This is a genomic window from Pseudonocardia sp. EC080619-01 (assembly GCF_001420995.1).
In the GTDB taxonomy this organism is placed as follows: domain Bacteria; phylum Actinomycetota; class Actinomycetes; order Mycobacteriales; family Pseudonocardiaceae; genus Pseudonocardia.
Genome location: NZ_CP012184.1, coordinates 4,916,040 through 5,146,725, shown reverse-complemented (window position 1 = coordinate 5,146,725; position 230,686 = coordinate 4,916,040). Strand labels below are relative to the sequence as shown.

Genomic DNA, 230,686 nt, shown 5'->3' with positions numbered 1-230,686 from the left:
CCTGCACATGGACCAGATGGGCGAGGTCGAGTACGCGCCCGGGGAGCCGAAGGGCACGTCGTGGCACCCGCACCGGGGCTTCGAGACCGTCACCTACATCATCGACGGCACCTTCGAGCACGGTGACTCGCACGGGGGCGGCGGCACCATCACCGACGGCGACACCCAGTGGATGACCGCCGGATCCGGCCTGCTGCACATCGAGCGCCCGCCGGAGGCCCTGGTCCGCAGCGGGGGCCTCTTCCACGGCCTGCAGCTGTGGGTGAACCTGCCGAAGGCCGACAAGTGGCTCCCGCCGAAGTACCAGGACCTGCGCGGCGGCGAGTCCGCGCTGGCCACGACGCCGGACGGCGGCACGCTGCTGCGCGTGATCGCCGGTGACGTCGCGGGCGTCTCCGGGCCGGGGGCGACGCACACCCCGATGGCGATGGTGCACGCGACGGTCTCCCCCGGCGCGGAGCTGCGGCTGCCGTGGCCGCGGTCGTACAACGCGCTCGTCTACGTCCTGAACGGGGCCGGCACGGTCGGTGCCGACGGACGCCCGATCCGCACCGGCCAGCTCGCGCTGTTCGGTCCGGGCGACGCGATCACGGTGGGCGGCAACGTCTCCCAGGAGTCGCGCCACCCGGCACTGGACGTCGTCGTGCTCGGCGGCCTCCCCATCCGCGAGCCGATCGCCTGGGCCGGCCCGTTCGTCATGAACACGAGGGACGAGGTGCACACCGCGTTCGAGGACTACCAGCGGGGACGCCTCGGCGTCGTCCCGGCGGACTGGACCCCGCACGGCTCGCTGCCCGGATCGTTCCGCTAGTTCAACTTCGGGGTTGATTACGAGCCGTCCCTCCGCTACCTTTTTGTTCAACCGAGAGGTTGAACGAGGAGGGGAACGTGGAGGACCGGCTCTCGAAGGTGTTCGCCGCGCTGGCGGACCCGATCCGGCGCGACATGGTGGCCCGGCTGGCCGCCGACGACGCGACCGTCAACGAGCTCGCCGAGCCCTACGACGTGTCCCTCCAGGCCGTGTCCAAGCACATCAAGGTGCTGGCCGACGCGGGGCTGGTCCGGCGCAGCCGGGAGGCCCAGCGGCGTCCGGTGCACCTCGAGGCGGAGGTGTTCGACCTGATGACGGCCTGGATCGAGCGGTACCGGCGACAGGTCGAGGAGCGCTACCGGCGCCTCGACGACCTGCTCGCCGAGGAGAGCACCGGCAGCACCGATGTCACCGGCACGAACGAGGGAGCAGCGTCATGAGCACCACCACCCGCGAGACCACCATCGAGGCCGTCCCGGACCTGCCGATCGTCCGGATCACCCGGGAGTTCGACGCGCCGCCGGAGCGCGTGTTCGACGCGCACGTCGACCCGGAGAAGGTCCGGCGCTGGCTCGGGCCGCGCCGGCTGCGGATGACCATCGACCGGTGGGACGCCGAGACCGGTGGCGGCTACCGCTACACCCACGCCGACGACGACGGCGAGTACCGCTTCTACGGCTCGTTCCACGAGGTCCGGCCGGCCGAGCGGATCGTGCAGACCTTCACCTGGGAGGGCTTCCCGGAGGGCGTCTCCCTGGAGACGATGACCTTCACCGCGCTGCCCGGTGGCCGGACCCGCATCGTCGGCGTCTCGGTCGTCGACTCGATCGAGGCGCGGGACGCGATGCTGGCCTCCGGGATGGAGGTCGGCGTCAACGAGGGCTTCGAACAGCTCGACGAGCTCCTCGCCGAGGGCTGAGCGCCCCCGCATCCTGTCGGGGGTGCCCTCTAGCGTGGGGGCGTGCTGGTCGTCCACGCTCTCCACTCCCCCGGCCGGGGCGTCCTGCTCTGGGCCGAGGACGGGGAGCGCCCGGCCCGGTCCGACCGCCGCTCGCTGCGGACGGCGCGTCCGCACCCGTTCGCGGTGCCCGCGGACGAGCTGGCGGCCGTCCACCCGGGCAAGCCCGCGTCGGTGACGCTGCTGCTGCCGTCGCACGGCTCGGGCCCGCAGGACTCGCCAGGGCTGGTGCGCGAGCGGCCGCGGGCGGCGGCCCGCAGCGCACCGGCACTCGCCCCGTGGACGGTGCCCGCGGTGCTGGTCGACCCCTCGGAGCTGACCGACCCGTATCCCGACGTGCGGTACGGCGAGGGCTTCACGCACCTCGCCGAGCTGGTCCGGTTCGCCGACGAGCTGGCCTCCCGCGGCCGCGTGCTGCCCGTCGTGGTCAGCGAGGCCGGGCGGCCCGCCGCCCGGTGGCGGCCGGTCGTGCAGGGGCTCGACGCCGTCGCCCGCACCGGGCTGGTCCGCAGGCTGCCGCCGGTGGCCCGTGCCGAGCAGCGGCGCCCCGGCGACGTCGCAGGCCGGGACCCGGACGAGGTGGTCGACGCCGCGCTCGCCCGGTTCACCGACGCCGCGGTCCGCGAGCGGCTGGGCCGCGCGGCGGGGATGCCGGTGCCGCTCCCGGCCCGGCCCGACGCGGCCGCGGGGCTCCTGCACGCCCTGACGGGGCCGTCGCCGGAGATCCCGGTGACCGGCGACGGTCTGTCGGCCCTGCGCGAGGCCCTCACCGCGTGGGACGACGTCGGCCGCGAGCAACCCGGCGCGGGCACGGCGCTGTTCCGGCTGACCGAGGTCTCGTCGATGCACGACCCGGCCGATCCCGGACCGGACCCGCTGGACCAGACCGGCGACGGGACCCGGTGGGAGCTGCGGTTCGCCCTGCAGTCCACGGAGGATCCGAGCCTGCAGCTGGAGGCCGGTGAGGTCTGGTCCGGCGGGGCGGACCAGCTGGTCGACGGCGCACAGGACGTGCTGCTCGCCGAGCTGGGCCGTGCCGCACAGGTGCTGCCCGACCTCGTCCGGGCGCTCCGCGACGCCCGCCCCACCGCCCTGCCGCTCGACGTCGCCGGGGCGCACCGCTTCCTGACCCGCGACGCGGCGGCCCTGCTCGCGGCCGGGTTCGGGGTGGCGCTGCCGCGTGGGTGGGACGGGCAGCGCGCGCTCGGGCTGAAGCTGTCGGCGTCCTCGGCGCCGGCCCCGGGTGCGGTGACCCGCGGCGGGCTCGGCCGCGACGAGCTCGCGCACTTCCGCTGGTCGCTCGCCGTCGGCGACGACGAGCTGGGCGAGGACGAGATCGCCGCGCTCGTCGCGGCGAAGGCGCCGCTGGTGCGGCTGCGGGGGCGCTGGGTCGCCGTCGACGCCGACGCGCTGGCCCGCGGGCTGGACTTCCTGCGCCGCTCGCGGGACCGCACCCCGACCGTGCCGGACGTGCTGGCCGCGGCCCGGGGCGACGTCGACGCGCCGCTGCCCGTCACCGACGTCACCGCCCGGGGGCGGCTGGGCGCCCTGCTCGACGGCACCGCGGACCGCGAGCTGGAGCCGCTGGGCGCACCACCCGGGTTCACCGCGACCCTGCGGCCCTACCAGGAGCGGGGCGTGGCGTGGCTGGCGTTCCTGTCCACGCTGGGCCTGGGCGCCTGCCTCGCCGACGACATGGGACTCGGGAAGACGGTGCAGCTCCTCGCGCTGGAGGCGCACGACCGCGCGGCGGGGGCGACGGCGCCGACGTTGATCGTCTGTCCGATGTCGATGGTCGGGACGTGGCAGCGGGAGGCCGGGCGGTTCGCGCCGGACCTGCGGGTGCACGCCCACCACGGTCCGTCCCGCCCGCGCGGCGACGCCCTCCACGAGGTACTCGACGGGGTGGACCTGGTCGTCACCACCTACGCGACCGCGACCCGCGACGCCGAGGACCTGCGGTCCTGGCGGTTCCACCGGCTCGTGCTCGACGAGGCCCAGATGATCAAGAACTCGCACGCTGCGGCCTCGCGGACCGCGCGGTCGCTCGACGCCGCGCACCGGATCGCGCTCACCGGCACGCCGATGGAGAACCGGCTGGCCGAGCTCTGGTCGGTGATGGACTTCCTCAATCCCGGGATCCTCGGCTCCCCCGAGGTGTTCCGGCAGCGGTTCGCCGTCCCGGTCGAGCGCCACGGCGACGCCGGGGCCGCCCGCACGCTGCGCCGGATCACCCGGCCGTACCTGCTCCGCCGGGTCAAGACCGACCCACTGGTGATCGACGACCTGCCGGAGAAGATCGAGATCGTGCAGGACCACCGGCTCACCCGTGAGCAGGCGTCGCTGTACCGGACCGTCGTCGACGACATGATGGAGAAGATCGAGGGCAGCGACGGCATCGAGCGCCGCGGCAACGTCCTGGCCGCGATGAGCAAGCTCAAGCAGGTCTGCAACCACCCCGCCCAGCTGCTGCACGACGGCTCCCCGATCCACCGGGCCGGGGGCGCGCACCGCTCCGGCAAGGTCGCCCGGCTGGAGGAGATCCTCGAGTCGGTGCTGGCCGCCGGGGACAAGGTGCTGCTGTTCACCCAGTACACCGAGTTCGCCGCCATGCTGCGGCCGCACCTGTCGGCGCGGTTCGACACCGAGGTGCTCTACCTGCACGGCGGCACCCCGAAGAAGCGTCGCGACGAGATGGTGGCCCGGTTCCAGGGCGACGGCGGCCCGTCGGTGTTCCTGCTGTCGCTCAAGGCGGGCGGCACCGGGCTCACGCTGACCGCGGCCAACCACGTGATCCACCTCGACCGCTGGTGGAACCCCGCCGTGGAGGACCAGGCGACCGACCGCGCGTTCCGGATCGGGCAGAAGCGCTCGGTGCAGGTCCGGAAGTTCGTCTGCCCGGGCACCGTGGAGGAGCGGATCGACACCCTGGTGGCATCGAAGCGGTCGCTGTCGGACCTCGTCGTGACCGACGGGGAGGACTGGCTGACGTCGCTGTCGGTCACCGAGCTGCGTGAGGTGTTCGCGCTCGGCTCGGACGCCGTCGCCGACGACGCGGGGGAGAACGATGAGTGACCGGCCGTTCTGGGCGTCCGACGAGTACACCGGCGGCCGCCCCATCCGGGTCGAGGGCGGCATCCGGATCCACGGTGCAAAGGGCCCGGTGGCCCGCACCTGGTGGTCGGCCCGGTTCATCGCGGTGCTGGAGCAGCTCGGCGTCGGCGGGCGGTTGAGCCGCGGGAAGACCTACGCCCGGTCCGGGCAGATCGTGTCGGTCGACGTCGACGCCGGCGCGGTCGTCGCGCTGGTACAGGGCACCCGGCCGCAGCCGTACCGGGTCCGGATCGGGCTGCGGGTCTGGGACAAGCCGGAGTGGCGCCGGGTGGAGGAGGCCCTCGCCGGCGACGCCTGGTACGCGGCGGCACTGCTCGCCGGGACGGTGCCGCCCGAGATCGAGGAGCTGCTCGACGGGCTCGGCCTGTCGCTGTTCCCGGCGGCGGGCACCGACCTGTCCCAGGACTGCTCCTGCCCCGACGCGACGGTGCCCTGCAAGCACCTGGCCGCCGTGTTCTACGTACTGGCCGAGCGGTGCGACACCGATCCCTTCACCCTGCTCACGCTGCGCGGCCGCGACCGCACCGCGCTGCTGGAACGGCTGCGCGAGGAGCGTGACCGGGCCGCGGGGGCGGCCGCGCCGTCCGGGCCCGCGGCACTCGCGGACCTGCTCGACGGCTTCTGGACGGCCCCGGCCGGGGGCGCCGCTCCCCCGAGTCCGCCGGAGACCGACCCGGACGCCGTGCTCGACCAGGTGCCCGAGCCGTCGTTGCGGGCCGGCCGGGAGCGGCTGACCGACGTGCTGCGACCGGTCTACCGGGCCATGACCCGCCCGGAGGCGTGAGCGCGGGCCACGACGGGAAGGGCCCGGCCGTTCCGATCGGACCGGCCGGGCCCTCGTTCCCGAACTGACGCGCCGCTCCCACCACGAAGCGACGCGATTAAGGTAAGCCTTACCTTGGTCGACCGTCAAGCGACGTGCCGCGCATCACTCGATCGCAGCACGAGGTCGGGTAGACCTGACATGTGTCGGGTAGAGTTGACCCATGGGTCGCGTGACCGCCGATGTGCACTCGGACGTCGCCGCCGCACGGCGACGGGCGGGCCTGACCCAGAAGCGACTGGGCGAGCTGGTCGGGGTGAGCCGGCAGACCGTCGTCGAGATCGAGGCGGGCGGGTACAACCCGTCCACCGCGGTCGCGCTGCGGATGGCGGTCGTGCTGGAGACGCCCGTCGGGGAGCTGTTCGCGCTCGCCGACGGAGAGGTCGCCGATCTCCGTGCCCGCCGGGACGACGAGTGAGGAGGCACCGGATGCGAGCACCGTGGACGGTCCTGCGGGACGCCAACGCCGAGCTGCGCCGGGAACGCGACGAGCGGGCCGAGCTGATCGCGCTGCGCAAGGAGCGGATCGTGCTACGCACGATGCTCTGGACCGGCTACGGCGGCCTGATACTGATCATCGGATGGGGCGCCGCGGGCGAGGGCGCCTCGTTCGCGGCGCCGCGACCGGTGGGAGCGGTGCTGGCCGTGGCCGTCGGCGCACTGGTGAGCGGCGGAGTCGCGATGATGGTCGCGCGGGGCAGGCACGGCGAGGCCGACTCGCCGGAGGCCAAGCGGGCGGACGCGACCCGGACGCTGCTGCTCCTGCCGGTCACGGTCCCGCTCGGAATGCTCGTCTACTGGTTCGTCGGCAACGATCTGGTCGGCACGCTGACCTGGGGTGCGATGTTCGCAGTGATGATGGGAGCAGCCCTGCTGCTGCGCCGCCGACTGCACTCCGGCGACGGCGACAGCGAGCGCGAGCGGGCGGATCCCGTCGAGTGACCCCGGGAACGCGGGAAGGCCCGGCCGCTGTGATCAGGGCGGCCGGGCCTTCGTTCCCGAACTGACGCGCCGCTCCCACCACGAAGCGACACCGCAAAAATTAGCTAAGCCTTACCTGTCTTGTCAAGACGGAGCGGAACCGGATCGCTGCACCGATGCCCGGCCCCGGAAAGAGGGACGGCCCGGCCGCTGTGGTCGAGGCGGCCGGGCCGTGATTCCCGAACTGACGCGCCGCTCCCACCACGAAGCGACGAGGTAGAAATTAGCCTAGGCTTACCTCAGTCGTCAAGCGGCGGGCGTCGCTGCAGCTCGGAGTGCGTGTCAACCGGCGATCGCGCGTCCGGTGACCGCACCGAGACGTCCGGTCCGCGCGGCGTGCCGCTCGAACCAGATCGTCGTCAGGGGCGGGATGCTGGCGAGCAGCCCGACGATCGTCGTCCGCAGGTCCCACCGGAACAGCCGCGCCGTCCAGAGCGTGACGACCACGTAGGCGACGAACAGCGCGCCGTGGATCGGCCCGAAGGCCTGCACCCCGATCTCGCTCGTGCCCAGCACCCACTTCACGAACATCCCGATCAGCAGCCCGGTCCAGGACAGGGCCTCGGCGATCGCGACCACCCGGAACGCGCGGGCGACGATGGCGGGGTCGTTCATGACGGGCGGCTCCTCGGAGCGGGTGCGGGGGACGGTGCCACCGTCCACTCTGCCGCATCCGCCCACCGAACTTCTACCGGGTGTCGAAAGACACGGCCGGGGCCGCACAGATGAGTTCCGGCGGCGGGCGCGGTCGGACCTCTCAGCCCGCCCGTCCCACCGACCCGGGAGGACCCCGTGCCGACCGATCTCACCCCCACCGCCCGCGCCGTGGCCGCCGTCGTCGCCGGGATCGGGGACGACCAGCTGCAACGACCCACCCCGTGCGACGACATGGTCGTCGCCGCGCTCCTCGACCACCTGCACGGCCTGGCGTGGGCGTTCCGCGTCGCCGCCGAGAAGTCGCCCGAGGCAGCCGGCACCGCCCCGAGCGCGGACGCGGCGCACCTCGCCACCGACTGGCGGACGGCGATCCCGGCCCGGCTCGACGCACTCGCCGCCGCCTGGCGCGACCCGGACGCCTGGACCGGCACGACCGCCGCCGGCGGTCTGGAGCTGCCCGGCGAGATCGCCGGGACCGTCGCGCTCGACGAGCTGGTGCTGCACGGCTGGGACCTCGCCGTCGCCACCGGGCAGGACTTCACGCCGGACGGTGACGCCGTGGCCGTCGTCCTCGGTTTCACCGAGTCGATGTCCGCACCGGGCGGGGAGGAGTCGCGCGCGGGGCTGTTCGGGCCGGTCGTCGCGGTCCCGGCGGACGCGCCGGCGTTCGAGCGGGCACTCGGGTTCAGCGGACGTGATCCGCGCTGGAGCTCGTGACCGGGCAGTGACCGCCGCGTAACGTGCTGTGAGTGGTCACCTCCCCGCACGGCAAGGTCCGGATCGGCGTCGGCCTGGTGGGGGCCCGCAGCCTCCCCGAGCTGGGCCCGGAGTTCGACGAGCTCGTCGACGCCCTCGACAAGTCCGCCGTGGACTCGTTGTGGCTGGCCGACCTGGCCTCGAAGTCGGTGATCGACCCGCTGGTGGGGAGCACCTGGGCCGCGGCGCGGACGCGACGGCTCAAGGTCGGCACCGGCGTCACGGTGCTGCCGGGGCGCAACCCGATGCTCCTCGCCGCCGAGCTGGCGTCGCTCGCGACGCTCGCACCGAAGCGGATCCTGCCGGTGTTCGGGATCCGCGCGGCGTCCCCGGAGGACCGCCAGCTGCATCCCGTCCCGGGCCGGCTGCCCGCGGTCTTCGAGGAGTCGCTCGTCGTGCTCCGCCGGTTGCTCACCGAGGAGTCGGTGACCCATCACGGCGACTTCTTCACCCTGGACGACGCGACGGTCCTCCCCCGCCCGCCGCAGCCGCTCGACCTGTGGCTCGGCGGCCGTGCCGACGCCGGCCTGCGCCGCGCCGGCCGGTTCGCCGACGGCTGGCTCGCCAGCTTCCTCACCCCGGCCGAGACGGCCCGCGGCCGGTCCGTCGTGGAGAACGCCGCCCGCGACGCCGGCCGCAGGATCGACGACGACCACTACGGCACCAACATCTGGCTCGCCGAGCCCGGCACCGACGTCGACGCCGCCCTCGAGCGGGCGGCGTTCCAGCGCCCCGACACCGATCCCCGGGAGCTCGTCGGCGTCGGCTGGGAGGGCACCGCCGAGCTGATCCGCAGGCACGTCGACAGCGGGATGACCAAGTTCGTCGTGCGTCCCTCCGCCCCGATCGACGACTGGTTCGCCTACCTCGACCGCTTCAGCGCCGAGCTCGGGCCGCTCGAGTCGGGCTGAGCGCGTGTCCGTGTGGCGCGCGCCGGCCGATCACCTGGCATCGTCGGGCCCATGACGCGTTCCCGTGACCGCGACGACCAGGGCCGGGCCCGCAACGCCCGCCCCCGCGACGCCGCCGGTCGCCCGCTCCCGCACGGGACGGCCGGCGTCGAACGGGTCCCGGAGGACCTGGTGCTCCCGCCGGACGAGGCCGTCGCCGAGGCCCAGAGGCTGCTCGACGAGGGACTGCCCTTCCAGGCCCACGAGATCCTGGAGGGCACCTGGAAGGACGCCGGCGACGCGACCCGCGACCTCTGGCGGGCGCTGGCCCAGCTCGCCGTCGGGCTGACCCACGCCCAGCGCGGCAACGCCCGCGGTGCGGTCTCGCTGCTACGGCGCGGCGCCGAGGGCATCCGGCTGTGGCGGGTGATGGGGATGCCCGCGCCGGCCGCGCTGGACCTGGACGGCGTCACCGCGCACGCCGACGCGCTGGCCGACGACATCGAGCGGGACGGTGCGGCCGCCGTCGACGAGGCCCGGCTGCGGCCGCACCTGCGCGACCGGGCGGTGGGCTGAGGCACACCGGATCCGGGCGGTTCGGCCGTGACGCGCGGTGCCGCGTGCGTGCACGATGGCGGCCATGCCCGAGCGCCGCTCGCTCCCGGTCCGGGTCCGCGCGCTGCTGCGCGAGGCCCGGTCGCTCCCCACGATCCTGCTGCTGGCACTGATCGCGGTCGTCGGCGTCCCCCTGGTGATCATGGTGACGCCGGAGAAGCACGTCGAGGTGTTCGGGCAGGACGTCGGCGTCGGGGCCCGCGTCCCCCCGCTGTCGCTGTCCGGCCCCGCGCAGATCGTCCAGCTCGGCAACGCCGAGTTCGACCTGACCCGCGTCGAGGTCTACGGCCCGATCCGCCCGCGGCTGTCGATCGGCCCGCTGAAGCGCCCGGCCGACAACGGACCGGTGCTCGGGCCGCAGACGGTCGACGGCGCCGGGGACGCCGTCCGCACTCTCACCGAGGGCTTCACCACCTGGTACCTGTGGGGCGCGGCCGGGATGGTGCTGGTCGCGCTGCTGGGCAGCGCGCTGACGGCCTGGGCACGGCTGGTGCTCGCGTTGCGGAAGGCCCGGGGCGCCGACCGGCAGCCGGTGCACTGGGACGACCACGCCGGCCCGATCGGCCGGATGACGACGATCGCGGTCGCCGCGTCGGTGCTGCTCTGGGGCGGTGCCGGGGTCGCCGCCCTGCACGGCACGACGACCGGGCTCGGCTCGATCACCTCGGTCACCGACCTCGTCGGGGCGACACAGGTCAGCCCGTCCCCCGCCGGGCCGCCGGTCACCGGGGTGACCGGCGCCGTCATCGGGGACTCGCGGGCCGCCCGGGTCGGCGGCGACGTCCGGCAGCGGCCCGACGGGACCGTCGACCCCGACGACGACGCGTGCGCCCGCAGCATCGACTCCACCGCCGCCCAGCTGTCGCTGCTGCGCGGCGAGGACGTCCTCAACCTGGCCTGTGCCGGGGCCAGCGTGGCGGCCGGGCTGCGCGGACCGCAGGCGCGCGCGGGCGTCACCGTGCCGCCGCAGGTCGGACGGCTCAAGCAGGTCCAGGGGCTGCAGTGGGTGGTCGTCGAGATCGGCCCGAACGACCTGGCCTGGTCGGACTTCCTGCTGTACTGCTACGGCCTCCCCACCTGCGACGACCGTCTCTCCGACGGCGAGTTCGAGTCCCGGCTGGCGACGTTCGCGCGTGACGTCGGGGCCCTGTTCACCGACCTCGACTCGCTGCCCGGACGGCCGCGGGTCGTCGTCACACTGTCCTACGACCCGTTCCCGGGCCGGTTCGACGCCTCGTGCCCGGACATGCGCGGCCCGGCCGGGGCACCCGGCCTCGACCAGGCCAAGATCGACCTGCTGGCCGAGCGGAACCGGCGGCTCAACGACGTCCTCGCCGACGGTGCGGCCCGTTTCGGGTTCACCACGGCGGCTCCGAACCTGACCCCGCTGTGCGCGCCGTCGAGCGACGGGATGGGTCCCGACGTGCAGGGCCTAGACCGGCCCGATCCCTTCCACCCGACGGCGGTCGGGTCGCTGCGGCTGGCGGCCTCGGCCGCCGGGGCGCTCGCGGTGTCCCGCGAGACGCAGCCGGGTGACGGCGACTGACCCGCGCAACCTGCATTCACTGTCTGTCAGATGTAGCGGGTATCTGACAGATCGTGGATCCGTCGTGTACCAGACTTGCGATATGTCAGGTCACGGCGGGGACACCGATTCGTCGGAAGTGGTCGTCAATCGTGACGGCCGGGTGGTGATGGAGTCCCGAGCCCAGCTGGTCGCGCGGATGCGGAGGGAGATCGACGAGTCCTGGCAGGGCGGATCGCAGACCTCGGCCGCCGACGAGCTGATCGCCGAGCGCCGCGCCGAGGCCGCGGCCGAGGACGCCTCCTCGTGACCGGGCACGACCCCACCGGATCCGGCCACGGATCCCCGCCCCGCCGCGCGGTCCTCGATGCGCCAGCCGTGCTGGCCTGGCTGCGCGCCGAGCCCGGCAGCGACGTCGTCGAGACCTACCTCGCGGCGGCGAAGCTGTGGCCTGCCGCCCGCCCGGCCGGCTTGTCGCTCGGCGACCGATGCTGCCTGGCGCTGGCCGCACGCCTCGGCGGACCCGCGGTCACCGCCGACTCCGCGTGGTCCGGGCCGGACCTCGGGGTGAGCGTCGTGTCCATCCGCTAGGAGGACACTCCCGCGTCGTCGGCGGCCCGCAGCACCCGCAACGCGTTGCGCCCCGCCAGCTTGTCCAGGTCCTCCCGGGACCAGCCGCGGTCGGCGAGCGCGTCGAACAGGCGCGGGTAGGCGGCGACGTCAGCCAGGCCGTCGGGCAGGTCGGCGGTGCCGTCGAAGTCGCCACCGATGCCGACGTGGTCGATCCCCGCGGCCTCGCGCAGGTGCTCGACGTGCGCGACGACGTCGTCCAGGGTCGCCCGCGGCGCCGGCGGCCCGTCCCAGGCCGCGGCGAACCGCGCCCGCGCGTCGAGGTCGCGGTGGTCGAGTCCGGCGGCGGTCATCGCGTCGAGGAGGCGCTCGTCCCACGCGGTGACGGCGGCCGACACGAACCGCGGGACGAACGTCGCCATGCAGACGCCGCCGTTGCCGCGCAGCGACTCCAGGACGTCGGCGGGCACGTTGCGCGGGTGGTCGGTGACCGCGCGGGCGCCGGAGTGGGTGAACAGCACCGGCCGGTCGGTGACGGCCAGCGCGTCGCGCATCGTCGTGTCGGCGACGTGCGACAGGTCGACGATCATGCCGATCCGGTTCATCTCGGCGACGACCTCGCGGCCGAACGCCGTCAGCCCGCCGTGCACCGGGGTGTCGGTCGCGGAGTCGGCCCAGTCGTTGTTCAGGTTGTGGGTGAGCGTCAGGTAGCGGACCCCGAGCGTGCGGAGCATCCGCAGCACCGCGAGCGAGTTCGCGATGCAGTGCCCGCCCTCGGCACCCATGAGCGACGCGAGCCTGCCGCCGGCGACGACCTGCTCCACCTCGTCGGCGGACCCCGCGAACGCGAGTGCGTCGCCGTGCTGCGCGACCAGCCGGTACACCTGGTCGACCTGCTGCAGGACGGCGGTGACGGCGTCGTCGGCGGCGAACTCGCCGGGCACGTAGACCGACCAGAACTGGGCACCCACCCGGCCGGCACGCAGCCGGGGCAGGTCGGTGTGCAGCCGCGGGTCACCGGCGGCGAGATCGGGTCCGGGCCCGTCCAGCGTCCGCAGCGCCCACGGCAGGTCGTTGTGCCCGTCGAGCAGCAGGAGATCGTCCACGGCCGCAGTATGCGCCGGGCCCCGGGGCGCTGCGTCGCGCCCCGGGCCCCGGGTTCCGTGTCGTCGCGGGGATCAGAAGCGGATGACGCCCCGGATGTTCGCGCCGGCGTGCATGTCCTCGTAGGCGTTCGCGACCTGGTCGAGCGAGTAGGTCTTGGTGACCAGCTCGTCGAGCTTCAGCGCGCCGGAGCGGTAGAGGTCCAGCTGCCGCAGGATGTCCCAGTTCGGGTTGGACATGCCGAACATCGCGCCCTGGATCCGCTTCTGGAACAGGGTGACGTCGGCCAGCGAGACCGGCAGCTGCTCGGTGGAGTTGATGTCCCCGAGCGCGGTGACGACGACGGTGCCCGCCTTGCGGATCGACGCCATCGCCTGTCCGACGTGCTCCGGCTTCACCACGCCGACGGTGATGATCGTCTGGTCGGCGCCCTGCCCGTTGGTGAACTGCTGGGCGAGCTCGGTGGCCTCCTCCATGGACTCGACCGCGTGCGTCGCGCCGAGCTGCTGGGCCTTCTCCCGCTTCAGCGCCACCGGGTCGACGGCGATGATGTTGGAGGCGCCGGCGTGCGAGGCGCCCTGCACGGCGTTGATGCCGATGCCACCGATGCCCATGACGATCGTGGTGTTGCCCGGCTGGACACCGCCGGCATTGACCGCCGAGCCCCAGCCGGTGCCGACGCCGCAGCCGACCAGGCAGGCGACCTCGAGCGGGATGTCGTCGGGGATCTTCACGCAGGAGTCCTCCGAGACCACCGTGGTCTCGCAGAACGTCGAGATGCCGCACATCTGGCCGACGGGGGTGCCGTCGTCGGCCAGCTTGATCCGGGTGGAGTCCTCGCCCCAGCGCGTGCCGGCCAGCAGGCCCGCACCGAGGTCGCACAGGTTCTGCATGCCGCTGGCACACCAGCGACAGTGCCCACAGGACGGGAGGAAGGAGAAGACGACGTGGTCGCCCTCCTTGAGGCCCTTCTTGTTCGCGCCGGCACGGGTGACGATGCCGGAGCCCTCGTGGCCGCCGGCGAACGGGTAGACCCCGACCGGGATGTCACCGGTCGCGATGTGGTCGTCGGAGTGGCACAGGCCCGACGCCACCATCTTCACCTCGATCTCGCCCGCGCGGGGGTCGTCGAGCTCCAGATCCACGACCTCGAACTTGCCCGGCACGCTCCGGACCACGGCTCCGCGGGTGTGTCCCACTGCTCCTCCTGGACGTCGTCGTCGATTCTGGGGATGCGCACGCGACGATATGACCCGGCTCACCCGAGCGGAAGTGCCACACGCCGATTGCCGCCGACCGGAGATCTGTAGACGATCAGCGGGGCATCCGCCGCCACACCGCGCGCGGCAGCAGGCGCAGCCCGAGGAAGAGCAGCCGGAGTGTGCCGGGGACCCAGACGTCGGCGTTGCCGCGGCCACGTCGGACGGCCCGCACGGTCGCGTCGGCGACCTGCTCCGGTGTGGACGACAGCGGGGCCGGGCTCATGCCCTCGGTCATCCGGCCGACCACGAAGCCCGGCCGGATCAGTACGAGACGGACCCCCGAGCCGTGGAGCGCGTCGGCGAGGCCGGACGCGAACCCGTCGAGTCCGGCCTTGGCGCTGCCGTAGACGTAGTTGGCGCGGCGCACCCGCACCCCCGCGACCGACGAGTAGACGACGAGCGTCCCGCTCCCCTGCGCACGCAGCACCCGGGCGAGCTCGGTGAGCAGGTGCACCTGGGCGAGGTAGTCGGTGTGCACGATCGCGGCGGCGTGCGCGGCGTCGGTCTCCGCGCGGTCCTGGTCGCCGAGGATCCCGAACGCGACGACGGCGACGTCGATCCGGCCGTGCCGGGCGAGGACGTCGTCGAGCAGCGGGCGGTGCCCGGCGAGGTCGTCGGCGTCGAACGCGACGGTGTCGACCTCCGCGCCCGCCGCACTCACCCGGGCACGTTCCGCGTCGAGCTCCGCGGGACGGCGCGCGGCCAGCACGACCGTCCCCGCGTCGTCCCCGGCCAGCCGCTCGGCGACCGCCACCCCGATCTCGCTCCGCCCGCCCAGCACCAGCACCGTTCCGCTCACCCGCGCAGCCTCCCACCCGCCGGGCGGGGCAGGATCTGCCCCCATGGGAACGGGACCGGTCCACGACTCGGTGCTCGACGGGATCGGCGCGACCCCGCTGGTGCGGCTCAACCGGGTCGTACCGGAGGGCGGCGCGCCGGTGTGGGTGAAGACCGAGTGGGCGAACCCCGGCGGCTCGGTGAAGGACCGCGCGGCGCTGGCGATGGTGCTCGACGCCGAGGCGACCGGCGCGCTGCCGCCGGGCGGCACGATCGTCGAGGGCACCTCCGGCAACACCGGCATCGGCCTGGCGATGGTGGCGGCCGCCCGCGGGCACCGGGCAGTGCTCGTCGTCCCGGACCGCACGACGACGGAGAAGATCGCGCTGCTGCGGGCCTACGGCGCCGAGGTCGTGACGACCCCCGGGCTGGTGCCGCGCGAGGACCCGCGGCACGTCCAGCAGCTGGCGGCCCGGATCGCGCGGGAGACGCCCGGCGGCTGGCTCGCCGACCAGTACGGCAACCCGGCCAACCCGGACGTCCACGAGCGCACCACCGGGCCGGAGATCTGGGCGCAGACGGGCGGCCGGATCACCCACCTCGTCGCCGGGGCCGGGACGGGCGGGACCGTCACCGGCGCCGGCCGGTACCTGGCCGGGCACGGCGTGGAGATCGTCGCGGCCGATCCGTGGACCTCCCGCTACGGCGGCGGCGACGGCAGCCCCTACTACGTCGAGGCCGTCGGGCACTACCTGCACCCGCTGACCGGGACCGACAGCTGGCCCGCCGTCTACGACACCGCCGTCCCGCACCGGACCGAGCGGATCGGCGACGGCGAGTCGCTGCGCACCGTGCGCCGCCTGGCCCGCGAGGAGGGACTGCTGGTCGGCGGCTCCGCCGGGCTGGCCGTCGCGGCGGCGCTGCGGGTCTCCGCGACGGCCGGCCCGGACGGCCTGGTCGTCGCCGTGCTGCCGGACTCGGGCCGGATCTACCTGTCGAAGTACTTCGACGACACCTGGCTGACCACCCTCGGCTTCCTCGACGCCGAGACCGGGCCACGGGTCCGCGACGTGATCGGCCCGTACGAGCCCGGCCTGCGCGTGGCCCCGGCGACCGCAACCGTCGCCGAGCTGCGCGAGGTGCTGGACGCCGGCCCCGTTCCCGACGCCGTCCCCGTCGTGCACCCGCGCGAGACCGACGGGACGACGTGGTCGGCCCCGGACGTCATCGGCTGTGTGCGGACCGGTGACCTGGCCGGGCTCGCCGCCGACGACCACGTCGGCACGCACGCCGGGCCGCCGCCCGCGACCGTCGGGCACGGGGAGACCGTCGACGCGGCCGCCGCCCGGCTCGACGCCGCCGGCGTCCGGTCGCGTGACCCGCTGCTCGTCCTGGTGGACGGGCGGGCCGTCACCCAGGTCCGCCGCTCCGCGCTCGGCTGACCGGAGGCACCCGGTGCCCCCGTGTGCGTCCGCTCACAGACGGGGCCCCGGGATGGGCGGGTGCGGTGCCGCCGTTGTCCCCTGGCACGGGGGACGTGCACTCCGGCGTCCCGGGAGGAAGGACGCCCGCGTGGACCTGCTGCTGCACCACGGACCGACCCTGTTCGGCCAGTTCGTGTCCTGGGCCGAGATGATCGGCCAGATCGGCGCGCTCGCCGTGGTGTTCCTCGCCCGGCGCCGCAGCCTCGCGACCTGGCCGGTGCAGATGGCGGCGTGCGCGCTGCTGTTCGCGGTCTACGCGTCCGCGCACCTGGGCGGATTGGCGTTCCGCCAGGTGATCGTGTTCGCGATCTCGGTGTTCGGGCTGGTCGCGTGGATGCGGCAGCGCGACCCCGTCTACGGGCTCGCGGTGCGGCACGGGACGTGGCCGCAGCGGCTCGGGCTGGCCGGGCTGCTGGTCGGCGGCACCGTCGCGATGGCGCTGGTCCTCGACGCGCTGGGTGCCTCCTGGGCCCCCTGGCCGGACGCCGCGATCTTCGTCGGGACGGCCGTCGCGTTCCTCGCCCAGGGGCTGCGGCTGATCGAGTTCTGGGCGATCTGGCTGCTCGTGGACGCGATCGGCGTGCCGCTGCAGATGGCGTCCGGGCTCTGGTTCTCGGCCGCCGTCTACGTCGTGTTCGCCGGGCTGGTCGTGCACGGCTGGTGGAGCTGGGCGCGGTCCCGGCGCACCGTGGACACCGCCGGGCGGGAGCCGTCCCGGGCGGGCTGAGCGGTCCCCCGCATACTGCGGGGGTGAGCACCCCCGTCCGCCGCGCCGCCGTCCTCGGCTCCCCGATCGCGCACTCGCTGTCCCCCGCACTGCACAACGCGGCCTACGCCGCGCTCGGCCTGGACGGCTGGCACTACGACCGGTTCGAGATCGACGAGGCGGGGCTGGCCGGGTTCGTCGGGGGGCTCGGCCCGGAGTGGGCGGGCCTGTCGCTGACGATGCCGCTCAAGCGAGTGCTGCTCGACGTCGCCGACCGGGTCGCGCCGGGCGCGGCGGCGATCGGCGCGGGGAACACCCTCGTGTTCGGGCCGCAGGGCGCCGTCGCGCACAACACCGACGTCACCGGCATCGCGGAGTCGCTGCGCGCGGCCGGGGCGGGCACCGGGCGGGCGGTCGTCCTCGGGGCGGGCGGGACGGCGCAGGCCGCCGTCGCCGCGCTGCACGACCTGGAGGTCGACCACGTCGACGTCCTGGTCCGCGACGCCGGGCGGGCCGGCGCGCTGCGCGAGACCGCCGACCGGCTCGACGTCGAGCCGGAGGTGCACGCCGTCCTCACCGACGCGGCCGCCGCCGCCCGGCTGCTCGACGGCGCCGACGTCGTCGTCTCGACGCTGCCCGCCGGTGTGGCGGACGCGCTGGCGGGGGCCCGCTGGCGGCCGGGCACCGTCCTGCTGGACTCGGTCTACGCGCCCTGGCCGACGGTCGTCGCGGGTGGTGCCGCCGCGGCCGGGGCGACGATCGTCTCCGGCCTGGAGATGCTGCTGCGGCAGGCGATCGCGCAGGTCGAGCTCATGACCGGGCGTCCGGGGCCGGAAGCGGCGATGCGCGGCGCCCTCGACGCCGCGGTGCTCGCCCGGGGCTGATCCCGGACCATGGGGGGCGTGGAGGAGAAGACCTGCGCCGTCTGCGGGCGCCGGATCGAGTGGCGCCGGAAGTGGGCGCGCGACTGGGACCAGGTGCGGTACTGCTCGGCGGGCTGCCGGCGCCGCGGGGTGACGCCGGTCGACCGCGACCTGGAGGACGCGATCACCCGCCTGCTCGACGGCCGGCGGGCCGGGGCGACGATCTGCCCGTCCGAGGCGGCCCGCGACGTCGCCCCCGACGGCTGGCGGGACCTCATGGAACCGGCCCGGATGGCCGCCCGCCGGCTGGTCGACGCCGGCACCGTCGAGATCGTCCAGAAGGGTGCGGTCGTCGACCCGTCGACGGCGCGCGGCGCGATCCGGATCCGCCGGGCGCGGTGACCTCGGGCAGGCTGGAGCCCATGCCCCGCGACACCTACACCCACGGCCACCCCGAGGTCGTCGTCCGCTCGCACGCGGCGCGCACCGCGGAGAACTCGTGCGGCTACCTGCTGCCGCACCTCGCACCCGGCACCGACCTGCTCGACGTCGGCTGCGGGCCGGGCAGCATCACCGCCGACCTCGCCGCGCGGGTCGCGCCCGGCCGGGTCCGCGGGATCGAGGTCGTCGCGGACACGCTCGACCGGGCCAGGGCCGGTGCCGCCGAACGTGGTGTGACCGTCGAGTTCGCCGTCGACGACGGCTACGCCCTCTCCGATCCCGACGACACCTGGGACGTCGTGCACGCCCACCAGGTGCTGCAGCACGTCTCGGACCCGGTCGCGGTGCTGCGCGAGATGCGCCGGGTCGCCCGCCCCGGCGGCATCGTCGCCGCCCGCGACGCCGACTACGCCGGGTTCCAGTGGTGGCCGCACGACCCGCGGCTGGACCGCTGGCTGGAGCTGTACCGGGCGGTGGCCCACGGCAACGACGCCGAGCCCGACGCCGGACGCCGGCTGCTCGGCTGGGCGCACGCCGCCGGGTTCGCCGAGGTGACGCCGTCGGCCTCGGTCTGGTGCTACGCGACACCGGACGAGCGCGCCGCCTGGGGCGGCATGTGGGCGGACCGGATCCACACGGGCGTGGGGCGGATGGCCGTCGAGCGGGGGCTCGCCGAGGAGCCCGAGCTGGACGGCATCTCGCAGGCCTGGCGCGAGTGGGCGGCACATCCCGACGGCTGGTTCCTGATCCCGCACGGCGAGGTGCTCTGCCGGATCTGACCGGTTCGCCCGTCCCGCGGCCCTCGATCTGGTATCACCGTCGGCGAGGGGTGGGGGTGGGCATGGACGGCGCGTTCACGGCCGGGACGGTGTTCGGCGACTTCGAGATCCGCGGACGGCTCGGTGCGGGTGGGATGGGCGAGGTCTTCCGGGCCTTCGACCACCGGCACGGCGGCGAGGTCGCGCTGAAGGTGCTGTCCGCGCACCTCGCGGGCGACCGCGTCACCGTCGAGCGGTTCCGGCGGGAGGCCCGTGCGGCGTTCGAGCTGCGCGACCCGCACGTCGTCCCGGTACACGGCTACGGGGAGATCGACGGGCGGCTGTACCTGTCGATGCGGCTGATCGACGGCGAGGACCTGGCGCGGCTGCTGGCGCGGCGGGCGCCGCTGCCCGCCGCCCGTGCCGCCGGGATCGTCCGCCAGGCCGCGCACGCGCTCGACGCCGCGCACGCCGCCGGGCTGGTGCACCGCGACGTCAAGCCGGCGAACCTGCTGGTCGTCGAGGCCCGCGACGACTTCACCTACCTCGTCGACTTCGGGATCGCCCGGGTCGTCGGGCCCGAGCCGACGGCGCCGACCGCGCTCACCGCCACCGGCGCGACCGTCGGCACGCTCGGCTACCTCGCACCGGAGCGGCTCCGCTCGTCCGACGCGGCGGTCGACGGCCGGGCCGACGTCTACTCGCTGACCTGCGTGCTGTTCGAGATGCTCACCGGGCGGCAGCCGTTCCCCGGCACCGACCCGGCCGCCGTCCTGTCCGCGCACCTGGTCACGCCGCCGCCGCGGGTCACCGCGCTGCGCCCCGACCTCGCCCCCGGCTGGGACGAGGTGGTGGCCCGCGGGATGGCGAAGGACCCCGGCGACCGCCCCGCCACCGCCGGGGCACTCGCCGCGCAGGTGCAGGCACTGGTGGAGGCCGCACCCGTGGCTCCCCCGCCGACCCGGCCGGAGGTCCCACCACCGACCCTGCGCGACGACGACCGGGACCCCTGGATCGTCCCCGGCGAGCCGGACGGTCCCCCCGGCCGGGACGCCCCGCCACGCCACGGCCGCCGGGTGCTCGCGACCGTCATCGGTGCGGCCACGCTGGTGGCCGCCGTGCTGGTCGCCGCGGTGTGGGTGGTCGTGCCCCGCGGCGGCGCCGAGCCGCCGGTCGTCGTCCCGTCGTTCGAGACGCCGGAGCCCGTCGCCGACCCGGGTCCGCTGCAGCCCGCGGGTACGACGTCGGCACCCGTGGTCCCGGCCGGTGACGGCGACCTCGGCCTGGACCGCCCGGTGAGCCGGCTCGGCTGCTCCGGGCAGGACGTGGTCGTCGTCGGGGCGGCGGTCGATCCGGCACGCTACGTCGAGGACGTCACGATGCACCTGGACCGGCACCCGGGGTCGGACTACCTGCTGTCGCTGCGGAGCTGCTCGTCGTTCCGGCCGCGGACCCCGGACGGGAACCTCATCTACGCCGTCTACCTCGGGCCGTTCCCGAGCCGCGACCGTGCCTGCACGGCGCTGCGTGCGGCGGGCGGTGACTCCTACATCCAGCCGCTCGGGGCGGCACCGCGCACCCCCGGCGACGACGTGTGCTGACCCGCCCGGCCGCTACCGGCGGGCGTGCAGGGTGACGGCGTAGTCGCCGCCGTCCCACGGGGCGCGGTCCCAGGTCGACCACCGCTCGACCGGCTCCAGCCCGGCGGCGGCGCACCAGCCGTCGACGTCGCCGACCGTCGGCCAGTCCGGCCGCAGCGTGTACCCGGCCAGCAGCAACCCGCCCGGGCGCAGGTGGCGGGCGCACCCGGCCAGCAACCCGGGCCGGTCGGTCGCGTACGGGATCACGTTGCCCGCCAGCACGACCAGCCCGAACTCCTCGGCCAGGTCGAGTGACTCCAGACCGGACACCAGCCACCGGAGACCCGGGGCCTTGGCCCGGGCCGCGGCGATCATGTCCGGGTCCGGATCGACCCCGACGACGTCGATCCCCCGACGGTCCAGCTCGATCCCGACCCGCCCGGTACCGCAGCCGCCGTCGAGCACCGGGCCGCGGTCCAGCAGCGCCTGCACGAGGTCGGCCTCGCCGTGCGGGTTCTCCCCCGCCTCGGCCATCGCCGCCCACCGGGCGTCGTAGGAGCCGAGATCCACCCGGTCCTTCCAGGCCGTCCAGTCGTCAGGGAGGTCGCGCTGCATGCCCCCAGCCTAGGCCGCGGACACGGCGGCGAGCTTGTCCCGCAGCCAGCCGCCCAGCCGCTGCCCGCGGTAGTCCGGGTGCACCAGCACGACGGGCTCCGCGGCCGGGTCGAGCTCGTCGGCGTCCATCCGGGAGGCGAGCGCGACGAGCGCGCCGTCCGCGGACCGCACCACCAGGCACCGCCCCGTCGACGGCAGCAGCACGGCACGGAGGTCGGCCGCCGTCCAGTCGTCGTCGGCGCCGTCCGCACCGGACAGGCAGGCACGCAGCAACGCGTCGAGCTCGGTCACCTCGTCGCCGGTCGCCGCGCTCGCGACGACCTGCCCGCCGCCGGGCAGCAGCACCTCGTGCACGGCACCGGCCGGGCGGGCGGCCGTCACCCGCAGGAACGCCTCGGCGCGGGCGCGTTCGGTCACGGTGAAGGGCGCCCACTCCCGGCGGGCGACGACGTGCCCGCCGAACGGCGAGGGCAGGCCGAGCGCGTGGGTCTCCGCGGGGTCCGGCCCGGTGGGCTCGACGGCGATCTCGTCCGCGTGCAGCAGCTCCAGGAGCCCGTGCAGCACGTCGTCGGGGGTCCGCACCCGGCCGGCCAGGTCGAGCGCACGGGTCGGGGCGTCGACGAGCTCGTGCGGGTCCGCGGCGACGACCTGGACGGCGTCCGGGGCCGCGGAGCGCAGCCGCCTGCGGATCACCCGGGTCAGCCGGGCGGCGCTCACGACGCCACCGACCATCATCTCGTCGACGACCGAGCGGGAGTCGCCGCCGTGGACCGAGAGCGACAGGATGTTGCCCCCGACCTCCGCGACGGCGGCGGTGAGCCGGGCCAGTGCCCCGGACTCGTCGGGCAGCCGGACGCGGACCTTGTGCAGCGACGGCAACCCGGTCCCGTCCCCGTCCCGGGGACTCCCGGCCGCCGCCTCGGCGGGGATCTCCGGCACCACGCGCAGGACCGGACGGTCACCGGGCGTGCGGCACTCGATCAGCGCCTGCCCGGGGCCGACGGCGTCCAGCCCGATCGCGCCGAGGGCAGCCCACATCGTGACCTGGTTGGCCGTCAGCACGGGCTTGCCGAGCTCGCGTTCCAGGACGGCGATCACGTCGTAGGTCGGCAGGTTGGTGCAGGAGACGAAGACGGCCTCGGCGTCCGGGTGGTCGGCGGCGCGGACCGCCCGGACCACCTCGTCGGGCGTCACGGCCCAGATCCGGCCGAGGAGTCCGAGGCCGTGCCGTTCGACACTGGTGACGCCGTGCGCGGCGAGGAAGCCCTCGAGCTTCGCGGTGAGGTCGTCGACGTAGGGGGTCGCGAGCGCGAGCCGGTCCACCCCGAGCGCGGCGCAGGCGTCGACCAGCGACCCGGCGGTCGTGACGGCCTGCGGGGCACCGGCATCGAGGAGGACCCGGCGCAGCGCCCGCTCGCCGTCGGCGCCGTCGACGAAGCTGCCCGACGTGCAGGAGTACGCGACGACACCCGGCTCGGGCAGCAGCACGTTCTGCACGGCCTGCCGCACGATCTCCGGCGCGGAGATGATCCGGGCCTGGCCGGCGTCGGCCGGGACGGTCAGGTATGGGGTCCGGGTGACGTGCAGCGACGTCGGCTCCGGGACCCAGCGCCACATCTCGCGGTCCTGCGCGAAGTCGTAGGGCACCACGACGCCGACGCCCGATCCGACGACGGTCTCCGGGAACAACTGATCACCCATGCCGGCCTCCACACCCACACGATCACCGCCCGCCGTTTCCAGAGGAGGTCACGGCGGTTTCAGAAGGGTTAGGACGCCCGCCGGAGGCCGTGGGGTGCGTGCCCATTCTCGATCGTCCCGGGGCGAAGGATGCCATCCCGGGCCGAGGCGTCGCACCGGGGGTCGCGCTGGCCGGTCGGTGCGTTGCGCCGAACGCGGCACCCGGGGGCAGGGGACTCAGCCGCAGACCGCGCCGTCGGCGGCCGACGACACCAGCTTGGCGTACTTGCCCAGCACACCGCGCCGGTTGGTGGGTTCCGGCCGGACCCACGCCGCCCGCCGGCGCTCCAGCTCGGCGTCGTCGATCCCGATGTCGATCGTGCGGCCCTTCATGTCCAGGGTGATCGTGTCGCCGTCGTGGACCAGGGCGATCGGCCCGCCGTCGGCGGCCTCCGGGGCCACGTGCCCGACGCACAGGCCGGTCGTCGCGCCGGAGAACCGGCCGTCGGTCACCAGGAGCACGTCCTTGCCGAGACCGGCGCCCTTGATCCGGCCGGTGACGGCGAGCATCTCCCGCATCCCCGGGCCGCCCCGCGGCCCCTCGTAGCGGATCAGCATGATCGTGCCGGGCTCGATCTCGCCGGCGTCGACGGCGTCGAGGGCGCCCTGCTCGCCGTCGAACACCCGGGCGGTGCCGGTGAAGGTCGCCGCGTCGAAGCCGGCGGACTTGACCACGGCGCCCTCCGGCGCGAGCGAGCCGCGCAGGATGGTGAGCCCGCCGGTGGGATGGATCGGGTTCGCCAGGTCGTGGATGACGGAGCCGTCGAGCCCGGGGGGCGCGAGGTCGTCGAGGTTCTCCGCGACGGTCCGCCCGGTGACGGTGAGCGCGTCGCCGTGGATCAGTCCGGCGTCGAGCAGCGCCTTCATCACGACGGGGACGCCGCCGACCTAGTCGACGGCGTACATGAGGTGCTTGCCGAACGGCTTCACGTCCGCGAGGTGCGGCACCCGGTCACCGACCCGGTTGAAGTCGTCGAGGGTCAGGTCGACGCCGGCCTCGCGGGCGATCGCGAGCAGGTGCAGCACCGCGTTGGTGGACCCGCCGAACGCCATGACGACGGCGATCGCGTTCTCGAACGCGTGCTGGGTCAGGATCGACCGGGCCGTGAGTCCGCGGTCGATCATGCCCACCGACGCCTCGCCGGACGCGCGGGCGACGCCGTCCCGGCGCCGGTCGACGGCAGGCGGGCTCGCCGAGCCGGGCAGTGCCATCCCGAGCGCCTCGGCCGCGGCCGCCATGGTGTTGGCCGTGTAGAAGCCGCCGCAGGCACCCTCCCCCGGGCACATCGACCGCTCCAGGGCGTCGACCTCGTCGGGGGTGATCAGGCCGCGGGCGCACGCGCCGATGGCCTCGAACGCGTCGCCGATGTTGACCTCCCGGTCGCCCACCCGGCCCGGCATGATCGATCCGGCGTAGACGAACACCCCGGCGAGGTCGAGCCGGGCCGCGGCCATCAGCATCCCGGGCAGCGACTTGTCGCAGCCGGCCAGCAGGACGGTGCCGTCGAGCCGTTCCGCCTCCACGACCGTCTCCACGGAGTCGGCGATGATCTCCCGGCTGACCAGGGAGTAGTGCATGCCGCGGTGGCCCATGGAGATGGCGTCGGACACCGAGATCGTGCCGAACTCCAGCGGGTAGCCGCCCGCGGCGTGGACGCCCTCCTTGGCCGCCATCGCCAGCCGTTGCAGCGACAGGTTGCACGGGGTGATCTCGTTCCAGGACGACGCGATCCCGATCTGGGGTTTGGCGAAGTCGTCGTCGCGCATGCCGACAGCCCGCAGCATCGAGCGGGCGGCGGTGGCCCCCAGCCCGTCGGTGACCTGGTGGCTGCGCGGCTTGCGTGTGGCGGTGGGTCCCGTGGTGGTCATCACGCGCTCCTCGTCTGCGTCGTCCGGCGTCGCCCGATCCTCTCGCAGAACGACGGCACGGGCCGGGCACTCACCGAGATCGGTACCCCGATCGGCCGTAACTGTTGCGCCCCGTCACCGTTGATCTTCATGGCAGGCCTGCCGTTCACCCGTGAGAGGACACCGTCGCACCCATGGCGCACACGAACGTTCCCCGCAGTACGCGTCGCACCCGCCGCCGGCGGGCCATCGCCGTCACGGCCGCCGGGCTGGTGATCGGACTGGGTGCCGCGGGTACCGCGCTCGCCGTCCCGGAGCCGGGGGGCGTCGCCGGCACGCCCTGCTCCGCGGCCGCGCGGGCGTGCGTGGACCTCGCGAGCGACCAGGCCTGGATCCTCGACGACGGCGCCGTCAGCTACGGCCCGGTCCGCGTCAACCACGGCGGGCAGGGCACCGAGACCCCCACCGGCGACTTCGAGGTCTACGACAAGGACCAGGACCACCACTCCGCGGAGTTCGACGGCGCCCCGATGCCGTGGTCGGTGTTCTTCGCCCCCGGCGGCGTCGCCTTCCACGAGGGCGACCGGAACTCGACGTCGGCCGGCTGCGTGAAGCTCAAGGGCAAGGACGCGACGGTGTTCTTCGGCAAGCTCGACCAGGGCGACCGGGTCGAGGTGCGCTGACCCGCACCCCACCCCGCACACGCCGAGGGCCCCGCGCGATCGTCCGCGCGGGGCCCTCGTGTCGTACGGGTCGTCGTCAGCCGGCGGCCGCACCGTCCCGGTCACGACGGACGTTGGCCTTGCGGCCCTTCAGCGTGGTCGCGCCACGCAGCGAGCGCAGCACGTCGTCGGCGGCGTGCTCCGGGACCTCGACCAGCGCGTGCCGCTCGTGGATCTGGATGGCACCGATGTCGCGGCCGGACAGCCGGGACTCGTTCGCCAGCGCGCCCACGATGTCCTGCGGACGGATGCCCGACGCCCGGCCGGCGGAGACGAACAGCCGGGTGGTGCCCGCCTTCGGCGGACGGGCGCCCTGGCCGCGCCCGGCGCCCGGACGGCCGTCACGGTCGCGGCGCGGGCCACGGTCGGCCGGACCGCGGTCGCGGCCGCCGCGCGAGCGGACCTCGGGGATCTCGATCTCGTCGTCCGGGACCGAGGTGCCGGCCCGGGCGATGCGGATCGCGGCGGCGGCGATCGAGGCGAGGTCGTTGTCGCGGGCCAGGTCGAGCACCAGCTCGTCGACCCCGTCGGACGGCTGTGCGTCGCCGTCGGTGCCGATCTGCTCGCGCAGGGCCAGCGCGGTGCGGGCCAGCCGCACGGTGCGCAGGTCCGCGGGGGACGGCACCGGCGCGCTGGGCACCGAGCCGCCGATCAGCCGCTCGATGTTGCGCAGGTGCCGCACCGACCCCGGGGTCACCAGGGTGATCGCGACGCCCTCGCGCCCGGCGCGGCCGACCCGGCCGATCCGGTGCACGTAGGACTCCGGCGACGACGGGACGTCGTGGTTGACCACGTGGGTCAGCGAGTCGATGTCGAGACCGCGGGCCGCGACGTCGGTCGCGACCAGCAGCTCGGTCCGCCCGGCACGCAGTCGCTCGACGACGCGGGTCCGGTGCTCCTGGTCCATGCCGCCGTGCAGCGCCTCCGCGCGCAGGCCGCGCGCGGTGAGGGTCTCGGTGACGGCGTCGACGTCGGCGCGGGTGCGGCAGAACACGATCGCCGCGGTCGGCTGCTCCATCTCGAGCACCCGGCCCAGCGCGACGGTCACGTGGCTGCGCGGCACGTGGTACGCGGTCTGGCGGACCTTCGGGGCCTCACCCTCCGGCGTCGCCTCCCGCTTGATGCGGATGTCGGCCGGGTCGCTCAGGTGCGTGCGCGCCAGGCTCTGGATGCGGCCCGGCATGGTCGCCGAGAACAGCACCGTCTGCCGGCCCTCGGGGGTCGAGCCGAGGATGGTCTCGATGTCCTCGACGAAGCCCATGTCGAGCATCTCGTCGGCCTCGTCCAGGACGGCGACCTCGATCGCGTCCAGCGACAGCGCACCGCGGTTGATCAGGTCGATGGCGCGGCCGGGGGTGGCGACGACGACGTCGACGCCGCGGCGCAGCTGGCCCAGCTGCGGGCCGATCGGCGCACCACCGAACACGCAGGCGACGCGCGCGCCGAGCTCGGCGCCGTACTTGGTGACGGCCTCGCCGACCTGCATGGCCAGCTCACGGGTCGGGGCGAGCACGATGCCGAAGGGCTTCGGGCCGCGGTCGCGGGAGACGCGGCCGTCGGCGAGCCGCTGCAGCATCGGCAGCGCGAACGCGGCGGTCTTGCCGGTGCCGGTGGCGGCCTGCCCGAGCAGGTCGCGGCCGGCGATGAGCGGGCCGATCGCGGCGGCCTGGATCGGGCTCGGGGTCTCGTAGCCCAGCCCGTCCAGTGCGGCCAGCAGCGTCGGGGCGAGGCCCAGGTCCGCGAAGGTCGGGCCGGCGGGGGTCTCGGGGGTGTCGGGCGTCTCGGGGGTCGGGTCCGCCTCGATGTCGGCGGAGTCCAGGTCGGGGTGCTGATCCAGCAGGGTGTTCACTCGGTCCTCAAGGCTCGCGCAGGGGGGATTGCGCTGGTGTCGTCGGGCGACTCTCGCCCGCTCCCAGCCCGCCAGGCCCGCGTGCGGCAACTCGTTCGTGGTGCCGGTGAACCCAGACCTCCGGGGCTCGCGGCCGCGCGTCGTCGCCGGCCGCCGGACGACCATTCTTCCACGCCCCGGCCGGATGCGTCCGCCGGGTCCCGCGTGATCGAGGCCACCGATGCCCCTGGTCACGCGCGTTGGCCGTGCGGGGAGGTGATCGCGGACCCTGATCGGGTGACCGCTTTCCTGACCGACGCCGCGACCGGGCGTCCGGCGAACCTGCGTGACCTCGGAGGGACCCGCACCGACGACGGGTACCGGGTCCGCCACGGAGTCCTCTACCGGTCGGACGCCCCGCAGCCCGGTGACCCCCGCACGGCCCGGCACGTCGACCTCCCCGAGGGATCGTCGTGGCCGCCGGCGACGGTGATCGACCTCCGCTCGGCCGCCGAGACGGCGGCCCCGCACCCGCTGGGCGACGTCGCGGACGTCCGTCCGGTCCCGCTCGGGGCGTCGCTCGCCCCGGAGCGGGCCGCCGACGCGTCCGCCGGTCAGGACGGGCTCGCCTGGGCCTACCGGCTGCTCGCCGCCGAGGCGGGCGGCGAGCTGGCCCGGATCGTGCGGATCGTCGCCGACGCCCCCGCCCCCGTCCTGGTGCACTGTGCCGCCGGGAAGGACCGGACGGGCCTGGTCGTCGGCGTGCTGCTCGCCGTGCTCGGCGTGCCGCGCGCGACGATCGTCGAGGACTACCTGCGCACGAACGAGAACCTGCGCACCCTGTGGGCGCGGCTGCGGCAGTGGGGCCAGCCCGAGCCGGGGCACGACGCGCTGCTCGGCGTCGACGCGGCCGCACTGGAGGCGGTGCTGGACGACATGGACGCCCACACCGACGGCGTCCTGGGCCGGCTGCGGGAGGCCGGGGTGACCGACGGCGACCTGCGCCGCCTGGCCGAACGCCTGCTGGAGCCGGACCTGCCGGTCTGACCACGTCGGCGGCGGCCGTCCCGGAGGTCCGGGGCGGCCGCCGCCGTGCGTCGCTCAGCCCTTGCCGAACCCGGCGCGGCGCATCGCCTCGGCCATCGCGTCGTTGGCGGGACCGGACCGGCCGCCACCCCCGCCGCCCTGACCACCGCTCTGACCACCGCGGCCGCCACCCTGACCGCCGCGGCCGCCACCGCCCTTGCCGCCCTTGCCGCCCTTGCCACCGCGGTCGTTCTGCGGACGCCCGCCGCCGCGCGCGCCACCGCCACGACCACCACGGTCGCCGCGCTCGCCGCCGCTCTCGTCGCCGCCCCGCCGGCCGCGGTCGCCGCCGCCGCGCGATCCACCGGCGCCCGGCTCGTCGTCGAGACGCAGGGTCAGCGAGATCCGCTTGCGGGCCTCGTCGACGTCGAGGACCTTCACCTTCACGACGTCCCCGGACTTGGCGACCTCGCGCGGGTCGGACACGAAGTCCTTGCTCATCGCGGAGACGTGGACCAGGCCGTCCTGGTGCACCCCGACGTCGACGAACGCGCCGAACGCGGCCACGTTCGTCACCACGCCCTCGAGCAGCATCCCCGGCCGCAGGTCGGAGATCTTGTGGACGCCCTCGGCGAACGTCGCCGTCCGGAACGCGGGACGCGGGTCGCGGCCCGGCTTCTCCAGCTCGGTGAGGATGTCGGTGACCGTCGGGAGCCCGACGCCGGCGTCGACGTACTCCTTGGGCTTGATCTGGTGCAGTCGTGCCGCGTTGCCCATGAGCGCGGCGACGTCGATCTTGGTGCGCTCCACCATCCGCCGGACGACCGGGTAGGACTCCGGGTGCACGCCGGTCACGTCGAGCGGCTCGTCGCCACCGCGGATCCGCAGGAAGCCGGCGCACTGCTCGAACGCCTTCGGGCCGAGCCGCGGCACGTCGGTGAGCGAGGTGCGGGACCGGAAGGGGCCGTGGGCGTCGCGGTGCGCGACGATCGCGCCCGCGAGCGACTCCGAGATGCCCGACACCCGGCGCAGCAGCGGCGCGGACGCCGAGTTCAGGTCCACCCCGACCGCGTTCACACAGTCCTCGACGACGGAGTCCAGCGACCGCGACAGCGACGACTCGGGCAGGTCGTGCTGGTACTGCCCGACCCCGATCGACTTCGGGTCGATCTTGACGAGCTCGGCGAGCGGGTCCTGCAGGCGGCGGGCGATGGACACCGCGCCGCGCAGCGTCACGTCGAGGTCGGGCAGCTCCGTGGTCGCGTAGGCCGACGCCGAGTACACCGACGCACCCGCCTCCGACACCATCACCTTGGTCAGCTTCAGGCCGGGGTTCTGCGCGATCAGCTCGCCGGCGAGCGCGTCGGTCTCCCGGGACGCGGTGCCGTTGCCGATCGCGACCAGCTCGACCGCGTGCTTCGCGCAGAGCGCGGAGAGGGTCTTCAGCGCGCCGGCCTTGTCGTTGCGCGGCTCGTGCGGGTGGATCACGGCGGTGTCGACGACCTTGCCGGTGGCGTCGACGACGGCCACCTTCACCCCGGTGCGCAGGCCCGGGTCGAGGCCGATGGTGCTCCGGGTACCGGCCGGCGCGGCGAGCAGCAGGTCGCGCAGGTTGGCAGCGAACACGCCGATCGCGCCGTCCTCGGCGGCGCTGCGCAGCCGGACCCGGATGTCGATGCCGAGCGCCGTCTGCAGCCGGGTGCGCCAGGCCCAGCGGACGACGCCGAGCAGCCAGCCGTCCGCGGGGCGGCCGCGGTCGGCGACGCCGTACTCGGCGGCGATCGCGCGCTCGTAGGGGGTCGGCTCCTCGTCGGACGCACCCGGGTCGAGGGTGACGTCGAGCGCCTCCTCGGTCTCGCCGCGGAACACGGCGAGGATCCGGTGCGAGGGCAGCGTCGTGAACTTCTCGGAGAACTCGAAGTAGTCCGAGAACTTGGCCGCGGCCTGGTCGTTCTCCTTGCCCTCGCGGACCTTCGTGACCAGCCGGCCGTTCTCCCACATGCGCTCGCGCAGCCCGCCGACGAGGTCGGCGTTCTCCCCGATCCGCTCGACGAGGATCGAGCGGGCGCCCTCGAGCGCGGCACCGGCGTCGGCGACCTCGTCGGTGACGAAGGCCGCCGCCTCGGTGTGCGGGTCCAGGGAGGGGTCGGTGATCAGCGCGTCGGCGAGCGGCTCCAGGCCCTGCTCGCGGGCGATCATCGCCTTGGTGCGGCGCTTCGGCTTGTAGGGAAGGTAGATGTCCTCGAGCCGGGCCTTCGACTCCGCCGCCCAGATCGTGGCCTCCAGGGCCTCGTCGAGCTTGCCCTGCGAGCGGATGGAGTCGAGCACCGTCGCCCGGCGTTCCTCCAGCTCGCGGAGGTAGCGGAGCCGCTCCTCCAGCGTGCGCAGCTGGGCGTCGTCGAGGCCGCCGGTGGCCTCCTTGCGGTACCGGGCGACGAACGGGACCGTCGAGCCCTCGTCCAGCAGGGCCACCGCGGACCCGACCTGGTCCGGCCGGGCGCCGAGCTCGTCGGCGATGCGCTGGTTGATGGAGCGGTGCTGCCGGGTGTCCGGGGGTGCCGTGCCTGTCACCTCCCCATCGTCGCGAACGGTGTCCCGGCCGCGACCGCCGGGTGGGTACCGGCGGCCCCGGCGCACCCGGTTGCTCCGGACGGGTGGAGTCATAGGCGGCCGGATCCGGCCGCCGGCCGGCATCGCCGCTCCGCATCCCGGACGAGAGGACACCGTGGCGAACGAGACCGTCGCACCGATCCTGCCCTGCACCGACGTCGACGAGACCCGCGAGTTCCACGAGAGCATCGGCTTCCGCACGACCTACTGCCAGAGGCGGCCGTACACCTACCTGGTCGTGGAGCAGGGCGCGATCGCGCTGCACTTCGGGAAGGCGCCCGCGGGCCTCGACCCGGCCGAGGAGTCGAGCGGCGGGGCGGTGGTCTCCGTCGACGAGGTCGCGCCCTACCACTCCGGCTACGTCGCGGCGATGCGCGCGACCCACGGCCGGGTGCTGGGGCGCGGGCGCCCGCGGATCACCCGGCTCCGGCCCGGGGCCACGCGGTTCTCGCTCGTCGACCCGTCCGGCAACACGATCATCGTCGTGGCGCGGGAGGAGCCGGACACCCTCGACCACGGCGGCTCCCCGGAGCCGGCCGGGCCCGCGGGGGCCCTCGACAACGCCCGGGTCCTGCGCGACTTCAAGAACGACGACCGGGCCGCCTACCGGAGGCTGCGCTCGGCCCTGCGCCGGCACCGCGGGTCGGCGTCGGCCGTGGAGCGGGCGCTCCTGCTCGCGCACCTCGTCGGACTGGGGGTGGCGCTCGGCGAGAGCGCGGCGGTCGCGGAGTACCGGGAGGAGCTGGCCGGCGTCGTGCTCGACGGGGAGGAGCAGGAGCGGGTCGACGCCGTCCTCGGGGAGCTCGGGGAGATCCGGGAGTTTGCGGGCGACTGGCGTCGTGGGTGGCATGTGGCCCCGGGGTCCACGCGGGGCCAGCAGCGGGGTCCCAGCGTCATCCGCGGGCCTCGGCCGGCGGGCCCAGCCCACTGTGGTCACTCCGACCGGCCACTCCGACCGGCCACCCCGTCCGGCCACGCCTTCGGGTCCGTGGCGCCGGCAGGGGGCTCGGGGCGGTTCGTCGGCGGCACAGCCGCGGCCGGCACCGCGACCTGATGTGTCCGCCTGTCCTGCCGACCTCCTCGCTGCCCTGCCGGCTCCTCGCTGCTCAGCGGCCGTGCGGGTGTGAACGGTTACTAGCGATTCGAACATATGGTCGAGTACACTCGGCCCTATGGCCGCGGTCCAGGAACCCCCACGCACCGGGCTCCCCGCCGGGGATCCGGGGTTCCCGCAGGTCGACCTGGCGCTGGTGCAGCTGGCGGTGGAACAGGCCGCGCTCGACGACCTGTCCGGTGCCTCCGAGGTGGAGTTGATCGACCAGATCCAGCAGCTGGAGTCGGTGCAGCACTCCCTCGCGGCGCTCCAGGCCACTCGGGTGCGGGCGTTCGCCCGGCTCCATGTGGAGAACGGCATCACCGCTGGACAGACCGATCCGGATCGGCTGCAACGTGGGGTGGTGGCCCAGGTCGGGTTGGCCTGCCGGGTCTCGCCGACCGAGGCCCGCCGTCGGGTGAGTACGGCCCGGGATCTGCACGATGGTCTCGATCACGTCCGTGGGCTGTTCGCCGCCGGGGAGCTCTCGGCGCTGAAGGCGGCGGCGGTGGTGACTGCCTGCTCGGATCTGGACCGCGCCGAACGCGCCGCAGTGGACCTGCGCCTGGCCGCGCACGATCTGACCCGGCTGGGGATCCGGCGGTTGCAGGATCTCGCACGCAAGTTCGCCGCCGAGGTGGCGCCGGAGAAGTTCCGGGCCCGCGCCGAGTCCGCCCGAGCAGAGCGGCGGGTGACGTTGCGCCCGGCACCGGACGCGATGACGTATCTGACCGCGTATCTGCCGGTCGAGCAGGGTGTGGCATGTCTGGCCGCCCTGAACAAGGCGTTCACCGAGGTGTCGGTGAACCCCGCACCACTGACCCGGACCCGCGGTCAAGTCATGGCCGACACGCTCGTCGAGCGCCTCACCGGCCAGGCCGTGGCGACCGATGTGGATGTCGAGGTCCAGGTCGTCGTCCCGATCGAGGCACTGCTGGACCCGGACTCGCCGGTACCGGCGGAGATCCCCAGCCACGGACCGGTCCCGGTCGACCTCCTCGCCAAGAGCGAGGGGAGGAAGACCCTGCGCCGCCTGATCACCTCCGACGGTGTCGTGATCGGCGGGGACTCCCGCCAGCGCACCTTCACCGGCCTGCTCGCCCGTCTGGTCCGGGCACGGGCGGGGAACCGGTGCACCGAGCCCTACTGCGACGCCCCGGTCCGCCACATCGACCACATCCACCGTGATGCCGAGGGCGGGGCGACCGACCTCGACAACGGACGCGGGGTGTGCGAGTTCCACAACCACGTCCGCGAACAAGCCGGCTGGCGCGTCGCCCGCGGCCCCGACGGACAGGTCCGCACCACCACCCCGACCGGACACACCTACCTCGCACCCGGATGACCGGATCCCTCCCGGCCGGTGCGTCGGTCCGTCGGCTCGTCGGTCCGTCGGCTCGTCGGTCCGTCGGTCCGTCGGTCCGTCGGCTCGTCGGCTCGTCGGCTCGTCGGCTCGTCGTCGCCCCAGGCGGATCGGCGAGGACAGCACGCCGAGCCCGCAACGCGCTCCGAGACGACGCCCTGGTCGACGCTCTCCGACACTTGTCGGATAACCTCCGCTCGGGTCCGGTCGACCGGACACCCTCCGCTCCCCCGACGACGCACCGGAGGCCCCGTGCGACGACACCGTGCCGCGGTTCTCGCGATCCTGTCCCTGCTCCTGCTCGGGACAGTGGCGGGTGTCGCGCAGGCCGGACCCGGCTGCAACGACGCGTGCCGGACGGACGGCGCCCGCGCCTACGTCGCGGCCCTGGCGAGCCACGACCCGTCCGGGGTGCCGTTCCATCCCGACGCCACCCGGGTCGAGGCCGGGCTCCCGACCGGGTTCTCCGGCGACCAGCTGCGGGCCGACCTGCAGTACGGCCCGCAGTACCGGGTGATCCGCGGGATCTCCGACGAGACCTACCGGGTCCGCGACGACGGCGTGGTCGAGGCCGGGTTCACCCTGGACGTGGGCGCCGGGCCGGTGGGACTGACGACGGCGCGGGTGCACGAGACGTTCCGCTTCCAGGACGGACTCGTCCGCGAGATCGTCGCCGACATCCGGATCGGTGGCTGACGTGCGGCCGACGAGCCGGCGCGGGTTCCTCACCGGCGCCCTGCTCGGCGCCGCCGCGCTCGGCGCCACGGGCACGGCGACGGCGGCCGCCCCGCAGCTGCTCCGCCGCGACGTCACCGAGATCGAGGCCCGGGCCGTCGTGATCGGCAGCGGGCTCGGCGGGTCGATCGCGGCCGCCCGGCTCGCCGAGGCCGGCGTCCCGACGCTGGTGCTCGAGCGCGGCCGCCGCTGGCCGACCCCGGCCACCGACACCTTCCCGACCTTCCTCCGCCCGGACCGGCGGTCGTCGTGGCTCACACCCGCACCGGTCTTCCCCGGCCAGCCGCCGACGCTCTACCGGCCCTACACCGGCCTGTTCGAGAAGGTCGGCGGGCGTGGGATGAGTGTCCTGTGCGGAGCGGGCGTGGGCGGCTCGACGCTGGTCTACGCCGGTGTCTGGATCAAGCCGGAGGCCGCGGTGTTCTCCGCCGCGATCCCCGGCATCGACCACGACGAGCTCGCCGCCGACCACTACCCGCGCGCCGCCCGGCGGGTCGGGGTCTCCCCGATCCCCGACGACGTCCTCGCGCATCCCGCGCACGTCGGGACCCGGCTGTTCCTCGAACAGGCCCGGCGCGCGGGTCACCGGGCCGAGCTGCTGCCGAACGCGACCGACTGGGACGTGGTCCGTGACGAGCTCGCCGGCCGCGCCACGCCGTCCATGTCGGTCGGCGAGTACTTCTCCGGCGTCAACTCCGGGGCGCGGCTGTCGTCGGACAAGAACTACCTGCGCGACGCCGAGGCGTCCGGCCTGGTCGAGGTCGCACCCCTGAACCGGGTCGTCGACATCCACGCACTGGCCGGCGGCCGGTACCGGATCGACGTCGAGCGGATCGACACCGACGGCGTCGTCCGGGAACGCATCGCCGTCACCAGCGGGGCGGTGTTCCTGGGTGCCGGTTCGACCGGGACGTCCCGGCTGCTGGTGCGGGCCCGCGAGACGGGCACCCTGCCCGACCTCACGCCCGACGCCGGGCGGTACTGGGGCAACAACGGCGACCGGATCCAGCTGCGCGCCGGTGTCCCCGACCCGGCGGGCGGGCCGCAGGCCGGGCCGATGGCCGCCGGGATCCGGCCCGCCACGGACGACCGCGCCGAGGCCGTGACGCTGACGTTCGGGCCGGCACCGCTGCCGTTCGACGCCCGCGTCATGTCGCTGCCGGGGTTCGGTGCCTGCGATCCGGTCGGCGAGTTCCGGTTCGACGCCGCGACCGGCGACGCGACCCTGCACTGGGCACCCGACGGCGACGCCGACGCCCAGCGCACCGTCCGCGACCTCACCCGGCAGCTGATCGCGCCGGACAACCCGGCGGGCGCCGGACTGGGACAGCTGGTGTCCGACGTGGCCGGACGGCTGCCGGACGGCCTGTCCGGACTCGCCGCGCGCGCTGCGGACGCACCCGGCGGGGTCGTCGACCTGGGGACCCTCGACCCGATCACCTGGCACCCGCTCGGCGGTGCGGTGCTCGGGAAGGTGACCGACGACCGCGGGCGGGTCGAGGGTCACCCCGGCCTGCACGTCGTGGACGGTGCACTGATCCCCGGCTCGACCGGCAGCACGAATCCGTCGTGGACGATCGCGGCCGTCGTGGAGCGGTGCATGGACGGGATCCTGGCGGGCGACGCGATCTGAGCGATCAGCGCACCCCGAGCGCGGGCAGGACGACGGCGTCGACGTAGTCCCGCAGGTCGGCGGCACCGGGCACCCGGCCCGGCCCACCCGTCAGCGACGGCGTGAGCACCGCCCCGGCGAACAGGTGCTGCAGCCACCGCGCGGCCGGCGGCTCCGCGACCAGCTCCCCACGCCCGACCGCACGGACGACGACCGCGCGCAGTGCCGCGACCTCGGGCAGCAGCCGGGCCGAGAGCGCACCGAGCAGGGCCGGGTCGTCCTGCCCGGCCCGGGCGATGCCGAGCACGAGCGGCACGTTCACCGACGCCCGCTCGGCCAGCATGTCCGCGACCGCGTGCAGGTCACCGGGGAGCGTCCCGGTGTCGATCGTGCCGATCGCGATCCCGCTGCCCGCCGAGACCGCGTCCACCACCAGCGACGCCTTGTCGCCCCACTGCCGGTACAGCGTCGCCTTGCTGGTGCGGGTCGCGGCGGCGATCGCCTCGACGGTCGTCTCCTCGAACCCCCGCTCGGCGACGAGCCGCCGGGCCGCGGCGAGCACCTCCCGCCGCCGGTCCGCGGGGAACCGGCTGGTCACTCCCGGCGCAGGTAGAACACGAACGGCCGGTCCAGGCCGCGCATGTCCATGAGACCGAGGACGGTGTCGTCGTCGACGCGGCGGAAGACGTCGTGGATCGGCAGGTCGTCGTAACACATGGTGGCGCTGAGGACCCCGCGGTACTCGGTCATCCGCAGCCGCGCCTTCGGCGCCCGGGTGGCCAGCGCGGGACCCGCCTGCGCGGCGATCCGGGCGACGGCCGCGTTGCGCAGCGCGGCGGGGTACCGCAGGAGTGTCGGCAGCGGCACCAGGGCGGGGTTCAGGCTGAACCGGCCGCCGCGGGGGTGGTCCATGACCAGCGGGTGGACGTCGTCGGGGCCGTCGAACCGCTTCCCGTGCCAGCCGAAGCGCTCCAGCAGGCCGTCCATCGGGTTGCCGGTGGGGACCTCGCCACCCGCCCACTCCCCCAGCAGGTCGCCGACGGTGACCGCGGGCAGCCCGTCGAAGAAGGCCAGCGCCTCGTCGATCGTGGCGCCGTGCTCGAGGTAGCGGAGGGTGTCGGCGGGGGCGGTCGTGGTCATGGCCTCTCCATCGAAACGGGGACGTTTCGATGGACGTTACCGCTGCCGCCGCACGACGTCAGCCCGGCACCGGGGACGACACGTGGTGCGGCGGCCCCACCGCCACGGCGGCGGTGAGCCGGTGCCCGGACAGCTCGATCTCCACCCGCGTCCCCGGGACGGCGCGCTCCGCCGGGACCCAGGCGCGGGCGATCGAGGTCCCCGTGGAGTGACCGGTGGCGGCGACGGTCACCCGACCGATCACCGGGCCGCGGCGCAGGTCGGGCGGCGGGTCCATCGGCACCGGGTCACGGGAGTACCGGCGGGACTCGGGGAGGTCGTACACCGGCTCCTGCCCGCACAGCACGACCCCGGGCCGGTCCACGACGAGCGTCACGAGTGTCTCGGCCGGACCGCCGGCGGCGCGCAGCGCGTGCACGGCGGCGCGTCCGACGAACGGCCCCTTGCCCGGGTCGACGAGCGCCCCGAGACCGACGGCGTCCGGGCCGTGCTCGGCGGAGAGCTCGGAGCCCCGCGTCGGGTCGCCCGCCTCGATGCGCAGCGCGTCGAACGCGAGCCGCCCGACGGGGACCAGTCCGTACCGCGCCCCCGCGGCGTGCACGGTGTCCCACAGCCGCTCGGCGTCGGCGGCGGCGCAGACGAGCTCCCAGCCGTCCTCGCCGATCCGGGAGATCCGCAGCCCCGTCACCGGGACGCCCCCGACGACGAACCGGACGACCCGGAGCGGCTCCGAGCGCACGACGTCGTCCGGGGACAGCCCGCGCAGGACCTCGCCGACCGCCGGGCCCCACAGCCCCAGGCAGGCGGTCGTCGTGCTGACGTCGGTGATCTCGACGCCGGTCCGGGCGTAACGGCGCAGTGCCGCGACGTCGCGGCGCTCGGCGAGGACGACGAGGAACCGCTGCGGCCCGAGCCGCGCGACGGTCGGGGCGGTGAGCACCCCGCCGTCGGCGTCCAGCATCAGGGTCTCGACGACGTGCCCGGCCGGCCCGTCGACGTCGCTGCAGACCAGCCGCTGCAGGAACTCCGCCGCGTGCGGGCCGGTCACCTCGACCCGGCGCTCGGCGGAGAGGTCGACCATGCCCGCGGCACGGCGGACGACGAGCGCCTCCGCCCCCGCGACCGGCGACCAGTCCCGCGCCGCCCGGCCCTCCCGCCGCGGGACCTCGCAGACCTCGGGCAGCGCACCGTTGGCGCCGAACCACAGTGGACGCCGGTCGGTGCCGTCCGCGCCGGACACCGCACGCAGCTCGACGTGCCGGGACCGGAACGGCCCGGTCCCGGTCGCGTCGGGGTCGAACCGGCCGACGTGCAGGCCGGAGAGGTCGATCGGCTGACCGCCGAGCGACGGACGGCCGGTGGTGATCCACTCGGCGAGCGCCTCCGCGAGCCCGGCCGAGTGTGCGGTGCGCACGGCGGCGGCCGTCCAGAACCCGGCCAGGTCGGGGTGCTCACCGACCAGCGGCCGGCCGTCCGGGGTACCGGCGACGACGACGTCGGTCCCCTCCGCGACCTTGGAGTCGCCGAGGAGCGGCAGCAGGTCCGCGGCCGCGTCCCAGGCGTCGTCGAAGTCGTCCGGGGTGAACCGCAGCCCCGCCGGGGAGGTCGGACCGGGCTCGACGCCCCGTTGCCGCGCGGGCGCGGCACCGATCCCGATGCGGTGCCTGTGGGCACGGACGCGCACGCCGGCGCTCCCCAGCACGGGCAGGGCGGGATCGGCCCGGCCCGACGCCGCCTCCAGCGCGTGGATCGTCTCCAGCGGACCGAGGGCGTCGGTCGTGGCGTACTGCCGCACGACCGGGGTCAGCGGGATCCCGACGCCCGCGAGCGCGCCGACCGCCGGGCTCCACGCGCCGGCGCAGCACACCACGACGTCGGCCGGATGACGCTCGTCGCCGCAGTGGACGGCGGTGACCCGGCCTCCCGCGCGTTCGACCCGGGTGACGGTCCGGTGCTCCAGGAGGACGGCGCCCCGCGCGGCGGCAGCGCCGGCCTGCACCCGGGCGACGGCGACGGGATCGACCGTGCCGTCGCCGCGGACGTGCAGCCCGCCGACGACGCGGTCGGCGTCCAGCAGGGGGGTGCACGGTCGCGGACTCCCCCGGTTCGAGGATGCGGCTGTCGATCCCGGCGGCCGCGGCCCAGCCGTGCCGCCGGCGGAGCTCGTCGAGACGGTCGGGGGTGGTCGCGACCTCCAGGCTCCCGGACCGGGTCAGGAGCGGCAGGCCGTCCTCGCGCAGCCCCGCGTACGCCCGCAGTGTCGCGGACGCGAGCCGGCTCGTCGCCCGGCTCGACGAGACCTGCAGGACGAGCCCCGGATCGTGCGCGGTGGCACCGGCCGCGCCGTAGAGCGACCCCCGGTCGAGGACGGTCACGGCGCGATGCCCGCGCCGGGTCAGCTGATCGGCGAGGGCGCAGCCGACGACGCCGGCTCCGATGATGACGATGCGTGGGGAGGTGGACACCATGCGGGACTCCAGCGGCGAACCCGTCCGCCCGGGGGCGGAGCGACGAATCCGTCGTTGCGCAGGGGTCGACGCCCCACGGGAGTGGGGTGCCTACACACGGGATGAGCCGGCGGCCACCATCGATCCGACCGCGTGTGTTGCATGATGCGCAACGTCGAGGTGCTTACCGCAACACCGTGCAGGGCGCGGGAGTCCGCTGTCAATAGCGCGTCGACCAGCGGATCCATGAGATCGACGCGACGATGCGGGCAGGCGCTCCGCTGTCGTGGAATCGCTGCCTGAGGAAGCGATTCCACGGAACCCCTCCCCCGCCGCCCGGGCGAGTGACCGCCCGGCCGCAGGGAGGCCCGCTCAGCGCAGCACCGACCCCTTGGTCTCCGGCAGCGTCAGGACCGCGACGAACGCGATGACCGCACCGACGGCGACGTAGACGAAGAACAGGATCGCCAGGCCGGCCGCCTGCAACGACTGCACGACGAGCGGCGCGGTCCCGCCGAACACGGCGACGGTCAGGTTGTACCAGGCACCGATGCCCAGACCGCGGACCGACGTCGGGAACAGCTCGCTCATGATCGCCGGGGCGATCGAGGTCATCATCGTGTAGAGCCCGAGGCCCACGACGAAGACCACGAGCATGTTCCAGAAGCCGGGTCCGATGAGGAACGACAGCGGCACGACGAGGATCGCCGTCGCCGCGGACCAGATCAGCAGCTGCGGTCTGCGCCCGTACCGGTCGGCGGCGGCACCCATGGGGTACTGCAGCAGTACGAAGATCGCCGTCGCGATCGACAGGGCGAGGAAGACCTCCGTCGCGTCCGCGCCGCGGGACTTCGTCGCGAACGGCGTGAGCGCGGAGAAGAACGTGTAGTAGCAGAGCGTGTTCAGCACGGTGAAGCCGACGAGCTGTGCGACCGCCCTCGGGTGCTCGCGCAGCGTCAGCATGAGCGGGTTCCGGATCCGGGCCGCGGTCTCCTTGTTCTGCTCGAACTGCTCGGTCTCGGCCATCTGACGCCGCATCCACATGCCGATCAGGCCGAGCACGCCGCCGATGATGAACGGGATCCGCCAGCCCCACGACGCCAGCTGGTCCTCGGTGAGCGCGGCCGACAGCCCGAAGCCCATCAGCGAGGCGATGAGCACCGCGGTGCCGGTGGAGATGTAGAAGAACGACGAGTAGCGCCCCCGTCGGTCCGCCGGCGCGATCTCCGCCAGGTACGCCGACGCGTTCGACACCTCCCCGCCGAGCGACATCCCCTGCGCGATCCTGGCCAGCAGCAACAGGACCGGGGCGAGCCAGCCGACCATCTCGTACGTCGGCAGCAGGCCGATCACGACGGAACCGCCCGCCATCAGCAGGATGGTCACCAGCATCGCCGTGCGGCGGCCCCGGAGATCGGCGAAGCGGCCGAGGAGCAGCCCGCCGAGCGGCCGGAAGAAGAACACCAGCGCATAGGTGGCCAGCGTCGAGATGAGGGCGAGCGCCGCATTGTCCGGCGGGAAGATCTGGGTCGCGAAGTAGATCGAGAACGTCGCGTAGATCGTCCAGTCGTACCACTCGACGGCGTTGCCGATCGACGCCGCGACCAGCGTGCGCACCGGTAGCCGGTGACGTTCCGTGGACCCTGCGGTCGGAGAGCTGGTCACGGTACCCCCAAGCGAATGACCGGCAAGTCGACGAAGCGTAACCACGTCCGTTCCGTTCCGAAAGCCCGACCGGGTCGCCGTGACGCACCGGTCGTGATGGGGTCGGGAGCCGCAGCGACGTACGCCCGGAGGAGATCCGCATGCCACTGTCCACCCCCGTCGACGGCTTCCGGCTCGCCTACGACCGCCACGGCACACCCGGCGCGCCGCCCGTCCTGCTGCTGCACGGCTGGCCCGGCGACCGCACGGACCACGCGGCGGTGGCGGCGGAGCTCGCCGGGACCCACGACGTCGTCGTCCCCGACCTGCGCGGCTTCGGGGAGTCGGACAAGCACGACCGCGACCCCGTCGCCGCCTACGGTGCCGCGGGCCAGGCGGCGAGCGTCGCCGCCCTGCTCGACGAGCTCGGGCTCTCCGGCGTCGTCGCAGGCGGGTACGACGTCGGCAGCCGGGTCGGCCAGCAGCTCGCGACGGACCGGCCCGACCTGCTGCGCGCGCTCGTCGTCACACCGCCGGCGCCGGGCGTCGGCCGGCGGATCCTGGACCCGGACGCGGTGCGCGAGTTCTGGTACCAGGCGTTCCACCAGCTGGATCTCGCGCAGGAGCTGGTCGACGGCGACGCCCGCGCCACCCGCGCGTACCTGCGGCACTTCTGGTCGCACTGGTCCGGGCCGGACCACACACCGGACGACGGCAGGCTCGACCACCTGACCGGCGTGTACTCCCCGCCGGGCGCGTTCGTCGCGTCGATCGGCTGGTACCGCTCCGGTGGCGGCGCGGTCGCCCGGTCGCTGGCCGAGACCGCCCCCGCCCCGGAGGAGCGGATCACCGTCCCCACCACCTTCCTGTGGCCCGACCACGATCCGCTGTTCCCCCGGGAGTGGTCGGACCGGGTCGGCGAGTTCTTCACCGACGTCACCGTCGTCCCGGTCGACGGCACCGGGCACTTCGTCCCGGTGGAGGCACCGGCGACGTTCGCCGCCGCCGTGGTCGCCGCCCGGTGACCCGGTGCGACGATCGCCCCATGGGACTGCCTCGGGTGCACGACGACGGACCGGTCCGCACGATCACGCTGGACCGTCCGAACCACGCGAACGCCCTGCACCTGGAGGACGTCGGCGCGATCGGCGCCGCGGTGCGGGACATCGGGCCGGACATCCGCGTGGTGGTGCTGACCGGTGCCGGGGAGCGGGCGTTCGGCGCGGGGATGCACCTCGACGTCTTCACCGGCGCAGAGCCGGGTGACGGCCGGGCGATCATCTCCCGGCTCGCGGACTGCCTGCGGACCGTCCGCACCGCCCCGGTCCCGACGATCGCGCGGCTCAACGGCGTCTGCATCGGCGCGGCCTTCGAGCTGGCGCTGGCCTGCGACCTGCGGGTCGCGCACGCCGGCGTCCGGGTGGGGCTGCCCGAGGTGAAGCTCGGCATCCCGTCCGTCGTGGACGCCGCGCTCCTGCCGCACTATCTCGGCGCGTCGCTCGCGCAGGAGCTGATCCTCACCGGCGACCTCTACGGGCTCGACGAGCTCGGCGCGGACCGTCTCGTCAACCGGCTCGTCGGCACCCCCGCGGAGCTCGACGACGCCGTCGCCGCGCTGGCCGCGACCGTCGCCGCCCCCACCCGGGAGGTCGTCGCCGCGCAGAAGGGCCTGTTCGAGACCTGGCGGGAGACCGGGATCGGCGACTCGGTGACGGCCAGCGTCGACGTGTTCGCGGACGTGTTCGCCGCGCCCGCGACCCGCGACGCGCTGCGGGCCTACCGGAATCCTTAGGCTCGGGGTATGGCCGTCACCACGAAGATCGCGGACCTGACCGGTCCCGGGCTCACCGACGCCTACGGGATCGGCGGCACCGACCTGGGAATCGTCGAGACCGCACCGGACGGGCGCCTCGTCGCCGTCTTCGGCGACACGTTCGACCGGGCCGGGGTCGGCGGCCCCGGCTGGCGCTCGCCGGTCGTGCTGTTCGCCGAGCCGTCCGGCTTCCGGTCCGGGCTGACCTGGACGGGTTCCGGCGGCGACACCGCCGACTACGCCTGCCGGCTCGTCGCCAAGCCCGCGACGAACTGGTTCCGCCTGCAGCGCCGGATCACCACGATCCTGCCCGCCGACGTGATCACCGTCGGCGACACGATGTACCTGCACGTCATGGCCAACAAGGGCCTCGGCAACGTGCTCTACACCGAGATCCTCGCCTCCACCGACAACGGCGTGACGTGGGAGCGCACCGGCTGCTCGTGGCCCGGGAACCACCACGACGGCCTGTTCCAGCAACTGACCTGGTACCTCGACGACGACGGCCACGTCTACGCCTACACCACCGGCTTCCAGCGCCGGGACGGCCTGCTGCTGCACCGGGTGCCCGCCGACCGGATCACCGACGCCGACGCCTGGGAGCCCTGGGGGTTCGCCGGCGAGCGCTGGGACTGGGGGAACCCGCCGACCCTGACGATCCCGGGTGCCCTCGGCGAGCTGAACCTGCGCCGGGTCCCCGGCCCGGACGGCCGCGAGCACCTCCTGCTGACCTTCTTCGACGCCGGCAACTACCGGATCGACGCGATGCTGCTCGACCGGCCGAACGCCGACCTGCACCGGGCGCCGCGCACCACGCTGCTGCAGGGCTGCGGCTGGGACGACGAGGACCACGGCACCGGCCGCGTCGCCCAGCTGTACGGCGGCTACGTCGTCCCCGGCTCGACGCTCGACGACCTGCACCTCGTCGTCAGCCAGTGGAACACCGCGACGAACTGGCCGTACCGGTCGATGCAGTTCCGCGCCGACGCGAGCGACCTGCTGGGCCTGCGTGCCTAGTCCGCCGGGCTCCCGGGCGGCAGCAGGCTGAGGTACCAGCGCCCGCCCTCCTCGGTGACCGACAGCGTGGTGTGCACCGCCCCGGACCGGATCTCGACGCCGTCCGGGCCGCTGCTCGTCAGCTCGGCCGTCCCGGCCGCCCGGACCCGGGCGGCGTAGTCCTCGGAGAACGACGACTCCGGGGCGTCGAGCAGCAGCTCGTGCAGGCCGTCCCCGTCGCCGGTCCGCAGCACGGCGGTGGCCCGCTCCACCAGCGACGCCGGGTCGTCGGCGCCCCGGTCACCGGTCGACGCGATCAGCACGGCGACGCCGCCGATCCAGACCGCCACGAAGACGGCGGCGAACCAGCTGAGCAGCGTGCGCCGGCGGCCGCGGCGCTGAGTCGGGATCATCGCGCGCCGAGTCTGGCAGAGCCACCGCACACCGCAGCCCGTGACCCGCTCACCGCCACCGCGGGGGGAACGCCCGAACCGGCGCCGCGACGCGCGTCGTAGGTCCGGGTGAGATCCCCCGTGAGTCGTGTGTGGAGGTGGACGACGGTGGCCCGATGGTGGCGCCCGGCGCTGCTGGTCCTGCTGGTCGCGGCCGGCTCGGCCGTGCTGCTCGTGACCGGCCTGCCGACCCTGGACGGCATCCGTGCGGTGACGCTCGGCGCCGGCTGGGCGGCCCCGGTGCTGTTCACCCTGCTGTTCGCGGCGTTCACGCTGGTCCCGGCCCCGGCGACGCTGATGGGGATCGCGGCCGGTGTCCTGTTCGGGCTGCCGGTCGGGCTGGCCACGACGATGGTCGCCGTCGCCACCGGGTCACTGGCCGGGTTCGTCGTGTCCCGGGTGCTGGGGCGCGAGGTGATCGCCGGGCTCGGCAACGCCCGGATCCGCCGGCTCGACGAGCGGCTGCGCCGCGGCGGGCTCTGGACGGTGGCGGGCGGGCGGCTGCTCCCCGTCATCCCGTTCCCGGTCCTCAGCTACGCCTGCGGCCTGACCGCGATCCGGATGCGCGACTACCTGGTGGGCTCGGTCGTCGGGGTGCTGCCGTCGGCCGTGGCGTTCGTGACGATCGGGGCCTACGGCGGCGACCCCGGCTCCGTGCCGTTCCTGCTGGCCGTCGCCGGGCTGGTGGTGCTGACGATCGGTGCGGTCGTCGCCCGGCGACGGCGGCCCGCGGCGGAGGGCCCGGTGGCGGTGCCCGCGGACGAGCCCGCCCCGGCGGCACCCACCGGCTAGGGCCCGGTCCGCCCCGGTCCGCTCCGTCAGGCGGAGACGACGGTCCCGACGTGCTCCCCGGCCAGCGCCCGGGTCAGGGTGCCCGGCACGGTCCCGTCGACCACCTGGAACGACCGGACGTGCTTCGCCCGCTGCAGCGTCACCAGCGCCTGCCGGTCGACCGGCAGGCCACGGGCGGGGTCGGCGAGCAGTTCGGCGGCCGTCACCGATCCGACGACGTCGTCGCCGTCGAGCACGCCCGGGACGTCGCGGACGTAGGTCAGCGACGCCGCGCCCCACGCGTCGGCGAGCAGCAGCGCACCGGTGTCGGTGCGGTGCGGCGGGATCTTCCCGGTCGCGGCCGGGAACTCGTGCACGCCGAAGGGCGGGAAGCCGTTGGTGACGGCCGCGTTCGACGCGGCCAGGTGCACCGGCAGCTGGTGCGCGACGGTGTCGTGGCCCAGGTAGGCGACGCCGCGGTCGGCCAGCAGCGCCGCCACGAGGTGACCGTTCTGCTCGGCCTCGCGGCCGGCGAGCTCCGCGAGCGCGCCGGTGGGGAGGCCGAGGTCGAGGCCGACGCCGAGTGCGTGCCGGGCGCGGATGCCGGCGCCCGTGGCGAGCAGCAGCGGGTCCCCGTCGAGGGCCGCGCGGATCTCGTCGACCAGCGGCAGCAGCACGTCCCGGCCGCGGTCGATGACGGACCGCCCGCCGAGCACGACGACGCGCAGCGTCGGCAGCATCCGGATGACCGGCTGCTGCTGGTCGACCGGGCGGACCTGCTCGCGGTCCATCAGGGTCTGGCGGGCCAGTGCGGACTCGACGTCCTTGGTGTACGTGGTGCTCATCGGGCGTCTCCGGCGGTGATGATCGTGCCGACGTGCTCGCCGGCGAGGGCGCGGGTGAGGTTGCCGGGCTTGAGCCCGTTGACGATCTGGACGCTGCGGACGCGCTTCGCCCGCGTCATCAGTTCCAGCACCGGGCGTTCGATCACGAGGTCGGGCAGGTCCCGCTCGATCAGCTCCTCGACCGTGATCTCGGGGATCAGCGTGGCACGCGGGTCGGTCTTCGGGTTGGCGGTGTAGAGGCCGTCCTCGTCCTTGACGAAGATCATGTTCTTGCAGCCGTAGGTCTCGGCGACGAGGTAGCACCCGGCGTCGGTGCGGTAGGGCGGGATGACGCCCTCGTCGGGCAGCGGCTGCCACATCGCGTACGGCGGCATCCCGGCGAAGATCGCCGCGCGCGACTCCGACAGGTACAGCGGCAGCGCCTCGAACCCGCCGCCGGAGACGACCGGGATCCCGTGCTTGGCCATGAGGTAGCCGAGCATCGTGGCGTTCTGCCCGGCGACGGCGCTGCCGAACGAGCTCAGCACGCCGGTGGGCAGGCCAAGCTCGGCGGCGAGCGCGTACGCGTGCCGGGCCCGGGTGCCGCCGCCGGTGCCGATCAGCATCCGGTGCGAGGACCGCGCCTCCAGGAGCTCCTCGACCAGCGGGAACACTGCCTCGCGGCCCCGGTCGACGAAGCTCTGGCCGCCGACCTTGACCACCGACACGTCGGGCAGGACGGGGGTGTCGGGCGTGCGCTCGGTGGCCGCCGCGAGTTCCGGGTCGTCGAGCGACCGGGACAGCAGCAGCGACTCGAGCTCGGCCGCGCTCGCGGCATCGGACATCGGGTCTCCTCGGAGGTGGTTCGGGGGACCGGGCGGGCACGGGGCCGGCGGCGGTCGCGTCGGAGCCGAACCTAGTGACTCCCGCGGGCCGGTGCCGCCCTCCGCACCCGCCCGGTGCGACGGTGCTGCGGAGATGATCGGAGCGCAGGTCCGAGGCCGCGCCCGGAACCGCGCGAGTACGCCGCATCCGCTCCGCCGAACCGCCGATCAGGTGATGTCGGTCACCGATGCCCCCGACGCCGCGGCGCCGGACGGACGCCCCGTGCGGTGCCCGCACCTGCGGAGACGGTCATGCCGTCCCGGTGCGCAGCCGGAAGGTGCCCGTCGCCGGTTCGAAGGCCAGTTCGTCGGTGTCGAACGCCGCGCCGATCGCACCCGCGCCGGCCAGCTCGGCGGGCGTCCCGGTCCGGACGCCCCCGGCACCGTCGAGCAGCCAGGCCCGGTCGGCGAGCCGCAGCGCGAGCTCCAGGTCGTGGGTCGACAGCAGCACGCAGAGCCCCTGTTCCCGGGCCAGCCGCCGCAGCAGGCCGAGCAGCGCGACCCGGGCGGCGACGTCGAGGAACGCGCTCGGCTCGTCGAGCAGCAGCAGCGACGGTTCCTGGGCCAGCGCCCGGGCGATCATCAGCCGCTGGCGCTCGCCGTCGGACAGCCGGGCCAGCGGGCGTCCGGCCAGCGCCCCGGCCCGGACGGCGTCGATCGCGGCGTCGACGGCGGCGTCGTCGGCCGGGCCGAGGACGCCCGCCGAGCCGGTGTGCGGCAGCCGCCCCAGCTCGACGACGTCGCGCCCGGTCAGCAGGCCGGGATCCGGCCGTTCGGTGAGCACGACCCCGATCCGGCGCGCCCGGGCGGGCGCCCGCAGTCCCGCCAGGTCCTCGCCGTCGAGCGCCGCCGTGCCGCCGAGCGCGGGCTGCAGCCCCGCGAGGGTCCGTAGCAGCGTGGACTTTCCCGCACCGTTCGGGCCGAGCAGGACCGTGAGCTCCCCCCGCCCCGCGACGGCCGACACCCCGGACAGGACCGGCACGGCCCGGCGGCCGCGCAGGGCCCCGTCCGCCCGGTGCCCGGCGGTCAGCCCGGACAGCCGCAGCCCGGCCCCGTCCTCCCCCGCGACGGGCGCCGTCACCACGCGCGACCGCCGAGCCGCCGCGACCGCAGCAGCACCGCGATCACCACCGGTGCCCCGACCAGCGAGGTCACCACGTTCAGCGGGATCACCGTCCCGGCGCCCGGCGGGTGCGCGACGACGGCGCAGGCCAGCCCGACCAGCGCACCGGTGAGCGCGGTGGCGGGGACCAGGACCCGGTGCCGGGAGGTCCCGACGGCGGCCCGGGCCAGGTGCGGCACGGCGATCCCGACGAACCCGATCGGCCCGCAGAACGCCGTGACCGCCCCCGCCAGCACCGCCGCGACCAGCAGGACGACGACCCGCACCCGGGCGACGTCGACGCCGGCGGTGCGGGCGTAGTCGTCGCCGAGCAGCAGGCCGTCCACCGGTTTGGCGAGCAGGGCGACCACGACGAGACCGGCGGCGACGACCACCGCGAGCACCGGCAGCTCACCCCGGGCGACGCCGTCGACGCTCCCCAGGCCCCACATCAGGAACTGCTGCGCGGTCCGCGGGTCGGTCCAGACCAGCAGCAGGCCGACCACCGAGGTGACCACCGACCCGAGCATCACGCCGATCACCAGCAGCGCCGTGACCGAGCGGGCGAACCGGGACAGCAGCAGCACCAGGCCGAGCACCACACCGGCCCCGGCGGCGGCAGCCGCCACGGTCGCCAGGCGCCCGCCCGCGACGGGTACCGCGCCCAGCCCGCCGGTCGCGAAGACCGTGGCGGTCCCCGCGGCACCGGCCGTCGTCACCAGGGCGACGCCGAGGCCCGCCCCGGCGCTGACGCCCAGCACGTAGGGCTCGGCGAGCGGGTTGCGGAACAGGGTCTGGGTGAGCAGTCCGGCCGCGCCGAGCCCGGCCCCGGCCAGCAGCGCGGTCACCGCCCGCGGCACCCGCAGGTCGGTGACCAGCAGGTCCAGCCGGGCGTCCGGGGCACCCACACCGAGCAGCGCGGTGACCGTCCGGCCGAGTGGGATCACCACCGAACCGGTCGAGACGGCGAGGGCGAACAGCACCAGCACACCCGCCCCGAGCGCGGCGAGGACGAGCGGTGCCCGCCCGCCGGAACGCTCCGCCGACCGGCCGGGCCGGTCCCGCAGGGCCACGCCCGGCTCCGTGCCCGTCATCCGGAGGGCACCTGCCGGTAGTAGACGAACTCGTGGCCGGGCAGCAGGCCGGGGTGCAGGATCGCGACGAGGTCGCCGAGGATCTCGTCGGGGTGCAGCACCCCGCGCTCGTAGATCTGGTTGCCGCCGTCCGGGCCGAGGAACGCGTCGCGGGTCCAGACCTGCCCACCGGGCCCGGCGGCCGCGACCGCGGTGAGCCGCGGGTCGGTGCCCGCGATGTCCGCGGTGGTGGCCCACGGCCCGTCGGCCAGCCAGATCCCGGCGCCACCGTCCGCGGCGAGCACGCTCTCCAGGGTCTGCGGGCTGGTCCCGGTGGAGCGGATGCCGAGACCCGACCAGCTCGCGCCCGCGTCACGGAACAGCATGCCCGCGGTCGAGTCGGCGCCCGGGACGCTCCAGCTGCCCTGGTACGGCTGGCCAGCGACGATCGGCACCGGCGGGGCGCCGCGCACCCGCCCGGCGAGCTCGGTGTAGCGCTGCGCGATCCCGTCGAAGGCGGCTGCGGCCTGCGCGTCGGTCCCGGTCAGCGCGCCCATCACCTTGATCCACTCGGCCTGGCCGAGCGGGCCGGACTCCAGGTAGTCGCCCCACCCGACGACCGGGACGCCGGCCGCGCGCAGCGCCGGGAACGCGGGATCGTCGGTGCCGCCGGACAGCACCACCGGCGGGGCGTCGGCGACCACCCGTTCCCCGTCGACGGTCGAGCCCGGCGCGAACTCCACCGCCGCGCCCGACTCGACGTGCGCCCGCACCTGCGGGTCGCTGACGGCGGCCAGACTCCCGACGCCGGTCAGCCGGTCGAGCAGGCCCAGCTCGGTGATCATCGGCAGCTGGGTCGTCGAGGCGGCGAAGATCCCCTGCACCGGCGTCCGCACGACCGGGGTCCCGGCCAGGTCCGCCGGCAGCACCGGGTCCGGCTCGCCGCACCCGACCAGCACGACCGACTGCAGCGGCCCGCCCGGGTAGGGCTGCCGGACCGTCAGCAGGCGGTAGCCGTCCTCCCCCGTGATCTCCACGTTGGACGCGTGCGCGAACGGCACGTCGCCGGTCGGGGCCGGTGCCCCCGGGACGCACCCGGCCGGCGGCGGGTCGGCGACGGGCGCCGAGCACCCGGCGAGCAGCGCGAGCGGGACGAGCACGGCGGCGAGCCACCGAAGGCGAATCACCTGAACAGTCTCACATACGACGGATCACGCCCCGACGAAGCCGGACAGCGCCTCCAGGAGGCGGTCGACGTCGCCGTCGTCGGTGTAGCAGGCCAGGCCGATCCGCAGGGATCCGGTGTCCCCCAGGCCGAGCCGCCGCGAGCACTCCAGCGCGTAGAACGACGACGACGGCGCCGCGATCCGCCGCTCCGCGAGCCAGCGGTAGGCGTCGGCCGGGTCGCGGTCGTCGAAGGTCACGAGCAGCGTCGGCGTGCGCGACGCCGCCCGGGACCGGACCGTCACCCCGGGCAGCGTGGCGAGGTGGGCCTCGATCCGCTCCCGCAGCGGCTCCTCGTGGGCGTGCACCGCGGCGAGCGAGGCCCGCAGCCGCGTCCGCCGATCGCCCGTCCCGCCGTCGAGCGCCGCGAGGAAGTCGACCGCGGCGGTGGTGCCGGCCAGCAGCTCGTAGGGCAGGGTGCCGAGCTCGAACCGCTCGGGCACCGCGTCGGTCGACGGCAGCAGCTTGGCCGGGCGCAGCGTCTCCAGCAGCGCCGGGTCGGCGGCGAGCACCCCGCAGTGCGGGCCCAGGAACTTGTACGGCGAGCAGGCGTAGAAGTCGGCGCCCAGCTCCCGGACGTCGACGGCGGCGTGCGCGGTCAGGTGCACCCCGTCGACCATGAGCAGCGCACCGGCGGCGTGCACCGCCGCGGCGATCGCGGGGACGTCGGGCCGGGTCCCGATCAGGTTCGACGCACCCGTCACCGCGACCAGGCGGGTGCGGCCGGACAGGAGCGGTGCGACGTCGTCGAGCTCGCCGGTCCCCGGGTCGAAGTCGAGCCACCGCACGGTCACGCCGGCGGCCTCCGCCGCGATCACCCAGGGCCGGATGTTGGCGTCGTGGTCGAGCCGGGTCACGACGATCTCGTCACCCGGCGACCACGTCGCGGCCAGCGTGCGGGCCAGGTCGAAGGTCAGCGCGGTCATGCTGCGCCCGAACACGATCCCCCGCGGGTCGGCACCGAGGAGGTCGGCCACGGCGGCCCGCGCGCCGTGCACGATCCCGTCCGACGCCCGCTCCCCGCTGGTGATCGTCCCGCGGTTGGCCAGCGGCGAGGTGAGCGCTCCGGCGACCGCTCCGGCGACGGCGTCGGGCACCTGCGAGCCGCCGGGGCCGTCGAAGTGCGCGATCCCGGCCCGCAACGCGGGGAAGCGGCTGCGGACGGCGGCGACGTCGTAGCTCATGGGGTCAGCGTGTCATCCGTCCGCACACCCGTGACCCGATGGTGACGTGTCGTTCCCCCCGTGTGGGTGACACAAGCGTCAAGATCTCACCATGTCCAGGTCCTGGGAGCGGTCGCGCGGGCGGCACACGCCGCGCGGTCGTCGTCGCTCGCTGCACCGCCGCAGCCTCGCGCTGTTCACCGTCGGGCTGGTGGCACTCGTCGCGCTCGTCGCGGGCGGGACGGCCGCCGTCGCCGAGGGCCGGATCGGCGGCACCGTGGCACGCGACCTGGCCGGGGTGTTCGACCGGTTCGGCCTGGCCCCGGAGCCGGAGGCACCACCGGTCCCGGTCGTCCTCTCCACCTCCCCGCGCCCGGGCCCGCCGGTCGCACCCCGCGACCCGGCGACGGCCGAGGTCAGCACCGGCCGGCTGGAGAACGTCGCCCTGACCGGCGACGACGGCCCCGTCGCCGGCCGGCTCTCGCCCGACGGTCGCCGCTGGACCAGCACCGATCCGCTGGAGTTCGGCACGACCTACCGCTGGTCCGGTTCGTGGGTCGTGACCGGCGACGACCGGCGGCCGCTGGCCGCGGACCCCTTCACCACCGTCGATCCCGCCGACACCCTCGACGCGACGATGAACGTCCGGGACGGCGGCGAGGTCGGCGTCGGCGCCCCGATCGTGCTGCGCTTCCCCGGCGAGCTGTCCGACGCGGCGAAGGCGGCCGTCGAACGGACGCTGCGGGTGGAGACGTCGAAGCCGGTCGAGGGCGCGTGGGCGTGGCTGCCCGACACCGCCGAGGGCTCGCGGGTGCACTACCGGCCGAGGACCTACTGGCCCGCGCACACGACGGTGCGGGTGCACGGCGCGCTGCGCGGGACCGACCTCGGTGACGGCACCTGGGCCACCGAGGACGTCGACCGCACCTTCACCGTCGGCCGGAGCCAGATCGTGAAGGCCGACACCCGGAGCCACCAGATCGTCGTCGTCCGGGACGGGAAGGAGATCGCCCGCTACGACGCGTCCTACGGCATGGAGTCCGACCCGAACCGGGTCACCCGCTCCGGCACGCACGTGGTGATGGGCAAGTCGGAGAAGGTCCTCATGACCAACGAGGCGTACGGCTACGTCGACGAGCCGCAGTACTGGGCGGTCCGGATCTCCAACAACGGCGAGTTCATCCACGCCAACCCGTCGTCGTCGTACGCGCAGGGCAACCGCAACGTCAGCCACGGCTGCGTCAACCTGTCCACGAAGGACGGCAAGGCGTTCTTCGCGATGGCGACCTTCGGCGACCCGGTCGAGGTCACGGGCAGCTCGGAGCCGCTGACGCAGCAGGACGGCGACTTCTACGACTGGACCGTCCCGTGGGACGAGTGGACGTCGATGAGCGCCCTCACCTGATCCGGCGGTCCTGGCCGGCCCACGCCTCGTCGCGCAGCACGAACTTCTGGATCTTGCCGGTGGAGGTCTTCGGGAGCTCGGTGAACACCACGCGCTTCGGCGCCTTGAACCGGGCCAGCCGGGTCCGCACGTGCTCGACGATCTCCTCCTCGGTGACCGTCGCGCCGTCGCGCAGGGTCACGTAGGCGGCGGGGACCTCGCCCCAGCGCTCGTCGGGGACGGCGATCACCGCGACCTCCAGGACGTCCGGGTGGTCGGCGATCGCCTGCTCCACCTCGACGCTCGCGATGTTCTCCCCGCCGGAGACGATCACGTCCTTCGAGCGGTCGCGGAGCTCGACGTAGCCGTCCGGGTGCATGACGCCGATGTCCCCGGTCCGGAACCAGCCGTCCGGTGCGGCCTCCCGGGTGGCCTGCTCGTCGTCGAGGTACCCGAGCATGACGTTGTTGCCGCGCAGTGCGATCTGCCCGGTCGTGGTGCCGTCGGCCGGGGCGTCGCCGCCGTCGTCGGTGATCACCCGGACCGCGCAGGCGATCATGTTCCCGACGCCCTGGCGGGCCTTCATCCGGGCCTGCGCCTCGCCGTCGAGCGCGTTCCACTCGGGTCGCCAGTCGCAGATCATCGCGGGCCCGAACGTCTCGGTGAGGCCGTAGAGGTGGGTGACCTCGAAGCCGAGCTCCGCCATCCGGCGCAGGATCGCGGGGCTGGGCGGAGCGCCACCGGTCGCGACCCGCACCGTCGTCGCCACCGGCCCGGCCTCCGGCGCGTGGGCGATCATCGACAGCACGGTGGGCGCGCCGTTGAGGTGGGTGACGCCCTGGTCGCGGACCAGCTCCCAGATCCGGGCGGGCTCGACCTTGGGCAGGCACACGTGCGTCGCCCCGGCGGCGGTGACCGCCCACGGGAAGCACCAGCCGTTGCAGTGGAACATCGGCAGCGTCCAGAGGTGCACCGAGGACGGCGTCAGCCCGGTGTGGCCCACCATGGCGAGCGCCTGCAGGTAGGCCCCGCGGTGGTGGTACATCACGCCCTTGGGACGCCCGGTCGTCCCGGACGTGTAGTTGATCGAGAGCAGCGCGCGCTCGTCGTCGGGGGTGACGGCGGTCGGCTCGCCCCAGGTGATCAGCCGCTCGTAGTCGTCCCCGACCCGGACGGCCCGGGGCGGGTCGTCGAGACGGCCCAGCACGTCGGCGACGAGCTCGTCGAACACCGGGTCGTGGACCAGCACCGACGCCCGGCAGTGCTCCAGGATGTAGGCCACCTCGCCCGCGGAGAGCCGGGTGTTGACCGCGACCAGCGGCACGCCCGACCACGGCACCCCGTAGGCCGCCTCCAGGCCGACGTGCGTGTTCGGGACGAGCACCGCCACCGGCCGTCCGGAGTGGATCGCGGCGAGCCCGCCGGCGAGCTTGCGGCACCGCTCGTGCAGCTCGGCGTAGGTGAACCGCAGGTCACCGTCGACGACGGCCACCCGGTCGCCGTGCGCCGCCGCGGCCCGGTCGAGGTACGACGTCGGCGTCAGCGGTTCGTACGACAGGCCCGTCAGGTCCACGTGGCTCATCCCCGCAGCCTCCCGCCCGGCCGCGATCACCGCAACGGGCCGGTCCGCCCGCACGCGTTCCCGTCGGCGGACCGAGCGGTTAGGTTCGCAGTGGCAACGAACGCGCGACGGAGGGCGGCTCGACATGGCCTGGGACTTCAGCACCGACCCGGAGTTCGAGGAGAAGCTGAAGTGGATGCGGGAGTTCGTCCGCGACGAGATCATCCCGCTGGAGACCCTCGACCTGGACCGGCCGACGTTCGACCGGATCACCGCGCCGCTCAAGGAGCAGGTCCGTGAACAGGGGCTCTGGGCCGCGCACCTGCCGCCCGAGCTCGGCGGCGGCGGGTTCGGCCAGGTCTCGCTCGGGCTGATGCACGAGATCCTCGGCCGCTGCCGGTACGCGCCGGGGATCTTCGGCAACCAGGCCCCGGACTCGGGCAACGCGGAGCTCCTCGCCCTCGGCGGCACCGCCGAGCAGAAGGAGCGCTGGATGCACCCGCTGCTGCGCGGGGAGCTGCGGTCCTGCTTCTCCATGACCGAGCCGGGCGCCGGCGCCGACCCGACGATGCTGACGACCCGCGCCGTCCGCGACGGCGACGAGTACGTGATCGACGGCCACAAGTGGTTCTCGTCGAACGCCACGGCCTCGGACTTCCTGATCGTGATGGTCGTGACCGATCCGGACGCGCCGCCCTACCAGCGGGCGTCGATGATCGTCGTGCCGACGGACACCCCGGGCGTCGACGTCGCGCGGGACATCCCGGTGATGGACCACCCCGAGGTCGGCGGCGAGCTCTACGGCGGGCACGCGGAGGTGTTCTACCGCGGCGTCCGGGTGCCGGCGGAGAACCTCGTCGGGAACGAGGGCGACGGCTTCCGGCTCGCCCAGCAGCGGCTGGGGCCGGGCCGGATCCACCACGCGATGCGCTGGCTCGGCCAGTCCCAACGGGCGTTCGACATGTTGTGCGAGCGGGCGGTGAGCCGCACCGCGAGCGGCTCCCGGCTGGCCGACAAGCAGATGGTGCAGGACATGATCGCCACGTCGGCGGCCGAGATGCAGGCCGCCCGGCTGCTCACCCTGCAGGCGGCCTGGACGATGGACCGGGTCGGCGCCTCCAACGCCAGGGTCGAGATCGGGATGATCAAGTACTGGGGTGCCCGGGTGCTGCACGACGTGATCGACCGCGCGATCCAGGTGCACGGCTCGCTCGGCTTCTCCGGGGACCTGCCGCTGGAGCAGATGTACCGCGCGGCGCGGGCGGCCAGGATCTACGACGGGCCGGACGAGGTGCACAAGGAGTCCGTCGCCCGGCGGATCCTGCGCGGCTACACGCCGGTCGAGGTGCCGACCGAGCACGTCCCGACCCGGACCGGGGCGGCCCGGGCCAAGTTCGCCGAGTACCTGGAGACCGCCACCGCCGACGCCTGAACCGGCCCGGGCGGCCGGGACCTCACGACGCGGGGTTCTCGGCCGCCAGGTCGGCGCGGTAGTCCGCGACGAGCGCGTTCATCCGGGTGAGGAAGCGGGCGGCGGCGGTGAGCTCGGCCTCGTCGAAGTCGGCGAGGGCGGCGTCCATCCGGTGGCCGAGCGGGCCGAAGAACGCCCCACCGACCCGGGCCGCGTTCTCCGCCTGGTGCAGCGTCACCCGCCGCCGGTCGGCCGACTCCCGGGTGCGGCGCACGTGCCCGGCCCGCTCCAGCCGGTCGACGAGCGCGGTCGTCGCCCCGGTCGACAGACCCAGCCGGGAACCGAGCAGGCCCGGGGTCAGCGGCTCCCCCGCGGCGTCGGCCCGCATGACGGCCAGCAGCGCGTGCAGGTCCGTCGGGTGCAGGCCGTGCCGGCCGGCGAAGGCCTGCCCGAGCAGCTCGGCCTCACCCGCGTAGTCCTGCAGCAGCGCGACCAGGTCCTCGCGCGCCGTCCCGCCTCCCATGGCGTGAGCCTATCCGGTCGGGCTCAGCGCCCGGTCCAGCGCGGTTCCCGCTTCTCCAGGAACGCCGCGACGCCCTCCTCCGCGTCCGCGGAGCGCTTCACCTCGGCCGACGCGATCTCGGTCGCCGCCCAGCCCCGCTCGTCGGGCTCGGCGACGACCCGCTCGAGCGCGCGCAGCGACAGCGAGACGGCGAGCGGCGAGTTCGCGCAGACCTGCCCGGCCAGCTCCAGCGCGGCGGCCTCCGCCTCCCCCGGCTCGACGAGCTCGTTCACCAGACCCAGGGCGTGCGCGCGTTCCGCATCGAGCGGGCGGCCCGTCACCAGCATCTGCTTGGCCACGTTCAGCGGGAGCGGCCGCGGCGCCCGGAACAGCGCACCGCAGTTCGCGACGAGCCCGCGGGCGACCTCCGGCAACCCGAACCGGGCCGTGCGGGAGGCGACGACCAGGTCGCAGGCCAGCACGATCTCGAAGCCTCCGCCGAGGGCCGCGCCCTCCACCGCCGCGATCAGCGGGCGCCGCCGGTCCCGCCGGACGACGCCGTAGTTCCCGCCCCGCGGCGTCGGCCCGCCGGACCCGCCCGCCAGGTCGGTCCCGGCGCTGAACGCGGACACGTCGCCGGCGAGCACCCCGCACCAGAGGTCGGGATCGTCGTCGAGCCGGTTCAGCGCCTCGTCGAGGGCCGCGGTCATCGCGGCGTCCACCGCGTTGCGCTTGTCCGGGCGCGTCATCCGCACCAGCAGCACGTGCCCGTGCTTCTCGGTCTCGACCCGTGCCCGCATAACGTCCGTCACGATCGAGAGCGTAGGTGGGAGCGCCGGGCCCGGCGTTCGTACTGTGGAGATCGTGCCCCGCCTGACCCGCTGCTCCTCCCGCGCCGCGCTCGCCTCCCCCCTGCTCGCGCTGGCCGGTCTCGGCCTGCACGTCCGCCGCAACATGGGCGCGCGCGACGCCGAGCTGCGCCGGGTGGCCGCGGCGTCGGAGAACGCGGTCGGCGGCACGTTCGCCAACACCGAGCCCGGCCTGCCACGGGTCCGGGCCTCGCTGCGGATGCTGCTCAACATGCTGCGCAGCCGGGCGGGCCGCGGCGTGCCGCCCGGTCCGGTGCCGCTGGCCCGGCCGGACGTCCCGCGGGTGCCCGCCGGGCTCGCCGTCACGTGGCTGGGGCACGCGGGTGCGCTGCTCGAGGTCGACGGCCGCCGGGTGCTGGTCGACCCGGTGTGGTCCGAGTACGCCTCGCCCGTCCCCTTCACCGGTCCGCGACGGCTGCACCCGCCGGTCGCGCCGCTCGCGACGTTCTCCGACTCCGACGTCGTGCTGCTCAGCCACGACCACTACGACCACCTGGACCGGCCGACCGTGCTGCGGCTGGCCCGCGACACCTCCGCGGTGTTCGTCTGCCCGGTCGGGGTGGGCGCGCACCTGCGGTCGTGGGGCGTGCCGGGGCACCGGGTCGTGGAGCGGGACTGGGACGGCGTCGTGCACGTCGCCGGTCTCACCCTGACCTGTCTGGAGACCCGGCACTTCTCCGGGCGCGGGCTCCGCCGCAACACCACCCAGTGGGCGGCCTGGAAGGTCGCGGGCCCGGACCACTCGGTCTACGTCGGCGGGGACTCCGGACCGAGCCGGGTGCACGCCCGGACCGGGGCCGAGCACGGCCCGTTCGACCTCACGCTGCTGCCCGTCGGGGCCTACGCCGAGCTGTGGCCGGACATCCACCTCGATCCCGAGCAGGCCGTCACGGCGCACCGCGAGCTCGGCGGCCGGGTGATGCTGCCGATCCACTGGGCGACCTTCAACCTCGGCTTCCACCCGTGGGACGAGCCGGTGGAGCGGGCCCGCAAGGCGGCGGCCGCCCAGGACGTCGTCCTCGCCCTGCCGCGGCCCGGCCGGCGGATCGACCTGACCGGGATCTCGACGACCGACGGGGCCCGCGCGGCCGTCCCGGCCGAACCGTGGTGGCCCGCGCCCCGCTGAATCCGGCCCCGAACTGCGCCTTTCCGCCGATTCCCCGTCACCCGTACGCCGCATCCGCAGTTCTGGCCCGGCCCCGCGGCCGGGGCCGACATCGTGCCGCATCACGACTCCGACGCTTTTTCCGGAGGGGTTCGACACGGAACATCGGCATACCTTATCGTCCTCTCCGGAATAGGTTCACCGTTCGCTTCCAGGTCGTTCCCGAGGGGATATCGGCTTCCCGCAGCGGTGCCGATTCCTCCGCTCGGACGCCCGAGATTCCCCCGGAAGGAATGACGACGTGGCACAGCAGACGACGATCACGCTGGTCGACGACCTGGACGGTTCGGAGGCCGACGAGCAGGTGGAGTTCGCCGTCGACGGCCGGTCGTACGAGATCGACCTGTCCTCCGCGAATGCCGAGCGGCTGCGGGAATCCCTGGCGCCGTACGTCTCGGCGGCCCGCCGGTCGGGCGGGGGCCGCCGCGGCAGCGGGCCCGCGTCGACCTCGTCGAACGGATCGAGCGCCTCGGAACGGGCCGCGAACCGGGCCGTCCGGGAATGGGCGATCGCGCAGGGCATGAAGATCTCGGAGCGCGGGCGTATCCCCTCGTCCGTTCTCGAGGCCTATCAGAACGCGCACTCCCAGTCCGGCGCGTACCGGCGCGCGGCGCGCGGATGGCAGGATCTGCGGCGGAGATTCCGTGCGGCACCCGGCCCCGAGGTCGCGTCCGCGCCGCGCCGCCGTCGACGAGAGGCCGAGATGTACCCAGGCACGCACGCCGCCACCACGCCCGACAAGCCGGCCGTGATCATGGGCGGTTCGGGCGACACCCTCACGTTCCGTGAGCTCGAGGAGGGCTCGGCGCGGCTGGCGAACCACTTCCACGCCGCCGGTCTGCGCCGCGGCGACGTCGTCGCGCTGGTCTCGGACAACGCCGCCCGCGTCTACGAGGTCTACTGGGCCGCGCAGCGGTCCGGCCTCTACGTCACCGCGGTGAACCACCACCTGTCGGCGCCGGAGGCCGCGTACATCGTCCGGGACTGCGGCGCGAAGGCGCTCGTCGTCTCGGCCGGGGTCGCCGGGCTGGCCGCCGCCGTCGAGGACCACGTCGACGTGCCGGTCCGGCTGGCGTTCGGCGGGGAGATCCCGGGTGCGTCGTCGTACGAGGACTACGACGCCGCGCTGGCCACGGTGTCCGCCGAGCCGCCGGCCGACCAGCCGCGCGGCGCCGACATGCTCTACAGCTCGGGCACCACCGGGCGGCCCAAGGGGATCAAGCCGACCCTGCCCGACCGTCAGGTCGACGAGCCCGGCGACACCTACCAGGCGCTGTTCGGGCCGATGTACGGGTTCGGCCCCGGCACCGTCTACCTCTCCCCCGCGCCGCTCTACCACGCCGCGCCGCTGCGGTTCACCGCCACGGTGCAGGCGCTCGGCGGCACCGTCGTCGTCATGGAGCGGTTCGACCCGGAGAAGGCGCTCGCGCTGATCGAGCAGCACCGCGTCACCCACTCGCAGTGGGTGCCGACGATGTTCGTGCGGATGCTGAAGCTGCCCGAGGCGGTACGGACGCGCTACGACGTGTCGTCGCTGGAGGTCGCGATCCACGCCGCCGCCCCGTGCCCGGTCGAGGTCAAGCAGGCGATGATCGACTGGTGGGGCCCGGTGCTCCACGAGTACTACGCCGCGACCGAGGCCAATGGCATCACCTTCATCGACTCGGCCCAGTGGGCCGAGCGCCCCGGCTCGGTCGGCCGGGCGGGCCTGGGCACGATCCGGGTCTGTGACGACGAGGGCACGGAGCTCGGCCCGGGCGAGATCGGCACCGTCTACTTCGAGCGTGACGAGCGGCCCTTCGAGTACCACAACGACCCGGGCAAGACGCTGTCCGCGCAGCACCCGGTGCACGAGAGCTGGACGACCACCGGCGACCTCGGCTACGTCGACTCCGACGGCTTCCTGTTCCTCACCGACCGCAAGGCGTTCATGATCATCTCCGGTGGGGTGAACATCTACCCGCAGGAGGTCGAGGACGCACTCGCCCTGCACCCGAAGGTGCTCGACGTCGCGGTGATCGGCGTGCCGGACGAGGAGATGGGCGAGGCGGTCAAGGCCGTCGTCCAGACCTCGGAGGGCGTGGAGACCGGGCCGGAGCTGGAGCGGGAGCTGATCGACTTCGTGCGGGAGCGGATCGCGCACTACAAGGCGCCGTCGTCGGTGGACTTCACCGACTTCCTGCCGCGCACCCCCACCGGCAAGCTCGTGAAGCGGGAGCTGCGCGACCGGTACGTGTGACCCCGGCCGGCGTCTCGCTCAGCCGGCGGAGTACCGCCGGCGGGCGAGCGCCGCGCCCGCACCGAGCGGGACCGACACCAGCAGCGCGGCGAGGAACAGCGTGCCGAACGCGCCCGCGTCGGCGAGCGGGGCACCCAGCGCGGTGCCGGCCGAGCTGCCCAGGAACAGCAGCGTCGCGAACAGTGCGACGGCCGTCGCCCTGGCCTGCGGGACGACCTCGGTCGCCCACGTCTGCAGGGTCGAGTGCAGGAACGCCCAGGCCCCGCCCAGGCACAGCCCGGCCGCCGCGATCGTCACCGGATGCACCGTGACCAGCGGGAACAGCCACGCCACGACGAGGAACACGCCCCCGGCCGTGGCGAGCCCGGCCGGGCTCCACCGGCCCACCAGCCGTCGTACGACGCGGGAGAACACCACCGCGCCGACGCCGTAGCCGCCGGCGGCGAGCCCGGCCAGGGCCGCCGAGCTGCCCCCGGCCTGCAGCGCGGGCGCGAGGTAGGTGAGCACGCCCAGCACCACCGCGCCCTCGACGAACGCCAGCAGCAGGACGACCAGCGCCCAGCCGTTCCCGCACACCGCCGCGAGCGGGCGGACGACCGAGCCCCGCACCCCGGCCCGGTCGGCGGCGGGCGCGGCACCGGCGACGTCCGGCTCGGGCAGCGCCCGCAGCGCCACGAACAGCACCGCGCACGCCGCCGCGGACACCCCGAAGACGAGCCGCCAGCCCGCGAGGTCGGCCAGCAGGCCGGCGCCGGCCGTCGCGACCGCCGTGCCGAGCGCGGTGGCGGCGAGGAGGTCCGACAGCGGCCGCTGCCGCACCGCGGTGGGCCAGGTGTCGCCGACGTAGACCAGCGCGGCCGGGATCAGTGCCGCGGTGCACGCACCCGTGACGACCCGGGCGCCGATCAGCAGCGGTAGGCTCGGCGCGAGCACCGACGCGATGCCGCCGAGCACCGACCCGACCAGCGCCAGCCGCATCACCCGGACCCGGCCGACCCGGTCCGACAGGACACCCCACACGACCTGCATGAGCCCGTAGGCCAGGAAGTAGCCGCCGGCCGCACCCGCCGCGGCGGAGAGCGGGGCACCGAAGGAGACCGCGATCGGCACCAGCAACGGCGCGATCGCGAACCGGTCGCAGGTGCTGATCAGCGAGGCCAGTTGCAGCAGCCGGAGCCTGCGCGGACCGTCGGGGACGCCGTCGTCGCCGGGGGTGGTGGACACCTGTGCACCCTGCCCCGTGGGCGGCGATCTTGCCTCACTCGGGTGTCCTGGACCACAGTGGCCCGGCGGGGCCCGACGGTGGGAGGCAGCGGTGACGGTGACCGGGCGCGGGATGACGATGGCGGACCTGCTGGCGCGGCACGCCCGCACCCGGCCGGACGAGCCGGCACTGGCCGATCCACGGACCGCACGCAGCTACGCCGAGGTCGACGACCGGGTGTCCCGGCTCGCGGGCGGGCTCGCCGACCGCGGGGTCGCCCGCGGTGACCGGGTCGCCGTCCTCGGGCTGAACTCGGTCGAGCTGGTCGAGGCGTACCTCGCGGTGCTGCGTCGCGGCGCGATCTGCGTCCCGCTGAACTTCCGGCTCACCGCAGGCGAGATCGGCTACCAGCTCGCCGACTGCGGCGCGACGGCCGTGGTGTGCGACGAGGCGTTCGCCGCGACGGTGGCGGACGCGCGCGCCGACGCCCCCGCGGTGCGGGCGGTGCTCGTGATCGGCGCGGACACCGAGGGCCTCCCGCCGGTGGACGACGGGTGGGACGACGACGCCTCCGACGACGAGGCCGCCTACATCATGTACACCTCGGGGACCACCGGACGGCCGAAGGGCGCGGTGCTCACCCACCGCAACCTGCTGCTGCACGCGTTCTCCCAGATCACACACCTCGGGATCACCGGCGAGGACCGGGTCTGGCTGTCCGGGGCGCCGCTGTTCCACATCGCCGGGCTCGCCGGGATGGTGCCGTCGCTGATCTCCGGCGGGCGGACGATCGTGCCGCCGTCCGGCGGGTTCGACCCGGTGGAGACGGTGGCGCTGTTGGAGCGCGAACGGGTGTCGTCGTGCTTCTTCGTGCCCGCGCAGTGGCAGGCGATCTGCGCGGTGCCGGACCTCGCGTCGCGCGACCTGTCGGCGCTGCGCCGGATCTCCTGGGGCGCGGCACCGGCGTCGACGACGCTGATCCGCACGATGATCGACACGTTCCCGCAGGCGAGCGTGGTGACCGCCTTCGGCCAGACCGAGTGCAGCCCGGTGACCTGCACGTTGCGCGGTGAGGACGCGATCCGCAAGATCGGCTCGATCGGGACCCCGATGGTCAACGTCGAGGTCCGGGTGGTCGACGAGGACATGGCCGACGTCCGGCCCGGCGACGTCGGCGAGATCGTCTACCGCGGCCCCACCGTGATGCGCGGGTACTGGAACCGGCCCGAGGAGACGGCCGAGGCGTTCCGCGGCGGCTGGTTCCACTCCGGCGACCTGGTGCGCGAGGACCCGGACGGCTTCCTCTACGTCGTCGACCGCAAGAAGGACATGGTGATCAGCGGCGGCGAGAACGTCTACTGCGCGGAGGTCGAGAACGTGCTGGCCGGGCACCCGAAGGTCGCCGACGTGGCGCTGATCGGGGTGCCCGACGAACGGTGGGGCGAGACGCCGCTGGCGGTCGTCGTCCCGGCCGACCCCGGCGATCCCCCGACGCTCGACGAGATCACGGAGTACTGCGCCGACCGGCTGGCCCGCTACAAGCGCCCGACCCGCGTCGAGGTCGTGGCGGAGCTGCCCCGCAACCCGTCCGGCAAGGTGCTGAAGACGACCCTGCGCTCGGCGTACGGCGCCGCACAGCCCGCCTGACCCGCGAAGGGCCTACCGTCGGCCCCGTGGGAATCGTGGAGTCGGTGAACGTCGGCATCGTGCGCGCGGTGCTCGCCAAGACCGGTGCGTCCGGCATCGACAAGCGCCCGGCCACCGGGCCGGTCCCCGTGCAGGTACCCGGGCCCGGGGAGAGCGGTCTCGACGGCGACCCGATCTGCGACACCGACCACCACGGCGGCCCGGACCAGGCCGTCTACGCCTACGCCCGCGAGGACCTCGACGGCTGGGAGCCCGAGCTGGGCCCGCTGCGGGCCGGGACGTTCGGCGAGAACCTCACCACCCGCGGGGTCGAGGTGACGGGCGCCGAGCTCGGCGAGCGGTGGCGGGTCGGTGCGGTGCTGTTGCAGGTCACGGTGCCGCGGATCCCGTGCCGGACGTTCGCGGCGTGGCTGGAGCGCGGAGGCTGGGTGCGGACCTTCACCCGGGCCGCCCGCCCCGGCGCCTACCTGAGCGTCGTCGAGCCCGGCGACGTCCACGCCGGGGACCCGGTGACCGTCGAGCACCGGCCGGGGCACGGCGTCACGATCGGCACCGCGTTCCGGGCGCTGCTCACCGAACCCGAGCTGCTCCCCGGCCTGCTCGCGGCCGGTGACGACCTGCTCCCCGGCGTCCGCGCGCAGGTCGAGCGCCGCACCGGCAGCTGACCCCAGACCTTTATCGACAACTGTTACTGTTATCGGTATGGCCGATCCGCGCGTGCCCGTCACGATCCTGTCCGGCTTCCTGGGGGCCGGGAAGACGACCCTGCTCGACCACCTGCTGGCGAACCGGGAGGGCCGCCGGATCGCCGTCGTCGTGAACGACATGAGCGAGGTCAACATCGACGCCGCGCTGGTCGCCGGGCAGGGCACGCTGCACCGCACCGAGGAACGGCTCGTCGAGCTGACCAACGGCTGCATCTGCTGCACGCTGCGCGAGGACCTGCTGACCACCGTCGGCGAGCTCGCCGCCGAGGGCCGCTACGACCACGTCGTCGTCGAGTCGACCGGGATCTCCGAGCCGATGCCGGTGGCGGCGACCTTCGAGTGGACCTTCGACGACGGCACCGCCCTCTCCGACCGGGCCCGGCTCGACACCATGATCACGGTGGTCGACGCGTCCGCGTTCGAGACGCTCCTGACCACCGGGGACGCGCTGGCCGACCGCGGGCTGCAGGCCGCCGACGGCGACGAGCGCACCCTGGCGGACCTGGTCGCCGACCAGGTCGAGTTCGCCGACCTGCTGGTACTCAACAAGACCGACCTCGTCCCGCCGCACCGGCTCGGCCGGATCGAGGCGCTGCTGCGCCGGATGAACCCCGGCGCCCGGATCCGGCGGGCGGTCCGCGGGGACGTGCCGGTCGCGGAGCTGCTCGACACCCACCGGTACGACCCGGTGGGCGCGGCCCGCACCCCCGGCTGGGCGCAGGAGCTGGAGGGCACGCACACCCCGGAGACCGAGGAGTACAGGATCGCGTCGGTGACGTGGCGGGCGTCCCGCCCGTTCCACCCCGCCCGGCTCCTCGACGCGCTCGCCGAGTGGCCCGGGCTGCTCCGCAGCAAGGGCTTCTGCTGGATCGCCTCCCGCCCCGACCTCGCCGGGCTCTGGTCGCAGGCCGGGCCCAACGTGGCGCTGGACCCGGCCGCGCACTGGACGGAGACCGGCGGTCCGCGCGGCCAGGAGATCGTGTTCATCGGGCTCGGGGTGACGGCGGCCGGTGTCGCGGCCCGGCTGGACCCGGCGCTGCTCACCGACGGCGAGCTGCTCGCCGGCCCGGACTCGTGGCGGACGCTGCCCGATCCGCTGCCCGGGTGGGACCTCACCGATCCGCACCCGGTGCACGGGGCAACGGCCCCCGAGTAGCGTCACGCTCCGTGCCCGACCTGACTCCGGACGAGTTCCGCGCCCTCGGCCACCTGTTCGTCGACGCGGTCGCCGACTCCCGGGCCGGGCTGCACCGGCGGCCGGTCCGCGACGTCGTCGAGCCGGGCACCGTGCGCGCCCGGTTCGACGACCACGCGGCCGAGGCCCCGTCCCCGCTGGCCGCGTTCCCCTCGCTGGTCGAGACCGTCACCGGCGACGCCGAGACCCGCTGGCAGCATCCCGGCTTCCACGCGTTCTTCCCGGCCAACGCGTCGCTGACCTCGCTGCTCGGCGAGCTCCTGTCCGGCTCCGCGGGGGCGCAGGGGATGCTCTGGTCGACCTCGCCGGCGTGCACCGAGGTCGAGCAGGCGATCACCGACCAGCTGGCCCGCGCACTCGGCCTCGCCGAGGAGTTCACCCACGACGGCGGCGGTGGCGGCGTCATCCAGGACTCGGCGTCGTCGGCGTCGCTGGTGGCGCTGCTGGCGGCGCTGCACCGCGCCGCACCCGGCCCGGACGACGGCTGGCGGGCACGCGGCGTCACCGGCCGCGAGCGCGTGTACGTGACCGCCGAGACGCACTCCTCGCTGGCCAAGGCGGTCCGCACGGCCGGACTGGGTGCGCGTGGCCTGCGCACGGTGCCCTGCACGACCGGCACGGCGTCGATGGATCCCGAGGCGCTGCGCGTGGCGATGGCCGAGGACGCGGCGGCGGGGCTGCTCCCGGTCATGGTGTGCGCGACCGTCGGCACCACCTCGACCGGCGCGTCGGACCCGGTCGGCCCGGTCGCCGCCGTCGCGGCCGAGCACCGGGCCTGGGTGCACGTCGACGCGGCCTGGGCGGGCGTCGCGGCGCTGTGCGAGGAGCACCGCTGGGTGGTCGACGGCGCCGACCGGGCGGACTCGTTCTGCACCGACGCACACAAGTGGCTGCTCACCGCGTTCGACGCGTCGCTGCTCTGGGTCCGGGACGCGTCCGCGCTGCCCGCGGCCCTCTCGATCGCGGCGCCGTACCTGCGGGACGCGGCGTCGGACTCCGGCGCGGTCGTCGACTACCGGGACTGGCAGGTGCCGCTCGGGCGCCGGTTCCGGGCGTTGAAGCTGTGGGCGGTGCTGCACGGCCAGGGGCTGTCCGGGCTGCGCGCACCTGCGGGGGCACGTCGCGCTGGCCGCCGAGCTGGCCGAACGCGTCCGCGGTCACGACGGCCTCGACCTGGCCGCCGAGCCCGTGCTCGCCCTGGTCTGCCTGCGCGTGACCGGCACCGGCTCGGACGGGGGCGACGACGAGGCCACCCGGACGCTGCTGGACGCGGCGAACGCGACCGGCCGGGTCCTGCTGTCCGGCACCGACGTCGGCGGGCGACCGGTGATCCGGGTGGCGTTCGGCAACCCGGCGACCGGAACCGGGCAGCTCGACGATCTCTGGACGATTCTCGCAGGCCGGTAGTGATCTTCCCGGGCAGGTAAGGTTACCCTCGCTGCATGACAGGGTCCGCTGAGCCGGCACCGCTCGGGGAGGTGTCCGGGCGGGACGTCCTGCGTGGCTCGCTCGGCGCGTTCCGCGGCCGGATCGCCGCCGCGGCGGCGTTGTTCTGCAGCCACCAGGCCGGCGAGGCTCTGGTGCCCGTGCTGGTCGGTGTGATCATCGACCGTGCCGTCGCGACCGGGGACCCGGTCGCGCTGGCCGGGTGGCTCGCGGTCCTCGCACTGGACTTCCTGGTGCTGTCGTACTCCTACCGGTTCGGTGCCCGGCGGGCCTGGTCGGCGGAGGCATGGGCGGACGCCCGGCTGCGCCGCCTGGTCGCCGCCCGGCTGCTGCACCCGCGGGGCGGCGGGGAGGCCGGCCGGCTGCCCGGCGAGCTCTCCGGGATCGCGGTGTCCGACGCCAAGCGGGTCGCCGAGCTCAACGTCGCCGTCCCGTTCGGGTTCGCCGCGGTCGCGGCCGTCGCGGTCGCCGCGGTCTCGTTGCTGACCATCTCGCCGACGCTGGGCCTGCTGATCCTGCTCGGCACCCCGCCGCTGCTCTGGCTGGTGCAGCTCGTGGTCAAGCCGCTGCAGAAGCGGTCGGGGCCGGAGCAGGAGCACGCCGCCCAGGCCGCCGGGACCGCGGCCGACCTGGTCGCCGGGCTGCGGGTGCTCAACGGCATCGGCGCCCGCCCGGCCGCCGTCCGCCGGTACCGGGTCCGCAGCCGGGACGCGCTCGGCGCGACACTGCGCGCCACCCGCGCCGAGGCCGGGTTCCTCGGCTCGGTCCAGCTGGCCAACGGCCTGTTCCTCGCGGTGATCGCGCTGGTCGGCGGCATGCTGGCCGCGAACGGCTCGATCACCGTCGGCGGGCTGGTGTCCGCGGTCGGCCTGGCCCAGTTCCTGGTCGGTCCCCTGCAGATGTTCGGCTTCGTCAGCGCCCGGCTCGCCCAGGGACGGGCGTCGGCGGCCCGGATCGCGACCGTGCTCTCGGCCGGACCGGCCGTCGGCTCCGGCCCGGACGAGCTCGCCGGCACCCCGGGCGCCGGGCCGGCCGAGCTGGCGGTGCGCGGGCTGCGCCACGGCCGCCTCGGCGGCGACGAGGGCCTCGACCTGACCGTGACGCCGGGCCCGCCCGCCGCCGTCGTGACCGCCGACCCGGAGGACGCGGCCGCGCTGCTGTCCTGCCTGGCCCGGGAGACCGAACCGGACGGCGGCCGGATCGCGCTCGACGGCGTCGCGCTCGACGCGTGGCCGGCCGACGTCGCCCGCGGCGCCGTGCTGGTCGCCGCGCACGACGCCCACCTGTTCACCGGCACCCTGCGCGAGAACGTGCTGGCCGGCGCCCCGGACGACACGGACCCGGAACCGGCGATGGCCGCCGCGGCCGCCGACCAGGTCGCGACGACCCTGCCGGCGGGCGCCGACACCGACGTCTCCGCACGGGGCCGGTCGCTGTCCGGCGGGCAGCGGCAACGGATCGCGCTGGCCCGTGCGCTGGCCGCGGACGCCCCGGTGCTCGTCCTGCACGACCCGACGACGGCGGTCGACGCCGTCACCGAGGTCCGGGTCGCCGAGGGCCTGGCCCGTTTCCGGGCCGGTCGCAGCACCCTGCTGGTGACCACGAGCCCGGTGCTGCTGGACCGGGCGGGCGAGGTGCTGTTCGTCGTCGGGGGCCGGGTCCGGTCCCGCGGCCGGCACGCCGAGCTGATGGACGACCCCGACTACCGCGCGGTGGTGACCGCATGACCGCCCCGACCGTGCTGCTGCCGATCGCGTCCACGGCGCGGATCCGCGCCCTGCTCGGCGAGCTGGGCCGCCCGGCCCGCGGGACCGCCGTCGTCGCACTGCTGGTGCTCGTCGGCGGGGCCGCGGTGAGCCTGCTGGCCGCACCGCTGCTCGGCGACATCGTCGACCGGGTCGCCCAGGGCCGGGGCGCGGACGCCGTCTGGCCGCCGGTGCTCGGTCTGGCCGGGATCGCCGTGGTGCAGGGCCTGCTGGGCGCGCTCGGCGTCGCCCTCGCGGCCCGGTTCTGCGAGACCCTGCTGGCCGGTTTGCGCGAGCGGTTCGTGGACCGCGCGCTGCACCTGCCGCAGGCCCGGGTGGAGGCGGCCGGTGCGGGCGACCTCACCTCCCGGGTCACCGACGACGTCGCGGTCGTCGGTGAGGCCGTGCGCGAGGCCGTGCCGGAGCTGGCCCGGGCCGCCCTGCTGGTCGCGCTGACCGGCGTCGGGCTGGCGGTGCTGGACTGGCGCTTCCTGCTCGCGGCGCTCCTGGCCGTCCCGGTGCAGGTCTGGACGGCACGGTCGTTCCTCGGCCGGTCCACGCCGCTCTACACGGCGCAGCGGATCGCCGGCGGCGCCCAGCAGCAGCAGCTCCTCGACACGGCGTCCGGGCTGTCCACGGTGCGCGCGTTCCGGCTGCACGAGAGCCACGCGACGACGATCGCCGGGCGCGCGGCCGAGGTCGCCCGGCTCGTCGTCGCCGTCGTCCGGATGCACACCCGGCTGTTCGGCCGGCTCAACCTGGCCGAGTTCATCGGGCTCGGCGCGGTGCTGATCACCGGGTTCTGGCTGGTCGGGTCCGGCGCGACGAGCATCGGCACGGCGAGCGCGGCCGCGCTGTACTTCGTCAACCTCTTCACCCCGATCAACATCGTGCTGTTCCAGCTGGACGCGGCGCAGACCGCGCTGGCCGGGCTGCGCCGGATCGTCGGGGTCGCCGACCTCGAGCACGGCGACGACGCCGCCGGCGCCGGCGCCGCGGCCGCCGGGGCGGGGCTGCGGGTGCGCGGCCTCGGCCACAGCTACGTCGACGGCCACCCGGTGCTCGCCGGCGTCGATCTCGACGTGGCCGCCGGTGAGCGGGTCGCGCTGGTCGGCGCCAGCGGTGCCGGGAAGTCGACGCTGGCCGGGATCGTGGCGGGGGTGCACTCCCCCGGCGCCGGGACCGTGGAGATCGGCGGCGCGGCGCTGGCGGACCTGGGCGCGGACGCCCGGCGGGAGGCGGTGGCCCTGGTGACCCAGGAGTCGCACGTGTTCGCCGGCACCCTGGCCGAGGACCTGCGGCTGGCCTGCCCGGACGCCGGCGACGACGCGCTGCTCGCCGCGCTCGACCGGGTCGGGGCCGGGGACTGGGCCCGTGCCCTCCCCGGCGGCCTGGACACCGTCGTCGGCGACGGCGGGCACCGGCTCCCGGTCGTCGCCGCCCAGCAGCTGGCGCTGGCCCGGGTCGTGCTCACCGACCCGGCGGTGCTGGTGCTCGACGAGGCGACCGCGGAGGCCGGCAGCGCCGGTGCCCGCGCGCTGGAGGAGTCCGCCGAGGCCGCGCTGGCCGGGCGCACCGGCCTCGTCGTCGCGCACCGGCTCACCCAGGCCGCGGCGGCCGACCGCGTCGTGGTGCTGGAGGCCGGCCGGGTGGTCGAGCAGGGCCCGCACGACGACCTCGTCGCCGCGGGCGGGCGCTACGCCCGGCTGTGGGCCGCCTGGTCCGGCGCCCGCGGCGGCGGAGCCCCGGAACCCACCGAGACCGGGCCCTCGCGGGCCGGGACACACACGTGATCCGCGACCTGCGGGTCCACCGGAAAGGATCAGAAATGCCCCGTCCTCTCCTGCGCACGATCGCCGCCTGCGCGGTCCTGCTCCTCGCGCTGGCAGGTTGCTCGTCCGGCGGTGGTGGCGAGCAGGCCGCGCCGTCCGGTGCGGAGGCCCCGGCCGGGGCGTTCCCCGTCACGCTCCAGCACGCCTTCGGCTCGACGACGATCCCGCAGCAGCCGCAGCGCGTCGTCGCGATCGGCTACAACGAGGCCGACTTCGTGATGGCGCTCGGCGTGCAGCCGGTCGCCGAGCGCCAGGTCATCGGCGACTTCCCGTTCCAGCAGCGGCCGTGGCTGCCGCAGCCGCCGCTCGGGCCGACCCCCGAGGTCCTCGACGCCAGCAACCTGCCGATCGAGCAGATCGCCGCGCTGCAGCCGGACCTCATCCTCGGCGTGTACTCGTTCATCGACCGCGGCACCTACGACGCGCTCTCCAAGATCGCCCCGACGGTCGCCCAGCCGACCGAGGACGGCACCAACGCCTCGACCTGGGACGTGCAGACCCGGGTGACCGGCCAGGCGCTCGGCCGCACCGAGCAGGCCGACGAGGTCATCGCCGCGACGCAGCAGAAGTTCGACGAGGCGAAGCAGCAGCACCCCGACTTCGCCGGCAAGAAGCTGAGCATGGCGTTCTACGTCGAGGGGGAGCCGTACAACCTCGGCACCGACGACCTGCGCGCCCAGCTGTTCGCGGGCCTCGGGTTCCAGGTGCGGGCCGACTCGCCCACGCTGTCGCTGGAGCAGCAGGGCCAGCTGGACAACGACGTCATCGTCGTCATCGGGCGGACCAAGGCGGAGGCCATGGCCGACCCGGTGTTCGCCGCGATCCCGGCGGTCCGTGAGGGCCGGGTGGCCTTCCTCCCGGCCTTCGGCTCGGAGTTCGGCGGGGCGCTGGGCTACTCCAGCCCGCTGTCGCTGCCGTACGCGATCGACACCGTCAACCCGCTGCTCGACGGCGCGCTGAAGGGCGAGGCGCCGGGCACCTGATCCGGTCCGGCTCCCCGCAGCACCGGCGGCCCCGTGACGCAGCAGCGTCGCGGGGCCGCCGGTCGTTCAGGACCCGCCGAGCGCCCGGCGCAGCAGCGGCTCCGGGTCCGGTGCGGCGGTGGGTGCGGAGACCGCGAGCACCAGCCACCCCTCGACGACGGCGAGCACCGCCCGGACGCCGTCGGCGTCGCGCGGGGTGCCCAGCCGGTCCAGCCAGTCCGCGCCCCACCGTTCGATCCGGGTCCGTGCCGCCGCGATCCGCTCCTGCAGCGCCGGGTCCAGGGCCGCCTCGACGAAGATCGCGTGCCGGGCCAGGGTCAGCTCCCGGCCGGGACCCGCGAGCTCGCGGACCGTCCCGGCCAGCGCCCGCACGGTCCGCTCCTCGGCCGTCCCACCGGCGGCGGCCGGCCGGCCGCCGGCGAGCAGCTCCCAGGCGGCGACCTCCCGCTCCAGCAGCCGGTCCAGCACGCCGGCGACCAGCTCCGACCGGGTGCGCGCCACGTTCGACGCCGACCCCGGCGGCAGGCCCGCCGCCGCGTCCACCGCGCGGTGCGTCAACGCCCGCGATCCGCCCGCCCCCAGGACGGTGATCGCCGCGTCCAGCACCCGTTCCCGCCGTTCCGACACGAGCCCACACTACAACCGTAGTGACTCAGCACTACATCCGTAGTACTTTCACCGTCATGCGGGCGACGGTGGTGGGGGCGGGGATCGGCGGGCTGACCGTCGCGGCGGGGCTGCACGCGGCGGGCTGGGAGGTCGTCGTGCGGGAGCGGGCGGCCGGGCCCGTCACCGACGGTACCGCCCTCGGGATCTGGCCGGCCGCGGTCCGCGCGCTGGACGGGCTCGGCGCGGGCGACGACCTGCGGGCGGTGTCCCGGCCGCAGTCGTCCGGGACGCTGCGCCGCCCGGACGGCACCCGGCTCGCCACGATCGACGCGTCGCGGACCGGGGAGGTGCTGCTGGTCGCCCGCCCCGACCTCATGGCGCTGCTGGCCGCGCGGCTCCCGGGCGGGACGGTCCGGTACGACGACCCGGTGACCGGCCCGGCGGGGCTCCACGCCGGTGCCGACCTCGTCGTCGGCGCGGACGGCGTGGGATCGGTGGTCCGCGCGCTCCTGCCCGGTGGTGCGGGCGTCCGGCCGCGGCGCACCGGGACCGTCGCCTACCGGGGCGTCGCCACCCTGCGGGTCGACGCCGGCAGCGAGACCTGGGGACGCGCGGCCCGGTTCGGGGTGCTCCCGCACGGCCCGGCCGGGGACCGGGTCAACTGGTACGCCGTGCTGCCCGCCCCGGACGTCCCGGCCGCGCGCGACCCGGAGGCCGATCTCGCCCTGCTCCGCGAGCGGTTCGGGGACTGGCACGACCCGGTGCCCCGGGTGCTCGACCGGATCGCCGCCGACGGCCACCTGCGCCACCATCTCGCCGACCTGCACCCCCGGCTGCGCAGCTACACCGACGGTCACCGGGTGGCCGTGCTCGGGGACGCCGCCCACGCGATGACCCCGGATCTCGGGCAGGGCGCCTGCCAGGCCCTGCTCGACGGCGTCGCCCTGGCCTCCGCGGTCACGTCCGGGGACCCGCTGCCCGCCGCCCTGCGGCGCTACGACCGGGAGCGGCGGCGCCGGACCCAGCGGCTGGCCGGCACCGCACGCGTCGTGCACCGGGTGGCGCAGGCCCGGCGGGGCGTCCGGCTGCGCGACGCCGTGCTGCGGGCCCTGCCCGCCTGACACCCCGGGTCCGGCGGTGGAGTGAACGTCACGTCACGGCCGGGCCGGATCCCCTTGCCCGCGAGGCGACCCGGGACGAGGGTGATCGCGGCCCGGACGGACGTGGGGGGATCAGGTGACGGGAACACGCGAGCGGTGGCGCGGCTGGACCGTGGTGCACGGCGGGCGGACCCCGCCGCCCGGCGAGGTCGTCGCACCGGACGAGCGGCTGTCCTGGCCCCGCACGATCGGGCTGGGCGGACAGCACGTCGTCGCGATGTTCGGGGCGACGTTCGTCTTCCCGGTCCTCATGGGCCTGAACCCGAACATCGCGATCCTGATGAGCGGTGTCGCCACGGCGCTGTTCCTGCTGATCACGAAGGGTCGGATCCCCAGCTACCTGGGCTCGTCGGCGTCGTTCGTCGGCGGGGTCGCGGCGATCCGCGCACAGGGCGGCGACTCGGCCGCGGTGACCGGCGCGATCGTCGTCGCCGGGGTGGCGCTGCTCGTGATCGGGCTGGTCGTGCACCGGCTCGGCGCGGGCTGGGTGACCCGGGTGCTCCCGCCCGCGGTGACCGGCGCCGTCGTCATGCTGATCGGGTTCAACCTGGCCGGGGTGGCCGGCACCGTCTACTGGCCGCAGGACCAGTGGGCCGCCCTGGTCACGATGGTCGTGGTGATGGCCGCGGCGGTGCTGCTGCCCGGCTTCTGGGGCCGGATCGGCGTGCTGATCGGCCTGGTCGCCGGGTTCGCGTTCTCCTGGCTGCTCGACCTCACCACCGGGCCCGTCACCTCACCGGACGCGAACGGCGACGTCGTGACCCGGATGCGGGTGGACCTGTCCGGTGTCGGGGAGGCCGGCTGGGTCGGGCTGCCGCCCGCGACGATGCCCGGCCCGGACGGCATGGAGATCGCCGGCTGGCACCTGCCGACGTTCTCGCTGACGTTCGCCCTGCTCGTCCTGCCCTCGGTCATCGCGCTGGTCGCGGAGAACACCGGCCACGTCAAGGCGGTGCAGGGCATGACCGGCGCCGACCTCGACCCCTACCTCGGCCGGGCGCTCGCCGCCGACGGCCTGGGCACCACGCTCGCCGGCACCGTCGGCGGCTCCCCCACCACGACCTACGCCGAGAACATCGGCGTGATGGCCGCGACCCGCGTCTACTCGACCGCCGCCTACTGGGTCGCCGCGGCCGTCGCGGTGCTGCTCGGGTTCTGCCCGAAGTTCGGCGCGTTGATCGTGGCCGTCCCGGGCGGGGTGCTCGGCGGCCTGACCGTGGTGCTCTACGGCATGGTCGGCCTGCTCGGCGCCACGATCTGGGTCCGGGCCGGGGTGGATCTCGGGCACCCGGCGAACCTGGTCCCGCTGGCCGCGGGGCTCATCATCGGGATCGGCGACGCGAGCCTGTCGGTCGGCGGGTTCGAGCTCTCCGGGATCTCGCTCGGCACGATCGTCGTGCTCGTCGGTTACCACGCGCTGCACGCACTGCTACCGGCCGACCGCCGACCGTCACACCCGTCGTGAACAGGTGATCACGACCTCCGCGGCGGTGCTGGCGCGGGCGTTGCGGTCTGCATAGGGTCGTCCCGTTTGGCCGGGTGGTCCCGGTCGCGTACGACCCCGACCGCGATCCCGAGGAGGTCCGAGCGGATGAGCGACGGCCCGTCCCGCACGACACAGTCCGGACCGGTGGACGACGGCGTCCCCGACGAGCCGGCGGTCCGGCTCAACAAGCCGGTCTTCTACGGCTCCGCGATCGGCGTGCTGCTCGTCGCGGCCTGGGCGATCCTCCTGCCGGAGAACGCCGACACCGTCATCGGACTCCTCGTCGAGTTCATCGCCGGCGGCTTCGGCTGGTTCTACGTCGTGGTCGCGACCGTCGTCCTGGCGTTCGTGCTGTTCCTGGCGCTGTCCCGGTACGGCTCGATCAAGCTCGGGCCCGACCACTCGCAGCCGGACTACTCGAACCTGTCCTGGGCGGCGATGCTGTTCGCCGCCGGGATCGGCACCGACCTGATGTTCTTCTCGGTCGCCGAGCCGGTCACCCAGTTCACCGCACCCCCGGTCGGTGAGGGCGGCACGGTCGAGGCGGCCCGCGAGGCGACCGTGTGGACGCTGTTCCACTACGGCCTCACCGGCTGGGGCATGTACGCGCTGATGGGCATCGCGCTGGCCTACTTCGCGTACCGCCGCGAGCTGCCGCTGTCGATCCGCTCCGCGCTCTACCCGCTGATCGGCAAGCGGGTGTTCGGCCGGGTCGGGCACGCGATCGACCTCGCCGCCGTCCTCGGCACGATCTTCGGGATCGCGACGTCGCTCGGCATCGCCGTGGTGCTGCTCAACGTCGGGCTGAACGTGATGTTCGGCGTCCCGCAGGGGCTCGGCGCGCAGACCGCGCTCGTCGTCGTCGCGGTGGTCATCGCGACCGTGTCGGCGGTGTCCGGGGTGGACAAGGGCATCAAGCGGCTCTCCGAGCTGAACGTGATCGCGGCGCTGGCGCTGGCCCTGTTCATCCTGGTCACCGGGAACACGTCGTTCCTGCTCAACGCCCTGGTCACCAACCTGGGCGACTACCTGTCGAGCTTCCCCGCGCTGACCATGGAGACCTTCGCGTTCGACCAGGCGGACCCCGCCGTCGGCGAGTGGCTCAACCTGTGGACGCTGTTCTTCTGGGCCTGGTGGATCGCCTGGGCGTCGTTCGTCGGGCTGTTCCTGGCCCGGATCTCGCGTGGCCGCACGATCCGGCAGTTCGTCGTCGGCACCCTGGTGATCCCGTTCCTCTACATCCTGTTCTGGATCTCGATCTTCGGGAACGCCGCGCTGGACGCCGTCCGCTCCGGTGACTCCGAGCTCGCCGACCTGGCGGTCAACCAGCCGGAGCAGGGTTTCTACGCGTTGCTCGCCGACTACCCGTGGGCCGGCTTCCTGGCCGGTCTCGCCACCCTGACCGGCCTGCTCTTCTACGTGACGTCCGCGGACTCCGGCGCGCTGGTCATGGCCAACCTGACCTCCTACCGGAAGACCCCCCGCGACGACGCCACGGCCGCCAACCGGATCTTCTGGGCCGCCGCGACCGGCCTGCTCACCCTCGGCATGCTGTTCGTCGGCGGGATCACCACGCTGCAGAACGCGACCGTGATCATGGGGCTGCCGTTCGCGTTCGTGATGGTCCTGGTGATGCTCGGGCTCTACAAGGCGCTCCGGCTGGAGCATTACCGGTCGGAGAGCAGGCGGTCCAGCCTGCCCGCCCTCCTGTCCGGGCGGAGCCGGCCGGGCGGCCCCGACCCGGACGCGGGCAAGGACTGGCGGCAGCGGCTGCGCCGCACGATGGACCACGCCGACTCGCACGGGGCCGACGAGTTCCTGGCCGGGACCGCGACCACCGTGCTCGACGACGTCGCGGCCGAGCTGCGCGCGCAGGGCGTCCCGACCCGGGTGCAGCGCTGCGACGACACCGACGCCCCGGAGGTCGAGCCCGGCGAGGACCGTCCGGAGGGGATGCAGCCCCTGGAGCTGGTGGCCGACGTGCACGAGACGCTGCCGTTCGTCTACCGGCTGGTGCCCCGGGTGACCGGCCTGCCCCGCTTCACCGGCGCCACCGGGAGCGCGCTCCCCGCCCCGGCCGGGATCGAGACGGCCGAGACGGCGTCCTGGACGGACCACCACCGCGTCGAGGTGCACCTGCAGGGCGGCGGCCAGGGCTACACCGTCATGGGGTACAGCTACGGCCAGCTCGTCGACGACCTACTCGACCAGTACGAGCAGCACCTCGAGCTGCTCCGGCTGGAGCGGGAGGCGTCGAGCTAGGCGCCCGCCCGGCGCTCCCGCACGACGATCGCCGCGTCCTTGTGCGGGAGCGCGACCGTCTCGGCGTGGGTGAACCCGCCCCGGCGGAACGCGCCGAGCGCGGCGTCGTTGCGGGCGTCCGGTTCGGCGAGCACCCGCGGGCAGCCCGGCTCCGCCGCCAGCAGGGCGTCGGCGACCGCGCCCAGCAGCGCACCACCGGTCCCCCGCCGGTGCGCCGCACCGACGCAGACGTGCACCCCGAGATCGTCCGGGCCGGCCGGGAACCCGCGGGCCAGCGCGTGCCGGATCGGGCGGTAGAGCTCCAGGTAGGCGACCGGACCCGCACCGGGATCGATGGTGTCGTCGACCAGGACGGCGGCCGTGCCGCTGCCCGGGCCGTGCCCGGCGAGCTCACGGGCCCAGCGCCGGTCCGGCCACGGCTGGCCGAAGAACCGGATCACCTCGGGCCGGCGCATCCAGCCGGCCAGGGTGTCCAGGTCGGCGCCGCCGGGGGTGGCGCGGCGCAGCCGGAACCGGCCGGCCCGTTCCGGCACCGGCGGGTCGGCCACCGCCACCGGCCCCACCGGGACCAGCGGGTTCCGGACCCGCTGCCACGCCGATGGGTGCAGCACCGGGCGGCGCGGCAGGTACGGGTCGGACAGCCAGGAGCCGAGCGCGTCCCGGACCGGGCCGGGGGCCTCGTCGTCCCGGGCGCCCACGAGCCGTCCGGTCAGCGCATCCAGCCGGGCCCGTTCGGTCTCCGCACCGGGGGCTCCGGCGGCGACCCGCGGGAGCAGGCCGTCGAGCAGGAGCGCGGCGCAGGCGTCCCGGGCCCTGGCAGCGGCGCCGTTCGTGGCGTGCGCCAGGTGCTGCCGGAGCGCTGCCAGCGCGGGACCGACCGCGGCGACCGGGTCCCGCGGGGCGTCCCCGGGGAGTCCGGCACCGGGCGGCGCCGCACGGGTGGCGCCGGTCGGTCCGGAGCGGGCCGCCAGCTCCGTGGTCAGCGCCGCGGCCAGCTCGTCCGGGTCGGGGTCGGGCTCCAGGCCGCCGTCGGACGTGCCGAGGGCGATCCGGGCGAACCGGTGCGTCCCGACCGGGGACACCTCCGCGACGTCGGCGACCACGCTCATCCCGACCGACGGCAGCGGGACCAGCATCGGCCCCGGCACCGGCTCGGCGTGCGTGTCGCGCAGGAGGTCCCGCAGCAGCGCCTGCTGCGCCTCCCCGGCCGACGGTGGTGTGAGCACGGGCGGCCCGGTCCTGCCGGCCCGCACCACCCGGGTCACCGGCGTACCGCCGCACGCAGCTCGTCGACGAGCTCACCGGCCAGCTCCCGGACGGCGCCGGTCTCCCAGGCGGTGAGCCGGTGGGTCAGTTCCAGCACGATCGGGCCCTCCCCCTGCGGTTCCGCGATGCTCACGGTCAGGTCGGCGGTCGCGCCGCCGACGTCGAGCGCGTCCAGTGTGCCGAGGACCCGCTGCTCGACGGACAGCCCGGTGTCCTCGTGCGGCACGAGCAGCACCGACGGCCGCGCCAGCGCGGGATCGGCGCCCCACACCTCCCGGACGACGGCGGCGAACCCGACCGCGGTGTGGTCGTAGCCCGCGAGGTCGTCGGCACGGGTGGCGCGCAGCAGGCCGGCGTCCAGGCCACGGTACCCGGGGTGCACCGGCAGCACGGCCACGTCCGCGACGCCGCCGACGAGATCGGTCAGCGCGGCCTCGGTACGCCCGGCCACGAACGACGCTGTCGGTACGGGTGCCGGCACGCCGCGCCGGGCCAGGACCACGGCCAGCGCCGACTGCACGACGGTGAACAGCCCGGCCCGCTCCCGGCGGGCCAGCCCCTCGACGTCGGCCCGCAGCTCCGGGTCGAGCTCGGTGACGACGGTCCCGGCCGCGGCCGGGCCGGCCGGTTCGGCCGGGTCGGCCGGGTCGCCGGCGGGCACGGACGCGTCGGCGGTGCGCCGCGCGCAGCCGTCGGGGGTGTCCGCGTCGACCGGCGCAGGCACCCCGGCCAGCGCGGCCCGCCAGTGCGCGATCGACCGGGCGTACCGGTCGCCCTCCGCGAGGGCGCGGGCCCAGCGGGCGTGGTCGGTCGCGGTGACCGGCAGTGGGGTGAACTCCGGTGCCCGGCCGGACCGGCGGGCGTCGTAGGCGGTGGCGAGGTCACGCAGCAGCGGCACCACCGACCACTCGTCGACGCCGAGGTAGTGCAGCACGAGGACCAGCTCGTGCCCGCCGTCCGGCCCGGTGGTGAGCACCGCGCGGAACGGCGGCTCGCCGGTCAGGTCGAACGGCTCGCGGGCCAGCTCCGACGCCGGCCGGCCGCTCTCCACCAGTCCGGTCCCCGCGTCGTGCACCAGGCGTCGCGCGCCGTCGTCGTGCGGCACGACCACCGAGCGCAACGGCTCGTGCCGGGCGACGACGTCGTCCACCGCCGCCGCGAGCGCCGCGACGTCGTAGGGGGTGTCCGGGCGCAGCACCAGCGCGTGGTCCGGCCGCGGGTCGATCCGGTGCCGGGCCCAGCGCCACTCCTGCGCGGGCGCCAGCGGCTCCCCGTCCGGCGACGCGGGCGGGCCCGCGACGAGCTCCGGCCGGTCCGACGGCCGCCGCGCCAGCAGCCCGGCCAGCGCGGCGACGGTCGGGGCGTCGAACACGTCGCGCACGGACAGGTCCGCGCCGGTACGGGCCCGCACCCGGCCGATCAGCCGCATCGCGGCCATCGAGTGCCCGCCGAGTGCGAAGAAGTCGTCCTCCGGCCCGACCGTGTCGGGGTCGAGGCCGAGCACCTCGCCGACCAGGTCCGCGAGGCGGCGCTGCTCCGGCGTGCCACCGCCCCCGGATCCCGCGGCCCCCGGCAGCGGGAGCCGGTCCAGGGCGCGCCGGTCGAGCTTGCCGTTCGGCGTGAGCGGCAGCGGCCCGTCCAGCACGACGACGGCGCCCGGCACCAGCGCGTCCGGCAGCCGGTCCGCGGCGTGCGCGCGCAGCTCCGCCTGCCCCGCGGTGGCGCCCGGTTCGGGCACCACGTAGGCGGCCAGGCCGTCGCCGCGCGGCAGCACGACGGCCTGCCGCACGTCGTCGTGGTCGGTGAGCACGGCGGCGATCTCGCCGGGCTCCACCCGGTGCCCACGGACCTTGACCTGCTCGTCGGTGCGGCCGAGGAAGTGCAGGTCGCCGTGGTGCCACCGGGCCCGGTCGCCGGTCCGGTAGAGCCGCGCCCCCGGCGGGCCCCACGGGTCGGCGACGAACCGGTCCGCGGTGAGCCCGGCCCGGCCGCGGTAGCCGAGCGCGAGGCCGCGACCGCCGACGTACAGCTCGCCCGCGACGCCGTCCGGGACGGGCCGGAGGCGCTCGTCGAGCAGCCGGACGACGGTGCCCGGGTCCGGGACGCCGATCGGGACGGGGCCGTCGGTGCCGGCGTGCGCCGTCCAGAGGGTGGAGTTCACGGTCGCCTCGGTGAGGCCGTAGCAGACCACCAGCGAGACCCGGCCGGCCCAGCGGGCGACCAGGTCCGGCGGGACCGCCTCGGTGCCGACCAGCACGTGCATGCCCGCGGGCAGCTCCGTAGCGGGGCCGAACGCGCCGAGCAGCGCGGGCGGGATCGCGGCGTGCGTGACGCCGTGCCGGGTCAGGAACTCCGGCAGCTCCGGCCCGGCGGTGCGGACGTCGTCGGGGGCGACGACCAGCCGGCCGCCGGCGCCGAGCGCCATCGCCAGCTCGAACACGACGACGTCGAACCCGGCGGAGGCGAACTGCAGCACCCGCGAGCCGGTGTCGGCGCCGAACCGCTCCGCGGCCAGCTCCGCCAGCACCCCGACGCCGTCGTGCGGCACGAGCACCGCCTTCGGACGGCCGGTGGAGCCGGAGGTGTAGATCAGGTACGCGGGGTCGTCCGGGCCGAGGTCGAGCGGCGGGGGCGCGTCGGGCGCGGTGCCCGGCCGCAGCCGGTCGATCCCCTCGACGTGCGGGATCCGGTCGTCCAGCTCGCCGGTCACGACCAGCGCGCCCGCGCCGGAGTCGGTGAGCTGGAAGGTGAGCCGCTCGTCCGGGTGCGCCGGGTCCAGCGGCAGCCACACGGCACCGAGCCGCCACAGTCCCAGCACGGTCGCGACCAGCCCGGCGTCCCGCCCGACCGCGACGGCGACGACGTCGCCCCGCCCGATCCCGGCCGCGGCCAGGTGCGCGGCGGCCCCGGCGGCACGGTCCTCCAGCCCGGCGTAGGACAGGTCGCCGGACGCGTCGGTCACCGCGACGGCGTCCGGGGTCGCGTCGGCCCAGCCCGCGACCACCGTGGACAGCGCACCCGGGAAGATCCCGCCGCCGGTCCGGTCACCGGAGCGGTCGGTCAGCGCGCGGTGCTCGTCGGCGGTGAGCAGGTCGATCCCGCCGACCGGGGCGTCCGGCGCGGTGGTGAAGGCGGCGGCCACCGCCGCGAACCGGGCGGTCAGTGCCTCCGCGGTCGCGCGGTCGAACCGCTCGGCCGAGTACTCCAGGTGCAGGTCGAGGGAGCCGGCCGTCTCGACGAAGGAGAAGACGAGGTCGAACTTCGCGGTCGTCGCCTCGACGGGCTCCTCGGACGCGGTGATCCCGGGGAGGTCGATGATCTCGCCGCCGGGCCGGGCGTGGTGCGCCACCATCACCTGGAACAGCGGGTTGCGGCCCGGCTCCCGGGGCGGGTTGACCCGCTCGACGACGGCGTCGAACGGCACCTCCGCGTGGGCGAACGCGGCCAGGTCGGCGTCCCGCACCCGGGCGACGAGCTCGGCCGGGGTCGGGTCGCCCGCGGTGTCGGTGCGGAGCACGACGGTGTCGACGAAGAACCCGACGAGGTCCTCCAGCCGCTCGTCGGTGCGGCCCGTGACGGGCGCACCGAGCGGCAGGTCGGTGCCGGCCCCGAGCCGGGTCAGCAGCGCCGCGACGGCGGCGTGCAGCACCAGGAACGGGCTGGCGCCGTGGGTGCGGGCCAGAGCGTGCACGCCGTCCCGGACCGCGGCCGGGAGCGGCTGCTCGACGAGCCCGCCGGCGAACGTCGGCCGGGCCGGGCGGGGCCGGTCGGCGGGCAGCTCGATCTCCTCGGGCGCACCGGCCAGGGTGTCGTCCCACCAGGCGAGCCGGTCGTGCGCGAGCGACGCCGGGTCGTCCGGGTCGCCGAGCAGCTCGGCCTGCCAGAGCGTGTGGTCGCCGTACTGCACCGGCAGCGGCTCCCACGACGGTGCCGCGCCCCCGGCGCGGGCGGTGTAGGCGGTGGCGATGTCGTCGAGCAGGGGGCGGTCCGACCACTCGTCGGTGGCGATGTGGTGGAGCATCAGTGCCAGCACCTGCTCGCGCGGCCCGGTCCGCAGGACCGTGGCCCGGATCGGGATGTCCCGGGCGAGGTCGAAGGGCCGGTCGATCTCCGCCGCGACCAGGCCGGCGATCTCGTCCTCGTCCACGTCGGTCACGGTGACGGGCACGTGCGGCGCGGGGAGGATCCGCTGCCGCGGTCCCGCCTCCTCGACGACGGTGCGCAGCGCCTCGTGCCGGGCGACGACGTCGTCCAGCGCGGCGGACAGCGCCCCGGTGTCGAGCTCGCCCCGCAGGCGCAGGGTCAGCGGGAAGTTGTAGGCCGCCCCGCCGCCGTGCTGGGCGACCAGCCACAGCCGGGACTGCGCCGCGGACAGCGGCAGCGTGTCGCCGTGGTCCCGGGCGACCAGCTCCGGCCGGGCCTGCTGCGTGCCCGCGGCACCCGACCGGTCCGCGAGCAGCTCCGGGGTGGGTGCGGCGAACAGGTCGCGCAGCACGAGGTCGGCGCCGAGCGCGGTCCGTGCCCGGGACAGCAGCCGGGTGGCGAGCAGCGAGTGCCCGCCGAGGTCGAAGAAGTCGTCGGTCGGCCCGACCCGGTCCAGTTCGAGGACCTGCGCGAACAGAGCGCACAGCGTCTCCTCGGCCGGCGTCGCGGGCGGGCGGCCCTGCCCGGCCGGGGCCAGGTCGGGGGCCGGGAGCGCGCCGGTGTCGAGCTTGCCGTTGACCGTCAGCGGAAGGTCCTCCACGACGACGACCGCGGCCGGCACGAGGTGGTCCGGCAGCCGGTCCCGCAGGTCGTCGCGCAGCCGGCGCGGCAGCTCGGCGGCGGTGTCGGTTCCTCCGCCGTCTCCGCCGTCTCTGCCGTCTCCGCCGGCCACGACGTAGCCGACGAGCCGGGCGATCCCACCCGGGCCCGAACGGTCGGCGACGACCGCGGCCCGCGCGACGGCCGGGTCGGCGTCGAGCAGCGCGGCGACCTCACCGGGCTCGACCCGGTGCCCGCGGATCTTGACCTGGTCGTCGGTGCGGCCGAGGAAGTCGAGGATCCCGTCCCCGTCCGGCCCGGGCCGGCGCCGCACCAGGTCACCGGTGCGGTACATCCGGCCGCCCGGCGACCACGGGTCCGCGACGAACCGGTCCGCGGTCAGGCCGTAGCGGCCCAGGTAGCCGCGGGCCAGACCGTCACCGGCGATGTAGAGCTCGCCGGGCACCCCGTCCGGGACCGGCCGCAGCCAGGCGTCCAGGACGTGCGCGGTGGTGTTGGTGATCGGCCGTCCGACCGCGGGGGTGTCCGAGTCGGCGGTCCCCGCCCCGAGGGTGTTGATCGTGTACTCGGTGGGGCCGTAGAGGTTGTAGCCGAGCACCCCGTCGGCGTCGCGCAGTGCGGTCCAGACGGCGTCGGACACCGCCTCGCCGCCGAGCAGCACCAGCGGCATCGGCCGCTGCGCGAGCAGCCCGGTGTCGAGCAGCGCCGCGGCGTAGGTCGGGGTCACGTTGACGACGTCGACCTCGTTCGCGTCGCAGTAGGCGACCAGGCGTTCGGCGTCGCGGCGCAGCTCCTCGTCCGCGACGTGCACCTCGTGCCCCTCGACCAGCCAGAGCAGCTCCTCCCAGCTCATGTCGAAGGCGAACGACACGGTGTGCGCCACCCGCAGCCGGGCGTCCGGGCCGCGCCGGGACCGGACGTCGGCGACGACCGGGTCGAAGATCTCCGCGCGGTGGTTGAGCTGCATGTTCGTCAGGCCCCGGTACGGGGTGACGACGCCCTTCGGCTTCCCGGTGGAGCCGGAGGTGTAGATGACGTAGGCGGGCACGTCGAGCCGGCCCGGGGTGCCGGGGGCGAACGCGCCCAGCTCGCCGCCGGACAGCGGGCCGCCGTCCAGCGCCGCCCGCTCGGCGGCGGTGGCGGGGTCGTCGAGCAGGACAGCGGGCACCCCGGCGCCGGACAGGGTCGGCGCGACGGCGGTGGTGCTGAGCAGCGCGACCGGGCGGGCGTCGCGCATCGTCTCGACCAGCCGGGCGGCCGGGTGGTCCAGCTCCAGCGGCAGGTACGCCGCCCCGGTCCGCAGGATCGCGAACAGCGCGATCACGGTCTCGTGCGAGCGCGGCAGCCCCAGCGCGACGACGGTCTCCGGTCCGGCGCCGCGCGCCAGCAGCAGCCGCGCGGTGCGGTTCACCGCGGCGTCCAGCTCGGCGTAGGTGAGCCGGTCGGTTCCCGAGACCAGCGCGAGGTCGTCCGCGGCGACCGCGGCCCGCCCGGCGAGCAGGTCGGCGATCGTGTCGTCGCCGAGGTCGACGGTGCCACCGTCCCGGGTCCGGGTGACGGCCGCGCGCTCGTCGCCGGACAGCGGGTCGAGCGTCGCGACCGGCTCGTCCGGGGCGTCCAGCAGCCCGGACAGCAGCCGCTCGACGCGGCCCGTCCACGCCGCGGCCGCCTCGTCGCCGACGGTGTGCGACAGCGTGATCCGGAACCGCTCGCCGGGGGTGACGATGAGCGTGAGCGGGTAGTGGGTGGCGTCGGCGTTGTGCAGGCCGGTGATCCCGTGCCGGTCGCCGAGCTCGGCGATGCGCTGCTCGCCGCCCTCCGGCCGGTAGACGTAGAGCGTGTCGAACAGGGTCCGGTGCCCGGCCAGGCGCTGGATCTCCCCCAGCCCGACGGTCTCGTGCGGCAGCAGCGCGAGCCGCTCGTCCTGCACCCGGGACAGCAGCGCGCCCGCGGTCTCCCCGGGCTGCAGCACCACCCGGGCGGGAACGGTGTTGAGGAACAGCCCGATCACGTTCTCCACGTCCGGCACCGCCGCGGGACGGCCCGCCACCGAGGTGCCGAACACGACGTCGGTCCGCCCGGTCCCGGCGGCCAGCGCGAGCGCCCAGACGGTGGACAGCACGGTGTTCGGGGTGACGCCGCGCTCCCGGGCCAGCGCGCGCAGCCGGTCCGACGTGGCGGCGTCGAGGTCGAGGTGGGTCTCGGTGACCGGCCCGGGCGCGGTGCCCGGCGGCGGCCCGGCCAGGGTGGGCTCGTCCAGCCCGGCGAGCGCGGTCCGCCAGGCCTCCCGGCCCGGCTCCGGGTCGCGGGTGGCGAGCCAGGCCAGCAGGTCGCGGTAGCTGCCGCCCGGTTCCGGGCGGATCTCGCCGTCGTAGGCGGCGAACAGGTTCTCCAGGAACAGCCAGGCCGACCAGCCGTCCCAGATCAGCAGGTGGCGGTGGACCAGCACCCGGTCCCGGCCGTCGTGGCGCAGGACGGTGATCCGGAACAGCGGCGGCACGGCGAGGTCGATCGGGGCGGCCCGGTCGGCCGCGGTGCGCCGGTCGAGCTCCGCGGCCGAGCCGACCTCCACCAGCTCGACCGGCGGTGCCAGGGACTCCGCGACGAACTGGACGGGCTCGTCGAGGCCGTCGTCGGTGAACCCGGCGCGCAGCGCGGCGTGCCGCTCCAGCATCGTCGCGACGGCCGCCCGGAACCGGTCGAGGTCCAGCTCGTGGTCGAGCTCGACGGTCTCCTGGACGGTGTAGACGTCGTGCTCGGCGCCGTCGAGCGTGGCGTGGAAGTACAGGCCTTCCTGCAGCGGGGACAGCGGCCACACCTCGGCGACCTCGCCACCCGCGACCGCGCGGACCCGCTCGGCGACGCCGGGCTCCGGCGCCGGCAGCGGCGGGAGCGCGTCCGCGGTCTCCCCCGCCCCGGCCGCGACGGCGGCAGGGGTGCGGCCGGTGAGGACGTCGGCCGGGCCGACGTCCAGCCCGGCCCGGCGGGCCCGGGACGACACGGCGATGGAGGTGATCGAGTCCCCGCCGAGTGCGAGGAAATCGTCGTCCGGGCCGACCGTCTCCCGGCCGAGGACCTCGGCGAACGCGGCGCACAGGGTGCGCTCGGCGTCCGTGGCGGGCTCGCGGGCGGGACCGGCCGCCGACGCGCCGGGGGCGGGCAGCGCCGCGCGGTCGAGCTTGCCGTTCGGGGTGAGCGGCAGGTCGTCGAGGACGACGACGGCGACCGGCACCATCGCCTCCGGCAGCCGGCGGGCCAGCTCGTCCCGCAGCGCGGTCCCGTCGGCCGGGCCGACGGCGTACCCGACGAGTGCCGGCGCCGGGCCGTCCCGGCGGACGACGACGGTGGCGCGCTCGACGCCGTGCAGGGCGTCCAGCTCGGCCTCGATCTCGCCCAGCTCGATCCGCTGCCCGCGGATCTTGACCTGGCCGTCCTCGCGGCCCAGGTACTCCAGCTCGCCGCCGGTGCGGCGCACGACGTCGCCGGTGCGGTAGAGCCGCTCGCCCGGGGCGCCGAACGGGTCGGCGACGAACCGGTCGGCGGTCAGCCCGGGGCGGGCGTGGTAGCCGCGGGCCAGCTGCACTCCCGCCAGGTAGAGCTCGCCGGGGACGCCGTCCGGGACCGGGCGCAACGCGGGGTCGAGCACGTGGGTGCGGGTGTTGGCCACCGGCCGTCCGATCGGGACGGTCGCGCCCGGGTCGGCGGGGACGGCGTACGCGGTGACGTCGACGGCGGCCTCGGTCGGGCCGTACAGGTTGTGCAGCGCGACGCCGGTCAGCTCGTGCCAGCGCCGGGCCGCGGCGGCGGGCAGCGCCTCGCCGGAGCAGAACACGCGGCGCAGCGGTGCCGCCCACCCCGGGTCGGCGGTGACCCGCTCGGCGGCCAGGAAGCCCTCCAGCATCGAGGGCACGAAGTGCATCGTGGTGACCCGCTCGTCGCGGACGAGATCGGCGAGGTACTCCGGGTCGCGGTGCCCGCCGGGCCGGGCGAGCACGGTCGTCGCGCCCTGTGCGGGGCCCCAGAAGAACTCCCACACCGACACGTCGAACCCGGCGGGGGTCTTCTGCAGCACCCGGTCGTCGGGGCCCAGCGGGTAGGCGTCCTGCATCCAGTCGAGCCGGTTGCCGATCGCGCGGTGGCTGACGACCACGCCCTTCGGCCGTCCGGTCGAGCCGGAGGTGTAGATCAGGTAGGCGGCGTCGTCCGGGTGCGGGAACGGCAGATCGGCAGGCACCGGGCCGTCGGCGAGGTCCGCGACCGCGAGCCGGGTGACGCCGGGCAGCTCCGGCAGCGGGTCGTCCCCGGCCCCGACGAGGACGGTGCCGACGCCGGCGTCCCCGGCGACGTGCGCGAGCCGCTCCGCCGGGTGCTCCGGGTCCAGCGGCAGGTACGCCGCCCCCGCCCGGACGATGCCCAGCAGCGCGACGAGCAGCTCGGCCGACCGCGGCACCGCGACGCCGACGACGGCGCCCGGGCCACCGGCGCCGCGCTCGCGCAGCGCCCCGGCCAGCGCCGCCGAGCGGCGGTCCAGCTCGGCGGCGGTCAGCCGCCCGTCCGGGGCGACGACGGCGGTCGCCCCCGAGTCCCGGGCCAGGCCGTCGGCGACCCGCTCGGCCAGCGTGCGGGTGTCGGGCGGGCGGGTCTCCCCCGCCGCCGGTTCGTCGCCGGTGCGCAGCGGGAGCGAGCCGAGCGCCCGCCCCGGCGTGCCGACCAGCGCGTCGATGCGGTCACGCAGCAGCCCGACCAGCAGGTCCGCGGTGGCGGGGTCGACCCGCCGCGGATCGTGCTTGAGCACGATCGTGGTCTCCCGCCCCACCCCGACGACGAGCGCGACCGGGTAATGCACGGCGTCCCGCACCTCGACGTCGCCGACCTCCAGGTCGCCGGGACCGGCGTCCGGGGCGGGGAAGTTCTCCACGACGACGATCGAGTCGAACAGCTCCCCGCGACCGCGTTGCAGGTCGGCCAGCCGCACCTGCGGGTGGTCGAGCACCGCCGTCCGGCCGGTCTGCATCCGGCGCAGCGCCGCCGACAGCGGCTCGCCGGGGCTGCGCCGCAGCCGCACCGGGACGGTGTTCACGAACAGGCCGACGGCCTCGCCGATCCCGTCGACGGCGGCGTCGCGGCCGGAGACGGTGCTCCCGATGAGCACGTCCGGCGAGCCGGTGAGGTCGCCGACGACCAGCGCCCACGCGGTGTGCAGCAGCGTCGACGGCGTGACGTCGAGTGCCCGCGCGGCCCGGTCCAGTGCGGCGGTCGCGGTGCGGTCCAGCGTGGCGGTCCGCGTGTGGTGCGGGCCGCCGGACGGTGCCGCGGGGCCGGCCGGGGCGGGCACGGCGTCGAGCAGGCGGACCGGCTCGGCGCCCGCCAGCTCGGCGTCCCACACCTCGCGGGCGGCGGTCCTCGCCCCGGGTGTGTCGAGGCCCGCGAGGTGGTCGAACCACGCGCGCAGCCGGGCGTCCGGGGCCGGGTCCGGCTCCGGGGCGACGCCCGCGCGGCGGACCGCGTAGGCCTCCCGCAGCTCACCGACCAGCAGCGCGACCGACCAGCCGTCGAGCACGGCGTGCTGGAAGGTCAGTGCGAGCCGGGCCCGGCCGGGGCCGGTGTGCAGCAGGGCGGCGCGCAGCAGCGGGGGGCGCGCGAGGTCGAACGGGCGGGCCCGCTCGGCGTCCAGCACCGCGGTGGCGGCGGCACCGTCGCCGCGCTCGTCGACGAGGTCGTGCTCGGTCCAGGGCAGCGTGGCCCGGCCGGCGACGGCCTGCACGACGCGCCCGTCGGCGCGCTGGGCGAACCCGGCGCGCAGCTGCGGGTGCCGGTCGAGGAGGTCCTGCACGGCGTCCCGGAGGGCGGCCGGGTCGAGCCCGGGCCCGCCGAGGTCGAGGACCTCCTGCACGACGTAGGACGTGTCGGCCGGGTCCAGCGCCGCGTGGAAGAAGAAGCCCTCCTGCAGCGGGGACACCGGCCCGACGGCGGTGATCCCGTCCAGGGCGCCGAGCGTCGCGCGCGCGGCGTCGTCCAGCTCGACGGCCGGGGCGGCCTCCGCCGCACCGAGGTACGCGGAGCAGACCGGTGCCAGCTCGCCCGGCGTGCGGTGCGTGAACACCTGCCGCGGGGTGATCGCCAGCCCGGCCTCGCGGGCCCGGACGACCAGCCGGATCGACAGCACCGAGTCGCCGCCGAGGGCGAAGAAGTCGTCGTCGACGCCGATCCCGGGCACCCCGAGCACCTCGGACGCCAGCGTGCAGAGCAGCTCCTCGCGCGGGGTCCCCGGCCGCGTGCCACGCACCTGCGCGGACAGGTCCGGGGCGGGCAGCGCGGCCCGGTCGGTCTTGCCGTTGGCCAGCACCGGGATCGCCGGCACCGGCACGACGGCGGCCGGGACCATCCACTCCGGCAGCCGCTCGCGCAGGTGCTCGCGCAGCACGCCGACCAGCACGTCGACGTCGCGGAACGGGGCCGGGCGGTGCACCGGCACGTCGGTCCCCACCGGCCGGTACAGCGGCCCGGCGGCCACCCCGGGCCGGGTGAAGACCAGCTCCACCGTCGGCTCCGGGCCCCAGGTGCCCTCGGCGGTGTAGCCGAGGGACTCGCCGAGCCGCAGCAGCTCCTCCGGGTCGGCGCCGTCCGCCACGCCGGGCTCGCCGTCGATCCGGGCCCGGTTCGCCCGGTCCGCCGCCGAGCGCAGGTCCGGGACGCCGGTGACGCGCAGTGCGTCCGGCCCCGCACCGAGTGCGGACCGGACGGCGTCGGCCAGCGCGGACGGGCTCCCACCGGCCTCCGCCCAGCCGAGCTCCACGGGACGGGGCCCCTCGCCCGCCGGCGCGGGGCCACCGGGCACGCGCAGGACGACGTCGTAGCGGTAGCGGGACAGCTCGTCGTGCGCGTCGGCGCGCTTGATCCGGACCTCGGTCCCGGCGAACCCGTCGAGTCCGGTGAAGAAGTCCGGGTGGCAGAGCAGCTCGCCCTCCCACGCCACCGCCGCGTCGAGGTCGCGGCGCAGGCCGGCCGGGTCGGCGTCCGGGTTCCGGGCGCCCAGCACCCCGGCCCGGAACGTCCGCAGCAGCCCGGCGTGCCGGACGTCGCCGACGAACAGCGCCCCGCCGGGGGCGAGCAGCGCGGCGGCGCGGTGCAGCACGTCGGTCAGGTACTCCGGCCCCGGGAAGTACTGGGCCACCGAGTTGATCACGATGGTGTCGAACGGCCCGGTGAGGTCGTCCAGCTCGTGCGCCGCCGCGGCGTGCAGCTCGACGACGTCGCGCAGCTCCGGCCGACCCTGCACCCAGCGGTCGAGCGCGGCGACCGCCTCGGCGGACAGGTCGGTGCCGACGTAGCGGGGGCAGCCCGCGCCGCCGGCGAGCTCGGCGAGCAGCAGCCCGTTGCCGACGCCCAGCTCCAGCACCCGGCCGGGGCCGAGCGCGCGGATCCGGTCGACGGTGGCGTCCCGCCAGGCCCGCATGTCGTCGCGCGGGATGGCGGTGCCGTCGTAGGTGGAGTTCCAGCCGGCGAACCCGCCCTCGTAGCCGGTCGGGTCGCCGTCCGGGGCCGAGGTGGCCGCGTAGAGCAGCTCGTGGACGTCCTTCCAGGCGGTGACCTGGTCGGTGCCGTCGCCGGCGTCCAGCGCGGGCACCGCCCACGCGGCGAGCCGCCGGTCACCGGGGGCGGGCTCGTGCACCCCGACGACGGCGTCGGCGACGTGCGGGTGCGCCCGCAGCACCGACTCGATCTCGCCCGGCTCGATCCGGTAGCCGCGGACCTTCAGCTGGTCGTCGGCGCGGCCGAGGAACTCCAGCTCGCCGAGCGCGTCCCGGCGGACCAGGTCACCGGTGCGGTAGAGCCGTTCCCCCGGCCCACCGAACGGGTCGGCGACGAACCGGTCGGCGGTCTGCCCCGGCCGGTTCAGGTAGCCGCGGGCCAGGCCGGGGCCGCCGAGGTAGAGCTCGCCGGGCTCGCCGTCGCCGACCGGGCGCAGGTCAGGGCCGAGCACGTGCACGGTGGTCATCGGGTCCGGCACGCCGATCGGCACGGTGGTCCCGGTCCGGGCCGGGTCGCACTCGCCGAGGGTGGAGTTCACGGTCGCCTCGGTCGGGCCGTAGGCGTTGACCATCCGGCGTCCCCGGCCCCAGCGCGCCACCAGCTCGGGCGAGACCCGCTCGGTGCCGGCGAGCAGGGTGGCGCGCGGCAGGTCGACGTCCGGCGGCAGCGCGGCCAGCAGTGCCGGCGGCAGCGCCATCACCGTGACGCCGTGGTCACGGGCGTAGTCCGCCAGCTCCGCCCCGGGGAGCCGCAGCTCCGAGGGCACCAGCACCAGCCGCCCGCCGGAGAGCAGCGCCATGCACAGCTCCCAGAACGCGACGTCGAACCCGGTCGAGGCGAACCCGAGGACCCGGTCGGACGCGCCGACGCCGAGCCGCTCGGTCTGGGTGGCGACGAGCTGCGCGACGCCGGCGTGGGTCAGCACCACGCCCTTGGGCCGGCCGGTCGAGCCGGACGTGTGGATCACGTAGGCGGCGGACCGGACGTCGGTCACCGGCGGCGCCACGGGAGGGGCGGCGGCGATCTCGGCCCGGTGGGCGTCGTCGTCGAGCAGCACCGCGGGCAGGTCGCCGGGCAGGTCGGCGGCGACCTCGCGGGTGCTGAGCAGCAGGGCGGGCCGGGCGTCGTCGAGCACCAGCCCGGTGCGCGCGGACGGCTGGTCCGGGTCCACCGGCAGGTAGGCGGCACCGGACCGGAGGATCGCCACCTGCGCGACGACCAGCTCGATCCCGCGCGGCACCGCCAGCGCGACCAGGGTCTCCGGGCCGGCCCCCCGCGCGACCAGCACCGACGCCAGGCGCGCGGTCCGCTCGTCCAGCTCGGCGTAGGTGAGGGAGGAGTCGCGGCAGACGACGGCGACGGCGTCCGGGTCCGCGGCCACCCGTTCCGCGAACAGCTCCGGCCAGGTGGCGAGATCGTCCGACGGGCTCTCGGACGGGGACGGCAGCGTGCGGGTCACGGTCGGGCTCCTGCTCGGCGCGGTGTCTCGGGCGGCGGTGTCGGGGGCGGGCACGGCGAACGGGCGCGGCCGGTGCGCAGGGTCTCCCCCGGTCCGGCCACGCCCGTCCGGTGCCGTCAGCCGGTGCGCTCGCGCAGGCTGCGCGGGCGCAGGTCGGTCCAGTGCTGCTCGACGTGCTCCAGGCAGTCCGGCTTGGCGGCCGGCCCGTGGCTGACCGTCCAGCCGGCCGGGACCTCGGCGAACGCCGGCCAGAGCGAGTACTGGCCCTCGTCGTTCACCAGGGCGTAGAAGGTGCCGTCGGGGTCGTCGAAGGGGTTGGTGGACACGGTTCTCCCAGGTCGGCGGTGGTCGTGGAGGTGCGGCTCAGACCGCGGCGGGGGCGCCTGCGCCGGCCGGGACCTCGGTCCCGCCGGGGGCGCCGAGCCCGGCCAGCGAGGCGACGACCTCGCCGGAGCGGACGGCGATGTTGGACAGCAGCGTCGAGGTGATGCCGTGCGTGTGCTCGGTCGGCCCCTGCAGGTAGATCCCGGCACGGACGGCGGTGCCGTCGGCCAGCTCGGTGGTGCCGACCTTGTAGTCGCGGCGGACGTCGAGCCGGCCGGAGCCATCCCGGCCGCAGGCCCCGGGGAGCCCGCCGCCGAGCAGCCACAGCGGGTCGGTGGCCTGGTATCCGGTCGCGTAGACGACGGCGTCGGCCGCGATGACCTCGCGGGAGCCGTCGATGAGGGACTCGACCGCCAGCTCCACCCGGTCCGCGACCTCGACCACGTCGGCCACCCGGGACACGTTGCGGAACCGCAGACGCTCGGTCCCGGCGACCCGCTCGTGGTAGTGGGTGCGGTAGAGCTCCTCGATCAGCTCCGGGTCGACCACGGAGTAGTTCGTGTTCGCGTGGTAGCCGAGGATCCGCTCCTTGACCTCGTCGGGGGCGGAGTAGAAGTCGTCCACCGCGGCCGGGTCGAAGATCCGGTTGGCGAACGACGTGTCGTCGGCAGGGCTGTAGCCGTAGCGCGCGAACACCGCGTGCACCTCGGCGCGGGGGAAGGTCCGGTGCAGGTGCGCGACGGTCTCCGCGGCGCTCTGGCCCGCGCCGACGACCGCGAACCGGGTGGGCTCGGTGCCGTCGAGCTCGCCGGTGCGGAACAGCAGGTCACGGTTGTGCCAGATGCGGCCGCCGGTGCGGACGCCGTCCGGCATGGCCGGGGTGAGACCACAGGCGAGGATGACGTTGCGCGCGCGGAGGCGCTCGACCGTCCCGCCCGCCGTCCGGACGACGACGTCGACGGCGTCCACGGTGGAGCCCTCGCCGCGCACCGGGACGACCTCGACGACCTCGCGGCCGTAACCGACCCCGACGTTCCCGCCGGCACCGGCGCCGATCTCCCCCACCCGCGCGGCGGCCCACTCCAGGTAGTCGTGGAACTCGCGCCGGGTCGGGAAGCTGGACCCGTAGTTGATGAAGTCGGCCAGCCGGTCCCGGTCGTGCAGGTACGAGAGGAAGGAGAAGCTGCTGGTCGGGTTGCGGAGCGTCACGAGGTCCTTGAGGTAGGACACCTGCATCGTGGCGTCCTCCAGCAGCATCCCGCGGTGCCAGCCGAAGCGCTCCTGGCGCTCGACGAACCGCGCGGTCATCCTGCGTGAGGCGGGTACCGAAGCATTGTGCTCGAGGAGCGCGATGGCCACGCCGAGGTTCGACGGTCCGAACCCGACCCCCACGACATCGAGAATCTCCTGATCGGAGTGGGGATCCGCGTTCGAAGGAGTGGCCATCACTGTCCTTTCGTTGCATCGGCACGCCTCAGATAAGGCGAGGCTAACTGCAACACGGAGTCGTACGTCCCGCCTAGGGGGTGATCCTCCGGGGGCCGCGTAACACGATCGTCATCGCAGGTCAGAATCATGACGTGACCCGCATGTCACCCGAATGGCCGTAATGACGGACCGTCCACTCAGGGCCGTACGGGCGTGTCCTGAATCGCATTCGCGGATCGTCGTCATTGACGAGAGGGTCATGCCTTCCGACACCGCCGGAGAGGGGCGGGCGCGCGGACATGACATGACCCACGCACCCTGGACGATGGAGCCGCGAACACGGAAGGGCCCGCCCCGCCGACGGCGGGAACGGACCCTGGACGCATGCCGTGGCGCCGCGCGCGACGCGCGGTGCTCACCACTCCCAGTTGCGCACGACGAAACCCCCTCATTCGAGTCGCCGCCGCTCACCGGCGGCGGTCTCCGAGCCACCGTCACACCCTCATGGGTGATCTCTGTCGAGTGACACGATCCACCAGTGTAACGATTCGACGACGCAGCGTCACCGATTTGAGGTTCCCCTGAGGCGTTCACCGTGCGTGGTGTGCCGTTCACCGCGGACCCGGTGACGGTGCCGTCCATGCCGGGAACCGGGCCGTACCCGTGGGTAATGTGAGGCTTACTTGTCCCGGCAACTGACGGACGGATCCCCGACGTGACCTCGCACCAGGCGGTACCGCGCGCGCGGCGCCGCTGGTGGCCGTCCGGGCGGTGGACGCTGCGCGAGCTGCCGGCCGGGGCCGTGGTGTTCGTGCTCGCCGCCGAGGCGGTGGCGGTCGGTGCTGTCGTCGCAGGGGTGCTCGCCGCGCCTGTGCCGGACGGAGCCGACCTGCTGCTCGCCGCGCTGCTCACCGTCGTCGCCGGCGCGCACACCGAGCTGTCGCGCAACGCCGAGCGCCTGCGCCGGCGGATCGCCGAGACGCGGTTCGTCAACATGACCTCGGTCTGGACGTTCTCGGCCGCCCTGCTGCTGCCGGCGCCGGTCGCGACGGCCGTGGTCCTCGCCGTCTACACCCATCTCTTCCTGCGTGTCTCACACCCCGCGGGGACACCGGTGCACCGGCACCTGTTCAGCACCACCACCGTGGTCCTCGCCGTCCACGCCGTGGCGGTGGTGAGCCTGCTCGTCCCCGCCGGACCCGCCACCGGCGTGCGGGAGGCGGTCGTCGTCCTCGTCGCCCTGCCGGTCTACGCGTGCGTGAACACCCTGCTGGTCGTGTCGGTGCTGCGGGTGACCCGGCCGGGCTCGCGCTTCCTGCCGCTGCTGCTCGGCGGGGAGATCCTGCTGGAGCTGGCCACGCTCTCGCTGGGCGGTCTGGTGGCGGTCATCATCGCCCACACCTCGCCGTGGCTGGTCCTGCTCGCCGTCCTCCCGCTGGCCGTGCTGGAGCAGACGACGCTCGTCCGCCAGCTCGAGACGCAGGTGGACACCGACGCGAAGACCGGCCTGCTCAACCCGGCCGCCTGGCGCTGGCGCGGCCGGCGGCTGCTGGAGCGATGTCGTCGCACGGACCGCGCCGCAGCCGTGCTGATCCTCGATCTCGACCACTTCAAGGGCGTCAACGACCGGTACGGGCACCTCGCGGGCGACGACGTGCTGCAGGCCGTCGCCGGGGTCCTCACCGCCGAGATCCGCGACCACGACCTGGCCGGCCGGTTCGGCGGCGAGGAGTTCGTCGTCGCGCTGGGCGGCCTGCGCCCGGACGACGTGGTGTTCGGCCGGGCCCGCGAGGTCGCCGAGCGGATCCGGCGCAGCGTCGCCGCGCTCGACGTGCCGACCTCGACGGCCGGCCGCATCAGCGGTCTGTCGGTGTCGGTCGGTGTCGCGGCGTCCCCCGACCACGGCGACGATCTCGACACCCTGCTCGCGGCCGCCGACGCGGCACTGTACGAGGCGAAGCGCGCCGGCCGGAACCAGGTCCGGGTCCGGCACTCCGAACCCGCGCCGCAGGGCGAGCCCGCGGCCCCGCCGTTCGGACTGAGTTTCGGGACCTGAGCTCACCCGGCCAGCAGGGCCCGGACCAGGTCCTTCCACTGCGCGAGCATCGAGTCGTCCCGCGGGTCGCGCGGATCGAAGGTGTAGGTCATGGCCGCACCCCGCATGGAGGTCAGCAGCAGGTCCCGCACCTGCTTGAAGCGCGGGCGCGACGCCAGCTCGTCACCGAACATGCGGGCCATCGACGCCCGGATGGCCGCGCCGAGGCGCCGCTCCTCCGGCCGCAGCGCGTCGGCGATCTCGCCGTTCGCCCGGGCCGCCGTCCAGAGCTCGATCGAGGCCCAGAAGTGCGGCTCGGAGAAGCTCTCCCAGAGCAGCTCGATGACCCGGTCGGCCCGGTCGAAGGCGTCGGCGGGCGGGTTCTCCTCGACGACCCGCCGCACGCGTTCCTCGGTGTCGGCGACCCGTTTGACGGCGAGGTGCTGGGCCGCGGCGACGAGCAGCCGGTCCCGCGAGGGGAAGTGGTGCAGCAGCCGGCCGCGGGACACGTCGGCCGCGGACTGGATGGTCAGCGTCGTCGCGCCGGAGTAGCCGCCGTCGATCAGGCAGGCGACGGCGGCGTCGAGGATCCGGGCGCGGCTGTCCTCCGACCGCTGCGCCCGGGTCCTCGTGCCGTGTGTCCGCTCGGTGGTCATGATCGGACTAGAGTCCCAGACCCCGGCCGATGACCTCCTTCATGATCTCGGTCGTGCCGCCGTAGATCCGGGTGATCCGGGCGTCGGCGTACGCCGTGGAGATCGGGTACTCGCTCATGTAGCCGTAGCCGCCGTGCAGCTGCAGGCACTTGTCGACGACCCGGCCCTGCAGCTCGGTGCACCAGTACTTCGCCTTCGACGCGTCGACCGCGGTCAGCTCGCCCGCGTTGAGGGCGCGCACGCAGTCGTCGACGTAGTGCTCGGCGATGTCGATCTCGGTGTCCAGCTCGGCCAGCACGAACTTCGAGTTCTGGAACGAGCCGATCGGCGAGCCGAACGCCTTGCGCTCCTTCACGTACTCCAGGGACTGCGTCAGGGCGGTGCGGGCCGCGGCGACGCCCGCGACCGCGATCGACAGCCGTTCCTGGGGCAGGTTGGTGACGAGCTGGGTGAAGCCCTGGCCCTCGTCGGGCCCGAGCAGGTTCCCCACCGGGACCCGGACGTCGGTGAACGACAGCTCGGCGGTGTCCTGCGCGTGCTGGCCCAGCTTGTCCAGGTTCCGGCCGCGCTCGAACCCCTCCATCCCGCGCTCGAGCACCAGCAGGCTCATGCCCTTGTGCTTCTGCGACGGGTCGGTCTTCACCGCCACGACCACCAGGTCGGCGTTGATGCCGTTCGTGATGAACGTCTTGGACCCGTTGACGACGTAGTGGTCACCCTCGCGGACCGCCGTCGTCGACATCGAGGCGAGGTCCGAGCCGATGCCCGGCTCGGTCATCGCGATGCCGAGGATCAGGGTCCCGTCCACAACGCCGGGGAGCCAGCGCTGCTTCTGCTCCTCGGTGCAGTAGGCGAGCAGGTAGGGCAGCACGATGTCGTTGTGCAGGGTCAGGCCCAGCCCGGACGCCGCGGCCCCGGACCGCATGAGCTCCTCGGCGATGACGGCGTTGAACCGGAAGTCCGGCACGCCTCCCCCGCCGTAGGACTCGGGCACGTCGATGCCCAGGAAACCGTTCGCGCCGGCCGTGGTGAACAGCTCGCGCGCGACGATGCCGTCGCGCTCCCACTGCTCCTCGTGCGGCACGATCTCCTTCTCCACGAAGGCCCGGAAGGCGGACCGGAAGTCCTCGTGGTCGGACTCGTACAGTGTGCGCCGCATCGGACGTCTCCTCCTCGCGCCGGGCCCGCTACCGCGGCTGCATCCGGATCGCGCCGTCGAGGCGGATCGTCTCGCCGTTGAGCATCGGGTTCTCGACGATGTGCGCGGCCAGCTTCGCGTACTCCGCGGGCTGCCCCAGCCGCGACGGGTGCGGCACCTGCTTGCCCAGCGACGCCTTCACGTCCTCGGGCAGCGCCCCGAGCAGCGGGGTCTCGAACAGCCCCGGCGCGATCGTGCACACCCGGATCCCCAGGTCGGCCAGGTCACGCGCGATCGGCAGCGTCATCCCGACGATGCCACCCTTCGACGCCGAGTACGCCGCCTGCCCGATCTGACCCTCGAACGCCGCCACCGACGCCGTGTTGATCACCACGCCGCGGTCCCCGTCGACCGGCTCGGCCGTCGCGATCCGCTCCGCAGCCAGCCGGATCACGTTGAACGTGCCGATCAGGTTCACGTTGATCACCTTCGTGAACCCGTCCAGCGGGAAGGCGCCCTTCTTGCCGTAGGTCTTGGCGGCGTTGCCGATGCCCGCGCAGTTCACGGCGATGCGCACCGTGCCGAGCTCCTCGGCGGCGTCGAGCGCGGCACCGACCTGGGCCTCGTCGGTGACGTCGGCCGGCACGAAGCGCACCGCGTCACCGAGCTTGTCGGCGACGGCCTCGCCCTGCGACGACGGCAGGTCGATGATCACGACCTTGCCGCCCTGCTCGACGAGCTTCTCGGTGGTGGCCAGGCCGAGGCCGGAGGCCCCACCGGTGACGACGGCGACGGAACCGTTGATGTCCATGTCTGTAGCGGTCCTTTCCGTGGGGAACGTGTGAAGGTAGGGATCAGAGGAGTTCGAGGATGGTGGCGTTCGCCTGCCCGCCGCCCTCGCACATGGTCTGCAGGCCGTAACGGATGCCGTTGTCCCGCATGTGGTGCACCAGCGTCGTCATGATCCGCGCACCCGAACCACCCAGCGGATGCCCCAGCGCGATCGCCCCACCGTTCGGGTTCAACCGCTGCGCCACACCCGCGTCGTCCCCACCGATGTCGGCCAGCCACGCCAGCGGCACCGGCGCGAACGCCTCGTTCACCTCGAACGCCCCGATGTCCGACAGACCCAGCCCCGACTTCGCCAGCGCCTTCTCCGTCGCCGGGATCGGCGCCGTCAACATGATCACCGGATCCGCACCCGCCAGCACCGCGGTGTGCACCCGCGCCACCGGACGCAACCCCAGCTCCGCAGCCTTCTCCGAGGTCGTCATCAGCAACGCCGCCGACCCGTCGGAGATCTGCGACGAGTTCCCCGCATGGATCACCCCACCCTGGCCGGCCTCCTTGAACACCGTCTTCAGCTGCGCGAGACCCTCGAGCGTCCCGCCCCGCCGCACACCCTCGTCCGCGGCGACCCCGGCCAGCGGCGCGATCTGGCCGTCGAACCGGCCCGCGTCCTGCGCCTCGGCGGCACGCGCGTGCGACTGCAGCGCGAACTCGTCGAGCTGCTGCCGCGAGAAGCCCCACTTCTCGGCGATCATCTCCGCGCCCACACCCTGGTTCGGGGCGGTGCCGTACCGCGCCGCGAAGTCCGCACCGAGCGGGTCCTCGCCCTGGCTCGACGAGAACATCGGCACCCGGGTCATCGACTCCACACCACCGGCGACGACCACGTCGTACTGCCCGGCGATCAGGCCCGCCGCCGCGAAGTGCACCGACTGCTGGCTCGACCCGCACTGCCGGTCGACCGTCACACCCGTCACCGACTCCGGGAACCCGGCCGCCAGCGCCGCGTTGCGGGCGATGTCCAGGGTCTGCTCACCGGACTGCGACACGCAGCCCCAGATCACGTCCTCGATCTCAGCCGGGTCGACACCCGACCGCTCCGCCACGCTCCGCAGCACGTGGGCCGACAGATCGGTCGGGTGCACCCCGGCCAGACCGCCCTTGCGCTTGCCGACCGGGCTGCGCACCGCTTCGACGATGACTGCGTCTCGCACGTCCCACGCTCCTTCGCGACGGGTTCCGGCGCCACCGGGCGCCGTTCTCGTCGGCGACGGTAGCAGGAAACAGTCAGGACTGACTGCCTGGCGGTCGTGCGAGCCGCGTCACGCCCGGATCCGGTCCGCCAGCCGGCCCAGTCCGAGCACGGCCCAGCCGAGCAGGAGGAACCCGGCGGCGAGCCGGACGATGTTCCAGGCCAGCCCACCCGCACCGACGGCGTCGGGATCCAGGAAGTAGTACGGCGCCCGCCGGCCCGTCCCGTTCAGCACGAGGAGGGCGAGCGCGAGGTAGGCGGCGGGGAACAGGAGCCAGACCAGCGGGCGCCACCACGGGACCGGCGGCCCGGCCCGCCGGACCAGCGTCCAGTCCATCAGCGCGAGGAGCGGGACGACGACGTGCAGCAGCACGTTGGCCGGCGTCCAGCCCATGCTGCGGCCGGTGAGGAACAGCAGCCAGACGACTCCCGCGACCAGCAGGTACACCACGACCGCGGCCCGCAGTCCGGTGGCACGCCGTGCCCGGGGCGCGACCAGCATCCAGGCGTAGAACGCCGCCGCGAGGACGTTGACCTGGTAGGTGAAGGTCGTCAGCCGCCACGTCACGCCGCTGCGCGAGGTCAGCTCGACCAGTACGAGCGCGGCGAGCACGCAGAGCACGATCGCGGCGCGCACCGGCACGACGAGTGCGTCACGACGGCCGGGGGCGGGTTCCGGGGTCACCCCCGCTCAACTCCACGGGACGGGCCGCCGTTCCCGGCTCCCGGTTCGGGCGAGCGCCCCGCGGGCCGGGCGGCACGATCCGCGGGGTGATCCACGCCATCCGGTGCCGCCCGCCGCTCGCACCTGATCGTTCCGTCGTGCAACGTGGATGGTGAGCATCCCTCACGAGGAGGAGGTCCGTTGTCCACCACCGAGCACGGCAACGTCCCCGCCGGGGGCAACACGGTCGCCGGCGGCTGGGGCGTGACCCGCAGCGTCGGGCTCACCGCGCTCGCCGTCGCCGCGGCCCGCGCCGAGGAGGCCGAGCGTCCCGGCGCACTGGCCACCGACCGGTTCGCCGCGGGATTCGTGCGGGCCGCCGAGCCCGCGGCGCCCCTGACGTCCGCGGGCGGGCCCGCCTGGGACGCGCTCGTCGACATGATGGCGATCCGCACCCGGGTGCTCGACGACCTGATGCTCGCCGCCGCAGGCGCCGGGATCCGCCAGGTCGTCGTCCCGGCGGCCGGGCTGGACGCCCGGGCGTACCGGCTGCCCTGGCCGTCGGGCGTCACCGTGCACGAGATCGACCAGGCGGAGGTGCTGTCGTTCAAGCAGCACGTCCTCGACGCGGCCGGGGCCGTGCCTCACGGCCGGTACCGCCCGGTCGCGTGCGACCTGCGGGACGACTGGCCCACCGCGCTGCGCGACTCCGGGTTCGACCCGGCGGCACCGACGGCGTGGCTGGTGGAGGGCCTGCTGCCCTACCTGCCGCCGGACGCCGAGGCGGACCTGTTCGCCCGCGTCACCGAACTGTCGGCCCCGGGTAGCCGGATCGCCGTCGAGACCCTCGACCAGGCCGCCGCCGACGGGTGGATGCACTCGTCGGCGGTGCGCGAGCTCGGGGCCGCGACCGGGTGCGACCTGGCCGAGCTCTGGGACACCCGCCGGCGACCGGCCGCCGTGGACGTCCTGCGCGGGCACGGCTGGCGGGCCCGCGGCCGCGGGATCGGCGACCTCGGCGCCGAGCTGGGCCGGGTGCCGTCCGGCCCGGCCGCGGGCATGGTCACCCACGCCGCGATCGTCGACGCGGAGCACTGAGGCGCGACCATCGACACGGAGCGCTGAGGCGCGACCGTCGACACCGAGCGCTGAGGCGGCTCGGGGCCGGGGTTCAGGCCCCGGCGCTCCCGGCGCGAGCGGGGGCGCCGGTCCGGTCGTCGTCCCCGGTCGCCTGCTGCCCGTCGCCGGTCGCCGGGGTCCCGTCCCGGGACTCCGACGCCTCGTCACCGGCGTCCGGGACCCCGCCACCGGCGTCGGCCGCCGCGTCGTCCCGGCCGAGGATGCCCTCCTGGGCCGCGACGACCGTCGGGACGGTGATCTGCCCGGCCACGTTGGTCGCCGTCCGCATCATGTCGAGGATCGGGTCGATGCCGATGACGACCGCGATCCCGGCGGCGATGACCTCGGGCGGGAGGCCGACGGCGGCGAGCGTCAGGGTCAGCATCGTGAACCAGCCGGTCGTCCCGGCGGTGGCCAGCGCACCGAACACCGCGACGGCCACGATCACCAGGTACTGCCACACGGCCAGCTCGATCCCGGAGATGTGCGCGATGAAGATCGTCGCGAGGGCCGGGTAGACGGCGGCGCACCCGTCCATCTTGGTCGTCGTGGCGAGCGGCACGGCGAAGCCGGCGTAGTTCCGGTCGACGCCCAGGTCGATCGCGGCCTGCCGGGACTGGGGCAGCGACGCGCCCGAGGAGCGCGACACGAACGCGAACTGCAGCACCGGCCAGGTCACCGAGAAGAAGCGGCGCGGGCCGATGCCGGCGACGACGCGCAGCAGCAGCGGGTACACCCCGAACAGGACGATCGCGCAGCCCAGGTAGACCGTGACGATCAGGCCGAGCAGCGAGCCGACGAAGCCGCTGCCGTAGGTGGCGAACGCGTTGCCGATCAGGCCGAGCACGCCGACCGGTGCGAGCACGATGATCCATCCGATGATCGTCAGGACGATCTCGAACGCGGACCGGGAGAACGCGACGAACGGCTCGGCCTTCTCACCCAGCGCGTAGGCCGCTGCGCCGACCAGCAGCGCGGCGAGGACCACCTGCAGGACGTTGTCCTCGGCGAACGCGGCGACCGGGTTCGCCGGGATGATCCCCGTGAGCAGGGCCTGCCACGACCCGACCGTCTTCTCCCCGACCTCCTGGACGGCCTCGGGGTCCGCGGCGACCGAGATCCCCGCGCCCGGGCGGCCGACGATGCCGATGGCCAGACCGATCAGGACGGCGATCAACGAGGTGCCGGCGAACCAGGCGACGGTGCGGCCGCCGAGCCGGGCGGCCGTCCGGCCACCGCCGAGGTCGCGCAGGCTGACGATGCCGACGACGACCGCGAGGAAGACCAGCGGCACGACGGTGAACTGCAGCAGCCCGGTGAACAGGCTACCGACGGTGTCCAGTGTGGAGGCCAGCCAGTCGGCCCCGGTGAGCCGGGCGGTCAGCCCGAGCAGGGCGCCGAGTACGAGACCGGCGAGGGTGAGGACGGCGAACACGCGGGGCCTGCGCCAGGCGCGGGCCGCACGGACGACGAGTGACACGATGGGGATCCTTCGGGTGCGGTGGTGACGGTTGCCGGGGCCGGGTCACGCCGGACAGCCCGACACCATGCGCCGGCACAGGTCGATCACCCGTCTGCGCACCATCACCAGTCCACGTCCCCGCACGTGGTCCCACAACGCCCGGTGTGCCCGCTTCCTTCCCGGGCACGGTGTACCCCCCGTCACGCGCGTGACGGTCAGACGGGGACCGATCGGGTCCTGGCGTCGCGCGGCAGCGGTACCCGCGCCGGGTCCCGCGGCAACCGGCCGGGCCACACCAGGCAGAGCACCGGTGGGGCACCGACCGCACGCAGGGCGGCGACCGCGAGCTCCACGTCGGACGCCCGCGTCCCGGCGGTCTGCACCGCGAGCACCGTCGGCCCGCCGTCGCGCAGCGCACGCAGGTCCTCCTGGCGGAGCCGCGGGGACCGCAGCGCCCGGACGACCGGCACCCCCGCCCCGGGATCACCGGCCGGCGCCCCCGGCGTGAGATCGGTGTACACCCGCCGGTCCCCCACCAGCGTCGCGGCCTTCACCAGCTCGCCGGCGATGTCGCAGGCCGGCTCCGCGGTGAGCTGCACGACGGTGACCTGTGGGAACCCGCTCAGCCACCGGCGGTAGGCGTCGGCCAGCACCGGCACCGCCCCGGGTGCCCGGCCCGGCGCGAGCACCGGCGGGTCGATCCGGTCGCGCAGTGCCGCGGCCGGGTCTGCCTCCGGCAGCAGACGCCTGCCCCGCCGGACCGCGGGGACGCCCACGCCGACCAGGACCGGCACGGCCAGCCCGCCGAGCAGCACGGCCCCGGTGACCCACCAGCCGAGCGGGACCGCGGGCCCGGCGACCGCGGCCGCCCCGGGGACGACGACGGTCGCCTGCCCCGTGCGGTCCGCCAGCACCCGGCCGAGCTGGTCCGCGACGGGATCGGGCGCGGTGCCGCCGCTGTCGGACGCCGCCGCCGCGGCGCGCCGGTCGAGCTCGGCGCGGACCGGGCCGGTGCCCGCCGCGTCGACGGCCGCGTCGACGGCGGCGACCTGCTCCGTCAGTGCGGTGACGGCCCCGTCGACGGCGGCGGTGGCGGCCGCCGCGTCGGGACCGGTGGCGCGGACCTCGATCGTCCCGGGCGCCGGCGAGGTGACCTCCGGCACGGCCCCCGCGGGCTCGGCGACGCGGTCGGTGAACGCGGTCGTCGCCGCGGCGCCGAGCGCGCGGGCGGTGGCCGCGGCAGGATCGGCCGACCCCACCGTCGCGACCTGGAGCGTCGCCGTCGCCACGGTGGGGGGCGGGACGAGCACGGCCAGCACGGCGGCGGTGCCCGCGGCGAGCACTCCGAGCAGGACGACCCGGCCACGCCGGCGGGCCAGGACGGCTCCGGCCTCACGCAGCGGGCCGTTCCCGCGCCCCACCGGGACGCGGACCCCCGGACCGGCCGCGACCCGGCCGGGCGCGACGGCGAGGAGTGGGGCGGAACCGTTCACCGCGCCGTTCGCGGCCCCGTCGACGGCGCGGTCCCCGTGGCCGCTCCCCGGGTCCTTCACCAGCGCGTTCCGCGGAACGTCCACCGCGTCGTCCGCCGCCGGCGCGTTCCGCGGAACGTTCACCGCATCGTCCGCCACCGTCGCGTTCCGCGGAACGTCCACCGCACCGCCCGCCGCCGGCGCGTTCCGCGGAACGTTCGCGGTGCCGTTCGCGGTGCCGTTCGCGGTGCCCTTCGCGGTGCCGTTCGCGGTGCCGTTCGCCGTGGCGTTCCGCGGAACGCTCCCCGGGGTCGCGGCGACGTCCGCGGGGGCCTGCACGCCGTGCAGACCTGGGCCGTCCGGTACCGAGCCGTCCGGACCGGCACTGTCCGGTGGTCTCGGGACCTGCATCGGGGACCGCAGCCCACGACGCGGAACCGGCGGACGGGGGAGGTCACCGGGCTCCGGGCCTGGGGGCCCGGCCTGCGCCGGCACCGCGGGCGCTCGACCCGTCCCCCCGTCCGCCGGACCGGTGGCCCCCCGCGGGACCGGGGACGGCCGGCGGGCCGGGGACGGTCGCGGGACGGGGCCGGACCGCGGAACGGCTCCGGACCCGGCCACCGCACCGGGCCGCGGCAGGCTCCCCGCGCCCGCGACCGGCGCGTCGGACCGGTCGGGCCCGGCTCCGGCAGCACCGGCCGACGGGTCCGGCGACCGCTCCGGCGACGGACGCTGCGCGGGGTCCCGGGGAGGATCCGGCGTCGCCCCGGGCGTCGGTCCCACCGGCACCCCGGGCGCACGCACGGTGCGTGCCATCAGAACGTCCCCATCGGCATCGCCCCGTCGAGCGCGCCCGGCCCGGCACCGGTGCCCGCCCAGGCCGGCTGCGGCTGCGCGCTCCCGGCACCGGCGGAGATCCGCTCACCGAAGTGTTCCCGCAGCCAGGACGTCCGGTAGACGGTGTCGAGGTAGCGCTCCCCCAGGTCAGGGGCCAGCGCGACGGCGGTCACGCTCTCGTCACCGTGCCGCGACAGCCAGGCCAGCGCCCCGGCCACGACGGTCCCGGTCGACCCGCCGAACAGGAACCCGCGCCGCGCCAGCCGGTGGCAGATCTCCAGGGTGTCCGGTTCCGCCACGTGGACCACGTCGTCCACGTAGGCCTCGTCGAGCAGCGGGGGCCGGACGCTCGTGCCCAGGCCGGGGATCATCCGCGGCGCGGGCCGGTCCCCGAAGGTGATCGACCCGACGGCGTCGACCGCGACCACCCGCACGCGGCCGGGCCGGGAACGGAAGTACCGGGCGCAGCCCATGAGCGTCCCCGTCGTGCCGGCGCCGACGAACAGCACGTCGATCCCGGGGAACGCCGACTCGATCTGGGGGCCGGTGCTGGTGAGGTGCGAGCCCCAGTTCTCCGGGTTCGCGTACTGGTCCAGCCAGACGTACCGGTCGTCGGACTCCACCATGGACCGGACGAGCGAGAGCCTCGTGGCGAGGTAGCCACCGGCGGCATCCGGGAGGTCGACCACACGGACCTCGGCACCCAGCGCCTCCATGATCCGGTGGGTCGCCGGGTTGCACCGCGGGTCGGTGACGCACACGAAGCGGTAGCCGCGGCTGGCCGCGATCATGGCGAGGGCGACGCCGAGGTTCCCCGACGACGACTCGACCAGCACCGACCACGGGGTCAGCCGCCCGGAGCGCTCGGCCGCGGTCACCATGCCGAGCGCGGCCTTGAGCTTGACCGAGCCCGCGAAGTTGAATCCCTCGCACTTCAGGTAAAGGGAGCGACCCAGCGATCCGGCCAGGTCGACGTACAGGTCGTCGGTGTTGAACTGTTCGGGGGCGGAGATGACGGTCATCGTCGACCTCTCTCAGGGGGTGTGCCGCTCGGCGGTGCCGGCTCGGGTCGTGGGCGACGTCGCGGCCACGACACGCGTCACCGGTCGTCCCGGGCGGGGACGGTGACGCCGTCGGCCATCGCGACCACGACGTCCCGCACGCCGGTGTAGGGATCGCGGCCGTGCGCGACCCGGAGGTTGTCGACGACGAGCAGGTCGCCGTCCTGCCAGGGCTCGCGCACCGTGTGCCGCTCGTGGGCGTCGTTGATCACGTCGACGACGTCGGGCGGGACGGGTGAGCCGTCGCCGAACCGGGTCGTGAACGGCAGCCCGTCCGGACCGTGCAGCTCGACGAGGAACTCGCGCACCTCCGGGTCCATGGCGTACTCCGACAGGAACGCGATCTGGTTGAAGAAGACGCGCTCCCCGGTGGCCGGGTGGACCAGCACGCCGTGCCGGCGCTGCCGGGTGCGCAGACCGCCGCCCGTCGTCCACTCGGTCGCGATCGCGTTCGCCCGGCAGTAGCGCTCGACCTCGTCCCGGTCGGTGGTGCCGAACGCCTGCGTCCAGGACGCCCCGATCTGGTCGCCGTAGTTGCGGACGAGCAGCCAGCCGTCGCGCTGGATCCGGTCGACCAGCGCGCCCGGCAGCTCGTCGACGACCCGTGCGGTGTCGACCAGCGGGGTCGCGCCACCCGACGCCGGTGCCCGCAGGCAGGCGAACATCAGCGTGGCCGGCGTCTCGAGCACGTAGGACAGCTCGTGGTGCGGGCACATGGGCTGCCGCGCGGGCCACGGCGTGGACGAGTGGACACCGTCGGCGAGCAGGGTGCGGGCGGCGACGGCCTCGCGCTCGGTGTAGGCGGCGCCGCCGAGCCGGGCGGCGACGCCGGCGACGTCGGCGACCGTCCGCAGGCCGAGGCCCCGGACCACGACGGCGCCGTGTTCGTCGACGAGGTCGCCCAGTGCGTCGCCGTTCCGTTCGCACCAGTCGCTCGCGTCGCCCGCGGAGCCGGAGGCCAGGACGGGCGGGGGTCCGGGGTGCAGTCGCACCCCCAGCAGTGATCCGGTCATCGTTCTCCCCCCATGTGGTGGTGGTTCGGTCCTGCGGGGAGCGGTGCGGGTCCGGGAGCGGGTGCGTGGCGGGTGGGACGGGCGGCGCGGGCCGGGTTGCCCTCCCAGACGTCCCCGGCCGGCACCTCCTCGCCCTTCATCAGGAAGGCGTCGCAGCCGATCCGGGCCCCGTCGCCGACGACGGAGCCGTAGTGCAGGAAGGCTCCGACGTCGAGGCAGGCGCCGTTGCCGACGGTGATGCGCTCCGACTTGAAGGTGCCGTCCTCCTGGGAGTGGCACTGGATGACGGATCCGGCGTTGAGCACCGCCTCGTCGCCGATCGTGACCAGGGTCCGCTCCGTCAGGGCGCACCCGTCGTCGAACACCCGCCGGCCGATGCGGACGCCGAGGGCGCGGGACACGACGTTCTTGAACGGGGTACCGGCGAGCATCCGGTCCCAGCCCTGGACCACGAGCTTCCAGTAGCGCTCGTGCCACCAGAAGTACGGGTCGTAGACCGAGCAGAAACGGGGATGCAGCGGGTGGAACACGGTCGCCAGCCGCTCGACCGCGACGGTGTAGACCATCGTGAACAGCAGCGAGACGACCATCAGGATGCCGACCGCGACCGGCCCGGGCGGCACGAGGACGTCGGCGAGCAGCAACGTCAGCAAGGTGATCCCGAACAGGCCGCCCCAGCGGAACAGCAGGGCGACGCCGATGGTGCGCCGGTTGTAGCGGTTCTTGCGGCGCAGCCGCTCGTGCAGGTCGAGCCCGCTCTCCAGGTGACCGAACGCGGAGTCCCGGCGCACCGTGCGCGGGATCTCGAAGGGCGGTGAGCCGAGCAGGCCGACGCCGCTGCGGACCGGCCCGTCCGTCGGGACGAGGGTCTTGGTCGCGATGAGGCAGTCGTCGCCCACCCGGGCGCCGGCGGGATAGACGATCCTGTTGCCGAGGAAGCTGTTCGCGCCCAGCCGGGTGCGCGAGACCACGAATGCGGTCGACGAATAGTCCGCATTGACGATGGACAGGCCGTCGGCGACCATCGTCCCGGTCCCGATCGAACTCGCGAACGGGGTCTCGTGCTTGACCGCCGTTCCGAAATTGGTTCCCGTCTGGGGTCGCAGCCGGAGGTCGTGACCGATCAGCCGCAGATACCCGACGATGTAGGAACTGTCGCCCAGCAGGTACGTGAAGAACCTGATGTTGGTCGTCCGGATCACCATCCGGTGCAGGGTGTAGCGGAACCCGTAGAGCCGGTGGATCCGCCCCTCGACGGTGCCGGCCGTGAGCAGCCGGGCGAGCACCGTCGCGCTGACGAGGCCGGCGACGATGCCGACGAGCATCAGGACCCCCGACAGCGCGAGCACCTCCAGGTAGAACAGCAGCGTGTCGTGCGGGACCGTCGCCACCCCGAGGACCGTGTCGAACGTCGGGATGCGCAGCAGCGCCGCGTCGACGACCCCGGTGCTCAGCGGCAGCCAGACCAGTAACAGCGTCAGCAGCTGACCGGCCGCGTAGGCGCCGCGGCGCAGCGACCCGCTCGGCGTCGTCGCCGGACCGCCCGGGTCGCCACCACCCTGCCGTCCCGGAGTGCCCCACCAGGTCTCGCCCGCCGGGATCCGCTGGCCGGTGTGGAGCGACGACGAGTGGGCGAGCCTGCCGCCGTCGCCGATCTCGCTGCCGATGTCGACGACGGCGGCCTCGCCGACGACCACGTCGGCACCGAGCACGACGCGGCCCGTCCGGATGATCCCCGGTTCGGCGCGGTAGCAGGTGAGCACCGAGTCCTTGCGGAGCACGGTGCCCGCACCGATGGTCAGCAGGTCGGGACAGGCCGGCACGAACCGGGACAGCATCACGACCCCCGGGCCGATCCGGGCACCCAGCAGCCGCAGGTAGAGCGGCAGCAAGGGCGAACCCGCGGCGACCAGGAGCAGCGGGTTGGTGCGGACCAGCGACCTGGCCAGCCAGAACCGGAAGTAGCCTGCGCTCCACAACCGGATCTCCCGCTCGGTCCACCGGCCGACGAGCAGCCACTTGGCGACGATCGGCAGCACCGCGAACACCGCGAAGGCGAGCGAGACGGCGACCAGCGAGCGGAGGTAGAAGTCCACGAGCCCGGCCCCCTGCGCGATCCACAGGTAGGCCGTGCCGAGCACCGTCCCGTAGGCCACGGTGAAGAGCACGAAGGTCAGGAGCTGGGCGGCGCCGCACAGCACGTAGGCCACGGACGAGACGGGCGGTGCCGGATCGGGCCGCACCGCCGTCGTGGGCGGTTCGGGGCCGGCGCCCTCCCGGGCGAGCGCAGCGGCCAGACCGGCCGGGGTCGGGTGCGCGTAGACGTCGGTCATCGACACGTCGGGCAGGTCGTCGCGGTGCCGCACCCGGGCGCAGAACCGGGTCATCGTCATCGAGTCCGCGCCGAGGTCGGTGAACACGTCCGCGTCCACCCGCACCTCCGCCTTCAGCAGGTCGGCGAGGATCGCCCGGTAGCCCTCCTGCACGACGCCCGCCGCGTCCGGCCCGCCTGCCCGCCCCGCCCCGGCCAGGGCCGTCGCGAGCCCTCGGGCCGTCGGGTGCGTGTAGACGTCGGTCATCGACACGTGCGGCATCCCCGGCCGTCCGCGGACCCGCGCACAGAAGCGGGCGAGCAGCATGGAGTCCGCTCCGGCGTCGGCGAAGAAATGATCGGTCGGCGCCACCGGGAAACCGGTCATCTCACCGATGAGGGCGCAGATCTCGTTCTCGACGTCCTGTTCCGGATCCGTCCCCGGACGGGAAACGATGATCCGTTCCGCGGCCTGCCGAATCGGCATCCCCGGTACCTCCCCCCGAGCGGAACCCGTCTCTGCCGGTCGAATTCGTCGCAGGTTTCCTCTGTGTTACCCCTCATCGCATTTACCCGACATCGACGACCATCGGAGACGGACGCCGGCCGGGCGCGAGGGTGGTGCCGGATGCCGCGACACCCTGTCGCGACACCCCGTCGCGCGATCCGTGCCCTACCGTTCGCCGCCGGCCACGCAGACGGTTCGGCTTCGCCCGTAATGTGATCTGGTTCACACTTGTTCATCCGACCGAGGTCGCCCCGTGCGGCGCGTGCGCGCGGGCCCCCGGCACCCGGGCACGGATCATGGGTCGACGCGACGGAAGGAGACCCCGTGCCCCGGCTACCACGCCGAACGGTGCTGCTCGGCGCGCTCGGCGGTGCGCTGTCCGGCGCACTCCCCGGTGTCGTGCCGCGCGCACCCGCGCTCCCCGACCCGTTCACCCTCGGCGTCGCGTCCGGCGACCCGGCGCCGGACGGGGTGGTCCTCTGGACCCGGCTCGCGCCCCGGCCCGACGCCGAGGACGGCCGCGGCGGGATGCCGGACCGGGCGGTCGACGTCGAGTGGGAGCTGGCCGAGGACGAGGGCTTCACCCGGGTCGTCCGGCGCGGCACCGAGACCGCGACGGCGCAGGAGGCGCACACCGTCCACGCCGAGCCGGGCGGCCTCGCCCCGGGGCGGGAGTACTTCTACCGGTTCCGCACCGGGACGCACCTGTCTCCCGCCGCGCGCACCCGGACCGCGCCGGCGCCGGACGCGGCCGTACCGGCCCTCACGGTCGCGACGGCGTCCTGCGCGAAGTTCGGGGCCGGGTACTTCACCGCCTACCGGGCGCTCGCCGCCGACGAGCCCGACCTCGTCCTGCACCTCGGCGACTACTTCTACGAGGCCGACGACGGCGACGTCCGGGAGACCGGCGGCCCGGAACCGACCGATCTCGCCGGCTACCGGCGGACCCACGCCCACCAGAAGTCCGATCCCGACCTGCTGGCCGCGCACGCCGTCGCGCCCTGGGTCGTCGTGTGGGACGACCACGAGGTCGTCAACAACTGGGCGGGTGGCGACGGGAGCGTCTCCCCCGACCGCAGGGCCGCGGCGTTCCGCGCGTACTGGGAGCACATGCCGCTGCGCCGGGCGTCGGTGCCGCGCGGGCCGGACCTGCAGCTGTACCGCCGCATCGGGTGGGGCTCGCTCGCGACCTTCCACATGCTCGACACCCGGCAGTACCGGATGAAGGGCGGTTCCATCACCGGCGCGGAACAGGAGCGCTGGCTGCTCGACGGCTTCCGCGCCTCCACCGCGGGCTGGGACGTGCTGGGCCAGCAGGTCTTCTTCGCGCCCCGCTCCGGCGGCGGCAAGCGCCAGACGTGGGACGAGCACCCGGAGTCCCGGGGGCGCATCCAGCAGGGGTGGGTGGACGCCGGGGTGCGCAACGCCGTCGTCCTCACCGGGGACGAGCACGTGCACCACGCCAACGAGCTGCCCGCCGACCCCGACGAGCCGGACGGCCCCGTCGTCGGGACCGAGCTGGTCACCACCTCGGTGACCTCCGGCGGCGACGGCAGTGACGGCGGGGACGACGGGGACGGTGGCGGCGAGGACGACGGCGACGGCGGGGACGACCCGCACCTGCGTTTCCGCGTCGACCGGCGCGGCTACGTCCTCGCCCGGTTCGAGCCGCAGCAGCTGCGCGCCGACTTCCGGACCGTGGAGAGGGTGTCGGAGCGGGACGCCCCGGTCGGCACGGCGGCGTCGTTCGTGGTGCCGGACCGGGAACCCGGGCTGCACGCGCTGTGAGCCCGGGCCCCGGCGGCCCTCAGCCGGTGGCGACCTTCGGAGCGGGCACCGCGCCGGCGTCCAGGGCGTCGAGCACCGCGGCGGCGATCCGCTCCCGGTGCGCCTCGGCGGACCCGAGCAGGGCCGCGTCGGCGACGGCGCGCTTGTAGTACAGGTGCGCCGGGTGCTCCCAGGTGAACCCGATCCCGCCGTGCAGCTGCACGGTGTCCGCGGCGACCCGGTAGCAGACCTCCGAGCAGGTGGCCTGGGCGATCGACACCGCGAGATCGGGGTCGTCCACACCGGACGCGACGGACCAGGCCGCGTGCAGTGCGGTGGTGCGGGCGTGCTCGACGCCGACGAGCATGTCCGCGCACCGGTGCTTCACCGCCTGGAAGGACCCGATCGGACGGCCGAACTGGAGCCGTTCCTTCGCGTAGCCGACGGTGAGGTCGAGCAGCCGCTGCGCGATGCCGGTCTGTTCGGCGGCGAGCAGTGCCCCGGCGGTGCGGAACGCGTGCCGCAGGGCGCGGTCGGCGTCGTCGCCGGTGGCGAGCACCGTGGCCGGCGCCCCGTCGAGGTCGACCCGGGCGATCCGGCGGGTGAGGTCGAGCGAGCCGCGGGGCGTGACCGTCACCCCGGCGGTGCCCTGGTCGACGGCGGCCAGCACCGGGCCGTCGGGCCCGGCCGCGGCGACGAGCAGGACGTCGGCGGCAGCCGCGTCCGGCACGTGGTCGACGGTGCCGGTGAGCCGCCCGTCGTCGGCGGAGACGGCGGCCGCGGTCGCGGCGTCGTAGGGCACCGTCAGGGGCGCGACCAGGGCGGCGGTCCGGGTGCCCTCGGCCAGCTCGGGCAGCAGCGCGTCCCGTGCCGCCGACGCCGGCGCGGCGACCAGGGCCGGGACGGCCAGCCCGACGGTGCCCAGCAGCGGTCCGGTGACCAGCGCCGCGCCGAGCTCCTCGGCCGCGACCGCCTGGTCGACGCAGGTGCCGCCGGCCCCGCCGAGCTCCTCGGGGACGGCGAGGGCGAGTGCCCCCAGCTCCCCGCCGAGCCGGGCCCACAGGGCACGGTCGTAGCCCTCGCCGGTGTCGATCAGCGCGCGCAGCACCGTCTCGTCGTGTGCCCGCTCGGCGAACCGGCGCAGGCCGGCCCGCAGCTCCTGCTGCTCGTCGGTGACGTCGAACTCCTGCGGCTCAGCCACGGGGGACCTCCTTCCACGGGCGGTCGGAGTCCGACCGCGGCTCGCCGGGCAGGCCGAGGACCCGCTCGCCGAGGATGTTGCGCATGACCTCCGAGGTCCCGCCCTCGATGGTGTTCGCGCGCGAGCGCAGGAACCGCTGCTGCAGGGTGGAGCCGGGATCGGCGTGCACCCGGCCGCCGCCGTCCGCGCGGTGCATCGTCCAGTCGTCGTAGAGCAGGGCGTCCGGGCCGAGCAGGTCCATGCAGAACTCGTAGACCTCCTGGTTCAGCTCGGCCCCGACCAGCTTGGACACCGACCCCTCGGGGCCGGGCTGCCCCGCGGTGGCGGTGCGCCGGGCCCGGGCCAGCGTCAGCCGGTGCGCCTCGGCGCGGGTCCAGAGCCGGGCCAGCCGGTCGCGCAGCACCGGGGTGTGCCGGTCGGGGTGCTCGGCCCAGAGCCCGAGCGCCTCGGCGATCACGCCGCTGCCCCGCCTGCCGGTGACCCCGCCGATCGCGGTGCGCTCGTTCATCAGGGTCGTGATCGCGACCCGCCAGCCGGCGCCGACCTCGCCGAGCCGGTGCGCGTCCGGGACCCGGGCGTCGTGCAGGTAGACCTCGTTGAACTCGGCCTGCCCGGTCATCTGCCGCAGCGGGCGCACCTCCACGCCCGGCTGCTCCATGTCGATCACGAAGTAGGTCAGGCCGCGGTGCTTCGGGCGGTCCGGGTCGGTACGGGCGACGACCATCCCCCACCGCGCCACGTGCGCGAGCGTGGTCCACACCTTCTGCCCGTTGAGCACCCACTCGTCGCCGTCACGGACGGCGGAGGTCGCGAGCCCGGCGACGTCGGACCCGGCGCCCGGCTCGCTGAACAGCTGGCACCAGATCTCCTCGCAGGTGGCCATCGGCCGGAGCCACGCGGCGGCCTGCTCGCGGTCCGGTGCGTACTCGACGACGGTGGGCGCGCCCATCCCGTAGCCGATCGGGTTGACGGCGAACATCCGCGGGCCGCCCGCGTCGGTGACGATCCCGTCGACCACCGCCTGCAGTCCGCGGGACAGGCCGAGACCACCGAGCCCCTCCGGGTGGTGCACCCAGGCCAGGCCGGCGTCGTAGAGGGCCCCGAACAGCTCCGCTCGGGGTGCGGTGCGCGGATCGTGTGCGGCGACGACGGCACGGGTGGCGTCGGCGACCCGTTCGGTGTCGGTGTCGGTGTCGGTCGTGGGCGGGGAACTCATCGCACCTCCGAGGACTGGCTGGACGGCGTCGTTGCGGTCGCTCACGAATCTAGGTCATCGGCCCCGGTCCCCAATTTCGACTAACGGGGCTAACGGCCGTTACTCCGCCTGCGACACCCCGGGCGCCCGACCGGTGCACCCGCCTGGTCCGGCCGCGGTGACGACCGCCCGACCGCCCGACCGCCCGACCCACCCTCGCCGCAGAGAGAGCCGGACATGACCCGACCGATGCCGCCGCAGCACCGTCCCCACCCGGGACCCGCCCTGTTCCACCACCCGTACCCCGCCGCCGGGCCGCGCCGCCGCGGCGTCCCGACCTGGGCCGTCCTGGTCGTCGCCGCCGCGCTGGCGCTGACCGTCGCCGGCGCCCTGTTCGTCTCCCTGGCCGGTCCGGCCTACGCCCAGGTCGTGCGGGAGCCGGTGGGCACCGCGGGCGCCAACCCGTTCATGCCCGCCGTCGGTGCCGACGCCACCGGGGTGGTCGCCCCGGCCGGTTCCGGCGGGAGCGTCGCCGGTGACACCGCGGGCCTCTACGGCGGGACCCGCAGCGACGGCACCTGCGACGCCGCGTCGCTCACCGGGTACCTGCGGGACAACCCGGGCAAGGCCACCGCCTGGGCGGGGGCGCTCGGCCTGGGCACCTCCCAGATCGACGGCTACGTCGCAGGCCTCACCCCGGTCGTGCTGCGGGCCGACACCCTGGTCACCAACCACGGCTACGTGAACGGCGTCGCGACCCCGTTCCCGTCGGTGCTGCAGGCCGGCACCGCCGTGTTCGTCGACCGGTGGGGCGTGCCGGTGGTGCGCTGCTCGTGCGGCAACCCGCTGTCGGCCGCACCGACGTTCTACGGCGCCGTCTACACCGGACCGACCTGGGTGTCGTTCTCGGAGACGAACGTGTCGGTCGTGCTGACCAGCAGCGTCGAGATCCGGAACTACACGCTGGTCGACCCGTGGCGGCACCGTCCGTTCTCGCGGCCCGCGACCTCGCACGGCGACCGTGACGGCGACGCCGCCGTCCACGCCCCGGGTGGCTCCGGCTCCACCCCGCCCGCCGGGAACGGCACCTCTCCCGCCCCGGGCACCCCGGGCACCTCCGGCACCGACACCGCGACCGACGCCGGCACCGACACCGGGACCGAGGCCGGTACCGGGACCGAGGCCGGTACCGGGAGCCCCGCCCCGTTCGACCCGGCCGACGGCACCTACACCGTCCCGTGCGGGACCGTGACGCTCTCCGGCGGACGCGGCAGCGCGTCCGACGGCAGCCCGGCCGAGCTGGCCGCCGTCACCACCGGCGACGTCGACGGCGACGGCCGGGCCGAGACCGCCGTCCTCCTCGAGTGCGGTTCCGGCGACGCCACGCAGCAGTCGGTCCAGCTGCTCGACGACACCGGCTCCGTCCTCGCCGAGCTGCCCGTCCCGGCCCCGCCGACCGGCAGCACCGGCACCCCGGAGTTCGACGCGTCGTCGTTCGCCCTGGGCACCGGGTCGCTGACGACCGGTGTCCGGGTCTTCGAGGCGACCGACACCGCGACCGGCGGCCCGACCGGCAGCCAGACCTGGACCTGGACGTGGTCGGGCGGCGGCTTCGTGCTCGACGGGTCCACGGTCCAGCCGGTCGAGACGCCCATCGCCGACGTCACGGACGTTCCCGTCACCGCCGGCCCGGAGGCCACCGGCTACCCGTCTGCGGAGTACCCGGTCACGGAGTCGTCGGACACGGTCACCCCGGCCCCGTCGTCGGCCACCGGCACCGGCACCGCCGGGAACTGACCGGAACGGAATCAGCGCGTCGCCTCGGCCGGTTCCTCCGCACCGGCCGAGGCGAGGTCGATGCCGCGCGTCTCCGGCAGCAGGTACACGGCCACCCCGGAGACCACCAGCAACCCGGCCGAGTAGGCGAGGAAGAGGCCCGGCCTGCCGATCTCCGCGAACAGCGTCTGCAGGTACGGCGCCGTCCCGCCGAACAGCGCGACCGACACCGAGTACGGCACACCGAGCCCGGCCGCCCGGATCCCGGTCGGGAAGAGCTCGGCGTAGAGCGCGGGGGCGATCGCGCAGGGCGCGCCGATCAGGACGAGCGCGACCGTCATCGCGACGAACAGCGTCGGGCCGTCGGAGATCATCGCGTCCAGCGGGAACAGCAGGACGACCAGCAACGCCCCGGGGACGAGCAGGGTGCGGCGGCGGCCGAACCGGTCCGACGCAGCACCCCACGCGGGCAGCAGCAGCATGAAGATCGTCAGCGCGGCGGCACCCGCCCACAACGACGCGGCCGGGGCCACCCCACGGGCGGTGATCGCGTACGCCGGGGCGGCCACCGACCAGACGTAGTAGACGACGGTGATCCCGCTGGTCAGGAACACCACCCGGGCCAGCGCCTTCGGCCGGGAGAACACCCGGCGCAGCAACGACGGTCCCCCGGTGGTGCCTGCCTCCCGGGAGCTCTCCTCCACGTAGGTGTCGGACTCGCGCATCCGCAGGCGCATGACCAGGGCGTACAGCCCGAACACGCCACCGAGGAGGAACGGCACCCGCCAGCCCCAGGACGCCATCTGCCCGGCCGTGAGCGTGCCGGCCAGCACGGCCCCGAGCACGGTGCCGGCGAGGATCCCGACCGTGCCGGAGACGTAGATCAGGCTCGACCACAGGCCGCGCCGCTGCCGGGGTGCCATCTCGGCCAGATAGGTCTGCGCGGCGGGCAGCTCGCCGCCGTGGGCGAGGCCCTGGGCCAGCCGGGCGACCAGCAGCACGAGCGGCGCGGCGAGCCCGATCGTCGCGTAGGTCGGGGTCAGGCCGATCACCAGGCTGCCGACGGCGGCGGTCGCGACGCACAGCGCCATCGACAGCTTCCGGCCGCGGCGGTCGGCGATCGCGCCGAACACCCACCCGCCGAACGGCCGCGCGACGAAGCCGACGGCGAACACGGCGAGCGTCTTGAGCAGCGCCGCGCCGGGATCGTCACCGGCGAAGAACTGCGGGGCGAAGAACGCCGAGAACGTCGCGTAGACGTTCCAGTCGAACCACTCCATGGCGTTGCCGGTACCGATCCCGAGGATGGTGCGACGCCGGTCGGTGCGCTCGGAGTCCCGGGTGCTCATGCGGGCACCCCCAGCCGGGCCGCGGCGAGCGAGGCGTGCAGGGCGGCGGCGTCGCCGAGCACGGCGTCGTCGAACCGGGCCAGCGGCGAGTGGTTCATCGGCGCGCCCGCCGGGTCCGTCCCGGTCGGGCAGGCGCCCATCCCGAGGAACGCACCGGGGATCGCGTCGAGGACCCGGGAGAAGTCCTCCGACCCGCTCACCGGGTCGGTGGCGATGGCGAAGCGCTCCTCGCCGAGCAGCCCGGCGCAGACCTCCGCGGCGAAACCGACCTCGCCGGCGTCGTTGACGGTGCGCGGGTACTCGTCGGTCCACCCGACCTCGGCGCGGACGCCGTGTGCGGCGGCGACGCCGTCGCACACCTCGCGGACCAGCTGCGGGAGCAGCCGGGCGTGCGCGTCGGAGAAGCTGCGCACGGTCGCCTCGAACCGCGCGGTCTCCGGGATGACGTTGCGCCGGGTTCCGGCCCGCACGACGCCGACGGTCAGCACCACCGGGTCGAACATGTCGAAGCGCCGGGTCACCATCGTCTGCAGCGAGGTGATCATCTCCGCGGCGGCGGCGATCGGGTCGCGCGCGGTGTGCGGGTTGGACCCGTGCCCGCCGGCGCCGTGCACGGTGACGTCGAGACCGTGCGAGGCGGACAGGAACACCCCCGGCCGGGTCGTGACGACGCCCGCGGGCAGCCGGTTCGCGAAGACGTGCAGCCCGTACGCGTGGTCGGCCCGGCGGCCTGCGGCGGTGAGCACGCCCTCGTCGATCATCCGGCCGGCGCCGTCCCAGCCCTCCTCGCCGGGCTGGAACATGAACACGACGTCGCCCGCCAGCCGGTCGCGGTGCGCGCAGAGCAGCTGCGCGGCCCCCACGAGGGCGCTGGTGTGCAGGTCGTGGCCGCAGGCGTGCATGGTGCCGGTGCCGGCCGCGAAGTCCTCGCCGCTGTTCTCGGCGACCGGCAGACCGTCCATGTCGCCGCGCAGGAGCACGACCGGGCCGGCGCCGTCACGGGTCGCGGTGCCGCGCAGGACGGCGGTCACCGACGTCGTCGCCGTCCCCTCGGTGATCTCCAGCGGGAGTCCCTGCAGTGCGGTGAGCACCCGGTCACGGGTGCGCGGCAGCTCCAGGCCGATCTCGGGCTCGCGGTGCAGCGCGCGGCGCAGCGCCACCAGGTCCGGGTGCAGCGATCGGGCGTCGTCGGACAGATCCATGCGATCCCCTCGTGTCCTCGCGGCCTGGCCCCGTCGCCCGGCCGCCGGTCCGCGAAGTCTGCGGGCGCGCTCGTCCGGCCTCGTACCATCGACGGATCCGATCTCGAAGCCGGCGACTGCGAGGGATCCGTGCACCACCAGCTGTCCGAGGACGACTTCGCGCTCGTGCACGCCCTCCAGCTCCATCCGCGCGCGAGCTGGAGCGGGCTCGCCCCGGTCCTCGACGCCGCACCGGTCACGCTGGCCCGGCGCTGGGAGCGCCTGCGGGAGGCGGGTCTGGCCTGGGTGACCGGCTACCCGGTCGTGCGCGAGGACGTCATGCAGGTCGCGCTCGTCGAGATCGACTGCGCGCCGGGACGGCTCGACGAGGTGGTGGCGGCCCTCCAGGAGGAGCCGCCGGTGATGACGATCGAGCACGCGGCCCGCGGCCGGGACCTGCTGCTGACCGTGAACGCGCCGTCGTTCGCGGAGCTGTCCGGGCTGGTGCTGGACCGGCTCGCCCGGGTCCCGGGGGTCGCGTCGACACGGACGCACCTGGCCGCCGGCGTCCATCTCGAGGGCAGCCGCTGGCGGCTCGACGCTCTGGACGCGGCCCAGATCGACGCCGTGCGGGAGCTGCGGCAGGCCGACGGGCGGGATGCCGGCGAACCGGTCGACCTGCTCGGCCCGGTGCACCGGCCGATCGTGCGGGAGCTGGGGGCCGACGGCCGCGCCGGTGCCGCCGAGATCGCCGCCCGTATCGGGCGCCCGGCGTCCACGGTGCGCCGTCAGCTCGCCGCGCTGGTCCGGTCCGGGTCACTGGTGTTCCGCTGCGAGGTCGCGCAGCTGCTGACCCGCTGGCCGATCTGCGTGACCTGGTGGATCCGGCTGCCCACCGACGACGTCGCCGACGCGGTCCGCCGGATCCGCGGCGACCCGCGCGTCCGGCTGTGCCTGTCGCTGACCGGCCCGGCCAACTTCCTGGTCACCGCGTGGACGCACACGCTGCCGGAGCTGGTCGGGATGCAGTCGGCGATCGAGCACGCGGTCCCGGCGGCGGAGATCGTCGACACCTCGGTGATCCTGCGGACCCGCAAGCGGATGGGCCGGCTGCTGCACCCGGACGGGCGCTCGACCGGCCGCACCGTGCCGCTCTTCGCGGGCTGATCACGCGGCCCGGGGATACTGGCCGGTGATGGCCTCCCCGCTGCCCGACCTGCCCGTCACCGCCGTCCTCGACGAGCTGGTCCGCACCCTCGACGACCGCGGGGCGGGTGTGCTGGTCGCGCCGCCCGGCACCGGCAAGACGACGCTGGTCCCGCTCGCGCTGGCCGGGCTGACCGGATCCGGCCCGGCACCGCCGGGCCGGGTCGTGGTCGCCGAACCGCGCCGGGTGGCGGCCCGCGCCGCGGCCGCCCGCATGTCGTCGCTGCTCGGGACCGAGGTCGGCGGGCCGGTCGGCTACCGCGTCCGCGGCGACGCCCGGTCCGGGCCCGACACGAGGGTCGAGGTCGTGACCTCGGGGCTGCTGCTGCGCCGCCTCGCCGCCGACCCGGAGCTGGCGGGGGTGTCGGCGGTGGTGCTGGACGAGGTGCACGAGCGGCACCTCGACGCCGACCTCCTGCTCACCCTGCTGCTCGACGCCCGCGACGGGCTGCGCCCGGACCTGCGGCTGCTCGCCACCTCGGCCACCCTCGCCGCCGCCCGCCCCGCCGCACTGCTCGGCGACGGCGACCGGCCGGCCCCGGTGCTGGAGGTCGCGGCGCGCACGTTCGACGTCGACGTCACCCATGTCCCACCGGTCCGCGACGAGCGGACCGAGGCCACCGTCGTCCGTGCGGTGCGGCGGGCGCGCGTGCACGGGTCGGTGCTCGCGTTCCTGCCCGGGGTCGCCGAGATCGACCGGGTCGCCTCGGCACTGCGCGGGCTGGACGACCTCGACGCCGACGTCCTCCCGCTGCACGGGCGGCTGCCCGCGGCCGAGCAGGACGCGGCGCTGCGGGAGGGCCCGCGGGCCCGGGTCGTCCTGGCCACCGCCGTCGCCGAGTCGAGCCTGACCGTGCCGGGGGTGCGCGCCGTCGTCGACTCGGGGCTGGCGCGGGTGCCGCACACCGACCACCGGCGCGGGCTGTCCGGGCTGGTCACCCGGCGGGTGTCACGGGCGGTCGCGGTCCAGCGGGCAGGGCGCGCCGGGCGGGAGGCTCCCGGGCACGCCTACCGCTGCTGGCCCGAGGGCGAGGTGCTCGCCGACGCCCCCGATCCGGAGATCCGGATCGCGGACCTCACCGCGCTCGCGCTGGACCTCGCCGTCTGGGGCACCCCGGACGGGGCCGGCCTGCGGTGGTGGGACGCGCCGCCGCCGGGCCCGCTCGCCGCCGGCCGGGACGTGCTGACCGCGCTCGGGGCTCTCGACGCCGCCGGGTCGGTCACCGCCCGGGGCCGCCGGATCGCGGCACAGGGCCTGCACCCGCGGCTGGCCCGCGCGCTGCTCGACGGTGCGGCAGCCGGGATCGACCCGCGCGAGGTGGCGGGCATCGTCGCGGTGCTCGACGACGACACCCTCGCCGGGCGGGAAGCCGACCTGGCCACGGCCCTCTCCCGGTTGCGGTCCGGGGACGCTCCGGGTGCCCGGCGCTGGCGCGGCGAGCGGGACCGGCTGGCCCGGTCCCTGCACCGCACGGGGCGCGACGGCTCCGGTGACGGTGACGCGGGCACCGGCGGGAACCGCCGGCGGCCCGCTGCGGACCACGGGGACCCGGTCGCGCTGGTGACCGGGTTCGCCCATCCCGAGCGTCTCGCCCGCCGCCGGGAGGCCGGGTCCGGGGTGTACCTGATGGCCGGTGGCACCGCGGCCGAGGTGCCGTCCGGTCCGCTGCGCGACGCGGAGTGGCTCGCCGTCGCCGTCGCGGACCGGCGCCCGGGGCAGGTGCACGGTCGCGTCCGGCTGGCCGCGGCGACCGACCGCGAGACCGCCGAACGGGCCGGGACCGCGCTGCTCGTCGACGGGGCGGAGGTGGTGTGGGAGTCGGGCGACGTCCGGGCCAGGACGGTCCGTCGGCTCGGCGCGATCGTGCTGGAGGAGCGCCCGGACCCGCGGCCGGACGCCGGCGCGGTGCGCGCGGCGCTGGTCGCGGGCCTGCGCGCCGAGGGCACCGGACTGCTGCGCTGGGGGGCGGCCGCGCGGTCGCTGGCCGAACGGCTCGGCTTCCTGCACCGCACCCTGGGCGAGCCCTGGCCGGACGTCGCCGAGGACGCGCTGCTCGACTCCGCCGCCGATCCCGCCGGCTGGCTCGCGGGCCCGCTCGCGACCGCGCGGCGGCGCGCCGACCTGGCCAGGGTCGACGCCGGGCAGGCGTTGCGGGCGTACGCGGCCGGCCGGGTGGGTGGGCTCGCCGGACGCATCGACGAGCTCGCCCCGGAACGCCTCCTCGTGCCGTCCGGGTCCCGGATCGCGCTCGACTACTCGGGCGAGGCGCCCGCGCTGCCGGTGAAGGTGCAGGAGGTCTTCGGCTGGACCGGCTCCCCCGCCGTCGCGGGCGGACGGGTGCCGGTGGTGCTGCACCTGCTCTCCCCCGCCGGGCGCCCGGCGGCGGTGACGGCGGACCTGTCGTCGTTCTGGGCGACCGGGTACCCGCAGGTCAGGGCCGAGCTGCGCGGCCGCTACCCGAAGCACGCCTGGCCGGAGGACCCGCTCACGGCGCCGCCCGGCCGGGGCACCGGGCGGCGTCGCTGAGGCCGGGTCAGGACACCAGGTCGGCGAACACGACGACGTTGTCGGTGTAGCTGTCGGCCGACCGGTCGAACGCGCCGCCGCAGGTGATCAACCGGAGCGCGGCATGGTCCAGGTCGCCGTAGACCTCCCCGGTCGGGAACGCGTCCTTGGGGTACTGCCCGGTGTGCCGGACGGCGAACGTCACCGTGCTCCCGTCGGCGCGGTCGACCCGGATCCGGTCCCCGGGCACCAGCGTGTGCAGCTCCGCGAACGCGCCCGGGAGTCCCTTCCAGTCGACGTGCGCGGCGAGCACGGCCGGTCCGCGCTCGCCGGGTGTGGGCCCGCCGGTGTACCAGCCGACCGTCCCGGCATCGGCCGGGACCTCCAGCGATCCGTCGCCGAGCAGGCCGAGCGGCACCGGCCCGGTGTCCAGGCCGAGCCGGTCGACCCGCAGGCGCACCGGCGCCGACTCCGCCCGCGGCTCCGCGCCCGCCGGCAGCAGCCCGGCCGGTGGCCGGTCCCCCGCCGACGGCGGTGCGGCCGGACCGCCGACCTGCTCCGACGCCGCCGGTTCCGGCGCGCCGGCCGGGTCCGCGACGAGCATCGCGAGCCCGAGCAGCGTGGTCACGCCCGCGACGCGGACGGCCGACCGCCGGCGCCGCCCCCGGGCCGGGCGCATCGGCACCCGGGCCCGGCCCGCGGCGGCGCCGGGCACGGCCGGTCGCCGTGCGGCGGGCGGGTGGCGGGTGCTCACGCCGCCGCGCCGCGCGACGGTGTCCGCGGTCCTGCGGGGCGCGGTTCAGCCACGCCGGCTCGCGACCCGCCGCACCGCGACGGCCCCGATCCCACCCGCGGCGACCGCACCGAACGCGAGCGGCAGCAGGTCCGCCGGGCCGCCACCGGCCTCCACCCCGCCGACCGGGGTGGCGGTGACCTGCGACGGTGTGTCGCCGGAGCCGGTCGAGGCGGCCGTGGCGGTGGCCGCCGAGCCGTAGTCGTGGGACTCGCAGGCGACTCCGTTGTCGTTCTGGTCCAGCCGCTCCGGGTCGCCGGGCTGCAGCGCGGCCTGGGCGTCGGCCTGGCTCGCGAAGTCGGCGCAGTCGCGGTCCTGGGCGAAGGCGGCACCGGCCATCGGCACGGTGGCGGCGACGGCGAGCAGTGCTGCGGCGGGGAGGGTGCGCAGGCGCATCGGGGGTCCTCTCGGGGAAGGGGGGAGCCTGTCCCCTACAGCGATCCGGACAAGTGACTCGTTACACCCGTTCGGGGACGGACCGTAACGGGCTTGATCGGACAGGATCGGGGGCCGGAAGCTGTCCGGGTGACCCCGGACCCGACCGACCTGCCCACCCCGGACGACGTGCACGCCGCCGCGGAGGTCCTCCGCGGGACCGCGCACCGCACCCCCGTGCTGACGTCGCGGCTGACCGACGCCGAGCTCGGCACGACGGTGCTGGTGAAGGCGGAGAACCTGCAGCGCACGGGGAGCTTCAAGTTCCGCGGCGCGTTCCACACGCTGTCCCGGTTCGGGCCGGACGAGCGGCGCGCGGGCGTCGTCGCGTACTCCTCGGGCAACCACGCCCAGGCGGTCGCACTGGCGGCGCAGCTGCTCGACGTCCCGGCGACGATCGTCATGCCCACCGACGCACCGGCGTCGAAGATGGCCGCGACGCGCGGCTACGGCGCCGAGATCGTCGCCTACGACCGCTACACCGAGGACCGCGCCGCGATCGCCGCCGACCTCGCCGGGCGGCAGGGGCTGACCCTGGTGCCGCCCTACGACCACCCGCACGTCATCGCCGGGCAGGGCACCGCGGTGCTGGAGCTGCTCGCGGACCACGGCCCGCTCGACGCGCTGTTCGTCTGCCTCGGCGGCGGCGGGCTGCTGTCCGGGTCGCTGCTCGCGGCGCAGGCGCTCTCGCCGGGCTGTGCGGTGTTCGGTGTCGAGCCCGAGGCCGGCGACGACGGCAGGCAGTCCCTGCGGGCGGGGCGGATCGTGACGATCGAGCAGCCCCGCACGATCGCCGACGGCGCCGCGACCCGGTTCCTCGGCGACCGCACCTTCCCGATCATCGCCAAGCACGTCGAGGACGTCGTGACCGTGCCGGACGCGGCGCTGGTCGAGACGATGGCGCTGTTCGCGTCGCGGTACAAGGTGCTGGTCGAGCCGACCGGGGCGCTGGCGCTCGCCGGGCTGCGGGCGGCCGTCGCCGCGGACCCGCAGCGGTTCGCGGGGGCCCGGGTGGGCGTCACGATCTCCGGGGGCAACGTGGACCTCGACCGGTTCGCCGCGCTGGTGGGCGGCGCGTGAACCGGGCGCCGGCCACCGCGTCGTGGCCGGCGGCCCGGGATCAACATTGCGGCCGGCGGCCCGGAATCAGCAGCGTGGCCGGCGGCCCGGAATCAGCGGCGTGGCCGGCGGCCCGGGTCAGCGGCGGTCGTGCTCCAGCGCGTCCTCGGCGATGATCGACTCGTCGGGCAGGCCGGGCACCTCGCGGACGGCCTCCTCGGCGTCGGCCCGCTCGGAGGACGCACCCTCCTGGACGGCCTCGGCGTCGGCCGCCTCCAGCTCGCGGTGGATGGTGGACAGCAGGGCCGCCCCGGCCAGCACGACGACGGCGGCGATCAGGAAGGGCACCGACGCGCCGACCGCACCGGCCATCAGACCGGCCGCGAGCGGGGCGAGCCCGCCCCCGATGAACCGGACGAAGCCGTAGGTCGCCGACGCGGTCGGCCGCGGCACCGGCGAGATCGACATGACGGCCGTCGTGACCAGCGTGTTGTTCAGGCCGACGACGATCCCGGAGAGGATCACCGCGACGATCACGACCGCGGGGACCGTGTCGAACAGTCCGATCGCGGCGAGCAGCACCGCGATCCCGACCAGGGCGCCGTAGAGGGTGCGGGCGGTGCCGAACCGCTCCTTCAGCCACGGGGCGCCGAAGACCGCGAAGAGCGCGACGAGCAGACCCCAGCCGAAGAAGACCCAGCCCAGCGTGATCGGGTCGAGGTCGCCCATCAGGAACGGGGCGTAGCCGAGCATCGTGAAGAAGCCCCAGTTGTAGAGCAGGCCGACGCCCGAGGTCGTCGCCAGCGCGCGGTGGCGCAGCGCGGTCAGCGGCTCGGACAGGCGCGCCTTCCGCTGCGGGACCGGTGTCGGCTCCAGGAGGACGACCGTCGCCACGAGTGCGACCAGCATCAGCGCCGAGACGCCGAAGAACGGCCCGCGCCACGACCAGTTCCCGAGCAGCCCACCGACCAGCGGGCCGGTCGCGATGCCCAGGCCGAGCGCGGTCTCGTAGAGCACGATCGCCCCGGCGAACCCGCCGGACGCCGAGCCGACGATCACGGCCAGCGAGGTCGCGATGAACAGCGCGTTCCCCAGCCCCCAGCCGGCACGGAACCCGACGATCCCCCAGATCCCGGACGACGCACCGGCCAGCGCGGCGAACGCCACGATCAGCACCAGCCCGGCGATCAGCGTCTTCTTCGCGCCGATCCGCGACGACACCCAGCCGGTCGCCAGCATCGCGATCGCGGTGACCACGAGGTAGCTGGTGAACAGCAGCTCGACCTCGGCGTGGCTCGCGCCGAGCTGGCCGGACAGCGACGGCAGGATCGGGTCGACCAGGCCGATCCCCATGAACGAGATGACGCACGCGAACGCCACCGCCCACACGGCCTTCGGCTGGCGGAACGGGCTCGGTGCGTGTGCGGCACCGGATGATCGGGACATGTCGTCCACCTCACTGCCTTTCCCCGGGAACGGACCCCGGCGAGATCGCGGACGTTTCGGACCGCAGTCGATTGCACCACGCAACACACCTCGTGAGCAATGCGAACGACCGTGACGGTGACCATGCGGCGCTACGGTCGGGCGGACCGCGACGGCCGCCGTCCTGCTCGGCACCGTCGGCGTCGTGGTGGGCCTGGCGAACGCGCTGTTCGTGGCCTACCTGTTCGGCTGACCGATCCGCAGGACCGGCTTCCCCGGGGCCCGCTCCGGTGACTCGAGGTACTCGTGCGCCGCGGCGACGTCGTCGATCCCGAAGACGCGGTCCACGAGCGGGGCGAGCGTCCCCGCCGCGAGACCGGCGCGGACGAACGCCGTCGCCCGGGCCAGCACGGCGGCGTCGCCGGTGACCTCGCGGACGTGGAAACGGCGCAGCCAAACGGGCGCGTACCCGGCGGCGGGCAACGGCGTCGGTTCACCCGACAGTCCACCGTGGACGATCACCGCGCCGCCCGGCGCGCACGCGCGGACCAGGCGTCCCACCCCGGGGCCGCCCTCGGCGTCGAGCACCAGGTCGGCGCCGTCGCCGCCGATCGCCGGACGCAGGTCGTCGTCGCCGGTCACGACCTCGGCCGCACCGGCGGCGCGCAGTGCCGCGGCGTGCCGGTCGTCGGGCACGGTCGCGACGGCGTGCACACCGAGGTGCCGCGCGACCTGCAGGGCCGCGGCGCCGATGCTGTTCGCGGCCGCCGTGACCACCAGCCGGTCACCCTCCCGCAGCCGGACCGCGTGCCGGGTCATGCCCCACACCGTCAGCAGCGGCATCCAGAGCGCTGCGGCACCCTCGTCGTCGAGGCCGGGAGGCCGGGACAGCAGCGCACGGGCCGGGACGACGGCCTCCTCGGCGTAGACCGGATGGTCGTTCTGCGACGACGCCGGCAGCACGCACACCTCGTCGCCGGGCGACCAGCCGTCGACGCCCGGTCCGGTCGTGAGGACGGTGCCCGAGCACTCACTGCCCAGACCCGCGGGCAGCACCGGACGGTCGAGGTAGGTCCCGCGCCGGAAGGCGACCTCCGAGCGGTTCAGCCCGACGGCGTGCACCCGGATCCGGACCTCGCCGGGTCCGGGCTCGCGCACGACGACGTCCTCGACGCGCAGCACCTCCGGACCGCCCGTCGCGTGGAACCGCACCGCCCGCACCGTGCCCGTCACACCGGCCAGGCTAGGTGCGAGGTCACCGGTGCGGGCCGTCCGGGCCGCGAGGAGCACGGAGGGGGTCCGGTGACGACGATCCGGCCGGACGGGACGAGGCTGGAGCGGATCACGGCGTTCAGCGACGGCGTGTTCGCCATCGCCATCACGCTGCTGGTCCTCCCGCTGACCGACACCGTGCTGAGCGACGACCGGATCGGTCCCCAGCTGCTCGACCTCCTCCCCCGGATGCTCACCTTCGCGCTCAGCTTCGTGGTGATCGGCCGCTACTGGATGTTCCACCACCAGCTCTTCGACCGGTTCGTCCGCGCGGACCGGCGGCTGATGTCGCTCAACCTCGCCTACCTGTTCGGGATCGCGTTCCTGCCGTTCCCGACCTCCGCCCTCGGCGAGCACGGCGCCAGGACGGCCGCCGTCGTCCTCTACGCGGCGAACCTGATCGTGATCGGGCTGGCGTCGGCGGCGATCTGGTGGCACGCGTCGTCGGGCGGCCGGCTGACCGGCCCGGAGGTGACGCCGGCGGCGGCGCGCGCGACCCTGATCCACGGCCTGGCCCCCGTGGTCGCGCTCGTCCCGTCGATCCCGATCGCGTTCGTCGCACCGGCGGCGGCGATGTTCTCGTGGCTGCTGATCCTGCCGGTCTCGGTCCTCGCGGACCGGCTGTTCCCGGACCCGGCCAGCTGACCGGCGTCAGACCTCGTTGCTGATCTCGATCAGGTTGCCGTCCGGGTCGCGCAGGTAGACGCTGCGCAGCGGGCCGCGGGCGCCGGTGCGCTCCACCGGCCCCTCCTCCACCGCGACGCCGTGCGCGGCCAGCTCCTCCTGCACCCGGTCGAGCGGGTCGAGGGTGATCAGGCAGAGGTCGGCGCTGCCGGGTGTCGGCGCCGCGGCCTTCGGCTCGAACTCGCGGCCCGCCTCGTGCAGGTTGATCTTGCTGGGACCGAACTCCAGCGCCCGCCTGCCGCCGCCGAACTCGACGGCCGTCATGCCGAGTACGTCGCGGTAGAAGGCGACGGTCCGGCCGGGATCGGCGACGGTCAGCACCAGGTGGTCGAGATGGTCGATGCGCATGACGACGATCGTGACAGGAGGGCGGGCGGCGACGTCCTCCTGTGGGTGACGCCGACACCGCGGACGGTGATCGGCAGGTGGCACAGCGTCCCCGGCCCGGACCCACACGGTGGAACACGCCGGGCCGGGTTGCCCGAACACATGTTCTGACTCCACCCTTGTACCTGCCGCAGTCGGGCGAGGAGAGGACGAGGGAGCACGTGGACGAGGACCTGGTGACCGGGAACAGCGACGCCGTCGACGGGGCGGCGGCACCGGCCGGTGGCACCCCCGGGACGTCGCCCGCGGACGGGGCCGCCGAGCCCGCCGACGGCGAGGCGCCGAAGCGCAGGCGGGGCCGGCCGAAGGGCTCGACCGCGAAGACCACCCGCGTCATCACGATGACCCTGACCGTCAGCGGCTCCGCCGACGGCGAGTGGCAGGCCGAGCTGAAGCAGGGCAGCTCCTGGGTGGCCCGCGGGCTGCCGGTGAGCGCGACCGCGGTCTCGCAGGCCGCGGCGGCCCTGCACCCGGACCTGGCCGGCCCGGTCGACGAGGTCATCGAGACCGCCCGGTCGGCCAAGGCGGCGCGCGTCGCCGAGCTGGAGGCCGAGCTGGAGCAGGCGAAGAAGGCGCTGGCCGAGCTGGAGGAGTAGCGGCCGGGGCTGCCCGTCGGCCGTCTCCGCGGCTACGGTCCGGCGTGGGCACACCACACCCGCGGACCGCACGACGAGCAGAACGGCGGCGACGATGCTGGATCCCCTCGCGACCTTCCTCCTGCGCCTCCGGGAGACCGGTGGCAGCGCGGATCCCGTCACGACCCTGTTCGGCCGCGGCGGCGACGCCACCGACCAGCAGCGGGGCATGGCCGCACAGCTCGAGCAGCGCGCGCTCGATCTCGGGCTGGTCGAGGAGAGCGGCGACGGGGACACCGCCCGGACCCGGATCGGGCTCACCGCGGCCGGGGAGCAGTACCTCGCCGAACGGGACCTCTGACCCCGGCGGCTCAGCCGAGGAGTGGGCCGAGGCTCGCCGCGTGCTCCCGCAGCAACGTGACCAGCCCGGGGTCCGGGTCGGCGACCCGGTCGGCGGGACCGGACAGGGCCAGCCCGGCGACGAGCCGGCCGTCCGCGGGTGACCGGACGGCCACGGCCAGGCACCCACGGTCCGGACGCAGCTCCCCGGTCTGGGAGGCGAGTCCGTCGCGGCGGACGCCCGGCAGGAGCGCCGCCAGCTCGTCGGGGTCGGTGACGGTCGCACCGGTCACCGGCCGCAGGTCCCGGACCAGGGCCCGCCAGTCCGGCTGCTCGGCCAGCAGCAGCCGCCCGAGCGCCGACGCCTGCGGCAGCCGGGCGAGCAGGTCCGGGTCGCTGGGCGGGTGGTCGGGGTCCGGGTCGGCGAGGTGCAGCCGACCCGCGTCGAACAGGGCCAGGTGCACGCCCCACCGGACCATCCCGCGCAGGTGCTCGACGACCGCCCGGGCCGCCGTCGGCGGGCGCGGCACCGGGACCGGCGACAGCCGCGCGGCGCGCCTGCCGAGCGCGAAGCCGCGCAGGTCCGGCAGCCGGACCAGGTACTCCTCCCCCACCAGCAGGTTCAGCACGCGGTACGTCGTCGCCGGGGGAAGGCGCAGCGCGGCCGAGATCTCCTTGGCCGTCACCCCCGGCCCCGCGGCGACGACCTCCTCCAGCACGGCCAGCGCCGTCCGGACCGCGCGCGGCTGGCGGCCGCTGATCGGAGCGGGGCCCGTACCCGTCGCACTCACCCGGACCGGCCCCACACGTCGGAGGCGACGGTCTCGTCGTAGACGCCGAGATCGCGCAGGCCGCCGCGGCGGCGCAGCACCACGAACCAGACCGCGGCGCCGAGCAGCGCGACCGCGAGCACGACGCCACCGGCCGGCGCGGTGACGACGAAGCCGGCGAGCGCGGCGAGCAGTGCCGGTACGGCCACCACCGCCGTCAGCACCGCGGCCGGGGTGAGCTCGCCGATCCGGCGCAGGAACAGCGGGGCGGCCAGGCAGACCAGCGCGTAGGTGAGGAGGAACCCGATCGTCGCCGACGACAGCAGGGCGACCAGCACCGTGCCGAGCGGCACGCCGAGCGTTACCGGGACGGCCACGGCCGCCGTCGCGGCGGGGACGCCGAGGAGGACGGCGACGTGCGGCGTCCGGAACCGCGGGTGGGTGCGGCCGAGCACGCGCGGGACGGCGCCGTCGCGGGCGAGCGAGAACAGCACCCGGGACAGCGCCGTCGCCGTCGCCACCCCGCAGGCCAGGAACGACAGCACCAGCGCCGCGTCGAGCACCGGCGGGATCCAGGACCAGCCGCGGGCCGTGGCGAGCACCTGCACCGGCTGCGCCTGCCCGGCGAGGCCGCCCGGGACCTCGGCGAACCCGGCCACCTGCACGGCCGCGGCGAACACGTAGAGCACGCCGGTCACCGCGGCCGTCACGAGCACGGCCCGCGGGACGGAGCGGAACGGCCGGTGGGCCTCGGCGCCCAGCGACGTCGCCACCTCGAACCCGATGAAGGCGGCGAGCGCCGGGAGCACCCCGGCGACGAGGCCGCCGGCTCCCGGTCCGGCGGGCTCGACCGGATCAGGGCCGGGCCCGGGCAGTGGGCCGCCGGCGAGCAGCACCGCGAACACTCCGACCAGCACGGCGACGGCGACGGCCTCCACCAGCAGCACCACCCGCGCCGCCGGCCGCACCCCGCGCACGACGAGTGCGGCGATCAGGGCCCCGGCCACCACCGCGGCCGCGACGGGGACCCACCGGTCGCCGGGCAGCAGCGGTCCGAGCAGCGACTGCAGGTAGAGCACGGCCCCGGCGACGGCGGCGCCGCAGAGCAGCAGGTACCCGGCCACCCCGGCGATCCCGCCGGCGAACGCGGCGCCGGACCCGAGCCCCTGCGCCGTCAGTGTGTAGAGCCCGCCCGGCGCGGCCATCCGGGTGGTGAACCGGCCGATGCTCGTCGCGACCAGCAACGCGAGCACGGTCGCGACGACGAACGACCACACCGTCGCCGGACCGGCCATCCCCGCGACGATCACCGGGGTCGCCGCCATCGCCGCGGACGGGGCCGAACCGGCGATGGACTGGGCGAGCACGTCGGCCGGGCCGAGCCGGCGTCGTTCCAGCCCGTGCACCGGCGAACGGTCGCGCAGCACGCCCACACCCACCTCCGTCCGCGGTCACCGGTGATCGTCGGACCGGGACACTATCGCCCGATCACGACGTCGTGACCAGCGTCGACGGGTCGAACGAGAATTTCCGGCGCGCGCTTCCCACCCGGCGGGAACGGGTCGTACCGTGATTCGCACCACTCGGGAGCGGTCGTTGTGACCGGCGGGGGCCGGGCGAGACGGTGCCCGGCATCCGTCCGCCACATCTCGTCCCGGAGGCGCCGATGAGCGCACCAGCATCCGACCCGCAGGTCCCTGCCGCGACCGGTTCGGCGCGGCCGCCCGGCCACCGGCTCCGGGGCTCGCTCGGTGCCGGGTCGATCGTGTTCATGGTGGTCGCCGCCGCGGCACCGCTCACGGTCGTCGCCGGGACCGTCCCGCTCGGCCTGTCGGCAGGGAACGGGGCCGCGTTCCCTGCCACCTTCGTGCTCTGCGCCGTCGTCCTGCTGCTGTTCGCGGTGGGGTTCTGCGCGATGAGCCGGCACGTCCCGGAGGCCGGGGCGTTCTACTCCTACGTCGCCCGCGGGCTGGGCGCGGCGCCCGGGCTCGGCTCGGCGTTCCTCGCACTCGTGACCTACACGGCGGTGCAGGCTGCGGTGTACGGCTACCTCGGCGCGACCCTCGACGCCGTCGTCCAGCACTACGGCGGGCCCGCCCTGCCCTGGTACCTCTACGCGGCCGGGGCACTGGTCGTCGCCGGTGTGCTCGGATTCCGGCGCATCGAGCTGTCCGGCCGGGTGCTGGGCGTCCTGCTGGTCGCGGAGGTCGCGATCGTGCTCGTGTTCGACGCCGTCGTCGCCGTGACCGGCGGGCTCGGCACCGGCCGGTCGACGGCGCTCCTGGTGCCGTCGGAGATCCTCTCCGGCTCGCTCGGCATCGCGATCATGTTCGCGATCGCGTCCTTCATCGGGTTCGAGGCGACCGCGGTGTTCCGCGACGAGGCCCGCGACCCCGAGCGCACCGTCCCGCGTGCCACCTACCTCGCGCTGGTGCTGATCGGCGCGTTCTACACGCTCTCGGCGTGGGCCGTGGTGTCCGCCTGGGGTGACGCCGACGCCGTCGCGCGGGCCGGCGAGGACCCCGGGAACATGATCGTCTCGACGATCACCGCGGTGCTCGGCCCCGTCGGCGGGGACGTGGCCCAGGTCCTGCTGGTGACCAGCCTGTTCGCCGCGCTCCTGTCGTTCCACAACGTCCTGGCCCGCTACCTGTTCGCGCTCGGGAACGCCGGGACGATGCCCGCGGTGTTCGGCCGCAGCCACGCCCGGCACGCGTCGCCGCACGCGGCGTCGCTGGCCCAGTCCGGGACGGCGCTCCTGCTGATCGTCGTCTTCGCCGTGACCGGGATGGACCCGGTGACGCAGGTGTTCGCCTGGATGGCCGGCACCGCGACCCTCGGCGTGCTGACGCTGATGGCGCTGACCTGCCTCGCCGTCCTCGTGTTCTTCGCCCGGACCCGGGCCGACCGCCGGCTCTGGAACACCCGGCTCGCGCCGGCACTCGGCCTCGCCGGACTGCTGACCTGCCTCGCGCTGACCGTCGCGAACTTCCCGACGCTGATCGGGGGCTCGCCCGCGCTGGCGACCGCGATCGGCGCCGTCCTGGTGGTGGCGTTCGCCGGGGGTGCCGCGTGGTCCCGGCGCGTGCCGCCACCCGTCCCGGCTCACATCTCGCCCCAGCACACCGTCGACACCACGGAGGACCGATGACCGCCGTCGAGGAGCCCCGGACGCGCTCCGGGCACCCGCTGACCATGACCACCGAGGCCGAGGTCGCCGCCGTCCGGGAGGTGCTCGCAGCGGCCGGGATGCTCGGCGAGCACGTCCGGTACGCGTTCTTCGCGCCCGAGGAGCCGCCGAAGGCCGACGTCCTCGCGTTCGACGACGGCGTCCCCGACCGCCGCTTCCGGGTGGTGCTGCTGGACCTGGCGTCCGGCCGGTCCTGGGACACCGTCGTCTCGGCGACCGCGGGCGAGCTCGTGTCGAGCCGGGAGCTGGAGCCCGCGTCCGACGGCCAGCCACCGATCATCGACTCCGAGTTCGAGTTCATCGAGGACGTCCTGAACGCCTCACCGGACTGGCTGGCCGCGCTCGCGGAGCGGGGCATCGAGCCGGCGTCGGTCCGGGCCGTGCCGCTGTCGGCGGGCGTCTACGACTACGCCGAGGAGACCGGGCGCCGGATGGCCCGCGCCTTCGGGTTCCGCCAGGACTCCGAGTCCGACCACCCGTGGGCGCACCCGATCGACGGGCTCGTCGCCTACATCGACCTGACGAACCGCTCGGTCGACCGGGTGATCGACACCGGTGTCGTGCCGGTGCCGGAGACCAGCGGGAACTTCGACGACCCGGCCGTGCAGGGCCCGCCGCTGGAGGGCCTGAAGCCGATCGAGATCACCCAGCCCGAGGGCCGGTCGTTCACCGTCGACGACGGCCGCGTCCGCTGGGGGAAGTGGGACCTGCGGATCGGGTTCAACGAGCGCGAGGGCCTGACCCTGCACCAGATCTCGTTCGACGACCGCCCAGTCTGCTACCGGGCGTCGGTCGCGGAGATGGTGGTGCCGTACGCCGACCCGGCGCCGGTCCGGTTCTGGCAGAACTACTTCGACTGCGGCGAGTACATGTTCGCCCGTTACGCCGACTCGCTGCAGCTGGGCTGCGACTGCCTCGGCGACATCCACTACGTCGATGCCACCATCGCCGACGACCTCGGCAACCCGAAGACGATCGGCAACGCGATCTGCATGCACGAGGAGGACCACGGCGTCCTCTGGAAGCACACCGACATCTTCACCGGGTCCCGCGAGGTGCGCCGCCAGCGCCGGCTGGTGATCTCGTTCTTCACCCCGATCGGGAACTACGACTACGGCTTCTACTGGTACCTCTACCTCGACGGCACCATCGAGCTGGAGGCCAAGGCCACCGGCATCGTGTTCACCTCGGGAACCCCCGGGGAGCACGCCACCGAGATCGCACCCGGCCTCGGCGCACCGTTCCACCAGCACCTGTTCTCCGCACGCCTGGACATGACGGTCGACGGCCTCGCCAACGCCGTCGAGGAGGTCGAGGCGGTCCGGGTGCCGATGGGCGACGGGAACCGCTACGGCAACGCGTTCGCCCGCTCCGCGACCCGGCTCGGCTCCGAGTCCGGCGCGCAGCGGGACGCCTCGCCCGGCACCGCACGGGTGTGGCACGTCGTCAACACCGAGAAGACGAACGCGCTCGGGCAGCCGGTCGGGTACGTCCTGCACCCGCACGGCCAGCCGACGCTGCTGGCCGACCCGGCGTCGTCGATCGCGGCCCGGGCGGCGTTCGCGACGAAGGCGCTGTGGGTGACGCGCTACGACCCGGCCGAGCGGTACCCGGCCGGTGACTTCGTCAACCAGAACCCGGGCGGGGCCGGGCTGCCCGCCTGGACCGCTGCGGACCGGGACGTCGACGGGCAGGACGTCGTGCTGTGGCACACCTTCGGCCTGACCCACTTCCCGCGCACCGAGGACTGGCCGGTCATGCCCGTGGACTACACCGGCTTCACCCTGAAGCCCGCCGGCTTCTTCGACCGCAACCCGGCCCTGGACGTCCCGCCGTCGGAAGGAAAGCACTGCCACTGACCAGCCGCCGCACCACCGCACCACGCGCCGCACCGCCGCACCGCGCGCGGCACCCCGCGGCACGCTCCCGCACAGGGAGTGCTGCTCCCGCACGGGACCAGTCCTGTGCGGGAGCAGACCGGCCTGTGCGGGGGCACGCCGGCCAGTGCGGGGGCACGCCGGCCAGTGCGGGGCACGCCGGCTGTGCGGGGGCGCGCCCGTCCGATGCGGGAGACCGGCATCCGGAGCGCCAGTGATCGGGATCAGCGGCTTCCGGAACCTTCCCGGCTCCCGGCCCGAGGGCGATGCGCTGCAGTCACCGGACCGCGCTCGTCCTCCCCCACCCAGCCGCACAGGTTCCGAGACAGCCGCACACATCCCGGCGGAACCGCGTAGGTCTCGTTCGAGCCGCACAAGCCCGATCTCGTGCGGGAACCCCACAACCTGTGCGGCGCTGAGCCGAGCGGATCGCGCCGAGCAGATCGCCTCCGTTCCGCACGGGTCCGTCGCTCCGTGCCGGAGCAGGAACCGCTGCAGTCCCGCAGGTTGTGGAGCGCCCGCACAGGTTGTAATGCTCTCGCAGAGGACTGGGATCGTGCGACAGCCGTACAGCATGTGCGGCACCGAATCGGGTAACCGAGCCGCGGCACGGCCGGATCCGCACGGGTGTATCCGTCACTGGGCGCGGCCCCCGTGGGCGCGGCGCTCGCACAGGTGGTGGGGCCGCCGCGCAGGACCGAGATCGAGCGGCAGCCGGAGATCCCGTGCGGCGACGGGCGAAGCAGGTCCCGCCGGTGAGCGGACGCGATGCGATCGCGAACGGGATCGGCGGGCTCGGCCCGGTCGACGGGCCGGCAGTGTTGCCTGCGCGGCATGGACGGTTCCCTGCCCGCACGCGGTGTACGGCTCCGAAGCGATCTGCGCGCCGCCGGTTTCGACGAGGACGAGATCGGCCGGGCCCTCGCGCGCGGCGAGCTCGTCGCGATCCGGCGCGGCGCGTACCTCGAGGCCGCCGATCCTGCGCTGAATCAGCTCCGTGCCCGGCACCGCGCGGCGGTCCGTGCCGCGCTCCGCCAGCTGGCACCGGGAGCCGTCGCCAGCCACGTATCGGCGGCGGTCGTGCGCGGCCTGGACACCTGGGGGCTTCCGCTCGACCGCGTGCACGTCACCCGTGACCGCTCGCACGGTGGCCGCCGGACCCGGGACCTCCACGTCCACCCGTCCCCGCTGGCGTCCGACGACCGGACGACGGTCGGCGGTATCGCCGTGACCACCCCGGCGCGGACGGTCGTCGACATCGCACGGACGGCCGGGTTCGAGCGCGGACTCGTCGTCGCCGACCGTGCACTCGCCCGCCGGTCGCAGGGCCGGCCCCCGGTGATGACGCCCGACGAGCTGGCCACCACGGTCACCGCGGCGGCCGGACGGTCCGGCATCGGCACGGTCCGCCGGGTGGCGGCGGCCGCGGACGGGCGTTCGGGGAGCGTCGGCGAGACCCGCAGCCGGATCGCCCTGGCCCGGGCCGGGTTCCCCGCGCCGGTGCTGCAGTGGGAGGTGCACTGCGGCGGACACCGACACGTCACCGACTTCGGGTGGCCGGAGCAGCGGGTCGTCGCCGAGTTCGACGGCCGGGTCAAGTACGGCCGCGAGCTGCGTCCCGACCAGGACCCGGCCGAGGTGCTCTGGGAGGAGAAGCTGCGCGAGGACAGGTTGCGGGCGGAGGGACTCGCGGTCGTCCGCTGGACCTGGGCCGACCTGGCCGACTTCGCCGAGGCGGCAGCCCGCCTCCGCCGAGCCCTGGCCAGGTGACCCCGGGTCGGGCGCCGCGCCGGACCACACCCGGTCCGGCAACCGCACAGATGCTCCGCAGACCGCACAGGCTGTGCTGCCCCCGCACGAGGCAGAACCTGTGCGGTTCCGCCACGACCTGTGCGGTTCCGCCACGACCTTTGCGGTTCCGCGGTGGGCCGTGCGGGCCCGGCGCGGGGGCGCGGCGCGAGCTGTGCGGGGCCGGCGCGAGCTGTGCGGGCCGACGCGAGCTGTGCGGCGCGAGCTGTGCGGGTCCGGCGCGAGCTGTGCGGCGCGAGCTGTGCGGCGCGAGCTGTGCGGCGCGAGCTGTGCGGCGCGAGCTGTGCGGGTCCTACACGAGCCGTGCGGGGCCGGCACGAGCTGTGCGGGTCCGCCGCGGGTGGCGCTTCTGTCGGTCGGGCGCGAGAGCGGCAACGGGCGGGCGGGGCGGCATGTGGGTCCGGCGCCGGCGCGCGCCGGGGCTAGGGTTGCGCACGACCGTCCGTGCACTCCCCGTGGAGGACCCCCGTGGCACTCGCTGCCGGTGACCAGATCCCCGACGTCACCCTCATGACCCCGACCGCCGACGGCCCGACGAAGGTCCAGAGCGCGACCGCGCTGGGCTCGGGCACGGTCGTCCTGTTCGGCGTGCCCGGGGCGTTCACCCCGGCGTGCTCCGACACCCACCTGCCCGGCTACGTGCTGCGTGCCGACGAGCTGAAGGCCAAGGGCGTCGACACCGTCGCCTGCACCTCCGCCAACGACGCGTTCGTGCTCGCCGCCTGGGCCGAGGCCCGCAACGTGGGCGACGCCGTCCTCATGCTGGCCGACGGCAACGCCGACTTCGCGAAGGCCGCCGGTCTCGACATGGACGGCTCCGCCTTCGGTCTCGGCACCCGCTCGAAGCGGTACGCCGCGATCGTCAAGGACGGCGTCGTCCAGTGGATCGGCGTCGAGGACGTCCCCTCCAGCGTCGAGGTGTCCGGCGTCGAGTCGGTGCTCGCGCAGCTCTGACCCGCCGCTGAGGCACCCCTCGCGACCCGGCGCGCGGGCCTACACTGGCCCGCGTGCCGAAGGTCCTGGGCTCGCTCGCGACGCATCGCGAGCAGGTGCGCGAGCGGGTGTTCGCCGCGCTGCGCGAGCAGCTCTACGAGCGCGGCTTCGAGCAGGTGACGCTGTCCGGCGTCGCCGCTGCCGCCGGCGTCGGCCGGTCGGCGATGTACAACCACTTCCCGGACCGCCAGGCGCTGCTGGTCGCGTTCGTCGAGCACGAGGCCGCCCGCTACGTCGAGGACCTCGACGCGGCACTGGCCGGGGTGTCGTCCCCCGCGGAGCGCCTGGCCGTGTTCGCCCGGATGCAGCTGCGCCGGCTCGCCGAGTTCCACCTCCCGCCTGGTCAGGCGCTCGCCGGAGCGCTGGACCCGCAGGCCTACCGGCGGATCGCCGCGCACGCCGACCCGATCGGCGACCGGCTGACCGCGATCCTCCGGGACGGTGCGGCCGACGGCTCGATGGTCGACGACGACCCGGCGGTGCTCGCCGCGCTCGTCGCCGCGGCACTGTCCAGCCGGAAGATCGTCGACGTCGCACCCCCGCAACTGGAGGCCACCGTGGACACCGCGGTCGCCGCCGTCCTGCGGATGGTCTCGACGACGACCCACGACTGAGGCTAGCCTTACCGCGTCGCACGGCCTACCATCGGATCTGACACGGTGTCAGATCCACGGGAGGGCCGATGGGCGCCACGACCCCGATCTCGGGGACGTTGTCCGCCGAACTCCGGCAGGCCACGTACGAGGTCCACGAGCAGGCACACCACTCCACTTACATGGCCGCACTGCTGGACGGCGGTCTGCCGCTGGACGCCTACACCCTGCTCGCCGAGCAGTACGGCGCGATCTACACCGCCCTCGAGGCGGCCTCCGACGTGATGGCCGACCACCCGGTCGCCGGGCCGTTCGTCATCGACGAGCTGCGCAGGTTGCCCGCCCTGCACGACGATCTCGACGCGCTCGGCAGCGGCGTCCCGCGGATCCTGCCCTCCACCGCGCGTTACGTGGAGCGACTGCGCACCGCGGCGACGGATCCCGAGCGGTTCGTGGCCCACCACTACATCCGCTACCTGGGCGACCTGTCCGGCGGCCAGGTGATCGGCAGGCTGCTGCAGCGCACCTACGGGCTGTCCGGCGACGGCGTCCGCTTCTACGACTTCTCCTCGCTCGGCGCGCCGCCCCGGTTCCGGACCCGGTACCGCGCGCTGCTCGACGCCGCCCCGTGGGACGCCGCGGCCCGGTCCCGGGTGGCCGCCGAGGCCGTCCTCGCGTTCCGGCTGAACATCGAGGTGCTGTCCGAGATGGCCGAGGAGGTCGGGCTGGAGCAGCCGCTCGCCTCGTGACCGTCGGTGATTCCTAGACTGGTGCGGTGACCAGCGGCATCGACCCGGACGAGCTCGCGACCGCGCTGAGGGTTCTCGCGCAGGTCGACGAGCTGGAGCCCGAGCACCCCGACGCGGTCGCCGTCCGGCGGGCCACGGCCGGGATCTGGAAGTCGGTGCGCCTGCGCCGGCGGGCGGCGAAGCGGCGTTCGGAGCGCGACGCCGACGACGCCGTCACCGCGCGGACCGCGACCGGCGCGGCGGGCCGGATCGACGACGAGACGGCCGGCATCCCGCTCGTCTCCTCCGCACCCGGCGCGACCGCCGGCGTGCTGAACCGCGCCCGCGGGTGCTACGTCTGCAAGGCGCGCTACACCCTCGTCGACGCCTTCTACCACCAGCTCTGCCCGGACTGCGCGGCCGCACACCACGCGCACCGCGACGCCCGCACCGACCTCACCGGCCGTCGTGCGCTGCTCACCGGTGGCCGGGCCAAGATCGGCATGTACATCGCGCTGCGGCTGCTGCGCGACGGCGCGCACCTCACGATCACCACCCGCTTCCCGCGCGACGCCGCCCGCCGGTTCGCCGCCCTCGACGACAGCGCCGACTGGCTGCACCGCCTCCGCGTGATCGGGGTGGACCTGCGCGACCCGACCCAGGTCGTCGCGCTCGCCGACGAGGTCGCCGCCGCCGGGCCGCTCGACATCCTGGTCAACAACGCGGCGCAGACCGTCCGGCGGTCGCGGGGGTCGTACTCGGCGCTCGAGGCGGCCGAGGCCGAGCCGCTGCCGCCCGGGGAGCTGCCCGAGATCGTGTCGTTCGCGCACGCGACCACCCGGGAGCACCCGGCGCTGCTCGCCGGTGCCGTGCCGGGCGCCGATCTCGCCGCGCTCGCGACCACGGCCCGCTCGGCGTCGCCGGAGCGGATCGCCGACGGCACCGCGGTCGACGCAGGCGGCCTGCTGCCCGACACCGCGGCCGTCAACAGCTGGGTCGACAACGTCGAGCACGTCGATCCGCTGGAGCTGCTCGAGGTGCAGCTGTGCAACCAGACGGCGCCGTTCGTGCTGGTCTCCCGCCTGCGGCCGGCGATGGCGGCGTCGCCGTTCCGCAACCGGTACGTGGTGAACGTGTCCGCGATGGAGGGTGTGTTCGGGCGCGGCTACAAGGCGCCGGGGCACCCGCACACCAACATGGCGAAGGCCGCGCTGAACATGCTCACCCGGACCAGCGCCGGGGAGATGTTCACGACCGACCGGATCCTCATGACCTCGGTGGACACCGGCTGGATCACCGACGAGCGCCCGCACCCGACGAAGCTGCGGCTGGCCGACGACGGATTCCACGCCCCGCTGGACCTCTCCGACGGCGCCGCCCGGGTCTACCACCCGATCGTCGCCGGTGAGGCCGGCGAGGACCTGCACGGGGTGTTCCTGAAGGACTACGCCGTGTCGTCCTGGTAGCGGAGCCTCCCCCGGTCCTGTCGGGGGTCGCCGATACCGTGCCGTCCGTGCTGGAACTCCACCGGGCCGAGCGTGCGGACACCCTCGTCGACGCGCTCGCCGCCGTGCTCGCGGAGGGTTCCGGCGACCCGTTCGCCGCCGAGTTCGTCGCCGTCCCGGAGCGCGGTGTGGAGCGCTGGCTGGCCCAGAAGCTCTCGCACCGGCTCGGGGCCGGGTCCGGCTCCGGCGGTGTCTGCGCCAACGTGCGGTTCCCGTCGCCCGCGCAGCTGCTCGGCGAGATCGTCACGCACGTCGCCGGGGTCGACGCGGAGACCGACCCGTGGGCGCCCGGCCGGGCGGTCTGGCCGCTGCTGGAGATCGTCGACGAGGCCGCCCGGTCCGGTGACGACCGTTTCACCGGCCTCGCCGCCCACCTCGACCGCGGCGGTCACGGCCGCCGCTACGCGCTCGCCCGCTCGCTCGCCGGGCTGTTCGGCTCCTACGCGACCCACCGGCCCGGGCTGCTGCGCGGCTGGCGCTCGGGCGACGACGGGGTGCCCGCCGACCTCGGCTGGCAGCCGGAGCTGTGGCGGCGCCTGCGGGCCCGGCTCGACGTACCCGGCCCCGCCGAGCGGCTCGACGCCGCCGTCGCCGCGCTGCGGTCCGGCGCCTCCCCCGGCGACGATGTGCCGCAGCGGCTCTCGCTGTTCGGGCCGACCCGGCTCGCCGCCGAGCACCTCGCCGTCCTGGGGGCGCTCGCGGAGCACCGCGACGTGCACCTCTGGCTGCCGCACCCCTCCCCCGTCATGTGGGACGCGGTGCGCGCGGCCCGCCCGGAGGCCCCGCCGGCCCGCACCGACGACGGCAGCGCCCGGCTGGTCGCGAACCCGCTGCTGCGCTCCCTCGGCCGCGACGTCCGTGAGCTGGCGCTGCGGCTGCCCGCCGCGGGCGCCGGGGTCACCGACACGCACCACCCGGCACCCGCGCCCACGGGGCCGCCGACACTCCTGCGCCGGTTGCAGGACGGGCTCCGCGACGACGCCACGCCCCCGGCGCCCGACGCGCGGCCGCTGCTCGACCCGGCCGACCGCAGCGTCGTGCTGCACTCGTGCCACGGCCCGGACCGGCAGGTCGAGGTCCTGCGCGAGGCGCTGCTCGGGCTCCTCGCGGGCGACGACACCCTCGAGCCGCGCGACATCGTGGTGATGTGCCCGGACATCGAAGTGTTCGCACCGCTGATCACCGCGTCGTTCGGGCTGGCGCCCGACGGCTCCGGCACCGACGGCCCGGGCCCCTCCCGCGACGAGCTGCACCCCGGTCACCTGCTCCGGGTCCGGCTGGCGGACCGGGCGCTGCGGCAGGCGAACCCGCTGCTCGGCACGGTGTCGACGCTGCTGGAGCTCGCCGGGTCCCGGCTCACCGCCTCCCAGGTGCTCGACCTCGTCTCCACCGGCCCGGTGCGGCGCCGCTTCCGGCTCGACGACGACGCGCTGGAGCGCCTGTCCGAGCTGGTCACCGCCGCCGGGATCCGGTGGGGCCTCGACGCCGCGCACCGCACCCCCTACCGGCTCGACGGCGTCGAGCAGAACACCTGGCGGTCCGGGCTGGACCGGCTGCTCGTGGGCGTCGCGATGGCCGAGACACCGGGGGCGCCGGCGTGGCTGGGCACCGCGCTGCCGCTCGACGAGATCGACTCGTCCGACGTGGACCTCGTGGGCAGGCTCGCCGAGATCGTCGACCGTCTGGGCACCGTCGTCGACGGTCTGCGCGGGCCGCAGCCGCTGTCGGCGTGGGTCGCCGCGCTGGAGGAGGGCCTCGCCGCCCTGACCGACACCCCGCCGTCGGAGGCGTGGCAGGCCACGCAGGCCCGCGCCGAGCTCGCCGACGTGCTGCACACGGCCGGGCCCCAGTCGGGCACCGTCGATCTCGACCTGCCCGACGTCCGCGGCCTGCTCGCCGAACGGCTGCGCGGGCGGCCGAGCCGGGCGAACTTCCGCACCGGCACGCTGACGGTGGCCACGCTGGTGCCGATGCGGGCGGTCCCGCACCGGGTCGTCTGCCTGCTGGGCTGCGACGACGGTGTGTTCCCCCGGGCCGGCACCCCGGACGGAGACGACGTGCTCGCCCGCGATCCCGTCGTCGGCGAGCGGGACCCGCGCGGCGAGGACCGGCAGCTGCTGCTCGACGCGATCGGCTCGGCGACCGACCACCTGGTCGTCGTCAGCTCCGGTGCGGACGAGCGGACCGGTGTGGAGCGGCCGCCGTCGGTGCCGATCGGGGAGCTGTGCGACGCGATCGACGCCACCGTCACCACCGGCACCGGGCAGCACGCGTCGGAGGCGCTGCGTGCCCGGCACCCGCTGCAGCCCCACGACCGGCGCAACTTCACCGCCGGGTCGCTCCTCGCGTCCGGGCCGTTCAGCTTCGACCGTGCCGCGCTCCGCGGCGCGGAGGCCGCGGACGGACCGCGGGCAGCGGTGCCGCTGTTCCCGCCCGATCCGCTGCCCGAGCCCGACGCCGAGGAGTCCGTCGACCTCGACGACCTCGTCGCCTTCGTCGAGCACCCGGTCCGGGCGTACCTGCGCCAGCGGGTCCGCGTGCTGCCGCCCGGGGAGAACGCCGAGCCCGACGACGCGCTGCCGGTCGAGCTCGACGGGCTCGCCACCTGGAAGATCGGCGACCGGCTGCTCGCCGACCGGCTCGCCGGAGCCCCGCCGCAGGCCGTCGCCCGGGCGGAGACGCTGCGCGGCGACCTGCCCCCGGGCGGCATCGGGCACCGCGTGCTGACCGACGTCGGCGGCCGGGTGGAGCCGCTGGTCTCCCTCGCCGCCGCCGTCCGGACCGGCGAGGCGGCCTCGCAGGACCTGGTGGCACCGCTGGGCGGAACCCCGCTGGACGGGATCACCGTCACCGGCACCGTGCCCGGTCTGCACGGCGACGTCGTGGTGCGGGTCGAGTACTCGCGGCTGAAGGCCAAGCACCGGCTGCGGGCGTGGGTGCAGCTGCTCGCCCTGACCGCCGCGCACCCGGACCGACCGTGGACGGCGGTGACGATCGGCCGCGGCACCGGCGGCGCCGCCCGCTCCACCCTCGGACCGGTGCCCCCGGATCGAGCCCGGTCCGTGCTCGCCGACCTGGTCGCGCTGCGGCGTGAGGGGCTGCGCGAGCCGCTGCCGCTGCCGACCGACGCCGCGGCCGTCTACGCCCGCAACCGTTCCCGCGGCGTGGTCCCGCCGAACGCGCTCGCCGCGGCCGACTCCGAGTGGTCCCGGTTCGAGCGCGACGACGCCGCGCACGTGTTCGTCCGCGGCTCCGGTGCACCGCTGCTCACCCGCGAGGAGCCCGGGAGCGGCGCCGAGCCGACCCGCTTCGGTTCGCTCGCCGCCCGGTTGTGGGCGCCGCTGCTCGACCACGAGAGGCAGGACGCACCGTGAGCACGACCGCGGTCCTCTCCGCACCGACCTTCGCCGTGGACGGTCCGCTGCCGTCCGGCACCGTCATGCTGGAGGCGAGTGCCGGGACCGGCAAGACCTACACGATCGCCGCGCTGGCCACCCGCTACGTCGCCGAGGGTGTCGCCGGGCTGGACCGGCTGATGCTGGTGACCTTCGGCCGGGACGCGACCCAGGAGCTGCGCGAACGGGTCCGGGAGCGGCTCGTCGGCACCGAGCGGGCGCTCGCCGCGGTGCTCGCCGGCGCCGAGCCGCCGTCCCGGGAGTCCGACCCGGTGGTCGCGCACCTCGCCGACGCCGGGCCGGAGGAGATCGGGCTCCGGCGGGCCCGGCTGGCGGAGGCGTCGGCGTCGTTCGACGCCGCGACGATCGCCACCACCCACCAGTTCTGCCGGCAGATGCTGGCCGGACTCGGGGTCGCCGGTGACAACGACCCGGACGCGGAGTTCGTCGAGCACGTCGACGACGTCGTGACCGAGGTCGTCGACGACTTCTACGTGCGCAAGTACGCGAACCCGCAGGCCGGGAAGCCGGCCTTCACCCGGGCCGAGGCACTGGCGCTGGCCCGCCGCGCGGTCGCCGACCCGCAGGCCGAGCTCGAGCCGCGCGACGCCGACCCCCGCTCGGTGGCCGCGACCCGGCACGGGTTCGCCACGGCCGTCCGCCGGGAGGTCGACGCCCGCAAGCGCCGGCTGCGCATCTACAGCTACGACGACATGCTCTCCCGGCTGGCCGAGGCGTTGCGCGACCCGCTGCGCGGGCCGGCCGCGCGCGAGCGGCTGCGGTCCCGCTTCTCGGTGGTGCTGGTCGACGAGTTCCAGGACACCGACCCGCTGCAGTGGGAGATCCTCTCGCTCGCCTTCCACGGCGCCCCGGCCACGACGCTCGTGCTGATCGGCGACCCGAAACAGGCGATCTACGCCTTCCGCGGCGCCGACGTGCACAGCTACCTGCGCGCCGCCGACGCCGCGACCGACCGGCGGACGCTGGCGACGAACCGGCGCAGCGACGCCGCCCTGCTCACCGCGCTGGAGAGGGTCTTCGACGGGGCGGCGCTCGGCGACTCCGAGATCGTGGTGCACCCCGTCGACGCCCACCACACCGCGCGGCGGCTCACCGCCCGGCGCGACGCCCCGCTCCGACTGCGCGCCGTCGACCGGGACCGGCTCGACCTCACCGGCCGCAAGCTCGGCCGCGCACCCGCGGCCCGGCGGGTCGTGGCCCGCGACGTCGCCGTCGACCTGTCCGAGCTGCTCGACGGCTCCGCCACCTGGGACGGTGAGGCCCTGCGCCCGGGCCAGGTCGCGGTGCTCGTGCGCACCAACGCTCAGGGCCTGCTGGTGCGCGACGCCTGCGCCGAGGCCGGGGTGCCCGCGGTACTGACCGGCAGCACCAGCGTGTTCACCACGCCGGTCGCCCAGGACTGGCTGACCCTGCTGGAGGCGGTCGAGCAGCCGCAGCGGTCGATGCGGCTGCGCGCAGCGGCGCTGACCCGCTTCGTCGGGCACACGGTCGCCGATCTCTGCGGGCCCGAGGCCGACCGGCTCGTCGACCGCCTCGGCGCCGACCTGCGCGCGTGGCACCAGGTGCTCGCCGAGCGGGGGGTCGCCGCGCTGCAGGAGGCGGTGTTCGCCCGCTACGCCCCGGCGCAGCGGCTGCTGTCGCGCCCCGACGGCGAACGCGACCTCACCGACCTCCGGCACGTCGGTCAGGTGCTGCACTCGGTCGCGCTGGAGCGTCACCTCGGCCCGACCGCGCTCACCGAGTGGTTGCGGCACCGCATCGGTGAGGCCGCACGCGACACCTCCGCCGAGCGCAGCCGTCGGCTCGAGTCCGACGCCGACGCCGTCCAGATCGTCACGGTGCACCGGTCGAAGGGGCTCGAGTTCCCCGTCGTGTACCTGCCGTTCGCCTGGGACCGCTGGGTCAACGACACCCCGGACCCGCTGCTCTACCACGACGTCCCGGGCGGCGCCGGTGGCGACGCGCGCCGGCTGCTCGACGTCGGCGGGACCTCCGGGCCCGACCGCGCGCACCGCACCGCGCTGCACCTGGCCGAGGAGGCCGGGGAGGACCTGCGGCTGCTCTACGTCGCGCTGACCCGGGCCTGCAGCCAGGTCGTCGCGTGGTGGGTGCCGTCGACGACGACCGCGTCGTCGTCGCTGCACCGGATGCTGGCCGGGAACCGCGGCCCGGGCACCGGGCCCGAGACGGCCGCCGCCGTCCCCGGTGACGCGAACGCGGTGCAGTACCTGCGGGAACGGCTCGCCGGCAGCGACGCGGTCGTCGAGACCCTGCACGACCGGGACCCGGTGCGGCTCCCGGCCGAAGCGGACGGGGTGCGGCTCGCCGCGGCCGGGTTCGGCCGCACCCTGGACACCGCCTGGCGGCGGACCTCGTACACCGCGCTCACCGCGGCCGCCCACGCCGCGCACCACCCGCTCGACGACACCGCCGAGGCCGACGCGGGGCCGGCCGCCACGCCGGGGGTGCTCACCGAGCCCGAGGACGAGGGCCTGAGCGACGAGCCCGCCGCGGACGGCGGCACCGGTCCCGCCGGGGCCGCGACCGGCGGTGCCACCTCGACGGTGGATCCCGCGAGCGTCCCCTCCCCCATGGCGGACCTGCCGATGGGCGCCGGGTTCGGCACCCTGGTGCACGCCGTCCTCGAGCACCTCGACACGACCGTCGCCGCCGGCGGCGACGACGCGTTGCGGGCCGAGCTCGTCGCGCACGTCACCGCCGAGCTGCGGCGCCAGCCCGCCGACGTCGATCCCGAGGAGCTCGCCGACGCCCTGGTCCCCGTGCTGCGGACCCCGCTCGGGCCGCTGGCGGGCGGCCGGGCGCTGGCCGACGTCGCACCGGCCGATCGGCTGTCCGAGCTGGACTTCGAGCTGCCGCTGTGCGGTGGCGACGTGCCGTCGGGCCGGCTCACCCTGGCCGGGCTGGCCGCCGTCGTCGGGCGGCACCTCGGCCCCGGCGACCTGCTGCACGGCTACGCCGACCGGCTCGGCTCCCCCGAGCTGGCCGGGCAGAACCTGCGCGGCTACCTCACCGGCAGCATCGACTCCGTGCTGCGGGTCGACGGGCGCTTCCTCGTCGTCGACTACAAGACCAACTGGCTCGGCCCGCCGTCGGTCTCCGGGCCCCGGGAGCCGCTCACCGCCGCGCACTACACCGAGCCCCGGCTCGCCGCCGCGATGGCCGACGCCCACTACCCGCTGCAGGCGCTGCTCTACGCCGTCGCACTGCACCGCTACCTGCGCTGGCGGCTCCCGGGGTACGACCCGGAGGAGCACCTGGGCGGGGTCGGTTACCTGTTCCTGCGCGGGATGTGCGGCCCGGCCACACCGGTCACCGGTACCGGCCCGCTCGCGGCGCCGTGCGGGGTGTTCGCGTGGCGCCCACCCTCCGCGCTGGTGACCGAGCTGTCCGAGCTGCTCGACGGAGGCGTCCGATGACCGTCCCCACGAGCCCCGCCACCACGACGACCGCCGCCGCACCGGAGCGCGACCCGTTCGGCCCGCGGGCCGCGCGCACCGCGTCGGGGGTCCTCGCCGAGTTCAACGTCGCGGACGTCCTCGCGCCCGGCGACCTGCACGTGGCCCGCCGGCTGACGCGGCTCGGCGGCCGCGGCGACCCGACCGGTGTGGCCGACGGCGCCGCCGCCGAACCCGTGCCGGTGCTGCTGGCCGCTGCGCTCGCGGTGCGGGCCATCCGCAACGGCTCGGTCTGCGTGGACCTCTCGGCGGCCGCGACGTCGACCGCGAGCGAGGGGGAGATCGCCGTCGACGTGTCCGGCCTGCCGTGGCCGGAACCGGCGGCGTGGCGCGCCGAGCTGGCGGCGAGCCCCCTGGTCGCCGACGGCGCGGACGCGCCCGCGGACCGTCCGCTGCGGCTGCTCGGCGACCTGCTGTACCTGGAGCGGTACTGGCAGGAGGAGGAGCTGGTGCGGCGCGAGTTCGCCGCGCGCTCCGGGCCGGTCACCGAGGTCGTGCCGGAGCGGCTGTGCGCCGCCCTGGACCGGTTGCTCGGCCGTCCCGGTGCCGAGCGCCAGCGGCTCGCCGCCGCCGTCGCCGCGCTGCGCCCGGTCACGGTGATCGCCGGCGGGCCCGGCACGGGCAAGACGACGACGGTCGCCCGGCTGCTCGCCGTCCTGCACGACCTGCACGGCGGGAGCACGCAGGGCCGTCCCGGCCTGCGGGTCGCGCTGGCCGCGCCCACCGGCAAGGCGGCCGCCCGGCTGACCCAGTCGGTGACCGAGGCCGCGGGTGAGCTGTCGGAGGACGATCGCAAGGCGATCACGGGCACGACGGCGTCGACCCTGCACCGGCTCCTGGGCTCGCGCGGGAGCTCCGGGCGGTTCCGCCACCACCGCGGGAACCGGCTGCCGCACGACGTCGTCGTGGTCGACGAGACCTCGATGGTGTCGCTGACGATGATGGCCCGGCTCCTGGAGGCCGTGCGGCCGGACGCCCGCCTGGTGCTGGTCGGCGACCCCGAGCAGCTCGCCTCGGTGGAGGCGGGTGCCGTGCTCGGCGACCTCGCCGCCGCAGGCGGCCGGCCCGAGCCCGCCCTGCAGGAGGCGTTGGAGCGGTGCGGTGCGTTCCGCGCCGACCGCCCGATCCCGGCGGCCACCGCGGAGCCGGACGCCGGCCCCGGGGAACCGGGCGAGCCGGTCGTCGTGCGCAACGGTGTGGTGGAGTTGCAGCGCAACTGGCGGTTCGGCGGACTGATCGCGGACTTCGCCGCCGCCGTGCAGGCCGGCGACGGCGACGCCGCGGCGGCGCTGCTGAGCCGGGACTCCGGAGAGCTGACCTTCGTCGACGCCGACCCGGCCGAGGTCCCGGCGGCCGCGCTGGACCCGCTGCGTTCCGAGGTGGTCGGCTCGGCGACCGGGCTGATCGACGCCGCCGACGGCGGGGACGTCGACCGGGCGCTGGAGGTCCTCGACGAGCACCGCGTGCTGTGCGGGCACCGGCGCGGGCCCTACGGCGTCGCCCGGTGGACCACGGAGATCGAGCGCTGGATCTCCACCGCGCGCCCCGGCTACGACGCCGAGGCCCCCTGGTACCCGGGCCGGCCCCTGCTCGTCACCACCAACGACTACGACCTGGGGTTGTTCAACGGCGACACCGGCGTCGTCGTCCGGACCCCGGAGGGCCGCCGTGCCGTGTTCCCCACCGACGGGCGGCCGCAGGAGTTCGAACCGGCCCGGCTGGGCGGCGTCGGGACCGTCTACGCGATGACGGTGCACCGCAGCCAGGGCAGCCAGTTCGACCGGATCACCGTCGTGCTGCCGCCCGGGGACTCGCCACTCATGACCCGCGAGCTGCTCTACACCGCCGTGACCCGGGCCCGGCGGCACGTGCGGATCATCGGCACGGAGGCCGCGGTGCGGGCCGCGATCGCGCGCCCGGCGGGACGCGCCAGCGGTCTGAGGAACCGGCTGGGCGCCACGGACGGCGCGTGACGCCCCGCCGGGATCACTCCGCGGTGCCGGTCGTGGTCGTCGACGCGGACGCCGTCGCGGCCTCGCGCTCGGCCCGGGCCTTCCGGTCCCGGCGGACCGAGCCGACCGTCACGACGGCGACCAGGCCGAGGGTGACGTAGAGGGCGTACTCGTCGATCATGAGTACGACGTCGACCGCGTGCTGCCCGAGCCCGAACCCGAGTCCGGCGACCAGACCGGTCATCAGGGCCGCGCCGAGGGCGTCGAACAGCAGGAACGTCGCCAGCCGCATCCGGCCGAGCCCGGCGAGCGCGAAGACCGCCGGTGCGGGGACGCCGGGGATCGTCGACAGCACGACGACCAGCCCCAGCGCCCACCGGGGCCAGGACCGGACCTTGCTCACGAACCGCTGTGCCGCCTCGCCCGGGGCGAACAGCTCGACCACCTTGGGACCCCACCGGCGGCCCGCCAGCCAGAACAGCCAGTCGAACTTGATCATGCCGACGATCCCGGCGACGACCACCAGCCACAGCGACGCCTCGCCGATCCGCGCGAACGCCGCACCGGCGCCGATCGCGGACAGGCTGCCGGTGACGAAGCTCAGACCGATCGGGTGCGACGCCAGCAGGAACGGCCGCAGCGGCATCGTCAGCGCCATGAACGCGATGATCCCGAGCGTGGAGAAGACGAGGAACTTGTCGCCACGGGTCATCGGGTGGTCCCACGGCATGGCGTCCCGCCAGGCCTTCTTGGCCTCGGCGAGCTCCTCGGGGGTGTAGTCGCTGTTGCGCCACCGGAACCGCTTCTTCTGCGTCCCGGCCGGAGCCCCGGTGCCCGCCGCCGCCGTGCCCGGCCCGGAAGCCTCCGGCCCGGCGGCGTCCGGCCCGGGACCGCCCGGCGCGGGCCCCTCCGGCCGTCCGTCCGGTGTGTCCGTCCCCCGCGCGTCCGCCTCGGACATCTCTCCCCCTCCCGTGGCGGGCCTGCGCACCACCACGCTCCAGAGGCTAGGACGTCGGCGCTCGCCCGGTCGTCGTCGGCGGGGACGAGATCACCGGACCGTGCGTCTCGTCCCGGCGGAGGAGCCGGGAGGTCCCGGTGTAGGGAAGTCCCGGCGGAGGAGCCGGAACCCGTGCCGAGGAAACCCGCTCCCGGCCCGCTGCCGCCCTCGCTACCGTCCGGGTGGTGTCCGCCGCCGAGCACGACCTCCCGGACGGCCCTCCCGGGTTCCGTCCGCTCACCCCCGCCGATCTCCCGATGCTGCGCGGCTGGCTGGCCGAGCCGCACGTGCACCGCTGGTGGTTCCACGACACGTCGCCGGAGGCCGTCGAACGGGACTTCGGCCCGGCGATGCGCGGTGAGGAGCCGTCCGAGGACCTCGTCGTCGTGGTCGGCGGTGCACCGGTGGGCCTGCTGCAACGCTGCCTGTGGCACGACTACCCGGAGTACGTCGAGGAGATCGCGCCGATCCTGGAGATCCCGCCCGGCGCCGCGACGATCGACTACCTGATCGGCGAGCCCGGGCTCGTCGGCCGCGGGCTCGGGCCGCGCATCCTCGTCGCGGCCGTCGCGGGGGTGTGGGAGCGCTACCCGGAGGCGCGCGCGATCATCGTCCCCGTGGTGGCGACGAACCGGGCGTCCTGGCGGGCGCTGGAGAAGGCGGGTTTCCGGCGGGTCGCCGAGGGCGACCTCGCTCCCGACAACCCGATCGACCCGCCGCGGAGTCTGGTCCTGCGCGTCGACCGTCCCGAGGAGTCGCCGTGCCACCCGTGACCAGCGCCGGGATCCTGTTGCACCGCAGGGGCCCGGACGGCGTCGAGGTACTGCTCGGGCACATGGGCGGCCCGTTCTGGGCCCGGAAGGACGCGCACGCCTGGTCGGTCCCGAAGGGCGAGCACGGCCCGGAGGAGTCCCCGCTCGACGCCGCCCGCCGCGAGTTCACCGAGGAGATCGGCGCCCCTCCCCCGGACGGCGAGCCCGTCGACCTGGGCACGGTGCGCCAGTCCCGCAAGACCGTCGCCGCCTTCGCGCTCGACGGCAGCGGGTTCACCGGCGCCGAGGCCGTCGCCGGCCGCCCCGACGACGGCACCTGGGTCGAGATCGAGTGGCCGCCCCGGTCCGGGCGCACGGTCCGGTTCCCCGAGCTCGACCGGGCCGGGTGGTTCGACCTCGCCACGGCACGCGAGAAGATCGTCAAGGGCCAGCTGCCGTTCCTCGACCGCGTCACCGCCCTGCTGGGCTGAACGTCGGACCCGATCGTCCGCGACCCTCGCCTCCCGGCGCTCACCGTCCGTACACTCGCAGTCGCTCCGGCCATCCCCCGGACGGAGCAGGTGCCGGATCCCCGCGCGCCCACCCCCCGGGTGCGGGGATCCGGACACCGTCACGGGCCGGGCGCGTCGGCCCGCCGATGCCACAATGCGACCGTGCCCCAGCCAGGACAGACCGCGGTCCTCCTCCTGGTGGCCGAGCTCGACCCGGTGCTCGCCGTGATCGCCGGCCGCAGACCGGACGCCGTCCGGCCCGGGATCCCCGCCCACCTCACGCTGCTCTACCCGTTCCTGCCCACCACCGAGGTGACCGAGGGCGTCGTCGACCGGTGCCGCGCGCTCTCTGCGGGTACGGGCCGGCTCACCTGCCGCTTCACCCGCACCCACGTCGGACCCACGATGATCTCGACCGCTCCGGAGCCCGCCGGTCCGGTCGCGGCGCTGGCCACGGCGCTGCGTGCACAGTGGCCGGACCACCCGCCCTACGGCGGCCGTTTCGGCCCCGACCCGGAACCGCACGTCACCCTCGCGCTGGGACCGGTCGAGGACCCCGGCGGGATCTCCGGCCCTGCCGACACCCTGCTTCCGATCGAGGCCCACCTGGACACCGCGGTGCTGGTCGAGCTGACCGGCGACGGCTGGCGTCAGCGCGCGACGTTCCCGCTCTGATCCGCGGGCGGCGCGAGATCGCCCCGGGCGAACGCCGCGGACACCCGCGCCAGCCGCCGGGCCTCGGCGCGGGGATCGTCCGCGGCCGGCTCCCCGGGCTCGCCGGGCCCGGGTCCGCCCGCCGGACCTGCTCCGGGCACCGACCCTGCCTCGCGGTACCGCGCCAGTGCCACCGCGAGGTCCGCGGCCTCGACCGCGTCGTCCGCCCGCTCGCCCCGGAGACCGGCGGCGGCGGCCCGGCGCCGGTGCTCGGCGGTGTCGGCCGCGGTGCGGTAGGGCTGGAGCAGCAGCGCCCCGTCGCGCAGCTCGACCGTGCGCCGGTAGAGCCGCAGCGACGCGTCGTGGTGGGGGACGCTGCCGGCGACCGCACCCGGCGAGGTCAGCGCGATCTGCGGGAGCGCCTCGTACATGGCACGCCACAGTGGGCGCAGAGCGCGGGCGAGCCGGAGATCGGTGACCCACCGGCGCAGCTCGGCGGGCGCGTCCAGCAGGAACGGCACCCCCAGGCCGAGGACGATGAGCGCCACCGACAGCGCGGGGAAGCCGACGGCCAACGAGCAGTGCAGGTTCTCGAACTGGCCGGCACACCACCGCTCGGCCCCGTCCGGCCCCGCTCCGGCGTAGGCACCGACCGCGGTCGTCACCCGCGACACGGCGTAGGCGAGACCGACCACGCACCCGGCAGCGAGGACGACCATGCTCAGCCGCAGCCGCCGTCGCGTCCGGCCGACCGCCCGTACCGCCAGGAGGAGCATCCGGACGAGGTTGAACCCGAGATAGAGCGCGTAGACGACGACGTAGACGGTGAGTGCGAGGTCGTCCCGGTAGGAGAACAGGGCGACCGGTCCCTGGGGCGGTCGGCCCAGCGCGAACGTCACGACCAGCACGGTCAGGACGACGACCAGCAGACCGGCGCGGCGCCGCCTGCCCCCGGGCGTCCCGCCGGTGCCGTGCAGGTAGCCGAGCATCTCGGAGAACGCGAACGCCGCGATCAGCGTGCACGCGTTCGACGACAGCCGCCCCGCACCCGGGACGACCGCGCTCAGCAGCTCCTGGGTCACGGGCGCGATCAGCACGAGGGCGCACCCCAGTGCTGCGAGCGCCGGCAGCACCGGCGTGGCCCCCGCCCCGCGCCGCGCCCGCCAGGAGCGCTGTCGCAGCACGGCGGTGCCGAAGCAGAGCAGGGCGACGCCGAGGAAGACGAGACTGACCATCGCCGTCAGCCGAAGAGGTCGGCGATGCGCCGGTAGAGACCGGACTCGTCACCGCCGACCCGGCCGTCGACCAGCTCGGCGGACGGCGTCTCCGCGGCGAGCCGGATCAGGGTGCCCACCATCTCCGCCTCCTGCTCGTCGTCCGTGCCGTAGGTCGAGCGGGCGAGCATGTGCTCGGCCAGCAGGGCCCGCTCGGGGGAGACGAGACCGCCGACCGACCCGAGGTCGAGAGCGCAGGCGCCCCGGTGCTCGCACACCATGTGCCCGATCTCGTGCAGGACGATGTGCGTCTGGTGGACGGTGCTGGTGTTCTCCGGGTAGACGATGACGTCGGCGTCGTCGCGGCGCAGCCACAGCCCGCACGGTCCACCCGAGATCCGGGTGGCGTGCAGGTCGATCGGCCGCTCCCGGTGGCGCTCGATCCGGTCCAGCAGCTCGTCCAGGTCGAACGGACGCGGGATGCCGCCGATGTCGCGGTCGAGCCGGTGTACGAGGGCGGCGCAGCGACGGTGCAGCGTCGAGTAGCGCACGGTCCTCCCCCCTGCCTGCCGTGCGGCGAGTCGCGTGCAGTGCGGGCCGTGGCCCGGAACCTCCCCGGTCGGGAGGAATGGTCTCATCCGGACGGTCCGTCGGCACCGCGACGACGGCGGCGGCCGGTGGAACCGCTGCGCTGCTGCAGGTCGCCCATCTCCTGGATGATCCGCGCCAGCGACCGGCGGTACTCCGGGTCGAGATCGAGTGCGCGCATGGCGATGTCCTTGACCCCCTGGTCGCGGATCGCCTGCAGCAGCGCGATCTCCTCGTCGATCTCGGCGGCCACCCCGTCGTTGAACAGGTAGGCGAGCGTCACGCCGTAGAACCCGACGATCGCCTCGAGCTTCTGCAGCGACGGGTTGGGGCGCCTGCCGGTCTCGAGCTGGTGCAGGTAGGCCGGGGAGATCGGCTCGCCCCGCAGCCGGATGCCCTCCGAGACCTCCTCGAGCGTGTAGGGCCCGCGGTCAGCCGGGTGCACGGTCGTCCGCAGCCGCGCCAGGCGCTCCCCGAGCGTCGGTGCGGCCGGGTGGTCGGCGCCGTCCGGCTCCCCGGGTCCGGTCACGCGGTCCTCCCTCGATCGGCGGTTCCGGGATGTGCCCGGAACGGAGTTGACATTCACCCTACAACGCCAGCATATTCATGTGCACAGAAATTCGCTGGCAATCGACCGCTGCGGACCGGACCCGGTGACGGGTGAGCAGGGGGGGCCCCGGCCGCGAGCCGGGCCCGCACACCGGGCCCGGTCCGGGGCGGTCGAACGTCCCTGCAAGAACGCGGGAACCGGGCCGGCCGCCACCGGGGGGTGCGGTCGGCCCGGCCGCCGGTTGGGCTGCCACCCGCCGGGTACCCCTCCGGCATGCCCGACAGCATCAAGGACGACGAGATGTACGAGCGCCTCCGCGAGGAGGGCAACTCGAAGGAGAAGTCCGCCCGGATCGCCAACGCGGCCGCCGCCGAGGGGCGGGACGAGATCGGCGCGCGCGGCGGCGGGTCCGGCGACTACGAGGACATGACCGTCGACCAGCTCTACGAGCGTGCCCAGCGGGTCGGTGTCGAGGGCCGGTCCGACATGAGCAAGGACGAGCTGATCCGGGCGCTGCGCGAGCACTGAGCCGTGGCAGAGTCGCCGGCATGAGCCGCCGCCACGACCACGACGCCGGGGGCGACCCGGAGACGCTCGAGCGCAAGGCGGCCCTGCGCGACGAGGTCTGGACCGCGCTCACCGAGCAGAAGGCGTCGCGGTTCCCCGGCGCCCGCAACCGGATCTCGAACTTCGTGGGCGCCGAGGCCGCGGCCCGGCGGCTGCGGGAGCTGGACGTCTGGCGGGCGGCCCGCACGGTCAAGTCCAACCCGGACTCCGCGCAGCTGCCGGTGCGGCAGTACGCCCTGGAGGACGGCAAGACGGTGTACATGGCCGTCCCGCGGCTCGCCGAGGACGATCCGTTCTTCCTGCTCGATCCCGACCACCTCGCGGACCCGCCGCGCCGCGCGGTGTCGATCACGAACGCCACCCGCTCGGCCCGCCGGGTCGCCGTCGACGAGCTGGAACCCGTGGATCTCGTGGTGACCGGCTGCGTCGCCGTCGGCGCCGACGGTGCCCGGCTCGGGAAGGGCGGCGGTTTCGCCGACCTGGAGTTCGCGCTCGCCCGCGAGGCCGGGCTCGTCTCCGACGACACCCTGGTCGTCACGACCGTGCACGAGCTGCAGCTGCGCGATGCGGGCGTCGTCCCGTGGGCCTCGCACGACGCCCCGGTCGACCTGGTCGTCACCCCGGACCGTGTGATCGACTGCCGGGAGCACCGGCGCACCCGGCCGGACGGCGGCATCGTCTGGGAGTCCCTGACCGACGAGAAGATCGACGCCATCCCGCTGCTGGGACGGCTCCGGACGGAGGCGGGCCGATGAGCCCCGAGATCGTGACCGAGCGCGGGGACATCACCGAGACCGTGGTGGACGCCGTGGTCAACGCGGCCAACTCGTCGCTGCTCGGCGGCGGCGGGGTCGACGGCGCCATCCACCGCCGTGGCGGCCCGGCGATCCTCGCCGAGTGCCGCAGGCTGCGCGCCGACACCTGGCCCGACGGCCTGCCGACCGGCCGCGCCGTCGCCACCACCGCGGGCGACCTCCCGGCACGATGGGTGATCCACACCGTCGGGCCGGTGTACGCGACGTCCGAGGACCGCTCCCACCTGCTCGCGAGCGCCTACCGCGAGTCGCTGCGGGTCGCCGACGAGCTCGGCGCCGGCACCGTCGCGTTTCCCGCGGTGTCGGCCGGCGTCTACGGCTGGCCGATCGACGACGCCGCACGGATCGCGGTCGCCACCGCGCGGGACACCCCGACCTCGGTCCGGCAGGTGCGCTTCGTCCTGTTCGGCGACGACGTGCTGCAGGCCTTCCGGGTCGCCGCCGGTACCTGAGAACCCCGTCCCCGACCCCACCCGGAGAGCTCCCGTGATCCAGATCGACGGCCACTCCCCCGATGTCCACCCCGACGCCTGGGTGGCCCCCGGCGCCGTCCTCGCCGGCGACGTGACGGTCGGCGCGGAGTCCGGCGTCTGGTACACCACCGTCGTCCGGGCCGACGTCGCCCCGATCCGCATCGGCACCCGGTCCAACCTGCAGGACGGCTGCGTCGTCCACGCCGATCCCGGCTTCCCCGCGACGATCGGCGACGGCGTCACCGTCGGCCACCGCGCGGTCGTCCACGGCTGCACGGTCGGCGACGACGTGCTGGTCGGGATGGGCGCGGTCCTCATGAACGGCGTCGAGGTCGGCGCCGGGTCGCTGATCGCGGCCGGGGCGGTGCTCACCCAAGGCACGGTCGTGCCGCCCGGGTCGCTGGTCGCGGGGGTGCCGGGGAAGGTGCGCCGCGAGCTGACCGAGCAGGAGCGGGACTCGATCCCGCTGTCGGCGGCCGCCTACGTCCACCTGCTCGGCCTGCACCGCGACGCCACCCGCTAGCGGCCCCGGGCGCACCTCACGCGTTCGCGACCTCGTGCTCGAGCCGGGCGGCGACGTGCGCCCGGGCCGCCTCGGTGCGGGTCGGCAGGTGCCCCGAGCCGAACAGCGGCTCCCCCGGCTCGACGTCACGGAGCAGCCCGCGGGCGAGCGTCCGGCGGTGCACCTCGGTCGGGCCGTCGGCGATCGCCATGACCTGGGCGTCGACCATCATCGCGGCGAACGGCATCTCGTTGGAGATGCCGAGCGCACCGTGCAGGTGCATCGCGCGCTGCACGACGTCGTGGTAGACCCGCGGCATCGCCACCTTCACCGCGGCGATGTCCGCGCGGACCGCCCGGTAGTCCTGGTGCCGGTCGATCAGCCACGCCGTGCGCAGCAGCAGGAGCCGGAACTGCTCCAGGTCGATCCAGCTCTCCGCGACCGCGTCCTGGGTGGACGGCAGGTCGGCGAGCCGCCCGTGCCGGGTGGTACGGGAGACCGCCCGTTCCCGCATCAGGTCGAACGCCCGCCGCATCTGGGCGATCGTGCGCATCCCGTGGTGGATGCGCCCGCCGCCGAGCCGGGTCTGGGCGATCGCGAACGCGCGCCCGCGTTCCCCGAGCAGGTGATCCGCCGGGACGCGCACGCCCGAGTAGCGCAGGTAGGCGTGGCTGGAGTGCTCGGGTGACTCGGTGCCGACGCCCGCGTCCCGCACGATCTCCAGGCCCGGGGTCTCCCGCGGCACGATGAGCATCGACATCGAGTCGTGCGGTGCGGCGTCCGGGTCGGTCACCGCCATCACGATCACGAACGCGGCGTGCCGGGCGTTCGAGGAGAACCACTTCTCGCCGTCGATCACCCAGTCGTCGCCGTCGCGGACGGCGCGTGTGGTGAACAGCGTCGGGTCGGCCCCGGCGTGCGGCTCGGTCATCGAGTAGCAGGACGAGATCTCGCCGTCGAGGAGCGGCTGCAGGTAGCGCTCCTTCTGCGCGGGCGTGCCGAACCGGGCGAGGATCTCGGCGTTGCCCGAGTCCGGCGCCTGGCAGCCGAAGACCGTCGGCGCCCACCGGGACCGGCCGAGCAGCTCGTTGAGCAGCGCCAGCCGGACCTGGCCGTAGCCCTGCCCGCCGAGCTCGGGGCCCAGGTGGGCGGCCCAGAGCCCGCGCTCACGGACCTGTTGCTGCAGCGGGCGCACCAGTCGTCGTGCCGTGGCGTCGGTCTTGTCGTAGGGGTCGCCCAGGACGAGGTCGAGCGGCTCGATCTCGTCGCGCACGAAGGCGTCGACCCAGTCGAGCGTCGCCTGGTAGTCGGGGTCGGTCGAGAAGTCCCACATCAGAAGTTACCCTTGGCCGCCCAGCCGCCGTCCACCGGGAACGTGATGCCGGTCTGGAAGGAGCCCTCGCGGAACAGGTACGCCACCATCGCGGCGATCTCGTCCGGGCGGCCGAGCCTGCGCACGAGGTGGGCGTCGGCGTTCGCCGCGCGCATCTCGTCGGTGATCCCGGCCAGGATCGGGGTGTCGATCGTCCCCGGTGCGATGGCGTTGACCAGCACGCCCTGGTCGGCGTACTCGAACGCGGCCTGCTGGGTCAGGCCGACCACCCCGCCCTTGGCTGCGGAGTACGAGGCCAGGTTCGGTAGCCCGCGCAGCGCCGCCATGGAGGCGATGTTGACGATCCGGCCCCCACCGGCGTCGACCATCGCGGGGATCACCGCCCGCATCCCGAGCCAGACGCCCTTGAGGTCGGTGTCGATCACGACGTCCCAAGCGTCCTCGGTGAGCCCGACGACGGTGTCCGGGCTGAGCAGGTTCACCACGCCCGCGACGTTGGCGAGCAGGTCGATCCGGCCGTGCTCGGCGACCAGCCCGGCGACCGCGCCCTCCCAGTCCGCGGCCCGGCGCACGTCCAGCTCCACCGCGACCGCCCGGCCGCCCTCCTTCTCCGCGAGCGCCACGGTCCCGGCGCAGTCCTGGATGTCGGCGCAGGCGACGACCGCGCCCTCGGCGGCGAGCCGCAGCGCCGTGGCGCGGCCGATGCCCTGTGCCGCGCCGGTCACGATCGCGACCCGGTCCTGCAGCGTGTCCTCGACGGTCATGGCGGTGTCCTCCGGTGGGTGCGGGGCGATGGGGCGGATGGGCCGGGCCGGGACACTAGGAACGGCGCCGGGTGCGGACAACGGGACGCGGATGCGGGCGTTGTCGAGGTCTCCAGCGGCTCACGGGACGCCGAGGCCCGCGGTGGCCAGGCCGTCGACCTGGAACGCCAGCTGGGCGGCGAGCAACGCGTCGAAGCGACGGGTGTCCAGGCCGGTGAGGTGCTCGATCCGGCCCAGCCGGTACCGCACGGTGTTCTCGTGCACGCCGAGCTCCTTGGCGGCCGCCCGGACCTGCGCCCCGGCGGCCAGGTAGCGGCGCAGCGTCTCGACGAGGTCGCCGCCGGAGGACTCGTCGTTGCGCCGCAGGGGGCCCAGGTACTGCTCGGCGAAGCGGACCGCGACCCCGGCCCGGTCCGCGTTGACGACCAGGCGCAGGGTGCTGAGCTCGGTCACCGCGACGACGTCCGCGGCGCCGCCGAGCGCGCCGGCGATCCCGTCGACCTCGCGGGTCTCGGCCAGGGCAGCCGGGAAGCCGCCGATCTCGCGGACCGCGCCGGACACGACGACCCGCCGGACCCATGTCGCCGCCGCGACGGCGTCGAGCCCCTCGCGCAGGCTCCGGTGCAGCGACCGGAACTCGCCCGGCGACGGGTCGGGCGACAGCGCCACCAGCCCGACGACGGCGTCCGGCTCGACGAGCACCGGCGGCGCGGCCCCGAGCGCGGCCCCCGCCGCGGCGACGACGGCGTCGCGGCTCCCGGACGCGGACCGCCCGGGTGCCACCGGGAAGCGCAGCAGGACGTGGCCGGTGTCCAGGTCCAGCCCCACCTGCCCGGCGAGCCGGCGCAGGTCCGGCTCGGGCCGGGTGCCGCGGAGCAGGTCCGCGAGCACGTCGTCGCGGTTGCGGGCGATCGCCCGCTCGGTGCGGGCCTCGCCCGCGAGCCGGACAGAGAGGAGCGCGGCGGCCTGCTCGGCGACCTGCGCGTCGGACGGCCGCAGCGCCCGGCCGAGCTCACCGACGTCGAGATACCCGGCGACCGCGCCCTCCGCGACGAGCACCGCCAGCAGGTGCCGGCGGGCCGGGCCGTGCACCGGATCCGGCGGCAGCACCACCGACGGCCACCCGGGACCGAGCCGGGACACCCCCGGTGTCCCGAGCACCGAGGAGGGCAGGGCGGGCGGGGCGTCGAGCCGGAAGGCGGCGGGCGCCGCCCAGGTGCGCACCCGCAGATCGGGGCGCCGCAGCGTCACGGGGAGACCGAGCAGGCCGGACACCCGGTCGACGAGCCGCTCGTCGTCCACACCGGACAGCACCGCCGCCGACAACCCGGCGAGCAGCCGGGGGAGCGGATCGGACGGTTCGGGGACGAGGACCGGACCGGGCCTGCGGACGGGCGGCGGCCCGGTCCCGAGAGGGGTTGCCATGGTCCCCGTCACCTCCGTCGCTGCCTTGACCCGCTGTGATCCACCGCACTACCATCGCAGCCCTAACGTTCGTTAGGCAACCCCGTCCCGAGACCCCTTCGAGAGAGGCGAACCGCCATGGATGTCGGTGTCCTGCTTGTCTTCCAGAACTGGCACGAGGACCTCAGCGACGCGGAGATGTTCCGCCAGGAGACGGAGCTCGGAGTACTCGCCGAGGAGCTCGGCTTCGACTCCGTGTGGGCGGCCGAGCACCACTTCGACGACTACTCGATGTGCCCGGACAACCTGCAGCTGATGACCTACCTGGCCGCCCGGACGAGCCGGATCAAGCTGGGCACCGGGGCGGTGATCCTGCCGTGGAACGACCCGCTGCGGGTCGTCGAGAAGGTCACGATGCTCGACATCCTCTCCGGTGGCCGGGCGATCTTCGGTATGGGCCGGGGCCTGGCGAAGATGGAGTACGAGGGCTTCCGCCAGGACATGAACGAGTCCCGCGGCCGGTTCGACGAGGCGGCACCGCTGATCCTGGCCGGGCTGCGGAACGGCTACGTCGAGAACGACGGCCCGTTCTACCGCCAGCCCCGGGTCGACGTCCGCCCCGCACCCGAGGCGGGCCGGGACTGGTCGGACCGGCTGTACGGCGTCGCGATGTCCCCGGACTCGGTGCCCGCGGTGGCCAAGGTCGGCGCCCGGATGATGACCTTCATGCAGTACCCGGCCGAGCAGCACGTCCCGGCCATCGAGCGCTACCGCGAGTGCTACCGCAGCGAGCACGGCACCGAGCCGGGCCCGGTGCTCACCCAGGACTTCATCTACTGCCACGAGGACCCGAAGGTCGCCGAGCGGACCGCCCGCGAGTACCTGTCGCGCTACTTCCTGTCGGTGGTCAAGCACTACGACTTCGCCGGGAAGCACTGGCGGGAGACCAAGGGCTACGAGGCCTACCAGGTGGGTGCCGACATGATCCGCGAGGCCGGGATGGAGGCCGCCGCCTCGGGCTACGCCGACACCCAGATCTGGGGCACCCCCGAGCAGATCGTCGAGAAGTACCGCCGCCGGGTCGAGCTGTTCGGCGACCACCAGCCGAACGTGGCGCCGTCGTTCGCCGGGTTGCCCTTCGACAAGGTGCGGGCCAGCCTGAGGCTCTTCGGCGAGAAGGTGGTCCCGGAGCTGCAGAAGATGGGCGTGACGACCGCGGTCCCGGCCTGAGGAGTGCGACGGGGTACGCGGGACCGGCAGGCCGTGCACCGGCACGTCCGCCGTCCCGGTGCCCGGTGGAGGTGGGGGCGATGACAGGGTCTCCGGTCATGGACGCCGATCGGGGTGCGCACCGCGGGCCCGCCCGGCACGGGAGCCGCAAGGCCGAGATCGTGGCCCTGGCCAGCCGGATGTTCCGCGAGCACGGCTACCACGGCGTGGGCATGCGCGCGCTCGCCGACGCCGCCGGGATGCAGGCGGCGTCGCTCTACCACCACTTCCGCAACAAGGAGGAGCTGCTGCTCCACGCGATCTACGTCGTCGACCGCGACATGATCGTCGAGCAGATGCCGCTCCTCGACGGCGCCGGCGGCCACGGCGAGCGACTGGCCCGGCTGGTGCGGGCGCACGTCCTGCACATCGGCGCCAACCGCGACGCCTGGTGGGTCGCCGGCCGGGAGCTCCGCGCCCTGTCGCCGGAGCACCTGGAGGCCGTCCAGTCCTACCGCCGTGACTACCAGCGCAGGATCGCCCGGCATCTCGCCGAGGGCGTCGAGGCGGGCGAGTTCCACTGCCCGGACCCCCGGCTGGCGACCCTGGCCCTGCTCGACCTGATCAACGGACCCAACGAGTGGTTCGACCCGTCCGGCCGGCTGCCGATCGAGGAGATCGCGGAGCGGTACGCGGACATGGTCGTCCGCCAGCTGTCGAAGAGGTGAGTTCGTGAGCACTCCCGAAGAGCGCAACAAGCAGACCGTCACCGAGTTCATGGAGGTGTTCACCAGCGGCGACGTCGACGGCATCCTGTCCCGGATGACCGACGACGCGACCTGGTGGGTCGCGGGGACCATCCCCGGCATCTCCGGGACCAAGGACAGGGCCGGGTTCAAGGACATGGTGTCCGGGATCGCCGAGTCCACGACCAGCGGGGCGATCCGGCTGACGCCGCTGGCCTTCACCGCCGAGGGCGACCGGGTCGCGGTGGAGACCGAGTCCTACACCGAGCTGCGCAACGGCCGCGTCTACAACAACCTGTACCACTTCCTGTTCACCGTGCGGGACGGGAAGATCTCGTCGGTGAAGGAGTACCTGGACACCGAGCACACGACCGCGGTGTTCGTCACCCCCTGACCCCACGACGACGGTGCCCCGCAGCTGCGCGCTGCGGGGCACCGTCGTGCGGGGGGGCGGGATCAGTCGCGGCCGGACCGCCGGGTGCGCGGCGCGCCGAACGAGGCCAGCAGGCCGCCGTCGACGGCGACCGTCGAGCCCGTCATGTAGCTCGCGCCCGCCACCATCCAGACGACGTCGGCGATCTCCTCCGGCCGTCCCGGCCGTCCCATCGGGATGCCGTCCACGACGGTCCGGCGGGACCCCTCCGGGATCCCGGCCGTCATGTCGGTGTCCACGAACCCCGGGACGACCAGGTTGACCCGCACGCCGTACGGCGCCAGCTCGATCGCGAGCGTGCTGGTCAGACCGGACAGGCCCGCCTTCGCCGACCCGTACGCGGCGTCGCCGGGATAGCCGCGGAGCCCGACGACCGCCCCGATGTTGACCACGCAGCCGCCGTCGGAGAGCAGCCGGCGGGTGGCCCGCGCGACCCGGAACGCCCCGGTCAGGTTGGTGGTCAGCACCTCGTCCCACGCCTCGTCGCCGAGCCGGTCGATCCGGCCCCCGCGGTGCACCCCCGCCGCCTGCACGACGACGTCGACCGCACCCGAGACCTCCTCGACGGCGGCGACGGCCCGTTCGACCGAGCCGGCGTCGGCGACGTCGACGGGGACGCCCACCACCCGGTCCCGGACCGCCACCGGCCAGTCGCCGGGATCGACCGTGCGGGCCAGCACGTGGACGGTGTCGCCCTCGCCGAGCGCGCGGTCGACGACGGCGCGGCCGATCCCGCGGGTACCGCCGGTGACCACCCAGATCCGTCCCACCCTCAGGCCTCCCGGCCCGCCAGGAAGCCCAGCAGCTCGGCGCGGTAGGTCTCGCCGTCCTCCAGCATGGGCGCGTGGCCGACGCCGCCGAACTCGACCAGCCGGGCGTCGCGGAACAGGGTGCGCGACGCGGCCACGGCGTCGAACGGGACGAACCCGTCCTCCCGGCCGGACAGCAGCAGGACCGGACGGTCGATGGCCGGCAGGATCTCCCGCTGGTCGATGTGGGCGAGGTCGCGCAGCGTGCGGTCGGCGCCCGGCCCGCAGGCCAGGAACGCCAGCCAGATCGACTGCACGACCGGCTCCCCCACCTCCTTCGCGCACACCGCGTCGGCGACCGCCCGGAAGGTGCCCGGCCGGTCCACGGCCAGCCCGGCCAGCACGCCCTCGACGTCGTCCGGGGTGCCGCCGTGCGGCCAGCCCTCCGCGGCGGTGTAGCGCGGGGTCGCCCCGCCGGTCAGCACCAGCCCGCCCAGGTTCGCCCCGAGCCGCCGGGCGGCCTCGACGACGACCGCGCCGCCCAGCGACCAGCCGTTCAGCACCGGCTCGCGCAGCCCGAGGTGCTCGACGAGCGCGACGACGTCGGAGGCGATCGCGCCGATCGAGGTGTCGGCGATGTCCTTGTCCGACCGGCCGCACGCCCGGTGCTCGAGGACGGTGACCGAGTGCCCGGCGGCGAGCAGCGCCGGGAGGGTCGTGTCCCAGCAGTGCGCGTCCGCGGCCCAGCCGTGCACCAGCACGACCGGGCGCCCCGGTCCCGCGTGGTGCTCGTAGTACACCCGCTTGCCGTCCTCCACCTCGAGGAACGCCATGTGGATCACTCCTTCTCGTCGGTGCCGGCGTACTGCGAGCGCAGCCGCCGTTTGTCCGTCTTGCCGACACTCGTGCGGGGCAGGGCGTCGACCGGGACGACGTCCTCGGGCAGCCACCACCGCGGCACCCGGGTGCCCAGCCGGGTGAGCACCTCTCCGCCGGTCGCGTCGCGTCCGGCGTGGAGGACGACGACGGCGAGCGGGCGCTCCTGCCACCGGCGGTGCGGGACCGCGACGACGGCCGCCTCGGCGACGTCGGGATCGTCGAGCAGTGCCTGCTCCAGCGCGACCGAGCTGATCCACTCGCCCCCGCTCTTGATCAGGTCCTTCGCCCGGTCGACGATCCGCAACCGCCCCGCGGGATCGATGGTGGCGACGTCGCCGGTCCGCAGCCAGCCGTCGACGAAGCGTTCGGGCGCCTCGCCCAGGTAGTAGGAGGTCGCGACCCACGGCCCGCGGACCAGCAGCTCGCCGGACGCGACGCCGTCACGGGGCAGCTCCGTGCCCTCGTCGTCGACGATCCGCCACTGCAGGCCGGGCAGCAGCCGGCCCTGGCTGCGGGTCCTCCGGTACCGCTCCTCGTCGTCGCCGGGCGGGTCGGGATCGCGGGTGAAGGTCGCCATCGGCGAGATCTCGGTCATCCCCCAGCCCTGGAACACCGGGACGCCGAGCTCGTCCCACGCGCGGATCAGGGCGGTCGACGGCGTCGACCCGCCCAGGACGAGCGCGCGGACCGAGGAGACGTCGGTCCCGTGGGTGCGCACGTGCTCCAGCAGGTCGGTCGCGACCGTGGGGACCATGCCGAGGTAGGTGACCCGCTCCCGCTGCACGATCGACGCGATCTCCGCGACGGTCGGGTGCGGGCCGGGCAGCACCTGCGCCGCCCCGGCCATGGTGGCCGCGAACGGCACGCCCCAGGCGTTCGCGTGGAACAGCGGCACCACGTGCAGCACGGTGTCGCGGGCGGAGATCGCGTGCCCGTCGGCCAGACACGCGCCGAAGGTGTGCAGGTAGAGGCCGCGGTGGGTGTAGCCGACGCCCTTCGGGCGCCCGGTCGTCCCGGACGTGTAGCAGAGCACGGCCAGGTCGTGCTCGGACCGCTCCGGGGCCCCGGTCACTGCGGGTCCCTGCGCGACCAGCTCCTCGTACTCGGCACCGGAGCCGACGACGCCCAGCTCCGGCCGGACGCCGTCGAGCAGGTGCACCAGGTCGTCGTCGGCGACGATCAGCCGGTCGTCGGCGTGCCCCGCGATGTAGGCGATCTCCTCCGCGGACAGCCGCAGGTTGAGGGTGTGCAGCACCGCCCCGGCCAGTGGCACCGCGGCGTAGAGCTCCAGGTGACGGTGGTGGTTCCAGCACAGCGACCCGACCCGGTCGCCCGGCCGCACCCCCAGCCGGCGCAGCGCACCCGCCAGCCGCACGACCCGGTCGTGGTAGCGGCCGTAGTCGTAGCGGAGCACCTCCTCGCCGTGCTCGTAGCCGACGATCGGCCGCCCGGGATGCTGCTGCCGGGCCCGGTCGGCGAACTCGGTGATCAGCAACTCGGTCACGGCCGCGCCCGCAGCCGTTCCCGCACCGCCGGGACGACCTTGTCGGAGAGGTAGGCGATGCGCTCGGAGCCGCTCTCGACCGGCTCGCCGGGCAGCATCGCCCAGAAGTGCACGTCCCGGATCTGCGGCGTCCCGCGCAGCAGCCCGGTGAAGTGGGTGGTCGCGGCCTCGGCGTCCATCAGCTGGTACGCGCCCGCCTCGATGATCTGCGCCGGGTCGGTGAACCTCGGTGTGCTCTCCGGCGGTCCGAACGCGCCCCAGGAGATGTACTCGTTGAGCTGGTACAGCGCGTGCTCCCCGATCCGGGACCAGACGCGCTCGGGGTCGTCGGCGACGATCGCCCACTGACCGGCGTAGATCGCGGCGTCGTCGACCGGCCGGCCGAGCCGCTGCACCGCGTCGAGGTAGCTGCGGTGGTGGGCGTTCTGGGTGGACAGGAACCCGTCGGCGATCCGCGCGGCCCGCTCGATCGCGACGTCGGCCATCGCCCCGACCAGCAGCTGCGGCGGTGTCTCGGGGACCGGCGTCACGGGCAGCGGCGGGAGCGTGTAGCGCCTCCCCCGGTAGCCCTCCGCCGATCCCGACCACGCGTGGCGGATCAGCTCGACCCCCTCCTCGAGCAGGCTGGGCCGGTGGGTGAGCGTCCTGCCGAACGCGTCGAACTCGCGGGCCCAGTAGCCCTGCCCGACGCCGAGGTCGAACCGGCCGCCGGAGAGCAGTGACAGGGTCGACGCGTCCTCGGCGAGCCGCACCGGGTCGTGCAGCGGCGAGACGATGAGGTTGGTCCCGATCCGCATGCGGGACGTCCGCTGCGCGATCGCGGACCCGAGGACGAACGGCGACGGGCTGTACCCGTCGTCGCAGAAGTGGTGCTCGGTCAGCCAGACGGAGTCGAGTCCCCGCTGCTCGGCCCACGAGATCTGGTCCAGGACCTCCGCGTAGAACGCCCCGAACGGACGGCCGGGGTCGGGGTTGCGGAAGTCGTACCAGAGCCCGAAGGCCGGTCCGGTGCGGGCGGGCGTCTCGTGCGTGCTGGTCATGGCGGCACCCTGGCGTCCGGGGTGACCGCTGTCACCCTCCTCCCGCGGTGGTCGTTGTGGACTCCTTCAACGCCCCGGGGGCCGGGTCGGCGTCGGTGCCGCGACGTGCGGGCCCGCGGGCCGTAATCTCGCTCGCGTGCCGACGACGACACAGCCCGGCTGGCTCCCCCGCGACCTCGTCGACCTGGCGGCGGTCGCCGCCTGGGGACGGGGGGCCGGCCTGCCGGACGGCCCGGTCTCCGCCGTCGAGCGGATCGGGGGCGGCACCCAGAACGTGGTGCTGCGCCTGGACTGGGGCGGCCGCGACCTCGTCCTGCGCCGCCCGCCCGAGCATCCCCGGCCCGCCAGCAACGCGACGCTGGCCCGCGAGATGCGGGTGCTGTCGGCGCTCGCCGGCACCGACGTGCCGCACCCCGGGTTCGTCGCGGGCTGCACCGACGAGAGCGTGCTCGGCGTCGTCTTCTACCTGATGGAGGCCGTCGACGGGGACAATCCGGGTGCGACGGTCGGCGCCCTGTACCGCGACGACGCGGCCGCCCGCGCCGCCGCCGCGACGGACACCGCCACCGCGCTCGCCCGCCTCGCCGCCGTCGACCACGAGGCGATCGGGCTGGGCGACCTCGGGCGGCCCGACGGTTTCCTCGAGCGTCAGGTGCCGCGCTGGCTCGACCACCTGGCGTCCTACGACCGGATCCCGGAGTACGGCGGGAACCGGCTCCCGCACGTCCCGGAGCTCGCGCGGTGGCTGGAGGCGCACCGCCCGCCGCCGTCGCCGCCGGGGCTGGTGCACGGCGACTACCACCTCAACAACGTGCTGCTGGATCCCGTGCGGCCCCGGGTCGCGGCAATCGTGGACTGGGAGATGTGCACGGTCGGCGACCCGCTGCTCGACCTGGGCTGGCTGCTCGTGACCTGGCCGGACGGCGGGCCGGACCCGCTGACCGGGGCCGCGCTGGCCGCCGCGGGCGGGCTCCCCGGCCGGGACGAGCTCGTCGGGGCCTGGGCGGACGCCGGGGACCGGGAGCCGTCGGCCGTCGACTGGTACACCGTGCTCGCCGGGTTCAAGTTCGCGATCGTCATCGAGGGGACGCACGCCCGCGCCCTCGCCGGCCAGGCCGACCCGGGCGTCGGGCAGCACCTGCACGACGCCGCCGTGCGGACCCTGGAGCGGGTCGCGCCGCTCGCCCGCTGACGGTCCGGCTCACTCCCCCAGCAGCCGGACGACGACGGTGGCGATGTCCTCCGCGGAGCGCTCCGCGGGCCCGGGCGGCAGGACCAGGTGGCTGACGGTGAGCCGGGCGGCGGTCTGCGCGGCGAGCCGGACGGTGCCGTCCGCGGCTCCGGGCCGGACCCGGCGCAGGTACCCGGCCGCCCGGTCGGCCGCGGCGGCGACGATGGGCCCGGACTGGCTCCCGAACGCCGACGGCGCACCGGTCAGCAGGGCCTTCACCAGCGGGTTCTCCGCGGCCTCCGTCAGCGCCGCGCCGACGGCGGCGACCCATGCGGCGTGCAGGTCGTCCTCCCCGTCGAGCGCGGTCTCGATGCGGTCGAGGAACCGGCCGGTGGCCCGCAGGACCAGCGCGGCGGCCAGGCCGTCCCGGTCGCCGAACTCGCTGTAGAGGGTCTGCCTGCTGACGCCGACCCGGCGGGCGAGCTCGGGCATCGAGGGCCGCTCCCCCGCGACGGCGAGCCGTTCGGCGGCGTCGAGCACCTCGTCCCGCAGCTCGTCGCGCGCCCGCCGCGCCATCGTCCGCCGTTCCATCACGGACATCATGGCATGCCATGTCCAGCTCCTGGACAGTTTCGGAAGAAGTGTCTAACTTGAGGTCCGACACGGTGGTCGAACGCGAGGAGGCACCCCCCGTGAGCCTGGTGCAGCACGCACGCGAGCGCTGGTCGTCGGTGCTCACCCTGCCCGCCCCCGACCGGCTGGACGACGCGCTGCTCAGCACCGGCGCCGAGGGCCGCAGGCCCGCGCCGTTCGGCCCGGCACCCGGGGACGCCAGGGAGGTCCCCGGCGACGACGGCCTGCCGCTGCTCGGCCACGCGCTGGCCTACGTCCGGTTCGGACACCGCTTCACCCGGGCCCGGACCGAGGCGCTCGGCCCGGTGTGGTGGATGCGCTCCCCCGCCGGGCGGGCGATCGTCGTCACCGGGCCGGCCGCGACCCGCGAGGTGCTGGTCAACCGGGACAAGGCGTTCTCCCAGGAGGGCTGGCGGGCGACCGTCGACGCGTTCTTCCACCGCGGCCTGATGCTGCTCGACTTCGACGAGCACCGGGCCCACCGGCGGATCATGCAGGAGGCGTTCACCCCGGCCCGGATCGAGAGCTACGTCGCCGCCACCACCCCGGTGCTGCGCGAGGTGATGCCGCAGTGGCCGTCGCGGATGCGTCTCTACCCGGCGCTGAAGCGGCTGACCCTGGACGTCGCCCAGTCGGTCTTCATGGACGCCCGCTCCGGCCCGGAGGCCGAGGCGGTGAACCGGGCGTTCGTGGACTGCGTCCGGGCGGCGAACTCGTTCGTGCGCAAGGACCTCCCCGGGACACGGTGGCGGCGCGGGCTGCAGGGCCGTGCGCTGCTGGAGGACTGGTTCCGGTCCAATCTGGACGCGAAGCGGAACGGCGAGGGCACCGACCTGTTCTCCGCGCTCTGCCACGCCCGCACCGACGACGGTGAGGCGTTCTCCGACGACGACGTCGTCAACCACATGATCTTCCTGATGATGGCGGCGCACGACACGTCGACGACGACCGCGGCCGCCGCCGCGCACCACCTGGCGCGGAACCCGGAGTGGCAGGAGCGCTGCCGCGCCGAGTCCGACGCGCTCGCGGAGCGGATCGGCGACGCCGTGCCGACCGTCGCGGACCTGCGCTCGCTCACCGGGCTCGACCTGGTGATCAAGGAGGCGCTCCGGATGGACGCGCCGGTCCCCGTCGTCATGCGCACCGCGGTGCGTGACACCACGGTCGCCGGGCACCACGTGCCGGCGGGCACCCGGGTCGTCGTCGCCCAGGCGGTGAACCACTACGACCGCTCCTGCTGGACCGACCCGGAGCGCTTCGACCCCGACCGGTTCGGCCCGGACCGGCGCGAGGACCGGTCCGACCGCGACGCCTGGATCCCGTTCGGCGGCGGCGTGCACAAGTGCATCGGCCTGCACTTCGGCACGCTGGAGGTGACCGCGGTCCTGCACGAGATGCTGCGGCGGTACCGGTGGACCGTCGACCCGGGCTACCGGCTGCGCTGGGACAACACCTCGCTGCCGGTGCCGGTGGGCGGGATTCCTGTGGCGCTGCGCGCCCGTGAGTGAAAAACGCGGTCAGGGCCGTGTTTTCCACTCACGAGCGCGAAGCGCCTACTCGTGGTCCCCGCTGCTCCACCGGCGGTCCTTGCGGTCCTCGGCCTCGGTCCGCTCGCGGGCGAGCTCCAGCGCGCGGGCCGCGGTCTCGCGGTCCGGGTAGGGGCCGAGCCGGTCGGCGGCGCGGCAGCCGTCCTTCGGCTCCACCGTGTTGTGCTTCAGGCAGTAGAACCATTCCTCGTCGCTCATGGGTCCAGCCTGGCACCGCCGGCGACCGCGCGCCGCCCGCCGCGCCGGGATCTCCGTGGCAGGCTGGGGGCATGGCACTGGTGCTCGGGGTGGACTCCTCCACCCAGTCCTGCAAGGTCGTCGTCCGCGACGCGGACACCGGCGAGCTCGTCCGGTCCGGCCGGGCCTCGCACCCGGACGGGACCGAGATCGCCCCGCGGTTCTGGTGGGACGCGCTGCAGGAGGCCCTCGCCGACGCCGGCGGCCTCGACGGCGTCGAGGCGCTGTCGGTCGCGGGCCAGCAGCACGGGATGGTCTGCCTCGACTCCGGCGGTGAGGTCGTCCGTGACGCGCTGCTGTGGAACGACACCCGCTCCGCCCCGGCCGCGACCGCACTCACCGAGGAGCTCGGGGCCGGTGGCTGGGCGGAGGCGACCGGCGTCGTCCCGGTCGCCTCGATCACCCTGACGAAGCTGCGCTGGCTCGCCGAGCACGAGCCGGACAACGCCGCCCGCACGGCGGCGGTGTGCCTGCCGCACGACTGGCTGACCTGGCGGCTGCGCGGCGCGGCCGGACTGGACGAGCTGGTCACCGACCGCTCCGACGCGTCCGGCACCGGCTACTACGACGGCGCCGGCTACCGCACGGACCTGCTCGAACGCGGTTTCGGTGCCACACCGGCGCTGCCCAGGGTCCTCGGCCCGGCCGAGTCCGTCGAGGGCCCCGGCGGGATCCGCATCGGCGCGGGGGCCGGCGACAACGCCGCCGCCGGGCTGGGGGTCGACGCCGGCGACGACGTCGTCGTCTCGCTCGGGACGTCGGGCACCGTGTTCGCCCGGTCGGCGACGCGTGCGCAGGACCCGTCGGGGATCGTCGCCGGGTTCTCCGACGCGACCGGCGCCTACCTGCCGCTGGTCTGCACGCTCAACGCGTCCCGGGTGCTCGACGCGACCCGGCGGCTGCTCGGCGTCGACCACGCCGAGCTCGGCGAGCTGGCGCTGGCCGCGGAGCCGGGGGCGGGCGGCCTCGTCGTCGTCCCCTACCTCGAGGGCGAGCGGACGCCGAACCTGCCGGACGCCACCGGCTCACTGCACGGCTGGACCCTCGCTTCCGGGACCCGGGAGAACCTGGCCCGGGCGGCGGTCGAGGGCATGCTCTACGCGCAGCGGGTCGGCCTGGAGGCGCTGCGCGAGCAGGGCGTCTCGGTGTCCGGGGTGACGCTGGTCGGCGGCGCGACCCGGTCCGAGGCCGTGTGCCGGATCGCCGCGCAGGTCTTCGAGGTGCCCGTGCGGGTACCGGAGCCCGGCGAGTACGTCGCCGACGGCGCGGCCCGCCAGGCGGCGTGGGCGCTGCGCGGCGGCGACACCCCGCCGTCCTGGGCCCCGGCGACCGAGCCCGCCCGGTACGACGCCGATCCCGCCCCGCACGCCTGGGAGCGCTACCGGGAGGCGGCGTCGGCGTTCCTGGACCGGATCCCGGAATGACCTCCGAGATCACCGGGCCGAAGCCGCTCCTGGTCCTCGGCAAGATCACGGACATCCTCGACGCCTTCACCCTGCAGCGCCCGGTGCTCAGCCTCGGCGAGATCCAGCAGGCCACCGGGATCCCGACGTCGACGGTGCAGCGGCTGGTGTCCAACATGGTCACGGAGGGGCTGCTGGACCGGGTCGGCGACCGGGTCCGGGTCGGCGTCCGGATGGCCTACTGGGCGGGTGCCGCCGCCCGCGGCGTCGACCTGCTCGACCTGGCCGGCCCGGTGCTGCGCGAGCTGCGCGACACCACCGGCGAGACGGCGGCGCTGTTCCGGGCCGAGACCCGCTTCCGGGTCTGCGTCGCGGTGGCCGAGACCCGGCACGCGCTGCGCCGGGAGATGCACGTCGGCAAGATCATCCCGCTGCACACGGGCTCGGCGGGCCGGGTGCTCCTGGCGTGGGACGCACCGCTGGCCGACGAGGTCCTGTCCGGGCCGCTGGAGACGATCACCGACCACACGGTGACCGACCCGGAGGTGCTGCGGACACTGGTGGACGAGACCCGCCGCGACGGGTTCGCGATCACCGCCGCCGAGCGCGACGACGGCGGCTCCGGACTGTCCGCCCCCGTCTTCGACCACTCCGGGGCGGTCGCGGCGGCGCTGACGATCAGCGGGCCGACGATCCGGCTCACCCGGGAGCGGTGCGAGCAGCACGTGGAGCTGCTGGTCCGGGCCGCCGACCGGCTGACCCGGACCCTCGGTGGCCGCCCGCCGTCCTGACCGGACACACCACGAACGTTTCGTCCACTGTGGCCGTTTGTGGCACGCGTCCGATCAGCGGCTACGGTGGATGCTTCGGCACTTCGGGAGCACGAGCGCGCGGCAACGCTGCGAGACGGGCTGCACCTCCCGGCCACGGACTGGCCGACGGCGCGCATGCCGCCCAGCTCCACATCATCCCCGACTCCGCGGAGCGACGATCCCGATGACATCCGTGCGACCCCTCGTGGGCGCCACCGACCGACCGCTGCCGAGCGCGGTACCGACCGCCGGGGGCGGGCGGTGACCGCCCCGGCGACCCGTTCCCGGTCCACCGACGTGGCGGTGCTGGGCATCGCCGGTGGCCTGCTGACGGCGTTCGTGATCGCCGCGCTGATCGTCCCCGTCGCCACCGACGACGGCGTGACCATCGCGTTCGACCTGGCGGCCCGCTGGTTCGGCCCGCTGTGGCAGGTGCTGCTGTTCGCGACCTTCGTCGTCGCGGTGGGGCTGGCGTGCTCCCGCTACGGCGCCGTGCGGCTCGGCGGCCGCAGCGAGCCGGAGATCGCCCGCTTCAAGTGGATCGCGATGATCATGTCCACGCTGCTCGCGGGCGGCGGGGTCTTCTTCGCCGCGGGTGAGCCGCTGCAGCACTTCGTCTCGCCGTCGCCGTACTACGACCACGTCGCGCCCGGCTCGCCGGACGCCGTCGCCCCGGCGCTGGCCCAGAGCTTCACGCACTGGGGCTTCCTGGCCTGGGCGGTGCTCGGCTCGCTCGGCGCGATCGTGATGATGCGCGGCGCCGAGAAGGGCCTGCCGCTGCGACCACGGACACTGCTGCACCCGATCCTCGGCGAGAAGGTGCGGCACTCGAGACTCGGCACCGCCGTCGACATCGTCACCGTGCTGGCCGTGGTGGCCGGCACCGTCGGGCCGATCGGCTTCCTCGGTCTGCAGGTGTCCTACGGCCTGTCCCGGCTGATCGGGACGCCGGACACCTACCCGGTGCAGCTCGCCGTGATCCTCGGGCTGACCGCCGTCGCGGTGGTCTCGGTACTCACCGGCATCGACCGCGGCATCCAGCTGCTCAGCCGGATCAACATCTGGATGGCGCTGGGCGTGCTGGCGGCGTTCCTCGTGCTGGGCTCGGCCGGGTTCCTGATCGACGCCTTCCTCGGCGGGTTCGGCCTGTACCTGCGCGACTTCGCGCCGCTGGCCCTGCACCGCGGCGACGAGGCGTGGCTCGGCTCGTGGACGGTGTTCTTCTTCGGCTGGTTCCTCGGCTACGGCCCGCTCATGTCGATCTTCGTGGCGCGGATCTCGCGCGGCCGCCGGGTACGCGACCTGATCGTCTGTACCTCGATCGTCCCGCCGGTCGCGACCGCGGTGTGGTTCACCGTCTTCGGCGGCACGAGCATCTTCCTGGAGCAGAACACCCCGGGCGCGCTGTCCGGGCCGCTCGAGTCGACCGGGATGGCGGCGGCCGTCGTCTCGGCCGCCGAGCAGCTCCCGCTCGGATCACTGCTCGGGATCGTGCTGCTCCTGCTGACCTGCACGTTCGTCGCGACGACGACGGACTCGATGTCCTACGCCATCGCCGCGGCCTCGACGACGCGCGGCGAGCCGGCCCGCGGTACCCGGGTCTTCTGGGGCCTCCTGATGGGCGCCGCCGCGGCGGTGCTGATCGTCGTCGGCGACGGCGGCATCACCGCCCTGCAGAACGTCATCGTGATCACGGCGGTGCCCGCCGGGTTCCTCATGCTCCCGCTGCTGTGGACCGCGCCCCGGGTGGTCCGGGAGATGGGTGTCGAGCAGGGCGTCGTCCCCGCCGAGCGGCCGCCGCCCGGCCCGCCGTCGTCCGAGCAGCCGTCGTCCGCGACGCGCGACGCGGAGACGGAGCCGAGCGGACAGCCGACCTGACCGCAGGGCCGCGGGGCGTCAGTCCCGCGGCCCGGCCGTCCAGCGGAACGCCTCGGCCTTCGACCGCACGCCCTGCGCCGCGCGGGAGCGGTTCGGCTCCCCCAGCTCCGCGAGGACGTCCTCGGCCTCCGTCACGAGCCCGGCCAGCACGTCGGGGGTGAGCCAGGACGGGCGCAGCGCGAACAGCAGGTCCTCGCTCGCGGTGTTCCCGCTGGCCCCGGGCGCGAACGGGCAGCCACCGAGGCCGCCCAGCGCGCCGTCCAGCAGGGTCGCGCCGCCCTGCACGGCCGCGAGCGCGTTCGCGACGCCCTGACCCCAGGTGTCGTGACCGTGGAAGGCGATCCGCCGGCCGTCCGCGACGCCCGCGACCCGCTCGACCAGCGACCCGACCTCGAACGGTGCCGCCTGCCCGAGCGTGTCGCACACGACGACGTCGCACGAGCCGTCGGTCCGCGGGTCCGCGACGATCTCCAGCACCCGTTCCGGGTCGACCGGGCCGTCGAACGGGCAGGTGAACGACGTCGCGAGGCACAGCTGGATCCGTCCACCGGCGTCACGGGCGTACTGCACGGCCTCGGGCATCGCCTCCAGGGACACCCCGGTGTCGCGACCGATGTTGGCGTTGTTGTGGGCGTCGGAGACCGAGAAGCAGTACTGCACGTTGCGGGCGCCCGCCGCGACGGCCTTCTGCACGTGCCGTGGCGTCGCCACCCACACCCAGCAGCGCTCCAGCTCCTCCGGGGTCAGCGCGGCGACCACGTCGAGGGTGTCCGCGAGCGGTGGCACGAGGTCGCCGCGGGCCAGCGAGCCGATCTCCAGCTCGGGCACGCCCGCCGCCAGCAGCGACCGGACGAGGGCGACCTTGCGCCCGGTCGGCAGCGGCTTGCCGGTCAGCTGCAACCCGTCCCGCAGCGTCACGTCACGCAGCAGCACGTCCATTCAGGACTCCTCTCCGGACGCGGCGCGGACCGCGTCGTCGGTGTACCCGAGCAGGCCGCCGAGCACGTCGCCGGTGTCGGCGCCGAGGTCGGGGCCGACGTGCCGGACCGGCACCGACTCCCCGCCCAGCACCGGCACGACGCCCGGGAAACCGACCCGGGCGGGCTCCGGACCGCCGGTGTCGACGTCGAAGTACTGGACCATGTTCCGAGCCCGGAACTGCGCGTCGCCGACGATGTCGGGGGCCGAGTAGATGGGCCCGGCCGGCACGCCCGCGGACTCCAGCCGGGCGAGCACCTCGTCGCGGGGCATCGACCGCGTCCACGCCTCGATGGCCGCGTCGAGTTCGTCCCGGCGCTCCCAGCGACCCGCGTTGGATGCCAGATCGGGTTGGTCGGCCAGTTCCGGCCGGCCGATGACCTGCATGAACCGGCCGTAGATGGAGTCGCCGTTGCCGGCGATGACGACGCTGCCGCCGTCACCGCACTCGTAGGCGTTGGACGGCGCGATGCCCTCCATCCGCCCGCCGACCCGGCGACGCTCGACGCCGTAGGCCAGGTGGTCGGGCACGAGCGACTCCATCATCGAGAACACCGCCTCGTTGAGCGCGACGTCCATCGAGCGGCGGTCCAGCGGCGGCCGGTCCGTGGCGGCCTCGCGCTGGTAGAGGCCCATCACCGCGGAGAACGCGCCGTAGAGCCCGGCGATCGAGTCGCCGATCGACACCCCGGTCCGCGACGGCGGCCGGTCCTCCTCCCCCACCAGCGCGCGCAGCCCGCCCATCGCCTCCGCGACGGCGGCGAAGCCCGGACGTGCCGACATCGGGCCGGTCTGGCCGAACGCCGAGATCCGGACCAGGACGACGTCGGGGTTGGCGGCGTCGAGCTCACCCGGCCCGAGACCCCACTTCTCCAGCGTGCCGGGCCGGAAGTTCTCCAGCACGACGTCGCACGACGCGGCCAGGTCCAGCACGGCGCGGCGCCCGGCGTCGGAGCGCAGGTCGAGCGTGATCGACCGCTTGTTGCGGTTGAGGGTGCGGTAGAGCATCGAGGTGTCACCGGCGTAGAGCCGCCAGTTGCGCAGCTCGTCGCCGGTGCGCGGACGCTCCACCTTGATCACGTCCGCGCCGAAGTCGGCGAGCAGCCGGCCCGTGGTCGGCGCCGCGATGTAGTTCCCCAGCTCCAGCACCCGGATACCGGACAGCGGCAGGTCGGACACGTCTCGGCCTCCCTTCTAGAAGACGTAGGACAGCGGCAGGATCAGCAGGATCGCCACGACCGAGGCGACCGACACCCCGACCGAGCAGGTCTTGAGCGCGCCCCGCACGGACTGGCCGAGCAGCGACTGGAGCAGCCAGAACGTGTTGGACGTGACGTGCACGGCGAACAGCGCACCGGCGCCCGCGGCCAGCGCGATCAGCACCGGCGCCAGGCCGATCACCGGCGCGACCGGGGCGAGGACGCCGGCCGCGGTGATCGCCGAGATGGTCACCGAGCCGATCGCGACGTGCAGCACGGCGGCGATCAGCCACACCATCAGCAGCGGTGCGGCGGTGTTCGCGGAGAAGTAGCGGCCGAGGATCTCGCCCAGCCCGGCGTCGGAGATCGTCGTGGCGAGCGAACCGCCGACACCGGTGAGGATCAGGATCTGGCCGCTCTCGCGGAACCCGTCGCCGACCGCGCCCTCGACGAGCTCGCGGCCGTGCGCCAGCCCGACGACGGCGGTCGTCCCGACCAGCGCGATCAGCAGCGCGATCACCGGCTCGCCGAGGAAGACCAGCACCGGCTGCTCGACACCGGCGGCGTCGAGCACGGCGCCCGCGGCGATCAGGAGCAGGCCGACGAGCAGCGGTGCGAAGAGCAGGATCAGCGGCAGCGGGCGACGACGGGCGCCGTCCGGCCGGCCGGCGACGGTCGTCGCCGCGCCCGACGGCTGCGGCGACGTCCCGTCGGGACCGGCGGGGTCGGCCGTCGCACCGGAGCCGGCGGCGTCGGTGTCCGGGCCGGGCCCCTCGTCGCCGTCCGTCCCCGACGGCGCCATCCCGGCCCAGGTCGGCTCCTGCTCGTCGCGCTCGGGGTCCCACCAGCCGCGCCGGAAGAGGAAGGTCATGATCCCGGTGGCGATCACGACGGTCGGGACGACGACGATCAGCCCGGCCAGCAGCATCTGCCCCATCGGGACGCCCAGCACACCGGCCAGCGCGACCGCGCCGACGCCCGGCACCATGAACACGATCCCGCACTCGAGCCCGATCGCGAGCGCCGTCGCCATCCGCGGCAGACCGTGGCTCCCGATGCGCGGCGCGATCCGCCGGGCCAGTGGCGCCGAGATGACCAGCAGGACGTCCACGAAGATCGACTGGAGGACGGTGCCGACCGTGACCGCCGTGGCGTACGGCATCCCGCGCGGCCCGCAGATGCTCAGCAGTGACGCGACGAGCCGTTCGATGGCGCCGGCCCGGTGCAGCATCGCCCCGGTGAGCACGCCGAAGGCGATGAGCAGCCCGACGTCGGCGAGGATGTCACCGAACCCGCCGGTGACGGCGTCCACGGTGCCCTGCACGCCCAGGCCCGCGGTGAGCCCGAGGTAGACCGCGCCGATCACCAGCGAGATCACCGGGTTCAACCGGAACCGGACGATCAGCACGACGGTGGCGAGCACGGCCACCACCGTGTTCACCACGATGACGGTCTCCGACACGATAGGGCTCCCTGCAGGTCCGACGGCACTGTCGCGGACCCACATCATGAACTCTTACCCACCATGCGGGCAAGTCAGGTGCAGACGTCGGCCGCGAAGTCGAGCAGCGGCACACGGTCCTGCGGCGACACCGTGAGCCGGACCGGCGGCTCCCCGGTGACGACCGCGAACGCCGTCGCGCGCTTGCTCTCCGCCAGCGCGTGCCGGTCGCACCGGGCCGCCTCGATGCGCACCGGCACAGTGACGTCCTGCGCCGACGGCCCGAGTGTCAGCGGGAGGCGGCTCCCGGGCGCGGGTGTGATGCCGAACAGGGTCGTGCCGCCCAGCTCGGTGATCGACACCGGCTCCGTCCCGGCGCGGCGGTGCAGCCGCACCGTGCCGAGCAGCCGGTTCCCGGACCGCGTCCACACCGGATCGAACGTGACGTCGGCCCGGTCCCGCGCGGCGCGCTCGGCGCACTCCGCGCGGTGCAGCGCGCCGATCGCGTCGTGCTCGTCGGCGAGGGTGAGCGTCTCCGTCGTCCCGTCGGTGCTGACGAGTGCGGTGGTGGGGGCCGGTGCGGCACGGCAGTCCGGGGCGCCGAGCGGCACCCGGACGTCCGTCGTCGTCCCGGCCCCCAGCGCGGCACCCGGCACGACCGGCGCCGACGGGGTGAACCCGGCCGGGCGCAGCTCGACGCGCTCGACCCGCACGTCGGCGCCGGCGCGCAGCCGGACGGTCACCACGCGGGACGCGATGTCCGAGCGGTACTGCATGACGGCGCCGGTGAGCGCGCCGCCCGGCGGCCCGGCACCGCACCCGGCAAGCCCGGCGGCGATCACGAGCAGGACCGCTGCGAGCCGCATCGCCCCACGGTACGGCCCGGGCCCTGCCGCCGGAGCGTTCGTGGCCGCCGCCGTAGGCTCGCCGGGGTGAGGTCCCGCCGCCGCCGACGCGCGTCCCGGGAGGTGCCGCCGCTCCCCGCCCGGGACGGGCTCGATCCGGCCCGGCTGCGCACCCCGCCCGCCGGGGAGTGGACGACGATGCGCGCGCACCTCGCCGACCGGCTGCCGCACGTCGATCCCCGGCGGATCGACGCGATGCTCGCCGCCGGGGAGATCGTGACGGCGGCCGGGCCACTGACGCCGTCGTCTCCGTTCACGCCGTCGACGACGCTGTGGCTCCACCGCGAGGAGCCCGACGAGGCCGAGGTCCCGTTCCCGGTCGAGGTGCTGCACGCCGACGACGACGTCGTGGTCGTCGACAAGCCCCACCTGCTCGCGACGATCCCGCGCGGCTCGCACGTCCGCCAGACCGTGCTCGTGCGGCTGCGGCACGAGCTCGGACTGCCCGAGCTGAGCCCCGCGCACCGGCTGGACCGTGCGACGGCCGGGGTGTTGCTGCTGGTCGCGCGCCCGGAGCTGCGCGGGGCGTACCAGATGCTGTTCGCCGAGGGCCGGGTCGGGAAGACCTACGAGGCGATCGCCCGGCACGATCCGTCGCTCACACTGCCCCGCACCGAGGTGTCGCGGATCGTGAAGCGGCCGGGGATCTTCGCAGCCGTGACGGAGCCGGGCACGCCGAACGCCGAGACCCGGATCGAGCTCGACACGCACCGCGCCGGGCTGGCCCGATATCGCCTGTTCCCCCGCACCGGACGTACCCACCAGCTGCGGGTCCACCTGAACGAGCTGGGCGTGCCGATCCTCGGCGACGACGTCTACCCCGAGCTGCGGCAGCGTCCGGACGGCGACTTCACCCGTCCGCTGCAGCTGCTCTCCCGCTCCCTGGAGTTCGACGATCCGGTCAGCGGGGAGCGGCGGACGTTCGTGAGCCGCCGGACACTGCAGGCGTGGGACGACCCCGAGGGCTGGGCGGCCGGACCACGGTCCTGACGCGGCCGCCGCGGGGCCACCGCGCCTCAGCCGACGTTGCGGCCGCCCTCGCCGTGGAGCCCGTGCCCGTTCGAGGCCGGGCCGCCGCCGGAGTGCCCGTTGACGGCGGCCCCGTTGACCGGTTCCGGCTGGTCCTCGGACGCGCGGTGCCTGCCCTCACGCAGGCCCCGCTGGTAGCTCGCCAGCCGGCTGCGGACGCGGTCGGGCTGCCGCTCCCGGGAGCCGCTCGGCTGACCGCCGTTCGGCGTCTCCCGCCACGGCGGCGGGACCATCGCCTGGCCGGGAAGCCGCTGCGGGAGGCCCTGGGCGGTCGTCGGGAGGTCGACGACGCGGTCGGCGCGGATCCGCGCGGCGTCGAACTCGGCGTCGCCGGGGGTCTGCCAGTTGCCCGACGGGGCACCGTTGCCGTTGGTCCCGTTGCTCACCGGCAGCGCGGTGGTCTCGGGCGTCGACGGCTCACGGAACCAGGCCGAGGCGACCGACGCGAAGATGGGGGTGTCGTCGGCGTCGTCCACCGGGACCGGTACCTCCGAGTCGAACGGACCGAACAGCTCGACCGGTGGGGTCGTGCCGGGGGCTCCGGACACCGGTAGTGCCTCGGTGACCGGGGGCGCGTCGGGGCCGGCGGGATCCGGACCCGCCCCGTTGGAGGTCCGGTCCGGTCCGGGGGCGGACGGGCGACCGGCGGGGAGATGCAGTCCGGTGCCCCAGCGGTCGGGCCGGCCGGGGCCGTACGGACCGGGCCCCTGCCGGCCCGGGCCCGGAAGCCCGATGCCCTGCTGCCCGGGGTTCGGCTGACCGGATCCCGGGTGGCCGGCGCCCTGGTGGCCAGGACCCTGCTGACCGGATCCCGGCAGGCCGGAGTTCGGCTGACCCGATCCGTGCTGACCGGCGTTCGGCTGACCGGGACCCTGCGGACCTGGACCGTGCTGAGCAGGCCCGGACAGACCGGACCCCTGCCGGCCCGGAGCGTACTGTCCCGGCCCCTGAGGTCCGGGGCCCTGGCCGGGGCCCCGCTGACCGGGACCCTGCTGACCGGAACTCGGCGCTCCGGCACCGGGCACACCAGCATCCGGGACACCCGGATCGGCGCCCGGCCGGACGTTCCCGTGGGCGGCGACGTCCTGCGGCCCGGAGTCCTGCGGCCCGGGCTCCTGCGCGGCGACGTCCTGCGGGCCGGAGTCCTGCGAGCCGGAGTCCTGTGGGGACGCGGTCCACAGCCCCGCGGCACCGTTCCGGTCCGGCGCGCCGAAGGGCTGCGCCCCGGCGATCCCCCGCGGACGGCCCGGCGTGTCCCGGCGGGGCAGCGCCCCGGGCTCGTCCGGCGCCGGGGGCCCGGCCTGGGCCGCGGCCGGCAGCCGGCTCGGCAGGGAGTCGTCGTCCCGCCGGCTGCTCTGCGGCGGCGGCCAGGGCGCGTCTCCGACGGCGTCGGGCGAGGCGGGCCGGCGCAGCGACGCGGTCGGACCGACGGCCTCCGGAGCGGCGGCGGGCTGCTCGGGCTGCTGCCCCCCTCCGACGACCGACGAGGGCAGGTGCAGCACCGCGACCGGCGAGACCCCGGTGCTCGCGGCCGGGTCACGGACACCGAGCCGCGCCCCGATCGCCCGCGCCAGGCGTGCGGCGACGTGCAGCCCGATCTCCTGTGGCGCGACGGGACCGGCGGGGGTGGCCGTGTTCAGCGCGCGGTCGAGCTCCTCGACCGGGGTCCGGTGCCGGGGCGGCGTGGCGCACTGCAGCTCGACGACGACGCCGCCGTCGGGACCCCACCGGGTGTGCAGCTCCAGCCGTTCCCCGGGCGGGGTCGCACCGGCGGCGTGGGCGAGCAGCTCGGCGAGGATCTGCTCCAGGACGGGCAGGGCCGAGACGTCCACAGACACGCTCGGCGTCGGCGGGACGACGGTCCGGGAGGCCGCCTCGCTCGCGGCGACGATCGAGTCCAGCGCCTGCCCCAGCGGGGTCGGCGGGGACATCCGCCGGCCGCGCGGCGCGCCCGCCAGCACGAGGATGTGCTCGCCGTCACGGACGCCGCGACGGGCCGCCCCGGCGAGCTCGGCGAGATCGGCGAGGGCCCCGGGGCGCAGCTCGCCCGAGCGCAACCGCTCGGTCAGGAGCTGCTGTCGCTCGGACCGCGCGCGCAGCCGGTGCGCGATGGCGGCCAGTACGGCGTCGCCGCTCGCGCCCTCGCCCGGCCCGGCCGGCGGGTCCTGCCCCGGACCGGACGGGCTGTACGGCGGGTCGTCTCGCGCCACGCGATCGTCCTCCGAACGGCTGATACGACATCCGGGCCGGATGTCACGTTCCACCCGGCCCGTACGGGAACGGGTCCGGACAGGGTCGCTCACGAACCCTACTCGGCGGTTGGCTCCCCGCCCGGCCCGATGCGGTGGGCGGTGGACGACGGGCAGACGGGCGGCTCCGGCCCGCGACCGGGAGCCTTCGCACCAACCGGTCGCGCACGACCGACGGCCGGGTTCCCGCGACGGCCGTGGTCAGGACCGTGACGGCGCGATCACGCTGCGCGCCGCCGGGCCCGGATCACTCGAACCGGGACGGATCACCCGCACCCGTCCGGATGATCTCGGGCTCGTCGCCGGACAGGTCCACGACGGTCGTCGGCTCCGTGCCGCAGTCGCCGGAGTCGATGACGGCGTCGACCTGGTTGTCGAGCTCCTCCTTGATGTCCCAGCCCTGGGTCAGCGGCTCGTCGTGGCCGGGCAGCAGCAGGGTCGACGACAGCAGGGGCTCACCCAGGTTCGCGAGCAGCGCCTGGGTCGTGGCGTGGTCCGGGATCCGCACGCCGACGGTCTTCTTCTTCGGGTGCAGCAGCCGGCGCGGCACCTCCTTGGTGGCCGGGAGGATGAACGTGTAGCTCCCGGGCGTGGACGCCTTCACCGCGCGGAACACCGCGTTGGAGATCTGCACGAACTGTCCGAGCTGGGCGAACTCGGCGCAGACGAGCGTGAAGTGGTGCTTGTCGTCGAGCTTGCGGATCTGCCGGATCCGGTCGATGCCCTCCTTGTTGCCCAGGGAACAACCGAGGGCGAAACAGGAGTCGGTGGGGTACGCGACCAGGCCGCCCTCCCGGACCAGGTCGGCGACCTGACCGATGCTGCGGGGCTGGGGGTTCTGCGGGTGGACGTCGTAGTACCTCGCCATCCCGGCAGCCTGCCACGACGATCACGGCTTGTCGCCCGCGCGATCGGTGCGGCAGTGTGCATGTATCCGGTGAGACCGGGGTCACCCCGGGCGCCCGCACTCGACGAGGAGAGCGATGTCCGACACCGACAAGATCAAGGTCACGATCCTTCCGACCGGGACGATGCACGCCGACCTGACGTGGCTGCTCATCGATCCGGGCCGGATGGCCACCCAGCAGCAGCCCGACAAGCAGCGCGACTGGATCGAGGTGCCGACGCACGTCGTCTACGTCGAGCACCCGAACGGGCAGAAACTCATGTGGGACGCCGGTGTCCCCCGCGACTGGGAGACGCGCTGGGCCCCGTCCGGGCTGGGCCAGTTCTTCCCGGTCGACGCCGCCACCGAGGACGACTGGCTGGACTCCCGGCTCAAGCAGCTGAACCTGGAGCCCAACGACATCGACTACCTGGTCCTCTCCCACCTGCACCTCGACCACGCGGCGAACGCGAAGTTCTGGGAGAAGGCCGACACGAAGATCATCGTCGACGAGGCCGAGAAGGAGGGGGCGTTCTCCTTCGACGGCCACAACAAGGGCGCACACATCAAGTCGGACTACGACACCCTCCAGCTCGACACGATCTCCGAGGACACCGAGCTGCTCCCGGGCGTCACGCTCCTGCGCACCCCGGGCCACACCTGGGGCACGATGAGCCTGCAGGTCGATCTCGCCGACTCCGGCACGATGATCTTCGCATCGGACTCGCTCTACCTGAAGGAGTCCTACGGCCCGCCGCCGATCGCGGCCGGGATCGTCTACGACACCGTGGCCTGGTTCAACTCGGTCGACAAGATCCGCGCCATCCAGGAGCGGACCGACGCGACCGTCGTCTTCGGACACGACGCGAACCAGATCAAGGAGCTCCGCACCGGTCCGGGCAACTCCTACACCTGACCCGTCCGCCCCGCCCGTCCTGTCCCCCGGCCCGGCCGCGACCTCCGCGGCCGGGCCCCGCCCCGGAAGGTCGTCGCCGTGCCGGTCTACGACTACGCGTGCTCCTGCGGCACCCGCTTCGAACTGATGGTCCCGTCCTGGTCGACGCCGGCGCCCGACTGCCCGGACTGCGGCGCGGCGACGAGCCGTCGCCCACCGAGCCCGGCGATGCGCGGCCGGGCCGCCCCGCCGACGTCGATGTCGTCGGCACCGCAGTCCTGGGAGGGACTGAACAACGGCGACCGGGACACGATCACGCACTGGCGCCGGACCGTGGAGGCCCGCCAGGAGTTCGAGTCGAACCATCCCGAGCATCGCGAGCACCGCGACGCGATCGCCGCCCACGAGGGCCGCTTCGAACGGAAGCCGCTGACCTACAAGGAGCTCGCGTCCCGCGCCGCGACCAGCAAGGACGCCGGCCAGGCCGCCGCCGAGGCCAGCCGCGCCCGACGCACACCGCCCCCTCCCACCGACTGACCCGCCCGCCCCTGCGCCGAGGCCGCGCAGGTCCGGGTGGCGCCGCACACGTCCGCGTACAACCGCACAGGTTCAGGTGCTGCCGCAGAGGATCATGGGCAGTCGCACAGGCTGAAGGACTGCCGCACGGGCTCGACGCCGTGCGGTCACCCGGCAACCTGTGCGGCTGTCGTCGGCCGCGTGGCGACGGGGCGATGGACCCTGACGACGGCACTCCCACCTCGCGGCAGGCCTCTTGCCTCTGAGCCCTTCCGGCGGACACCCGGTTCCTGCCTCCCGGCGAGGCCGTTCCCCTGCTGCCCCGCCACGCCGCGCTGCCCCGCCACGCGGTGCTGCCCCGCCACCCCAGGGCGGGCGCCACCGGGCGGCCGCACAGCTTCGGGGGTTCCCGCACGAGCTCGAACCTGTGCGGTTCGGCCCGCCGCCGTACCGGACCTCCATCGGTGCGGCCGCGCCTCGGGGGCCGGGCCACTGCCTGCGGCCGGTCAGGTCGCGTGGGGGAAGTCGGAGCCGTCGTAGGGCCTGGGTTCCACCAGCACCAGCCAGTTCCCGGAGTTGTCCCGCATCACCGCCTCGATCCCGTACGGCCGCTCCGACGGCGGCTGTGTGAACTCCACCCCCTGCGCGACGAGTTTCGCGTGGTCGCCGTGGCAGTCGTCGGTGGTCAGGCCGAACCCGCCCATCCGGCCGGCGGCGAGCGAGCGCGCGACCGCCTCGGCCATGCCCTCGTCCAGGGGCGGGCCGGGCTTCATCAGGGTCACCTCCAGCTCCGGGTGGGCCGGGTGGTGGACGGTGACCCAGCGGAACCCGTCGCCCATCGCGACGTCGGTCCCCTCGACGAAGCCGAGGACGTCGCAGTAGAAGCGCTTGGCGGCGTCCTGGTCGGTGACGTACAGCGTGACCAGCGAGATGTTCGTGAGCATGCGGCGGACGCTAGTCCCGGCCGGTACCCGGCGGCTTCTCCGCGATTGCGGTGTCGGACAGCCCGTGCATGAACACGTAGCACCCGGGGATCCGCGGAGCGCCGCGCGCGGCCCACCGCGCCTGGTACGCCGACGGGCTCACCCCGACGAGGCGGGTGAACCGGCTGCTGAACGACCCCAGCGACGAGTACCCGACGAGCGTGCAGACCTCGGTGACGGTCAGGTTCGTCGCCCGGAGCAGGTCCTGTGCCCGCTCGATCCGGCGCCGGGTGAGCAGCGCGGCGGGGGTGTGTCCGTAGACGGCGGCGAAGCAGCGCAGGAAGTGGTACTTCGACACCCCGGCGACGGCGGCGAGCCCGGCCAGGTCGAGCGGCTCGGCGTAGCGCCGGTCGATCTCGTCGTGCGCCCGCCGGAGGTGGGGAAGCAGACCCTCCGGTACCCGGGGCACCGTACGCCCGCGCCGGGAGCCGCGCGCGACGCAACCGTTGCCGCCGTCACACCCGGCACGCCAGGATCGGATGATGCAGGTCGTCGAGTACCGCCCCGAACGGCACGAGTTCGCCTGGACGTTCGGCGGCGCCCCGCCCACCCACCGCATCGCGCCCGGCACCTGCCTGCGGCTCTGGACCGAGGACGCGTTCTCCGGGCGCATCACCTCCACCACGGACCGGCCGACCGACGTCCTCGACATGGCCGAGGTGAACCCGCAGACCGGGCCGTTCTTCGTCGAGGGCGCCGAGCCGGGCGACACCCTCGCGCTCCACATCGTCGAGCTGACCCCGGCCCGGGACTGGGGCGCGTCGACGACGATCCCGTTCTTCGGCGCGCTGTCGGTCACCGAGCGGACCGCGCTGCTGCACGAACCGTTGCCGGAGCGGGTCTGGATCTACCAGCTCGACCGGGACGCCGGCACCGTGCGGTTCGAGGCGACGAGCGCCGACCTGCAGCTCGACCTGCCGTGCAACCCGATGCTGGGCACCGTCGGCGTCGCGCCACCGGCCCGTGAGGTGCGCAGCTCGCTGGTGCCGGACGTGTTCGGCGGCAACATGGACACCCCGGAGATGCGGGCCGGTGCGACGTGCTTCCTGCGGGTCAACGTCGAGGGCGCGCTGTTCTCCGTCGGCGACGGCCACTACCGGCAGGGTGAGGGCGAGAGCTGCGGGACGGCCGTCGAGGGCGCCATGGACGTCGTCCTGCTCGTGGAGCTCGTCAAGGGTGCGCCGGCTCCGGCGTGGCCGCGGATCGAGACGGACACGCACTACGTCGTCGTCGGGTCGTCCCGGCCGCTGGAGGACGCCTGGCGGGCGTCCCAGGTCGGCATGATCGCCTGGCTCGGCGAGCTCTACGGGCTGGACCGGCTGGACGCCTACCAGCTGCTCACCCAGGCCGCGGAGTCGCCGCTGGCCAACGTCGTCGACACCAACTACAGCGCCGTCACCAAGATCGCCAAAGCGCTGCTGCCGGACGCCGCCGCCTACAACGGCGTGCACCGCCACCTGCGCGAGCAGGCCCGGTCCCTGTAGAGGAGATCCGTCATGGACATGTTGCTGGGCGACCGCGTCGTGCTGGTCACCGGAGGGTCGCGCGGCATCGGCCGCGCGGTGGTCGAGCTGCTCGCGGCCGAGGGGGCCCGGGTCGCGTTCTGCGCCCGCGACGCCGACGGCGTGCGGGTCGCGGAGGACGAGCTGCGGGCCGGGGGCGCGGACGTGGCCGGGACGGCCGTCGACGTCGCCGACGGGGACGCGCTGGCGGGCTGGGTGGCCGCGAGCGCCGAGCGGTTCGGTGCGCTCGACGCCGTCGTCGCGAACGTCAGCGCGCTGGCCATCGGGCCGGGCGAGGAGAACTGGCGGTCGAGCTTCGAGGTGGACCTGCTGCACACCGTCCGCCTGGTCGAGGCCGCGCTGCCGCACCTGCAGCGCAGCGACGCCGCGTCGATCACCGCGGTGTCGTCGGTGTCGGGCCGCGAGGTCGACTTCGCGGACGGCTCGTACGGCGTCATGAAGGCGGCGCTCGTGCACTACGTGTCCGGGCTCGCGTTCGACCTCGCCGCGACGGGGATCCGCGCGAACGCCGTCTCCCCCGGCAACGTCTACTTCCCCGGCGGGGTGTGGCAGAACGTCGAGCAGGGCAACCCCGACCTCTTCGCGCACGCGATGGGCCTGAACCCGACCGGCCGGATGGGGACGCCGGAGGAGACCGCCTACGCGGTCGTCTCCCTGGTCAGCCCGCTGGCGAGCCGGATCAGCGGGACGAACCTGGTCGTCGACGGTGCCCTCACCCGCGGAGTGCAGCTCTGACGGCCCGCTCCACCGGCGCCCGGCCGTCGTCGAGGTCGAACGCGGGCTCGGTCGCCGGCTCCAGCGGCGGCTGCGCGATGATCCGCGGCCCGCGCATCCCCGGTCCCGGGCGCTGCGCCCGGTGCACGACGAACGGGTGCACGAGGTAGACGTCGCCGGCCCGGCCGGTCGCGGCGACCTCGGGACGGTGTGCGGAGGCCGGGACGGCGGCGGCGCACAGCTCCGCCCAGCCGGCGCCGTCGTCGCCGTACGGCGCGAGCAGCGGGACGACGTCGAGGTGCGACCCGGCGCGCAGGAGGGTCGGCGCATCGTCAGGGCCGACGTCGGAGTAGAGGAACAGCATCAGCAACGCCCGGCCACGGGACCGGACCGACAGCCGCGGACCGCCGTCCGGCCCGGCGAACGACGCCTCGACGTGCCAGCCGTCGTCGCCCGGGTCCCCGGCGTGCGGGAACCGGATCGGGAAGGTGCCCATCCCGAGGCGGGGCCGCCAGCGCCCGGCGCCGACCAGCACGTCGCAGGCGGCACGCAGGGCCGGGGTGCCTGCCGACGCGGTGAACTCGGGCGCGGACATCGACTCGACCCGGACGACGGGCGCGGTCCAGGTCGCGGGCTCGTCGAGGTCGGTGCCCCGCTGCCGCAGCTCGTCAGCCAGCAGCGCGCGGCAGCGGGCCGCGAGCTCCCGGGGGAACGCGCCCGGCAGGTGGACGTAGCCGTCGTCCTCGAAGGTCATCGCCGGACATCGTGGACGGTCGCGGCGATCCCGGCGAACGATTTCGGTCACGACGGGACACTCCGCCGCATGACCGAGGCTAGGCTCACCTCACCCCGGGGCCTCCGGCGGCCCCGAACCGCCGGACCGGCCCTCGACGGTCCCCGAAGGAGATCGACCGTGCCCGCTCCCCGGGCCGCGCTGCCGGCGCTGGCCGCCCTGCTCTGCCTGCTCGTCACCGCCTGCGCGGGATCGGACGGCGCCGCCACCGGCGACGCCGGACGGACCGTCGCGCACGCCCGGGGGGGAGACGGCCGTCCCCGCCGACCCGCAGCGGATCGTCGTCCTCGAACCGGTGCTGCTCGACACCGCCGTCGCGCTCGGCGCGGTCCCGGCCGGTGCCGCGGTGCTGTCCGAGGCCACGGGCGTCCCGTCCTACCTGGGCGAACCGGCCCGGGGGATCACGGTGGTCGGGACCGTCGCCGCACCCGACCTGGAGCGGATCGCGGCGCTGCAGCCCGATCTCGTCCTCGGCACCGAGTCCCGGCACGCCGACCTGTACGACCAGCTCTCGGCGATCGCCCCCACCGCGTTCCTCGCGTCGCAGGCGGACCCGTGGCAGGACAACGTCCGCTTCGCCGGGCGCGCGCTCGGCCGGGAGGAGCAGACCGAGCAGCTCCTGGAGGACTACGCGACCCGGTGCGCGGAGGTCGCCGGCACGCACGGCACGCAGGGCCGGACCGCCCAGCTGATCCGGCCGCGGGACGGCCTGCTCACCCTGTACGGCCCCACCTCGTTCGCGGGCAGCACGCTCGAGTGCGCCGGCTTCACCCTCCCGCCGCGCGACTGGGAGGACTCGATCTCGGTGGACCTCTCCCCCGAGCTCGTCCAGGAGGCGCGCGCCGACGAGGTCTTCCTGACGGCGGCCGACCCGTCGTCGCCGGACGCGGTCCCGCCCGCGGTCACGGCCGTCCGGGACAGCGCGTTCCCGCGGCTGCACACGGTGGACCAGTCGTTCTGGATCACCGGCGTCGGTCCGCTCGGCGGGCAGCGGGTGCTCGACGACATCGACCGGGTCCTCGGCGGCTGACCCGTCCCGCTGCCCGGTGATCATTCGGATGTCACCGGGCGGTCGCCGGGCGGACACCCGCACCGCGCAGCGTGGCACCTCGTGGAGGAGACCCCCGACCCCCGTCCCGACAGCCCCGGCACCGAGCTGCCGCACCCCGCCGCGGTCGACCGGGACCGCTTCCGGGTCGACGACTCGGACGACGACGACCCGACGCTCGTCGGGCCGGAGGGGAGGCCGGTCGACACCTGGCGGCAGGGCTACCCCTACGACGACCGGCTCACCCGCGCCGACTACGAGCGCCAGAAGCGGCTGCTGCAGATCGAGCTGCTGAAGCTGCAGAACTGGGTGAAGGACACCGGCAGCCGGGTCGTCGTCCTGTTCGAGGGGCGCGACGCCGCCGGCAAGGGCGGGACGATCAAGCGGTTCACCGAACACCTGAACCCGCGGGGTGCCCGCGTCGTCGCCCTCGAGAAGCCGACCGAGCGCGAGGCCGGGCAGTGGTACTTCCAGCGCTACGTCGCACACCTGCCCGCGGCCGGCGAGATCGTGCTGTTCGACCGCTCCTGGTACAACCGCGCGGGCGTCGAGCGGGTCATGGGCTTCACCGACGCCCGGTCCTACATGGAGTTCCTGCGGGCGACCCCGGAGCTGGAGCGGATGCTGGTGCGTTCCGGGATCCACCTGGTCAAGCTGTGGTTCTCGGTGTCGCGCGAGGAGCAGCGCACCCGCTTCCTGATCCGCCAGGTCGACCCCGTCCGGCAGTGGAAGCTCTCCCCCATGGACCTGGCGTCGCTGGACAAGTGGGAGGCCTACACCGAGGCCAAGGAGGCGATGTTCTTCTACACCGACACCAAGGACGCCCCCTGGACGGTGATCAAGAGCAACGACAAGAAGCGGGCCCGGCTGGAGGCGATGCGCCACGTCCTGGGCCTGTTCGACTACCCGGGCAAGGACGCCGGGGTGGCCGCGCCGCCGGACCCGCTGATCGTCGGCCCGGCGGCCGAGATGTTCGAGCACGGCGAGCAGCCGAGCCGGTTCCCGCCGCTGACCGACACCGGGCGGACGGGCCGGGCCGGACCGCCGGCGTGATCCTCTAGGCCGGTTCGGCCACCAGCGTCATCGTGAGCGAGTGGCCGACGCCCAGCCCCGGCCCCGCCTCCCGCTCCAGCCCCAGCAGCGTGTGCGCGAGCCGGGCGCCCTCGGCGTCGCCGATCCCGGCGGCACCGGTGAACGGATCGAGCGCCGCGTTCCAGCGGGCGGCGAACCGGTCCAGCCAGGCCAGCACGTCGGCCGGGGCACCCGACCGGGCGGGCACGAAGCGCAGGTCGTCCGGGCGCACCCGGCCGGGATCGCGGACGAGGTCGTTCACCAGGGTCCGGAACCGCGGCACCTCCGGATGGAAGGTCCCGGTGGCGGTGTGCCTGCCGACCAGCACCGAGCGGTCGACGGCGGTCCGTGACACGACCCGGACGCCGCTGCCGTCCGCCGCCTCGTCCACACAGGCGTCGAGCTGCGGGCGGCCGTAGAACGTCATCGGCTCGGAGATCGTCCCGCCGCCGCCGGCGAAGAAGCTCATCGCGTAGTCCCAGCGCTCGGCGTCCCACCGGGGCTGCCACTCGACGGAGTACCGCCCGAGCACGTCGACGACGACGGCGGCCCGCCTGCCGCGTGCCGCGACCGCGGTGAGCACGGAGCCGAGGGCCGCGACGAGCTCGGCACGGGTCAGGTGCGAGTAGGGGACACCGCAGGACAGGTACAGGTCGAACGCCCCGTCCGGGATCGCGTCCCGAACGTCCCCCAGTACGAACGACGCGGACGGCGCGGTGACCGCCGCGCGGGCCGTCTCCACCATCTCGGGATCGACGTCCAGCCCGACGTAGTGCAGCCGGTCCTCGGTGACCAGGGGCGGGGCGTCCGGAGCCGCGCGGGTCAGGAGCGACCATCCGTCCGCGGTGCCGGAACCGACGTCGAGCACGCGGACCGGGTCGCCGGGGCCGGCTCCGACGGCGGCCAGTGCCGCGGCGATCACCCGGCGGGTGACGGGCTCCTCGGAGAGGATCTTGACCGGGTCACGGCGGGACGGCGACAGGTAGTGGGCACTCGCTCCCCGGTAGGAGGGCGCCGGTGCCTGATCGGAACGGCTCACCGTTACTTACTACCCCGGACCGGCATCACCGGTGCCCGTCGACGCGTCCGATGTGGCCGGTGTCGCGCTGCACCGCCGGGCCGGACTCACCGCGGGCGGCCGTGGTCGGGACGGCCGCCCGCGGGAGGATCATGGGGACCCGCCGTCAGGCGAGGTCGTCGAGCTCGCCGCTCTTGATCGAGGCGAGGAACCCCGCCATCCCGGCGGCGGAGAAGCCCAGGACGGTGCCGTGCGGGTCGCGGGAGTTGCGGACCGCCACACCGGTGCCTGCGACGGCGAGTTCCACGCAGTTGCCCTGGTAACCGCTGCGGACGCTCTTGCGCCAGGCCAGCGCGTCGATCGACGCGGGGCTGGTCGGATGCATCTGATCCATGCGAACGCTCACCTCATCTGCACGTGCATGTTCCGTTGCGATGAAGGTGGTAGCAGCGGTGCAGGGGGCCCATCGCGCAAAACCGTTCGACGGCGCCCGGCGGTCGATCAACCGCGCCCGGCTGTCCCCGGGCGGTCCCCGCGAGGCCCATGTGGACCGATTCCGGGACGAATCCGACAGACCGGAACCGCTCGTCGCGGGAATCCGCCCGCCGCGAGGAGCCCTCGGACCGCTCAGGCCTCGGCGAGCACCTTGGACAGCGCCTGCTTGGTCTGCTCCGGCGACAGGGCGTCGACGGTGAGGCGGTCCATCGCCCGGCCGTAGCGCTCGACGTCCGCCCGCTTGTCCAGGTACGACGCCCCGGTCATCTCCTCCAGGTAGACCAGGTCGGGCAACTCGGCCTCGGCGAAACGGAGCATCGAGAAGGCGTGCTCGGCGCCGTAGCCCGACAGGTCCCACGGGAGCAGCTGGATGATCACGTTCGGCAGTGCGGCGAGCTCCAGCAGGTGCTCGAGCTGTCCCCGCCGCACGGCGTGGCCGCCCACCGGGCGGTGCAGCACCGCCTCGTCGAGGACGACCCAGAAGGTCGGGGCGTCCTTGCGGTGCAGGACCCGCTGCCGTCGCATCCGGACCTCGAGACGCTTCTCGACGTCGGCCCGCTCGGAACTGGGCAGGTCGGTGCGCCCTCCGCTGACGACGGCACGGGCGTAGCCCTCCGTCTGCAGCAGCCCGGGCACGAACAGCAGCTCGTAGCTGGAGATACGGGAGGCCGAGGCCTCCAGGCCGACGAAGTCCTCGAACCAGCCCGGCACGACGTCGTTGTAGCGGGCCCACCAGCCGCTCTCGTTGCTCTCCCCGGTCATCGCGAGCACCTGCTCGCGCTCCGGGCCCTCGCCGACGCCGTACATCGTCAGCAGGTCGGCGACGTCGCGCTCCTTGAACCCGACCTTGCCGGACTCGAGCCTGCTCATCTTCGAGTCCGAACCCCGGATCGCGTACGCCGCGTCGGCCCGCCGGATCCCCGCACGCTCGCGCAACCGGCGCAGGTGGGAGCCGAGCACGATCCGCCGCGCGGTCGGGCCGCGGTCGGCACCGGGGGGCGCGGGGCTGTTCGGACTCGGGACCACCGGAAGGACTCCTGCGGGTCGATCGGCACTGCTCGGACGCTGACGTCGCTCACCGACGGCCACCGCCCCAGGAGGCACAGCGGGCCGATCGGGTGATTAAGCGTACACAATGATTCTGCGAATCGTCAGCGGCGCCGATCACGTGGACGTCACTCGACGATCACCCTGCGTCGCCGTCAGGGGGGTCCGCTACGGTGACCGCCACCGGTGACCGAGGCCGCCGGACCACCGACGACTGCTGTGAGGACACCCGCTGATGGCCCAGCCGACCGACGGGCGCGCACCTGCGTACATCGACACGACGAAGGCCAGCATCGCCCGCGTCTACGATTATGCGCTCGGTGGCAAGGACAACTACGAGGTCGACCGGGACACCATCGAGCGCGTCCGGAAGATCGCGCCGGAGGTCAACCAGCTCGCCGTCGACAACCGGGCGTTCCTGATCCGCGCGGCACGCTTCATCGCCACCCAGACCTCGATCACCCAGTACCTGGACTGCGGCTCCGGACTGCCGACCGCGGAGAACACCCACCAGGTCGTGCAGCGGCTGCAGCCCGAGGCCCGCATCGTCTACGTCGACAACGACCCGACGGTGATCGCGCACGGCCGCGCACTGCTGGAGGACAACGAGCTCACCCGGTTCTCCCCCGCCGACATCCGCGACCCCGAGGCGGTCCTCACCGACCCCGCGGTGCAGGGGTTCCTCGACCTCGACCAGCCGGTGGCCCTGTTCCACATCGGGACCATCCACCACTTCGACGACGCCGACGAGCCGCAGGCGGTCATGGCCAAGTTCGTCGAGCGGCTGGCGCCCGGCTCGGTCGTCGCGATCGCGCACTTCTTCGACCCGGAGGACGGGGACAGCGAGCTGGCCCACCGGATGGAGCAGGTCTTCGTCCACAGCCCGATGGGCAGCGGCCGGTTCCGGACGCTGTCCGAGATCCAGGCCCTGTTCCCGGGGCTCGACATGGTCGACCCGGGCGTCGTGCCCTGCTTCCGCTGGTGGCCGGACGGTCCGCAGCTCAAGACGGAGGACCCGGTCCAGCGGTGCATCGTCGGCGGCATCGGCATCAAGCGGTAGCACCCGGCACCCGAGCCCACCACCGGCCCGTCCTGCACGACGGGCCGGTGGTTCCGCGTCCCGCGATTGCGCGGCGCCCCTCCGCGGGCGCATACTCGCCTTAATTCAACAACAGTTGAAATGAGGTGATCGCGATGGAGCGGACGACCTGCTGCGTGGTCGGTGGTGGCCCCGCGGGAATGATGCTCGAGCTCCTGCTCGCCCGTGCCGGCGTCGACGTGACCGTCCTGGAGAAGCACGGCGACTTCCTGCGGGACTTCCGCGGCGACACCGTGCACCCGACGACCCTCGACCTGCTCGACGACCTCGGGCTCGCCGAGCGGTTCGCTGCGCTGCCGCAGAGCCGGGTCACCGAGGTGGCGCTCCCCGACGAGCACGGTGGTGTGCAGCGGGTCGGCAACTTCGACCTGCTGACGAAGGTCGGCGTGCGGCACCCCTACGTCGCGCTCGTCCCGCAGTGGGACCTGCTCGACCTCCTCGCCGACGCGGCCCGGAGCGAACCCGGCTTCCACCTGCGGATGGACACCCGCGCGACCTCGATGATCCGTGAGAACGGCCGGGTCGTGGGCGTGCGGTACCGGACGACGACCGGCGAGCACGAGCACACCGACGGCGAGATCCGCGCCGACCTCACCGTCGCCTGCGACGGCAGGCACTCGGTGCTGCGTGACGGGTCCGGCCTCCCGGTCACCGAGTTCGACGTCCCGTTCGACACCTGGTGGTTCCGGCTGCCGCGGCACGCCCACGAGACCGAGGCCACCCTCGTGCCGAAGATCGGGAACGGCCGGTTCGCGGTCGTCATCCCCCGCGAGGGCTACTTCCAGATCGGCTACCTCGCCCCCAAGGGCATCGACGCTCGGCTGCGGGCGCGCGGGCTCGAGGCGTTCCGCACGGACGTGGCGGAGCTGATCCCCGAGTTCGCCGACCGCGTCGAGGCGCTGGAGTCGATGGACGACGTGAAGCACCTCGACGTGCACCTGAACCGGCTGCGCCGCTGGCATGTCGACGGCCTGCTCTGCATCGGCGACGCCGCCCACGCGATGTCGCCGATCGGCGGGGTGGGGATCAACCTGGCGATCCAGGACGCCGTCGCCACCGCCGCGCTGCTCGCCGCGCCGCTGCAGCGGGGCACGGTCACCGCCGACGATCTCGCCCGCGTCCGGAACCGGCGCCGGATCCCGACGATGCTGGTCCAGGGCCTCCAGCGGATCATGCACGCGAACATCGCGGGTCCGGCGCTGGCCGGTGAGCTCGACGGCCCACCGGCCCCGCTGATCCGGCTGATGCGCCGGGTGCCCGCGCTGCAGATCGTCCCCGCATACCTGGTCGGGGTCGGGTTCCGGCCCCAGCGGGCGCCCGACTTCGCGCGCCGCACCCCCGCGTCGACCGGCTGAGTGACGGCCACGTCGACCCGGGCAGCACCACCGTCCGGCCCGATGATGGCGTCATGGCGTTCCTGCAGCTGACCGCGATCATCGTCGACGACTACGACGAGGCGATCGAGTTCTTCACCCGCGCGCTGGGGTTCGAGCTCGCCGAGGACTCACCGGCCCGGACCGGCGACAGCCGGCCCAAGCGGTGGGTCGTCGTCCGGCCGCCGGGGGCCGAGACCGGGATCCTGCTCGCTCGTGCCGACGGTGCGGAGCAGACCGCCGCGGTGGGCGACCAGCACGCCGGTCGCGTCGGGTTCTTCCTCAGGGTGGAGGACTTCGACGCCTCCTGCGAGCGCCTGCGCGGCGCCGGGGTCGACTTCCTGTCCGAGCCGCGGACCGAGCCGTACGGCCGCGTCGCCGTGTTCCGCGACGTCGCAGGCAACCGCTGGGACCTCCTCGGCCCCGACCCACGCGCCCCCGCCCCGGGAACGTCGTGACGGAGGGCCGCGGCGGTCACCCGCTCTGTGCGCCGCCGCGGTACTCCACCTGGGCCCCGGCGTCCTCGGGCACCGTGAGGTCCCGGTCGAGGGTCTCCGGCGCCATCCGGGCTGCGACGAGGCTGATCAGCGCCATCCCGGACATGTAGATCGCGACCGGGATCCACGACCCCCAGAACACCGACAGCAGCGCGGCGCAGATCAGCGGGGCGACACCGCCGCCCAGCGCGGCGGAGAACTCGCGGCCCAGCGTCACGCCGGCGTAGCGGTAGCGGTTGCCGAACAGCTCCGGGAAGTAGCTCATCTGCACCCCGACCGCGCCGTTGACGGCGAGGACGAACCCGACGACCAGCGTCACGGTGATCGCGACCGGGTTGCCGGTGTTCATCGCGACGAACGCCGGTGCTGGCAGCAGGACGATCGCCAGCATGATGAACGAGTAGACCGGCTTGCGGCCGATCCGGTCGGAGAGCGCCCCGAACCCGAAGGCCGCGATCCCGCCGCAGATCGCGCCGATCAGCAGCACCGGCGGCACGAACTCGGAGTCGACGCCGACCGTCGTCACCAGGTACGAGGCGATGAAGACCTGGAAGGTGTAGGACTGCGCGCTGGTCCCGATGTTCATGAACAGGGCGAGCAGCATCGGGCGCCTGCCGTGCCGGAAGACCTCGGCGGCGGGCTTGCGCGGCGCGACGTGCGACTCCTTGAGCTCGGCGAAGACGGGGCTCTCGTCGAGCTTGCGCCGGATCAGCATCGCGACCGCGGTGACGATCAGGCTGGACAGGAACACCAGGCGCCAGCCCCAGGCCATGAGGGCCTCCTCGGGCAGCTGCTGCACCGCGATCCAGACGACCGCACCGAGCGCGGTGCCCAGCGCCGCGCCGACCATCACGAGCGAGGCGTAGCGCCCGCGCCGGCCGCGCCCGACGGTCTCGGTGAGCAGCGTCGCCGCCCCGGCCTGTTCGGCCCCGGCGCCGAACCCCTGGAAGAACCGGCAGAGCACCAGGAGTGCGGGCGCGAGGATCCCGATCGTCCCGTAGGTCGGCAGCAGGCCGATGAGCATCGTGGACCCGCCCATCAGCAGCAACGTCGCGACGAGCACCCACTTGCGTCCGAGCCGGTCGCCGTAGCGGGAGAAGAACAGGCCGCCCAGCGGCCGCGCGAGGAACCCGACGGCGTAGGCGGAGAAGCTGGCCAGGATGCCGACGGCCGGTGAGACGTTCGGGAAGAACAGCGTCGAGAACACCAGCGCGGACGCGGTGCCGTAGATGACGAAGTCGTACTGCTCGAGCGTCGTCCCGACCAGACCGGCCCAGGCCGCCTTGCGGGTGGCCCGCGGGTCGGCGGGCCGGTCGGGATCTACTGTGGACGGATTCGTGGTGCTTCCGCTGGTGTCCATACGTCCTCGGATGGATCGGGCCCCGTGGGCGGGGCGGGTTCTCGGGCGGTCGGGGTCGGCCGCGGCCGGGCTCAGTCGCCCGGGCGCACGACGACCTTGAGGTGACGCGGGTCGGCTCCCGGTGCCCGGAGGGCGTCGGGAGCCTCGTCGAGGGCGAACCGGCCGGTCAGCACACCGGCCAGGTCCACCCGCCCGGACGCGGCGAGCCCGATGGCGGGCGCGAACGCGTGCGCGGACCGGAACGAGGCGTTCAGGTCGATCTCCCAGCGCTGCATCAGCGCCAGCGGCAGCCCGTCGGCCGACGGCGGGGCCTGCCCGACGACGGTCGCCCGCCCGGCCGGGCCGAGCGCGTGCATGCCCTGCCAGAGCGCCGCCGGGACGGCCGAGCACTCCAGCAGCCGGTCGAACGCGGCGGCCGGGAGCTCGTCGCGGGCGGTGTTCACGGTGCCCGTCGCGCCGAGCGCTGCGGCCCGGTCGAGCCGCGCGTCGTGCACGTCGGTGACGACGACCTGCTCGGCCCCGGCTGCCCGCGCGGCCTGCGCGACCAGCACGCCGATCGGGCCGGCGCCGGTGACCAGCACGCGGTGCCCGGTCGCCACCCCGGCCCGGCGCACCGCGTGCACCGCGACCCCCAGCGGCTCCACCAGCGCGGCGAGCTCGGTGCCGAGCGTGTCCGGGAGCGGGTGCACCGCGCGTGCGGGCACGGCGCGGTAGCCGGACATGGCGCCGTGGGTGGGTGGCGAGCCGAGGCAGGTGCCGGACGGGCACAGGTGGTAGGCCCCGGACCGGCAGGTCGGGCAGGTCCCGCAGCCGACCGCCGGTTCGACGGCGACCCGGGTCCCGGCCTCGACGCCGTGCACGCCGTCGCCGACGGCGGCGACCGTCCCGGCCGCCTCGTGACCGAGCACCATCGGCGCGCGGAGCACGTTGCGGCCGTTGCGGCCGTCGGTGAAGTAGTGCACGTCGGAGCCGCAGACGCCGACCGCCTCGACGGCGACGAGCACCTCGCCGGGCCCGGGCGCGGCCACCGGCACCTCCTCCACCCGCAGGTCCAACGCCCCGTGCAGGACGGCGGCGCGGGTGCGGCCGGGGATCGTGGTGGCGGTCATGCGGCGCTCCTGGTCCCGGCGGCCTCGGCCACGGCGTCGTCGACGCCGTGCCGGACCAGCACCTCGAACAGCTCGGTGACCCGGGCGGCGAACGCGTCCGGGAGGTCGCCGCCGAGGAGGTCCAGCCCCGCCCGGACGTGCGCCGGTGCGAGCCCGGCGGCCGTCGCGGCGAGCCGATCGCGGGCCGGCTCGGCCATCGCGGCGGCGTGCGGCCCGGGATCGGACCCCGGCGGCGGGGCGACGCAGGCCAGCCACGCGGCGACGGTGAGCGCGAGGTGGTGCGGCATCCGCCCGTCCGCGAGGTGCCGGGCGGCCGGACCGGGGATCCGCTGCGCGAGCTTGAGCGACCCGTCCGAGCCGACCTGGCGGGTGCGGTGCCCGAGCGCGGTGTTCGACCAGCGGGTGAACAGCCGGGCGGCGTACGCGTCGGCGTCGACGCCCGCCGGGACGGCGACGGTCGGCAGGTGGTCGTCGTGCAGCACCCGCTCGGCGGCGCCCCGGACGGCCGGCCGGGCGACCGAGCGGGCGATCAGGTCCTCCCCCGCCAGCGCCCCCAGGTAGGCGATCAGCGAGTGGGTGCCGTTGAGCAGCCGCAGCTTGAGCAGCTCGTAGCCCGCGACGTCGTCGGTGAACACGGCACCGGGCACCCCCGCCCCGGCCCGGTCCCAGGCGGGACGGCCCGCGGCGAACCGGTCCTCCAGCGCCCACATGCTGAACGGCTCGGACGGGACCGGGACGGCGTCGGCGGTCCCGAGCAGCCGTGCGGCCGCGGCCCGGGTCGTGTCGGTGGTGGCGGGGACGATCCGGTCCACCATGGAGTTCGGGAACGTCACGGTGTCCAGGTAGGACCCGAGCGCCGCGGCATCGCCGGGCGGCAGCGCCGCGGCGAACTCCCGCACCAGCCGTGCGGTGACGTCACCGTTGCCGAGCAGGTTGTCGCAGCTGAGCACGCTGACCGGGGCGCCGTGGCCGCGGGCCCGCCGGAGCAGACCACGGGCCACCAGGCCGACCGCGGTCGTCGCCGACCCGGCCAGGTCGGCCCGGACACCGGGGTGGTCGAGGTCGAGCCCGCCGGTGCGCGGGTCGATCGTGTAGCCCTGCTCGGTGACGGTGAGCGAGACGATCCGGGTGGACTCCGCGGCCAGCGCGCCGAGCACCCGCTCCGGCTCGCGGGCCGCGACGGCGGTGCCGGTGTGCACGGCGGGCACCACCGCCCGCTCGCCCTCCGGGGAGATCTCGACGACGGCGTAGCGGTCCTGCTGCGCGGCCATCGCGTCCGCGATCCCGGCCGACCGGGGTGCGACGCCGAGGATCCCCCACGGACCACCGCCGGCGAGCGCGGCGGCGGTGTGCACGGCCTGGTGCGCGCGATGGAAGTTGCTCAGTCCCAGGTGGACGATCCCGGTGCCGTCCGGGGCCGGGGTCTCGGTCGGGAGCACGGCGGTCACCAGTCCGTCATCGAGCCGTCGCGGCGGCGCGCGACCGGCAGCAGGGCGGGTTCGTAGGGGAAGCGGGCGGCGAGCGCCTCGTCGACGTCGACCCCGAGCCCGGGGGCGTCGCCGGGGTCCAGGTGCCCGTCGTCGCAGGTCCAGGCGTGCCGGAACACCTCGTGCACCTGCTCCGGGTAGCCCATGTACTCCTGGATCCCGTGGTTCGGCGTGGCCAGCGCGACGTGCGCGGACGCGGCCATCGCGATCGGCGAGACGTCCGAGGGGCCGTGCGGGCTCACCTTCACCTGCCAGACGTCGGCGAGCGCGGCCAGCCTGCGCAGCGCGCTGATCCCGCCGGAGTGGGTGACGGCGGCCCGGGCGTGGTCGATCAGCTGCTCGGTGATCAGCTGCTGGAACTCCCAGAGCGTGGAGAAGACCTCGCCGATCGCCAGCGGCGTCGTGGTGTGGGCGCGGACCCGGCGCAGCACGTCCTGGTTCTCGGCCGGGGTGACGTCCTCGAGCCAGAACAGGTCGACCGGTTCGAGGGCCTTCCCGAGCCGGGCGGCCTCGATCGGGGTGAGGCGGTGGTGGGCGTCGTGCAGCAGCGCGGGCTCCGGTCCGGTGTGCGCGCGGACCGCGGCCAGCGCGTCGGGCACGTGGCGCAGGTAGGCGGCGGTGTCCCAGACCTCCTCCGCGGGGACGGTGCCGCGCCCGGCCGGCTCGTAGCCGGGCCCGCGCCCGACGCCGTAGACGGTGTCCAGGCCGGGCACGCCGGTCTGCACCCGGACGGCGGTGAACCCGCGCTCGACGACGGCGTCGACGGCGTCGCACAGCTGAGCGACCTCCCAGCCGGTGGCGTGGGTGTAGGCCCGCACCCGGTCCCGGACGGCGCCCCCGAGCAGCTGGTAGACGGGCAGGCTGGCGGCCTTGCCCTTGATGTCCCACAGCGCCAGGTCGACGGCGCCGACCGCGGTCATGGTGACCGGCCCGCGCCGCCAGTAGGCGCCCCGGTACAAGTACTGCCAGGTGTCCTCGATGCGGGACGGGTCGCGGCCGAGCAGCTGCGGGCACAGGTGTTCCCGCAGGTAGGCGGCGACGGCGAGCTCCCGGCCGTTCAGCGTCGCGTCGCCCCAGCCGACCAGGCCGTCCCGGGTGGTGATCTTGAGGGTGACGTGGTTGCGGCCCGGCGAGGTGATCAGCACCTCCGCCGCGACGATGCGGTCGGCGGTCACGGCGCGACCGCCACGACGTTGCGGATCGCCTCGCCCGCGGCGAGGCGGTGCACGTTCGCGCCGATGTCGTCGGCGCGCCCGGCGAAGGTCTGGTGGGTCAGTCCCGACGAGTGCGGGGTCATGAGGACGTTCCCCAGCTCGCGGAACGGCAGCGACGACGGCTCCGCGTGCGCCGACCCGGGCTCCGGGTAGCCGTACCAGACGTCGATCGCGGCACCGCCGACCACGCCGTCGCGCAGCGCCTCGTAGAGCGGCCGTTCCGCCACCAGCGGGCCACGGCCGACGTTGACCAGCACCGCGGAGTCCTTCATGGACGCCAGCTCGGCCGCACCGATCATGCCCTCGGTCTCCGGCGTCAGCGGGGCGCTCACGACGACGACGTCGGACACCGCGAGCAGGTCGCCCAGCCGGTCGGCGGTCGGGCCCGCCCAGTCCAGGCCGGTCTCCCCCGCGTCGATCGCGCCGCGCCGGCTCACCGCGACCCCGCGGGCGCCGAACACCCGCAGCCGGTCCCAGGACCGCGCGCCGATGTGGCCGAAGCCGACGAACCCGATCGTCGCGCCGGCCAGCGAGCGCATCCAGGGGGCCGCCTCGTCGTAGGCGGGGGTGGGCCAGTGCCCGGCGCGCAGCGCGGTGTCCTGGGCGAGGAAACCGCGGCTCAGCGCGATCGCCGACGCGACGACGTACTCGGCGATCGAGTCCTCGTGGTGGAAGGTGTTCGCGACCGTGCAGCCCGCGGGGAGCGCGTCGACGTCGATGCCGTCGGTGCCCGCGCCCGCGGCGTGCACCAGCCGCAGCTGCGGGCCGGCCGTCGCGACCTCCTTCGAGCACCGGCCGGAGATCAGCACCTCCGCGCCCGGCACCAGTGCGGCGACGTCGGCGACGTCGCGGGTCGGCGACCAGACGACCTCGCTGCCGGTGGGCAGCGCGGCCTCCAGCTCGTCCCGCAGCCCGACCAGGTTCTGGTCCGCGACGACGATCTTCACGAGGTGACCTCCAGGGTGCGCTCGGCGCGCGCGGGACCGGTGGTGCCGCGGACGACGAGGTGGGTGGGCAGGCGGACCACGCGCGGCGCGGTGCGCTCGGCCGCCGCGCGGCCGAGTACCTCGCAGGCGAGCGTCCCGGCGCGGTCCATCGGGGTGGCGATGCTGGACAGCCCGGGGGCCGACAGCGCCGCGAAGGGGATGTCGTCGCTGCCGACGACGGACAGGTCGTCGGGCACCCGGACACCGAGGGTGCGGGCACCGGCGAGCAGGCCGAGCGCGACGAGGTCGTTGTGGGTCATCGCGGCGGTCGCGCCGGTGGCGAGCACGCGGGCCGCGGCGGCGGTGCCGCCGTCGACGGTCTCGGTGTGCCAGCCGAGCAGGTGCAGCTCCAGGCCGTACTCGTCGGCGAGTGCGCGGAGCAGCCCGACCCGGTGCTGGTTGGACCAGGAGTCCGAGCGGCCCTGGACGTAGGCGATCCGGCGGTGGCCGAGCGCGTCGAGGTGGTCGACGGTCTCCCGCAGTCCCTGGGTGGAGTCGGCGATGACGCAGTCCCCGCCGGCGACCTCGCGGTTGACCAGCACCGACGGCGTCGACCCGCAGAGGTCGAGCACCTCGGCGCCGTCGAGGCGGGAGGAGTGGACGACGATCCCGTCGACCCGCGCGCACAGGCCGGTGATCGCCTCGCGCTCGCGGTCGGGGTCGTAGTCGGTGTCGGCGACGACGACGGTCGTCCGGGTCTGGCGCCCCTGGGCCTGGGCGGCCTTGACGAAGCGGGAGAAGACCGGGTTGGCGATGTCCGGGACGACCGCGGCGACGGTCGCGGTGCCGCGCGCCGCCGGGGCCGGCTCCACCGGGCGCGGTGCGTAGCCCAGCTCCTGGGCCGCGGCGAGGATCCGCCGGCGGGTCGCCGCGCCGAGCCGGTCCGGGTCGGAGAACGCCCGCGACGCGGTCGACAGGGCGACGCCCGCGGTGCGGGCGACGTCGGTCAGGGTGGGCGCCACTGCTCTCCTCCTCGGTGTCCCGCCGGTGGGACCCGAGGAGCGTGCATCGTGTTGCGCAACCTTGTCAACGCTTGCCAAGAGTTTGCCGGGGCCGGGTGCCTAGACTCCGCCCGTGCTCACGCTGGACGCCCTCGACGTCGACCTGCTCGCCGCGCTGCAGGAACGGCCGCGGGCCGGGGTGCTGGAGCTGTCCCGCACCCTCACGGTCGCCCGCGGCACCGTGCAGGCCCGCCTGGACCGCATGGAGCAGGCGGGCGTGATCACCGGGTACGGGCCCGACGTCGACCTCCCCGCGGCCGGGTACGGGGTGCAGGCGTTCGTGACGCTGGAGATCGCCCAGGGCGAGCTGGGCGACGTCGCCGCCGCGCTGGCGGAGCTGCCCGCCGTCACCGAGGCGTACGCGACGACCGGGTCGTCGGACGTGCTGTGCCGGCTGGCGGCGTCGTCGCACGAGGACCTGCAGGCGACCCTGCTCGCGCTGGGCCGGTCACCGCTGGTGGCACGCTCGACCAGCGTCGTCGTGCTGTCCACACTGGTCGCGCCGCGCTGGCGGCCGCTGCTGGAGGACCGGCACCGGGAGGGGCCGGTCCGGGCACCGGCGTACCGGTCCTGAGCCCGGCGCTCAGGACAGGTGGCGGGCCGCCCGGTGGGCACCGAGCACGTCGAGCCCGAAGTCGGCCGACGGGTCCCGCCACACCGAGTGGGCGTGGTTGGCGTCGCGCTGGGTGTTGTCCCACTCGACCAGCAGCCGCGGACCCTGCAGCCGGTAGTAGTTCGGGGCGCCGTCGGCCAGCGCCCCCGCCCAGGCGACGTGGACGCGGTCGAGGGCGGCGTCGTCGTCGTAGCGGGCGATCGGCGAGAGCGCGTCGGGGACCCGGCGCAGGTAGGTGGCGAGCAGGGCGCGCAGCTGCTCGCGCTGCCCGCCGTCCAGGTCGGACGCCGGGACGCCCTTCGGGGCGCGCCCCAGCCGCACGGCCGCGACGTCGTCGCCGGTGAAGGCCGCGCGCTCCTCGATGGTCTCGCTCATCGCCTCGAGCCTGCCCTGCTCGGTGTCGTTCGCGAACCGGTCCCGCCAGATGCCGGCGAGCGGGATCCAGTCGTCGCCGTCCTGCGGGTCGGTGCGGTTCGCCGCGACCAGGTCCGGCGGCGCCTTGTCCAGCAGCACCGCCCGGTCACGCAGCTCGCCGGGCAGCGACCGGACGAGGTCGCGGGCCAGGTCCTCGACCCGGCCGAGCGGGCGCAGGGTCGCCTCCCCCAGCAGCTCGGAGGTCGCCGGGTCGGCGCCGAGGAAGCACGGTGTGGAGGCGACGACCTCGCCGTCGACCACCAGCATGTTGACCGAGACGTGGTGCCCGCCGAACCGCCAGGCCCAGGTCCCCTCCGCGCCGGGCTCGCCGAAGACGCGCAGGTAGTACATCTGCGGGTCCCGGCCCCGGGTGCGGTCGAACAGGGTCACGAAGCCCTCGGTGTGGTCGAGGACGTTCTCCAGCCCCATCACGGTCGCGACGGTGACGTAGGCGGCGCGCGACAGCCCGGTCCCGACGAGCTTCATCGCCGCCCGCTGCTGCGGCGGCAGCTGCTCGTGGAAGGTCAGGCCCCCGTGGTCGGTCGGGGTGTAGAACCAGCGGCGCCGCTCGGCGTCGATGTCGCCGTCGCCCGCCGGGGCGTTCCCGACGGCCGCCTCCCGCTGCCCGGGGTCGAGGGTGTCCAGCCACTCGCGGGCCGCCTCCGCCATGGCGCCGGCCGTCTCCCGCGTGTTCGCCGCGTCGCTCATACGCACCGACGGTAGCCATTCCGGGCGGGCCCCACCCGTCGGGTTCGGCCATAGTGGTCGTGCACGAGGAGATCGAGACGGAGGCGACGATGCCCACCCCCACCGACGACGACCGCGACCTGCTCACCGTCATCGCCCGCATGCGGGCGAAGCCGGGCAGGGAGGCGGACCTGCGCGCCGAGCTGGAGAAGCTGATCGAGCCGACCACGAAGGAGGACGGCTACGTCAACTACGACCTCCACCAGGGCGTGGACGACCCTGCGGTGTTCTTCTTCTACGAGAACTGGGAGTCCGAGGAGAAGCTCGGGGCGCACCTGCAGACCCCGCACCTCGTGCACTTCCAGAACGTCATGGGCGACCTGCTCGACGGCGAGCTGGTGATCCAGAAGCTGAAGCGGATCGCCTGAGCGTCAGCTCCTGACCCGGTACCCGGCCGCCAGCTCCGCGAAGGCGGCCGGGTCCACCAGGGACGTCGTGTCCCCCGGCTCGTTCCCGGCCGTCACGTCCAGCAGCAGCCTGCGCATGATCTTCCCCGAGCGGGTCTTCGGCAGCTCGCCGACCAGCACGACCTCCCGTGGCCGGGCGACCGGCCCCAGCTCGGCGGCCACGTGCGCGCGCAGCTCGTCGGCGAGCCCGTCGGACGGCCCGTCGGTCACCGTCACGAACGCGACGACGGCCTGCCCGGTCGTCGGGTCCGGCGCGCCGACGACGCCGGCCTCCGCCACCCGCGGGTGCGACACCAGCGCCGACTCCAGCTCGATCGAGCCGAGCCGGTGCCCGGAGACGTTCATGACGTCGTCGATCCGGCCCTGCAGGGTCACGTAGCCCTCGTCGTCGACCACGGCACCGTCACCGGCCTTGTACCAGCCCTGCTCGGCGAAGTCCGCGAAGTACGACGAGCGGAACCGCTCCGGGTCGCCCCACACCGTGCGCGCCATCGACGGCCACGGCCGGTCGATCACCAGCAGCCCGCCCTCGCCGGCGTCGCAGGTCCGTCCCCGCTGGTCGACGACCCGCACCGACAGCCCGGGCAGCGGGTGTGTCGCGGAGCCGGGCTTCAGCGGGGTCACGCCGGGCAGCGGCGCGCAGATCGCGGCGCCGGTCTCGGACTGCCACCAGGTGTCGACGATCGGGCAGCGGCCGCCACCGACGACCCGGTGGAACCAGCGCCAGGCCTCCGGGTTGATCGCCTCGCCGACGCTGCCGAGCAGCCGCAGCGACGACAGGTCGTGCCGCGCCGGGACCTCCTCGCCCCACTTCATGTACGTCCGCACCAGGGTCGGCGCGGTGTAGTAGACGGTGACGCCGTACCGCTCGATGATCTCGAAGTGCCGGCCCGGCTCCGGGGTGTCCGGGGTGCCCTCGTAGATCACCTGGGTCACGCCGTTGGAGAGGGGGCCGTAGACCTCGTAGGTGTGGGCGGTGACCCAGGCCAGGTCCGCGGTGCACCAGTACACGTCGTCGGGCTTGTGGTCGAAGCACGCCCACGACGTCCACGACGTCTGGGTGAGGTAGCCGCCCATGGTGTGCAGCAGTCCCTTGGGCTTCCCGGTGGTCCCCGAGGTGTAGACGAGCATCAGCGGGCTCTCCGCGCCGAACGCCTCGGCCGCGTGCGACTCCGGCTGGCGGTCGACGACGTCGTGCCACCAGATGTCGCGGCCCTCGGTCCAGCCGACGTCCGACCCGGTCCGGCGGACGACGAGGACGTGCTCCAGCGACGTGACCCCGTCCGCGGCCTCGTCGGCGTTCGCCTTGACCGGTACCGCCTTCCCCCGCCGGTACTGCCCGTCCGTGGTGACCAGCAGCTTCGCGGCGCCGTCGGTGAGCCGGAACCGGAGCGCGGCGGCGGAGAACCCGCCGAAGACCAGCGAGTGGACCGCACCGATCCGGGCGCAGGCGAGCATCACGACGACCGTCTCGACGAGCACCGGCAGGTACACGACGACGACGTCGCCGCGCCCCACGCCGAGCTCGGTGAGCGCGTGCGCGCAGCGGGACACCTCACGCTGCAGGTCGGCGTAGGTGACGGTGCGCCGGTCCCCCGGCTCGCCCTCCCAGTGCAGCGCGACGGTGGCACCGTTCCCGGCCTCGACGTGCCGGTCGACGCAGTTGCGGGCGACGTTCAGGGTGCCGTCGGCGAACCAGGTGACCTCGGGCCACCGGCTGCCGTCGTACCCCTGCTCGGGTGCGCGGTCCCACTCGAGGCGCCGGGCCTGCGCGGCCCAGAACGCCTCGGGGTCGGCCTCGGCCTCGGCGTAGGCCTCAGCGGAGACGTTGGCGTGCGCAGCGAACCCGGGCGGCGGAGCGATGGTCACGCCCCGATCCTCCCCGGCGCACCCGGTGCGGCACAGGTGAATGCCGTCACCGGCCGGGTGAGCGGGGTCAGCGGTGGGCGAACGCCAGGTGCTCGCCGAGGACGTCGAGCCCCAGGTCGGACTCGGGGTCCCGCCACACCGAGTGGGCGTGGTCGGCGCCGTCCTGCGTGTTGTCCCACTCCAGCAGCAGCCGCGGTCCCTGCAGCCGGTAGTAGTGCGGCTCGCCGGGGTCGGTCGAGCCGGCCCAGGCCAGGTGCACCTCGTCGAGTGCCGCGTCGTCGTCGTAGCGCTGCACCGGGCTGGTCCCGGCCGGTGCCCGGTCGAGGTAGGCCGAGAGCAGCCGTCGCAGCAGGTCACGGCCGCGGTCGTCCAGCGCGCTCGCCGGGACCCCGCGCGGGGTCGCGCCGAGCGCGACCTCCTCGGTGCCGGCGACCGGATCGGCGGGCCCGGGCGGGGACTCCCGGCGGATCGCCGTGCCCGGCAGCGGCCGGTCCCCCGGCGCGGCCGTCGCCCGGTTCGCGGTGACCAGGTCGGGCGGTGCCGCCTCGGCGAGCACCGCGGCGTCGAGCAACTCGGGCGGGAGCCCGCGCACGATGTCGCGCGCCAGGTCCTCGGTCGGTCCGAGCGGGCGGTGCACGCCCCCGCCGAGCAGCGGTGTGGTGGCCGGGTTCGCGCCGAGGAAGCACGGCGTCGTCGCGGCCACCCGGCCGTCGACGACGAGGTTGTTCAGCGACACGTGGTGCCCGCCGAACCGCCAGCCCCACGTCCCGCCCGCCGGGTCGCCGAAGACCCGCAGGTGGTAGAGCCCCGGGTCGCGGAAGCGCTCGCGGTACGGGCGCGCCGGCCAGCCCTGCGCCCGGTCGAGCACGTTCTCCAGGCCCATGACCGCGGCGACGGTCGCGAACCCGGCCTCGGACAGGCCGGACGCGACGAGCCGCATCGCGCGCTGCTGCTGGACCGGGGACTGCTCGTGCAGGGTCAGGCCGCCGTGGTCGGTCGGGGTGTAGAACCAGCGGCGGCGCTCGGCGTCGTCGTCGCCCGTGCCGGGGCCGTGGCCGGTCCCGGTCGCGCGGTGCTCGCCGTCGAGGGTGTCCAGCCACGCCGCGGCGGCCTCGGCCATCGCCGTCGCGGTCTCGGTCGTGTGCCCGGTCGCCGTCGTCACATCGGGCGAGACTAGTCCGGACGCCCCATGATCACCCCTCCCGGACGACGGCGTCGCTGGTCGGACCGGACGCCCCTCCGGCCACGGGTCGTTCCCGTGGGCCTGTTTCTGCCAGGCTGTCGCCTGTGCCGCACTCCTTACCGGCAGGCCCCGTGGTCGCCGTGCTCGCGGTCCTCGTGCTGGCCGCCTGCGGTGCGCCGCCGGCACCGGCCACCGGCCCGGCACCGGCGGGCGGCCCGCCCGCCGGGGAGGCGTCCGCGGCCCCTCCCGCCCCGCCGACCACGGCGCCGGGCCCCCGGGCCGGGTCCGCGACGGTGGAGGCCGACCGGAGGGCCGGGGTGCGTGGGCGGACCGTCCCGGCCTCCGCATCCGGTGCGACCGACGTCGTCCCCGGTACGGCGGCGGGGCCGTCCGGCCGCGCCCGCACGGTGCCGGTGCGGATCGAGATCGAGCGCGGTGTGGACGTCGACGGTGCGGCGTTCGCCGCGTTCGTCACCGGCGTGCTGAACGACCGCCGGTCCTGGGGCGGCGACGGATCCGTCGGGTTCGCCCGCACCGACGGCGCGGCCCCGCTGCGGATCGTGCTGGCCACCCCGGCTCTCGCCGACCGGCTCTGCCTGCCGCTCGACACCGTCGGCAGGCTGTCCTGCCGCAACGGCGACCGCGTCGTCGTGAACCTGGAGCGCTGGGTCACCGGCACCCCGGAGTACGCCCGCGACCTCACCGCCTACCGGCAGTACCTGGTCAACCACGAGGTCGGGCACTGGCTCGGCCACCACCACGTGACCTGCCCCGGCCCCGGGGAGCCGGCCCCGGTGATGCAGCAGCAGACGCTCGGCCTGGACGGCTGCCGTCCGCACTCCTGGCCCCGCTGAGCAGCAGGTCGGGCGGCCGCCCTCGGGCGCACTGCTTGCACACCCCGGTAGCCGCCGTGGCGCCCGACGAGCTCGGCCTCCGAGCCGGGCGTCGCGGTCCCCGACCGGCTGACCCCTCACTCGACCTCGATCACGCCGTACTCCGGCCGCCCGGCGACCCGGTAGGTCGCGATCGAGACGCCGGTGGGTGTGGTCCGCGACCCGGTGAGCTCCAGCGCGGTGTCGGGTCCGGTCTCCGGGAACAGCCGCCGCCCGGCGCCGACGACCACCGGGAAGACGAGCAGGTTCAGCTCGTCGAGCAGGTCGTTCGCCAGCAGCCACCGGACGAGCTCGCCGCTGCCGTGCACCTGCAGCTCCCGGCCCGGCTTCTCCTTCAGCCCGCGGACGGCCGCGACGACGTCGCCCGACAGCACGGTCGTCCCCGCCCACCCCGGATCGGTGAGCGTGGTCGACGCGACGTACTTGGGCAGGGTGGCGAACCCGACCGCGACGACGTCGTCGCCGGGGTCGGCCATCGCACCCCAGGACGCGGCGAAGATCTCGTAGGTGTGCCGCCCGACGAGGAACGCGTCCGCGCGGCGGAACACCTCGTCCATGAACAGGCCGGTCGGCTCGTCGAAGTGCGGGACGACCCAGCCGCCGCGGCCGAACCCGCCGGAGCGGTCCTCCTCAGGGGCGCCGGGCCCCTGGTAGACGCCGTCGACCGACACGAACATCGTCGCTGTGAGCTTCATGCCGGTCCGACCGGGGGGCCGCCGGGAACTAATCGGTGGCGTCGCGGACCAGCAGCGCGATCTGCACCCGGTTGTCCAGGCCGAGCTCGCGCAGCAGCTTCGACACGTACGACTTCACCGTCGCCACCGACATGTGGAGCTCCTCGGCGATGTCGGCGTTGGAGCCGCCGCGGGCCACGGCCTCGGCGACGTCGCGCTCCCGCTCGGCGAGCCGGTCCAGCCGGGTGCGGGCGCCGCGGCGGCGGTCGACCGGGCCTGCGCCGCCCGCGACGATCCCGATGAGCCGCCGGGTGATCGCCGGGGACAGCACCGCGTCGCCGTCGGCGGCGGCCCGGACGGCCTCGACGATCTGCTCCGGGTCGGCGTCCTTGAGCAGGAACCCGCTCGCGCCCGCACGCAGCGCGCGCACGACGTGCTCGTCGGCGTCGAAGGTCGTCAGCACGACGACGGTCGGCGGGTCGGGTTCGGCGGTCAGCAGCTGGGTGGCGCTCACCCCGTTCACCCGCCGCATCCGCAGGTCCATCAGGACGACGTGCGGGCGGCCGGCACGGACCGCGTCCGGGACCTCGTCGCCGTCCCCCGCGTCGCCGACGATCCGGATCCGCCGCTCCGGGACCTCCCCGGCGGCGGCGATGGTGTGCCCGTCGAGCATCACCTTGAGCCCGGCCCGGACGAGCGGGTCGTCGTCGACCAGCAGCACCCGGATCTCGATGTCGGTCACGCGATCTCCTTCGTCCAGGGCAGCGTGGCGCGCAACCGGTAGCCGTCCGGCAGCGGGCCGTGGGCGAGGGTCCCGCCGGTCAGCGTCTCCACGCGCTCGCGCAGACCGACCAGGCCGGTGCCGGCACCCTCCGGGGCGGGCCGGTCCCCGGTGCACCCCGAGGTGACGGTGACGGTGAGGTCCCGCCCCGGCCGCCCGGTGAGGACGACCTCGACCGCAGCGCCCGGCGCGTGCCGGGCCGCGTTCGTCAGGCCCTCCCGCACCACCCGGTACGCGACGCCGGCGAGCGGGCGCCCCGGCGGCGACATCATGAGCAGCGCGGTCGACCGCAGCGAGACGTCCGCCCCGGCTGCGCGCGCCTCGCCCACCAGGTGTTCGACGGCGGCGAGGTCCTCGGTGTCGTCCGGGCGTTCCGGGTCCACCGGCTCGTGCAGCACCTGGACGATCGTCCGGAGGTCCTCCATCGCCCGGTGCGTGGTGTCCCGCAGCACCTGCGCGCTCTCGCGGACGGTCTCGGCGGAGAGGTCGTCGCGCAGCGCCAGCGCCCCGGCGTGCACCGACAGCAGGGACAGCCGGTGCCCGAGCCGGTCGTGCATCTCGCCGGCGATCCGGCGGCGCTCGGCGGTCCGGGCCTGCTCGTCGCGCACGGCCCGGTCGATCTCGGCGCGGGCGAGCCGGTCCCGCAGGTCGTCCACCATCGCCCGCCGGATCCCGGTGAGCAGCCCGGCGACGGCCGACGTCGCCAGGAAACCCATGGCCCCGCCGAGCAGGACCAGCATCGTCTGCAGGTCGGGGATGCCGTGGTAGATGTTGATCGTCGCCGCGACGACCGACAGCAGGAGCACCAGGACGGTCTCGCTGGTGCGGCGGCGGGTCGCGATGACGAACACCCCGACCAGCGGCAGGTAGGTCGCGAGCGGGGCGATGTTGCCGACCACGAGCGAGCCGAGCGCGAAGACCCACGGGTACCGGTAGCGCAGCGGCATGCACGCGATCGCGGCGAGACCGAGCACCATCAGCGCGATCCGGCCGGCACCGTCCACCCGGAGGGCCCCGCCGGTCGTCAGCCCGGCCGCCGCGACCGCGACCATCAGGATCGCGGACATCACGGCGGGGCGGATCACGCGTCGACCATAGGCGGCGGGGGCCGGGAGTCCAGGACGATTCCCCCGGATCGGGCGGGCACGGCGTCCCTCGTGGACGCCGTGCCCACCCGCCGGGCCGATGGGAGCGGTCAGGATCTCCCCGTTCCCGCCCCGGGCGTGGGCATCCCCCACGGACCCACGCCGTCCCCCCACCGGTGGCCCTGCCGCGCGGTCACGAGCCGCTCGCCGCGGTCGCGGTGACGGCGGCCGCCGCAGCGGCCGCGGCCTGCACCTCCCGGACCGCCGCGGCGACCGCCGGGCCGGCCCAGTCGCCGTCGGCGACGACCCGGGCGCGGTCGCGCAGCTCGCGGCGGCGCCCGTCGAGCACCCGGTGCTCGGCCCGCGTCGCGTGCAGCAGCGAGACCAGCCCGGCGACCCGCGGATCGACCGCGACGCCGTCGCGCAGCGCCGCGGCCACCCCCGCCAGGAGCGTCTCGCGCAGTGCCGGGTCCGGCCACCAGCGCGCGAACCGCAGGAACCCGCCGGGCTCCCGGTCGACGTGCCCGCCCCGGACGAGCGCGTCCAGCACCGCCGTCCGCAGCCCGGGGACCAGCCGGGTCACGCCGCGACGCGCCCGGAACCAGCCGGCGGGCAACCGCGTGGCCCGCTCGGCCACCACGTCCGCTCCCGGCCCGTCGACCAGCCGGACCCGCGGGTTCCGGTAGCCGTCGGTCTCCAGCCGTCCCCGCGCGGCGAGATCGAGCAGCACCGCACCGGCGAGCGCGCGCTCGGTCCGCTGGTGGTCGACGACGAACCGGCCCGTGCCCGGCGCCAGCAGCACCAGTGCCAGCCGCTCCGGCATCGTCGTGTCACGCCCGTCCATCGGTCCCCCTCGTCCCCGTACCGGTTCGACCCTGCTCCCCCGGACGGCACGCGCGCACCCGGCGAAGGTCGCGGGCCGTGCGACGGAAGTCGCGATCGACAGATCACCCGAATGGGTAGCATTCGGACATGCCCGAACCTCAGAGCCACCGCGAGAGCGGCCAGCACGTCATCGAGCACGCCCTGGAGCTGCTGGAGTCCGCGGACCGGGCCAAGGACTACGCCGAGGCCACCGACGGGCACACCGCCGCGACCGCGTACGCCGTCAGCGCGCTTTACCAGGAGATGCGGCACGGCGACGACCAGATCACCGTCCTCATCGGAGCCGTCCGCGAGCAGACGGAGATCCTCAGGGAGATCCGGGACGCGCTGCGGCACTGACCCCGGGGCACGGCCGGCGGCCGTCCGCGTGGCGGTACGTGCAATTCGTCATCTTTCGTCTCCACCTCATCGGAGCAATAACGAAAACCCTCGGTGATGTCGTCACACGATGGCATTCCCGAATTCGACAGCGCAGTTTTCGCAGCAATACGGTCTTCATCAGCCGGTGCGGGCTCCCCCTCGTTCGCAGCACCGGCACGCCCGGGCAGGTCACACGACAGGCCCGCGACTCGACAGGAGACTGACTGTGCTGAAGAAGGCTGGAATGGTCGTGGCCGCGTCGGCCGCATCGCTGCTCGCGCTCAGCCCGCTCGCCTTCGCCGACGAGGACGGCGGCGAGGGCGACTCCGGCGGCAGCGGCATCGACAAGAGCGCCGACGGCCTGCTCGGCGGCGTCGCCAACGGCAACAACGTCGACGTGCCGATCCAGGCGTGCAACAACAACGTGCCGGTCAACGCGCTCGGCGTGCAGGTCCCGGTCGAGGACCTCGGTGCCGCCAACGGCCTCACCGGCGCGCTCGGCATCCTGGGCTCGGGCGAGGCGAAGAGCGGCGACTCGGTCACCGACCAGTCGGACAACTGCGCCCAGCAGTCCGGCTCGGGCGACTCGGTCGGCTGATACCCGGTTCTCCGGCGGGGCCCGGGACGCATCGCGTCCCGGGCCCCGTTCCGCTTTCCGGGTCGACCGCGACGCCGCGGCGCGGGATATTCCCCGCATGGAGTACCGACCGGCCGGCTTCGACGACGCCGACGTCCGTTCCGCGCTGTCCTCGTGGCACGGCATCGACGTCCGTGAGCTGCACTACCGCGCGGTCGGTTTCGGCGACTACCACTGGGCGGCGACCGGCACCGACGGGCGGCGCTGGTTCGTCAAGCTCTCCGACCTGACCGACAAGCCGCAGTGCGGCGCCACCGCGAAGGCCGCGCTCGACGGGTACCGGGCGGCCCTGCAGACGGCGGCCGCCCTGCGCGCGGACGGCCTGGGGTTCGTCGTCGCCGCGGAGCCCTCACCGGACAAGGAGCTCGTCGTCGACCTCGACGGGCGGTGGGCACTGACGGTGTTCGCCCACGTCGACGCGAGCAGCCACGACTTCCACACCGAGCTCTCCCCCGCCGCGCGGGACGAGGTCCTCACCCTGCTGGCCCGGCTGCACGCGGCCACGCCGCCGGCGGGCACCCCGGTGCACACCCCCGACGTCCCGGACCGGGCGGTGATCGACGCCGCGCTGGCCGGGCAGGAGGTCTCCTGGACCGGCGGCCCGTACTCCGAGCCCGCCCGTCAGGCCGTCGTCACGCACGCGGGTGCGATCCGCGAGTACCTCGCGGATGCCGACGCGCTCGCCCACCGGCTGGACCTCGCCGGGCGGACCGCCGTCGTCACCCACGGTGAACCGCACCCCGGGAACCTGCTGGGGAGCGACGACGGGTTCCTGCTGATCGACTGGGACACCGTCGGGCTGGGCGTCCCGGAGCGGGACCTCGCCGTCGTCGCGGGTGACCTCTCGGCCTACACCGCGATCACGGGCGTCGAGCCGGACCCGCACGCGCTCGAGCTGTACCGGGTGCGCTGGCTGCTGGCCGATCTCGGCGAGTTCCTGCGCTGGTTCCGCTCCGCGCACCGCGACGACGCCGACAGCCGCACCGCATGGGAGGGCCTGCTGCAGACGGTGGCGGAGATGGGCGGCTGAGCCCCGACCAAGGTTCGTCCCCTGCGCGACGAAAGTCCGCTGCGGGCCGTCCGTCCGCCGTGTCTGAATCGGACCCGTGACCGGACCCGTGACCGCCCCGCCCCGCAGCCTCGCCCCGGACCTCGCGCGCGGCTCGATGCTGCTGCTGATCGCACTCGCGCACGTGCCGCCGCTCCTGGTCGGCGGCGCGCCGGGGTTCGTCAGCCGCCCGCTCGGCGAGACGGGCCTCGACCACGTCGTCGACGCCGTCATGCTGCTCCTCGTCGACAACCGTTCCTACCCGATGTTCGGGGCGCTGTTCGGCTACGGCCTGGCGACGATCGTCGCCCGGCAGCTCGCCCGCGGATCCACCGACGCCGGGGCACGCCGCGTCCTGCGCCGCCGCGGCTGGTACCTGCTGCTGTTCGGGCTGCTGCACGCGAGCGTCCTGGGCGGTGCGGACGTGCTCGGTTTCTACGGCGTCGCGACGCTCCTGGTCGGCGGGCTGCTCTTCCGGTCCGACCGGGCGCTCGGCCGGACGCTCGTCGTGGTCGGCGCGGTCTACCTCGTGCTGATGCCCGTCCTCTGGATCGGGGTGGTGTGGGGGACGGGATCCACCGGGTTCGTCCCGCCCGCCGACGACGGCGGCTACCTCGCCGGTGTCGCCGTGCGGTTCGTGGGCTACCCGGCGTTCCCGCTCCTGCAGCTGGTCGGCTGGCCGATGCTCGTCGGCGTCCTCGCCGGGATGTGGGCGGGCCGGCGACGGCTGCTGGAACGGGCCGGTGAGTACAGCCCGCAGCTGCGTCGCGCCGTGGTCGCCGGAGTCGCCGTCTCCGTGCTCGGGGGAGTCCCGGGGGCGCTGATCGGCGCCGGTGTGTGGCAGCCCGGTCCCGTCGCCGGCGGTGTCGCCGTCACCCTCCACGTGCTCACGGGTGTCGTCGGCGGGCTCGCCTACACGGCCGCGTTCGGGCTGGCCGGGCACGCGCTGCAGGACCGGCAGGGCCTCGTGACCTGGGCGCTGGCCGCACTGGGCAAGCGGTCGCTGACGTTCTACGTGCTGCAGGAGGCGATGCTGTTCGCGCTGCTCGCGCCGGCCGTGCTCGGCCTCGGGACCACGGTGAGCAGTGCGGGCGGCGCGGCCGTCGCCGTCGGGGTGTGGCTGACCGGGCTGGTGCTCGCGTGCCTGCTGGAGCGGGCCGGACGTCCGGGACCGCTGGACGGGTGGCTGCGCAGCCTGACCTACCGCGCTCCCCGCCGCGGCGAGGTCGCCGCCGGCCGGTGAGGCCGGGCGGGCCGGGAGCACCGGCCCGCCCGCCGTCATGCCCCGACGTACTCCGCGAGGTGCTGCCCGGTCAGTGTCGAGCGGTCGGCGACGAGCTCGGCCGGGGTGCCCTCGAAGACCACCCGGCCACCGTCGTACCCGGCCCCCGGGCCGAGGTCGATGATCCGGTCCGCGTGCGCCATGACCGCCTGGTGGTGTTCGATGACGATCACCGACTTGCCGGCGTCGACGAGCCGGTCGAGCAGCGCGAGCAGCTGCTCGACGTCGGCGAGGTGCAGGCCGGTGGTCGGCTCGTCGAGGACGTAGACGCCGCCGGACTCCCCCATGTTCACGGCCAGCTTCAGCCGCTGCCGCTCCCCGCCGGACAGCGTGGTCAGCGGCTGGCCGAGCTTGAGGTAGCCCAGCCCGACGTCGGCGAGCCGGTCGAGGATCTTGTGCGCGGCCGGGGTCCGGGCCTCCCCCGCGCCGAAGAACTTCTCCGCCTCGGCCACCGACATCGCGAGCACCTGGCTGATGTCGCGGCCGCCGAAGGTGTACTCGAGCACCGAGGAGTCGAACCGCCTGCCCTCGCAGACCTCGCAGGTGGTGGCGACGCCGGCCATCATCGCCAGGTCGGTGTAGATCACCCCGGCGCCGTTGCAGTTCGGGCAGGCGCCCTCGGAGTTCGCGCTGAACAGCGCCGGCTTGACCCCGTTGGCCTTGGCGAACGCCTTGCGGATCGACTCCAGCAGGCCGGTGTAGGTGGCCGGGTTGCTGCGCCGCGAGCCCTTGATCGCGCCCTGGTCGACCACGACGACGCCGTCCCGCCCGGCCACCGAGCCGTGGATCAGCGAGCTCTTGCCGGATCCTGCGACCCCGGTGACGACGGTCAGCACCCCGAGCGGGATGTCGACGTCGACGTCGCGCAGGTTGTGGCTGTCCGCGCCGCGCACCTCGAGCACACCGGTCGGGGTGCGCAGGGACTCCTTGAGCGACGCACGGTCGTCGAAGTGCCGGCCGGTGAGCGTGCCGCCGGCCCGCAGCTCGTCGACGGTGCCCTCGAAGACGACCTGGCCGCCGTCGGACCCGGCGCGCGGCCCGAGGTCGACGACGTGGTCGGCGATCACGATCGTCTCCGGCTTGTGCTCGACGACGAGCACGGTGTTCCCCTTGTCCCGCAGGCGCAGCAACAGGTCGTTCATGCGCGCGATGTCGTGCGGGTGCAGCCCGATGGTGGGCTCGTCGAAGACGTAGGTGACGTCGGTGAGCGACGACCCGAGGTGCCGGATCATCTTGGTGCGCTGCGCCTCGCCACCGGACAGCGACCCCGCGGGCCGGTCCAGGCTGAGGTAGCCGAGGCCGATCTCGACGAACGAGTCGAGCGTCTCCCGCAGCGAGGTGAGCAGCGGCGCCACCCCGCACAGCGCCGAGCCGCGCTCCGCGTCGTCCGCGGCGCGTGCCTCCAGGCCGCGGACCCACTCCGCCAGGTCGTCGATCTGCATCGCGCAGGCGTCGGCGATGTTGACGCCGTCGATGCGCGACGACCGGGCGAGCTCGGACAGCCGGGTGCCGTCGCACTCGGGGCACGTCCGGAACACGATCGCCCGGTCCACGAACGCGCGGATGTGCGGCTGCATCGCCTCGCGGTCCTTGGACAGGAACGACTTCTCGATCCGCGGGATCAGGCCCTCGAAGGTGACGTTGACGCCGTCGACCTTGATCCGGGTCGGCTCCTTGTAGAGCAGCGCGTCCATCTGCGGCTTCGTGAAGGAGCTGATCGGCTTGTCGCCCGGGAAGAACCCGGAGTTGGAGAAGATCCGCCCGTACCAGCCTTCGACCGAGTAGTTCGGGATCGTCAGCGCGCCCTCGCTGATCGACTTGCCGGCGTCGAACAGGGCGGTGAGGTCGTAGTCCGACGAGGTGCCCTTCCCCTCGCAGCGCGGGCACGCACCGCCGACGATCTCGAAGTCGCGGCGCTCCTTGATCTGCCTGCCGCCCTTCTCGACGGTGACCGCGCCGGACCCGCTGATCGTCGCGACGTTGAAGGAGAACGCCTTCGCCGACCCGACGTGCGGCTCGCCGAGCCGGGAGAACAGGATCCGCAGCAGGGCGCCGACGTCGGTCGCGGTGCCGACGGTGGAGCGGACGTCGCCGCCCATCCGCTCCTGGTCGACGATGATCGCCGTCGTGAGACCGTCGAGCAGGTCGACGTCGGGCCGGGCCAGCGTGGGCATGAAGCCCTGCACGAAGGTGCTGTAGGTCTCGTTGATCATCCGCTGGGACTCGGCCGCGATCGTCGCGAACACCAGCGAGCTCTTGCCGGAGCCGGACACGCCGGTGAACACGGTCAACCGGCGCTTCGGCAGCTCGACGCTGACGTCGCGCAGGTTGTTCTCCCGAGCCCCGTGCACGCGGATGAGGTCGTGGCTGTCCGCGGCGTGCTGCGTGGTCATCGTGTGTGTTCCCCCCTGCGGCCGGTCAGGCCGGACGCTGCTGGATGCGGACCATGTTGCCCGCGGGATCGCGGAAGGCGCAGTCACGTACCCCGTACGGCTGGTCGATCGGCTCCTGGACGACCTCGGCCCCGCTCGCCTGGACCTTGTCGAACGCGGCCTCGAGGTCGTTACTGGCGAGCAGGATCGCCGAGTAGGTGCCCTTGGCCATCATCTCGGTGACGACCCTGCGCTCCTCGTCGGTGACGCCCGGGTCGACGGCGGGCGGGGCGAGGACGATCGACACGGCGGGCTGGTCGGGCGGGCCGACGGTGATCCAGCGCATGTCGGCGTAGCCGACGTCGAGCCGGACCTCGAAGCCGAGGGCGTCGCGGTAGAAGGCCAGCGACGCCTCGGCGTCGGTGTGCGGGAGGAAGCTGGAGTGAATGCTGATGTCCATGCACGTCACGCTAGGGAGGGCGAGCGCTCCGGGGCTTCTCGATTCCTGACCGGTCTGGAGACCTGCTTCGCGACGCACGCCGGGATGCCCTCGGTCCCGCGGGCGGCCTCGCGGCGGAACACGCTCGGCGGCATGCCGACGAGCTCGGTGAACCGGGTGCTGAACGTGCCGAGCGACGAGCAGCCGACCGCGAAGCAGACCTCCGTCACCGACAGGTCGCCGCGGCGCAGCAACGCCATCGCCCGCTCGATGCGGCGGGTCATCAGGTAGCTGTAGGGCGACTCGCCGTAGGCCCGGCGGAACTCCCGGGACAGGTGCCCGGCCGACATGTGCTCGCCCCGCGCGAGCGCCTCGACGTCGAGCGGGCGGGCGTACTCGCGGTCCATCCGGTCCCGGACGCGGCGCAGCCGGGCGAGGTCACGCAGGCGCTGGTCGTCCGGGCAGGCCATGCGCCGATCCTGCCACAGCCCCGGCACGCCTCAGCCGAGGAAACCGCGCAGCAGCTCCACCACCTCGGCGGGTCGTTCCAGGTAGACCATGTGCCCGGTGTCCATCGGGGCGACCGTGAGGTCGTCGCCGAGCTCGGCCCGGCAGGCGTCGAGCCAGGCGTCGGAGACGAAGTCGGCGCCGGTCGCCGGCACGACCAGTGTGGGCAGACCGGCCGGCGGGACGACGGCGGGGCGCGCCATCTCCGCCCACGCCGCGATGACCGACGCCCGCGAGTAGCGCCAGCGCCAGGCGCCGTCGCGCTGTTCGAGATGGGCCTCGATCTCGGCGTCGACGCGCTCGGCGGGCACCCCGGGCCAGGTCTCGGTCCGGGCCGCGCGGGCCTCGTCGGGCGTCGCCCACGAGGCGTCGGCGCGGAACTCCTCGGCGTTGGCGAGCATGAGCTCCGGGTCCAGCCCGATCGCCGGGTCGAGGAGCACCAGCCGGCTCACCCGCTCCGGCGCCGTCCGCGCCAGGTGCGTCGCGATCGCGCCGCCGAACGAGTGACCCACGACGACGGCCCGGCCGCTCCCCTCGTCGTCGAGCACCTGCAGCGCGTCGGCGACGTGCCGCTCCAGGTTCCACGGCGGCGTCCACGGGGAACGTCCGTGGCCGCGGACGTCGACGGCGGTCCAGCGCAGGTCCGGCATCGCGCCGGACAGCGGGCGGAACCGCAGGCCGTGACCGGTGACGCCGTGGATCGCGAGGACGGGCGGGCCGTCCGGGTCGCCGGAGTGGTGGACGTTCAGGGGCATGCCCCGATCCTGGCATCCCGGACGGTCTCGATCGGGTGGCACCGTCGCTGGGCAGGATGGCCCGGTGTCCGGTGGTACGAACCTGTTGATCTCCGTGGCCGTGCTGGTCGTCCCCCTCGTCGTCACGGCCGTCGTCTGCACGTTCGTCGTGCGGCGGGTGCGCCGCGAGCCCCGGCGGCTGAGCAACGCCTACTGGCTCCTCGCTGCGGCGGTGCTGCTCGGCAACGCCGTCGCGACGCTGGGGTTCGCCGGCAGCAACCCGGTCCTCGGCACGATCGTGCTGCTCACCGTCACGTCCCCGCTGCTCGCCCTCGTGTTCGCCGTGTTCCTGATCCTCAACGGGGCGGTCATGCTGCGCCGGGAACGGGTGAGCCTCGGGAACTCGCTGTCACTGCTCGCCGGGCTGCTGATCGTCGTGCTGCTGGCGGTCGCGGTGCCGGTGATGCTCACCGGGCCGGTCTGGCTGCGGGCGCTGTGGATCCTGTGCGCGCTGGCCGCGTACTTCCTCGCCTTCCAGTTCGTCGCGTTCCTCGGCTACGCGCGGCTGTACCGGTGGCTGGTGCGGGACCGTCCGGCGGACTGGGTGGTCGTGCTCGGTTCCGGCCTGCACGGCAGTGCGGTGCCGCCGCTGCTGGCCGACCGCATCCGGGCCGGGATGACCGAGCTCGACCGTCGCGGCGCACGGATGCTGGTCCTGTCCGGCGGGAAGGGCGACGACGAACGGCTCGCGGAGGGCGAGGCGATGCGCCGGTGGGCGGTCGACCACGGCGCGGACCCCGCGCTGCTGCGTGCCGAGACCGCGTCACGCACCACCGAGCAGAACCTCCGGCTCAGCGACGAACTGGTGCGCGGCGACCCGGACCCGGCCGGCCCCGGCCTGATCGTGACCAGCGACTACCACGTGTTCCGGGCCGCCGTCCTGGCCCGCAGGCTGGGCGTCGACGCCCAGGCCGCCGGGGCGCCGACGGCGGGGTACTACTGGCCGAGCGCGGTGCTGCGCGAGTTCGTCGCGATCCTGCGGGAGCACCGGGTCGTCAACGCCGTGCTCCTCGTCCTGATCGCGGTGCCCGCGCCGCTCGCGCTGCTGGCGGTGGCGTCGGGCTGACCGCGTCGGTCACCGGACGAACAGGTTCCCGTCGAGGTACATGTCCCAGTCCTCGCCCTGCAGGCCGTGCCCGCCGGAACGGAGGTGGTAGCTCATCGCCGGACCGCGGAACGCGGTGTCGGTGGCCGGCTTCCAGTCCGGGGACGGGAGGCCGGTGTCGCCCAGCCCGTACAGCTCGTAGACCTTCGACGCCGAGACGTACGACAGGAACTCGCCCTCGGGATCGGCGTTCGAGTCGTCGGCCGCGCTCCCGACGACCACCCGTCGCGGGGCGACCAGGGCCAGCAGCTGGTGCTGGTCGACGGGCAGCGCGTCGACGTCGTCGTTGAACTTCTTGTACGTCTGCGGGAACCAGTGCGGGAACGACTCGTTCACCCGTGCCACGGTCTCGCCGCCGACGCCTCCGTCGCCGCGCCGGGCCGGCTTGGCGCCGGTGGAACCGGAGTTGTTCGTGATGGCGGCGGCGAAGCGCGTGTCCTGCGCCCCGGCCCACAGCGACGCCTTGCCACCCCGCGAGTGGCCGATCACCGCGACCTTCGTGGCGTCGATGTCGGGGTCGGTCTCGAGGTAGTCCATGGCCCGGCTGGCGCCCCACGCCCAGGCGCTGATGGCGCGACCGGCGTCGTCGGGGAGGTCCTGCCCGGAGTCGTGGAACAGGTTGATCATCTTGCTGCGGTAGCTGTCGCTGTCGTCGGGAGCGATCTGCTCGGCGTCGATCTGGGCGAAGGCGTAGCCGGCCTTCGTGATCTTCGAGACCGGCGCGTAGTCCGACGACTGGGTCGGGTCGTCGCTCACCGAGCCGCGGTGGTCGATCATCAGGAAGGTCCCGCGCGGCTTGCTCTCGCCCTTGGGGAGGAACAGCTTCAGGTCGAAGCTGCCCGTCCCCTCCGGCCCGGTGATGTCGATCTTGACGATCTTGCGCGTCACGTCGCCGACGTCGGTCGGGGTCACGTCGAAGGTCTGCTCGGTCGGCATCGGCAGGCTCTGGCCGTAGACGTTCTCGCGGAAGTCGGCCAGCAGCTCCTCGCGGCGGGTGTTCTCCCAGATCGCCGCACTGGAGACCGGGCCACCGTTCCTCAGCTGCAGCGGGTTCGGGTAGTCGGTCCCGTCGATCGAGATCGTCCCTCCGGTGAGATCGGAGAGGCCGGGGAGGCCGGGCCGGTCGGAGCTGCCCGAGCCACCCGAGTCGCCGGAGTCGCCCGAGCTGCCGGAGCCGCCCGAGCTGCCTGAGTCGCCCGAGCTGCCTGAGTCGCCGGAGCCGCCCGAGTCGTCCGAGCTGTCGTCCTGCGGGGAGGAGGTACCGGACCCGCCCCCGTCGTCGGAGTCACCGCCCCCCGGTGGCTCCTCCTGGGCCGCGGCGACCGCGCGGTAGGCCGGGGACTGTGTGTTCGGCACCGCCACGTCACCGGCAGCGACGACCGCCAGGGCGACGAGCACGGCGCCCGCGCCTGTGCCGATGGCAGGCAGGCGGCGACGGGAGTGACGTGAGGTGCGCATGTGGCGGGACCGTACCGAGCCCCCGACCCTCCGCAAGCTCGAACAGTGATAACGCCATCGAACGGATGACGTTGTCGCACATCAGATGGGTGACAACAACCCGTGTGAGACTGCCGACGGTCACCGATTCCCCCGACCGCCTCACGTGGCGCCGCGGCTCCGCGCGTAGTGGCGGTTCGCCTTGGTCCGGTTGCCGCACGACGTCATCGAGCACCAGCGCCGCGTGCCGCTGCGGGTGGTGTCGAGGAAGTGCAGGACGCAGTCGTCGTGGGCGCAGCGCCGGATCCGGTCCGGGCGGGTCTCCAGCAGCCGCAGCAGCGCCTCGGCCGCGGTCCAGGCCGGCAGCAGGTCGGCGTCGTCGACCTCGGGCCGGGTGACGGCGCCGTCCGGGCCGTACCCCCGGCGCAGCCGGCCGTGGGCGAGGAGCTCGTCGAACGCGGCCGCGTGGGCCACCGGGTCGTCGAGGAGGCCGGTCATGACGCTCCGCGCGCTCCGGAGCGCCGCACCGGCCCGCTCGCCGTCGGGGGTGCCGAACCCGTGCCCGGCGAGCCAGGCGGCCACGCCGCCGGGGTCCGACAGCAGGTCCCGTTCCTCGCCGTGCTCGACCCACCGGGTGTTGAGCAGGTCCAGCGGCAACGGCTCCCCCGTCAGCGGACGTGGATCGGCCATGCCGCGAGCGTAGCTCCCGGTCCGGCCGCTTGACCCCGGCTGACGACCCATGCTCCTATCTAACCATCAAAACTTATTTAGGAGGTTAGACATGGCCGAGGTGCTGCACCGCCGTCTCGACGTGGCCGGTCACCGGGTGTTCGTCCGGCAGTCCGGACCGGACGACGCGCCCGTCGTCCTGCTGCTGCACGGCTTCCCGACCAGCTCCCGGATGTACCGCGCGCTGATCCCGGCGCTCGGCGAGCGCTACCGCGTGATCGCGCCCGACCACATCGGGTTCGGCCACTCCGACGCCCCCGACGCCGGCTCGTTCGACTACACCTTCGACGCGCTCACCGACGTGACGGAGGCGCTGCTCGACGAGCTGGGCGTGGAGCGGTTCACGGTCGTCGTGCAGGACTACGGCGCCCCGATCGCCTGGCGCCTCGCGCTGCGGCGGCCGGCGGCGGCCACCGCCGTGATCAGCCAGAACGGCAACGCCTACGACGACGGCTTCGTCCCCGGCTTCTGGGCGCCGGTGTGGGCCTACGCCGACGCGCCCGGTCCCGGCACCGAACCGGCGGTGCGCGCCGCGCTGGACGAGCCGGCGATCCGGTGGCAGTACCTGCACGGCGTGGACCGGCCGGAGCTCGTCGACCCCGACTGCTGGACGATCGACGCCGCCTCGATGGCCCGCCCCGGCTCGGCGGCGGCCCAGCTCAGCCTGTTCCGCGACTACGCGACGAACCCGCCGCTCTACCCGGAGCTGCACGCCTGGTTCCGCGAGTCCCAGGTCCCGCTGCTGGCGGTGTGGGGGGAGAACGACGAGATCTTCGGCCCGGACGGGGCGCGGGCGTTCGCCCGGGACCTCCCCGGCGCCGAGATCCACCTCGTCCCCGGCGGCGGCCACTTCCTGATCGAGAGCCACCCGCAGACCGTGCTGGGGCTCGTGGAGGACTTCCTCGCACGGGTGTCCGCCCGTGAGCCCGCCCGGACCTGACCGGCGTCGCCCGTCAGGTGGCCGCGGCGCCGGCCAGGCGGAACGCGCTCGGCGTGACACCGCGGACGCGCTTGAACGCGGCGCTGAACCCGAAGGCGTCGGAGTAGCCGACCTCGCGGGCGACCTCGGCGATCGTAGTCGTCTCGCGCCCGGACAGCAGGTCCGCTGCCAGGGTCATACGCCACCGGGTCAGGTAGGTCAGCGGCGGCTCCCCGACGAGGTCGGCGAACCGCTTCGCCAGCGTCGCCCGCGAGACGGCCACCCGGTCGGCGAGCGACGCGACCGTCCACGGGGCTGCCGGCTCGGCGTGCAGCAGCCGCAGGGCGTGGCCGACGACGGGATCGCGGTGCGCCGCGTACCAGGCGGGCGGCGCGCCGCCGGGCCGGTCGAACCACTCGCGCAGCGAGCAGACGAGCATCCAGTCCAGCAACCGGTCGAGGACGACCTGCTGCCCCGGCGCGTCGACGGCGACCTCCGCGGCCAGCAGGTCCCGCACAGCGTCGGCCGTCCCGTCCGGCTCGATGCGCAGGACGTCGGGCACCGCGTCCAGCAGCCGCCTGCCGATCTCACCGCCCACCGGGTAGGCGCCGACGACCAGCGTGGTGGCACCGTCGCCGTCGCCCCCGCCGCGGTCGTGCCACCCGAGCCGGTGCAGCGTCCCGCCCTGCTCGGGGGTCGCGCAGTCCTCACCGCACTCGATCGGCTCGGCAGCCGTCCCGATCACGTCGACGAAGGAGAACAGGCCGGGCCCCCGGAGGATCACCGTGTCGCCGGCGGCGAGGTGCTCGGGCGGGTGCCCGTCCGGGAGGAGCCATCCCCCGCCCTCGAGCACGGTGCACAGCGTGAGCGGGGCGCCGTCGACGAACCGCAACGACCACGGCGCGGTCAGGGTCGTGCTGCCGAAGAGCGAGCCCTGGGCCCGCACCCCGCGGAAGAGGTCGGCGAAGGCATCCACGTCTCCGAGGTTAGACGAACACACAGGCGATCCGGCTCCTCACCCATGGATTCGTCCGGCAATCAGCCGTTGAATCGTCGTCATGAGCACCACCGACACCACCCTCGTCCTCGGCGCCACCGGCAAGACCGGCCGGCGGGTCGCCGCCCGCCTGCGGCTGCGCGGGGTCCCGGTGCGCGCCGCCTCCCGGTCCAGCGCGACCCCGTTCGACTGGTCCGATCCCGCCGGCTGGGACCGGGCGCTGGACGGCGTCACCACCGCCTACGTCGTCCCGCCGACCGTGCCCGGCCCGGTCCACGAGTTCGTCGCCCGGGCCGCCGCGGCCGGCGTGCGACGCCTGGTCCTGCTCTCCGGGCACGGCGCCGACACCTGGGGCGACTCGTCGTTCGGGCGGGACATGCGCTCGGCCGAGGACGCCGTGCGCGGCTCGGCGCTGGAGTGGACCGTGCTGCGGCCGTCGAACTTCGCCCAGAACTTCGACGAGGACCTCTTCCACGCGCCGCTCGTCGCCGGCGGGCTGTCCCTGCCGGCCGGCGAGGTCCCGGAGGCGTTCGTCGACCTGGAGGATGTCGCCGACGTCGCGGCGGCCGTGCTGACCGGGCCCGGCCGGCACGCCGGGCGGACCTACGAGCTCACCGGGCCGCGTCCGGTGACCTTCCCCGAGGCCGTCGAGCTGATCTCCCGGGCGACCGGGCGGTCCCTCACCTACGAGCAGGTCTCCCCCGCCGCGTACACCGCGGAGCTGGTGGGGCGGGGTGTCGGCCCGGACGACGCCCACCACGTCGCCGAGATGTTCGTCCTCATGGCGCGCGGGGAGATCGCCGGGACCGACGACGGCGTCGCCACCGTGCTCGGCCGGGAGCCCCGTCCCTTCGAGGACTACGTCGTCCGGGCCGCGGCCGCCGGGGCGTGGGACCGGTGACCGCAGCGCACACCGACCCCCGGGACAGGACCACGGAGAGGACCACCATGAGCACCGCCACCAGCACCCTGACCGCCGAGGACATCGAGTTCCTCGGGCGCCCGCTGCACGGCTTCCTGACCCTCGCCGAGGGTCCGCAGCCGCCGCAGGCCCGGCCGGTCTGGTTCGAGGCCACCACCGGCGGCGCGGTCCAGCTCTTCACCGAGCCGGACGCGCTGAAGGTGCGCCGCCTGCGTCGCGATCCGCGCGCCGCACTCGTCGTCGCCGCTCCGGTGGAGGAGCGCGAGCGCTGGGTGTCGGTCAGCGGCCGGGCCACGGTCGAGACCGACGGGGCGCACGAACTGGCCGCCCGCCTCGCCGCGCGCTACTGGGACCTCGACGACCCGGTCCGGGCCGCCGATCTCGCGGCGATCCTCGCCCAGGACGGGCTCCTGCGCGTCGTCCTCCGCCCGGAGTCGGTGCGCCGCCTCGCCTTCTGAGCCCGGGCCGGGTCACCGGCGCCGCCACCGGCGGGCGGTCCGGCCCACCCGTCCCGGGCCGTCCCCCGCCGGCTCACCACCGGGGGACGGCCCGGGGTCGCCGGCCGTCGTCGCCGGGTAGGACCGGGACACCAGCCCCGACGACAGGCCGTGGACGACGATGCTGGCCACCACGGTCACGACGGCGACGGTGAGCGCGAGGTCCTCCTGCGGCGGGGGCAGGTCGATGAACGCGAGCATCCCGAACACGAGCGTCGCGATCCCCCGCGGACCCACCCACCCGACGACGAGGCGGTCGCGCGCGGAGAGGTCGGTCCCGATCAGCGCGACCGCCACCGGCAGCACCCGGGCGACGGTCAGCGCGAGCACCGCGTAGAGCACGATCTGCCAGGTCACCGACCCGGCGGCGAGGGTCTGGTTCACGATCGCGCCGAACACGAACCACAGCGCGAGCGACAGCAGGTGCCCGACGTCCTCGGCGAGGTGCAGGGTGCCCGCCGGGAGCCGGCGCGCCACCGGCTCGAAGAACACGCCGGCGACGAACGCGGCGACGAACCCGTTGCCCCCGGCGACGACCGCGCCCCCGTAGGCGAGCAGCGGCAGGGCGAGCACCCCGATGCGCAGCGCCGACGGCTGACTCCACCCCGCGACGAGCGACCGGCGCAGCACCCGCGCGGCGGCGACACCGACGACGGCGCCGACCAGGATCGCGATGCCCAGCGCGGGGACGGCGTCGATCGCGGCCTCCTCGATGGACTCCGCACCGGCCGCGGTCGCCGCGGCGAGTGCGAGGAGGAAGATGGGCGCGACGATGCCGTCGTTGAGCCCGCTCTCGACGTTGACGAGCTCCCGCAGCCGTTCCGGCACCCGCCGGTCCCGGACGAAGGCGACCGCGGGTGCGAGGTCGACGGGCATGACGATCGTCGCGAGGACGGCCGCCATCCAGATGCCCGCACCGCCGAGCAGGAGGACGCCGCCGCCCCAGGCCAGCAGGAGCGACAGCGGGAGGGCGACCAGCAGGAGCCGCAGGGTCAGCCGCGGCTCCCGCCCCAGGACGCCGCCCGGCACCTCGGTCGCGTCGGTGAACAGCAGGATCGCGAGGACGACCTCGACGACGTGCTCGGCCGACTCGTACTCGAGGTCGAAGACGAACACCGGGTCGGATCCCGCGGTGAGCAGGACTCCGGCCACCAGCATCGCCAGCGGCATCGTGACGCTGAACCGCGCGAGACGGCCCGCGACCAGGGCCCAGCCGAGCAGAATCAGCATGATCACGACGAGCGCGAGCATCGGTCCCCCAGCCCCGGGCCCCGTGTCGAGTCCGTCGGGTGACGGGGCCGACGCGCTCGGACTCGGCTGCCTGCCCGCCGCCTGTTACGTCACCGGGAGACCGTCGCCGGGGTGTCCGGGTGCGGCCGGGCCGAGCGTCTGCGCCCCGATGACGGACAGCAGCTGGAGCTTCTCGTGGCTCTCGCTGCCCGGCACCGCGGTGTAGACGAACAGCATGTGCGACTGCTCCGGGTCGACGAGCGTCTGGCAGTTCAGCTCCAGCACGCCGAGCTCGGGGTGGACCAGTGTCTTGGTGTCGCGCGGGCGGATGCCGATCTCGTGCTCGTCCCACAGGGCCGCGAACTCCTCGCTCTGCCCGAGGAGGAGGTCGGCGAGGTGCGCGGCCCGCGACCCGGGCCCGCGCAGGGTGACGAGCCCCCGCAGGCCGGAGGCGTACATCCGGGAGAGGAACGCGTGCTCCTCCGGCGCGTACAGGCGGCGGGTGTCCGGGTCGGTGAACCAGCGGTAGCCGCGGCTGCGCGCCGGGCCGGTGTAGCCGGTCGTGTCGCCGGTCAGGGCGACGCCTAGGGGACTCTGCCGCAGCGTCTCCCCCAGCTCGGTGACGATCTCGGCGGGGGTGTCGGCGAGGCGGTCGAGGATGCGCTGCAGGCCGGGCCCGATGTGCTCGCTCGCCGCCCCGCGCAGGGGCGGGTGGTGCCCGGCGAGCCGGAACAGGTGGTCGCGCTCGTCGAGGGAGAGGTGCAGGCCCTGCGCGATCGACGCGAGCATCTGCTCCGACGGCTGCGGCCCGCGTTCCCGTTCGATGCGCGCGTAGTAGTCGGCCGACATGTGACAGAGCGCGGCGACCTCCTCGCGCCGCAGCCCGGCGGTCCGGCGGCGCCGTCCGCGCGGGAGCCCGACGTCCTCGGGCTGCAGCGCACCCCGTCGTCGCCGGAGGAACTCCGCCAGCCCGGTCCGGTCGATCACGGCCCACCACCCTCCCCCTCGATCACGACCCCGTTCCTACCGCGCGACAGCCGGCCGGACCACGGATCGTCGATCCCCCGCTACGGCCGCAGCCACGGATCGGCGGGCCGTGGATACGGACCCGCCGGCACGTGAGCCTGGACGGGTACCGCCCGGAACCCCGAGGAGAACACCATGCCGCGCACGCCCGACATCACCGTCCCCGACCTCCGCGGGCGGCGCGCCGTCGTCACCGGCGCGAGCGACGGGGTCGGCCTCGGCATCGCCACCCGGCTCGCCGCCGCCGGGGCCGAGGTGGTCATGCCCGTCCGCAACCCGCGCAAGGGCGAGGCCGCGGTCAGCGCCGTCCGCCGGCGGCACCCCGGCGCCGACGTGTCGCTGCGCGAGCTGGACCTGTCCTCGCTGGCGTCCGTGGCCGGGCTCGGCGAGACCCTGCGCGGCGAGGACCGGCCGATCCACCTGCTGGTGAACAACGCCGGCGTCATGACCCCGCCGGACCGGCAGACGACGGCCGACGGCTTCGAGCTGCAGCTCGGCACGAACCACCTCGGTCACGTCGCACTCGTCGGGCACCTGATGCCGCTGCTCCGCGCCGGCCGGGGCCGGGTGACCTCGCAGGTCAGCATCGCGGCCGCCCGGGGCGCGATCCACTGGGACGACCCGAACTGGGAGCGCTCCTACGACGGCTCCCGCGCCTACGGCCAGTCGAAGGTCGCCCTCGGGCTGTTCGGACTCGAACTCGACCGGCGCAGCCGCGCGGGCGGCTGGGGCATCACCAGCAACCTGTCCCACCCCGGCGTCGTGCCGACGAGCCTGCTCTCCGCCCGGCCCGAGGTCGGGCGCACCCGGGACACCCCGCAGGTGCACGTGATCCGGGCGCTGTCGCGGTGGGGGGTCCTGATCGGGACGGTCGCGACGGCGCAGCTGCCCGCGCTGCTGGCCGCGACGTCCGCGGACGCGCAGGGCGGGCGGCTCTACGGGCCGACGGGGCTCGGGCATCTCGGCGGCGGCCCCGGGGAGCAGGACCTGTACCGGCCGCTGCGCAGCGAGGAGGACGCGGCGCGGATCTGGGACCTGTCGCAGGAGCTGACGGGCGTGAGCCTCACCGCGGCCTGACGGGCGTCTGGATCGACTCGACACCCGCTCTGTATCTCTGATACACAGAAGTGGTCAGTCGATATAGGAGGAGACATGGCCACTCACACGCTGCAGGGCAAGAACGTGCTCGTCGCCG

Annotated in this window: 196 protein-coding genes and 4 pseudogenes (2 of these 200 only partly in view); 102 read left to right on the top strand and 98 right to left on the bottom strand. The window is 74.9% G+C overall.

The features are described 5' to 3' along the window. The 7 genes from AD017_RS24135 to AD017_RS24105 form a co-directional block, all read left to right on the top strand. Positions 1–811, top strand: the 3' portion of a protein-coding gene (locus AD017_RS24135; RefSeq protein WP_060575653.1) for a pirin family protein. The gene continues 176 nt to the left of window position 1, outside the view; 811 of the gene's 987 nt are visible here — the last part of the coding sequence; the start codon falls outside the window, past its left edge; its stop codon occupies positions 809–811. Positions 812–945: 134 nt separating this feature from the next. Next, on the top strand, positions 946–1,251 hold the full coding sequence (locus AD017_RS24130) for a helix-turn-helix transcriptional regulator (RefSeq protein ID WP_238592020.1): 306 nt from the start codon (positions 946–948) through the stop codon (positions 1,249–1,251). Beyond that, entirely contained in the window at positions 1,248–1,730 is a 483-nt protein-coding gene (locus AD017_RS24125; RefSeq protein WP_010232440.1) for an SRPBCC family protein, read from the top strand. The genes AD017_RS24130 and AD017_RS24125 overlap by 4 nt, the downstream gene beginning before the upstream one ends. 42 nt (positions 1,731–1,772) lie before the next feature. Then, complete coding sequence (locus AD017_RS24120; protein ID WP_060575652.1) at positions 1,773–4,844, top strand: DEAD/DEAH box helicase; 3,072 nt, start codon at positions 1,773–1,775, stop codon at positions 4,842–4,844. Continuing rightward, positions 4,837–5,667, top strand: coding sequence for an SWIM zinc finger family protein (locus AD017_RS24115; RefSeq protein ID WP_060575651.1), 831 nt, complete (start codon positions 4,837–4,839; stop codon positions 5,665–5,667). The genes AD017_RS24120 and AD017_RS24115 overlap by 8 nt, the downstream gene beginning before the upstream one ends. Positions 5,668–5,869: 202 nt before the next feature. Then, entirely contained in the window at positions 5,870–6,124 is a 255-nt protein-coding gene (locus tag AD017_RS24110) for a helix-turn-helix transcriptional regulator (RefSeq protein WP_010232807.1), read from the top strand. An 11-nt stretch (positions 6,125–6,135) separates the two neighbouring features. Next, entirely contained in the window at positions 6,136–6,648 is a 513-nt protein-coding gene (locus AD017_RS24105; RefSeq protein ID WP_060575650.1) for a hypothetical protein, read from the top strand. Between the two features lie 321 nt (positions 6,649–6,969). On the opposite strand, the gene AD017_RS24100 is transcribed toward AD017_RS24105, so the two are convergent. Beyond that, a complete protein-coding gene (locus AD017_RS24100; RefSeq protein ID WP_060576585.1) occupies positions 6,970–7,302 on the bottom strand; it encodes a DUF3817 domain-containing protein in 333 nt (110 codons plus the stop codon). Positions 7,303–7,479: 177 nt separating this feature from the next. On the opposite strand from AD017_RS24100, the gene AD017_RS24095 reads away from it, so the two are divergent. The 6 genes from AD017_RS24095 (at position 7,480) to AD017_RS24070 (ending at position 11,721) form a co-directional block, all read left to right on the top strand. Beyond that, complete coding sequence (locus AD017_RS24095; RefSeq protein WP_010232803.1) at positions 7,480–8,061, top strand: TIGR03086 family metal-binding protein; 582 nt, start codon at positions 7,480–7,482, stop codon at positions 8,059–8,061. Between the two features lie 32 nt (positions 8,062–8,093). Beyond that, positions 8,094–9,011: a TIGR03854 family LLM class F420-dependent oxidoreductase gene (locus AD017_RS24090; protein WP_010232801.1), complete on the top strand. Its 918-nt coding sequence runs from the start codon at positions 8,094–8,096 to the stop codon at positions 9,009–9,011. A 51-nt stretch (positions 9,012–9,062) separates the two neighbouring features. After that, a complete protein-coding gene (locus AD017_RS24085) occupies positions 9,063–9,566 on the top strand; it encodes a DUF309 domain-containing protein (protein ID WP_010232800.1) in 504 nt (167 codons plus the stop codon). Positions 9,567–9,630: 64 nt separating this feature from the next. Then, the gene (locus AD017_RS24080) at positions 9,631–11,151 is read left to right on the top strand and encodes a GDSL-type esterase/lipase family protein (protein ID WP_227012568.1); all 1,521 of its coding nucleotides are present in this window, start codon (positions 9,631–9,633) and stop codon (positions 11,149–11,151) included. 148 nt (positions 11,152–11,299) lie between these two features. Beyond that, positions 11,300–11,440 carry a hypothetical protein gene (locus tag AD017_RS24075; RefSeq protein WP_193408771.1) on the top strand — a complete coding sequence of 47 codons (141 nt, stop codon included), beginning with the start codon at positions 11,300–11,302 and terminating at the stop codon, positions 11,438–11,440. Continuing rightward, positions 11,437–11,721, top strand: a complete 285-nt coding sequence (locus AD017_RS24070) for a hypothetical protein (RefSeq protein ID WP_060575648.1) — start codon at positions 11,437–11,439, stop codon at positions 11,719–11,721. Before AD017_RS24075 ends, AD017_RS24070 begins: the two co-directional genes overlap by 4 nt. Here AD017_RS24070 and AD017_RS24065 read toward each other — a convergent pair. The 3 genes from AD017_RS24065 to AD017_RS24055 form a co-directional block, all read right to left on the bottom strand. Beyond that, a complete protein-coding gene (locus AD017_RS24065) occupies positions 11,718–12,806 on the bottom strand; it encodes a dipeptidase (protein WP_010232795.1) in 1,089 nt (362 codons plus the stop codon). The genes AD017_RS24070 and AD017_RS24065 overlap by 4 nt on opposite strands. A 72-nt stretch (positions 12,807–12,878) precedes the next feature. Further along, entirely contained in the window at positions 12,879–14,003 is a 1,125-nt protein-coding gene (locus AD017_RS24060) for an NDMA-dependent alcohol dehydrogenase (RefSeq protein WP_010232794.1), read from the bottom strand. A gap of 115 nt (positions 14,004–14,118) precedes the next feature. Next, complete coding sequence (locus AD017_RS24055) at positions 14,119–14,865, bottom strand: SDR family NAD(P)-dependent oxidoreductase (protein WP_082538295.1); 747 nt, start codon at positions 14,863–14,865, stop codon at positions 14,119–14,121. Between the two features lie 43 nt (positions 14,866–14,908). Here AD017_RS24055 and AD017_RS24050 point away from each other — a divergent pair, with 43 nt between their 5' ends. The 6 genes from AD017_RS24050 to AD017_RS24025 all read left to right on the top strand — a co-directional run bounded on the left by AD017_RS24050 (position 14,909) and on the right by AD017_RS24025 (position 20,696). Continuing rightward, positions 14,909–16,285 carry a PLP-dependent cysteine synthase family protein gene (locus tag AD017_RS24050; protein ID WP_060575646.1) on the top strand — a complete coding sequence of 459 codons (1,377 nt, stop codon included), beginning with the start codon at positions 14,909–14,911 and terminating at the stop codon, positions 16,283–16,285. A gap of 130 nt (positions 16,286–16,415) precedes the next feature. Continuing rightward, positions 16,416–17,054, top strand: coding sequence for a nicotinamide mononucleotide transporter family protein (locus AD017_RS24045; RefSeq protein WP_060575645.1), 639 nt, complete (start codon positions 16,416–16,418; stop codon positions 17,052–17,054). Between the two features lie 23 nt (positions 17,055–17,077). Further along, a complete protein-coding gene (locus AD017_RS24040; protein WP_060575644.1) occupies positions 17,078–17,917 on the top strand; it encodes a shikimate dehydrogenase in 840 nt (279 codons plus the stop codon). 18 nt (positions 17,918–17,935) lie between these two features. Then, complete coding sequence (locus AD017_RS24035) at positions 17,936–18,298, top strand: DUF2256 and DUF3253 domain-containing protein (RefSeq protein WP_202968913.1); 363 nt, start codon at positions 17,936–17,938, stop codon at positions 18,296–18,298. A 20-nt stretch (positions 18,299–18,318) separates the two neighbouring features. Continuing rightward, entirely contained in the window at positions 18,319–19,116 is a 798-nt protein-coding gene (locus AD017_RS24030; RefSeq protein WP_060576583.1) for a methyltransferase domain-containing protein, read from the top strand. A 62-nt stretch (positions 19,117–19,178) separates the two neighbouring features. Further along, positions 19,179–20,696: a serine/threonine-protein kinase gene (locus tag AD017_RS24025; RefSeq protein ID WP_060575642.1), complete on the top strand. Its 1,518-nt coding sequence runs from the start codon at positions 19,179–19,181 to the stop codon at positions 20,694–20,696. Between the two features lie 12 nt (positions 20,697–20,708). Here the strand turns inward: AD017_RS24025 and AD017_RS24020 are convergent, their stop codons facing one another. From AD017_RS24020 to ilvD, 3 genes and pseudogenes are all read right to left on the bottom strand, one after another. Further along, positions 20,709–21,290 carry a bifunctional 2-polyprenyl-6-hydroxyphenol methylase/3-demethylubiquinol 3-O-methyltransferase UbiG gene (locus AD017_RS24020; protein WP_060575641.1) on the bottom strand — a complete coding sequence of 194 codons (582 nt, stop codon included), beginning with the start codon at positions 21,288–21,290 and terminating at the stop codon, positions 20,709–20,711. Between the two features lie 975 nt (positions 21,291–22,265). Continuing rightward, positions 22,266–22,991, bottom strand: a pseudogene (locus tag AD017_RS36535) (Asp/Glu racemase); the annotation flags it as partial. Between the two features lie 216 nt (positions 22,992–23,207). Further along, a pseudogene (gene ilvD / locus AD017_RS24010) lies at positions 23,208–24,899 on the bottom strand (dihydroxy-acid dehydratase). A 173-nt stretch (positions 24,900–25,072) separates the two neighbouring features. Here ilvD and AD017_RS24005 point away from each other — a divergent pair. Further along, on the top strand, positions 25,073–25,561 hold the full coding sequence (locus AD017_RS24005; RefSeq protein ID WP_010230309.1) for a L,D-transpeptidase: 489 nt from the start codon (positions 25,073–25,075) through the stop codon (positions 25,559–25,561). Between the two features lie 76 nt (positions 25,562–25,637). On the opposite strand, the gene AD017_RS24000 is transcribed toward AD017_RS24005, so the two are convergent. After that, positions 25,638–27,440: a DEAD/DEAH box helicase gene (locus tag AD017_RS24000; RefSeq protein WP_369821699.1), complete on the bottom strand. Its 1,803-nt coding sequence runs from the start codon at positions 27,438–27,440 to the stop codon at positions 25,638–25,640. Between the two features lie 285 nt (positions 27,441–27,725). Between AD017_RS24000 and AD017_RS23995 the strand changes: the two genes are divergently transcribed. Further along, positions 27,726–28,475 carry a tyrosine-protein phosphatase gene (locus tag AD017_RS23995; protein ID WP_060575640.1) on the top strand — a complete coding sequence of 250 codons (750 nt, stop codon included), beginning with the start codon at positions 27,726–27,728 and terminating at the stop codon, positions 28,473–28,475. A 54-nt stretch (positions 28,476–28,529) separates the two neighbouring features. Here AD017_RS23995 and AD017_RS23990 read toward each other — a convergent pair whose 3' ends face one another. After that, complete coding sequence (locus tag AD017_RS23990) at positions 28,530–31,025, bottom strand: Tex family protein (protein WP_060576581.1); 2,496 nt, start codon at positions 31,023–31,025, stop codon at positions 28,530–28,532. 154 nt (positions 31,026–31,179) lie between these two features. On the opposite strand from AD017_RS23990, the gene AD017_RS23985 reads away from it, so the two are divergent. The 4 genes from AD017_RS23985 to AD017_RS35855 all read left to right on the top strand — a co-directional run bounded on the left by AD017_RS23985 (position 31,180) and on the right by AD017_RS35855 (position 35,888). Continuing rightward, positions 31,180–32,118, top strand: coding sequence for a glyoxalase (locus AD017_RS23985; RefSeq protein ID WP_174521767.1), 939 nt, complete (start codon positions 31,180–31,182; stop codon positions 32,116–32,118). A 118-nt stretch (positions 32,119–32,236) separates the two neighbouring features. Further along, positions 32,237–33,502, top strand: coding sequence for an HNH endonuclease signature motif containing protein (locus tag AD017_RS23980; RefSeq protein WP_060575639.1), 1,266 nt, complete (start codon positions 32,237–32,239; stop codon positions 33,500–33,502). A 270-nt stretch (positions 33,503–33,772) separates the two neighbouring features. Continuing rightward, positions 33,773–34,216 carry a hypothetical protein gene (locus AD017_RS23975; RefSeq protein ID WP_060575638.1) on the top strand — a complete coding sequence of 148 codons (444 nt, stop codon included), beginning with the start codon at positions 33,773–33,775 and terminating at the stop codon, positions 34,214–34,216. Between the two features lies 1 nt (position 34,217). Continuing rightward, positions 34,218–35,888: a GMC oxidoreductase gene (locus tag AD017_RS35855; RefSeq protein WP_060575637.1), complete on the top strand. Its 1,671-nt coding sequence runs from the start codon at positions 34,218–34,220 to the stop codon at positions 35,886–35,888. Between the two features lie 4 nt (positions 35,889–35,892). Here the strand turns inward: AD017_RS35855 and AD017_RS23965 are convergent, their stop codons facing one another. The 5 genes and pseudogenes from AD017_RS23965 to AD017_RS23945 all read right to left on the bottom strand — a co-directional run bounded on the left by AD017_RS23965 (position 35,893) and on the right by AD017_RS23945 (position 41,071). Continuing rightward, entirely contained in the window at positions 35,893–36,465 is a 573-nt protein-coding gene (locus AD017_RS23965) for a TetR/AcrR family transcriptional regulator (RefSeq protein ID WP_060575636.1), read from the bottom strand. Continuing rightward, positions 36,462–37,007: a DUF4334 domain-containing protein gene (locus tag AD017_RS23960; protein WP_010225138.1), complete on the bottom strand. Its 546-nt coding sequence runs from the start codon at positions 37,005–37,007 to the stop codon at positions 36,462–36,464. The genes AD017_RS23965 and AD017_RS23960 overlap by 4 nt, the downstream gene beginning before the upstream one ends. A 58-nt stretch (positions 37,008–37,065) precedes the next feature. Then, a complete protein-coding gene (locus tag AD017_RS23955; protein WP_255358501.1) occupies positions 37,066–39,054 on the bottom strand; it encodes an FAD-dependent oxidoreductase in 1,989 nt (662 codons plus the stop codon). Between the two features lie 94 nt (positions 39,055–39,148). Then, a pseudogene (locus AD017_RS37515) lies at positions 39,149–39,475 on the bottom strand (FAD-dependent oxidoreductase); the annotation flags it as partial. Between the two features lie 351 nt (positions 39,476–39,826). Continuing rightward, on the bottom strand, positions 39,827–41,071 hold the full coding sequence (locus tag AD017_RS23945; RefSeq protein WP_174521766.1) for an MFS transporter: 1,245 nt from the start codon (positions 41,069–41,071) through the stop codon (positions 39,827–39,829). Between the two features lie 188 nt (positions 41,072–41,259). Here AD017_RS23945 and AD017_RS23940 point away from each other — a divergent pair, with 188 nt between their 5' ends. From AD017_RS23940 to AD017_RS23930, 3 genes are read left to right on the top strand one after another with little or no spacing between them, the layout of a single operon-like run. Beyond that, positions 41,260–42,123 carry an alpha/beta fold hydrolase gene (locus tag AD017_RS23940; RefSeq protein WP_060575632.1) on the top strand — a complete coding sequence of 288 codons (864 nt, stop codon included), beginning with the start codon at positions 41,260–41,262 and terminating at the stop codon, positions 42,121–42,123. Between the two features lie 20 nt (positions 42,124–42,143). Continuing rightward, a complete protein-coding gene (locus AD017_RS23935) occupies positions 42,144–42,890 on the top strand; it encodes an enoyl-CoA hydratase/isomerase family protein (protein ID WP_082398901.1) in 747 nt (248 codons plus the stop codon). Positions 42,891–42,899: 9 nt separating this feature from the next. Continuing rightward, a complete protein-coding gene (locus tag AD017_RS23930; RefSeq protein WP_060575630.1) occupies positions 42,900–43,928 on the top strand; it encodes a DUF4185 domain-containing protein in 1,029 nt (342 codons plus the stop codon). On the opposite strand, the gene AD017_RS23925 is transcribed toward AD017_RS23930, so the two are convergent. Continuing rightward, entirely contained in the window at positions 43,925–44,320 is a 396-nt protein-coding gene (locus tag AD017_RS23925) for a hypothetical protein (RefSeq protein WP_060575629.1), read from the bottom strand. The two genes, AD017_RS23930 and AD017_RS23925, sit on opposite strands and share 4 nt — an antisense overlap. A gap of 147 nt (positions 44,321–44,467) precedes the next feature. Between AD017_RS23925 and AD017_RS23920 the strand changes: the two genes are divergently transcribed. Continuing rightward, positions 44,468–45,151 carry a TVP38/TMEM64 family protein gene (locus tag AD017_RS23920; RefSeq protein ID WP_010225149.1) on the top strand — a complete coding sequence of 228 codons (684 nt, stop codon included), beginning with the start codon at positions 44,468–44,470 and terminating at the stop codon, positions 45,149–45,151. Positions 45,152–45,177: 26 nt separating this feature from the next. Here the strand turns inward: AD017_RS23920 and AD017_RS23915 are convergent, their stop codons facing one another. The 6 genes from AD017_RS23915 to AD017_RS23890 all read right to left on the bottom strand — a co-directional run bounded on the left by AD017_RS23915 (position 45,178) and on the right by AD017_RS23890 (position 51,421). Continuing rightward, complete coding sequence (locus AD017_RS23915) at positions 45,178–45,975, bottom strand: molybdenum storage protein subunit alpha (RefSeq protein ID WP_060575628.1); 798 nt, start codon at positions 45,973–45,975, stop codon at positions 45,178–45,180. Next, positions 45,972–46,799, bottom strand: coding sequence for a uridine kinase (locus AD017_RS23910; RefSeq protein WP_060575627.1), 828 nt, complete (start codon positions 46,797–46,799; stop codon positions 45,972–45,974). The genes AD017_RS23915 and AD017_RS23910 overlap by 4 nt, the downstream gene beginning before the upstream one ends. Before the next feature lie 289 nt (positions 46,800–47,088). Beyond that, entirely contained in the window at positions 47,089–47,919 is an 831-nt protein-coding gene (locus tag AD017_RS23905; protein ID WP_060576580.1) for an ABC transporter ATP-binding protein, read from the bottom strand. Next, the gene (locus AD017_RS23900) at positions 47,916–49,034 is read right to left on the bottom strand and encodes an iron ABC transporter permease (RefSeq protein WP_060575626.1); all 1,119 of its coding nucleotides are present in this window, start codon (positions 49,032–49,034) and stop codon (positions 47,916–47,918) included. The genes AD017_RS23905 and AD017_RS23900 overlap by 4 nt, the downstream gene beginning before the upstream one ends. After that, complete coding sequence (locus AD017_RS23895) at positions 49,031–50,200, bottom strand: ABC transporter substrate-binding protein (protein WP_145982574.1); 1,170 nt, start codon at positions 50,198–50,200, stop codon at positions 49,031–49,033. Before AD017_RS23895 ends, AD017_RS23900 begins: the two co-directional genes overlap by 4 nt. Before the next feature lie 24 nt (positions 50,201–50,224). Next, positions 50,225–51,421, bottom strand: coding sequence for a cysteine desulfurase-like protein (locus tag AD017_RS23890; RefSeq protein ID WP_060575624.1), 1,197 nt, complete (start codon positions 51,419–51,421; stop codon positions 50,225–50,227). A gap of 91 nt (positions 51,422–51,512) precedes the next feature. Here AD017_RS23890 and AD017_RS23885 point away from each other — a divergent pair, with 91 nt between their 5' ends. Next, entirely contained in the window at positions 51,513–52,805 is a 1,293-nt protein-coding gene (locus tag AD017_RS23885) for an Ig-like domain-containing protein (RefSeq protein WP_010232706.1), read from the top strand. On the opposite strand, the gene AD017_RS23880 is transcribed toward AD017_RS23885, so the two are convergent. Next, positions 52,798–54,366 (bottom strand): acyl--CoA ligase family protein, encoded by a 1,569-nt coding sequence (locus AD017_RS23880; protein ID WP_227012566.1) that lies wholly within the window; start codon positions 54,364–54,366, stop codon positions 52,798–52,800. The genes AD017_RS23885 and AD017_RS23880 overlap by 8 nt on opposite strands. 124 nt (positions 54,367–54,490) lie before the next feature. Between AD017_RS23880 and AD017_RS23875 the strand changes: the two genes are divergently transcribed. Further along, entirely contained in the window at positions 54,491–55,777 is a 1,287-nt protein-coding gene (locus AD017_RS23875; RefSeq protein ID WP_010232702.1) for an acyl-CoA dehydrogenase family protein, read from the top strand. A gap of 22 nt (positions 55,778–55,799) precedes the next feature. Here the strand turns inward: AD017_RS23875 and AD017_RS23870 are convergent, their stop codons facing one another. Further along, positions 55,800–56,279: a MarR family winged helix-turn-helix transcriptional regulator gene (locus AD017_RS23870; RefSeq protein WP_010232700.1), complete on the bottom strand. Its 480-nt coding sequence runs from the start codon at positions 56,277–56,279 to the stop codon at positions 55,800–55,802. A 23-nt stretch (positions 56,280–56,302) separates the two neighbouring features. Next, positions 56,303–57,070: an enoyl-CoA hydratase-related protein gene (locus AD017_RS23865; RefSeq protein WP_227012565.1), complete on the bottom strand. Its 768-nt coding sequence runs from the start codon at positions 57,068–57,070 to the stop codon at positions 56,303–56,305. A 52-nt stretch (positions 57,071–57,122) separates the two neighbouring features. On the opposite strand from AD017_RS23865, the gene AD017_RS23860 reads away from it, so the two are divergent. The 3 genes and pseudogenes from AD017_RS23860 (at position 57,123) to AD017_RS23855 (ending at position 60,531) form a co-directional block, all read left to right on the top strand. Beyond that, positions 57,123–58,253 carry an MBL fold metallo-hydrolase gene (locus tag AD017_RS23860; protein ID WP_139323900.1) on the top strand — a complete coding sequence of 377 codons (1,131 nt, stop codon included), beginning with the start codon at positions 57,123–57,125 and terminating at the stop codon, positions 58,251–58,253. A gap of 280 nt (positions 58,254–58,533) precedes the next feature. Beyond that, positions 58,534–58,812, top strand: a pseudogene (locus AD017_RS35455) (Lsr2 family protein); the annotation flags it as partial. Between the two features lie 183 nt (positions 58,813–58,995). Continuing rightward, entirely contained in the window at positions 58,996–60,531 is a 1,536-nt protein-coding gene (locus tag AD017_RS23855; protein WP_060576578.1) for an acyl-CoA synthetase, read from the top strand. An 18-nt stretch (positions 60,532–60,549) separates the two neighbouring features. Here AD017_RS23855 and AD017_RS23850 read toward each other — a convergent pair whose 3' ends face one another. After that, on the bottom strand, positions 60,550–61,755 hold the full coding sequence (locus AD017_RS23850) for an MFS transporter (protein ID WP_060575623.1): 1,206 nt from the start codon (positions 61,753–61,755) through the stop codon (positions 60,550–60,552). Positions 61,756–61,867: 112 nt separating this feature from the next. Between AD017_RS23850 and AD017_RS23845 the strand changes: the two genes are divergently transcribed. Genes AD017_RS23845 through AD017_RS23815 form a run of 7 tightly spaced genes read left to right on the top strand, consistent with a single transcriptional unit; the run spans position 61,868 to position 71,290 of the window. Continuing rightward, the gene (locus AD017_RS23845; protein ID WP_060576577.1) at positions 61,868–63,382 is read left to right on the top strand and encodes a long-chain-fatty-acid--CoA ligase; all 1,515 of its coding nucleotides are present in this window, start codon (positions 61,868–61,870) and stop codon (positions 63,380–63,382) included. 26 nt (positions 63,383–63,408) lie between these two features. After that, the gene (locus tag AD017_RS23840; RefSeq protein WP_168170466.1) at positions 63,409–64,047 is read left to right on the top strand and encodes an MOSC domain-containing protein; all 639 of its coding nucleotides are present in this window, start codon (positions 63,409–63,411) and stop codon (positions 64,045–64,047) included. Between the two features lie 37 nt (positions 64,048–64,084). Beyond that, positions 64,085–65,245, top strand: coding sequence for a GTP-binding protein (locus AD017_RS23835; protein WP_060575621.1), 1,161 nt, complete (start codon positions 64,085–64,087; stop codon positions 65,243–65,245). An 11-nt stretch (positions 65,246–65,256) separates the two neighbouring features. Further along, positions 65,257–66,711 carry a pyridoxal-dependent decarboxylase gene (locus AD017_RS23830; RefSeq protein ID WP_227012564.1) on the top strand — a complete coding sequence of 485 codons (1,455 nt, stop codon included), beginning with the start codon at positions 65,257–65,259 and terminating at the stop codon, positions 66,709–66,711. A 15-nt stretch (positions 66,712–66,726) separates the two neighbouring features. Next, positions 66,727–68,457, top strand: a complete 1,731-nt coding sequence (locus AD017_RS23825) for an ABC transporter ATP-binding protein (RefSeq protein ID WP_060575620.1) — start codon at positions 66,727–66,729, stop codon at positions 68,455–68,457. Continuing rightward, complete coding sequence (locus AD017_RS23820; RefSeq protein WP_060575619.1) at positions 68,454–70,268, top strand: ABC transporter ATP-binding protein; 1,815 nt, start codon at positions 68,454–68,456, stop codon at positions 70,266–70,268. The genes AD017_RS23825 and AD017_RS23820 overlap by 4 nt, the downstream gene beginning before the upstream one ends. Positions 70,269–70,303: 35 nt before the next feature. Continuing rightward, on the top strand, positions 70,304–71,290 hold the full coding sequence (locus AD017_RS23815; protein WP_010232720.1) for an iron-siderophore ABC transporter substrate-binding protein: 987 nt from the start codon (positions 70,304–70,306) through the stop codon (positions 71,288–71,290). Positions 71,291–71,356: 66 nt separating this feature from the next. Here AD017_RS23815 and AD017_RS23810 read toward each other — a convergent pair whose 3' ends face one another. Then, a complete protein-coding gene (locus AD017_RS23810) occupies positions 71,357–71,917 on the bottom strand; it encodes a TetR/AcrR family transcriptional regulator (protein WP_060575618.1) in 561 nt (186 codons plus the stop codon). A gap of 56 nt (positions 71,918–71,973) precedes the next feature. Here AD017_RS23810 and AD017_RS23805 point away from each other — a divergent pair, with 56 nt between their 5' ends. The 3 genes from AD017_RS23805 (at position 71,974) to betT (ending at position 76,807) form a co-directional block, all read left to right on the top strand. Continuing rightward, a complete protein-coding gene (locus AD017_RS23805; protein ID WP_060575617.1) occupies positions 71,974–73,020 on the top strand; it encodes an FAD-dependent monooxygenase in 1,047 nt (348 codons plus the stop codon). A 115-nt stretch (positions 73,021–73,135) separates the two neighbouring features. Continuing rightward, positions 73,136–74,524: a uracil-xanthine permease family protein gene (locus tag AD017_RS23800; RefSeq protein ID WP_010230318.1), complete on the top strand. Its 1,389-nt coding sequence runs from the start codon at positions 73,136–73,138 to the stop codon at positions 74,522–74,524. Positions 74,525–74,650: 126 nt separating this feature from the next. Continuing rightward, the gene (gene betT, locus AD017_RS23795) at positions 74,651–76,807 is read left to right on the top strand and encodes a choline BCCT transporter BetT (protein ID WP_060575616.1); all 2,157 of its coding nucleotides are present in this window, start codon (positions 74,651–74,653) and stop codon (positions 76,805–76,807) included. On the opposite strand, the gene AD017_RS23790 is transcribed toward betT, so the two are convergent. From AD017_RS23790 to AD017_RS23775, 4 genes are all read right to left on the bottom strand, one after another. Further along, entirely contained in the window at positions 76,804–78,033 is a 1,230-nt protein-coding gene (locus AD017_RS23790) for a GNAT family N-acetyltransferase (RefSeq protein ID WP_145982573.1), read from the bottom strand. The genes betT and AD017_RS23790 overlap by 4 nt on opposite strands. A gap of 35 nt (positions 78,034–78,068) precedes the next feature. Beyond that, positions 78,069–91,829 (bottom strand): non-ribosomal peptide synthetase, encoded by a 13,761-nt coding sequence (locus tag AD017_RS23785; RefSeq protein ID WP_060575614.1) that lies wholly within the window; start codon positions 91,827–91,829, stop codon positions 78,069–78,071. Between the two features lie 116 nt (positions 91,830–91,945). Further along, positions 91,946–92,155 carry an MbtH family protein gene (locus AD017_RS23780; protein WP_010224654.1) on the bottom strand — a complete coding sequence of 70 codons (210 nt, stop codon included), beginning with the start codon at positions 92,153–92,155 and terminating at the stop codon, positions 91,946–91,948. Between the two features lie 37 nt (positions 92,156–92,192). After that, on the bottom strand, positions 92,193–93,599 hold the full coding sequence (locus AD017_RS23775) for a lysine N(6)-hydroxylase/L-ornithine N(5)-oxygenase family protein (protein ID WP_082398898.1): 1,407 nt from the start codon (positions 93,597–93,599) through the stop codon (positions 92,193–92,195). A gap of 697 nt (positions 93,600–94,296) precedes the next feature. Between AD017_RS23775 and AD017_RS23770 the strand changes: the two genes are divergently transcribed. Continuing rightward, positions 94,297–95,637, top strand: coding sequence for a diguanylate cyclase (locus tag AD017_RS23770; protein ID WP_060575613.1), 1,341 nt, complete (start codon positions 94,297–94,299; stop codon positions 95,635–95,637). A gap of 2 nt (positions 95,638–95,639) precedes the next feature. Here AD017_RS23770 and AD017_RS23765 read toward each other — a convergent pair whose 3' ends face one another. The 5 genes from AD017_RS23765 to AD017_RS23745 all read right to left on the bottom strand — a co-directional run bounded on the left by AD017_RS23765 (position 95,640) and on the right by AD017_RS23745 (position 100,136). Further along, a complete protein-coding gene (locus tag AD017_RS23765; protein WP_060575612.1) occupies positions 95,640–96,272 on the bottom strand; it encodes a TetR/AcrR family transcriptional regulator in 633 nt (210 codons plus the stop codon). 7 nt (positions 96,273–96,279) lie between these two features. Then, the gene (locus tag AD017_RS23760) at positions 96,280–97,431 is read right to left on the bottom strand and encodes an acyl-CoA dehydrogenase family protein (RefSeq protein WP_060575611.1); all 1,152 of its coding nucleotides are present in this window, start codon (positions 97,429–97,431) and stop codon (positions 96,280–96,282) included. 28 nt (positions 97,432–97,459) lie between these two features. Next, entirely contained in the window at positions 97,460–98,221 is a 762-nt protein-coding gene (locus tag AD017_RS23755) for a 3-hydroxyacyl-CoA dehydrogenase (protein WP_010224644.1), read from the bottom strand. Between the two features lie 43 nt (positions 98,222–98,264). Continuing rightward, the gene (locus AD017_RS23750) at positions 98,265–99,413 is read right to left on the bottom strand and encodes an acetyl-CoA C-acyltransferase (RefSeq protein ID WP_060573763.1); all 1,149 of its coding nucleotides are present in this window, start codon (positions 99,411–99,413) and stop codon (positions 98,265–98,267) included. A gap of 108 nt (positions 99,414–99,521) precedes the next feature. After that, positions 99,522–100,136, bottom strand: a complete 615-nt coding sequence (locus tag AD017_RS23745; RefSeq protein WP_060575610.1) for a Pr6Pr family membrane protein — start codon at positions 100,134–100,136, stop codon at positions 99,522–99,524. 180 nt (positions 100,137–100,316) lie between these two features. On the opposite strand from AD017_RS23745, the gene AD017_RS23740 reads away from it, so the two are divergent. Next, complete coding sequence (locus AD017_RS23740; RefSeq protein ID WP_060575609.1) at positions 100,317–101,213, top strand: SAM-dependent methyltransferase; 897 nt, start codon at positions 100,317–100,319, stop codon at positions 101,211–101,213. Positions 101,214–101,286: 73 nt separating this feature from the next. On the opposite strand, the gene AD017_RS23735 is transcribed toward AD017_RS23740, so the two are convergent. The 5 genes from AD017_RS23735 to AD017_RS23715 all read right to left on the bottom strand — a co-directional run bounded on the left by AD017_RS23735 (position 101,287) and on the right by AD017_RS23715 (position 109,877). Further along, positions 101,287–102,714, bottom strand: a complete 1,428-nt coding sequence (locus AD017_RS23735) for a dicarboxylate/amino acid:cation symporter (RefSeq protein WP_010224635.1) — start codon at positions 102,712–102,714, stop codon at positions 101,287–101,289. A 197-nt stretch (positions 102,715–102,911) separates the two neighbouring features. Next, positions 102,912–104,507, bottom strand: coding sequence for a hypothetical protein (locus AD017_RS23730; protein ID WP_060575608.1), 1,596 nt, complete (start codon positions 104,505–104,507; stop codon positions 102,912–102,914). Positions 104,508–104,983: 476 nt separating this feature from the next. After that, positions 104,984–106,027 carry a 2,3-diaminopropionate biosynthesis protein SbnA gene (gene sbnA / locus AD017_RS23725; protein WP_060575607.1) on the bottom strand — a complete coding sequence of 348 codons (1,044 nt, stop codon included), beginning with the start codon at positions 106,025–106,027 and terminating at the stop codon, positions 104,984–104,986. A 77-nt stretch (positions 106,028–106,104) separates the two neighbouring features. Continuing rightward, positions 106,105–107,079, bottom strand: coding sequence for a TauD/TfdA family dioxygenase (locus AD017_RS23720; RefSeq protein ID WP_060575606.1), 975 nt, complete (start codon positions 107,077–107,079; stop codon positions 106,105–106,107). Continuing rightward, positions 107,076–109,877, bottom strand: coding sequence for a Pls/PosA family non-ribosomal peptide synthetase (locus AD017_RS23715; protein ID WP_082538290.1), 2,802 nt, complete (start codon positions 109,875–109,877; stop codon positions 107,076–107,078). The genes AD017_RS23720 and AD017_RS23715 overlap by 4 nt, the downstream gene beginning before the upstream one ends. 345 nt (positions 109,878–110,222) lie before the next feature. Here AD017_RS23715 and AD017_RS23710 point away from each other — a divergent pair, with 345 nt between their 5' ends. Beyond that, a complete protein-coding gene (locus AD017_RS23710; protein WP_060575605.1) occupies positions 110,223–111,686 on the top strand; it encodes an alkaline phosphatase in 1,464 nt (487 codons plus the stop codon). 19 nt (positions 111,687–111,705) lie between these two features. Here the strand turns inward: AD017_RS23710 and AD017_RS23705 are convergent, their stop codons facing one another. Together AD017_RS23705 and AD017_RS23700 are read right to left on the bottom strand one after the other, a co-directional pair. Next, positions 111,706–112,866: an acyl-CoA dehydrogenase family protein gene (locus AD017_RS23705; protein ID WP_060575604.1), complete on the bottom strand. Its 1,161-nt coding sequence runs from the start codon at positions 112,864–112,866 to the stop codon at positions 111,706–111,708. Beyond that, positions 112,859–114,082 (bottom strand): acyl-CoA dehydrogenase family protein, encoded by a 1,224-nt coding sequence (locus tag AD017_RS23700; protein WP_029239922.1) that lies wholly within the window; start codon positions 114,080–114,082, stop codon positions 112,859–112,861. The genes AD017_RS23705 and AD017_RS23700 overlap by 8 nt, the downstream gene beginning before the upstream one ends. A 216-nt stretch (positions 114,083–114,298) precedes the next feature. Between AD017_RS23700 and AD017_RS23695 the strand changes: the two genes are divergently transcribed. Continuing rightward, entirely contained in the window at positions 114,299–115,858 is a 1,560-nt protein-coding gene (locus AD017_RS23695; protein WP_060575603.1) for a DUF6777 domain-containing protein, read from the top strand. Between the two features lie 11 nt (positions 115,859–115,869). Here the strand turns inward: AD017_RS23695 and AD017_RS23690 are convergent, their stop codons facing one another. Together AD017_RS23690 and AD017_RS23685 are read right to left on the bottom strand one after the other, a co-directional pair. Further along, positions 115,870–117,186 (bottom strand): MFS transporter, encoded by a 1,317-nt coding sequence (locus AD017_RS23690; protein ID WP_060575602.1) that lies wholly within the window; start codon positions 117,184–117,186, stop codon positions 115,870–115,872. Beyond that, positions 117,183–118,388, bottom strand: coding sequence for a M20 family metallopeptidase (locus AD017_RS23685; protein ID WP_010240733.1), 1,206 nt, complete (start codon positions 118,386–118,388; stop codon positions 117,183–117,185). The genes AD017_RS23690 and AD017_RS23685 overlap by 4 nt, the downstream gene beginning before the upstream one ends. 129 nt (positions 118,389–118,517) lie before the next feature. On the opposite strand from AD017_RS23685, the gene AD017_RS23680 reads away from it, so the two are divergent. Together AD017_RS23680 and hrpB are read left to right on the top strand one after the other, a co-directional pair. Continuing rightward, a complete protein-coding gene (locus AD017_RS23680; RefSeq protein ID WP_010240735.1) occupies positions 118,518–119,534 on the top strand; it encodes an Lrp/AsnC family transcriptional regulator in 1,017 nt (338 codons plus the stop codon). A 28-nt stretch (positions 119,535–119,562) separates the two neighbouring features. Beyond that, a complete protein-coding gene (gene hrpB / locus AD017_RS23675; RefSeq protein ID WP_060575601.1) occupies positions 119,563–122,100 on the top strand; it encodes an ATP-dependent helicase HrpB in 2,538 nt (845 codons plus the stop codon). A gap of 7 nt (positions 122,101–122,107) precedes the next feature. On the opposite strand, the gene AD017_RS23670 is transcribed toward hrpB, so the two are convergent. Together AD017_RS23670 and AD017_RS23665 are read right to left on the bottom strand one after the other, a co-directional pair. Next, on the bottom strand, positions 122,108–122,833 hold the full coding sequence (locus AD017_RS23670; RefSeq protein ID WP_060575600.1) for a class F sortase: 726 nt from the start codon (positions 122,831–122,833) through the stop codon (positions 122,108–122,110). A gap of 45 nt (positions 122,834–122,878) precedes the next feature. Next, positions 122,879–123,268: an excalibur calcium-binding domain-containing protein gene (locus AD017_RS23665; protein ID WP_060575599.1), complete on the bottom strand. Its 390-nt coding sequence runs from the start codon at positions 123,266–123,268 to the stop codon at positions 122,879–122,881. Positions 123,269–123,397: 129 nt separating this feature from the next. On the opposite strand from AD017_RS23665, the gene AD017_RS23660 reads away from it, so the two are divergent. Then, the gene (locus tag AD017_RS23660) at positions 123,398–124,387 is read left to right on the top strand and encodes a threo-3-hydroxy-L-aspartate ammonia-lyase (protein WP_060575598.1); all 990 of its coding nucleotides are present in this window, start codon (positions 123,398–123,400) and stop codon (positions 124,385–124,387) included. A 117-nt stretch (positions 124,388–124,504) separates the two neighbouring features. On the opposite strand, the gene AD017_RS23655 is transcribed toward AD017_RS23660, so the two are convergent. Further along, positions 124,505–125,812 (bottom strand): MFS transporter, encoded by a 1,308-nt coding sequence (locus AD017_RS23655; protein ID WP_060575597.1) that lies wholly within the window; start codon positions 125,810–125,812, stop codon positions 124,505–124,507. Between the two features lie 216 nt (positions 125,813–126,028). Then, positions 126,029–127,024, bottom strand: a complete 996-nt coding sequence (locus AD017_RS23650; RefSeq protein ID WP_202968909.1) for a zinc-dependent alcohol dehydrogenase family protein — start codon at positions 127,022–127,024, stop codon at positions 126,029–126,031. Between the two features lie 69 nt (positions 127,025–127,093). Between AD017_RS23650 and AD017_RS23645 the strand changes: the two genes are divergently transcribed. Continuing rightward, positions 127,094–127,708 carry a TMEM175 family protein gene (locus AD017_RS23645; protein ID WP_082398895.1) on the top strand — a complete coding sequence of 205 codons (615 nt, stop codon included), beginning with the start codon at positions 127,094–127,096 and terminating at the stop codon, positions 127,706–127,708. Positions 127,709–127,714: 6 nt separating this feature from the next. Here AD017_RS23645 and AD017_RS23640 read toward each other — a convergent pair whose 3' ends face one another. Beyond that, positions 127,715–128,095, bottom strand: a complete 381-nt coding sequence (locus AD017_RS23640; RefSeq protein WP_010225017.1) for a VOC family protein — start codon at positions 128,093–128,095, stop codon at positions 127,715–127,717. 200 nt (positions 128,096–128,295) lie between these two features. On the opposite strand from AD017_RS23640, the gene AD017_RS23635 reads away from it, so the two are divergent. Together AD017_RS23635 and AD017_RS23630 are read left to right on the top strand one after the other, a co-directional pair. After that, on the top strand, positions 128,296–128,730 hold the full coding sequence (locus AD017_RS23635; RefSeq protein WP_060575595.1) for a DUF6319 family protein: 435 nt from the start codon (positions 128,296–128,298) through the stop codon (positions 128,728–128,730). A 94-nt stretch (positions 128,731–128,824) separates the two neighbouring features. After that, a complete protein-coding gene (locus tag AD017_RS23630; protein ID WP_010225022.1) occupies positions 128,825–129,070 on the top strand; it encodes a hypothetical protein in 246 nt (81 codons plus the stop codon). 10 nt (positions 129,071–129,080) lie between these two features. Here AD017_RS23630 and AD017_RS23625 read toward each other — a convergent pair whose 3' ends face one another. Both AD017_RS23625 and AD017_RS23620 read right to left on the bottom strand, forming a co-directional pair. Then, positions 129,081–129,839: an IclR family transcriptional regulator gene (locus AD017_RS23625; protein ID WP_060576575.1), complete on the bottom strand. Its 759-nt coding sequence runs from the start codon at positions 129,837–129,839 to the stop codon at positions 129,081–129,083. Beyond that, positions 129,836–131,251: an APC family permease gene (locus tag AD017_RS23620; RefSeq protein WP_060575594.1), complete on the bottom strand. Its 1,416-nt coding sequence runs from the start codon at positions 131,249–131,251 to the stop codon at positions 129,836–129,838. The genes AD017_RS23625 and AD017_RS23620 overlap by 4 nt, the downstream gene beginning before the upstream one ends. Before the next feature lie 233 nt (positions 131,252–131,484). Between AD017_RS23620 and AD017_RS23615 the strand changes: the two genes are divergently transcribed. The 10 genes from AD017_RS23615 to recD all read left to right on the top strand — a co-directional run bounded on the left by AD017_RS23615 (position 131,485) and on the right by recD (position 149,378). Continuing rightward, complete coding sequence (locus AD017_RS23615) at positions 131,485–132,969, top strand: APC family permease (RefSeq protein ID WP_010225032.1); 1,485 nt, start codon at positions 131,485–131,487, stop codon at positions 132,967–132,969. Beyond that, positions 132,966–134,867 (top strand): primary-amine oxidase, encoded by a 1,902-nt coding sequence (locus AD017_RS23610; protein ID WP_060575593.1) that lies wholly within the window; start codon positions 132,966–132,968, stop codon positions 134,865–134,867. The genes AD017_RS23615 and AD017_RS23610 overlap by 4 nt, the downstream gene beginning before the upstream one ends. Before the next feature lie 852 nt (positions 134,868–135,719). After that, a complete protein-coding gene (locus tag AD017_RS23605) occupies positions 135,720–136,655 on the top strand; it encodes a hypothetical protein (RefSeq protein WP_082538289.1) in 936 nt (311 codons plus the stop codon). Between the two features lie 507 nt (positions 136,656–137,162). Further along, positions 137,163–137,648 (top strand): peroxiredoxin, encoded by a 486-nt coding sequence (locus tag AD017_RS23600; RefSeq protein WP_010225037.1) that lies wholly within the window; start codon positions 137,163–137,165, stop codon positions 137,646–137,648. Between the two features lie 53 nt (positions 137,649–137,701). Then, a complete protein-coding gene (locus tag AD017_RS23595; protein WP_060575592.1) occupies positions 137,702–138,301 on the top strand; it encodes a TetR/AcrR family transcriptional regulator in 600 nt (199 codons plus the stop codon). 68 nt (positions 138,302–138,369) lie between these two features. Next, complete coding sequence (locus AD017_RS23590) at positions 138,370–139,029, top strand: heme oxygenase (biliverdin-producing) (protein WP_060575591.1); 660 nt, start codon at positions 138,370–138,372, stop codon at positions 139,027–139,029. 26 nt (positions 139,030–139,055) lie between these two features. Then, complete coding sequence (locus AD017_RS23585) at positions 139,056–140,474, top strand: SDR family NAD(P)-dependent oxidoreductase (RefSeq protein ID WP_060575590.1); 1,419 nt, start codon at positions 139,056–139,058, stop codon at positions 140,472–140,474. Between the two features lie 47 nt (positions 140,475–140,521). Next, positions 140,522–143,887 carry an exodeoxyribonuclease V subunit gamma gene (recC, locus tag AD017_RS23580; protein ID WP_060576574.1) on the top strand — a complete coding sequence of 1,122 codons (3,366 nt, stop codon included), beginning with the start codon at positions 140,522–140,524 and terminating at the stop codon, positions 143,885–143,887. Continuing rightward, positions 143,884–147,366 carry a UvrD-helicase domain-containing protein gene (locus AD017_RS23575; protein ID WP_227012563.1) on the top strand — a complete coding sequence of 1,161 codons (3,483 nt, stop codon included), beginning with the start codon at positions 143,884–143,886 and terminating at the stop codon, positions 147,364–147,366. Before recC ends, AD017_RS23575 begins: the two co-directional genes overlap by 4 nt. Next, positions 147,363–149,378, top strand: a complete 2,016-nt coding sequence (recD, locus tag AD017_RS23570; protein ID WP_060575589.1) for an exodeoxyribonuclease V subunit alpha — start codon at positions 147,363–147,365, stop codon at positions 149,376–149,378. Before AD017_RS23575 ends, recD begins: the two co-directional genes overlap by 4 nt. Before the next feature lie 13 nt (positions 149,379–149,391). Here the strand turns inward: recD and AD017_RS23565 are convergent, their stop codons facing one another. After that, complete coding sequence (locus AD017_RS23565; protein ID WP_060575588.1) at positions 149,392–150,315, bottom strand: DedA family protein; 924 nt, start codon at positions 150,313–150,315, stop codon at positions 149,392–149,394. A 224-nt stretch (positions 150,316–150,539) separates the two neighbouring features. On the opposite strand from AD017_RS23565, the gene AD017_RS23560 reads away from it, so the two are divergent. The 3 genes from AD017_RS23560 to AD017_RS23550 all read left to right on the top strand — a co-directional run bounded on the left by AD017_RS23560 (position 150,540) and on the right by AD017_RS23550 (position 152,293). Beyond that, complete coding sequence (locus AD017_RS23560; RefSeq protein WP_202796389.1) at positions 150,540–151,127, top strand: GNAT family N-acetyltransferase; 588 nt, start codon at positions 150,540–150,542, stop codon at positions 151,125–151,127. Continuing rightward, complete coding sequence (locus tag AD017_RS23555) at positions 151,124–151,597, top strand: NUDIX domain-containing protein (RefSeq protein WP_010231864.1); 474 nt, start codon at positions 151,124–151,126, stop codon at positions 151,595–151,597. The genes AD017_RS23560 and AD017_RS23555 overlap by 4 nt, the downstream gene beginning before the upstream one ends. A 183-nt stretch (positions 151,598–151,780) precedes the next feature. Next, the gene (locus AD017_RS23550) at positions 151,781–152,293 is read left to right on the top strand and encodes a 2'-5' RNA ligase family protein (protein WP_168172288.1); all 513 of its coding nucleotides are present in this window, start codon (positions 151,781–151,783) and stop codon (positions 152,291–152,293) included. On the opposite strand, the gene AD017_RS23545 is transcribed toward AD017_RS23550, so the two are convergent. From AD017_RS23545 to AD017_RS23535, 3 genes are all read right to left on the bottom strand, one after another. After that, positions 152,269–153,507, bottom strand: coding sequence for an MAB_1171c family putative transporter (locus AD017_RS23545; protein ID WP_060575586.1), 1,239 nt, complete (start codon positions 153,505–153,507; stop codon positions 152,269–152,271). The two genes, AD017_RS23550 and AD017_RS23545, sit on opposite strands and share 25 nt — an antisense overlap. Before the next feature lie 5 nt (positions 153,508–153,512). After that, a complete protein-coding gene (locus AD017_RS23540; RefSeq protein ID WP_060575585.1) occupies positions 153,513–154,037 on the bottom strand; it encodes a hypothetical protein in 525 nt (174 codons plus the stop codon). 83 nt (positions 154,038–154,120) lie between these two features. After that, positions 154,121–154,603 carry a helix-turn-helix domain-containing protein gene (locus AD017_RS23535; protein ID WP_060575584.1) on the bottom strand — a complete coding sequence of 161 codons (483 nt, stop codon included), beginning with the start codon at positions 154,601–154,603 and terminating at the stop codon, positions 154,121–154,123. Positions 154,604–154,897: 294 nt separating this feature from the next. On the opposite strand from AD017_RS23535, the gene AD017_RS23530 reads away from it, so the two are divergent. From AD017_RS23530 to AD017_RS23515, 4 genes are read left to right on the top strand one after another with little or no spacing between them, the layout of a single operon-like run. After that, positions 154,898–155,152: a Rho termination factor N-terminal domain-containing protein gene (locus AD017_RS23530; RefSeq protein WP_010229207.1), complete on the top strand. Its 255-nt coding sequence runs from the start codon at positions 154,898–154,900 to the stop codon at positions 155,150–155,152. 20 nt (positions 155,153–155,172) lie between these two features. Next, positions 155,173–155,946 carry a 5-formyltetrahydrofolate cyclo-ligase gene (locus AD017_RS23525; protein ID WP_060575583.1) on the top strand — a complete coding sequence of 258 codons (774 nt, stop codon included), beginning with the start codon at positions 155,173–155,175 and terminating at the stop codon, positions 155,944–155,946. Continuing rightward, the gene (locus AD017_RS23520; protein WP_060575582.1) at positions 155,943–156,458 is read left to right on the top strand and encodes an O-acetyl-ADP-ribose deacetylase; all 516 of its coding nucleotides are present in this window, start codon (positions 155,943–155,945) and stop codon (positions 156,456–156,458) included. The genes AD017_RS23525 and AD017_RS23520 overlap by 4 nt, the downstream gene beginning before the upstream one ends. A 34-nt stretch (positions 156,459–156,492) precedes the next feature. Next, positions 156,493–157,002, top strand: a complete 510-nt coding sequence (locus tag AD017_RS23515; protein ID WP_060575581.1) for a gamma carbonic anhydrase family protein — start codon at positions 156,493–156,495, stop codon at positions 157,000–157,002. A gap of 16 nt (positions 157,003–157,018) precedes the next feature. On the opposite strand, the gene AD017_RS23510 is transcribed toward AD017_RS23515, so the two are convergent. From AD017_RS23510 to AD017_RS23500, 3 genes are all read right to left on the bottom strand, one after another. Beyond that, positions 157,019–158,314 (bottom strand): acyl-CoA dehydrogenase family protein, encoded by a 1,296-nt coding sequence (locus AD017_RS23510; RefSeq protein WP_060575580.1) that lies wholly within the window; start codon positions 158,312–158,314, stop codon positions 157,019–157,021. Next, a complete protein-coding gene (locus AD017_RS23505; RefSeq protein WP_010229190.1) occupies positions 158,314–159,078 on the bottom strand; it encodes an SDR family NAD(P)-dependent oxidoreductase in 765 nt (254 codons plus the stop codon). Before AD017_RS23505 ends, AD017_RS23510 begins: the two co-directional genes overlap by 1 nt. Before the next feature lie 120 nt (positions 159,079–159,198). After that, positions 159,199–160,503: a CdaR family transcriptional regulator gene (locus tag AD017_RS23500; protein ID WP_060575579.1), complete on the bottom strand. Its 1,305-nt coding sequence runs from the start codon at positions 160,501–160,503 to the stop codon at positions 159,199–159,201. A gap of 117 nt (positions 160,504–160,620) precedes the next feature. On the opposite strand from AD017_RS23500, the gene AD017_RS23495 reads away from it, so the two are divergent. From AD017_RS23495 to AD017_RS23485, 3 genes are all read left to right on the top strand, one after another. Then, entirely contained in the window at positions 160,621–161,712 is a 1,092-nt protein-coding gene (locus AD017_RS23495; RefSeq protein WP_060575578.1) for an LLM class flavin-dependent oxidoreductase, read from the top strand. 98 nt (positions 161,713–161,810) lie between these two features. Further along, a complete protein-coding gene (locus AD017_RS23490; protein ID WP_010233322.1) occupies positions 161,811–162,419 on the top strand; it encodes a TetR/AcrR family transcriptional regulator in 609 nt (202 codons plus the stop codon). Positions 162,420–162,423: 4 nt separating this feature from the next. Continuing rightward, complete coding sequence (locus tag AD017_RS23485; protein WP_010233325.1) at positions 162,424–162,831, top strand: nuclear transport factor 2 family protein; 408 nt, start codon at positions 162,424–162,426, stop codon at positions 162,829–162,831. Positions 162,832–162,893: 62 nt separating this feature from the next. On the opposite strand, the gene AD017_RS23480 is transcribed toward AD017_RS23485, so the two are convergent. The 4 genes from AD017_RS23480 to AD017_RS23465 are packed head-to-tail and all read right to left on the bottom strand — an operon-like array spanning position 162,894 to position 167,042. Next, a complete protein-coding gene (locus tag AD017_RS23480; protein WP_227012562.1) occupies positions 162,894–163,640 on the bottom strand; it encodes an SDR family NAD(P)-dependent oxidoreductase in 747 nt (248 codons plus the stop codon). A gap of 2 nt (positions 163,641–163,642) precedes the next feature. Further along, the gene (locus AD017_RS23475) at positions 163,643–164,452 is read right to left on the bottom strand and encodes an alpha/beta fold hydrolase (protein WP_029239690.1); all 810 of its coding nucleotides are present in this window, start codon (positions 164,450–164,452) and stop codon (positions 163,643–163,645) included. A 5-nt stretch (positions 164,453–164,457) separates the two neighbouring features. Continuing rightward, a complete protein-coding gene (locus AD017_RS23470) occupies positions 164,458–166,002 on the bottom strand; it encodes a long-chain-fatty-acid--CoA ligase (protein WP_060575577.1) in 1,545 nt (514 codons plus the stop codon). Further along, the gene (locus AD017_RS23465) at positions 165,999–167,042 is read right to left on the bottom strand and encodes an LLM class flavin-dependent oxidoreductase (protein ID WP_060575576.1); all 1,044 of its coding nucleotides are present in this window, start codon (positions 167,040–167,042) and stop codon (positions 165,999–166,001) included. The genes AD017_RS23470 and AD017_RS23465 overlap by 4 nt, the downstream gene beginning before the upstream one ends. 136 nt (positions 167,043–167,178) lie before the next feature. Here AD017_RS23465 and AD017_RS23460 point away from each other — a divergent pair, with 136 nt between their 5' ends. Continuing rightward, the gene (locus tag AD017_RS23460) at positions 167,179–168,234 is read left to right on the top strand and encodes a phosphotransferase family protein (RefSeq protein WP_060575575.1); all 1,056 of its coding nucleotides are present in this window, start codon (positions 167,179–167,181) and stop codon (positions 168,232–168,234) included. A 9-nt stretch (positions 168,235–168,243) separates the two neighbouring features. On the opposite strand, the gene AD017_RS23455 is transcribed toward AD017_RS23460, so the two are convergent. Continuing rightward, on the bottom strand, positions 168,244–168,804 hold the full coding sequence (locus AD017_RS23455) for a TetR family transcriptional regulator (protein ID WP_075301715.1): 561 nt from the start codon (positions 168,802–168,804) through the stop codon (positions 168,244–168,246). A 101-nt stretch (positions 168,805–168,905) separates the two neighbouring features. Between AD017_RS23455 and AD017_RS23450 the strand changes: the two genes are divergently transcribed. After that, positions 168,906–170,354 (top strand): cytochrome P450, encoded by a 1,449-nt coding sequence (locus AD017_RS23450; RefSeq protein ID WP_060576571.1) that lies wholly within the window; start codon positions 168,906–168,908, stop codon positions 170,352–170,354. Positions 170,355–170,399: 45 nt separating this feature from the next. Here the strand turns inward: AD017_RS23450 and AD017_RS23445 are convergent, their stop codons facing one another. Continuing rightward, positions 170,400–170,591 (bottom strand): hypothetical protein, encoded by a 192-nt coding sequence (locus AD017_RS23445; protein ID WP_060575573.1) that lies wholly within the window; start codon positions 170,589–170,591, stop codon positions 170,400–170,402. A gap of 71 nt (positions 170,592–170,662) precedes the next feature. Here AD017_RS23445 and xylB point away from each other — a divergent pair, with 71 nt between their 5' ends. From xylB to AD017_RS23430, 3 genes are all read left to right on the top strand, one after another. Beyond that, a complete protein-coding gene (gene xylB, locus AD017_RS23440) occupies positions 170,663–172,054 on the top strand; it encodes a xylulokinase (RefSeq protein WP_060575572.1) in 1,392 nt (463 codons plus the stop codon). Beyond that, on the top strand, positions 172,051–172,824 hold the full coding sequence (locus AD017_RS23435; protein ID WP_060575571.1) for an IclR family transcriptional regulator: 774 nt from the start codon (positions 172,051–172,053) through the stop codon (positions 172,822–172,824). Before xylB ends, AD017_RS23435 begins: the two co-directional genes overlap by 4 nt. Positions 172,825–173,106: 282 nt before the next feature. Further along, entirely contained in the window at positions 173,107–174,723 is a 1,617-nt protein-coding gene (locus AD017_RS23430; RefSeq protein WP_082398890.1) for a BCCT family transporter, read from the top strand. A gap of 18 nt (positions 174,724–174,741) precedes the next feature. Here AD017_RS23430 and AD017_RS23425 read toward each other — a convergent pair whose 3' ends face one another. From AD017_RS23425 to AD017_RS23410, 4 genes are all read right to left on the bottom strand, one after another. Continuing rightward, complete coding sequence (locus AD017_RS23425) at positions 174,742–175,662, bottom strand: hydroxymethylglutaryl-CoA lyase (protein ID WP_010241744.1); 921 nt, start codon at positions 175,660–175,662, stop codon at positions 174,742–174,744. Next, on the bottom strand, positions 175,663–176,880 hold the full coding sequence (locus AD017_RS23420; RefSeq protein WP_010241745.1) for a CaiB/BaiF CoA-transferase family protein: 1,218 nt from the start codon (positions 176,878–176,880) through the stop codon (positions 175,663–175,665). 15 nt (positions 176,881–176,895) lie between these two features. After that, positions 176,896–178,362 (bottom strand): GntP family permease, encoded by a 1,467-nt coding sequence (locus AD017_RS23415; protein WP_060575570.1) that lies wholly within the window; start codon positions 178,360–178,362, stop codon positions 176,896–176,898. Between the two features lie 74 nt (positions 178,363–178,436). Continuing rightward, positions 178,437–179,207 carry a hypothetical protein gene (locus AD017_RS23410; protein ID WP_060575569.1) on the bottom strand — a complete coding sequence of 257 codons (771 nt, stop codon included), beginning with the start codon at positions 179,205–179,207 and terminating at the stop codon, positions 178,437–178,439. Positions 179,208–179,273: 66 nt separating this feature from the next. Between AD017_RS23410 and AD017_RS23405 the strand changes: the two genes are divergently transcribed. Then, positions 179,274–180,236 (top strand): pseudouridine synthase, encoded by a 963-nt coding sequence (locus tag AD017_RS23405; protein ID WP_060575568.1) that lies wholly within the window; start codon positions 179,274–179,276, stop codon positions 180,234–180,236. 26 nt (positions 180,237–180,262) lie between these two features. Here AD017_RS23405 and AD017_RS23400 read toward each other — a convergent pair whose 3' ends face one another. Next, on the bottom strand, positions 180,263–182,485 hold the full coding sequence (locus AD017_RS23400; protein ID WP_060575567.1) for a hypothetical protein: 2,223 nt from the start codon (positions 182,483–182,485) through the stop codon (positions 180,263–180,265). 286 nt (positions 182,486–182,771) lie between these two features. Then, positions 182,772–183,392, bottom strand: a complete 621-nt coding sequence (locus AD017_RS23395; RefSeq protein WP_060575566.1) for an L-threonylcarbamoyladenylate synthase — start codon at positions 183,390–183,392, stop codon at positions 182,772–182,774. Positions 183,393–183,507: 115 nt separating this feature from the next. Between AD017_RS23395 and AD017_RS23390 the strand changes: the two genes are divergently transcribed. Then, the gene (locus tag AD017_RS23390) at positions 183,508–184,326 is read left to right on the top strand and encodes an N-acyl homoserine lactonase family protein (protein WP_060575565.1); all 819 of its coding nucleotides are present in this window, start codon (positions 183,508–183,510) and stop codon (positions 184,324–184,326) included. Between the two features lie 78 nt (positions 184,327–184,404). After that, positions 184,405–184,842 carry a zinc ribbon domain-containing protein gene (locus AD017_RS23385; RefSeq protein WP_060575564.1) on the top strand — a complete coding sequence of 146 codons (438 nt, stop codon included), beginning with the start codon at positions 184,405–184,407 and terminating at the stop codon, positions 184,840–184,842. 485 nt (positions 184,843–185,327) lie between these two features. Here AD017_RS23385 and AD017_RS23380 read toward each other — a convergent pair whose 3' ends face one another. Next, positions 185,328–185,765: a VOC family protein gene (locus AD017_RS23380; RefSeq protein WP_010231974.1), complete on the bottom strand. Its 438-nt coding sequence runs from the start codon at positions 185,763–185,765 to the stop codon at positions 185,328–185,330. 10 nt (positions 185,766–185,775) lie between these two features. Next, positions 185,776–186,213, bottom strand: a complete 438-nt coding sequence (locus tag AD017_RS23375) for a helix-turn-helix transcriptional regulator (RefSeq protein ID WP_010231972.1) — start codon at positions 186,211–186,213, stop codon at positions 185,776–185,778. A 73-nt stretch (positions 186,214–186,286) separates the two neighbouring features. On the opposite strand from AD017_RS23375, the gene AD017_RS23370 reads away from it, so the two are divergent. After that, on the top strand, positions 186,287–187,288 hold the full coding sequence (locus AD017_RS23370; protein WP_029239618.1) for an acetamidase/formamidase family protein: 1,002 nt from the start codon (positions 186,287–186,289) through the stop codon (positions 187,286–187,288). A gap of 12 nt (positions 187,289–187,300) precedes the next feature. Further along, positions 187,301–188,062 carry an SDR family NAD(P)-dependent oxidoreductase gene (locus AD017_RS23365; RefSeq protein ID WP_010231968.1) on the top strand — a complete coding sequence of 254 codons (762 nt, stop codon included), beginning with the start codon at positions 187,301–187,303 and terminating at the stop codon, positions 188,060–188,062. On the opposite strand, the gene AD017_RS23360 is transcribed toward AD017_RS23365, so the two are convergent. Beyond that, positions 188,040–188,795, bottom strand: a complete 756-nt coding sequence (locus tag AD017_RS23360) for a phytanoyl-CoA dioxygenase family protein (RefSeq protein WP_060575563.1) — start codon at positions 188,793–188,795, stop codon at positions 188,040–188,042. The genes AD017_RS23365 and AD017_RS23360 overlap by 23 nt on opposite strands. A 334-nt stretch (positions 188,796–189,129) precedes the next feature. Between AD017_RS23360 and AD017_RS23355 the strand changes: the two genes are divergently transcribed. Together AD017_RS23355 and ppk2 are read left to right on the top strand one after the other, a co-directional pair. After that, complete coding sequence (locus AD017_RS23355; protein ID WP_255358465.1) at positions 189,130–189,864, top strand: iron-siderophore ABC transporter substrate-binding protein; 735 nt, start codon at positions 189,130–189,132, stop codon at positions 189,862–189,864. An 81-nt stretch (positions 189,865–189,945) separates the two neighbouring features. Next, the gene (ppk2, locus tag AD017_RS23350) at positions 189,946–190,935 is read left to right on the top strand and encodes a polyphosphate kinase 2 (protein ID WP_010231963.1); all 990 of its coding nucleotides are present in this window, start codon (positions 189,946–189,948) and stop codon (positions 190,933–190,935) included. 4 nt (positions 190,936–190,939) lie between these two features. On the opposite strand, the gene AD017_RS23345 is transcribed toward ppk2, so the two are convergent. The 3 genes from AD017_RS23345 to AD017_RS23335 form a co-directional block, all read right to left on the bottom strand. Next, positions 190,940–191,992 (bottom strand): class I SAM-dependent methyltransferase, encoded by a 1,053-nt coding sequence (locus tag AD017_RS23345; RefSeq protein WP_060575562.1) that lies wholly within the window; start codon positions 191,990–191,992, stop codon positions 190,940–190,942. Positions 191,993–192,137: 145 nt separating this feature from the next. Further along, on the bottom strand, positions 192,138–192,365 hold the full coding sequence (locus AD017_RS23340) for a DUF397 domain-containing protein (RefSeq protein ID WP_010231957.1): 228 nt from the start codon (positions 192,363–192,365) through the stop codon (positions 192,138–192,140). 233 nt (positions 192,366–192,598) lie between these two features. Continuing rightward, the gene (locus tag AD017_RS23335; RefSeq protein WP_060575561.1) at positions 192,599–193,492 is read right to left on the bottom strand and encodes a helix-turn-helix transcriptional regulator; all 894 of its coding nucleotides are present in this window, start codon (positions 193,490–193,492) and stop codon (positions 192,599–192,601) included. A 256-nt stretch (positions 193,493–193,748) separates the two neighbouring features. Here AD017_RS23335 and AD017_RS23330 point away from each other — a divergent pair, with 256 nt between their 5' ends. From AD017_RS23330 to AD017_RS23320, 3 genes are all read left to right on the top strand, one after another. Next, complete coding sequence (locus AD017_RS23330) at positions 193,749–194,573, top strand: SAM-dependent methyltransferase (protein WP_010231953.1); 825 nt, start codon at positions 193,749–193,751, stop codon at positions 194,571–194,573. A 134-nt stretch (positions 194,574–194,707) separates the two neighbouring features. Next, a complete protein-coding gene (locus AD017_RS23325) occupies positions 194,708–195,967 on the top strand; it encodes an FAD-dependent oxidoreductase (protein ID WP_060575560.1) in 1,260 nt (419 codons plus the stop codon). A gap of 53 nt (positions 195,968–196,020) precedes the next feature. Next, the gene (locus AD017_RS23320; protein WP_060575559.1) at positions 196,021–196,443 is read left to right on the top strand and encodes a VOC family protein; all 423 of its coding nucleotides are present in this window, start codon (positions 196,021–196,023) and stop codon (positions 196,441–196,443) included. A 16-nt stretch (positions 196,444–196,459) separates the two neighbouring features. On the opposite strand, the gene AD017_RS23315 is transcribed toward AD017_RS23320, so the two are convergent. The 6 genes from AD017_RS23315 to AD017_RS23290 form a co-directional block, all read right to left on the bottom strand. Further along, positions 196,460–197,842, bottom strand: coding sequence for an MFS transporter (locus AD017_RS23315; RefSeq protein WP_060575558.1), 1,383 nt, complete (start codon positions 197,840–197,842; stop codon positions 196,460–196,462). A gap of 71 nt (positions 197,843–197,913) precedes the next feature. After that, positions 197,914–198,951 (bottom strand): alcohol dehydrogenase catalytic domain-containing protein, encoded by a 1,038-nt coding sequence (locus AD017_RS23310; protein WP_060575557.1) that lies wholly within the window; start codon positions 198,949–198,951, stop codon positions 197,914–197,916. Continuing rightward, complete coding sequence (locus AD017_RS23305; RefSeq protein ID WP_227012561.1) at positions 198,948–200,399, bottom strand: mannitol dehydrogenase family protein; 1,452 nt, start codon at positions 200,397–200,399, stop codon at positions 198,948–198,950. The genes AD017_RS23310 and AD017_RS23305 overlap by 4 nt, the downstream gene beginning before the upstream one ends. Then, a complete protein-coding gene (gene manD, locus AD017_RS23300; protein ID WP_060575556.1) occupies positions 200,396–201,613 on the bottom strand; it encodes a D-mannonate dehydratase ManD in 1,218 nt (405 codons plus the stop codon). The genes AD017_RS23305 and manD overlap by 4 nt, the downstream gene beginning before the upstream one ends. Then, positions 201,610–202,599, bottom strand: coding sequence for a 2-hydroxyacid dehydrogenase (locus AD017_RS23295; protein WP_060575555.1), 990 nt, complete (start codon positions 202,597–202,599; stop codon positions 201,610–201,612). The genes manD and AD017_RS23295 overlap by 4 nt, the downstream gene beginning before the upstream one ends. Then, entirely contained in the window at positions 202,596–203,600 is a 1,005-nt protein-coding gene (locus AD017_RS23290; RefSeq protein WP_060575554.1) for a LacI family DNA-binding transcriptional regulator, read from the bottom strand. Before AD017_RS23290 ends, AD017_RS23295 begins: the two co-directional genes overlap by 4 nt. 112 nt (positions 203,601–203,712) lie before the next feature. Here AD017_RS23290 and AD017_RS23285 point away from each other — a divergent pair, with 112 nt between their 5' ends. After that, positions 203,713–204,213, top strand: a complete 501-nt coding sequence (locus AD017_RS23285) for an Lrp/AsnC family transcriptional regulator (RefSeq protein WP_060575553.1) — start codon at positions 203,713–203,715, stop codon at positions 204,211–204,213. Between the two features lie 9 nt (positions 204,214–204,222). On the opposite strand, the gene AD017_RS23280 is transcribed toward AD017_RS23285, so the two are convergent. After that, positions 204,223–205,374 carry a DUF3500 domain-containing protein gene (locus tag AD017_RS23280; RefSeq protein ID WP_060575552.1) on the bottom strand — a complete coding sequence of 384 codons (1,152 nt, stop codon included), beginning with the start codon at positions 205,372–205,374 and terminating at the stop codon, positions 204,223–204,225. Between the two features lie 89 nt (positions 205,375–205,463). On the opposite strand from AD017_RS23280, the gene AD017_RS23275 reads away from it, so the two are divergent. Beyond that, positions 205,464–205,781, top strand: a complete 318-nt coding sequence (locus tag AD017_RS23275) for a putative quinol monooxygenase (RefSeq protein ID WP_029240006.1) — start codon at positions 205,464–205,466, stop codon at positions 205,779–205,781. A 3-nt stretch (positions 205,782–205,784) separates the two neighbouring features. On the opposite strand, the gene acs is transcribed toward AD017_RS23275, so the two are convergent. Together acs and AD017_RS23265 are read right to left on the bottom strand one after the other, a co-directional pair. Beyond that, entirely contained in the window at positions 205,785–207,689 is a 1,905-nt protein-coding gene (acs, locus tag AD017_RS23270; protein ID WP_082538286.1) for an acetate--CoA ligase, read from the bottom strand. A 67-nt stretch (positions 207,690–207,756) separates the two neighbouring features. Then, positions 207,757–208,851, bottom strand: a complete 1,095-nt coding sequence (locus AD017_RS23265; RefSeq protein WP_145984072.1) for a DUF3500 domain-containing protein — start codon at positions 208,849–208,851, stop codon at positions 207,757–207,759. A 152-nt stretch (positions 208,852–209,003) separates the two neighbouring features. Between AD017_RS23265 and AD017_RS23260 the strand changes: the two genes are divergently transcribed. Continuing rightward, positions 209,004–209,726 (top strand): DUF3152 domain-containing protein, encoded by a 723-nt coding sequence (locus tag AD017_RS23260; RefSeq protein WP_082398886.1) that lies wholly within the window; start codon positions 209,004–209,006, stop codon positions 209,724–209,726. A 116-nt stretch (positions 209,727–209,842) separates the two neighbouring features. Here AD017_RS23260 and AD017_RS23255 read toward each other — a convergent pair whose 3' ends face one another. The 4 genes from AD017_RS23255 to AD017_RS23240 all read right to left on the bottom strand — a co-directional run bounded on the left by AD017_RS23255 (position 209,843) and on the right by AD017_RS23240 (position 213,149). Next, positions 209,843–210,460, bottom strand: coding sequence for a dihydrofolate reductase family protein (locus AD017_RS23255; protein WP_060575551.1), 618 nt, complete (start codon positions 210,458–210,460; stop codon positions 209,843–209,845). A 28-nt stretch (positions 210,461–210,488) separates the two neighbouring features. Then, positions 210,489–211,181, bottom strand: coding sequence for a response regulator transcription factor (locus AD017_RS23250; protein ID WP_060575550.1), 693 nt, complete (start codon positions 211,179–211,181; stop codon positions 210,489–210,491). Beyond that, positions 211,178–212,305: a sensor histidine kinase gene (locus AD017_RS23245; protein ID WP_060575549.1), complete on the bottom strand. Its 1,128-nt coding sequence runs from the start codon at positions 212,303–212,305 to the stop codon at positions 211,178–211,180. Before AD017_RS23245 ends, AD017_RS23250 begins: the two co-directional genes overlap by 4 nt. A 193-nt stretch (positions 212,306–212,498) precedes the next feature. Beyond that, a complete protein-coding gene (locus AD017_RS23240; protein ID WP_060575548.1) occupies positions 212,499–213,149 on the bottom strand; it encodes a GPP34 family phosphoprotein in 651 nt (216 codons plus the stop codon). Between the two features lie 128 nt (positions 213,150–213,277). Here AD017_RS23240 and AD017_RS23235 point away from each other — a divergent pair, with 128 nt between their 5' ends. The 4 genes from AD017_RS23235 (at position 213,278) to AD017_RS23220 (ending at position 216,478) form a co-directional block, all read left to right on the top strand. Next, positions 213,278–213,529, top strand: coding sequence for a hypothetical protein (locus tag AD017_RS23235; protein ID WP_010227366.1), 252 nt, complete (start codon positions 213,278–213,280; stop codon positions 213,527–213,529). A 247-nt stretch (positions 213,530–213,776) separates the two neighbouring features. Then, on the top strand, positions 213,777–214,148 hold the full coding sequence (locus AD017_RS23230; protein ID WP_075296295.1) for a hypothetical protein: 372 nt from the start codon (positions 213,777–213,779) through the stop codon (positions 214,146–214,148). Between the two features lie 97 nt (positions 214,149–214,245). After that, positions 214,246–215,217, top strand: coding sequence for a phosphotransferase (locus AD017_RS23225; RefSeq protein ID WP_082398885.1), 972 nt, complete (start codon positions 214,246–214,248; stop codon positions 215,215–215,217). 76 nt (positions 215,218–215,293) lie between these two features. Continuing rightward, on the top strand, positions 215,294–216,478 hold the full coding sequence (locus AD017_RS23220) for a DUF418 domain-containing protein (RefSeq protein WP_060633701.1): 1,185 nt from the start codon (positions 215,294–215,296) through the stop codon (positions 216,476–216,478). A gap of 35 nt (positions 216,479–216,513) precedes the next feature. Here the strand turns inward: AD017_RS23220 and AD017_RS23215 are convergent, their stop codons facing one another. Genes AD017_RS23215 through AD017_RS23200 form a run of 4 tightly spaced genes read right to left on the bottom strand, consistent with a single transcriptional unit; the run spans position 216,514 to position 220,590 of the window. Next, positions 216,514–218,910 (bottom strand): excinuclease ABC subunit UvrA, encoded by a 2,397-nt coding sequence (locus tag AD017_RS23215; RefSeq protein ID WP_060575546.1) that lies wholly within the window; start codon positions 218,908–218,910, stop codon positions 216,514–216,516. A 25-nt stretch (positions 218,911–218,935) separates the two neighbouring features. Continuing rightward, positions 218,936–219,349: a VOC family protein gene (locus tag AD017_RS23210; RefSeq protein WP_010227355.1), complete on the bottom strand. Its 414-nt coding sequence runs from the start codon at positions 219,347–219,349 to the stop codon at positions 218,936–218,938. Between the two features lie 5 nt (positions 219,350–219,354). Next, the gene (locus AD017_RS23205; protein ID WP_010227353.1) at positions 219,355–219,798 is read right to left on the bottom strand and encodes a helix-turn-helix transcriptional regulator; all 444 of its coding nucleotides are present in this window, start codon (positions 219,796–219,798) and stop codon (positions 219,355–219,357) included. 30 nt (positions 219,799–219,828) lie between these two features. Next, complete coding sequence (locus AD017_RS23200) at positions 219,829–220,590, bottom strand: alpha/beta fold hydrolase (RefSeq protein ID WP_060575545.1); 762 nt, start codon at positions 220,588–220,590, stop codon at positions 219,829–219,831. A gap of 64 nt (positions 220,591–220,654) precedes the next feature. Between AD017_RS23200 and AD017_RS23195 the strand changes: the two genes are divergently transcribed. Continuing rightward, positions 220,655–221,695 carry a YdcF family protein gene (locus AD017_RS23195; protein WP_010227349.1) on the top strand — a complete coding sequence of 347 codons (1,041 nt, stop codon included), beginning with the start codon at positions 220,655–220,657 and terminating at the stop codon, positions 221,693–221,695. Between the two features lie 9 nt (positions 221,696–221,704). Here the strand turns inward: AD017_RS23195 and AD017_RS23190 are convergent, their stop codons facing one another. Continuing rightward, positions 221,705–223,192, bottom strand: a complete 1,488-nt coding sequence (locus tag AD017_RS23190; protein ID WP_060575544.1) for a dienelactone hydrolase family protein — start codon at positions 223,190–223,192, stop codon at positions 221,705–221,707. 141 nt (positions 223,193–223,333) lie between these two features. Beyond that, a complete protein-coding gene (locus tag AD017_RS23185) occupies positions 223,334–223,861 on the bottom strand; it encodes a CGNR zinc finger domain-containing protein (protein WP_060575543.1) in 528 nt (175 codons plus the stop codon). Positions 223,862–223,952: 91 nt separating this feature from the next. Here AD017_RS23185 and AD017_RS23180 point away from each other — a divergent pair, with 91 nt between their 5' ends. After that, a complete protein-coding gene (locus AD017_RS23180; protein ID WP_060575542.1) occupies positions 223,953–224,840 on the top strand; it encodes an alpha/beta fold hydrolase in 888 nt (295 codons plus the stop codon). A 13-nt stretch (positions 224,841–224,853) separates the two neighbouring features. Here AD017_RS23180 and AD017_RS23175 read toward each other — a convergent pair whose 3' ends face one another. Further along, positions 224,854–225,795 (bottom strand): AraC family transcriptional regulator, encoded by a 942-nt coding sequence (locus AD017_RS23175; protein ID WP_060575541.1) that lies wholly within the window; start codon positions 225,793–225,795, stop codon positions 224,854–224,856. Between the two features lie 82 nt (positions 225,796–225,877). On the opposite strand from AD017_RS23175, the gene AD017_RS23170 reads away from it, so the two are divergent. Together AD017_RS23170 and AD017_RS23165 are read left to right on the top strand one after the other, a co-directional pair. Then, the gene (locus AD017_RS23170) at positions 225,878–226,717 is read left to right on the top strand and encodes an NAD(P)H-binding protein (RefSeq protein ID WP_010227339.1); all 840 of its coding nucleotides are present in this window, start codon (positions 225,878–225,880) and stop codon (positions 226,715–226,717) included. A 47-nt stretch (positions 226,718–226,764) separates the two neighbouring features. Beyond that, positions 226,765–227,196, top strand: a complete 432-nt coding sequence (locus tag AD017_RS23165) for a pyridoxamine 5'-phosphate oxidase family protein (RefSeq protein WP_060576564.1) — start codon at positions 226,765–226,767, stop codon at positions 227,194–227,196. Between the two features lie 12 nt (positions 227,197–227,208). Here AD017_RS23165 and AD017_RS23160 read toward each other — a convergent pair whose 3' ends face one another. Then, positions 227,209–228,486 carry a cation:proton antiporter gene (locus tag AD017_RS23160; RefSeq protein WP_082398883.1) on the bottom strand — a complete coding sequence of 426 codons (1,278 nt, stop codon included), beginning with the start codon at positions 228,484–228,486 and terminating at the stop codon, positions 227,209–227,211. Positions 228,487–228,570: 84 nt separating this feature from the next. Next, a complete protein-coding gene (locus tag AD017_RS23155; protein WP_060575540.1) occupies positions 228,571–229,452 on the bottom strand; it encodes a helix-turn-helix transcriptional regulator in 882 nt (293 codons plus the stop codon). 174 nt (positions 229,453–229,626) lie between these two features. Between AD017_RS23155 and AD017_RS23150 the strand changes: the two genes are divergently transcribed. Together AD017_RS23150 and AD017_RS23145 are read left to right on the top strand one after the other, a co-directional pair. Beyond that, positions 229,627–230,568 (top strand): SDR family oxidoreductase, encoded by a 942-nt coding sequence (locus tag AD017_RS23150; protein WP_060575539.1) that lies wholly within the window; start codon positions 229,627–229,629, stop codon positions 230,566–230,568. 75 nt (positions 230,569–230,643) lie between these two features. Beyond that, on the top strand, positions 230,644–230,686 hold the start of the coding sequence (locus tag AD017_RS23145) for an SDR family oxidoreductase (protein ID WP_060575538.1). Its footprint extends 713 nt past the window's final position; 43 of the gene's 756 nt are visible here — the first part of the coding sequence; the start codon lies at positions 230,644–230,646; its stop codon lies off the right edge, out of view.

What these genes read in the sequence shown, in the direction of transcription:
- AD017_RS24110 (WP_010232807.1), top strand. Translation starts at nt 5,870, where the DNA reads ATGGGTCGCGTGACCGCCGATGTGCACTCGGACGTCGCCGCCGCACGG.
- AD017_RS23185 (WP_060575543.1), bottom strand. Translation starts at nt 223,861, where the DNA reads ATGGCCGATCCACGTCCGCTGACGGGGGAGCCGTTGCCGCTGGACCTG.
- AD017_RS23215 (WP_060575546.1), bottom strand. Translation starts at nt 218,910, where the DNA reads ATGACCACGCAGCACGCCGCGGACAGCCACGACCTCATCCGCGTGCAC.
- AD017_RS23835 (WP_060575621.1), top strand. Translation starts at nt 64,085, where the DNA reads ATGGCCGATCCGCGCGTGCCCGTCACGATCCTGTCCGGCTTCCTGGGG.
- AD017_RS23875 (WP_010232702.1), top strand. Translation starts at nt 54,491, where the DNA reads ATGGCCTGGGACTTCAGCACCGACCCGGAGTTCGAGGAGAAGCTGAAG.
- AD017_RS23465 (WP_060575576.1), bottom strand. Translation starts at nt 167,042, where the DNA reads ATGACCAGCACGCACGAGACGCCCGCCCGCACCGGACCGGCCTTCGGG.
- AD017_RS23700 (WP_029239922.1), bottom strand. Translation starts at nt 114,082, where the DNA reads ATGAGTTCCCCGCCCACGACCGACACCGACACCGACACCGAACGGGTC.
- AD017_RS23845 (WP_060576577.1), top strand. Translation starts at nt 61,868, where the DNA reads ATGACGATGGCGGACCTGCTGGCGCGGCACGCCCGCACCCGGCCGGAC.
- AD017_RS23280 (WP_060575552.1), bottom strand. Translation starts at nt 205,374, where the DNA reads ATGAGCGACGCGGCGAACACGCGGGAGACGGCCGGCGCCATGGCGGAG.
- AD017_RS24005 (WP_010230309.1), top strand. Translation starts at nt 25,073, where the DNA reads ATGGCGCACACGAACGTTCCCCGCAGTACGCGTCGCACCCGCCGCCGG.
- AD017_RS23880 (WP_227012566.1), bottom strand. Translation starts at nt 54,366, where the DNA reads ATGAGCCACGTGGACCTGACGGGCCTGTCGTACGAACCGCTGACGCCG.
- AD017_RS23960 (WP_010225138.1), bottom strand. Translation starts at nt 37,007, where the DNA reads ATGACCACGACCGCCCCCGCCGACACCCTCCGCTACCTCGAGCACGGC.
- AD017_RS23980 (WP_060575639.1), top strand. Translation starts at nt 32,237, where the DNA reads ATGGCCGCGGTCCAGGAACCCCCACGCACCGGGCTCCCCGCCGGGGAT.
- AD017_RS23435 (WP_060575571.1), top strand. Translation starts at nt 172,051, where the DNA reads ATGACCTCCGAGATCACCGGGCCGAAGCCGCTCCTGGTCCTCGGCAAG.
- AD017_RS23240 (WP_060575548.1), bottom strand. Translation starts at nt 213,149, where the DNA reads ATGGACGGGCGTGACACGACGATGCCGGAGCGGCTGGCACTGGTGCTG.
- AD017_RS23530 (WP_010229207.1), top strand. Translation starts at nt 154,898, where the DNA reads ATGCCCGACAGCATCAAGGACGACGAGATGTACGAGCGCCTCCGCGAG.
- AD017_RS23495 (WP_060575578.1), top strand. Translation starts at nt 160,621, where the DNA reads ATGGATGTCGGTGTCCTGCTTGTCTTCCAGAACTGGCACGAGGACCTC.
- AD017_RS23205 (WP_010227353.1), bottom strand. Translation starts at nt 219,798, where the DNA reads ATGGCCTGCCCGGACGACCAGCGCCTGCGTGACCTCGCCCGGCTGCGC.
- AD017_RS23310 (WP_060575557.1), bottom strand. Translation starts at nt 198,951, where the DNA reads ATGACCGCCACCACGATCCCCGGCCGCACCCGCGCCGCCGTCCTGCAC.
- AD017_RS24050 (WP_060575646.1), top strand. Translation starts at nt 14,909, where the DNA reads ATGGGAACGGGACCGGTCCACGACTCGGTGCTCGACGGGATCGGCGCG.
- AD017_RS23720 (WP_060575606.1), bottom strand. Translation starts at nt 107,079, where the DNA reads ATGACCGGATCACTGCTGGGGGTGCGACTGCACCCCGGACCCCCGCCC.
- AD017_RS23365 (WP_010231968.1), top strand. Translation starts at nt 187,301, where the DNA reads ATGGACATGTTGCTGGGCGACCGCGTCGTGCTGGTCACCGGAGGGTCG.
- AD017_RS23520 (WP_060575582.1), top strand. Translation starts at nt 155,943, where the DNA reads ATGAGCCCCGAGATCGTGACCGAGCGCGGGGACATCACCGAGACCGTG.
- AD017_RS23870 (WP_010232700.1), bottom strand. Translation starts at nt 56,279, where the DNA reads ATGGGAGGCGGGACGGCGCGCGAGGACCTGGTCGCGCTGCTGCAGGAC.
- AD017_RS23200 (WP_060575545.1), bottom strand. Translation starts at nt 220,590, where the DNA reads ATGCCCCTGAACGTCCACCACTCCGGCGACCCGGACGGCCCGCCCGTC.
- AD017_RS23340 (WP_010231957.1), bottom strand. Translation starts at nt 192,365, where the DNA reads ATGGATCAGATGCATCCGACCAGCCCCGCGTCGATCGACGCGCTGGCC.
- AD017_RS23395 (WP_060575566.1), bottom strand. Translation starts at nt 183,392, where the DNA reads ATGGCGAGGTACTACGACGTCCACCCGCAGAACCCCCAGCCCCGCAGC.
- AD017_RS23525 (WP_060575583.1), top strand. Translation starts at nt 155,173, where the DNA reads ATGAGCCGCCGCCACGACCACGACGCCGGGGGCGACCCGGAGACGCTC.
- AD017_RS23180 (WP_060575542.1), top strand. Translation starts at nt 223,953, where the DNA reads ATGGCCGAGGTGCTGCACCGCCGTCTCGACGTGGCCGGTCACCGGGTG.
- AD017_RS23935 (WP_082398901.1), top strand. Translation starts at nt 42,144, where the DNA reads ATGGGACTGCCTCGGGTGCACGACGACGGACCGGTCCGCACGATCACG.
- AD017_RS23445 (WP_060575573.1), bottom strand. Translation starts at nt 170,591, where the DNA reads ATGAGCGACGAGGAATGGTTCTACTGCCTGAAGCACAACACGGTGGAG.
- AD017_RS23775 (WP_082398898.1), bottom strand. Translation starts at nt 93,599, where the DNA reads ATGGCCACTCCTTCGAACGCGGATCCCCACTCCGATCAGGAGATTCTC.
- AD017_RS23765 (WP_060575612.1), bottom strand. Translation starts at nt 96,272, where the DNA reads ATGACCACCGAGCGGACACACGGCACGAGGACCCGGGCGCAGCGGTCG.
- AD017_RS24115 (WP_060575651.1), top strand. Translation starts at nt 4,837, where the DNA reads ATGAGTGACCGGCCGTTCTGGGCGTCCGACGAGTACACCGGCGGCCGC.
- AD017_RS23165 (WP_060576564.1), top strand. Translation starts at nt 226,765, where the DNA reads ATGAGCACCGCCACCAGCACCCTGACCGCCGAGGACATCGAGTTCCTC.
- AD017_RS23425 (WP_010241744.1), bottom strand. Translation starts at nt 175,662, where the DNA reads ATGGACGTGCTGCTGCGTGACGTGACGCTGCGGGACGGGTTGCAGCTG.
- AD017_RS23615 (WP_010225032.1), top strand. Translation starts at nt 131,485, where the DNA reads ATGAGCGCACCAGCATCCGACCCGCAGGTCCCTGCCGCGACCGGTTCG.
- AD017_RS23390 (WP_060575565.1), top strand. Translation starts at nt 183,508, where the DNA reads ATGTCCGACACCGACAAGATCAAGGTCACGATCCTTCCGACCGGGACG.
- AD017_RS23410 (WP_060575569.1), bottom strand. Translation starts at nt 179,207, where the DNA reads ATGCGGCTCGCAGCGGTCCTGCTCGTGATCGCCGCCGGGCTTGCCGGG.
- AD017_RS23360 (WP_060575563.1), bottom strand. Translation starts at nt 188,795, where the DNA reads ATGACCTTCGAGGACGACGGCTACGTCCACCTGCCGGGCGCGTTCCCC.
- hrpB (WP_060575601.1), top strand. Translation starts at nt 119,563, where the DNA reads ATGGCCTCCCCGCTGCCCGACCTGCCCGTCACCGCCGTCCTCGACGAG.
- AD017_RS23760 (WP_060575611.1), bottom strand. Translation starts at nt 97,431, where the DNA reads ATGCGGCGCACACTGTACGAGTCCGACCACGAGGACTTCCGGTCCGCC.
- AD017_RS23210 (WP_010227355.1), bottom strand. Translation starts at nt 219,349, where the DNA reads ATGGACATCAGCATTCACTCCAGCTTCCTCCCGCACACCGACGCCGAG.
- AD017_RS24020 (WP_060575641.1), bottom strand. Translation starts at nt 21,290, where the DNA reads ATGCAGCGCGACCTCCCTGACGACTGGACGGCCTGGAAGGACCGGGTG.
- AD017_RS23855 (WP_060576578.1), top strand. Translation starts at nt 58,996, where the DNA reads ATGTACCCAGGCACGCACGCCGCCACCACGCCCGACAAGCCGGCCGTG.
- AD017_RS23370 (WP_029239618.1), top strand. Translation starts at nt 186,287, where the DNA reads ATGCAGGTCGTCGAGTACCGCCCCGAACGGCACGAGTTCGCCTGGACG.
- sbnA (WP_060575607.1), bottom strand. Translation starts at nt 106,027, where the DNA reads ATGACCGTCATCTCCGCCCCCGAACAGTTCAACACCGACGACCTGTAC.
- AD017_RS23500 (WP_060575579.1), bottom strand. Translation starts at nt 160,503, where the DNA reads ATGGCAACCCCTCTCGGGACCGGGCCGCCGCCCGTCCGCAGGCCCGGT.
- AD017_RS23590 (WP_060575591.1), top strand. Translation starts at nt 138,370, where the DNA reads ATGGGCGCCACGACCCCGATCTCGGGGACGTTGTCCGCCGAACTCCGG.
- AD017_RS23565 (WP_060575588.1), bottom strand. Translation starts at nt 150,315, where the DNA reads ATGTCCGAGGCGGACGCGCGGGGGACGGACACACCGGACGGACGGCCG.
- AD017_RS23320 (WP_060575559.1), top strand. Translation starts at nt 196,021, where the DNA reads ATGGCGTTCCTGCAGCTGACCGCGATCATCGTCGACGACTACGACGAG.
- AD017_RS23255 (WP_060575551.1), bottom strand. Translation starts at nt 210,460, where the DNA reads ATGAAGCTCACAGCGACGATGTTCGTGTCGGTCGACGGCGTCTACCAG.
- xylB (WP_060575572.1), top strand. Translation starts at nt 170,663, where the DNA reads ATGGCACTGGTGCTCGGGGTGGACTCCTCCACCCAGTCCTGCAAGGTC.
- AD017_RS23825 (WP_060575620.1), top strand. Translation starts at nt 66,727, where the DNA reads ATGACAGGGTCCGCTGAGCCGGCACCGCTCGGGGAGGTGTCCGGGCGG.
- AD017_RS24085 (WP_010232800.1), top strand. Translation starts at nt 9,063, where the DNA reads ATGACGCGTTCCCGTGACCGCGACGACCAGGGCCGGGCCCGCAACGCC.
- AD017_RS23190 (WP_060575544.1), bottom strand. Translation starts at nt 223,192, where the DNA reads ATGCGCACCTCACGTCACTCCCGTCGCCGCCTGCCTGCCATCGGCACA.
- AD017_RS23640 (WP_010225017.1), bottom strand. Translation starts at nt 128,095, where the DNA reads ATGCGCATCGACCATCTCGACCACCTGGTGCTGACCGTCGCCGATCCC.
- AD017_RS23690 (WP_060575602.1), bottom strand. Translation starts at nt 117,186, where the DNA reads ATGAGCACCCGGGACTCCGAGCGCACCGACCGGCGTCGCACCATCCTC.
- AD017_RS23475 (WP_029239690.1), bottom strand. Translation starts at nt 164,452, where the DNA reads ATGGCGTTCCTCGAGGTGGAGGACGGCAAGCGGGTGTACTACGAGCAC.
- AD017_RS24075 (WP_193408771.1), top strand. Translation starts at nt 11,300, where the DNA reads ATGGAGTCCCGAGCCCAGCTGGTCGCGCGGATGCGGAGGGAGATCGAC.
- AD017_RS23885 (WP_010232706.1), top strand. Translation starts at nt 51,513, where the DNA reads ATGTCCAGGTCCTGGGAGCGGTCGCGCGGGCGGCACACGCCGCGCGGT.
- AD017_RS23940 (WP_060575632.1), top strand. Translation starts at nt 41,260, where the DNA reads ATGCCACTGTCCACCCCCGTCGACGGCTTCCGGCTCGCCTACGACCGC.
- AD017_RS23325 (WP_060575560.1), top strand. Translation starts at nt 194,708, where the DNA reads ATGGAGCGGACGACCTGCTGCGTGGTCGGTGGTGGCCCCGCGGGAATG.
- AD017_RS23610 (WP_060575593.1), top strand. Translation starts at nt 132,966, where the DNA reads ATGACCGCCGTCGAGGAGCCCCGGACGCGCTCCGGGCACCCGCTGACC.
- AD017_RS23655 (WP_060575597.1), bottom strand. Translation starts at nt 125,812, where the DNA reads ATGTCCCGATCATCCGGTGCCGCACACGCACCGAGCCCGTTCCGCCAG.
- AD017_RS23275 (WP_029240006.1), top strand. Translation starts at nt 205,464, where the DNA reads ATGCCCACCCCCACCGACGACGACCGCGACCTGCTCACCGTCATCGCC.
- AD017_RS23455 (WP_075301715.1), bottom strand. Translation starts at nt 168,804, where the DNA reads ATGGAACGGCGGACGATGGCGCGGCGGGCGCGCGACGAGCTGCGGGAC.
- AD017_RS23630 (WP_010225022.1), top strand. Translation starts at nt 128,825, where the DNA reads ATGCTGGATCCCCTCGCGACCTTCCTCCTGCGCCTCCGGGAGACCGGT.
- AD017_RS23755 (WP_010224644.1), bottom strand. Translation starts at nt 98,221, where the DNA reads ATGGACATCAACGGTTCCGTCGCCGTCGTCACCGGTGGGGCCTCCGGC.
- AD017_RS23915 (WP_060575628.1), bottom strand. Translation starts at nt 45,975, where the DNA reads ATGAGCACCACGTACACCAAGGACGTCGAGTCCGCACTGGCCCGCCAG.
- AD017_RS23815 (WP_010232720.1), top strand. Translation starts at nt 70,304, where the DNA reads ATGCCCCGTCCTCTCCTGCGCACGATCGCCGCCTGCGCGGTCCTGCTC.
- AD017_RS23605 (WP_082538289.1), top strand. Translation starts at nt 135,720, where the DNA reads ATGGACGGTTCCCTGCCCGCACGCGGTGTACGGCTCCGAAGCGATCTG.
- AD017_RS24130 (WP_238592020.1), top strand. Translation starts at nt 946, where the DNA reads ATGGTGGCCCGGCTGGCCGCCGACGACGCGACCGTCAACGAGCTCGCC.
- AD017_RS23715 (WP_082538290.1), bottom strand. Translation starts at nt 109,877, where the DNA reads ATGCCGATTCGGCAGGCCGCGGAACGGATCATCGTTTCCCGTCCGGGG.
- AD017_RS24080 (WP_227012568.1), top strand. Translation starts at nt 9,631, where the DNA reads ATGCCCGAGCGCCGCTCGCTCCCGGTCCGGGTCCGCGCGCTGCTGCGC.
- AD017_RS23235 (WP_010227366.1), top strand. Translation starts at nt 213,278, where the DNA reads ATGCCCGAACCTCAGAGCCACCGCGAGAGCGGCCAGCACGTCATCGAG.
- AD017_RS23685 (WP_010240733.1), bottom strand. Translation starts at nt 118,388, where the DNA reads ATGGATCTGTCCGACGACGCCCGATCGCTGCACCCGGACCTGGTGGCG.
- AD017_RS23900 (WP_060575626.1), bottom strand. Translation starts at nt 49,034, where the DNA reads ATGACGGGCACGGAGCCGGGCGTGGCCCTGCGGGACCGGCCCGGCCGG.
- AD017_RS24030 (WP_060576583.1), top strand. Translation starts at nt 18,319, where the DNA reads ATGCCCCGCGACACCTACACCCACGGCCACCCCGAGGTCGTCGTCCGC.
- AD017_RS24100 (WP_060576585.1), bottom strand. Translation starts at nt 7,302, where the DNA reads ATGAACGACCCCGCCATCGTCGCCCGCGCGTTCCGGGTGGTCGCGATC.
- AD017_RS23805 (WP_060575617.1), top strand. Translation starts at nt 71,974, where the DNA reads ATGCGGGCGACGGTGGTGGGGGCGGGGATCGGCGGGCTGACCGTCGCG.
- recD (WP_060575589.1), top strand. Translation starts at nt 147,363, where the DNA reads ATGACCGTCCCCACGAGCCCCGCCACCACGACGACCGCCGCCGCACCG.
- AD017_RS23315 (WP_060575558.1), bottom strand. Translation starts at nt 197,842, where the DNA reads ATGGACACCAGCGGAAGCACCACGAATCCGTCCACAGTAGATCCCGAC.
- AD017_RS24105 (WP_060575650.1), top strand. Translation starts at nt 6,136, where the DNA reads ATGCGAGCACCGTGGACGGTCCTGCGGGACGCCAACGCCGAGCTGCGC.
- AD017_RS23505 (WP_010229190.1), bottom strand. Translation starts at nt 159,078, where the DNA reads ATGACCGTCGAGGACACGCTGCAGGACCGGGTCGCGATCGTGACCGGC.
- AD017_RS23150 (WP_060575539.1), top strand. Translation starts at nt 229,627, where the DNA reads ATGCCGCGCACGCCCGACATCACCGTCCCCGACCTCCGCGGGCGGCGC.
- AD017_RS23490 (WP_010233322.1), top strand. Translation starts at nt 161,811, where the DNA reads ATGGACGCCGATCGGGGTGCGCACCGCGGGCCCGCCCGGCACGGGAGC.
- AD017_RS23890 (WP_060575624.1), bottom strand. Translation starts at nt 51,421, where the DNA reads ATGAGCTACGACGTCGCCGCCGTCCGCAGCCGCTTCCCCGCGTTGCGG.
- AD017_RS23820 (WP_060575619.1), top strand. Translation starts at nt 68,454, where the DNA reads ATGACCGCCCCGACCGTGCTGCTGCCGATCGCGTCCACGGCGCGGATC.
- AD017_RS23925 (WP_060575629.1), bottom strand. Translation starts at nt 44,320, where the DNA reads ATGATCCCGACTCAGCGCCGCGGCCGCCGGCGCACGCTGCTCAGCTGG.
- AD017_RS23330 (WP_010231953.1), top strand. Translation starts at nt 193,749, where the DNA reads ATGGCCCAGCCGACCGACGGGCGCGCACCTGCGTACATCGACACGACG.
- AD017_RS23225 (WP_082398885.1), top strand. Translation starts at nt 214,246, where the DNA reads ATGGAGTACCGACCGGCCGGCTTCGACGACGCCGACGTCCGTTCCGCG.
- betT (WP_060575616.1), top strand. Translation starts at nt 74,651, where the DNA reads ATGAGCGACGGCCCGTCCCGCACGACACAGTCCGGACCGGTGGACGAC.
- AD017_RS23170 (WP_010227339.1), top strand. Translation starts at nt 225,878, where the DNA reads ATGAGCACCACCGACACCACCCTCGTCCTCGGCGCCACCGGCAAGACC.
- AD017_RS23545 (WP_060575586.1), bottom strand. Translation starts at nt 153,507, where the DNA reads ATGGTCAGTCTCGTCTTCCTCGGCGTCGCCCTGCTCTGCTTCGGCACC.
- AD017_RS24125 (WP_010232440.1), top strand. Translation starts at nt 1,248, where the DNA reads ATGAGCACCACCACCCGCGAGACCACCATCGAGGCCGTCCCGGACCTG.
- AD017_RS23665 (WP_060575599.1), bottom strand. Translation starts at nt 123,268, where the DNA reads ATGCGCCTGCGCACCCTCCCCGCCGCAGCACTGCTCGCCGTCGCCGCC.
- AD017_RS24025 (WP_060575642.1), top strand. Translation starts at nt 19,179, where the DNA reads ATGGACGGCGCGTTCACGGCCGGGACGGTGTTCGGCGACTTCGAGATC.
- AD017_RS23510 (WP_060575580.1), bottom strand. Translation starts at nt 158,314, where the DNA reads ATGTGGGACTTCTCGACCGACCCCGACTACCAGGCGACGCTCGACTGG.
- AD017_RS23695 (WP_060575603.1), top strand. Translation starts at nt 114,299, where the DNA reads ATGACCCGACCGATGCCGCCGCAGCACCGTCCCCACCCGGGACCCGCC.
- AD017_RS23910 (WP_060575627.1), bottom strand. Translation starts at nt 46,799, where the DNA reads ATGTCCGATGCCGCGAGCGCGGCCGAGCTCGAGTCGCTGCTGCTGTCC.
- AD017_RS23380 (WP_010231974.1), bottom strand. Translation starts at nt 185,765, where the DNA reads ATGCTCACGAACATCTCGCTGGTCACGCTGTACGTCACCGACCAGGAC.
- AD017_RS23160 (WP_082398883.1), bottom strand. Translation starts at nt 228,486, where the DNA reads ATGCTCGCGCTCGTCGTGATCATGCTGATTCTGCTCGGCTGGGCCCTG.
- AD017_RS23930 (WP_060575630.1), top strand. Translation starts at nt 42,900, where the DNA reads ATGGCCGTCACCACGAAGATCGCGGACCTGACCGGTCCCGGGCTCACC.